Below are 166,627 nucleotides of genomic sequence, written 5' to 3'. Positions count from 1 at the left end.
TCGAGAGCACCGAGCCGTCAGCGGCGATGAACTTGACGATGTAGTCGCCCGGCACCAGGCCGCTGAAGTTGTAGTTGCCGTTGGCGTCGGTCACCTTGGTGTCGACCAGCGTGCCCGGCATCTCATCAACACAGGTGTAGAGCTCGACCGTCACACCGGCCTTGCCCACTTCGCCTGCGTCCTGAACGCCGTTGCCGTTGGCATCGACCCACACCCGGTCACCGATGCTGCCCGTCTCGTAGAAGCCGGCATCGACCGTGGTGTTGTTTTCGCCCGAGGTCAGCGTGTAGCAGCCGGTGAAGCCGTCCGCACCTGCGTCGGAGTCGAATGCGTCGTCACCCACGTTGGCGGTCGAGAGCACCGAGCCGTCAGCGGCGATGAACTTGACGATGTAGTCGCCCGGCATCAGGCCACTGAAGTTGTAGTTGCCGTTGGCGTCGGTCACCTTGGTGTCGACCAGCGTGCCCGGCATCTCATCAACACAGGTGTAGAGCTCGACCGTCACGCCGGCCTTGCCCACTTCGCCTGCGTCCTGCACGCCGTTGGCATTGCTGTCGACCCACACCTTGTCGCCGATCGAGGCGGTTTCCGAGAAACCGGCATCGACGGTGTCGATGGTCTCGCCCGAGGAGAGCGTGTAGCAGCCAGTGAAGCCGTCCGCACCTGCGTCGGAGTCGAACGCGTCGTCGCCCACGTTGGCCGTGCTGAGCACCGAGCCGTCGGCGGCGATGAACTTGACGATGTAGTCGCCCGGCACCAGGCCGCTGAAGTTGTAGTTGCCGTTGGCGTCGGTCACCTTGGTGTCGACCAGCGTGCCCGGCATCTCATCAACACAGGTGTAGAGCTCGACCGTCACACCGGCCTTGCCCACTTCGCCTGCGTCCTGAACGCCGTTGCCGTTGGCATCGACCCACACCCGGTCACCGATCGAGGCATAAACCGGCTCGACGGTGAGCGTGAAGGTATTCGGAGTCTGATCGGTATCCTGCCCCGGGCACTCGCCGGCCACACCACCATCATCACGGACCTGGAAGGTAAAACTGGTGTCACCGGTAAAACCGTCGGGCACGAAAGTGAGCTTGCCGGCAATGATGTCGGCCACATTGATCTCGTCACCGACGAATACCTGACTGCCATCCAGCAGCACCTGCCCACCGGCAGGGAGTGTGGAGATGATCACGCCTGCAAAGGCATCACCTTCAACGCTGTCGACGAAGCCGAAATCATCTACACCGAATACGTAGGCGGAATCTTCGCCGATTACTGCGCCACCGTCGGCCCCGTCCGGCGCGTCATTGACAGCCGCGACGGTAACATCGACATCGAGAGTGATGACCGCGCCCGCATCGTCGGTCGCGAGGATCCGGATCGGCAGATCACCATTGAAGTTAGGCATCCCCGACAGATCGATTTCGATGGTGTCGGCATCTACCTTGACGAGATAACTGCCGACGGGTGCGGGCACGTAATTGCCGCTGGCATCCTGGACGTACAGCTGGATCGTCAGCGGGTTTGTCGGCGTGTAACCCGCTTGCTGCAACAAATTGTAGAGCTCAAAGGATCGTGTTGTGTCTTCGCAGAGCGAAACACTCGTAGACAACGCAATGTTTGCCATCTAAGGAGCCTCGATTTTTCATTTTATAAGTTGCGGCTGCCCGCCTGAGCGGGCGGCCACTCTGACCTCGGCTGAGGGCAATGCAAGTTCCGGGCCGCCCAATCATCACAATCTGTTACACAACGGGAAATCAATGCCTTAGCGAAATGGCCTATGAAGCAGTGCACGCCCGCCACAGAGGTTGTCATCCCCCAATGTAAAATAATCCGACATCCTGACGCGCATCCCGCCCGAAAAAACCCACCCCAATCAATAAGTTAAGATTTGTTTCTCGACCAGGGTACGGGACGCCGCACACCTTCCCGATATCACCCGAACGTGAAGTTTGTGGGTGCGATGAGGATTTGCATGTGCCACCATCCGCCCCGGCTGCGGCCGATCTGCAGCCCCGCCAACCACCCGACAGGGCACCATGTCAAATCTCAACGAATCACCGACGACACACCAGCAGCCTGACGCCCTGCTCGACCGGCTGATCTTTCTTGCACGCTTCTTCGGCCAGACAGTCGAAGCCGGCAGAATCACCGGCGGCGTGCCGCTCGCCAGCGGCCGGATCACGCTTGCCGAACTCGACGAATGCGCTGCGCGAGCGGGATTGACCCTCAGCTCGGCACGAATCCCGCCGAAACAGATCCGCGCCTCGATGTTGCCGGCATTGCTGGTGGATGAAACCGGCGATGCGCTCGTGGTACTCCATCGCCGTGGTGACGAAGTCGAGATCGCCGCCGCCGGGATCGACGGTTCGCGCTGGATCAAACTCGAACTGCTGCAGCGCGAGCACCCGGGACGCTGGTTCTTCGCACGACCGATTTTCCGCTTCGACGCCCGCAGCCTGCTCTACCACCTGCCCAGGCCGCGACGCTGGTTCTGGGACGCCTTTCTGGCCAACCGCTGGATCTACGGTTGGGCGCTGCTCGCTACCGTGCTGGTAAACATGATCGGCGCGGTCATCCCCTTCTACACCATGGCGGTCTATGACAGAGTCGTTCCCAACAACGCACTCGACAGCCTGTGGGTGCTCACCTCCGCGGCAGTGGTGATCACCCTGTTCGATCTGGTGATGAAGCTGTTGCGCAGCTACCTGGTCGAAAGCGCGGCGCGCAAGGCCGACCTGGCGATGTCTTCACATGTCTTCGCTCATGCGCTCCAGCTGCGCGCCGCCAGCCGCCCGGCATCGGGCGGGGTGTTGGCGAACGTGGTCCGCGACTTCGAGTCGGTACGCGAGTTCGCCTCGTCCGCAACGCTGAACCTGCTCGGCGACATGCCTTTCATGATCTTCTTCCTCGTCGTCATCGCACTCATCGGCGGCTGGATGGTGGTCGTTCCGCTGGTCATGATTCCGATCACGCTGGGCGTTTCGTGGTGGCTCCGCAAGCCCATTTCGGCTGAGCTCTCCTCCAACATGCAAGAAGGGGCCCAACGCACCGCCCACCTGTTCGAGGTGATGAACGGCCTCGATACGGTAAAGGGGATGGGCGCCGACGCGTGGGCCCGTCGCAAGTGGGAAATGCTCACCGTGAAGATTTCCGAGAGCACCCTGCGCATGCGCGAGTGGTCGACCTTCGGCAGCAATTTCTCGACGACGATGTCAGGCCTGTCAACCGTACTGCTGGTCATGGTCGGCGCCTTGCTGATCGCCGACGGCAAGCTCTCCCTCGGCCAGCTGATCGCGGTATCGATGCTGTCGAGCCGCGCGCTCGGGCCCGCAAGCCAGATGGCAGGGCTGATCCTGCGTTCGCAGCAGGTGAAGATGTCGCTGGAAGCGCTGGACAAGATCATGATCTCGCCGATCGACGAGCACAGCGGCGCGCTTCACATGCCGACGCTCGAAGGCCGGATCGAATTCCGCGATGTGCATTTCGCCTACCCCAATTCCCCACCGCTGCTCAAGGGACTCAACCTTCGCATCGCGCCCGGCGAGAAGGTCGGCTTCATCGGACGGATCGGTTCGGGCAAGAGCACGCTGATGCGCATGCTGCTCAACATCTACGGCCCCGACCAGGGATCGGTGCTGATCGACGGACTTTCGGTCAAGCAGATCGAGCCGCTCAGCCTGCGCCGGCAGATCGGCTACGTTCCTCAGGACGTGGTGCTGTTCCATGGCGACATCCGCGAGAACATTCTGCTCGGGGCCAGCGACGTCAGCGACGCCGACCTGCTGCAGGCGATTCGCGGGGCCTGCCTCGAGGACACCCTCACGCAACTCCCCCAGGGCCTGGGCAGCGAAGTCGGCGAGCGCGGGGAACGGCTTTCGGGCGGTCAGCGGCAGGCCGTCGCCATTGCCCGGGCTCTGGTTCGCAGGCCACGTCTGCTGTTGCTGGACGAGCCGAGCAGCATGATGGACCCGGCCACCGAATTCCAGCTGATCCAGAACCTGCGCAAGATGCCCGACCTGACGATGCTGCTGGTCACCCACCGCACGGCAATGCTGCCGCTGGTTGACCGGCTGGTGGTTCTGGATCAGGGGCGGGTGGTGGCAGACGGACCACGCGACGAAATATTGCGCCAGCTTCAGGCCGGCACCCACACCAGCAAGGGACAACAGGCAGCATGAGCGGAAATATGCAGCACACCCAGACGCTCACCACACATCACGATTTCGACCGCGGTCCGCGGCGCGCGGTCATCGTCATGCTGGGGCTGATCGGGGTCATGTTCGTCGTCGGCCTGCTATGGATGAATTTCGCCAGCCTCGACATCTCGGTTCATGCAGCGGGCAAGGTCATCCCGAGCAGTCGCGTGCAGCAGATTCAGAGTCTCGAGGGCGGCATCATCGAAGCGCTCGCGGTGCACGAAGGCCAGCACGTCCGCAAGGGCGAGCTGCTCGCCACGGTTCAGAACATGCAGTTCGCCTCGGAACTCGGCGAAGCCCGCCAGACCTATCTCGCCGCACGCGCATCGATCGCGCGTCTCGACGCGGAGCTCAAGGATCAACCGCTGGTCTTCCCCGACGAGGTCGTGCGCGAGGCACCGAACATGGTCACCGAACAGACCGCACTGTTCCAGTCGCGACGGCAGGAACGTCAAAGCGTTGCCGAAACGCTCGACCGCCAGCTGGCCCAGCGCCATCAGGAGCTCGCCGAGGCTCAGGCACGGGTGCAATCGCTGGAAGGCCAGATCGTTTCGGCGCGCGAGGCACTCGCCATCGAAGAACGGCTCGGCTCGCGCGGCGCAGGTGCACGCAGCGATTACCTCGCGGCCCGCGAACGTTTCGATGGCCTCCAGGGAGAACTCGACGGCGCCCGCATCTCGGTGCGGCGGATACGCTCGGCGGTGGGAGAGGCACGGGCCAAGCAGCAGGAAACGCAGGCTCGCTACGAATCGGAGTCGAGCCGCGAGCGCGCCGAGGCCGAGCAACGTGCAGCGGCGCTGGGCGAGCAGCTCACCGCCCGTGAGGACCGCGTCAGCCGGCGCGAACTGCGCGCTCCGATGGACGGGATCGTGAACCGCGTGCTGCTCAGTACGGTAGGCGGCGTCGCGAAGGCCGGCGAGACGATCATCGAGCTGGTGCCGGCGGAAGACACGCTGCTGATCGCCGCGCGGGTCAAACCTTCGGAAATCGCCTTCATCCACGCCGGGCAGGACGCCCAGGTGAAGGTCACCGCATACGATTCGTCGATCTTCGGCGTGCTCTCCGCGAAGGTGCTGCGCGTCGGTGCCGACGCCCTCAAGGACGAGCGCCAGGACCTGTCCTATTTCGAGGTTTTCCTTGAAGCCGACCGCAACTACCTCGGCGCGCCCGAAGAACGCCTGACCATTTCGCCGGGCATGGCCACCGACGCCAGCATCCACACCGGCAAGCGTACGCTCATGGAATACATGCTCAAACCGATCGTAAAAACCTTCGACAAGGCGCTGCGCGAACGATGAAATCCCGCTCGAATCCCAATGGCGTGCGCTGCGGCCGCGCCATCGCATTCGCCATGCTCGCCGGCTTCGCCTGGCCTGGCGTCGCCGCGCCACTGCCCGAGGTTGTCCAGCAGGTGCTTGATGCGCACCCGGACGTCCGCTCGGCGCAATCCTTGCTCAAGGCCTCCGACGAGGTTGCCAGGCAGGCACGTTCAGCCTTCTACCCGACCTTCGGTCTCGACTGGCGAGCCGCCGACTCGCGCGACGAGCAACTCGGCAACTCCCTCGACCGTTCGATCAGACGCTCAGAAGCGGTGCTGAGCTGGAACCTGTTCCGCGGTGCGGCCGACCTGCACCGCAGCCGCAGCGCAAGCGAAGACCGTGAAGCGGCGCAGGCCGATCTCGACTCGGCCCGCGAGCAGGTGGCACTGAGAATCACGGAAGTCTATCTGGACGTGCTGCGTCAGCAGCAGCTCCTGATCCACAGCAGCAGGTTGCTCGAGGACTACCGACAGCTGCGCGACCAGATCGAAGTGCGCGCCGCAGCCGGACGCATTTCGCAGGCCGACGTCGAACAGATCCGGGTCAATCTGATCGAGGTCGAAGCCCGCCACACCCGCATTCAGGCGGATCTCGCCAGCGCCGAATACCGCTTTACCCGGATCACCCGCCTGCCAGCCGAGAACCTCAGCCTTCCCGGCTTCATGGCACGCGAATGGGACCAGGACTCCCTGCTCGATCTCGCCCGCGAGCACAACCCGCGACTCCAGGCAGCATTGCGTCGCGTCAAGGCACGCAGCGAGGATATCGGGGTGGCGCGCGGCAGCATCCTGCCGAGCATCGACCTCGAGCTGCGCAAACGCCTCTCGGCAAAAATCGATCCCGCGCAGCTGAGCGACACGGTCGACTCCACGCAACTCACCGTGGCACTTCAGATACCACTCGGCGGTGCCAGCTTCAGTCGCGTCAGCGAAGCGGCCGAACGACGCGATGCGGCCCAGGCGGCCGCCGATTCGGCCCGTCTCGACATCGACACGCAGCTTGCCCCGCAACTCAACGAACTCGAACAACTACGCAAGATCCGGGGCCAGCTGATCGAACGGATCAAGGCCAGCCATCGTCTGGTCGATGCCTACGCGCTGCAGTTCGATGCCGGCCGCCGCTCGCTCTCCGATCTCGCCAATGCGCATACCGACCGCTTCAACGCCCAGAGCGAACTACTGGACAACAGCGTGCGCCAGTTCAATCTGGAGGCGGCACTGCTTGCCCTGACCGGTGAGTTGCGCATCGCGCTGGCGGGCAACTACGTGCCGGCGGCCTTCGATGTCGTACGGAACCCCGAGGCGCCCGATGCCACCAGGGCGAAAGACGATGACACCCGGGCAACACCGCCGGCCGCGGAGAATGCCCCAACGCACGGGATGCCCGCCGCTGAGATGACGACGGCGCTGGGGTTCGACGCAGCGGCGCTGGTAACCGCCTGGGCCGCCGATTGGTCTTCCGGCGACTACCCGCGTTACCGGAGTCACTACGTCGCAGACTTCCGCTCCAGGGCGCATGCGACGACCCGCGAATGGGAGCGCGAGCGACGCGAGCGGCTTGCCAAACCAGGCATCCACGTCGACGTACGGGAGATCACCGTCGCGGCGCTGCCCGACGGACGCATGCTGACGAGCTTCATCCAGAACTACGCCGCCAGAGGATACAGCGACACCGTCAGCAAGCAGCTGCTCTGGGAACACGGTGCCGACACCTGGCGGATCGTCGGAGAAAGTACCGACTGAGGCCGCATCAACGCCTGCGGCTCATCACCAGGACGCCCGCAATCACCAGGGTCGCGCCGAGGACCTGCACCGGGCCAATCGACTCGCCGAGCAGCAGCCAACCGAGCAACATCGTGACCACGGGGCCGGAAGTACCCGCAAGGGCCACCGGCCCCGCGCCGATCCGCCGGATCGCCTCGGAAACCAACCAAACCGGCAACACCGTCGAAAACGCCGCCATCGCCAGCGACAGGCCATAGACCTGCCACGGCAGCGCCAGGCTGGCGAGCGGTCGCGTGAGCAGAAACTGCCCAATGCACAAAAGGCACGCAACGGTACTCGCCCAGGCCGTCACCCGCGAGCTTCCAAGCCGCCCGACCACCTCGCCGTTTCCCATCAGATAGAGCGCATAGGAAAGTGCGCTGCCGAACACCAATGCACAGCCGAGCAACACCTCGCCGGCTTCGCCAGCTACGCGCAAGTCATGCACCATGGCCAGCCCGATGCCCGAATAACAAAGGCATAGCGCCGCGACTGCCCTGCCCGTGACCGGTTTGCCGAGAAACGCGGCAGAGAGCAGGATCACCAGGGTCGGATAGATGAAGAGAATGAGTCGCTCGAGCGCCGCGGTGATGTACTGCAGGCCGAGGAAATCCAGATAGCTGGCGAGGTAGTAGCCGAACAAACCCAGGCCGAACAACGCCGCGAGGTCACGCCGGTCAAGCCGGAACGAGGCTTTCCGCTCGGCCTTCCAGCCCATCAGCAGGAAGAAGGGCAGCGCAAAGGCCATGCGCAATGCCAACAGGCCGACCGGGTCGACACCGTACGGATAGGCCAGTTTGACCAGGACGGCCTTGAACGAAAAGCCGACAGCCCCGAGCAGCGCGAACGCCATCCCGAGGCGGGCGCCTCCATCGCTGGTCGCGACCATGCCCGCGGCGGGCTGATCGTTTGTCCTTGCAGCCGTCGCCCGCGGCGAACCCATGCGCATGCCTCCTCCCCTCTTGCCATGCCCGCCAACAGGTGACGAACGAGGTTCGACATGATGCCGCAAACCGAAGCTCGGGAAACAGCTCAGGACCTTGCGTGGTCAAAATTGCATTCGACTATGCCACGTCCAAGGCGCAAGCTTCGTCGCACGGCACTACACTGCCTACGCGCCAGCACAACAAGGATCCAGCCAGCCCATGCCCCAAGCGCCGTTCGCTCCCCGGAAAGATGCCGATGAACTGATCGCGGAATGCCGAGCGACGCTGCTGTCTACCGTGGAAGAGACCTTTCGCGCGATGCGCATGAGCGATGACGCCTGGCTGGCCACGGCACGCAGCGCGGCCGGGCAGCGCTTCGACGAACTCAGCGGAATTCGCGACCGTCGTGGATTCGAGATCGCGCGAGGACTTACCGCTTCACGCATCAGCCTGATCCACGAGGAGGACCTCGATTTTTCCATCGAGCTTACCGAGTTGGCTCGCCATCTGCACGATCGGCTCGAGGCTGAGCTGATCCCCTTGAGCCAGCGCATGCGCATAATCTTGAGCCAGACGGAAGTCATCCCGGAACAACTCCCTCAGGGTCCGGAAACGGCATGTGAAGCCTTGCGTGCCCTCGCCGGAGCGGCCGGCCTCGAGACCGAGGCGCGCATGAAACTGCTGGAACGGCTACGCGAGCCGCTTGCGCAGCACCTCGGAGCCCTTTACGAACGACAGAACAAACGACTCGATGAGGCCGGCATCAAGACCAGCCACGCGCCCCCTCGCCGACCCGCGGAAACCCGCTCCCTCAGCCCGGCCGAGCTTGTCACGAGCAACGCGAACGCTGCCGCCCAGCGCACGGCACTGGGTCGCCTGCAGCAAGCCTTGCTCGCCCGGGCGCCCGAACGGCAAGCTGCCACACCACCGAATCCGCAGGTCCGGCAGCGTTTGCTCACGGCACTCGAACCGGTGGCCCCGACGGAGGACAGATCCGCACCGGCCAACACGCTCGCTCAAGGCACGCCGCCCGACCTGAATGAGCTCTTTCAACAGCTGCCCGCACACAAGGCCTGCACCGTGGAGGCGGTCTCCCAGCTTTTCAACACCGTCTCGCTGGATACAAACCTGCCGCAGACCATACGCGATCTGCTCGGACAACTTCGCGCCCCATTGCTCAGACAGGCCTTGCTAAACGATCGCCTGCTCGAGGATCCGGACAGCATGGCACTCGCTCTGCTCGACAGCGTCGCCACGGTGGGCTACTCGCTGCCGCTGGCGCTTTCACCCAGGGACGACACGGCCCAGGCGCTAGGACATGTCGTCGCCCCGCTGCGCTCGCCGAAGGCCGACGAGATCACCTTCAGCCAGGCGCTCGGCTCCGTCGCCTTGATCGCGGCAGAGCAAACCCAGCGTGCAATCGCGCTCGGCCTGCCGCATCACGAGCAGGCAAAGCGCGCCGAGCGCAAGGAGGTGGCCCTGCAGACCGCGTCCAAGGCGATCCGCGCGCTGATCCAGAGCGACACCCATGCCGCGGTCAGACAGCTGCTTGAAACCTACTGGGTCCACCTCCTCGCCCAGGCAGCCTCGCGCCACGACGCAAACGACCAAGGCTGGCGGGAGCGCCTCGAAACGGCCAACCTCCTGATCCGCAGCGTATCGCCGCACCCCACCCAGACCACCCGGCAAGCGCTGGTCCACGGCCTGCCCGGACTGATCGCGAGTTTGCGCAAGGGCCTTGCCGATCTCGGGCTCGACGAGCAGAAAGTGGGGCTCGCGCTCACGCCGTGCATGAATTTGCACGCGGCCCTCATCGCCGGCACGCCGATGCCCGATCTGAGCTGGACGAGCCCCCGGCGGCCCGCCAGCCTCGGCGGCAGCAGTGAGCCGGGCGGACTTCGGATCCTCCTGCATGGGGGGCACCTGGCAGAAGAGCCGCGCATCCCCGCCGCACTGCCAAACCTTGCAGTAGGCGAGCGCGTGCGCGCCGAACTGGCGGACGGCACGGTATTCGACGGCATGGTGGCGTGGCGTGCTCCGCGCGGGCAGGTGCTGTTGCTTGCCAGCCCGCGCACCAGTTGCTGCCTCGCCATCAGCCTGCGGGCCCTGGCCGAACTCGCCGCGGGCGGCAAGCTGCGGGTAGGGCGCCCCTCACTCGCAGAACGGACGGCCTCGCGGGTGCTCGCTCAAGACGCCAGGGATGACGAGTAAGCGCGTCCGGATTCAGCGACGGCGACTACTGCCACCCAGCAAGGATCCGAGTACGCCCCGGACGATCTGCCGGCCGACGGATGAGGCCATGGTGCGCGTGAGCGTCTTGGCGGCGGTCTGGACGAGTCCATCATGCTGGCCGCCACGCGGGCCGGTGTGACCGAAGAGGATGCCGGACAGACTGCCCATCAGGCCACCCTCCTCCGAGCCCCCCGCACCCCCGGCGGGTTGCGCATCCGCCGCGGTCCGCGCTTCGGGCGCAGCCGCCCGGAGTTTCTCGTAGGCGGACTCGCGATCGAGCACCTGCTCATAGTGGCCGTACAGCAGCGACCCCTTCACGACACGTTCGCGCTCGTCCGCATCCATTGGCCCCAGACGCGATGCCGGAGCAATCACCGAACAGCGCTCGACCACATTCGGCCTTCCCTTGGCATCGAGAAAAGAGATCAGCGCCTCGCCCACGCCCAGCTCGGTGATCACCTCGGCGGCATTGAAGGCAGGATTGGCCCGCATGGTCTCAGCCGCAGTCTTTACCGCCTTCTGGTCCCGCGGGGTAAACGCCCGCAGCGCATGCTGAACCCGGTTGCCGAGCTGACCGAGCACCGTGTCGGGCACGTCGAGCGGATTCTGGGTAACGAAGTAGACCCCGACGCCTTTTGAGCGGATCAGCCGCACCACCTGCTCGATCTTCTCGAGCAGTGCCTCGGGCGCATCGTTGAAGAGCAGGTGAGCCTCGTCGAAGAAGAACACCATTTTCGGCTTTTCCATGTCACCGACTTCGGGAAGATTCTCGAAAAGCTCGGACAACAGCCACAGCAGAAACGTGGAATACAGCTTGGGCGAGTTATAGAGTTTGTCGGCCGCCAACACATTAATCACGCCCCGGCCGTCGGCGTCGGTTTGCATCAAATCGTCGATATCGAGCATCGGCTCGCCGAAGAACTTGTCCGCACCCTGCTGCTCGAGTGTGAGCAGGCCACGCTGGATCGCGCCAATCGAAGCGGTCGAGACATTGCCGTACTCGGTGGTGAACTGTTTCGCGTTCTCGCCCACGTACTGGATCATCGCGCGCAGATCCTTGAGGTCGAGCAGCAAGAGGGCATTGTCGTCGGCGATCTTGAAGACCAGTTGCAACACACCCGATTGCGTTGCGTTGAGATTGAGGAGTCGCGACAGCAGCAGCGGCCCCATGTCGGAGATCGTGGCGCGCACCGGGTGCCCGGATTCACCGAATACATCCCAGAACACCACCGGATTGGCGCGCGGCTCGTACTCGGTGATGCCGATGGCGTTGAGGCGCTTCATGAGCTTTTCGGAGGCCACGCCAGCGGCACCGACCCCGGAAAGATCCCCCTTCACATCCGCCATGAATACCGGCACGCCAATACTCGAGAACGATTCGGCAAGCTTCTGCAGCGTCACCGTCTTGCCGGTACCGGTGGCCCCCGTGATCAGTCCATGACGGTTGGCCAGTTGCGGCAGCAGGGCGATTTCGGTGTCGCCGGACTTGGCGATGACGAGCGGGGCAGCCATTGCGATGATCTCCTCGGGTTCCTGAATCTGAGCGCTGTCAGCATACCCGAGGCGGGACCGGTCGCGCAGGCGCCGGGCCGGTCGGGCACGAATGTTTATCTCGCCCCGGCCTCACTCGGGAGCACACGCTTCGCTCACTGGCCCGAGCGTGCGGCGTCGCACTCGCTCGAGCATTGCCGGAACGTGCTCATGCACGCGTCGCTGCGGCCGCAGTGAAAAAGATGGTCACCACAGCGGTGCACGCAAGCATCCCATTGCTCACTAGCGGCGCTTGGGGCACCCGGGATACGCAAGGCCTCGCTGCGACAGGCGCCGAGGTCGAACCCTCTGCGCGGCCCTGGCACCTGGGCCCACTCTGCATCCGAAAAATCGAGCTCAGCCTGGATCGCCGCGAGATCACCGGAGTGCGACAGCAGACCGGATCGGCTCAGCGTGGTGACACCCCAGCAGTCTGCCCGCCGGGCCTGCGAGAGGCTCAGCGCCGAGCCCGCCGGATAACCGAGATTCAGCGCTGCACAGGCCTGCGCGTACAGAAAAAGCCGGGTCCGGTCGCTGAGTCGCGACAATGCGGTCGGGTTGTAACGGATCACCGCACCGCCAACGCCCTCCATCGACTGCACCACTGCAGGCAACGAAAGATCCTGTATCGACTGCACCTTCCGTCCACGGTAATCGGTACAACCATCGTAGGTCGTTCCTGCCGCCATCGCCCCGGCGCCGGCCAGTATCAACGCGCCGGCCAGCGCCGCGCGCACGCTTGCCACGCTCATGACCGCCCTCCCAATTGAAGTGCTCGAACACTTTCCCGCTGCGAAACACCCCGAATCTAGCAGACCTTGGCGGCCTTGGCGCCACCGCCATCCCACCGTGACACGGCTCCGGCTCGAAGTTCGCTTCGCCGACGCGCTATACAGCCTCGCCGCCGGCGGCAATCGTGGCGGGCCGCCAGGCCGCCGCGGTGCTAGAATTCCGCGGTCGAATTTTCACGCTTTTGGAGCATTACCCTATGGCCGGACACTCAAAATGGGCCAATATCCAGCATCGCAAGGGTCGGCAGGACGCCAAGCGCGGCAAGGTCTTCACCAAGTTGATCAAGGAAATCACGGTCGCCGCCAAGATGGGTGGCGGTGACATCACCGCCAACCCGCGCCTGCGCCTCGCAGTCGAAAAGGCACGCGGCGAATCGATGCCCAAGGACAACATCGAGAACGCCATCAAGCGCGGTACCGGTCAACTCGAGGGCGTCACTTACGAGGAAGGCCGCTACGAGGGCTACGGCATCAGCGGCGCGGCCGTGATCGTCGATTGCCTCACCGACAACAAGACCCGCACGGTCGCCGACGTCCGCCACGCCTTCTCGAAGTACGGTGGCAACATGGGCACCGACGGCTGCGTTGCCTTCCAGTTCAAGCACTGTGGGCAGTTGATGTTCGCCCCCGGCACCGACGAGGATGCGCTCATGGACGCGGCGCTCGAAGCAGGTGCCGAAGACGTGATTACCAACGACGACGGGTCTATCGAAGTGGTGACCGGCCCCTACGAGTTCTCGGATGCGAAAGCCGCACTCGAGGCTGCCGGTTTTGTCGCCGAATTTGGCGAGGTCACCATGAAACCGCTCAACGAAACCGAACTCGAAGGCGACGACGCAGTGCGCATGCAGAAACTGCTCGACGCGCTTGAATCACTCGACGACGTTCAGGAAGTCTATACCAGTGCCGTCATGGATGACTGACCCGAACTTGCGCGGCGACCAAGGCTCGTCCGCGCCCCATGCCAAATGAAAGACTTTCCCGAATCCGGCGAACGCCGCAAGAACATGCGCCTGCGCGAACTTTTCGAACAGGCCTATGAGCTCATTGCCCCTTTCTACGACGACGAACAAACATGGGGCGGCCACCCCCTGAACGGATTTGCCTTCCACACGCTGCGCGACCGTATGCCGGAACTGTCCGAGGCGGAAGCGCATATCATCGTCATTGCGGCCGCGAGAGCGAAGGGAGAACGCAGCCCCCGTTGAGCACGGCCAGAAAGCAAAAAAGAGCCGCCCCGAAAGGCGGCTCTTTTCATGTCACGACCATGAAATCAGCGACGGCGACGAAGCGCGCCAGCGCCCAGCAGACCAAGTCCGACCAAGGCCAGTGTGGCAGGCTCGGGGATCGGATTCAGCGGGGGAGTCACGTCCGGATCCGTATAGGCCAGACCAAATGCGTCGAGCGTGAGATCCCAGCCGGTAGCACCGTTGATTACCAAAGAAAGCGTGCCACCCCCATCAAGCGCACCGTCCGCGATCCCGAAGGTCAGGTCCGCGCCGTTGGTGCCACCGGGAATTGCGAACGCGGCCAGCGGCGAACCTTCGAAGCTGAAATCGAGGTTGGTCGGGTTTCCATCAGACTGGACCACAGTAAACAGGAAGCTGAGGTCGGACGAACCACTCGGAACCAGACCTGCGGCCACGTTCCACGAAAGGGTTACGGTTGAATCGACACCGGAACCGTTCGAGACGCTGAAAAGACCGCCCTGCACCGAAGCGACTGCGGTGTTGAAGATGGTTTCTCCAGTGATATTCGATATCTCGAGGGTACGACCGTAATCGGTCGAAGTGGGGGCCGCCGACGTAACACCGTAGGCACCAACGGCAGGGGCACTGAAATCGTCGATAAGCACGGTGCCGGCATTCGCGGCGAGCGACGACATGGCTGCCAGCGCTGCAACTATTAATTTTTGTTTCATATTGAATCCCGTTTTATTTCGTTCAGATTAGAAAGCGACAAGCTCTCGTACGGCAAATAAATTCAAGGCAAGAATCGCGCCAAATTCATATCTGACTGAATTGAATGAATTTAACGCCATGAAACAAACGGCAATGTAAAATAAACCGACATGTTAATAGCATTAACGGTTAATTTGTGTAAGCAATCCGCCTACACGAAATTCATACCCGCCCCCATCTGCACTAAAAATACAAACGCATCGCAAAAAATTCAACACATGTTCGCAAATTTTCCGGGTTAATTCCGGATGCGGGTGGTAGCGTCCCGATTGGGTAATTGAAGATTGGGCCAGGACAGGGCGGTCGCCCCGACATCGTGGTGCACCAGCCGATACGGCCCGCAATTGGAGACACACAATGCCGGCATCGAAGTATGCGCTGATCATCGCCATCGGCGTGGTTGGTTTGAGCGGATGCGGGGGCGGGGGCGGAAGCTCCGCGGTGAGGCCATCAGGCGGAGGATCTGCCGGTACTACGACCCTGCCGCTATCCTCGGGTATCGCGCGACTGGACGGCGGATCGGCCAACAACGTGAGCTACTCCATCGCGTTCGGTGGCACGGAGACCGACGTTACCCTGACCCCGACCATTGACGGATCCGCCATTGCGCCGATCGTCTACTCGGCGGCCGATGCGAGCACCAACAATCCGGTATTGAAGCAGTTCGCGTTTTCGAAGGCAGGCGCAGACGGAAAAACCTATGACCTCGCCGTCATCGGCACACGTAGCGCAACCGAAACACTTGCATATGCGCGCTACGGATACTGGGCGCAGCGCCCGAACGCGACCGGCACACCCGACATCATCGCCGCCTTCCACACCGGCTCGGCAACCCCGCTGGCCGGCGTACCGGCCGGCGGCACAGCCACATACACCGGCCTCTCGGTCGGCCAGTTTGTCGACACCGGCATCGACGCCTCTACCGATTACGCGGCGACCATCAGCCTGAGCGTCAACTTCAGCGCCAAGACGATCAGCGGCACGCTCAGCAACTTCACCGGCATCAGTTCGTCATCCGGCGCGCTTGCAGCGGCCGTTACCGGCACTGTGTCGGGCAATCAATTCAGCGGAACGATGGTTGCAAACGATGCGGCCACAACACTGGGCAACGGCACCATGAGCGGCAAGTTCTATGGTCCCGCAGCGGAAGAAATGGCGGGCACCTACGGCATCGCGATAGGCGCAAATCAGGGCATGATCGGCGCCTTTGGCGCGCGACGCCCCTGAAGAACCGCACGCGGGGACGCAACAGGCCCGGTCGCCTGAGGCGCTGCCTGATTTCGGCATTGCTGGTCTTCGCGCCAGTGCCGGGAACTGCCTCCGAGACCGATCAGCTTCGCAACGCGATCGCGGCCGGCAACTGGCCGCTCGCGGAGTTCGAAGCAGCCCGGCTCGCCGACGAGAAGGTAACCGATCCGGTCGATTACTACTTCCTCGTCGGCATGCTGGCCCAGGTTCGCGACCAGCCGGCCCGCGCGGCACAGGCCTTCCGCAAGGCGCTCGCAATCCGCCCCGAAGTCCCGCGCATCCGCCTTGAACTCGCCCAGGCACTGTTCAACATGGGCGACGATGAAGCAGCGCGCTTTCACTTCGAGCGCGTGCTCGCAGCCGAGCTTCCCGACGAGGTTGCCGACAATGTGCGTAATTTCCTCGCCCGCATTCGTCAGCGACGCGGCTGGCTTTTCGATCTTTCGCTCGGCTACCTGTCCGACAGCAATGCAAACAGTGCCAGCCGGCTCGACACCCTGCAGATCAACGGACTGGTTTTCCAACTCGACGAGCGCGCCCGCCAGACAACGGGAGAAGGCATGCTCATCACCGCCAGCGCCAGCTACACCGGCGACCACGGGATGCATGCCTGGGGCGAGCTGCAGCGCCAGGACTACACGCGCAGCGAATTCGACGACATGCAGTTACGCACCGGCGCGGGAATCAAGCAGAGCGGCCCGCGCACCGAGTGGTTCATCGGCCCCTTGCTGGGCTGGCGCGAATACGGCAATGCCGCCTACTCGAGGGAAATCGGCTTGCGCACATCGGGCCGCCGCCAGCTCTCGACGACGTGGTGGCTCGAAGGCAGCGGCGAATGGACCTATCAGCACAACTTCCGTTATCCGTCGCGAAGCGGATCCCGCACCTGGCTCAGCCTGCGGGCGATCCGCAATCTCGATGCGCGTTCTGCGATTGCGCTCGGCGTCGACTTCCTGCGCGAGGGAAGCGATGACCCGCAACTCGCCAGCACGACGCGCGGACTCTCAGCCAGCTATTTCGCCGACTGGCCTTACGGCATCAGCGCAGGCCTGACACTGAGCCACCAGCGCATCGACTACGATGAGCGCCAACCCATTTTCGATCAGAACCGCCAGGATCGGCGCAACAGCCTGACCCTGCGTCTCGCGAATCGCCATTGGCAACTCGGCGGATTCATGCCGGTACTGAGCATCTCGCGCATCGAAAATCACTCCGGGATTGCCTTCTTCGGTTACCAGCGCACCGTCTTCCAGATTCTCGGCGAACGACGTTTCTAAAGCCACGGCGGGTGTGCTGTAGCAGAATCCACCTGTTGCCCCTTTCGGGCCGGAGTCTCCGCGTGCTCACGTCGTTTCACCCCCTGCCAAAGGCCTTGATGCCCCTGTTGTTCGTACTCCTGTGGAGCACCGGATTCATCGGCGCAAAGTTCGGCCTGCCTTATGTCGAGCCACTTACTTTTCTCTGCACGCGCTACCTGCTGGTAATCGTCCTGATGGCCGCACTGGCCTTCATCAGCCGTGCTCCGTGGCCCCGCTCGGCGGCGCAATACGTACACATCGGCATCACCGGGGTGCTGGTGCACGGAATCTACCTGGGCGGCGTATTCATCGCCATCTCGCATGGCCTGCCGGCGGGCGTGACCAGCCTGGTGGTGGGTCTGCAGCCGCTACTGACCGCGCTGGGCGCCGGCTGGCTGCTCGGCGAGCAGGTCCGCGGCCGGCAATGGCTCGGTCTCGCAATGGGTTTCGGCGGGGTCGCGCTGGTGGTCGGCAGCAAGCTGGGCGGCACCAGCGTGCCCACCTTCGGCGCGATGTTGCTGCCGGCACTCATCGCGCTACTCGGCATCACCGTCGGCACGCTCTACCAGAAGCGCTTCTGCCCGAGCTTCGACCTGCGCAGCGGCGCGGTGATCCAGTTTCTGCCCACGCTGCTGCTCACCGCCCTGCTGGCCCGCACCACCGAGACGATGCAGATCGACTGGAGCGGGGAGTTCGTCTTCGCGCTGCTGTGGCTGGTGCTGGTACTGTCGCTCGGTGCAATCAGCCTGCTGAATCTGCTTATCCGCAGCGGAGGCGCAGTCAACGTGGCCTCGCTGTTCTATCTCACCCCACCGTGCACCGCACTGGTGGCCTGGGCGGTGTTCGGAGAGACACTGAGTGGAACCGCGCTCGCGGGCATGGTAATCGCAGTCGCGGGCGTCGCCCTAGCAAGGCGACAATAGGCCGCCTCCCGTAGAATCCGGCCATGCATCCACTGGGCCCTTCCGCCTCCAGCGTCGTCGCCACGCGCATCCTCGGACTCGATCCGGGGCTGCGCATCACCGGCTTCGGCGTGATCGACAAGCTTGGCAGCCAGCTGCGCTATGTCGCCAGCGGCACCATCAAGACCCGTGACGGTGCATTGCCGGGGCGCCTCAAGACGCTGCTCGACGGCGTGCGCGAGGTCGTCACCACCTACCAGCCCGACCAGGCAGCGGTCGAGATCGTCTTCGTCAATGTCAATCCGCAATCCACCCTGCTGCTTGGCCAGGCGCGCGGGGCGGTGATCTGCGGCGCGGTCTCGTGCGAGGTCCCGATGTCGGAATACACCGCGCTGCAGATCAAGCAAGCGGTGGTCGGCTACGGCAAGGCGCGCAAGGAGCAGGTCCAGCACATGGTGCAGCGCCTGCTCTGCCTCGACCAGTTGCCCGGCCCCGATGCTGCGGACGCGCTGGCCTGCGCGATCTGCCATGCCAACAGCGCCACCGACGGGGCCGGCCTGCCGGCCCACGGGCGCCGCCGGGCCGGACGACGGCTCGCCTCGATCTAGCCCAGCAGCGCCGCGAGAATCCGTTCGCGGCAGCGCCGGTCGAGCACGGTCGCATCGATCCACGCAAATCGCCCTGGCGGTGCGGCCCTGGTTTCTTCCTCCGCAACGGCGCGGTCGGTGAGCGCATCGTGCAGCACGACCACACGCACCAAGCCTTTTGCCGCCGCGAGCACGCCCAGTTCGAAGCGGCAGCCCTGGTTCGCAGCCGCGAAGCCGCGCAGATCCATGAGTACGACATGCGCCTGGCCCACCAGCGCGTCCAGCGCCGCCTGCCAGGTGTCGTCGGTGCAGTAGCATTCGTTCACCCTGAAACGACCATCAGGATCGGCGGCCAGGTCGAAGTTGCCGACGCGCGCGGTGACCGCCGCAGGTGTGTCGATGAAGCGCTCGGCGAGGCGGCGCGAAAGAAAAGCGAAGATGTCGTCCGGATCTACGGTATGGCTCACCAGATCGGTGCCGGCGATCATCACCGTGTTGCCGGTCTGACGCCAGCGCTCGACCACCGCATCGAACAAGGCCGCCACCTCGGCATCGCGCCGGAACACTCGCAATACCAGCAGCGTGGGTGGGTCGGCCGGCGGCCTGAGCCAGCCTCCCGCCAGCGACAGACCCACGGGAATCCACAACCACGCCAGCAGCTCGGCAAATGCGCCGAGCCCGATCCGCGAGTGCGTTGCCGGCAGAGCATGAGCAATGAGCACGACCAGCCAGAACACCCCGAACAGGTAGCCCAGCTCGGAAAAACGCTTGTCGCAATACCGCCTGGCGAGCCAGCGCGCAAGGCCGGCGAGTGGCCAGCCGACCGCCAGCCACGGCAGCAGCGCGAAAAGCGCAATGGCCGGTATCGCACCGATCGCATCGACAACCGAGAGCAGCGCCTGCGGAGGGGCGTCGACACTCTGCGCGAGCCACTCAAGGGCGAGCATCGAGGCCGCCATGAGACTTGCACACACTGGAAAAAGGAAGGGGGAGACTGCGCGGATGCGGCCGCTGCTGGCCAGCGTCACCAGCGCGACCAGCGGCACCACGGTGCTCCCCAGCAGCCACAGGAATACCGTCACCACGGACTGGCGCTCGGTGGAGCTCACCATCACCAGTGCGGTGATCGCCAGCATGTAGGCCAGCACGGCAAGCGCGGTGCGGCGCAGCGACCAGCGCCACAACAGACCCAGCGCGGGTACTGCCGGCCAGCTCTCGAGCAGCGTCATCACCAGCAGCTTGCGCGGACCATAACCGCCCTCCGGGTAGACGAAGCTCAGTTCGAACCACGCCAGGCTCAGTCCGACCGCCACCGAGATCGCGCAGAGAACGACCGACAGCCGGAATGTCATGCGGCGGTTGCAGGCGAAATCGATGAGCGAATTGGCCGGCGGCCGGGGCGACAAGCGCGTCGGGGCATGACGATCGGGCCCGCCGTCGCGGGCCGCCGGCGCCAGAGCACGCATCAGCTTCAGCATGCGCCGCCGGTAGACACCAGCGACCGACCACCCCAGCGCGGCCGACAGCGGTAGCGCAAGCAGCATGGCAAAGATGATCTGCCCGTCGACGTAGCTCATCAACGCACTCGCAGCGCTTCCAGCTGGCGGTCGTGCAGGCGCGTCAGCGCGAGCAGCGCGGTAATCGCACCGATCAGCGCCATCGCCATGTCGGACTGGGTATCCCAAGGGTCGCCCTGGGTGCCGAGAAACTCGACCGCCCCCTGCCCCATCGCCACCGCGGCGCCCCATTCGATGAGCTCATACACGGCAGAGATGGCCAGGCATACGCAGCAGACCAGGAGAACAGCCAGCCACCCTTGCCCAGCACGTGCTTTCGCAGGAGGATTTCGCGGGCCACCAGCGCCGGCACGAAGCCCTGGAAAAAATGGCCGACCCGGTCATACGGGTTGCGCTCGAAACCGAACATGTCCTGCAGCCAGAAGCCGGCAGGCACATGAGCATAGGTATAGGTTCCACCCACTATCAATACGAGTGCATGCACCGCGATCAGGATGTAGAGCAGCGGCGTCAGCGGGAAGCCGGAGCGGGTGGCGAACAGCAGTGGGATCGCGACCATCACCGGCAACACCTCCATGAGCCAGGTGACCCGATCGGCCGGCGACACGGCCGAAATTGCCAGCGCCGCGATCACGATCGCGAGCAGGAAGACTTGGAGGCGCGATTCGCTCCTCATGGCAACTCCCGCTTGGGTAGACGAGCCGGATTATCACGGAAAGCGGCATGGTGCGACAGCCCGCCTCTGCGCCGCGGCGCGCACCTGGCCGGTCGGTGCGCTTGACCTTCGCACCTCGCACGCCAAGAATCGAGACTTCAGACCTCCGGACCGCCCATGCTCCCCGCCGAAACCCTCTTCGCCTTCCTGGGCATTTCCCTCGTCATCACCTTCGCGCCGGGGCCGGACAACCTCATGGTCCTGTCGCAGAGCCTCTCGCGGGGACGATCGGCGGGTTTCGGCATTGCGCTTGGCTGCGCGCTCGGCTGCGTGACGCACATTCTGTGGGCCACGCTGGGGGTCAGCGCGGTAATCGCCTCATCGCCCCGGCTCTTCCTTGCGCTCAAGCTGGCGGGCTCGCTCTACCTGCTATGGCTCGGCATCCAGGCCCTCAGGAGTCCCGGCGCGACGCTGAAGGCCGCGGACGCCGCGCGCGCAACCGAGCCGTGGCTGCGCTATCTTCGCCGGGGCTTCATCGCCAACGCGATCAACCCCAAGGTGGCCCTGTTTTTCCTGGCCTTCATGCCACAATTCCTCAAGCCCGAACTCGGCCACCTGAGCCTGCAGATGGTGCAGCTCGGTCTGGTTTTCATCGTGCAGACCATTGTCGTGTTCGGTCTTTTCGCCTTCGCGGCAGGCAGTCTCGGCCGTCTGCTGGCCCGCCGGCCGCGCATCGCGCCCTGGCTTGATCGCGTAACCGGCGGGGTGTTCATTGCACTCGCCGCGCGCCTGGCCTTTGTACGCTGAACCATGCGCGGAAAGGCCGTGAGCGGGATCGCCACAGCACAACCACCTCCATCCTTCAACACCGCTCACCCCTGAAGCCCCCGGAAAATGCGCCGCTCCTCAGCCACAGCCCTGCCCGCCCCGGAAACCGGCCCACGCCATGACTGGGACACCCTCAAGACCCTGATTCCCTACATCTGGGCCTACAAGCTCAGGGTCGTCTTTGCGCTGTCCTGCCTCATCGCAGCCAAGGGCGCCAACGTCACGGTGCCGGTCATCTTCAAGCACCTCATCGACGCACTCTCGCTCACCAAGCAGGAAGCCTTCATCGTCGTGCCGGCGGCACTGCTGCTAGCCTACGGCGTGCTGCGCTTTTCCACCTCGCTGTTCACCGAACTGCGCGAATTCGTCTTTGCCCGGGTCACCCAGCAGGCGGTGCGGCGCATATCGCTGCAGGTGTTCCGCCATCTGCACGCACTCTCACTACGCTTCCATCTCGAACGCCAGACCGGCGGACTGACCCGCGACATCGAGCGCGGCACCCGCTCGATCGGCTCGCTGATCAGCTACACGCTCTACAGCATCCTGCCGACGCTGATCGAGATCGGGCTGGTGATCGGCATCCTGCTCTACAACTACGATGCCGTATTTGCGCTGATCACCCTGGCCGCGCTCTCCTTCTACATCGTCTTCACCGTCAAGGTCACCAACTGGCGCACCGCGCTGCGCCGCCAGGCCAACGAGCTCGATTCCGCCGCCAACGCGCGGGCGATCGACAGCCTGATCAACTTCGAGACGGTCAAGTATTTCAACAACGAGGAGTACGAGGCGCGGCGCTACGACGAGCAACTCGAAAAGTGGGCCACGGCCCAGATCCGCAACCAGACCTCGCTGTCCCTGCTCAACATCGGCCAGGCCGCGATCATCGCGGTGGCCGTCACCGCGATGATGTGGCAGGCCTCAAGCCGCGTGGCCAGCGGCGCGATGACCATCGGCGACATCGTTCTGGTCAATGCCTTCCTGATCCAGCTCTACATCCCGCTCAACTTCCTCGGCGTGCTGTACCGCGAGATCCGCCAGGCCCTGACCGACATCGAGCGCATGTTCGGACTCATGAAATCCAACAAGGAGATCGACGACGCGCCTGATGCGCAGACCCTGCTGCCCGGTCCTGCCTCGGTGCGCTTCGAGAAGGTCGGCTTCTCGTACGATCCCAAGCGCGCCATCCTGTTCGAAGTCGACTTCGAGATTCCAGCGGGGCGGACGGTGGCAGTGGTCGGCCACTCCGGCTCGGGAAAGTCGACGCTGGCGCGGCTGCTGTACCGCTTCTACGATGTCCAGCAGGGGGCGGTGCGGGTCAATGGCAGCGACATCCGCCAGCTCACCCAGGCCAGCCTGCGCGCGGCGATCGGCATCGTGCCGCAGGACACCGTGCTGTTCAACGACACGCTGCTCTACAACATCCAGTACGGCCGCCCCGACGCCAGCCGCGAAGAGGTCGAGGCGGCCGCCCGCGCGGCCCAACTGGAAGCCTTCATCGAACGCCTCCCGGACGGCTACGAGACGCGCGTCGGCGAGCGCGGCCTCAAGCTCTCCGGCGGTGAGAAGCAACGCGTCGCAATCGCCCGCGCGTTGCTCAAGAACCCAGCCGTACTGATTTTCGACGAGGCCACGTCGGCGCTCGACTCGAAAACCGAAAAGGCCATCCAGGCCCAACTCGAAGCAGCTGCCGAAGGGCGCACTGCACTGGTCATCGCCCACCGCCTGTCGACCGTCATGAACGCAGACGAAATCCTGGTGCTCGACCAGGGCCGCATCGTCGAACGCGGCCGCCACAACCAGCTTCTCGCGCAAGACGGCGCCTATGCCCAGATGTGGGCACTTCAGCAGCAGGAAGAGGCAAACGAACCCGACAGCAACGCGCTGCCCGCAACGCCGGTCTGAGTGACGAAACCCGTGCGCAAAAAAAACGGCGCCCGGAGGCGCCGCTGAGAAGAACCCCTTAAGGTTTCTTCGTTATCCGTTACGCTTGAAGCGCCGCGATCCGAACAGCCCTGCCAACGCGAGGCCGGCAAGCGCCAGTGAGCCGGGTTCGGGAACGCCAGTGCTGGACGACGGCGGTGGCGGGGCATAAAGACTGCCTGAAACGGCGGCGAGCTTGAAATAGTCGTTGTTGTTGGTGTAGTTCTTCCACTTGGTACCCGAATTAACCCACCCGTTCATGCATATTCCGCTCGAATCACGGGTACAGCCGCTGTCCGGGTTCCCCACTGTCTCGAGTGCGCTGGAAGCGAACACCGGATTGTAAGCCCCGATCAGCCAGTAACTCGAAGCGATGTTGGCACCATTGACGCTTACACCACCATTACCCGATTTCTCGTAGTTGCCGACGACCGTCCATCCCGAAGTCGTCAGGCTGGACCAATCCGTTATGCCGCTCAAGGCCGGCGTGCCGACTCCGGTAAAGGCAAGCACGCTGATATCGGCACCATACTGGGACCAACCGATCGTGACACTCTCGAGCTGGATCAACGAGCTGCCGAAATCCAGCATGACCATGTCGAAACGACCGTCATTATCGATGGCATGTTCAGGGCTGGAGCCTTCGGTCTTGTCGAAATCCGAGCCACTGCTGTATGCATCATCGTTCTTGAGCCCGAGACCGCTCGAACCCCAGGTGGACACATAGGCCTGCTGAATCGAGCCGCTTGCGACGTCCTGAGCATACGACCCGCCGGTATTCGACCAACCCGTCGCCTTGACGGTGATGGTCGGCGAAGACGTGCCGGTCGCCGTGCCGCTGATGGACTGGGTGTTGTTGTCCGACGCCGAATTACCCCCTGTCCCGCAGGCGGTACAGCTGACCCCCGAGCCGAAACTGAAGGCCGCCTGGGCGTTCCCGCCGAGCAAGGCGCCCGCGGCCAATATCGCGAGTACACCAAATTTATTCATTTCTGACCTCCTTGTCTTATTGATCGAGCCAACGCAAATAGCAGGCCAAAACTCATAACACACTGAAATACATGAACTTATTTGACGAATTCCGACCCATGCCACGTATCACTGTCAAAATCACCGACACAAAACCTCACCTTTCGATACTTGCAATGACTGCTCGCGCCTCGTCCACGTCATCCAGCCGTATCCCGGCGTGCCGTGCATCCGCAAGCTCACTCCGCGCTTCGACCTGACGGTCGACCGCGACAAGCGCCGCGATGATGTGAATCCTCACCGTCGGATCATCGGGTGATTTCAGTCTCGCGTCCCGCAGGAAGCGCAAGCCCTCTTCAGGCTTGCCACCCTTCACGAGCGCCCAGCCCAGCGTGTCGAGTACGCCCGCAGCACCTGGTGCAAGCGCATAGGCTTGCCTGGCGTGCTGCTCAGCAACTGGAAACTCGCCGAGAGAGATCAACACCATCGCAAGGTTGTTATGAGCGTCGGCATCATTCCCGTTGAGCGTGGCGAGCCGCTCGAAGTACGCTCGTGCTGCGGGCATCCGCTTAGCCCGTACGGCGACCTCCCCCGCGATTCTCAGAACTGCGAGATCATCGGGGTGCAACTTCAACCACGCTTCGATGCGCTCCGACGCGGCGGACGCCTGACCGGTAGCCATCTGCAGTCGGGCAAGTGCGACCAGGTTGGCGCCGCTCGGTGCGCGAGCGAATGCCTCCCGATACAAGCGCTCGGCCTCGCCGCTGCGGCCTGCCGCCGCTGCCACGGCCGCCCCCAACTGGTAGCGCTCCGCGCTCTCGGTGCGCATCTGCTTCACTACACTCTCCGCGTCGGCTAGCGCCCCCCGCCCGAGTCGAGCTCGGCCGATCAGCAACAGCGCCTGCTGGTCGGCCGGTTGCAGCTCGACTGCCTTCGTTCCGGCATATTCACTGTCTTCAAAGGCGCCTGCCGAAAGCAGAAGGTTGCCGGCCCGCACAAGCGTGTCGGCATCGGACGATGACAGTCGCGACATTTCGACAAAACTCTGGCGAGCCCCCCTGGTGTCGCCCGTCGCGAGTTGGACCCGGCCGAGGGTCTCCAACACACGAGCGTCACCGCGCACCGTCGCGGCGAGGTTTCGGGCGATCTCCAGCGCCTGCGCCTCTCGACCGCTCTCCATGCTCAGAGCGACGAGCTCGAGACCGGCCCGCGGATCGCGGGGACGCGCGGCACGCGCCTTCTCGAGCCATTTGCGCGCCTCCTCGTCCTGTCTGCGGTGTCGCTCCAGCACACCCAGCTCGAACAGGACATCGGCATCATTCCGTGCATGCTGCAGAAGCCCCTCGAGCGACTTCCGGGCCGTATCGAAATTCCCCGAGGCCATGTCCAGCCGGGCCATGTTCAGCAGCGCCGGCTTGAAGCGCGGCTCGATGCGAAGTGCCTGCAGATAAGCTTCGCGGGCACGGACGCGATCACCGCTTCCGCCCCGGATCACGCCAAGGAAGTTCAATATGGCGGGATTCCCGGGGTGTGCGGCGGCGAGTTGCTCGGCAACCCTTTGTGCCTTCATCTTCTCGCCGCCCTTCAGGTAGAGCGTGGCGAGCGTGAAACCCACCGAGGCATCGCCGGGATGTTGCGCGAAACTGGCTTCCAGCGTTTCCACCCCCTGCTCGGACCGTCCGCCACCAAGCTGGGCGTAGCCGAGCGCGGTTAAGGCACGGGTTTCGGCACCGCCTCGTCGTGCCGCATCCTCGAGCTGCTCGCTGGCCGTGGCGTAGCGCCGCAAAGCCATGTTCGCCTCACCCGAGAGATAGAGCGCCTGGGCGTCGTGTGGCGTCGCCTTGAGCACCGGCTCGACCATCGAGAGCGCGCGCACCGGGTCCTTGTCATCTAGATAGACCCGTGCCATCAACTTACGTGCCCCCAGATTCCGTCCATAGCGGGCAACCAGGATGTTGAGGTATTCCTTGGCGCGAGACGGATTGCCAAGTCCATAATGCGCCAGGGCACCGAGCATCAGCATCTGCTCGCGTCCGACAATCCATTCGCGCGCGACCGAATCGACCAGATCGACGACTTCGGCGAGGGCCCGGGTGGCGGCCTTGCGGTCGCCACGCTGCTCGGCAATGACGGCACGGAGATAGGCCGCGCGCGGCTCGCCGCGCACGTGCTCCCGGATGTAATCAAGATCCTTCAGCGCCTCGTCCTGACGCTTCAGATCGACCAGCAGGGCCGCTCGCGCAACCCGGGCGTCCAGATGGGAAGACTGCAACTCGAGAGCTTTGCCGTAACCCTCGAGCGCGCCGGCGATATCGCCTTTGGCATGCGCCACCGAGCCACGCATGTTCCAGGCGTCCGCCGAAGTCGCGTCGAGTTTGACCGCCGCATCGGCTCTTTCGGTCGCCTCGGCGATCCGTCCCTGGCCGAGAAGTACCGGCACCTCGGCCACCAGCGGTGCAGCCGACCCGGGCGCTAGGCGCCGTGCATTTTCGAAACTCTTTGCCGAGGCCCGATAGTCGGCGAGCTGTCCCTGCGCGACTGCGCGCATGGTCTGTACTTCGGCATCCACCCGCGGCGGCAAGCGGTCGGTCGGCACCTTGTCGAGGAGATCTCGCGGACGGCCACCCAACAGATAGAGACGCCCCAGCGGAATGGCCACCTCCGATGCGCTCACACCGAGCCTCAGCGCCTCGCGCAGGGCGATCTCGGCGGCGGGCAACTGACCGTCCTGAAGCAGGGCCTGGCCAAGCAGAAGGTGCACCGCAAGCATCTTGTTGTCCTGCTGCAGGGCATTCTTGAGTTGAATGATCGCACCTGGCATGTCGCCTTTCTGGTAGCGCCCGAGACCATCCTCGTAGAAACGCGAGGCGGCCGCCGCGTCGCCGGCGGCAATGGCGGGGGCGCTGAACAACAGGGCGAACGAGATGGCGCAGAGTCGAAAACGGGACAGGGATTTCATGGCAGAGCAAGGCAAGTTTGTCGCAGGAATCCACTTTAGTGCCTGCCCGGCAACAGCCACCGTGATATTTGATCGGCTTGCCTGACGATTACTCCGATGCCGCAATCGGCCGTCAAATCGATCACGCATCCGGCGGCGGTTTTCGCGCCGGTATAATGACGCCTCTGCTCGTCGGCCCTGGTCGCCAGACGTCCCCCCACTCGTTACCGGAGGAGTCCGTTTGAAGGACTGGATAGAAAGCCTGACCGCCTCGTTCAAGATTCTGCCCGCCGGATCAGGCTGGATCGCCGAAGTATTCGTGGTGATCTTCATCGCGCTGCTCGGCAATTTCCTGCTGAAGCGCTTCTTCAACCGCCTGGAGAAGCGCTTCGCGCACACCGCCAACCGCTGGGATGACACGCTGCTCGAGGCCGGGCGCAAGCCGGCCGGTGTCATGGTCTGGGCCGTAGGCATGTTCTGGGCGCTCGACATCGTTCGCGCGCACTCCGACTCGGCGATCTTCGATGCCGTTGGTCCCGCCAGGCATGTGACGATCATTTTTCTGCTCACCTGGTTCCTGGTCCGCCTGGTGCAAGGCATGGAACGCCTGATGGTGGATCCAGCGCGCACCGACAACCCGGTGGACGAAACCACTGCGCGGGCGGTGGGCAAGCTGCTGCGTGCCTCGGCGATCATCACCGCATCCCTCGTGGTTCTGCAGACGCTCGGCTTCTCGATCTCCGGCGTACTCGCGTTCGGCGGCATCGGCGGCATCGCCGTGGGTTTTGCCGCCAAGGACCTGCTGACCAACTTCTTCGGCGCGATGGTCATCTACCTCGACCGCCCGTTCAAGGTGGGCGACTGGGTGCGCTCGCCGGACAAGGAGATCGAGGGCACCGTCGAGGACATCGGCTGGCGCATGACCCGCATCCGCACCTTTGACCAGCGCCCGCTGTACGTCCCCAACGCAACCTTCGTCAGCATCTCGGTCGAGAATCCTTCGCGCATGCGAAATCGTCGCATCAAGGAAACCATCGGCATCCGCTATGACGACGCCGACAAGATGCGAGCCATCATCGGCGACGTGACCGCCATGCTGCGTGCGCACCCGGATATCGAGGCAAAGAAGCGCACGCTGATCGTCAACTTCAACAGCTACGGGCCCTCATCGCTGGATTTCTTCATCTACACCTTCACCAAGACCACCGACTGGGTGAAGTTCCATGGCATCAAGCAGGACGTGCTGCTCAAGGTGTATGACATCATCCGCAGGCATGACGCAGACATCGCCTTCCCCACGTCGACGCTGCATATTGCAACGGCGCCCTCGCGTGATGCCGGGGAGCCCGATGACGATGTGCCTTGATCCTCGCGCCAGCGCCCCCAACTAGCAAGCGCTAACAGACCGGTAAAGGTAATGGAAAAGAAAACCCAGTTCAGTATCTGGTACTTCATCTTTGCGATGTTCGCGGTATTCACCCTGCACGACATCTGGGTACAGATGCGTTCGACTGAACCGCTGCCATACAGCGAGTTCCAGAAGTTGGTGAAGGAAGGCAAGGTGGCCGATATCGCCATCTCCGACAACACCATCCAGGGCACCCTCAAGACGCCGCTGTCCGACGGCCGCGACAAGTTCGTCACCACCCGCGTCGATCCGGAACTGGCCAAGGATCTCGGCCAGTACGACGTGAAGTTCACCGGCGTAATCGAGTCCACCTTCCTGCGCGACCTGCTCGGCTGGGTGCTGCCGGCGGTGATCTTCGTCGGCATCTGGATGTTCGCGATGAAGCGCCTCGCCGGCAAGCAGGGCGGCATGGGCGGCTTCATGTCGATCGGAAAGAGCAAGGCGAAGATCTATGTCGAGACCAAGACCGGGGTGAACTTCGATGACGTGGCCGGCGTCGACGAGGCCAAGGCAGAGCTCGAGGAGGTGGTCGGTTTTCTAAAGGACCCAAGCTCGCACGGGCGTCTCGGCGGGCGCTCGCCCAAGGGCATCCTGCTGATCGGCCCCCCGGGCACCGGCAAGACGCTGCTCGCCAAGGCCGTGGCCGGCGAGGCGGGCGTGCCCTTCTTCTCGATCTCGGGCTCGGAGTTTGTCGAGATGTTCGTCGGCGTGGGCGCCGCGCGGGTGCGCGATCTCTTCGAGCAGGCTCGCCAGAAGGCGCCGGCAATCATCTTCATCGACGAACTCGATGCCATGGGCCGCGCCCGCGGCGCCTTCGGCGGCATGGGCGGCGGCAACGACGAGAAGGAGCAGACGCTGAATCAGCTGCTGGTCGAGCTGGACGGCTTCGACTCCTCCTCCGGCCTGGTGTTGCTGGCCGCCACCAACCGCCCCGAAGTGCTCGACCCGGCGCTGCTGCGCGCTGGCCGCTTCGACCGACAGGTGCTGGTGGACCGTCCCGACAAGCAGGGCCGCATCCAGATCCTCCAGGTGCACATGAAGAAGATCACCCTCGCACCGGACACCGACGCCGAGAAGGTGGCTGCGCTGACGCCGGGTTTCTCCGGCGCGGATCTCGCCAACCTGTGCAACGAGGCGGCCCTGGTCGCCACCCGCCGCAACGGTGACGGTGTCACGGTGGAAGACTTCACCGTCGCGGTCGAGCGCATCGTCGCCGGGCTCGAGAAGAAGAACCGGGTGCTCAACGAGCACGAACGCACCGTGGTGGCCTACCACGAGATGGGGCACGCACTGGTGGCGATGAGCCTGCCCGGCAGCGACACGGTACACAAGATCAGCATCATCCCGCGCGGTGTCGGCGCACTTGGCTACACCATCCAGCGCCCTACCGAAGACCGCTTCCTGATGACCCGCGACGAGCTCGAGAACCGCATGGCGGTATTGCTCGGCGGACGCGCGGCCGAGCAGATCGTGTTCGGCAAGGTTTCCACCGGCGCATCCGACGACTTGCAGAAGGTCACCAGCATCGCGCGCTCGATCGTGATGCGTTTCGGCATGCACGAGAAGCTCGGCAACGTGGTCTATGAAGAAGAGCGGCAGAACTTCCTCGGCCAGCCCGGCGCCATGCCGGGAGAACGCAGCTACTCCGAAGAGACCGCGCGCGAGATTGACTGCGCCGTGCGCGAGATCGTTGCCGAAGCCTTCAAGCGCACCGTCGCCCTGCTCAACACCCGGCGCGAGATTCTCGAGGATACAGCCCGGGATCTGTTGGTGAAGGAAACCCTCGACGAGGCCGACCTGACGCGGATTCTGAAACGAGTAGAGGCCTCCACCGACACCGCCGGCGATTGATAACCCTGTGCGGAATCCGGGAGCGCCCACCGTCGCTTCGGAGTGATACGCTGGACGGGCGCGGCGACCGCCTCCCGGACCCCGAACCGGGAGGCATTTAGCGGAACCCGGATCGCATGCGCCGGGCAGATCGCCTCTCGTTGACGCGCACCATGACGCCTGTCCTCCTCGGAAGCCCGACAAACGTTCGGTGATCCTCGCTTGATCGTCGCACGGGCTGCCGGCCATGTGTCATCAGGATGGACGGGAATCGCTCCGATGATGGGTTCCTGCCCGGGGCACGGCGCAATCCCGTCCTGCCGGTTCTCGATCGCGACACGGCCAGACAGGTGAATACACTGATACCCGCCCACATCGTCGGCAAGGCAGCGAGCGATCCGCTTGGCCGCGCAGATCTGCGTCCGCGAGGCTTCAGCGAGCCCGCGCATACCGGCTAGAATCATGGGCTAAACAACAACCAACGCCCCTCCGACGCTGCAGACCGCCACTCGATGTCCGAAGAACACGCACTGCCCTACCTGCGCGAAACGATTCTTTTCCTGACCCTTGCAGGGGTGTTGATTCCGTTGCTGCAGCGGGTACGCATCAATCCGGTACTCGGATTCCTCGCGGTGGGCGCGCTGATCGGGCCATTCGGTCTGGGCCGTGTAACCGAGCACTACCCGTGGTTGCACTGGGTCACTTTCGGACGCCGCGAAGATGTCGAGACCTTCGCCGAGCTAGGCGTGATCTTCCTCATGTTCACCATCGGTCTCGAGATGTCGGTGCTGCGGCTCTGGTCGATGCGCCGCCTGGTATTCGGTGCCGGCGGCCTGCAGGTCGGTCTGTCGGCACTGACCATCGGGGGCATTGCCTGGGCATGGGAGCATGCACTCGAACCCTCGGTCATTCTGGGCCTGGTGCTGGCTTTTTCGTCCACCGCGGTCGTGATGCAATTACTCGGGCAGCGCCGCGAACTCGGTACGCCGATGGGTCAGGCCACGTTCTCGATCCTGCTGTTCCAGGATCTCGCAGTGGTGCCACTGCTGGTGCTGGTGACAATCATGGGCCAGCCGGGGGATGCGGACTTCGTTACCTTGATGGGCATTGCCGTGGCAAAGGCGGTCCTCACGGTCGGCGCAATCTACCTGATAGGCAGCCGCCTGGTGCGACCGGTATTTCACCACCTCGCCTCAACCCGACAGCCGGACAGCTTCATGGCCCTCACCCTGCTCTCCAGCCTCGGCGTGGCTGCGCTGACCTGGGCCGCTGGTTTGTCGATGGCGATGGGTGCGATGCTGGCCGGCCTCATCATCGCGGAAACCGAATTCCGCCATGAGGTGGAGATTACCATCGAGCCCTTCAAGGGCCTGTTGATGGGCCTGTTCTTCATGTCGGTCGGGATGGGCATCGACGTCTCGGAACTCGCCCGGGAACCCCTGTGGCTCCCCCTCTCGGTTGCCGGTCTCATGTCGATCAAGGCGACGCTGCTGTTCGTGATCCTGCGAACCCACGGCCTTTCGTGGGGAAGATCCGCCGAGGGCGCGATCTTGCTGTCCCAGGGCGGGGAGTTCGCCTTCATCGTCGTCGGCGTGGCAATGACCCTCAAGTTGCTCAGCCCGGCAGCTGGCCAGTTCATGCTTCTGGTGGTGGGATTCAGCATGCTGCTCACGCCACTCGCGGCCCGCTTCGGCACGCTCCTCGGCAACTGGGTTGACGAACACGTCGGCAAGCGCGGCGAACCACCGGAGGAACCGCAGCTAGAGACGCTTTCCGGCCATGTCATCATCGCCGGCTACGGCCGGATCGGCGAAATGGTCGGCCAGGTGCTGGCCCGGCAGCAGGTCGCCTTCGTGGCGGTCGAACACGATCCGAAACTGGTCGCGCGCCGGCGCCACCTCGGTGCGCCGGTGTTCTATGGGGACGCCAGTCGGCCTGACCTGTTGCGCCGCCTGCACCTGGAGGACGCACGCGCCGTGGTCCTCACGATGGATCAGATGCATGCCGCGATGCGTGCCGTCGAGGGCATCCGCCTGGTGGCGCCGAAGGTACGCATCATCGCCCGCGCGCGCGACGAAAAGCACGCGGCAGCACTCCGGCGAGCCGGTGCCGACGCGGTCATCTCCGAAACACTCGAATCCGGCCTGCAACTGGCAGGATTGACCCTCGAGCGTATCGGCACCGACGAAGAAACCATCCTTCACGTTCTCGAACACGAACGCGAGCGGCGCATCGACGCCATTCATCATGGATGAAGGCACCGCTCAGGAGAGATCACTGCTCGAGGTTTTCCAGGGCGGCCCCGATCACACGCGTCTCTTTTTTCCCAAGCTTCATCAAGGCGGCCGGCCTTTTCGACGTAGATCAGGAGACTTGAAGCGGGAAGGACGCGGCGTCGATTGCCCAAGGCGCCTCGCCGCTGAACGACAGACTTACCTGCACAGTGACGGCCTCCGCGATCAAAGAGAAGCAGGCCAATCGAGTCTGGTATGGCCGGGCAGCAAATTTACAATGGGCACCGGATAAACGAACACGACCGCGTCAGCGACGCAGGCCTGGGCAGCGATAGGGGCAGACGCACCACCTCGGTGCCCGAATGCGCCGGAACCTGCCGCCGGGCTGCATTTCGGGGCGCCGCGGCAGCGACATGCACGAGTTTCGGGTACCTAACCGGCGACAGGGCAAGGTATATTTCTTGCTGCATCGCAACATCCGGTATTTGACCATCGCCAAACCACCGGCGACCCAGACAACAACGACGGCGGCCGGACGCCCCATTCAAGGAGTTAGCGCAGTGAACGAATTCGTCAGCATGCTCAACGGCATCATCTGGAGCCCGGCCCTGATCTACCTGTGCCTGGGCACCGGCCTGTATTTCTCGATCCGCACCCGCTTCATGCAGGTACGCGGCTTTGGCGAGATGATCCGCCTGATGTTCTCCGGCAAGAGCTCCGAGTCGGGCGTCTCGTCCTTCCAGGCGCTGGCCATGTCGCTGTCCGGGCGGGTCGGCACCGGCAACATCGCCGGCGTGGCCACCGCCATCACCTTCGGCGGCCCCGGCGCGATCTTCTGGATGTGGATGGTGGCCTTCCTGGGCGCCTCCACCGCCTTCGTCGAATCGACCCTCGCGCAGATCTACAAGGAGCGCGACGACGAAGGCATGTACCGCGGCGGCCCGGCCTATTACATCGAAAAATGCATGGGCCAGAAGTGGTATGCCTGGATCTTCGCGGTCGCCACGGTCATTGCCACCGGCCTCTTGCTGCCCGGCGTGCAGGCCAACAGCATCGCTTCGGGGCTGGCCAACGCCTGGGGGGTCGATACCGCGGTGAGCGCCGCCTGCATCGTCATCCTGCTCGGCTTCATCATCTTCGGCGGGGTCAAGCGCATCGCGCTGTTCGCCGAGATCGTGGTGCCCTTCATGGCGCTCGCCTACATCCTCGTGGCGCTGGTGATCGTGCTGCTGAACATCGATCACCTGCCCTCGATGATCGCGTTGATCTTCAAGAGCGCCTTCGGCCTGGAGGCCGGTTTCGGTGCGGTGCTGGGCATGGCGGTGCAGTGGGGTGTCAAGCGCGGGGTCTATTCGAACGAGGCCGGCCAGGGTACCGGCCCGCATCCGGCCGCCGCCGCCGAGGTCTCGCACCCGGCCAAGCAGGGTTATGTGCAGGCCTTCTCGGTGTATATCGACACCCTCTTCGTGTGTTCGGCCACCGCCTTCATGCTGCTGTCGACCGGCATGTACAACGTCAAGGCACCGGACGGCTCGATGCTCGCCAACGGTCTGCCCGGCGTCGAGGCCGGCGCGGGCTACACCCAGGCGGCGGTCGAATCGGTGCTGCCCGGCTTCGGCTCGACCTTCGTCGCACTGGCGCTGTTCTTCTTCGCCTTCACCACCATCGTCGCCTACTACTACATGGCCGAGACCAACATCGCCTACATCAACCGCAAGGTGCACCGCCCCTGGCTGTCCTTCGTGCTCAAGATCGGCATCATGGCCGCGGTCACCTACGGCTCGGTCAAGAGCGCGGGCGCGGCCTGGGACCTCGGTGACGTCGGCGTCGGCCTGATGGCCTGGCTCAACATCATCGCCATCCTCATCATCCAGAAACCCGCCCTGCTCGCCCTCAAGGACTACGAGGCACAGAAGAAGGCCGGCAAGGACCCCACCTTCAACCCCGAAAAGCTCGGCATCAAGAACGCCGCCTTCTGGGCCTCCAAGAAATAGAGCCCGAGCGTTCACTCCCCCCTTGCCGCCTCCGCTTGCCGGAGGCGGTTTTGTTTGAAACCATCGCTCCGCTCAGGCGCTATCGCAACAGTCCCGGAGAGTCCGCAATGAAACCCCGCATCCATCTCATCGCCACAGGCGGAACCATCGCAGGCGCGTCGCCCAGCGCCACCGACACAACGGACTACCGGGCGGGCACGCTCACGATCGAAGCGCTGATCGCCTCGGTGCCACCCTTGGCCGATCTGGCCGAACTCACCACCGAACAGCTATACAAGCTGGACAGCAAGGATATGACGCCACGACATTGGCTAGGTTTGGCTCGTGCCATCGAGGCAGCGGTCGCTCAGGAACACATCGACGGCGTTGTCATCACCCACGGAACTGACACGCTCGAGGAGTCTGCTTTTTTTGCAGATCTTGTGCTGACTCCCGACAAACCCGTGGTCTTCACCTGCGCCATGCGTCCAGCCACCGCACTGTCTCCAGACGGACCGATGAACCTCTACAACGCGGTTTCGGTGGCCTGCGACCCCAGCGCTGCGGGACTCGGCGTACTGGTCGTTACCAACGACCGGATTCACGCAGCCCGGGAAGTCACAAAAGCACATACACAGGCGGTTGACGCCTTCATCTCGCCCGATACGGGACCACTGGGCTGGGCACGCCCACCGTTGATAACACACAAGCCAGTTCGCCCAATCGGCCATCCGGTCGAATTACAAGGCATTTCAACTTTGCCGCGTGTGGACATCCTGTTCGTTACGGCGGGCAGCACACCGGATCTGCTACAAGCTTGTATCGCAGCGGGTGCCCGAGGCATCGTTCTAGCGTTACCCGGTCATGCCAGCGTCCCGGAATCATGGAAGGGCCCGATCGCACAGCTACGGAACAAGGGCTACCCAGTGATCGAGACGTCCCGCACGGGGGCCGGTCCGCTGACCATGTCAACGGAAATGTCGAGGACACCGACCAAGGCCAGGATTGAATTGATGCTTGAGCTTTCGATTTCCGACCGCACACCGCCACTTGGAAAAGCTAGCTGAGATGTCATGCGATCCCCGCGGTGCCAGCCTCGAATCAATGTCGAAATTCTTTACATGCCGAGTAAAAAGTCACATCCACGATGTCTCGCATTTATTTTCATTCAATGACTTAAACAAAATGGCACAGCTTTTCCTTTAAAAATGACATAGATCAAACAACAAGGGTGCCATCCATGAACAAGCAATTCGGCCTTGCATTCAAGCGCAGCTGCGCAGCTGCAATGCTCATCGCAGGAAGTGCATTCCTTGCGACCGACGCGGCCGCTGTTGTCTTGCCCACCGCCGATTGCGGATTGGGACCGACGAATAACTGCATCGCGTTCAACGACTTCAACGTGTTCTCCCTGCCGCTGCTGAATCTGCGCGCTACGGGAAGTTCGGTGCCGTCCCCGGGCGACCCCTATTTCGCTCCGTCGACCTACGGTGCGATCAAGGACTACACCATCATCGGAATCAACAACGGTCAATATACTTCGACCGGCAACCCCACGGGCGGGACTGACGGCTCCTACAACACCCCCTCCCCGAACAACGATACAAGCGTGACGTTTTCAACCCGGACGACGGATGATCCGTACAGCGGGAATGGAAACCCTCAGACTTTTCAGAGCGAATTTTTCGGCGATGCAGAGGGAAGCTGGGATGCGACCACGACCTCGCTTCTTTCGCTGACCAACAACACGCCGGTCGCCTTCTTCTTCGCATTCAACGAAACCGGAAGTGGCACCGGTCTCGAAACGACGGACTTGTTGATCTGGGGCATGATCAAGCTCGTTGATGCCGAGTCTGCTGACGTCAAGTACCTTTATCTTGGCGGAGACATGGGCACAAATGGCGCTTACTCGAGTAACTACACGCCTCTTGACGACACTCTGCCTGATGCCACGGGCACCAATTCCACGTACGGTTCCGCAGGCTATGACTTTGGCCCGTGGGTTTACGTCCATGCTGGAATCTGTGCGAATGCCGCGGGCGACTTTCTTGGTTTCCCCGAAACGGATGGATCTTGCGCAGATCCGAATGCGACCGTTCGGAACCAGAACAACCTTGGGCAGAATGCAGCCGCGTTCATGGTCAACAGCCCGGAGCTTGACGCCGAACTCCTCACTGGCAAGTGGGACGCTGTACAGGTCACTTGGGAAATGGCGTACATAAACGGTGGGGGCGAGACGGCGTGGATCATGCCGGTGACCGCCACGAATATTTGCGAGGAAAGCCCGACGGCCCCGGGGTGTCAGACCACGGTTCCTGAACCGAATGGCCTTGCCTTGGTTGCGCTCGGGCTGGCGATCATGGGCGGCCTTGGCTACCGCAGCGCTCGTCGCTAAAGCTTGAGCCTGATTAGGATCGAAGACGAGAGCCGCATATCGCGGCTCTCGTCTTTTCCTTTGTAGAACAACATCTCCCAAGGGAGAGTCACAACCCCGGATCGCTCCCGCCTCCGGCAATTGCCGCCTCCACCATGCGCTTCGACAGATGTGGGGCGAACAATTCAATGAACGCGTAGACATAACCCCTCAACCAGGCATTCCTGAGTATCCCGATGCGAGTGGTGCTCGATTCGAAAAGGTGTGAGGCATCAAGCATGCCGATACGGGTATCGGTTGTTTCGTCAAAGGCCATGCTGGCAAGGATGCCGATGCCGAGACCCATGGCCACGTAGGTCTTGATGACGTCGGAGTCGATCGCTGTAAGCACAACGTTTGGCTTGAGTCCTCGCCCGACAAAGGCTTTGTTGATCTGGCTGCGCCCGGTAAAGGCCGAATCGTAGGTAATGACCGGCCACTTTGCTATTTCCTCGAGCGTCAGCGGCTTTGCACCCAGGATCGGGTGCTTCCTGGGCGCGATCACACAGCGATTCCATTGATAGCAGGGCAGCATGACAAGCTCGCCATATTCTGCGATCGCCTCGGTGGCGATCGCGATATCCGCTTCTCCGGCAAGCACCATGTCGCACACCTGGCGTGGACTCCCCTGATGCAGTTCGAGCTTGACGGCAGGATATCGTTGCATGAATGCCGCAATCACCTTTGGAAGGACATAACGCGCCTGGGTATGGGTGGTCGCGATGGACAGTCGGCCGCTGGCCTCATTGGAAAATTCCTCGCCCACCTGACGCAGGTTGTCAAGATCGCGCAACACCCGCTCCGCAATCGACAAGACCTGGCGACCGGGATCGGTAAAGCCGATCAACCGTTTGCCGTGACGGGCAAACACCTCGACGCCGAGCTCATCCTCAAGCAAACGAATCTGCTTCGAGACGCCCGGTTGAGAAGTGAACAGTGCGTCCGCCGCCTCGGACACATTGAATCCGTGCCGGGCGACCTCATAGACATAGCGCAATTGCTGCAGATTCATGGCAAGGTCACCATCAAATAACTTTTGGTTCTTTGATCTTAACCCAACAGGCCTTCATTGATCTATTGCCGCACCGTACGATGCACCGCACAAGATTGGGGAGCATCATGGATTTTGCCTACACCGTTGCGGGATTTGCCGTTGGCGCCATCGTCGGACTGACCGGGGTTGGCGGCGGATCGCTCATGACGCCGCTGCTGGTGCTGATGTTCGGCATTCACCCCTCGGTCGCGGTCGGCACCGATCTGCTGTACGCAGCCATCACCAAGGCCGGCGGCACGCTGGCCCACGGGCTCAAGGGCACGGTAGACTGGACCGTCACGCGGCGGCTCGCCAGCGGCAGCATTCCCGCTGCGGTATTGACGCTGCTGTTCATCGGCCACTTTGCTCCCGGCGGCATCGACGGCGCAACCGGCATCATCAAGGTGGCGCTCGGGATTGCGCTGGTGCTCACCGCGGTTGCCATCATCTTCCGCAAGCGCATCCAGGAGTACGCGCTCGTACGATTCGGCGAGAACCCCGATCCGCGCCGCACCGCAATATTGACGGTACTGACCGGCGCGGTGCTGGGCGTACTGGTGTCGATCTCCTCCGTCGGCGCTGGTGCGCTCGGCGTAACCGCCCTGTTTTTTCTTTATCCACGCCTCCCGACGCTCCGTATCGTCGGCTCCGACATCGCCCACGCCGTGCCACTGACCGCGGTTGCAGGCATGGGCCACTGGATGCTCGGCAGCGTCGACTGGCTCCTGCTCGGCAGCCTGATCATCGGTTCCCTGCCCGGTATCTGGCTCGGCAGCCACATCTCTACGAAGGTGCCCGACCGCGTGCTGCGTCCGATTCTGGCGACGATGCTGATGCTGGTCGGGGCCAAACTGATTACCCATTGAGAGAATCCCCATGTACCGTTACGACGCATATGACCAGCGCAATGTAGATGAGCGCGTTGCCCAGTTCCGCGATCAAACGCACCGTTATCTCGCTGGCGAACTGAGCGAAGACGAATACCGCCCGCTGCGCCTCCAGAACGGCCTCTACATTCAGCGCCAGGCGCCGATGTTGCGCATTGCGATCCCGTACGGCAACCTCAGCTCGACCCAACTTCGCAAGCTTGCCGCGATCACCCGCAAGTATGACAAGGGCTACGGCCACTTCAGTACCCGCCAGAACCTGCAGCTCAACTGGCCGGCCCTGGAGAACGTGCCCGAGATCCTGGCGGAGCTGGCCACCGTGCAGATGCATGCAATCCAGACCTCCGGCAATTGCATCCGCAACGTGACTTCCGACCCCTTCGCAGGCGTGGCCGGCGACGAGATCATTGACCCGCGCCCGTGGTGCGAAATCCTGCGCCAATGGAGCAGCTTCCATCCCGAATTCACCCATCTGCCGCGCAAGTTCAAGATCGCGGTGAACGGTGCGGAGCATGACCGCGCGGTGATCCAGGCCCACGACATCGGCCTCGATCTCGTCAAGAATGCCGAAGGCGCGATCGGATTCCGGGTACTTGTCGGCGGCGGTCTAGGCCGCACGCCGGTCATTGGCAAGGAAATCAGTCCGTTCGTACCCTGGCAGCACCTGCTCACCTACTGCGAGTCGATCCTGCGCGTATACAACCGCCACGGCCGCCGCGACAACCTCTACAAGGCCCGCATCAAGATCCTCGTCAACGCACTGGGCATCGAGGAATTCCGGCGCCAGGTGGAGGAGGAATGGATTCATCACAAGGACGGCCCGGGCACGCTGACGGTCGACGAGGTGCATCGCATTGCCGACCACTTCGATGATCCAGCCTACGCGACGCTGCCGGCCGATGATCTTGGTTTCGAGCAGAAGCGCGTAGAGAACAAACCCTTCGCAGCCTGGGTGAAGCGCAACGTGCGTTCCCACAAACAGCCGGGCTACGCCGCGGTGGTGTTGTCACTCAAGAAGACCGGTGTGGCGCCCGGCGATATCACCGCCGAACAGATGGATCTCGTTGCCGACTGGGCAGATGCCCATGCCTTCGGCGAACTGCGTGTCACCCATGAACAGAATCTGGTGCTGGCTGACGTGAAGAAAAGTGATCTCTTCGCGCTCTGGCAGAAGGCTCGCGACGCCGGTCTGGCGACGCCCAACATCGGCCTTCTGACCGACATCATCTGCTGCCCGGGTGGTGATTTCTGCAACCTCGCGAATGCCAAGTCGATTCCCATCGCGGAGGCGATCCAGCGACGTTTTGACGACCTCGACTATCTCTACGACATCGGCGAGCTCGAGCTCAACATCTCGGGCTGCATGAACGCCTGCGGACATCACCACGTGGGTCATATCGGTGTGCTCGGAGTCGATAAGAACGGTTCCGAGTGGTACCAGGTCACCATCGGCGGCGATCAGGGCAACGATGCCGCGATCGGCAAGGTCATCGGTCGCGCCTTTGCGGCCGCCGAAATGCCCGACGTGATCGCGAAGCTGATTGAGACCTATATCGACAATCGCCACGAAGACGAGCGCTTCGTGGACACCGTGCGCCGTATCGGCCTCGACCCGTTCAAGACCCGGGTGTACGGCGAACAACAGACGCAAAGGAAAGTGGTCAATGGCTAAGCTCATCAAGAATGGCCGGATCGTCAGCGACGACTGGCAGATCGTGCTGCTCGGCGAAGACGGGCGGGCCGAGGATCTCGCGCTTCCAGCCGGGAAAGTCATCGTGCCGCTGTCGGTGTGGCAGGCGCAACGCGAACCCATCGCAGCCCGCCAGGGTGAGATCGCCGTCTGGCTGGACGGCAGCGACGATCCGGCGCAGATCGTCGCCGACCTCGCCGCGCTGCCGCTGGTGGCGATCCGCTTTCCCAAGTTCACCGACGGCCGCGGATACTCGAGCGCCGCACTGCTGCGTACCCGCTACGGCTACACCGGCGAGCTGCGCGCGATCGGTGAGGTGCTGCGCGATCAGTTCCAGGCCTTCACGCGCTGCGGCTTCGACGCGCTTCAGCCAGCACAAGACCGCTATACGGACGAGCAACTAGAACGGGCTCTCGCCAGCCTCGGGGACTTCTCGGCGCCCTACCAGCGTTCGGTGACGGAGACTGAGCCGCTGTTCCGCCGTCAGCAACGAGGGCTCGCGGCATGAGCGGCGCCGTCTCGATCCTGCGGCCGGCAGCGAAGAATCCCGCCACCAGCCCTCATCTAAGCCCCGAGCTGACTGCGACCGTGCAGCAGAAGTCCGCCTCGGCACTCGACTTTCTAAAGGCTTCTCTGACCGAGTTCGGCAGCGAAGGTCAGCTGACCTTCGCCAACAGCTTCGGCGCCGAAGACATGGTGCTCACCGATCTGATCCTGCGCGAGGCGCTGCCGATCGAGATATTCTCGCTCGACACCGGTCGCCTGCCGGCCGAAACCTACACCCTGATGGGCGAGGTCGAGCAGCGTTACGGCCGCAAACTCAAGGTCTTCTTCCCAGAGTCCGGGGCGGTCGAAGCCTATGTCCGCGGCAACGGCATCAATGCCTTCTACGACTCTATCGAGATGCGCAAGGCCTGCTGCCAGATCCGCAAGGTCGAACCGCTCAAGCGTGCGCTGGCCGGCAAGAGGGCCTGGATCACCGGTCTGCGCGCGGCCCAGTCCCCGACGCGCGCCGCCTTGCCGACACGCGAATTCGACGCCGGCAACGGTCTCGAGAAACTCAACCCCTTGTCCGACTGGTCGGAAGCCGAGGTGTGGGCCTACATCCGCCTGCATGAAGTGCCCTACAACGCGCTCCACGACCAGTTCTACCCGAGCATCGGTTGCGCGCCCTGCACCCGCGCGGTCGCAGTCGGCGAGGACGTCCGCGCCGGACGCTGGTGGTGGGAAGACCCGGCCAGCAAGGAATGTGGCCTGCATGTGAAGAAGAGCGTGTAGCCCCCGGCTTCCATGTACAAGCCCCGATCAATCCCGAATCACCGACAAGCAAAATGAGCACACTCACCAAACAGACCCTCAGCCACCTCGACTGGCTGGAAGCCGAAGCCATCCACATCCTGCGCGAGGTTGCCGGCCAGTGCAGCAATCCAGTGCTGCTCTTCTCGGGCGGCAAGGATTCGGTCTGCCTGCTGCGCCTCGCCGAAAAGGCCTTCCGGCCGGGACGCTTCCCCTTCCCGCTGATGCACATCGACACCGGCCACAACTACGAGGAAGTCATTGCCTTCCGCGACAAGCGTGCCGCCGAACTCGGTGAGCGCCTGATCGTGCGTTCGCTCGAAGACTCAATGGCGCGCGGCAGCATCGTGCTCAAACATCCGCTCGAGTCGCGCAACAAGCACCAGTCGGTGACCCTGCTCGAAGCGATCGAGGAATTCGGCTTCGACTGCTGCATCGGCGGTGCACGTCGCGACGAGGAGAAGGCGCGCGCCAAGGAGCGCATCATGAGCTTCCGCGACGAGTTCGGTCAGTGGGATCCCAAAAACCAGCGCCCCGAACTGTGGAATCTCTTCAACGCGCGGACCCACAAGGGCGAAAACATCCGCGCCTTCCCGATCAGCAACTGGACCGAACTCGACGTGTGGCAGTACATCCAGCGCGAACAGCTCGAGCTGCCCTCGATCTATTTCGCCCACACCCGCTCGGTGGTACGCAAGAACGGGCTGCTGCAGCCGGTCACCGAGCTCACCCCGGCGAAGCCCGAAGACAAGGTCGAAGAGGTGCTGGTGCGCTTCCGCACGGTTGGCGACATCAGCTGTACCGCCCCGGTCGAGTCCGATGCGGACACCCTCGACAAGATCCTCGCCGAGACGGCGACCACGACGATCACCGAACGCGGCGCCACGCGAATGGACGACCAGACCTCGGAAGCCTCGATGGAGCAACGCAAGAAGGAAGGGTATTTCTGAGACGCCTGCCGATGCGGGACCCGCCTCCCGCAGCAGTGCCATACGCCCAATACCCCGGAACGCCAGTCACCTCATGCCTACGATCGAAACCATGAATGCACCTCATCCCCTCGGCCCCGATGCGGCCGACCACGGCCTGCTCCGCTTCCTCACCTGCGGCAGCGTAGACGACGGCAAGAGCACCCTGATCGGTCGCCTGCTGTTCGACAGCAAGACCATCCTCGCGGACACCCTCAACGCCATCGAGAAAACCTCGGCCAAGCGCGGCATGACCGCAGTAGACCTGTCCCTGCTCACCGACGGCCTGCAGGCCGAACGCGAGCAAGGCATCACCATCGACGTGGCCTACCGTTACTTCACCACCGGTACCCGCAAGTACATCATCGCCGACGCGCCCGGCCACGAGCAGTACACCCGCAACATGGTCACCGCCGCCTCGACCGCCAACCTCGCGATCATCCTCGTCGATGCCCGCAAGGGCGTGCAGACCCAGACCCGTCGCCACTCCTACCTCGCCAGCCTAGTCGGCATTCCGCACCTGTTGGTGGCGGTCAACAAGATGGATCTGGTCGATTACGACCAGGCCGTCTTCGAGAAGATCAAGGCCGACTACCTGGCCTTTGCGGAAAAGCTCGGCATCAAGGACCTGCGCTTCATCCCGCTGTCCGCACTCAATGGCGACATGGTGGTGGATCGTGGCGAGCGCCTCGGCTGGTACAACGGGCCCACGCTCATGAACATTCTCGAGACCACGCCGGCGGCGCACACCGAAAAGGCCGAGGATTTCCGCTTTCCGGTGCAGTTCGTGTGCCGCCCGCAGGACTCCGCCAATCCCGCCCTGCACGACTATCGCGGCTTCATGGGACGAGTCGAGTCTGGCGAGATCGCCGTCGGCGACGCGGTGACGGTGCTCCCCTCAGGCCTCACCAGCACGGTCAAGGCGATCGAGATCGGCGGTGAACAAATCGCCTGCGCGATCCACGAGCAGTCCGTCAGCATCCTGCTCGCCGACGAGATCGACATCTCGCGTGGCGACATGATCATCAAGACCGCGGAGCAGCCACTCACCACCAAGCAGGTCGATGCCACGGTGTGCTGGTTGTCGGAGACCCCGATGTCACCTGCCCGCACCTATCTGCTGCGCCACACCTCGCGCGAGGTGAAGGCCAAGATCGCCAAGATCGACTACCGCCTCGACGTGAACACCCTCGAGCAGGAAAGCACCGCCACGCTGGCGATGAACGACATTGCCCAACTCACGCTGAAGCTTGCCCAACCGATTTTCGCCGATGCCTACGACAAGAACCGCTCGACGGGCGCCTTCATCATCATCGACGAAAGCACCAACAATACGGTTGGTGCCGGAATGATCGACGGCTGATCACCTTCGCCGAATCCATGCACCGAACGGGTCGCACAAGTGCGGCCCGTTCTTCCATTGTGCATGCACCAATACCGCGCTCTGGCGCCAGCAAGGTGCATGCCCAGGGACATGAACGTGCGTTCTCGCCCACGCTCACCCTGGCCAAGATGATCGATTCCGATCAAGAAACGCATAGAGATTTCATTAAATTCAATATCTTGCAGATGACTCGCGGACCGAAGGCCGGACCCGAAGATTTCTGGCACGTTTGACGCTTGCATCGACTGGCCAACCCGGCTGAAACCCGACAGATCACCCGGCCTTTCCGGCAAGGGCCTGCAGGAACGTTCAACCGGCAAGGCGCAAGAATCCAGCATCCCAGAAATCCGAAAAGGAGACTCGTCATGCCCAGCCGTCCGATTCATCAGGTGATTGCCGACCGCACTTTCGTTTGCGTTCCGATCGACATGCCGGTTCGAGCCGTCACGCAACTCATGCAGGATTACCGCCAGAGTGCCGCACTGGTTACGGAGCATGGCGTACTGACGGGTATCTTCACCGAGCGGGACGCCACATTCCGGGTGCTCGCCTCCGGCCTCGATGCTGACACCACGCCCGTGGGCGAGGTATTGACACATAACCCGCAGACAATCACTGATGATCGCCCCTTCGGCCACGCGCTGCACATGATGTACGAAGGCGGCTTCCGCCACGTCCCGGTCGTGTCGGCCGATGGACGCCCCCTCGGACTGATCGCCTCGAGCGACGCACTCGACCTCGATGCCCTTCAGTTCGGAGAAGAGCTGATTCGTCGCGAGGAAATCGCCGTCATCCTCTGATCATCTCAACCAACCGATCGGCCGTGCTCATGAATCCAGGGGTATGCCGGTCGGGACAGATACCGGATTATTCTCGGCCCAGGTTACGACGGCAGGCAAAGCGCGGCCCAAGTCTGCTGAAGGGCGAGCGCATCAGCGCTTGCACGGTGCCGGCGCAGCGATAGTTCGAGTTCGATCCGCTTGCGCATGGGATTCCATTCGGCAAGCCGTACCTCGGGCACGATCGCGCGCAAGGCCTCTATCCGGAAACGCTGAACCAGCCCCGCCTCATCGAACAATGCGGCAACCCAGGGCATGTCGTTTCCCCAGGCGTCGCTATAGACGACCTGCCCCGCCAGTACTTCGTTGAGTTCCTCGGCAACGCTGCGGATCGGCCGGCCGTGACGCTCAAGGAGATCCCGGCTCAGCCTGTGGATGCGCTCCGCGGCAGGCTCCCACGCGCGCCAGAGCGGTGCAGGTCGGATCAGCCAGCACCTGGAGGTCCCGTCGGGCAGGCAGACGCCGATCTCTATCGGGTAACTGCCGCGTCCGAGCCCCGACGCCTCCACATCGATGAACGCCGGCAAACCATGCGCGCTGGAAACATGGAGCCCCATCTGAATACCTCCCCGAAGAATGGCCGCGGCAGACCTCACCTATATGCCTAGCAAATAGCGAACCAAGTTGTACAAACCGCGCGCCGCGCAACGGCCGTTTGCCCTCCACCACGGGTACAATAGCGCCCAGGCAGACGACGCCGGTTGGAGAGACTACCTTGAGCGAGGGAGGGAGCCCGCGCACCGACCGGCCAGCCAGACGCGAGTCCACAACCGTGCAGAAGAGGCCCCGACATGCCCGCACGATGGAACCGCATCCCCCGGTACGCCCTTCCGGCGTACCGGCACCGCAACGCGCGAGGATAGAACACATATGAAATGCGTCGATGATTTCCGCCTGACCTTCGACAAGAAGGAATACGTGCCGATCATGATCGGAGGCATGGGGGTGGACATATCCACGTCCGATCTGTCGCTCACCGCGGCCCGGCTCGGCGGAATCGGCCATATCTCGGATGCCATGGTGCCAACGGTGAGCGACCGGCGCTACGACACCAAGTATGTCCGCGACAAGCTCAAGAAATACAAGCACAACGTCGCAAACGAAGACAAATCGGACGTGCAGTTCGATCTCGCCCTGCTCGAAGAAGCACAGCGCGCGCACGTCGAGAACACCATGGCGCGCAAGGAAGGCAGTGGGCTGATCTTCATGAACTGCATGGAGAAGCTCACCATGAACGGCCCCAAGGACACCTTGAGAGTGCGTCTGGCCTCCGCGCTGGATGCCGGCATAGATGGCATCACTCTGGCCGCCGGCCTTCATCTCGGCTCCTTCGCACTCATCGAGGACCACCCGCGTTTTCGCGATGCCAAGCTCGGCATCATCGTATCTTCGGTCAGGGCCCTGCAGCTCTTCATCAAGAAGAGCGCGCGGACCGGTCGGCTGCCCGATTACGTAGTGGTCGAGGGCCCGCTGGCAGGCGGTCACCTCGGTTTCGGCTTTGACTGGGCCGAGTACGATCTCGCCACCATCGTCGCCGAGATCCGCCAGTGGCTGGTCGACGAGAAGCTCGAGATCCCGTTGATCGCCGCGGGCGGCGTGTTCACCGGCACCGACGCCACCACCTTCCTGGAAAACGGTGCCGCCGCGGTCCAGGTCGCCACACGCTTCACGGTCACCAACGAATGTGGCCTGCCGCCGGACGTGCGTCAGGAATATTTCATGGCCGAGGAAGATGACATCGAGGTCAATGGCATCTCGCCCACCGGCTATCCGATGCGCATGCTCAAGAACAGCCCGGCAATCGGCGCCGGCATCCGTCCAAACTGCGAGGCCTACGGCTACCTGCTCGACGCGAAGGGAAGCTGCGCCTACATCGTCGCCTACAACCGCGAGCTCAAGGCCAACCCGGAGGCGAGGCGCCTCAAGGTCATGGACAAGACCTGCCTGTGCACCCATATGCGCAACTTCGACTGCTGGACCTGCGGCCACAACACCTACCGCCTCAAGGACACCACGCATCGCAACGCCGACGGCACCTATCAGTCGCTGTCGGCGGAGCATGTGTTCAAGGATTACCAGTTCAGCAAGGATCACAAGATCGCGCTCCCGCCGCTCGAGTAAGCCCCGCTTCGGCCGGGCCAGACCCGTTTGGTGCAGGCCGGAACTCGCCGCCCACCAAAGCCCTCTGACACTCAGGATCGCAAGGAGGGGAGCATGTTCCGGACTGCAGCGGGATTGTTGCTGACGATTGCGCTGACCCTGGGTGCTGCAACGACGGCTCTGGCGGGTAGCGTCGTCAGCCTGCGGCTCGACGGCATCATCGAGCCCGCCTCGGCCGACTTCATTGTCCGCGGCCTTGAGCGTGCGAGCGCAGGCGGCGCGGAACTCGTGGTGATCGAAATGGACACCCCCGGCGGACTCGATACCGCGATGCGCCAGATCATCAAGGCAATCCTCGCCTCGCCGGTGCCGGTCGCCACCTTCGTCCATCCCGAAGGCGCACGCGCCGCAAGTGCCGGCACATACATCCTTTACGCCAGCCACATTGCCGCGATGTCGCCGGCCACCAATCTTGGCGCTGCTACCCCGGTAGCCATCGGCATGCCCGGCGGTGGCGCCAGGGACAAGCCCCCGGCCGGAGAGCCAGCCGACGAGGCTGCGGACGCGCCCGGCGCCGCGAACGACAAGGCATCGACACCAACCGCCGCCCCACCAATTGGCGATGCAATGATGCACAAGGCCACCAATGACGCGGCGGCCTATCTCAAGAGCCTCGCGGAAATGCGCGGGCGCAACGTGGAATTCGCAGAACGGGCGGTGCGCGAAGCCGCAAGCATCTCGGCCATGGAGGCGAAACGCGAAGGGGTCATCGATTTCATCGCGACCGATCTTCGCGACCTGCTCGCCCAGGCCGACGGACGTGTCGTCAGCACCAGCGCCGGAGAGCGCACGCTTCACACACGCGACGCACAGCTTCAGGTGGTGGAACCGGACTGGCGCAGCCGCACCCTTGCGGTGCTGGCCAATCCGCAGCTGGCGGTGATCCTCATGATGATCGGGGTGTACGGCCTTTTCGTCGAATTCACCAGCCCGGGCTTCGGCGTCCCCGGCGTCGCAGGCGCAATCTGCCTCACGCTGGCGCTGTTCGCCTTCCAGATGCTGCCGATCAACTGGGCCGGCGTTGCACTGATCGGGCTCGGCGCTGCGCTGATGATCGCCGAAGTCTTCGTGCCAAGCTTTGGTGCGCTGGGCGTGGGCGGTATCGTCGCTTTCGTTCTCGGCGGCCTGTTTCTCGTCGACAGCGAAATTCCGGGTCTCGGTATTCCGCTTCCTTTCCTGGTGGGAACCGCACTGGTCAGTGCCGGGCTGATCTTTGCGGTCGGCACGATTGCATTACGGGAGCGCAAGCGCGCTGTGGTCACCGGGCGCGAGGAGATGCCGGGCAGTGTCGGCGTTATCACACTGGTAGACGGCGACGGCGCCCGCGCCCTGGTACATGGCGAATCCTGGCAGGTGCACGCCAGTTCGGCGCTCGCGCCCGGTCAGAAAATCCGCGTCACACGAATCGACGGCCTCACACTGGAGGTCGAACCGGTGGATAGCCGCCCAGCAACTGGAGCAAGACATGATGCCCTTTGACCTCAGCTTCGGCCTTGCGCCGGTCATCTTCATCCTGCTTGCGATCGTCGTCGCATCGCTCAAGATCCTGCGTGAATACGAGCGTGGCGTGGTGTTCACGCTGGGACGCTTCTCCAGCGTCAAAGGCCCGGGCCTGATCATCATCATCCCCGGCCTGCAGCAGATGGTGCGTGTCGACCTGCGGGTGGTGACCATGGATGTGCCGAGCCAGGACGTGATCTCGCGCGACAACGTCTCGGTCAAGGTAAACGCGGTGGTGTATTTCCGGGTCGTCGATCCGCAACGCGCCATCATCCAGGTCGAGAACTACCTGATGGCCACCAGCCAGTTGGCGCAGACCACGCTGCGCGCCGTGCTCGGCAAGCATGAGCTCGACGAGATGCTTTCCGAGCGGGAAAGGCTCAACACCGACGTCCAGAAGATCCTCGACGCGCAGACCGATGCCTGGGGCATCAAGGTGGCCAACGTCGAGATCAAGCACGTCGACCTCAACGAATCGATGATTCGTGCGATCGCACGGCAGGCCGAGGCCGAGCGCGAGCGGCGCGCCAAGGTAATCCATGCCGAAGGTGAGAAGCAGGCCGCCCAGAGTCTGCTCGAAGCCGCCGAGATGCTCTCCCGCGACCCTGCCGCGATGCAGCTGCGCTATCTGCAGACGCTCACCCAGGTCGCCAATGATCGCACCTCCACGATCGTTTTCCCGGTACCCAGCGAACTCATGCAGTCGCTCTTCGACCGGGCCGGCAAGAAGCCCTGAAGAGCACACCGCGCAAAGACAGCGCCCGCTCGGCAAAGTGTCGGGCGCGACTTTTGCGCGCAGCAGGTAAGCTTTGCCTGTCCCACACGATCAAACCGTTCAAGAACAGTTCACAGGAGAATCGGCATGACCGCCTACGATTTCGATCTCATTACCCTCGGCGCAGGCTCCGGCGGGGTCGCGGCCAGCCGGCGCTCGGCGGCGCTGGGGGCTCGGGTCGCAATCTGCGAGGGGAGCCGGGTCGGCGGCACCTGCGTGATCCGCGGCTGTGTGCCGAAAAAGATCTTCATGTACGGCTCACAGTTCGGCGAGGCCCTTGCGGATGCACCGGGCTACGGCTGGCAGATCGATGCCGCACGCTTCGACCTCGCAGCCCTGACCGCTGCCAAGAACCGCGAAACGGACCGACTCGAGGGTATCTACCGCAAGATGCTGGCCGATTCCGGCGTGGCGCTGCTGTCCGGATGGGCGCGCATCGTGGATCCGCACACGGTCGAAGTGGACGGGCGCCGTATCACCGGCGAACGCATCCTCATCGCCACCGGCGGCATCCCCAGCCACCCGAAGATCGAAGGCATTGAGCTGGCCATGAGTTCCAACGAGATCCTCGACCTGACCGTCCTGCCTGAGCACCTGCTGGTGCTCGGCGCAGGCTATATTGCCGTCGAGTTTGCAGGGATCTTCGCCGGCTTCGGAAGCAATGTCAGCCTCGCCTACCGCGCCGACCTGCCGATTCGCGGCTTCGACGATGACATTCGCCGCCGCCTCGCCACTGCGATGAGCGAACGCGGAGTCACGCTGAAACCCGGATTCTCGCCCGCAAGGCTCGAAAGGGCCGGCAATCGCTTTGTATGCACCGGGGCCGACGGCAGTACCATCGAGGCCGACGCGGTGCTCTCGGCGCTGGGACGTTCACCCAATACCCAGGGCCTCGGACTCGAGTCCGTCGGCGTCGCCACGGCGCCGGGCAGCGGTGCGATTCCGGTGGACCAGTGGTCGCGCACCAGCGTGCCGAGCATCTTCGCGGTCGGCGATGTGACGAACCGCGCCAACCTCACCCCCGTAGCAATCGCCGAAGGACGCGCCTTCGCAGAAACCGAATTCGGCGGCGCACCGCGATCGGTAGATCATCGCCTGATCGCCACGGCGGTGTTCTCCCAGCCGCCGATCGGCACCATCGGCCTGTCCGAAGCGGACGCGATCGAAGCAGGCCACGACGTGCGCGTCTTCGAGGCCGACTTCAGGCCGATGAAGAACACCATCTCGGGACGTACCGAGCGAGCCTACATGAAAGTGATCGTCGACCGGAACGACGACAGGGTGCTGGGAGCCCACATGATCGGCGCAGATTCGGGCGAGATCATCCAGGCCCTCGCCGTGGCCGTCACCATGGGCGCCACCAAGGCCGACCTCGACCGAACCATTGCGGTGCATCCCACCGCCGCAGAAGAGTTCGTGCTGCTGCGCACGCCGCGCGAGTGATCGGCGGCCGGGTGCCCTAAGCTTCCGAGCTTGGGCTGAGGGGCCGGTCGGCGCCGCAATTCCAGCACTGGGCGAATTGCCCCTCCAGCAGTTCGCCACACGCCGGGCAGCGCCACACCGGCAGCTTTCCGGCATCACGCCCCGCAGCACGGATGACCGCCATTGCAGCGGACTCGTCCTGCAGCAACGGGATCCACAACTGTGGCCACGTCTCCCGTTGCGGGATGTCCCCGACCGCACCGGACAACCAGGTGTTGCGCACCTCGACACGGATCCCCGCTGCCCGCAAAAGGTTCGCCCAGTGATGTGCCTCTACGAGATTGCTGCAACGGGTGAGCAACTTCATCACATCACTCGGCGAAGGCGATGGTCACTCGCTTGTTGCGTTTGCCTTCAGAGCGGATGCGAACCACCCTGAGCGGGCCGATCTCCCCGGTGCGCGCGAGGTGGGTTCCGCCGCAGGGCTGCAGATCGACCCCCGGGATGTGGATAGTCCGCACACTGCCCTGCCCACGCGGCGGCTGGACCGACATGGTCTTCACCAGGCCGGGATTGGCATCGAGCTCTTCGTCACTGATCTGGCCGGTCTCGACCGGCGTATCCGCGGCAACCAGGGCATTCAGCCTTTCCTCGATCTCGGCCGCTACCAGTTTCTCCATCTCTATATCGAAATCAAGATGCGCCTTGTCCTCGGCCATCCTGCCACCGGTCACCGGTGCATCGACGACCGCACACAGCAGATGCAGCGCTGTATGGAAACGCATCAGCCGATGGCGACGCCCCCAGTCGATTGCCGCGGTGACGATCGTTCCAGGAGCAAGGTGCTCCGCACCTTCGGCCAGAACGTGCATTACTTCGTCAGACGCGGCCCCCTTTATCGTGTCGATCACCCGAAGACGCAGATCCTCTGTGGTCACCAATTCACCCGTATCGCCCGGCTGCCCACCGCCCGCAGGATAGAAAACAGTGCGATCCAGCAACACCTTTTGCCCGTCGATCCGTGTCACACGAGCCTCGCAGAGCCTTGCATATGCATCGTTGCGAAACAGCAGGTCCGTCATGGGGTTCTTCCTCTCTCGAATTGTTGGCGGTTCAGACCACACGCGCCTCGCCGGAGGGGCGCTCAGACCGTCGGAAGTACGATTGCGAGTGCGACCGAAAGAAAGGCCAGTGACGCCACGTTGCCGATCACCACCATCGAGGCGACCTTCTCAGGCTCCTGGTTGTAGCGTTCGGCGAAGATAAAGTTCAGCACCGCCGGCGGCAGGGCGCCAAACACAAGCAACAACGCCTGCTCCTGCTGCGACAGCTCGATCACCTGCATGACCAGTACGGCAAGCAACATGCCAAGCAAAGGCCGTGCAGTGGCACCGATGAGACCGAGTCTGACCTCTGAAATGCGCGAATCGGTAAGCCGCACGCCGAGCCCCAGCAGCATCAACGGAATTGCGATGTCACCAAGCATCTTGATGGCAACCATCAGGGGTGGCCATACCTCGAAGCCGGCCACACTCACCCCGATTCCGGCGAAGGTCGCCAGCACCGACGGTACCCGCCACAGATTCACGATGCGGATGTGACGATCGAGCAGCCACGCGCCGAAGGAAAAATGGAGCAGGTTCGAAACCATGAACATGACCACGGCCGGCGCGAGAGCCTCGTTGCCGAACGCAAGCACTGCAAGTGGAAGGCCGAGATTGCCGCAATTGTTGAACATCATCGGCGGCACCAGCGTCTTCGGATCCAGGCCAAGGCGTTTCGCGGCAGCCCAGGCGGCAAGGCCCGAGCCGACCACGACGATCAGCGTGGCAACGCCAAGCGGCACAAACTGCGCCACGGCAAAAGACTTGCTCGCCAGCGCCGAAAAAACCAGTGCCGGCACGAACACATCCATGTTCAGCTTGTTGGCGTGCGTCAGGTCAGGCTTCATCCAGCGGCCGACCACATAACCCAGGGCTGCGATCGCAAACAGCGGGAAGAGGATCGAGACGATACGAACAAACATGGCGGATCACTTTCGGCTGCCATGCTCGGCTCGCCGCGATTGAACGGAGAGCGGCCATTCTAGACCGCTTTCCAGCCCACCCCCAGTGCTTCGTGCCCTTGCTTCATCCGGCCGGTACGGCCGACCTACAGCACGTAGCGGGCGAGATCCTCGCGCTGGGCGAGCACCTCGAGGCGGCTGTCGACGTAAGCCGCATCGATCACCAGCTTGTCAAACCCGATCTTGCCGGCATCGAACGCAACCTCCTCGAGCAGCTTCTCCATCACCGTGTACAGACGTCGCGCACCGATGTTCTCTGTTTTCTCGTTCACCTGGAAGGCGATTTCGGCCAGTCGACGGATGCCATCCTCGACGAAATCGAGCTTGACGCCCTCGGTCCGCAGCAAGGCCTCGTACTGGCGCGTGAGACAGGCATCCGTACTGGTCAGGATGCAGGCAAAGTCGTCCACCGAGAGGGAATCGAGCTCAACCCGGATCGGAAAGCGTCCCTGCATTTCCGGGATCAGGTCCGAGGGCTTGGAGAGGTGAAACGCGCCGCTCGCGATGAACAGGATGTGATCGGTGCGCACCATGCCGTACTTGGTGCTGACCGTAGTGCCCTCCACCAGCGGCAAGAGATCGCGCTGAACACCCTGACGCGATACATCGGCACCTTGAGCACTGGAGCGGGCTGCGATCTTGTCGATCTCGTCAAGAAACACGATGCCGTTCTGCTCGACCGCTCGCACCGCATCGGTCTTGACTTCCTCATCGTTGATGAGCCGTGCGGCCTCTTCATCGGCAAGCACCTTCAGCGCATCGCTGACCTTCATCCTGGCGGTCTTCTTGCGGGCATTGCCAAGGTTCTGGAACATGCCCTGGATCTGCTGCGTGAGCTCTTCCATGCCCGGCGGCGCAAAGATCTCCGCGCTCATGCCGACGGCCGAGACCTCGATCTCGATCTCCTTGTCGTCAAGTTCGCCCTCGCGTAGCTTCTTGCGGAATTTCTGTCGCGTGGACGACTCCTCGGCGGGCGGTGCGTCGGTGCCGAAACCCACCGGGCGGGCAGGCGGCAGCAGGGCATCGAGCACGCGGTCCTCGGCATTGTCCATGGCCCGGTCACGCACGCGCTTCATCGCCTGATCGCGACCATCCTTTATCGCAACCTCAACGAGATCGCGGATGATCGTCTCGACATCGCGCCCGACGTAGCCGACTTCGGTGAACTTGGTGGCTTCCACCTTGATGAAGGGCGCGTTGGCGAGCCTTGCCAGGCGACGTGCGATCTCGGTCTTGCCGACGCCGGTCGGACCGATCATGAGAATGTTCTTCGGCGTGATCTCCGAGCGCAGCGGCTCCTCGATCTGGGCCCGGCGCCAGCGGTTGCGCAGCGCGATGGCAACGGCCCGCTTGGCGCGGGCCTGGCCGACGATATGCTTGTCGAGTTCGGAGACGATCTCCGGCGGTGTCATCTGGGTCATGGTGCGGTACCGGATAGGGTTTGTCGACGGCACAGCGCAGGAAGCGCGCGCCGCATCGATCTCAGCCTTCGATCAGCTCGATCGTGTGGCTCTGGTTGGTATAGATGCACAGATCGCCGGCGATCTCCAGCGAGCGGGCAACGATGTCCTCTGGCGGCATCTCGGTATTCTCGAGCAATGCCCGGGCCGCCGACTGGGCATAAGCGCCGCCACTGCCGATCGCAACGATGCCGTGCTCCGGCTCGAGCACGTCACCATTGCCGGTGATGATCAGTGAATTGTCCCGATCGGCCACCGCCAGCATGGCCTCGAGACGCCGGAGCATACGGTCGGTCCGCCAGTCCTTGGCAAGTTCGACTGCGCTGCGCAGCAGATGACCCTGGTGCTTTTCGAGCTTCTCCTCGAATCGCTCGAAAAGCGTGAACGCATCCGCGGTTCCGCCGGCAAATCCGGCGAGAATCTTTTCCTGATAAATGCGCCTCACCTTTCGGGCCGTGGCCTTGATGACGATATTGCCCAGCGTGACCTGACCATCGCCACCCAGAGCCACGCGCTTGCCGCGCCTGACCGACAGGATGGTTGTACCGTGATACTGTTCCATACGGGGATTTCCACTGAGATCGCGATCGCTAGCGGCGGGTCACGATCTGAGCCACCTGATCGACCCCCATCACCCGGAGCAGCGCCGCGACCATGTTGTTGACATGTCTGAAGACCACGAGTTTACCCTGAGCCCGCAAGGTCGCCAGAATATTGAAGAAGGCACCGGCAGATACGAAGTCTACCCGGCGCAAGCGCGAGCAATCGACATCGACCATTGCGCGCTCCGCGGCAAAAGCCGCCAGTCGGCGCAGCTGACCTTGTTCGTTGGCGGTGATATCACCCTCCAACATGAAATCACTGTCCGGGCGTACCGCAGCGGCCAGTTTCACGCGGTCTCCCGTCTGCTCCCCGCTCGGGGCCTCCCATGAGGGCGGAGACTCCTCAAAGGTGATCGCATAGTCGATCGCCAGCTCTTCGAAGCGATCGAACTCCCCGGCACGCTGCAACAGATCGAACAGGAGCTTCCATGACTCCTGGCGCTCGCGTCGGCCACAGGAGAGCTGTCCGCCAAGCATGTCGGCAAGGTGCCCGCAATTGAGCAATTCGAAATCGATTCGTTCGCGCTTCATCTCGGCAAGCGTCTTGCGCAGAATCTGACATCCCAGATCATCGGCGCCGCGCAGGCGGCCAAGATCCAGCCGCACGCCGCCATTGCCGCGCGCAAACTCCACCAGCTTGCCGAATTGCTGAGCGGCCTGTCCCGACAGGCTGCCGCTGAGCGTGACGCAGGGTACGACGCCTGCGGCCGGTGCAGGCGCCGCCACCGACAGGTCCTCCCACGAGGGAGAGGATTTCTCGAATCTTGCCGCATACGCCGCACTGCGTTGATCGAATCTGGCACGCTCGCCGGCGAGGCGATGAAGGTCAAGCAGCATCAGCCAAAGCCCTTCCCCGGCCTCTTCACCCACAGCGCCATCGAGCGCCGCATCGAGTACCGCCGCGGCCTCGACATCGTTACCATTCGCAAACAGCATTGCGGCCTCTTCGGCAACCGCGAGGAGCGCATCTCCGCCCTCGAGCACCTCGACCTTGTCGGCACACTGGGCGAGCGCACGACCGACATCGCCCGCACCCGAGAAATCGAGCGTGGACAATTCGGAGCGCGGCGCGCTCTTGCCGCTTGCCGCGGCGGGCTTCGCCCGCTCGTCGGTCCCGGGCTTCTTGCCGAAAAACGAGATCGCCAAACTAACACCTCACCTTGGCGTTGCCATTACAGCCACGAACTAAAGGTTATCACCGGAACCGCGGCTTTGCCGGCAATAACTCTCGCTTGCAACGAATCAGCCGGATCGCCTCCCACTCGCTTACCTTCGGACACAAAATGCCGGCCACCATGCCATCAAAGGGCTGGCGGCTTATCGGTTAGAATCGGCGCCATGTATGCCGTTCCATCACCAACATCCGAGCCGGTTTCGCCCCCGTTCGCGTGGCCTGTTCGCGTCTATTATGAAGACACCGACGCGGCCGGGATGGTTTACTACGCAAATTACTTCCGCTTCTGCGAACGCGCCCGTACGGAGTACCTCCGTGCGACCGGCTTCGAGCAGCAAACCCTTCGCGACGATCGCGGCATCGTTTTCGTGGTCCGGTCGGTACAGGCCGATTACCTGGCCTCCGCAAAACTCGACGACATGCTCACGGTGATCACCACCATCGAACGACTCGGCCGGGCCAGCATTGGTTTCGGGCAGAAAATTCTCCGCGACGAGGCACTCCTGTTCCAGGCGAGAGTCGATATCGCCTGTATCGATCAATCCCGCGGCAAGGCTGCGGCCATACCCGCAGACGTGCGTCGACAACTTCATCCTTCCTCCTCTTCATGACCATCACCACCGATCTTTCGATCATCAGCCTGATTGCCAATGCCAGCGTGGTCGTCAAGCTGGTCATGGCGCTGCTCGCGCTCGTCTCCTTCATGTCCTGGTACTGGATCTTCCGCAAATCCTTTGCCATCCGCGCCGCCCGGACCAAGACGAATCGCTTCGAGCGTGACTTCTGGAGTGGCGGGGATCTGAACAGTCTCTATCAGAGCGCAGTGAACGATCGGCACCATGCGGGCGCGATGGAGCGGATTTTTGAATCCGGCTACCGCGAATTCGCCAAACTGCGTGGCAAGAACATGGATAACGTCGCAACCATGGATGGAGCACGTCGGGCCATGCGCGCGACCTACCAGCGCGAGGTCGATGAGCTCGAAGCACATCTGGCATTTCTCGCATCGGTCGGCTCCGTATCTCCGTACGTCGGCCTCTTCGGAACGGTATGGGGCATCATGAACGCTTTCCGGGGTCTCGCCAACGTCGGTCAAGCCACCCTGGCCCATGTTGCACCCGGCATTGCAGAAGCGTTGGTCGCCACTGCGATTGGTCTTTTCGCGGCGATTCCGGCGGTTGTTGCATACAACCGCTTTGCCCACGACATCGACCGCCTGTCGATCCGCTTTGAGAGCTTCATGGAAGAGTTCTCGAACATCCTGCAGCGCCAGTTGCGCTAAGCGAACGGGAGCACTCGAATGCGCCAGCGCCGACTCATGAACCAGATCAACGTAGTGCCCTACATCGACGTGATGCTGGTCCTGCTGGTGATCTTCATGGTCACCGCACCGATGATCCAGACCGGGACCGTCGATCTTCCGAGCGTTGCCAATGCCTCGAACGTACCGACGCAACCGATCCAGATCGAGGTTGCGGTCGACGGAAGCCTGAAGATGCGCGAACCTGGAGGCAACGCACGGAATGTCTCCCTGGACGGATTGGTAGCCCAGCTGAAGGCGGCCCAGACCGAGAACCCGCAGCAGGCAATCGTGATCGCCGGTAACGGCAAGGCGCCTTACCAGACGATCCTCGATGTCATGGACAGACTGCAGATCGAAGGTCTGCAGAAGATCGGACTGCTCGTGCAGTCGGGTCACAAGTAAAGGTACGGAGCAGCACCCCAGATGGAGGGACCACGCCCGGCATCGCCGAAATCCGGAAAATGGATCTCGTTGGCACTCACCGCCCTGGTGCACGGCCTGCTGCTGGCCTTCCTCTTTTACGGCCTTCGTTGGCAATCGCAACCACCCGCGGCGGTCGAGGTCGCGCTCGTGCGCGGGAGCGAGCCTGCGCCGCCTGCCAGACAGCAACCCAGACCAGAACCCAAGCCACAGCCGACGCCCAGGCCGGAGCCCCCGCCCAAGCCGACACCCACGCCACAACCGGCACCAGAGCCACCAAGAACCCCGGACATAGCGGTCAAGACCGAACCAAAGAAACCCGAACCGAAGAAGCAGGAACGGAAGCCTGAACCCGTGCCTGAAAAGAAAACGCCGGAACCAAAAAGAATCGAGCCCAAGCCCGAGAAGAAGCCTGAGCCGAAGCCCGAGCCAAAACCGGACCCCAAACCCGATCGTCGCGCGGAAGAGCGTGAAACGGCACGCCTGAAGGAAATGCTCGCAAAGGATGCCGAACGTGCTCGGCAGCAGGCACTGATGCGCGAGGACTCGGCGCGAGTCGCCGACATGCAGGCTCAGGCGGCTTCGGCAAAGGCCTTGGCGGACTACCAGAACAAGATTCGCGTCAAGGTTCGGGGCAATATCGTCCTCCCGCCAGGACTGGGCGGCAATCCGGAGGCGCGCTTCGAAGTCGATCAGCTGCCCGACGGTACCGTGGTCGACGTCAGACTCAAGCGCAGCTCCGGTGATGCGGCACTGGATCTCGCAATCGAACGCGCGATCCGCAAATCGAGCCCGCTCCCCAAACCGGACAAGGCAGAACTGTTCAACCGCAGCCTGGACCTGAAATTCAGGCCACTCGATGACTAGAGTGCCATCAGAGTTGATCGGTGAGCGCGATCCTGCCCAAGTCGCACCGGCGACGCACGGACGGACGCTCAGACAGAAAAAACCGGCTGGATGTCGTTCGACGACAGGGCGACAACCGGACGCCCAGCCCCTTCGGTATAATTTGCAGCAGGTGAAAGGCCTTATGAAACATACTCTTCTTGCCCGTTACATCGTCGGCTTCGTCCTCGTTGCGCTCGCACTGTCGGCCCGCGCACAGCTTGCCATCGAAATTTCGGGAGCAGGTGCGAACCGCATACCGGTGGCAATCGCGGCCTTCGAGGGCGAGAACGGTCTGGCCGGCCCGATATCCGAGGTGGTGCGAGGCGATCTCGCGCACAGCGGCCTCTTCAACATGGTCGAGGTCGGTTCACAACCCATGTCCGCGGCGACGCTTCCGGATCTCGCGGATATCCGTGGCCGGGGCGCCGATGCAGTGCTGGTCGGTAGTGTGGTGCCGATCGACGGCGGGCGCTTCGAGGTCCGCTTCCGCCTCTTCGACACCCAGCGCCAGGCAGAACTCGGTGCCCTTGCGCTGCGCATGACCTCCCAGCAAAACCGTGCAACTGGTCACCGTATCGCGGATTTCGTATTCGAGAAACTCACCGGCCTCAGGGGCGTGTTCTCGACCCGCATTGCCTACGTCGTGAAATCCGCCGGACGTTACCAGCTTCAGATCGCCGACGCCGACGGAATGAACGCCCAGACCGCCCTGGCTTCGCGCGAGCCAATCATCTCGCCCGCATGGTCTCCGGACGGCAGCAAGCTGGCATACGTTTCGTTCGAGGCAAAGAAACCGGTGGTATACGTGCACTCGCTGGCAACCGGCCTGCGCAACGTGGCCGCCAACTTCAAAGGCTCCAATTCGGCACCGGCATGGTCACCGGATGGCCGCCAGCTCGCCGTAGTGCTGACCAAGGACGGTCAGAGCCAGCTTTATACGGTAAATGCCGATGGCTCTGGCGTGCGCCGCATCGCTTCCTCGTCCGGAATCGATACCGAGCCCGCCTGGTCTGCAGACGGAAAATGGATATATTTCACCTCGGACCGCGGTGGCAGCCCGCAGATCTACCGCATTCAGGCCGGTGGCGGTGGTGTCGAGCGGATCACCTTCGACGGTGGCTACAACGTTACACCACGTCCGTCGCCGGACGGCCGCAGCCTCACCTTCGTAACGCGCAACAATGGCCGCTTTCAGGTCGCCATCATGGATCTCGCCAGCCGTCAGGTGCAGATACTTACCGACGGCAGCCGCGACGAGTCGCCCAGCTTTGCGCCCAACGGACAGATGATTCTCTACGCCACCGAATCCGGCGGCCGTGGCGTGCTCGCCGCGGTCTCGGCAGATGGCCGCATCAAACAACGACTGTCGGTGCAGGCTGCCGATGTTCGCGAACCCGCCTGGGGCCCCCTGCCCCGCTAAAACCCCGAAACGAAGGAGTTTCACATGCGTCACCACCTCGTCGTACCCGCGCTGATGCTGGCGCTTCTCGCTGGTTGCAGCTCGACCCCGATGTCCGGAGACCAGTCCGGCGCCAGCGTCGAAGACCGCTCTTCCGGCACGGTCCAGACTCCGGGCGTCCAGACCGTCACGCCGGGCCAGAGCGGCGGCGACGCCGGCATCGCCGCGTTGAAGGATCCGAACAATATCCTCTCCAAGCGCAGCGTACTGTTCGACTACGACAGCTTTACGATTCGCGACGAATTCAAACCGCTGATCCAGGCGCATGCCCGCTTCCTGCAGACCAACCCCAAGATGAAGATGCTTGTCCAGGGAAATACCGATGATCGCGGCAGCCGCGAGTACAACATCGCCCTCGGCCAGAAACGTGCCGACGCGGTCAAGAAGGCGTTGCAGCTGCTCGGCGCGGCGGATGCGCAGATCGAATCAGTCAGCCTCGGCGAGGAGAAGCCACGCTGCCTCGACGCAAGCGAGGCCTGCTGGGCGGAAAACCGTCGCGGAGACATGCTCTATTCGGGTGAATTCTAATGAGTAGGGCCCTGGCTGCAGCCTCCCTGGTCGCGCTCCTTCTTCCGGCTGCCATGCCGGCGGCCGCGGGCGTGTTCGACGACACCGAGGCGCGCAAGGAGATCGTGCGCATTCGTGACGCCTATGGACAACGACTGGACCGGCTGGAGGCCGGCAGCCAGGCCCAGCTCGAGCTCTCCAACCAACTCGAGACCATGAAGTCCGAAATCGCAAAGCTGCGCGGCCAGGTCGAAGTGCTGACCTACAAGCTCGACTCGATTGAAAAGCGCCAGAAAGACTTTTACGTCGATCTCGACAACCGCCTGCGGCAGATCGAGACGCGCTCCCAGCCCGCAGCCTCCAAGCCGGTCGACCCCGCTGCGGAAGCGCGCGACTACCAGGCGGCGCTCGACCTCCTGAAGGCCGGAAAGTATGCGGAAGCCGGGGATGGTTTCGAGAAGTTCACCCAGTCCTACCCGGCCAGCAGCTTTTTGCCAAGCGCGAACTTCTGGGCGGGAAGCGCATGGTACCAGGCACGCGAGGTTGCCAAGGCCGGCGATTACTACCGCAAGGTGGAGTCGAAATGGCCGGACGACCCGCGAGCGCCCGATGCGTTGCTTGGCCTGGCCAACAGCCAGCAGGCGATGGGCGATGCAAAAGGCGCCCGCAGCAGTCTTGAAGCGCTCCTGAGTCGCTATCCCGACAGCTCCGCCGCGCAGATGGCCAAGCAGCGCCTGGGCAAGAAATAAATGCCCGAAGAGCGAGCTCCGGGGCCCCCGGCGGAGGCGCGACTGCGCCTTACCGAGATTTTCTGCTCGATACAGGGCGAATCGTCGCGCGTCGGCTTGCCTACGGTCTTCGTGCGCCTCACCGGCTGCCCCCTGCGCTGTCGCTGGTGCGATACGGAATACGCTTTCAATGGTGGCAAGAGCTGGAGCATTGACGAGATAGTCACCGAAGTGGCACGTCACGGGGTACCAACGGTATGCGTGACGGGCGGTGAGCCGCTTGCCCAGAAAGCCTGCCTGGTGCTGCTCGAGAGACTTTGCGATGCAGGCTACTCGGTGTCGCTCGAGACCAGTGGCGCCCTGGACATCGGCGGCGTCGACCCGCGTGTCTCGCGCATCATGGACCTCAAGGCGCCGGGTTCCGCCGAGACGTCAAAGAATCGCTGGGAAAACATTCCCTTGTTGAATGCCCGCGACGAGATCAAGATCGTGCTGGCGAACCGCCAGGACTACGACTGGGCGGTCGAGCAACTCGGTATTTACGGGATTGCGCAACGCTGCCCGGTACTGTTTTCACCGGTGCAGGGCGAATTGACGCCCGCCGATCTGGCTGAATGGATTGTCGATGATCGCCTGCCGGTAAGGATGCAGGTGCAGTTGCACAAGGTCATCTGGGGCAATCAGCCAGGGCGCTGAAAAAGACCCGTACATCTGGAAGATTCACTTCGAGCATGACTGACAACAAACGCGCTGTCGTCCTCCTCTCCGGCGGCCTAGATTCCACCACCTGCCTGGCAATCGCCCGCAGCGAGGGCTTCGACTGCTACGCACTCTCGGTCGAGTACGGCCAGCGCCATGCCGCCGAACTGACGGCATCGAGAAGGGTCGCCACGGCTCTGGGCGCCATAGAACACCGCCTCGCGCGGGTAGATCTCGGCCAGTTCGGCGGTTCAGCCCTGACCGATGCCGGCATTGCGGTTCCGATCGGGGGCGTCGAAGCCGGAACGATCCCGGTGACCTATGTCCCCGCCCGCAACACCGTCATGCTCTCGCTGGCGCTCGCCTGGGCCGAGGTCCTGAACGCCCGGGACATCTTCATCGGGGTCAATGCCGTCGACTACTCAGGCTATCCGGACTGCAGGCCGGAGTTCATAAGGGCTTTCGAGAACATGGCGAAGCTCGGCACCAAGGCAGGCGTCGAAGGCGCTCCGCTCAACATTCACGCCCCGTTGATGGCGCTCGACAAAGCAGCGATCATCGCCCGTGGCGTCGCGCTGGGCGTAGACTACGGGCTCACCGTTTCCTGTTACCAGGCCGACTCGTCCGGCCGCGCCTGCGGTCTGTGTGATGCATGCAGGCTGCGCCGGGCGGGTTTCGAGGCCGCGGGTGTCGCAGATCCGACGCCCTACGCTCAGCCCCAGAGCTGAACGGCACGTCCTACCCGCCGTTCGCTGCGGCGACCCCAATGACCAGACATCGCGCCAAGAGCCTTGCCCATGGATGACCATCTGATCGCTTCGACAACCATCGCCTGGCTCGCATTTGCGCTTGGCGTCATCTTCGGTTTCGTCGGCAACAAGACCAACTTCTGCACCTTGGGGGCGATCTCCGACGCGATGAACATCGGCGATTGGGGGCGGATGCGGATGTGGGCGTTGGCCATGGCCGTCGCCATTGTCGGGGCTACGGCACTGCAGCTGGGCGGGCTGATCGATCTGCACAAGTCGATCTACACCGGACCGCGCCTGCTCTGGCTATCGCATATCGTTGGCGGATTGTTGTTCGGTGCTGGCATGACGCTGGCCTCGGGCTGCGGCAGCAAGAGCCTGATCCGCATCGGGACCGGAAACCTGAAATCGCTGGTCGTATTCGTCTTCCTCGGAATCGCCGCGTACATGACCCTGCGCGGATTGTTCGGCACCTGGCGCGTCGCAGCACTGGACTCCGTCGGCATCGACCTTGGCAGCACTCAGGATATCCCTGCCATCCTGTCACGCCAGACGGGGCTCGCTGCCGACATCGCGATCATGATCACCACTGCGATTGTCGGCGGCGGCCTCGGCCTGTTCGCACTGGCAAGTCGCGACGCATGGCGCAGCGACATACTCATCGGCGGACTGGTCATCGGCGCAGTCGTCGTTGCGGGCTGGTATGTATCGGGCCACGTCGGCTTTGTCGCCGAACACCCGGACACCCTCGAGGAGGCCTTCATAGGGACCAACAGCGGTCGCATGGAAACCTTCACCTTCGTCGCGCCGTATGCATTCAGCCTCGAGTTGCTGATGTTCTGGAGCGACACCAGCAAGATCGTGACTTTCGGCATCGCCGCCGTACTTGGGGTCACGGCGGGCTCTGCGCTCTATGCGCTGCTCACCCGCAGCTTCCGCCTTGAGAGCTTTCGCGATGCAAACGACCTCCTTCGCCACTTGAGCGGCGCGATCATGATGGGCTTCGGCGGCGTCACCGCACTGGGATGTACGATTGGCCAGGGGATCTCTGGCGTTTCCACCCTGGCGCTGGGTTCGCTGATCACCACCGCTGCGATCATCGCAGGCTCGGCGCTCACCATGAAAATTGAATACTGGAAACTGATGCGAGAGGGCTGAATGGCCTGCTTCTCGTCTGCGGAGACGTCCCGGGTTGACGGAGAAAAGGCCCTAAACTATAATGCGCAGCTCTTCGGGGGTCGTTAGCTCAGTTGGTAGAGCAGCGGACTTTTAATCCGTTGGTCGCGTGTTCGAGCCACGCACGGCCTACCACCGAAATCAAGCACAAAGCCCAGCCCACAAGGCTGGGCTTTGTGCTTTCTACCTTGGTGTAGCCACCATATAGCCAGATTCGCGTGATTCAGGGTACCTGTTCAGCCAAAATACGCGCTTGTTGCAGCTAGGCGCGGCCAGCCCTCGACACCAGCAGATCCGGGACCACGACCGAGTGCTTTTCGTCCTGCGCGTAGAGGGCTGAAAGCGTTCTTCGAAACCGGAAGCAAGGCCGGCGTTCAGCCGCACCACGCGTCGAGGTTGGCTCGGCAGTTGGCAAGACTGGATGCGGCGCAAGCTCCAGAGGACATGAAACTGCCCGGCTGGAGGCTCCACCTGCTGACTGGTGACTTGGCTGGCCCTTGGTCGGTAACGGTAAATCGAAACTCGCGCCTGACGTTCCGTTTCGAGGGCGACGACGCGGTTCTGGTCGATTACCAGGACTACCACTGAGAGGACATGGATATGAACGCGATGCACAATCCGCCACACCCCGGTGAAATCTTGCGTGAAGACGTGTTGCCCGAGCTTGGATTGACGGTTACCGACGCAGCAAAGCAGCTCGGCGTTACTCGTGCGGCGCTGTCACGGGTACTGAATGGCCACGCTGCGATTTCCCCAGAAATGGCACTTCGCCTGGAAGGATGGCTTGGCGTCGAGAACGGCGGCCGGGCCGATACGTGGATTTGGCAGCAAGCGGCATACGACCTGTGGAAAGCTCGAGAAGCCGGTATGCCCGTCGTGACCAAGGCAGCATTGATGGCCGCGTGACAAGCACGGCCTGAGCCAGACCGAACTCTGGTCGCGCCTGGGCATTACGCAATCCGGCGGAAGTCGATACGAGAGCGGGGGGACATCCCACAACCAGCACAGACGCTCCTGACTGCGGCATATGGCAGCCCAGCGTAGTCCGCCAAGGCGGTGGAGTGGCTGCGCGGGAGGAAGGGGTGACCGTCGGCCTACAGCGCTATCCGCGTACCAAGGATGACGGCACGGCTTTTCTGTGCTCACGCCGCCCAAAATGTCAATTGCTGTACGTACCCTGCTTTCCGTGTGGGCACTGTCTGCGAGCGTGAAAAACAAATGGCCGATGATCCCTACAACGGATGACAGGGGCTTGCGATTTCTCAGCTATCGGTAGCCGTCGCACTCATTTCAGGCTTGGCAGTTTCTGCACTTGCTGTGGGTATGTCGCTCTTGCAAGACAAAGAGCTCGTGCCTCCTGGCGTATTCAACGGAGCCTTTGCTTCGTCATTTTGTCAACGCCCGGCAAATCCTGCTCTTTTCCGCGCTCGTGATACCAGACTTAGATCGATCCGCTAGACTGTCGGCTGGCCGGCACGAAAACGACGAGCGATCTTTGCGCCAGCAAGGGCCGCATTTTTTCTGCCTTGCTCCGCATTCGACCTTGAACCGGCCACATCACGGCGCCCGGGGTCAGCCCGATCAGTACCCACATCCGCGCTTCCTCAACCACCAAAGGAGCGGCGATGAGTTACGAGACAATCATCTATGGCATGACGGACGGCATTGCGGAAATCCGCCTGAATCGCCCACACCGTCTCAACGCAGTCACCCAGACTCTCTATGGCGAGCTCAACGACGCACTGAGTCGCGCCGAAGCGGACAAGGATGCGCGTGTCGTACTTCTCAGCGGCGAAGGCCGCGCCTTCTGTGTCGGCGCCGACCTCAAGGAGCACAAGGCTGGACGCACCGCTTTCGATCGACGCCAGTACCTGCAGGGCGAGCAGATCGTCTGCAAACGGCTGATGCTCCTCAAGAAGCCGGTCGTCGCTGCGGTCAATGGCTTCGCGTTGGGAGCCGGTGCCGAGGTGGCACTGGCCTCGGATTTCGTTCTGATGGCGCGTAGCGCTCAGATCGGGCTGCCCGAAATCAGCATCGGCAATTTCCTGGGTGGTGGCGTGACCTTGCTGCTGCCGCGCCTCGTAGGACTCGCCAAGGCGCGCGAACTGGTATTTCTGGGAGAACGCATCGACGGCGAGGAAGCCGTCCGAATCGGTCTCGCCAACCGCGTTTTCGACGATGAGGGTTTCCTGGACGCTGCCCGAGGATTCGCGCGCAAGCTCGCTGGCAAGGCGCCCTTCTCGATGCAACTGGCCAAGGAGCAGCTCAACATGGCGGCCGAACGCACCCTCGATGCGGCGCTCACCGCGGAGCTCGAGGGCATGATGTTCGTCGGCACCACGCGGGACTGGCAGGAGGGCATCGACGCCTTTGCCGAAAAGCGTGCTCCGGTCTTCAAGGGAGAATGACATGAATACACCCGAACCTCAGCTTGCCAAGCGCAGTCCTCTGCACGACTTTCTCGCACCCGACTCGATCGCCATCGTCGGTGCGTCGGCGGATCCGACAAAGCGCGGCTACAAGGCCATGATCGGGCTGATCAAGGACGGCTACCAGGGCGCCATCTATCCGATCAATCCCAAGGTCGACATGATCCTCGGGGTGCGGACCTGCCCATCGCTCGCCGACGTACCCGGTGCGATCGATCTCGCCCTGATCTGCACGCCCGCGGCAACGGTACCGGGCCTGCTCGTCGAATGCGGCAAGAAAGGCGTCAAGGGGGCGGTGATCCTTGCCAGCGGATTTCGCGAAACCGGCCCCGAAGGCGCAAAGCTGGAGCAGCAGGTGCTCGACGCAGCCCGTGCGGGTGGCGTGCGCATCATTGGGCCGAACACCTCGGGCATGTTCAACCTTCACAAGAAGGTGAACCTGCTTGCGCTGGCCAACGTCAAGGCTGGCGACATCGGCTTCATCTCGCAGTCGGGCAACATGCTCCTCTCACTGGTGCTCGAGGCCGAACATAACGGCCACGTCGGCTTCAGCACCTATGTCGGGCCCGGCAACCAGACCGACATCGGCTTCAACGACTATCTGCGTTATCTCGGCGAGGACCCGCACACCAAGGTCGCGACGCTCTACGTGGAAGGCTTTCGCGACGGCGAACGTTTCCTCCAGGCTGCACGCGAGATCACCGCGGTTAAACCGGTGGTGGTGTACAAGTCCGGCTCCACCGAGCAGGGCGCGAAGGCGGCCAGCTCGCACACCGGCGCGCTGGCCGGCAGCTATGCGATGACGGTTGATCTGCTGCGCCAGGTGGGCGTGAGCGTGGTTCACGATTCCGACGACGTCCTGCCGGTGGCCGAAGGACTCGGGCTGCTGCAGAAGGCTCCGGGAAAACGCGTCGCCGTCGTTTCGGACGGTGGCGGGCAGGCGACGATCGCCTCGGACCGGCTGGCCGAAGCGGGACTGGAACTCGCGGTACTCAGCGAAACGACGCGCAGACGCCTCGGCGAGATCCTCTTTCCACAAGCCTCGCTGGTCAATCCGGTTGACGTTGCAGGCAGTACCGATGCCAATCCCGCCCTGCTAGCAAACTGCATGGAAATCGTCGCGGAGGACGAAAACGTCGATGCCGTGTTCCTCGTAGGGATGTTCGGCGGTTACAGCATCCGCTTTGCTGAGGATCTGCTGGGTGGCGAGATGCGCGGCGCCGAATCGATGATCGAACTGGGTCGCCGCTCGAGCAAGCCGCTCGTCATCTACAGTCTCTACGCCCCCATAAAGCCGCCCGCGCTGCGCCGCCTGCATGAAGCCGGACTGCCGGTGTACTCCTCGATCGAGCACGCCGTGACCGTCCTGAAAGCGCTCGGCGAGCGTGGCATGTATCTGCGTGACGCGACGGGCGGCGAGCCCCTGCCACCCGCAATACCAACTGCAGAAACCGAGGCTCTCTTCGCCACGGCCAAGAACGAAGAGCGCGCCCTCCTTGAATTCGAAGCCAAGGCCCTGCTGCGCGCACACGGCGTCAACGTGGCGCCCGAGGTCCTTGTCCACGACACGGAAGAACTCGGGGAGGTAGCGCACCGGTTCGGAGATCAGGCACTGGTCATGAAAGTGGTGTCAGAGGACATCCTGCACAAGTCCGATGCGGGCGGCGTCAAGCTCAACCTGCGCGGCGAAGCCGCGTTACGCGAAGCCTACGACCAGATCATGACGTCCTGTCGCGCCTTTCGGCCATCGGCAAACATTCGCGGTGTATTGGTAACGCCGATGGCGAAAAAAGGCACCGAGGTGATCATCGGCGTAAGTCGCGATCCGATCTTCGGCCCGGTGATGATGTTCGGCCTCGGCGGGATCTTCGTCGAGATACTGGAGGATGTGGCCTTCCGGGCGATTCCGCTGTCACGCCACGATGCCCGGTCGATGGTCGAGCAGATCAAGGCACGCAAGATCCTCGAAGGCGCACGGGGCGAGCCGGCGGTCGACAAGGAGGCCCTGGTCGACCTGCTGCTCAAGGTGTCGAGCATGGTCACCGCCTACCCGGCGCTGGCGGAACTCGACCTCAACCCGATCCTCGCCTATGACGATGGCTACGCGGTGGTCGACGCGCGCGTGATCGTCAATTGGGCAGTTTGAACCGCAAGGGAGCATTCTTATGACACTACCGCGGCTTTCCGACGCCTTGCTCGAACTTGATGGCGGCGTCGCCACGCTCACCTTGAATCGCCATGACGTACGCAATGCCCTTACCGGAACGGCCCTGATCGATGACATCCTGACCGTCGCCGACTGGGTAAACCATCACGAGGACGTCTCGGCGCTGATCATCACCGGAGCAGGCTCGGCATTCTCAGCCGGCGGCAACATCAAGGACATGGCCGAACGCGGTGGCGATTTCGCGGGCGGTGTCGCCGAATGCGCCGAGCGCTATCGCCACGGCATCCAGCGGATTCCGCTGGCCCTGCAGCAGGTGGAGATACCGATCATCGCCGCGGTGAACGGCCCGGCCATAGGTGCAGGCTTCGACCTGGCGAACATGGCCGACATCCGCATCGCTTCGGAAAAGGCCAAGTTCGGCGAAACCTTCCTGAATCTGGGCATCATCCCCGGGGACGGCGGCGCCTGGTTCATGCAGCGGCTGATCGGCTACCAGCAAGCCTTCGAGCTCACCCTGAGCGGGCGCATCATCGATGCCAACGAAGCGAAGTCACTGGGCGTGGTACTGGATGTCGTCCCCCACAATCAACTGCTGACGCGGGCAGGCGAAATTGCCAAACGCTATGCGGCCCAGCCGCCGAAGGCGCTGAGGCTCACCAAGCGGCTCATGAAAATGGCGCAGCGGATGGAGCTGAAGGACTTCCTCGACCTGTGCGCCACCTTTCAGGGGATGTGCCACAACGAGCCGGAACATCTGGCGGCGGTGCAGCGCATGCTCCAGAAGTAGCGAATCGCTGCCTGAGCGCGTCCTCAGGATGTGATCAGGCAGCGAATCACCGACTGGAAACCGACGATCAGCTCCCGGGTATCGATGTCGGCCTGCCGCACCCTGCGCAGCAGCAGCCCATCGAACATCGCCGCGATGACTTCGACCATGCGTGCGATTTCTTCGGGTGTGGCGGACTTTCCGGCGGCCAGGCGTGCCAGCCGGAAGGTCTCCGCGAGGCTGGCTGTGCAGCGACGATCGGCACCGCGCACGATTTCGGCCACCGTGGGATTGCGCGCAGCTTCCGCCGCGATTTCGAGTTTCAATCCGGCGCCGCGCGACTCGAGTTGTTCGACTACGCCCTCGGCAACCCGGTCGATCAACGCATCGAGCACATTGTCCGCATTGCGCATTTCAGCGGACATCGCCAGCAGGCGGTCAAGATCGTTGGCGACGATCGCCGCAATGATGGCTTCCTTGTTCTCGAAGTAATGGTAAATATGTCCGGCACTCATACCGCATGACTTCGAGATCCTGGAAATGCTTGCGCCATGGAAACCATATTCGCGGAAACACGCCTCGGCAGCCTCGAGAATCTGGTTGCGGCGGGCCTCTGCCCGCGAGCAATCGGACGAAGAAATGGCTTCATCGGTCATCGGCCAACCCCCGGTCCTGAAAAAGGACATGATTCTTTTGCAATGCCACAATTCCTAACTTAGAATGAGCGCTCAAACTAGAACGTGCATTCTATACCACCCCCTGCAGATTTCCTACCCGGGAATCTCCGGCACCCGACCCCCACGAGGCCTTACATGCACCAGGCACTGTCCAACCCCATTCTGAAACCGTTTGCAGCAACACTGGCATGCGCATTGATCGTATCCGCGTGCGGTGGAGAAGCGAAGCAGGCGGCACCTGCTGGCGGCGGTGCGCCGCAGGCAAGCCCCGTCGGCATCGTGACGGCGAAGACCGAGCCGATCCAGCTCACCACCGAACTTCCCGGACGCACCGCCGCCTACATGGTCGCCGAACTGCGCCCGCAGGTCACCGGTATCGTCCAGAAACGGCTATTTACCGAAGGGGGCAGCGTCAAGGAAGGACAGTCCCTGTACCGCATCGATCCGGCCACCTACCGCGCGAACTACGAAAGCGCCAAGGCCAGCGTCGCTCGCGCCGAAGCCAACGTATACAGCGCTCGTCTGAAGGCGCAGCGATATGCCGATCTGGTGAAGATCGAAGCGGTGAGCAAGCAGGCCAACGATGATGCTGCCGCTGCGCTGAAGCAGGCAGAAGCCGACGTCGCATCCGCACGCGCTGCGCTGGAAAAGGCGCGCATCGACCTGGCCTTCACCGAGGTCAAGTCACCCATTTCGGGTCGCATCGGCCGATCGAGCGTCACCGCCGGCGCGCTGGTGACCGCCAATCAGGCCGACGCGCTGGCAACCGTCCAGCAGCTCGACCCGATCTATGTCGATCTGACCCAGTCAAGCACAGATCTCCTGCGCCTCAAGCGCGATCTTGCGGACGGCAAACTCCAGCGCGTCCCGGGACAGGCCGTACCTGTGCGACTGGTGCTCGAAGACGGCAGCGATTACGCCCCCGAAGGACGTCTCGCGGTTTCGGAGGTCACGGTCGACAGCAACACCGGCAGCGTGACGCTGCGTGCAGTGTTCCCGAACCCCAAGGGTGAGCTGCTCCCCGGCATGTACGTCCGAGCACATCTCGTCCAGGGTGAAGTCGAGCAAGCAATCCTCCTGCCCCATGCCGCGGTCAGCCGCGACCCACGCGGAAATGCGGTGGTGATGCTGGTCGGCGCCGAGAACAAGGTCGAAGCGCGTCCGGTCACCGCAGTCCGTTCGATCGGCGACAAATGGCTGATCAGCACAGGTCTCGCCGCCGGCGACAAGGTCATCGTCGATGGCCTGCAGAAGATCAGGCCTGGCGCAACGGTCGCCCCCCAGGAAGCGAACGCCGGTGCGACAGCCCCCGCCGCCGCCCCTGCGAAGCAGTGAGGCGCTGAATCATGGCCCGCTTCTTCATCGACCGCCCCATCTTCGCGTGGGTGATCGCGATCGTCATCATGCTCGCCGGTGCGCTCTCGATCATCGAGCTGCCGGTATCCCAGTATCCATCGATCGCCCCGCCCGCGATCGCCATCAACGCCCGCTACCCCGGTGCCTCGGCGAAAGCCGTGGAGGACTCGGTCACCCAGATCATCGAGCAGAAGCTCACCGGTCTGGACGGCCTGCTGTACATGAACTCCAACAGCGACTCCTTCGGCAATGCCACTGTCACGCTCACCTTCGATGCCGGCGTCAACCCGGATATCGCCCAGGTGCAGGTGCAGAACAAGGTCCAGACGGCACTGCCGCTGCTTCCCCAGGCGGTCCAGCAACAGGGGGTGACGGTTGCCAAGTCCGCGCGCAACTTCCTGATGGTGATCGGCTTCGTATCGGAAGACGGCGCCCAGAGTGGCACCGATCTCTCCGACTTCCTGGTGTCGTCGATACAGGACTCGCTCTCGCGGGTGGATGGCGTGGGCGAGGTCACGGTGTTCGGCTCCCAGTACGCGATGCGCATCTGGCTGGACCCGGCCAAGCTCACCAACTTCCGACTCACCCCGGGCGACGTAAAGAATGCCATCCAGGCGCAGAACACCCAGGTCTCCGCTGGACAGCTCGGCGGCACGCCGGCCGTGGCCGGCCAGGGTTTCAGCGCATCGATCACCGCCCAGAGCCGTCTCCGGACGCCCGAGCAGTTCGAGAACATCCTGCTACGCAGCGCCACGGACGGCGGCGAAGTTCGGTTGCGCGACGTCGCGCGCGTGGAGATCGGTGCGGAAAGCTACAGCACCGTTGCCCGTTACAACGGGCAACCCGCAGCCGGTATCGGCATTCGCCTCGCCGCGGGTGCCAACGCCCTCGATACAGCCACCGCGGTGCGCGCCCGACTGGACCAGATGGAGCGCTATTTCCCGGCCGGCGTGAAGTACGTGGTGCCCTACGACACCACGCCTTTCGTCAAGATCTCCATCCAGGAAGTGGTCAAGACCCTGGTCGAAGCGGTGATCCTGGTGTTCCTGGTGATGTACCTGTTCCTGCAGAACCTGCGCGCCACGCTCATCCCCACGATCGCCGTGCCGGTGGTGCTGCTCGGCACCTTCGGCGTGATGGCCGCCTTCGGCTTCTCGATCAACACCCTGACCATGTTCGGCATGGTGCTGGCCATCGGTCTGCTGGTCGATGACGCCATCGTGGTGGTCGAAAACGTCGAGCGCGTCATGACCGAAGACGGCCTGCCACCCAAGGAAGCCACCAAGCGCTCGATGGGCCAGATCACCGGGGCCCTCGTCGGCATCGGCCTGGTACTGTCGGCGGTGTTCGTGCCGATGGCCTTCTTCGGCGGCTCTACCGGCGTGATCTATCGTCAGTTCTCGATCACCATCGTCGCCGCCATGGGACTGTCCGTGCTGGTCGCCATCGTGTTCACCCCAGCGTTGTGCGCCACCATGCTCAAACCCGTGGAGAAGGGCCACGAACACGGCGAAGGCGGCCTTTTCGGCGGATTCTTCCACTGGTTCAACCAGAAGTTCGAGCGCGGGACCCGGCGCTACGAGTCGGCGGTCGGCGGGATCCTCGGGCGAAGCCTGCGCTTCATGCTGATCTACGCGGTGATCGTGGTCGTCCTCGGTTTCCTGTTCGTTCGCATGCCGACATCCTTCCTCCCGGAAGAGGACCAGGGCGTGATGTTCAACCAGATCATGCTGCCTGCCGGTGCCACCCAGGAGCGGACCCTCGAAGTCCTCAAGAAAGTCGAGAAGCACTTCCTCGAGAATGAAAAGGACACGGCCCGCTCGATCTTTACCGTGGCCGGCTTCTCCTTCGGCGGCAACGGCCAGAACGCTGGTATCGGCTTCGTGAACCTGCGTCCGTGGGACGAACGCCGCGAACCGGGCATGGACGTGAAATCGGTCGCCGGTCGCGCCATGGCGGCCTTCTCGCAGATCCGCGAGGCGATGGTGTTCGCCTTCGTGCCGCCCGCCGTGCTCGAACTCGGCACTTCGGGCGGTTTCACCGTGCAGTTGCAGGATCGCTCGGGCCTCGGTCACGACGCACTGCTCGCGGCGCGCAACCAGTTCCTCGGCATGGCCGCACAGGACAAGCGCCTCGTCGGCGTGCGCCCCAACGGTCAGGAAGACATGGCCGAACTGGCGCTCGACATCGACCACGCCAAGGCCGGCGCGCTGGGCGTGTCGGTGGCCGACATCAACGACACGCTGTCCACCGCCTGGGGCGGCACCTATGTAAACGACTTCATCGACCGTGGCCGCATCAAGAAAGTCTACGTCCAGGCCACCGCCGACGCGCGCATGACACCGGGGGATCTCGACAAGTGGTACGTACGCAACGCCAAGGGCGAGATGGTCCCCTTCTCGGCCTTCGCGAGCGCCCACTGGACCTACGGCTCGCCGCGTCTCGAGCGCTTCAACGGCCAGCCGTCCATGGAGGTACTCGGCCAGGCGGCACCGGGCCTCTCGTCCGGAGAGGCGATGAAGGCGGTCGAGGAAATCGCGGCCAAGCTGCAGGCGGGGATCGGTTATGACTGGTCGGGCACTTCCTACGAGGAGCGCAAGAGCGGCTCCCAGGCGCCGGCGCTGTTCGCACTGTCGATTCTCGTCGTCTTCCTGTGTCTCGCGGCGCTCTACGAGAGCTGGTCGGTACCCTTCGCGGTGATGCTGGTGGTACCGCTCGGCGTGCTCGGCGCGATCGTTGCGGCCACCGGCCGCGGGCTGTCCAACGACATCTACTTCCAGGTAGGTCTGCTCGCCACCATCGGCCTGTCGTCGAAGAACGCGATCCTGATCGTGGAGTTCGCCAAGGAGCAAATGGCCGAGGGCAAGGAACTCGTCGCGGCAACACTCGAAGCGGTGCGCATGCGCCTGCGTCCGATCCTCATGACCTCGCTGGCCTTCGGCTTCGGGGTGCTGCCGCTCGCACTCGCCACCGGCGCCGGTGCGGGCAGCCAGAACGCGATCGGTACCGGCGTGCTCGGCGGCACCATCTTCGCCACGGTGCTCGGCATCTTCTTCGTACCGCTGTTCTACGTGGTCATCAAACGCATCTTCAAGGACAAGCCGGAGGCATCGGCCGCGCCGACGCTGGAGGCCAAGCAATGACACCGATACGTACCACAGGCATCATCATGTCGGCACTGCTGGCCGGCGCCTGCACCACGCTCACGCCCGACTATGAACGCCCCGCCGCACCGGTTCCGGCCAGCTGGCCAGGCGCTGCTGCGAGCAGCGACGCTGCGGTGGTGGCCGACATCGGATGGCGCGACTACTTCGCCGACCCGCGGCTACGCGAACTGATCGCGCTCTCGCTCGCCAACAACCGCGACCTCCGCGTCTCGGCGCTCAACATCGAGCAGGCCCGCGCGCAGTACCGCATCCAGCGCGCGGACAGTTTTCCGGCAGTCAATGCCGGTATCGGCGAAACCGCCCAGCGCCTGCCAGGCGATCTGACCAGCAGTGGCAAACCGACCATCAACCGCCAGTACAGCGCGACCATCGGCCTGTCCGCCTGGGAACTCGACTTCTTCGGGCGCATCCGCAGTCTGAGCGAGCAGGCGCTGGAGACCTACCTCGCCACCGAGGAAGCGCGCCGCGGCGCGCAGGTCAGCCTGGTGGCGGAAGTCGCCAACGCTTGGCTGACCCTGGCGGCGGATCGCGAGTTGCGAGAACTGGCCCGCAGCACCTTCGAGACGCAGCAGAAATCCCTCTCGCTCACCCGCAAGAGCTTCGAAGCCGGCGCGTCTTCGGCCCTCGAACTGCGCCAGGCGGAAACCACCATGCAGCGTGCCCGCGCCGACGCGGCCCGCTACACCGCGCAGGTCGCACGCGACGAGAATGCACTTGCCCTGCTGGTCGGTACGCCGGTCCCGGCCGACCTGCTGCCCGGCAGACTCGTCGACGCGGTCACGGCGCTGCCCGAACTCGAAGCCGGCGTGCCCTCATCGGTCCTCACCCGCCGGCCCGACGTGCTCCAGGCCGAACGCCAGCTGCGTGCTGCCAATGCCAGCATCGGCGCGGCACGCGCCGCATTCTTCCCGCGTATCTCGCTCACCGCCAGCGCCGGCACCGCGAGTTCGACCCTCGACGGCCTGTTCGGCTCGGGCTCGGGCACCTGGAGCTTCGTGCCGCAATTGAGCCTGCCAATCTTCAACGCCGGCGCCCTGCGTGCCAGCCTCGACGTTGCCGAAATACAGCGCGACATAAATATCGCCAACTACGAGAAGGCCATCCAGTCGGCCTTCCGTGAGGTCGCCGATGGACTCGCCGACCGCGCCACGCTGGCCGAGCAACTCGATGCGGAAAGGCAACTCGTGGCAGCCAGCGAGGAAGCATTCAGGCTCTCCGATGCGCGCTACCGCAATGGCGTCGACAGCTATCTCGGACTGCTCGATGCCCAGCGCTCGCTCTACGCAGCGCAGCAGGAGCTGATCGGCGTGCGACTGTCCGAAGCGGCCAACCGGGTGACGCTCTACAAGGTGATGGGTGGTGGCTGGAAGTAATCCATGACCGGGCCTACCGGGGATGATGACCGCCGGCTGCCGGTGACGGTGCTCACCGGTTTCCTCGGTGCCGGCAAGACCACCATCCTCAACCACCTGCTGCGCCAGCCCGACATGGCCGGCTGCGCGGTGCTCATCAACGAGCTCGGCGCGGTCGGCGTGGATCACCATCTGGTCGAGCAGATCGACGAAAACCTCGTCGTCCTCGACTCCGGCTGCATCTGCTGCAGCGTGCAGGGAGATCTGGTCCGCGCGCTCAAGGATCTGTTCATGCGTGCACTGCGCCGCGAGATCGGACCACTGCGGCGGGTGCTGATCGAGACGACCGGCCTCGCCGATCCTGCGCCGGTCATTCACACGCTGATGTCCGATCCGTTCATTTCGGCGCGCTACCGCTGCGACGGCGTCATCACCGCAGTGGACGCCACCCACGCGATGACCCAGCTCGACGAGCACCGCGAGGCGGTGCGCCAGGTGGCGATGGCCGATCGCCTGCTGATCACGAAATGCGATCTCGCCGATGCCGCGCAATGTGCCGCCCTGTCGGAGCGCCTCGCTGCGCTCAACCCGGGCGCCCGCCAGATCGAGATCGCCGGCGGCGCGGCACCGGTCGAGGCCGTCCTCGGCTGCGGGCTCTACGACCCGGCCGGCAAGACACCGGACGTCGCTGCCTGGCTCGGCGACGAGGCCGCGGCACGCCAGCGCATCCGTCCGGTCGCCTGGCGCAGGGCGGGCGCACCCGCGGTCTCGAGCAGCAACGCCGGCCGCCACGACGCGGGCATCGACAGTTTCGTGCTCCGCTTCGACGCGCCGCTGCAGTGGTTCGATTTTTCCGAGGCGCTCGGTCTGTTGCTGCAGGTCTATGGCGCGCGCATCCTGCGCATCAAGGGCCTGCTCAATGTCGCCGGTGATCCACGGCCGCGGGTCCTGCAATGCGTGCAACATTCGGTATATCCGGGCGCCAGCCTGCCCGCGTGGCCGGACGAAGCGCCCTACAACGACCGCCGCAGCCGGTTGGTCTTCATCGTCCGCGACCTGCCTCGCGAGGAGGTCGAAGCGATCCTCTCGTCGATCGGCGGGCAGGCCCCGGCCTGAACAGCCTCAGGCTTCGATCGAGGCGAGCCGCGCCAGCCACGGCGCCCGTTCGGCGTCACTCACGAAAGCGGCCTCGAGGCTGTTGCGCGCGATGCGTTTGAGTTCCTCGCGGCCAAGGCCCAGCGCCGCAGCGCTATCGACGTAGTTCTTGCCGACATAGCCGCCAAAGTAGGCCGGATCGTCGGAGTTGATCGTGACCTTGATGCCCGCGTCCAGCATCGCCTTGAGGTTGTGATCGGCCAGGGTCGGGAACACGCACAGCTTCACGTTGGAGAGCGGACACACGGTGAGCGGCATCTGCTCACCCGCGAGGCGCGCCATCAGCGCCGGGCTCTCGAAGGCTCGCACCCCGTGATCGATGCGCTCCACCTGCAGCAGGTCCAATGCCTCGATGATGTACTCGGGCGGCCCCTCCTCGCCTGCGTGGGCGACCACATGGAGGCCCAGTTCGCGACAGCGTGCAAACAACCGAGCGAACTTCGACGGCGGATGGCCCATCTCGGACGAATCGAGCCCGACGCCATGAATGCGCGCGACCTGCGGCAGCGCCTGCGCTAGCGTGGCGAAACCCTCTTCCTCGCTGAGATGGCGCAAAAAACACAGGATCAGCCGCGAACTGATGTCGAATCGACGCTGCGCCGTTGCGCAGGCGCGCTCGAGCCCGTTCAGTACCGTCTCGTAGGCGACCCCTCGTGCGGTGTGGGTCTGCGGATCGAAAAACAGCTCGGCATGCACCACGCCATCCGCTGCGGCACGCTCGAAGTAGGCCATCGCGAGGTCGAAGAAGTCCTCCTCGCACACCAGCGCGGCGGCCCCCGCGTAATACAGGTCGAGAAAACTCTGCAGGTCTTCGAAGGCGTAGGCCGCGCGCGTCTCCTCGACGCTCTTCCAGGGCAGCGCAACGCCATTGCGGCGCGCCAACTCGAACATCAGCTCCGGTTCAAGCGTGCCCTCGATATGCAGATGCAGCTCGGCCTTGGGCAGTACGCGGACATAGCTTTCGAGATCCATCATGCGTCTCCGGTGATCGACATGAGGATTCTAGCCCCCGGCCCGGCCCGTGTGGAGCCGATTGCTGCACCGCACTCACATCAGGTTGGGCGGAACGATGCCGTAGCGCTTCATGCGCCGGTAGATGGTCGCACGACACAGCCCCAGCTCTTCGGCAGCGGCCGTGACGCACCATTTGTGGCGCTTCAGGCTCTCTTCCAGCCACAGCCCTTCCTGGTCCCGCCAGCGCAGCCGGTCCGCCTCGCTCGACGTCTCGGCCAGCGCGGGACGGGCCTGCGCCGGCACCTGCGCCAGCTCCGCCGGCTCCATCAGCTCACCGGGCAAGTCGTCGATGCGGATGATCCCCGCGTCGCTCACCGCCAGCGAAAAGCGCAGTACGTTGCGCAGCTGACGAACATTGCCCGGCCACGGGTGCGCGCACAGCACCGACATCGCCTGCGGATCGATATCGACACTGCCGCCCATCTCCGCGGCCTCCTCCGCGGCCAGACGCTCGATCAGGTAAACCTTGTCGCGCCGCTGGCGCAGCGGCGGCAAATAGAGGATCGCCCCGCACAGACGATAGTAGAGATCTTCCCGGAACAGCCCCTCGGCGATCAGCTTGCGCAGGTCGCGGTGCGAGGCGGCCACCACGGTCAGGCGAATCGCCTGCGCCTTGTCGCTGCCCAGCGGCGTCACTTCCTTCTCGGCCAGCACGCGCAGCAACCGTGTCTGCAGATGCAGCGGCATGTCGCCGATCTCGTCGAGGAACAGGGTGCCGCCGTCGGCCTGGGCGATCAGACCCTTCATGCCCTTACTGCGGCCACCTGTAAACGCGCCCGCCGCGTAACCGAACAGCTCGCTCTCGATCAGCGACTCCGGAATCGCCGCGCAGTTGATGGCCACGAAGGCCTTGTCGCGGCGCTCGCTGGATTCATGCAGCGCCTTGGCCACGACTTCCTTGCCGGTTCCTGTTTCGCCGTGCAGCAGGATGTCCACCGACTTGTTTACCAGGCGCTTGGCCTGCCGGATCAGGCGCTGCATCTGCGGATCGTCACCCGCCAGCCGATCGAGCGCAGGGGCACTGACCATCGCGTCACCATCATCCATCGCGGCCGGGCGGCTGCGCGCGACCACGCGGGGCGGCGTCACACTCGCGTAGAAGACGCCGTGCTGGTGAGTGGTGAGCGCGGAGCGGTCGTTGCACAGGCCCGCCCGCGCGATGCGCCAGACTTCGGCCATGCTCTCACGGAAGATGCCACCAAGCGGCGCCCCCACGAGTTCCGATACCAGGCCGTCTTCGCCCACGGCCTGCAAGGTACGCCGTGCGCCGCTGTTGGCACCGACCACCACCCCGTCCGCATCGAATGCGAGCATCAGCTCGCCGCTCAGATCGACCATCGGCCAGGCCGCCCCGAGCCGCAGCACCGACGCCTCGCGGAAGAAATGCATGAAGTTCGCGTCCTCGATCATCTTCGCGTACATCATGGTCAGTTGCAGCGCCAGGTGCTGGCTTTCCCGCGGAGACGGCGAAGTCAGCGCGGAGACGTCCAGCACACCGAGGAAATCCCCGGTCGGATCGAGCAGCGGCGCGCCGTTGCAGGTCAGCCCGATGTGCGACGCATCGAAGTGATCGGTCTGGTGGCAGGTGATCGGCAGACGATCGGCAATGCAGGTCCCCACCGCGCAGGTACCGGCGCGCGCCTCGCTCCAGTCGGCTCCGAGGTAGAGTCCGGATCGCCGCAGCTCGCCCTGCCAGCGGTCGTTACCGATGAAATCCACCGCCACACCTTGTGCATCGGTGAGCAACAGCACATAGCCAAGGTCGCAGACCCGCTTGTAGAGCTGCTCCATGCCGGTTCGCGCCACCTGCAGGAAATCCTCGATCTGGTCACGATGTTCGCGGAACAGCGAAGCCTCGATGATGTGCGCCGGCGTCGGCCGCGTCGGATCGAGGTCATGGTCTTCGATACAGCGCTTCCATGAACGCTGGATCCTGTCGTCACGCAACTGCGCCGCGTTCGTTACCGACAGCACATGCTCGATGTGCGCTTTTTGATCGACTTGCATCTTTCTGTCTCCTCCCGCGTTCCGGCAACGATGCCGGCCTGCGCCAAGGGTGCGCACGGGTCCGCTGCCGGCCCGTGCTTTCGTTTATGTCCATCGCCGCGTCGTCCCTTCGGATGCGCGCTGCGGCAGTCCGGGGATCGCCGCTAAGTTCATCAGTAGACCACTATCCGCCTCTCGCTGCCATGGCCGCAATGGCGCTGCGTCCACCCGGACCCGCTCGTCACGCGCAAGCCGGACGCCATCGCTTACACAACGAGCCCGAGCCGCGCCGCGATGGCGACGAGTTCCGCCGTCGAACGCGCCCCGAGCTTGGCCCGTATGTTCTGGAGGTGGCTCGCCACGGTGCTCGCGCGCATGCCGAGCATGATCGCGATCTCGTGGCTGCGCACACCGCTCACCAGCAGACCGAGCACTTCGCTTTCCCGCCGTCCGACCACACCTTGCGGCCGCACACCGCCCGTCTCGGCCGGATACCCGACGCCACCCGCCCGGATGGTCGCCAGCCGTCCCCGCATCTGGCGGGGCGGCAAGTCGACCGGCAGGCAGTCGCACGCGCCGGCGCGCAGAAAGCGCGTCGCCTCACCCGCACCATAGCCTCCCACGAGCACCACCGCCAGCACGTGCGGGTCCGCCGTCACCAGCGCGGCTACCTGCGACTCTGCCGTTGCAGGCCGGGAGATACCATCGACCACCCAAAGCCCGCCCTGCTGTGCGGCAAAATTGTGGCCCGCGCCTGCTGCTGCCACGACGCGTAGCTCGAATGCCGGATCGCAGCCTGCCAGACACTGCGCCAGACCCCGTGCGATCAACGGACTGGCGCCAAGCAGGTTCAGGCCGATGGGGCCGGTCTCGACCCGCACCGGATCCGTACCCCGGCTTGCCGACAGGCCATGAGACATGGTGCCCGACAGGATTGGCCCGCCTCCACGCGTCGCGGCACTCATGGCGGCAGGGCCTCGAACAGAACCGCGCCGCGCTCGAGCAACCAGAACGAGGCGGTCGCAACGCAGGGCAACACCAGCACATGGCTGCAGCTGAAGCGATGGCTGACCCAGTAGCGGCGCAGCAGGTAAAGCAGCGGTGCGGCAGCCAGGCAAAGCGCGAGCTGCCCCGCTTCGATGCCGAGATTGAAGCCGACGACCAGACCGAGGAAGCTGCGCGACAGAGCCGGCACCACGCCCTCCAACGCAAATGAAAAGCCGAAGCCGTGCACCAGTCCGACGCAGAACACCGCTGGAGCCAGCAAAGGCTGCTCGCGATCGGTCAAGACGCGCACCCCTGCATAGACGATCGAGGCCGCGATCGCCGCCTCGACCGCCGGCGCGAACCACGCAAGCGCACCGAGCCCCCCGAGCGCGCCGGCACACAGGGTGATCGAGTGGCCCAGCGTGAAGGCCAGCGAAGTACGCGCGAAATGGGCAGGGCTGGTAGCACCGACCAGCAGGATGAGGATGAACAGCACATGGTCTAGCCCGGCGAGGACATGGCTGAAGCCCGCCCCGATATAGCCGACGAAGCCCGGCGCCGCCGGAGACTCCCTGGCGTCGAAGGCTGGCCCAGTGCTCAGCGAGTCGAGTGCGAGATCGAGCGGGCCGACGCTCTGCAGCGCGCCGACACTGCCATCCTCGCGGTACAGGCGCACGATATTGACGGCGCGGGCGGCCAGATCGGGCCACTCCCCGCTGCCGCCTGAAAGCGCCAGCGCGGCCCCGGGTCCAGGTCGAGCGAAGCGCAGGTGCATGCTCACCACGGCGTCGGCGAGGTCGAGCTGGGTGGCCTCGCCGAGAACCAGGCCCGGCCCGACGCTGCGCTCCACAGCTGGCAGGTAGGTGAATGGATCGCGCTCGGCCAGCGTATCGATGCGAGCGCCGATGAGGCTGCCGTAGCCCCCGTCGAGCCGCAGGGCCGTTCGCAGCCGCTCGGCGAGCAAGGCTTGGTCGCGATGCAGCGCCGGCACGTCGACCGCGAGACGACCGTCGGCATCGCCGAGCAGGAAATGCGGCACGACCTGCCCGCCCCCCACCTTCCAGTCATGCGGCAGCAGAACCAGCGCCAGCGGCATCTGTACGTAGGCCTCCAGCGCATCGCCGCGCGGCACCACGTGCACGATACGGGCCATGAAATCCTGGAAATGGGCCGAGGCCGCACTGCTCAGACACAGCAGTGCGGCCGCCAGCGCCAGTGCGCGCGCAAGGCGCGCACCGCGCCCGGCGCTTACTTGCGCGGGTCCCACAGCCGCTCGCTCATGGTCTGCTCGTAGGCTCGCCCGTTCGGTGCGGTGACGAGTTCCAGTTGCATGCCCCAGGGCGCCATGAAGTAGATCCAGGTCAGGCCCTTGAGCGGTCCATCGGTGAACAGGTGCGGCTCACCGAGGAACTTGACGCCCTTGGCGCGCATGTCGGCCATGGCGACCTTGAGGTCGTCGACATAGAAGGCGATGTGATGTCCGCCGATATCGCTGTTCTTCGGCTCCTCTTTGCGCTGATCTGGCGACGTGTACTCGAAGATCTCGAAGTTGGTCCCGTTGTTGCAGCGGACCAGATGCGCGACGGGAATCTCGGCGCGTGGATTGACGTTGAGGTTCTGCTTCATCCAGTCGTCCTTGAAGGGACCGAACGGGCCGATCGTGAAGAACGCCTTGCAGCCCATCACCCCGACGAAGAAATCCACCGCCTGTTGCGCGTTGGGCACGGTGAAGCCGAAATGCTCGACACCGCGCATGCCGGGCACGCCGGCCGCCTGTGCAGCGGGAATGGAGGCGGTCATTGCCGCCGCAAGAGCGCAGCCGCCGAGCAGGCGGGCCAGGCCGGATTGGGTTTTCTGTTTCATTGCTGGTTTTCCTTTGGTGAGTTCCACGGGACAACGCCTCGTGTGCAACTGGCTTCGCCTCGCAAAAAGGGCGGGGCACCGCAAGCGGGCCCCCAAAGCCACGCGCGAGGAGGAGCACGTTCGATTGGCCGGGCTGCGTCTCAGGACGCCCGCCCGGCCGCCAGCGGGCCTCAGAGTTCGCGGCGCTTCATCGCACCGGCGATGTATTCGGCCTGGCGGATTGCCAGCGCCACGATGGTGAGGGTCGGGTTCGCCGCCCCGCTCGAGGTGAACTGGCTGCCATCCGAGACAAACAGGTTCTTGATGTCATGCGTCTGGCCCCACTTGTTCACCACGCCGTCGCGCGCCTTGGCGCTCATGCGGTTGGTGCCCATGTTGTGGCTGGCCGGATAAGGCGGCATGTCGATCACCCTGGTCGCCCCCACGGCCTCGGACAACTTGCGCCACTGCGCCAGGCCGTGGCGACGCATCGCGGCGTCGTTGGTGTGGTCCGTCTTGGTAACGATGGGGATCGGCAGACCGTGCTGGTCCTTTTCGGTCGGGTGCAGGGTGATGCTGTTTTCCTCCTGCGCCAGATCCTCGCCACACACCCACACGCAGCTCATGTGGTCATACATTTCCAGCGCCGAACTCACCTCGCGACCCCAGCCGCCGGGCTTCATGAAGGCCGCGGTAAAGGGTAGATGCAGGGCCAGGCCTTCGAGGTGATAGCCGCCGACGAAACCCCGGCGGGTGTTGTTGGCCACCTCGTCGGAGACCACCGCGGCGATGTCGAAACCGCGGTACATGTAGACTGGGCCGGGGTTGATGGTCAGCGCCGCCGCGGTGGTGTGGTTCATGTAGTTGCGACCGACCTGCCCCGACGAGTTCGCCAGACCGTTGGGGAACTGGCTCGACGCGGAGTTGAGCAGCAGCCGCGGAGATTCGATCGAATTGCCGGCCACGCACACCACGCGTGCCTTCTGCAGATGGTGGTTGCCGTCCTTGTCCGCATACAGCACACCGGTGGCCTTGCCGCTGCTGTCGTGCTCGATGCGCAGCACCATGCTCTGCGGGCGCAGCTCCGCATGGCCGGTCTTCATCGCCCGCGGAATCTCCGAGTAGAGCGTCGACCACTTGGCGCCGATCTTGCAGCCCTGCATGCAGTAACCGATCTGCTGGCAGGCCGGACGACCGTCGTTGGGCCGGGTGTTGGAGGCCACCGGACGCACGATCTCCTTGTAGCCGATCTTGCGCGCCCCGGCCTCGATCACCTTGTAGTGGTTGTTGGGCGGCATCGGGGGAAGACCGCTGGCCTTGGTGCCGGCGACGCCCATCTTGCGCTCGGCAACCTCGTAGTAAGGGGCGAGCTCCTCGTAGCTGATCGGCCAGTCGAGCACGTTCGCACCCGGCACATCGCCGTAGGTGGTGCGGGTCTTGAATTCGTGCTCCATGAAGCGCAGCGCCAGGCCGGACCAGTGCATGGTGGAGCCACCAACGCCCTTGACGATCCACGCCGGCAGGTTGGGATAGGTTTCGGTGTGATGCCAGCCACCAGCCGAGATGCGCTTGTCGAGCCACGAGATCTTGGCGAACATCGCCCACTCGTCGTTCTCGAAATCGTCCTGGGTATGGTGCTTGCCGGCCTCCAGGATCACCACGTCCACACCCTGGCGGGTCAGCTCGTCGGCGAGGGTGCCACCACCGGCGCCCGACCCGACGATCACGACGACGCTGTTGTCGTCCTTGGAAAATGTCTTGCTCATGATTCTTGTCTCCATCCGCTCTTGTGGGGTGGCCGGGTCAGGCCTTGGGCAGCCAGTCGATGTCGTCGAAGCCGCGGTTGATGTAGCCGCCCTTTTCCCAGGACGAGCCTTCTTCACCAAAGAAGGGCCACACCGCCTTGTTGTTGTAGAAGCCGGTGACCATGTCGCCCTTGATCTTCTGGAAGAAGGCGCCGTGCTCGATTTCGTAGAGCAGGCTTACCCGCTGGACTTCCGTGTCGACCTCGGCGTAGGGCTTCCCGAAGCGGGTCCTGGCCAGCGCATCGAGCTGCGCCACACCGTCGCCGATGAGCTTGGCAAGGGCAGGATCCTTGGCCGCCTTGGCGTCGTAGGGCTCGATCGCCAGCATGTAGTAGCGATCGGAAATCTTGTCGTGCGGGAAGATGTCGCGGGCCATCACCAGCAGGGTCTTGCCGGTTGCTGCACCAAGGGTGGTGAATTCGGCGGCCAGTGCATCGCGCGCCGGCAGCATCAGGCTGCCCGCCGACAATGCCCCGACCCCAGCCGCCATGCCGGAACCCTTGAGAAAGGCCCGGCGGCTGACGGTGATGCGCTTTTCCAGCACCCGCATGTCGGCTGTCGCCAGGGATCCGTGCTGATCGTCTTTCATGATGTCTCCTTGTTGTATTGCCACTGATGCTCGGCTGTAGGGTCCGTGGCGCTCAGGCAGCCACGGGATGTGTGCGGAGCTCGCCGAGCACGTCGGTGAGCATTTGGTGCAGTTCGGAAGCGAAGCTCTCGACCAGTGGCGCGGCGCCGAGCTGCTCTTCGCACGAGGTGGTCACCCCGGCCAGTGCGCGGGCATCGTCCGCCGGGCGCCCGAGCGCCGCGCACAGGGCTGCCCAGTCGGGTCGCGCCAGCAAGGTGCCCGAGGTCAGCAACACACCGGTGCGACGACGCAGCTGGGCGAGACCGACGATCTTTCTCCCGTCCGCCACCACCTCCCAGGGCGAGAGCCCGCCGAAGCAGGCCCAGCCGAGCGCCGGATTGCCCGGGTTACGACGCACGTCGTCGGGCGACAAGGCATGGGCCGCCACGCCCATGTCGCGCAGCAGTCCGGCGATCAGTGCCCCCAGCCAGCGATAGCTGGACACCGTGCCGCCGGCGAGCAGGCGGTGCTCCGGCGGGAGCAGGATCGAGGTACTGAGCATCCACGGCCCGGTCAGGACCGCGCCGCCGCCGGAGCGCCGCAACACCATCTCGGTGCGGGCGCCGCGACCGCGCGCCTCGGCCAGCAGCGCCGCCTGGGAGCAACCGAACACCACCCCGGGTGTGCGATAGGTCCACAAGCGCAACTGCGGTTCGCACACCGGCGCCTCGAGCAGCGCTTCGTGCCAGCGCTGCTCATCGGCGCAACCGGCCACGGCGAGCTGGGGATCGGCGCTCGTCATCACAGATCCGCCGTCTCGATGCGACGTGCGAGCTCGCCCAGGAACAGGGCAGCTGGGTAGCCGTCGACCGCGCGGTGGTCGAAGATCAGATGCAGGCCCATCATCGGCGCGGCGACGATCGCCCCATCGCGCACCACTGGCCGCTCGATCACCCGGGTGACCCCGAGGATCGCCACCTGCGGCGGGTTGATGATCGGCGAGAAGCGATCGATCGCGGTCATGCCGAGGTTGCTCACCGTGAAGGTGCCGCGCTGGTAATTGCCGGCACTAAGCGTGCCGGCGCGGGAACCTTCGGCAAGGCGGCGCAGCTCGGCCCCCAACGCCTCCAGCGGCAGGGTGTCGGCATTGCGGATCACCGGCACCATCAGCCCGTCGTCGAGACTCACCGCGACGCCCAGGTTTACCTCGGGCATCAGCTCGACCGCCTTCTCGCGCATCAGTGCATTGAGGCCGGGATGCTCGCGCAGGGTGAGCGCGACCGCCCTGAGCAGCAGCACCGTCAGGCTGGGCTTGCGACCAGCCCCGCCCAGCGAGGCGCGAAGCGCCTCACAGCGGCTCACATCCACTTCAACCGAATGTGCGACCCGCGGGATCTGCCAGCCCTGGCTCATGTTGCGCGCGATGGCGCCACGCATGCCGGTGAGCGGGATCAGCCGCCCGGCATCCGGGGCGGCGCCCTGAGTCGTGATTGCCGGGGCGCTCACGACTCAGGCCTCGAGCACCGCAAGCACTGCGCCGCGGCCGAAAGTGTCTTCGGCGGCAACTTCAAGGCTCACGATCCTGCCCGCGGTGGGCGCGGTGACTTCGTGGGTGGTCTTCACCAGCTCGGCCACGCACAGCACCTGGCCGGCTTCCACGCTGTCGCCGGCAGCCACCTGCCACTCCTGCAGCAAGGCCTCGGTGCCTTCCTCAACATCCGCCCAAACGGCGTCATCCAGAACGATATCGGTCATGGTTTTCTCTCTCTTTCAGTCAATGGTCAGTTTCATGAGGTCGCGCACCGCAGCGGCAATCCCGTCCACCTGTGGAATGGCGAACTGCTCGAGCGGGCGGCTGAAGGGGATCGGCACGTCGGGCACCGCCAGACGGCGGACCGGCGCCTTGAGCTTCAGGTGGTTGAGCTGCTCGGCGATGATTGCGGAGATTTCGCCGGAGACACCGAAGGACAGGTAATCCTCGTCGGCGACCAGCAGGCGGCCGGTCTTGGCCACCGAACGCAGCACCGTTTCCTTGTCGAGCGGCACCAGGGTGCGCAGATCGACGACCTCGGCCTCGATGCCTTCGGCGGCCAGCTTGTCCGCCGCCAGCAGCGACTTCTGCACCATCTGCGAGAGGGTCACGATGGTGACGTCGCTTCCCTCGCGGACGACCTTCGCCTGGCCGAAGGGAATGGTGTAGGACTCGGTGGGGACTTCGTTGGTGCTGCCCTCGAAGTAGGACATCCAGGACAGACCCATGATGCCCTTGTGGTACATGAAGACCACCGGGTTGTCGTCGCGGATGGCCTGGATCATCAGGCCCTTGGCGTCGTAGGCGTTGGACGGCACCACCACCTTGAGGCCCGGCACGTGGGCAAACAGTCCGTACAGGCACTGCGAGTGCTGGGCGGCATCGTTGTAGCCGCCGCCGATGCCGGTGGTGATGACCACCGGAAACTTGCAGGCACCGCCCGACATGTAGGTGTTCTTGGCCAGGTGGTTGTAGATCTGGTCGAAGCACACGCCGAAGAAGTCGACGAACATCAGCTCGGAAATCGGCCGCAGGCCCTCGGCGGCGGCACCGATCGCGGCGCCCATGAAGCCGGTCTCGGAGATCGGCGTATCCATGATGCGATCGGGACCGAACTTGTCGAGCAGGCCGGTGGTGGCGCTGAAGATGCCGCCGTACTTGCCGATGTCCTCGCCCATTACGAAGACGCGCTCGTCGCGCGCCATCTCCTGGCCGATGCCTTCCGAGATGGCTTCGGCCATGCTCAGCTTGCGCACTTTGCTTGCAGTGCTCATTTGGGTGTCTCCTGAATGTCTGGGGTCGGGGGCTCAGGCTGCGAACACATGCAGCAAGGCGTCTTCCGGTGCCGGGTAGGGGCTGTTGCGGCCGTGCTCGTAGGCGGCCTGGACGCGCTCGCTGATCGCGGCGCGCAGCGCCGCATCCCTGCCGTCGTCGAGCTCACCGCGCGCGCGCAGCTGTGCGCCGAGCACCACGATCGGGTCGTGCTCGCGCAGATGCTGGGCTTCGTTCTTGGGACGGTAGGTTTCCGGGTCGCCCTGGAAGTGGCCGAGGTAGCGGTCGGTCTTGACCTCGATCAGGGTCGGGCCTTCGCCGCGCCGCGCCCGTGCCACCGCCTCGCCGGCGGCCTCGAACACCGCCACCGCGTCGTTCCTGTCCACCAGCACGCCGGGCATGCCGTAACCGGCCGCGCGATCGGCGTTCGAGGCGATTGCCGTGGAAGCCGACTTCTCGACCGAGATCCCGTACTTGTTGTCCTCACAGACGAAGATCGCCGGCAGCTTCCACAGCGAGGCGAGGTTGAGTGCCTCGTGGAAAGATCCCTGGTTGGCCGCGCCCTCTCCGAAGAAGGACACCGCCACCCAGTCCTTGCCGAGCTTCTTGGCGGCCAGCGCGGCACCGCAGGCCTGCGGCGCACCGGCGCCGACGATGCCGCTGCACGAGAATTTCACTGCCGGGTCGAACAGGTGCATGTGCCCGCCCTTACCCTTGCCCAGTCCGTTGGCCTTGCCGAACATCTCGGAGGTCATGGCGAACAGGTCGACATCCTTGGCAATCGCGAAGTGGTGCGGCCGGTGCGCGCCGACCACGGTGTCCTCGCGGCGCAGGTGGGCGCACACGCCCACCGCCACCGGCTCCTGGCCGGCCGCCAGGTGCATCTCGCCCGGCACCGGGCCCGCACCGATATCGAAGGCCAGTCCCTTCTGGATCTTGGGCGGCAGCTTGCCCTCGAGGTAGACCTTGGCCATGGTCTCCTCGTATTCACGGATTTCGATCATCTTTTCGTACATCCACAGCAACTGTTCGGATGTGGGGTCCATGGCGCGCGGTCTCCTTTTTCGATGTTTGTCCCGGACGGAACGCTGCGTCCCGCCGCCGGCCTGTCGAGGTCCGGTCGCTGAGCCTTCTGCAAGCTTGGTGCCAGCTGCCGGCGCGCCTTCAAAAAACGACGGCAAAAACCTGATTTAAAATAACTTTTTCTGAAACGACGGGGTGTCCGGGGGGATCGGGCAGCGCCTTGTCGCGTGTCGCAGGGGATGCGACATCTGTCGCAGCGAGACAGACGGATGTCGCATCCCCTGCGACACGCGACACTTTCCGGCCCGCTGCGGCCGGGTCCGGGTCACAGACAGCCGGCGTCACATCGCGCGCAGCAGGCGGCGTCAAGTGCCGCTCAGCTGCGACACCTGTCGCCATCGTCGCAGCGCCGACGCGACATCTGTCGCCCCCCGAAAAGCGACAAAAAACACGCAACAAACTGTTTTTAAATTGTTTTTTATGTTGGCAAGGAGGTTGCTATACGACTTTTGGCCGACGGAATCGAAGCTCGCGCCGTGACCTCGCCCGTGCCGGCGCACTCCGCTCCCGGCGCAGAACAAATCAAAATCAGGAGACACCATCCATGTATCGAAATCCCCCTCCACGCTCCGCCCTGCGCCGCCTGGCACCCGTCGCACTCGCGGTGGCTGCGCTTGGCAGCGCCGCGTCCGCGAGCGCCCAGGTCACCTTCGACGTGATCGGTCCACACGAGTACGAGCTGCCGGTCGGCTTCAAACCCTTCAACGTCTTCGTGCAGTACGCCACCTTCCAGGACAGCTCCAAGCTGTGGAACGCGAGCGGCAACCGCAAGAGCACGCCGCGGACCGACGTCATCGTCGGCCTCTCCAAGTACGTGCGCTTCTGGTCTCCCGAGTCGCACCCGGAGATCGGTCTCGCCTACGAGATCATCGTGCCCGAGGTCAATATCCGCAGCAGCGCCACCCACAGCTCAAACGGCGGGTTTGGCGATCCGCTGACCGGGCCCGCCATCTGGTACAAGCCCGGCCCGAACACGACGCTGGGTTTCCAGACCTTCATGCAGGTGCCGGTGGGCGACTCGGATGTGGGCGGCGGAGACGTCTGGAAGAACTACTCGAGCTTCTTCTGGGATGCCCAGGTGGGCAGGCTCAGCTACACCGCCGATGCGGGCTTCGTGTTCTTCGGCAAATCGACCGCTGCCGACGCCACACCCGCCACCATCTTCCACACCAATCACCGGGTCGGCTACGCGATCAACGACGCGATCGAGCCCTTCGTCGCGCTCGACTACGAAACGCAGGGCTCCTGGACCAACAAGACCGGCAACGCCCGCGTCGCCCGCAACCGCGAGCTCACCGCCGGTCTGGGAGTGATGTTCAAGTACTACGGCAACCAGTCCATCACGGTGCGCTACTCGGGCGGTGTCAGCGGCGAGAACCGCAGCGCCACCAACAGCCTGAACCTCAAGTACGCCTACGCCTGGTAATCGGGCACGCACGCCATGCCGGACCTCGCACCCGCGACCGGCCCACTCACAAGAAAAAATGGAGACACCATGAAGCTCAGCAAATACATCCACCTGGCACCGCTCGCGCTGGCCCTCACATGCGCCGGCGCGAGCGCCGCCGACGCGGCCAAACCCGGCTTTGGCGACCCCGACAACTGGCCGCAGTATCACCGCAGTTCGAACGCGTGGCGCTTCAGCCCGCTGACCGAGATCAACAAGGACACCGTCAGGAACCTGAAGGTGGCGTGGATCCACCAGCCGGGCAACATCACCCACGGCCTGCAGGCCACGCCGATCGTCATCGACGGGGTGCTCTACTACATCTCCGCCTTCAATAACGTGTGGGCGGTGGATGCCGCCACCGGCAAGACCCTCTGGCACTACGAGCCCAAGCTCGCCCCGATTTCCAGGCAGGTGTTCTACGCGGCCGCCAGCCGCGGCGTGACGGTCGGTCGCGGCAAGGTCTTCGTCGGCACGCTGGACGGGCGCTTCATCGCACTCGACCAGAAGAGCGGGAAGGAAATCTGGTCGACCCAACTCACCGATCAGAAGACCCAGTACGGCGCCCTCTTCTCGGCACCGCCGCAACTCGCCGGCGATGTGCTGTTCGGCGGCACCACCGGCGGCGACCAGCCGATCTCGGGCAAGATCTACGCGGTCAATGCCGACACCGGCAAGCCGGCGTGGACCTTCGACATCATCAAGAACGACCCCGCCAGCTGGCCGGCTGACAGCGGCAAGGTGGGCGGCGGCTCGGCATGGATGCCGGGCACCTACGACGAGAAATCCGACACCATCTTCATCGGCACCTCGAACGCGGCGCCGGACTTCTACGGCGCCGATCGCAAGGGCGACAACAAGTACACCGCCACCCTGCTCGCCCTCGACCCGAAGACCGGCAAGCTCAAGTGGCACCGGCAGGAAATCCCCCACGACGTCTGGGATTTCGACTCCGCCTACGAGGCCCTTGTGGTCAAGAAGGACGGCAAGGACGTGATCGTCCACCTCAACAAGAGCGGCTTCGTGTTCGTCATGGACAAGGACGACGGCAAGCTCGAGAACGTCTGGCAGTTCGCCGAGAACCTGAACTGGGCCAAGGGCATCGATCCGAAAACCGGCGCTCTGATCGAGCCGCGCCGGCCGGAGCCGGGCAAGCGTGAACTGCTGTGCCCCAACCTTCTCGGCGCGCGCAGCTGGAACCACGGCGCCTACAACCCCGGCACCGGCCTGTGGTACTCCCATGCCATGGAGGTCTGCAATGAGGTGGTTTCGGGCCCGGATGATCCGACCAGCCTCAAGGCACTCTCGGCGCTGTCGCTCGGCATCGACGAGATCAAGCTGGTGCCGCCGCCAAACAGCGCCAAGCCTTACGGCCGGCTGGACGCCCGCGACCCGCTTACCGGCAAGCTCAAGTGGAGCATCCGCTACGACATGCCGCCGTTGAGCAGCGTGCTGACCACTGCCGGCGGGCTGGTGTTTACCGGTGACATGGAAGGCCACCTGTTTGCCTACGACGCCGACAACGGCAAACAGCTGTGGCAGTTCAATGCCGGTTCCGGTGTGCGCGGCGGTCCAGTGAGCTATGCGGTCAATGGCAAGCAGTACATCGTCATTCCGACCGGCCTCGGCTCGCACGCACCGGGCTTCCTGGCCGGCGCCTATCCGCAGATCAAGGATCTGCCGGGCGGCGCGGCACTGATCGGCTTCACGCTGGAATAAGGCGACGAGCGCCTGAAAGCCCGCGCTTTCTCCGCCATGGCGGGCGACGAATGCCGTCGCCCGCCACCTCCCCTCAATGGAGTTGCAGATGAACCATCAAGGACTCTCCCCCCGACCCGCGCCCATCCGCCGACGCATCGCCGCCATCCTGCTGCCGATCACCCTTTTGAGCAGCACCGCGTGTCTTGCGGTCGCCCCTCCGGCCGACCCCGAACGCGCACGAATGGCCGCGGGCAAGAGCCGTTTCGACAAACTGTGCGTGAGCTGCCACGGCGCGGAAGGCGCCGGCAAGGACACCTACGGGCCACGCCTGAAGAACCGGCCGGAACTCGACGAGGCGCGGATTCGCGATCGCATCATCCACGGCAAGCATGGCGATCACGCCATGCCCCCCTGGGGCACCGTGCTCAAGGAGGCCGAGATCGAACAACTGGTCGCCTATGTGAACATGCTCAGGCAGGAGAACGCCGGCCGGCCCGCCGCGCTCCTGACACCCTTCGACCTCGACGATCCGGCGCGGATCGAGGCCGGCCGCAAGCGCTTCGCCAAGACCTGCGCGGGCTACTGCCATGGCCACGAAGGTGTCGGCGGCCGCGCGCCGGATTTCAAGGGGCGCACCGATCTCACCGCCGAAGTGATGTTCACGACGATCTCCAAGGGGCGCGTTGGGGCAGACGTGATGCCCCCGTGGGGCGATGCACTGTCGGAAGAGCAGATCTGGGAACTGGTCGCCTATCTGCAGTTTCTGGGCCGGCAGCAACTCGATTGATCCATGCCGGATCGACGCACAGGCCGGCCGGCATGTCCGACCGGCCTCCCGTCCGGTCGAGGCACGAAAAAACACCCGTTGCCGGGGCCTGCGCCTCGGCAACGGGTGCGATTCAGGCCCTCGGGCTCAGGTCGTTGCGTGGCCGTGCTCCGGCTCCTGGCGGCGACGCTGGATCATCACCACCGCACCGAGCAGGATCAGCGCGGGCAGGAACATCCACTCCTTGGCGGGCCGGTCCGAGGGTAGCTCGATGGCAGTGATGTCGAAACCCTGCTCGATGCCGAGCTTTTCAGCCTGGCTGCCGAAACCCACGGCGAGGACCTGGAGATTCTCGCTGCCGGGCGCCGGCATCACCTTCAGGCCGATCGCATCGAGGCGCTTGCGCGCATCCGTCTCGGCAGGGCCAAGTGGTAACAGCACGCCCTTCTTGACTTCCTTGCCTTCGATGCTCAGGCCTTCGATCCAGATCCGCAGGCGTTCGCCCGCGGGTGCTTGCCCGACCACCTCGAGCAGCTGAGTCCCCGGCACGTCCTTGAAGGGCGGATACACCATGTCCATCCAGAAGCCGGGACGGAACAGGGTGAAGCACACCAGCAACAGCGCCGCCGACTCCCAGATCTTGTTGCGTGCGAGGAACCAGCCCTGGGTCGCCGCGGCAAAAAGCAGGTTGGCTGCCACCGCACTGGCCACCACCAGCAGCAGGTGCCACAGCGAATCGATGCCGATCAGCAGCAGCTGGGTGTTGAAGATGAACATGAAGGGCAGGATCGCGGTGCGGATCGAGTAGCCGAAGGCGGTGACCCCGACCTTGATCGGGTCGCACCGCGCGATACCCGCGGCGGCGTAGGAGGCGAGCCCGACCGGTGGCGTGACGTCGGCCATCAACCCGAAATAGAACACGAACAGGTGCACCGCGATGAGCGGGACCAGCAGGCCGCTCTGCGCACCAAGCTCGACCACCACCGGCGCCATCAGGGTCGACACCACGATGTAGTTCGCGGTGGTCGGCAGGCCCATGCCGAGAATCAGGCAGATGATCGCCACCATCGACAGCATCACCATCAAGTTGCCACCGGAGATGACTTCCACGAACTCGGTCATGACCAGGCCGATACCGGTCAGGGTCACGGTGCCGACGATGATGCCCGCCGCCGCCGTGGCGATGCCGATGCCGATCATGTTGCGCGCGCCGATGCCCAGGCCGTCATACAGGTCGACGAAGCCCTGACGCAGCTCGGTGTTCACATCGCCCCTGCCGCGGAACAGCGCAAACAGCGGCCGCTGGGTGACCAGAATGAACATCATGAAGGTGGTCGCCCAGAAGGCCGACAGCCCCGGCGAGAGCTCTTCGACCATCAGGTTCCAGATCAGCGCCGCCACCGGCAGCAGGAAATGCAGGCCGGACTTGAGCGTGGGTGCCGCGTCGGGCAGCTCGGTGATCGGTTCGTTGGGGTCGTCCATGTGCAGCTCGGGGAAACGGGCCGCGTAACGCACCAGGCCGACGTAGGCCAGCCCCATCAGCACCGAAATGACGATGTAGGACGCTTCGCCGGTCAGATCCTTGATCCACCCCAGGCCGTAATACACCACGCCGGAGAGGATGACGATGCCGGCCACGGTCATCCCGAAGGAAGCGAGCCGCGAGGCCAGCGGACTCAGGTTGCGGCGCGGCAGGCCGCGAATGTCGGCCTTCATGGCCTCGAGGTGCACGATGTAGAACAGCGCGATGTAGGAGATCACCGCGGGCAGCAGCGCGTGCTTGAGCACCTGGGTGTAGGGGATGCCGACGTATTCCACCATCAGGAAGGCTGCCGCCCCCATCACCGGCGGCATGATCTGGCCATCGACCGAGGCCGCCACCTCGACGGCTGCCGCCTTGTCGGGCCGGTATCCAACCCGCTTCATGAGCGGGATGGTGAAGGTACCGGTGGTGACCACGTTGGCGATCGACGAGCCCGAGATCAGGCCGGTACTCGCCGAAGCCACCACCGCGGCCTTGGCCGGGCCGCCACGCATGTGACCGAGCAGGGAGATCGCACTCTTGATGAAGTAGTTGCCCGCGCCCGCCGTCTCGAGCAGCGCACCGAACAACACGAACAGGAAGATGAAACCGTTCGAGACCCCCAGGGCGACACCGAACACACCTTCCGTCGTGAGCCACAGGTGGCTCATCCCCTTGGCGAGCGAAGCGCCCTTGTGAGCGATCATCTCCGGCATGTAGGGCCCGGCGAAGATGTAGGCGATGAAGACGATCGCGAGAATCACCATCGGCAGGCCGAGAACCCGCCGCGCAGCCTCCAGCAGCAGGATCAGGCCGACGATCGCGACGACGAGATCCTGTGTGGTCGGCTGACCGGGCCGGTTGGCGAGTTCCGAGTAGAACAGGAAGAGGTAGGCCATGCAGAAGGCGCCGACGAGCGCCAGTCCCCAATCCTGGAGCGGAATCCTGTCGCGCGGCGAAGACTTGAGTGCGGGATAGGCCAGAAACGCCAGAAAGACCGCGAATGCAAGGTGGATCGAGCGCGCCTCGGTATCGTTGAAGACGCCGAAACCGAGCGAGAACGGAAGTGGAGAGGCATACCAAAGCTGGAACAGGGACCACGCCAGCGCCCCGATGATGAGCACCATCGCGGCAAACCCGGCAGGCTTGCGGCCTCCGGTGTCGGCCTCGGCGACGATCTGCTTGAGATCGTCATCGGTCAGCTCGTGATGTGCCGGATTCTTCTTTTCTGCCGCCATGTCACTTTCTCCCTGTGCGGTCGGTTACCGGGCAGACGCATGCGTTGCCATGTGCGGGCATCGCCGACGGTATTCGCTTCAGCCGGCTGGTGGCCGGCCCCGGAAGACTGCCGCCCGACAGCCTTCCGGCATTTCAGCCCGAGACCGGGCTTACATCCAGCCCTTTTCCTTGTAGTACTTGACCGCGCCGTCATGCAGCGGGGCGGACAGACCGTTCTTGATCATGTCCTTGGGCTCGAGGTTGGCGAAGGCCGGGTGCAGCTTCTTGAAGTCGTCGAAGTTGTCGAAGACCGCCTTGACGAGGGTATAGACCACATCGTTGGAGACCTTGCTGGAGGTCACGAAGCTGGCCACCACGCCATAGGTCTTGATCGGATCCGGGTTGTTGGCGTAGGTACCGCCGGGCACGGTGGCCACCGCGTAGTACGGATACTCCTTGACCAGCTTGTCGACCGCCGGACCGGTCACGTTCACCAGCTTGGCGCCGCAGGTAGTGGTCGGATCCTGGATGTTGGCCGAGGGGTTGCCGACCACGTAGGCGAAGCCGTCGATCTTGTTGTCGCACAGCGCCGCGCCGTGCTCGTCGGCCTTGAGCTCGGAGGCCAGCGAGAAGTCGGACATCTTCATGCCCAGTGCCGCCATCAGCCCGTCCATGGTGGCGCGGGTACCCGAGCCGGGGTTGCCGACGTTGAAGCGCTTGCCCTTGAAGTCTTCGATCTTGGTGACACCGGCTTCCTTGCGGGCCAGCACCATGAGCGGCTCGGGGTGGATCGAGAAGACCGCACGCAGCTCACTCATCGGACCGGCGTCCTTGAACTGGCCGACACCCTTGACCGCGTTGAACTGGGCGTCGGACTGGGCCACGCCGAAGTCGAGCTCTCCGGCCTTGATGGTGTTGATGTTGTAGACCGAGCCTCCGGTCGATTCGACCGAGCAGCGGATACCGTGCTTGGCGCGGTCCTTGTTCATGAGGCGGCAGATCGCGCCGCCGGCCGCGTAGTAGACGCCGGTGACACCGCCGGTGCCGATCGTCACGAACTTGGTCTCGGCCTGCGCCGGGACACTCAGCAACGAAGCGCCAAGACTCAGTGCTGCTGCGATTGCGGTCAGTTTCTTCATGTATTTGCTCCTTGAGTTAACCAGTTGATGCCGGCACAACCCATGCCGGTCGTGAGCCAGCCGTCGGTGACACCGATCATCAGGCGCCGATAGCCTCGAGTGATGCCTCGATGATGTCCAACCCCTCCTCGAGCAATGCTTCCGGTACGGTCAGCGGGACCATCATCCGAAGCACATTCCCGTACACCCCGCAGGTCAGCAACAACAGCCCCCGCCGTGCGGCCTCATCCTTCAATGCAGCGGCGATCTCGCCGGCCGGCTGTTGCGCATCGCCATCGCGGCAGAACTCGACCGCAACCATCGCACCGAGCCCGCGGACCTCGGCAATGCTTGCAAACCGCGTCTTCATCGCCGCGAATCGCACCTTCATCACTTCGCCCAGCCGCATGGCCCGATCGCACAGTCCCTCTTCCGCCACCACGTCGAGCACGGCCAGCGCCCCGGCCACCGCCACCGCATTGCCGGCGTAGGTGGAACCCAGCCCGCCCGGCTCGGCGGCGTCCATCAGGGCCTGTTTGCCGACCACCGCAGAGATGGTCAATCCGCCCCCCAGACCCTTGGCCAGCGTCACGATGTCCGGCTCGACACCGTAATGCTCGCTCGCGAAGAGCTTCCCACACCGGGCAATGCCCGTCTGCACCTCATCGACCACCAGCAGGATGCCGTGCCTGTCGCAGAGTTCGCGCAGACGGTGCAGAAACGTCGGCGGTGCCGGTATGTACCCGCCTTCGCCCTGCACCGGCTCGACGAGTATCGCCGCCACCCGAGTCGCCTCGATACTGCACTTAAACAGACGTTCGATTGCACCCACAGAATCGTCTTCGGTAATACCGTGCAGCAGGTGCGGAAACGGCACATGGAAGATCTCGGCCGGAAACGGACCGAATTTCACCTTGTAGGGCGCGACCTTCCCGGTCAGTGCCATACCGAACATGGTGCGCCCGTGAAAGCCGCCACCAAAGGCGATGACACCGCTGCGTCCGGTTGCCGCACGGGCGATCTTGATCGCATTCTCGACCGCCTCGGCCCCGCTGTTCATGAGGAAGGATTTCTTGGCGCTCGACCCCGGCGCCGCGGCGTTGAGCCGCTCGCACAGCTCGACGTAGGACTCGTAAGCCATCACCTGGAAACAGGTATGCGTGAAATTCTCGAGTTGGGCACGTGCGGCCGCCATCACGCGCGGGTGGCGGTGGCCCGTATTGACCACCGCGATCCCCGAACAGAAATCGATCCAGCGTTTGCCCTCGACGTCCCAGATTTCCGCATTCTCGGCCCGCGCGGCGAACAAGGGATGGGCCTGCCCGACCCCGCGCGGCAGCGCCGCCGCACGCCGGGCCATCAAACCTGCGTTCGTTCTGGTACCAGAGCTGTCACTCATACCGGTCTCCTGGACGACACGTCGATCGATCGAACGCACGCCAGTTCGTGCTTTCGAGAGGCAGCACAGGGCGGGCCACGGTGTTTCCGGCCACGTGCTAATTGATTCTAGACACGAAATCGGCGCACCATTGGTCCAGTTCCCGCGAATGTTCTGATACCAATTCATGCACACCCGATGAATCCGCTCCATCAGACAGACCTGATCCTGCGCCAGATCATGAGGGAGTCTCCGAGCCGGAAACTGCGTGCCAACCTCTATCTGGCGATTCGTCGACTCATTCTTGAGGGCGAACTACGGCCCGGCAGCCTGTTACCCCCCAGCCGCCAGCTGGCCGACCAGATCGGCTGCAGCCGCAGCACGCTGGTACGCGTCTATGAACAATTGCGGGAGGGCGGCTACCTGCAGACCGTGTGCGGTTCCGGCACCCGTGTCTCGGATGCATTGCCCGAATCCGCAGCGGACGGGCCGGGTGCAGCCCGCCGGCCCGGCAGCAACCTGGTACTTTCGGCGCGTGGCCGGGAGATCGCCGGGAACGCAACGAGCAGCCGCATCCAGGGCGGCGCCTTCGTCCCCGGAGTACCGGACGTCGGCCTGTTCCCCTTCGAGATCTGGCGTCGCCTCCTGTCGAAGAATATCCGCTTCGAGCAACGTCACCTCGCACGCTACAGCCATGGGGGCTACGGCCCGCTCAAGGTCGCGCTGTCGGAACATCTCAAGGCCTCGCGCATGATGAGTTGCTCGCCGCAGCAGATCCTCATTCTCAACGGCTCGCATCAAGCCATCGATCTGTGCGCGCGAATGCTGTGCGACGCGGGCGACCGGGTGTGGATGGAGGATCCCGGTTACTGGGGCGCCCGCAACGTGCTGCGCGCGAACGGGCTCGAACTGGTTCCGGTGCCGGTCGATCACGAGGGTATCGTGCCCTCGCGCGGCAGAGCCGCGGCCCCGAGACTGATCTTCGTTTCGCCTTCCAGCCAGTATCCGACCGGCGCGCTGATGTCTCTGCGTCGCCGCCTCCAGCTGCTCGAGTTTGCCGAGACGCAGGACGCATGGGTCATCGAGGACGATTACGACAACGAAATCCGTTACCACCCTCACAGCATCGGCGCCCTGTTCGGACAATCGCGCGATCAGCGGGTGCTCTACCTGGGAACCTTCAGCAAGGTCATGTTTCCGGGGCTGCGCCTCGCTTACCTGGTGGTGCCCGAAGACCTGGTGGACGCCTTCTCCACGGGCAATGCCGAACTCTACCGCGAAGGCCGCCTCATCGAACAGGCGGCGCTGGCCGAATTCATCGACGCCGGGCACCTCGGCAGCCATCTCAAACGGGTGCGCGGAATCTACCAGGAGCGCCGCGGGCAACTGCGCGTGGCGATCGAGTCGCGCCTCGGTGAGCATGTGCGCAGCACCGGCGGCCTGGCGGGGCTTCACATGACCTATGTCTTCGACCGACCGATCGACGATCTTGCCCTGGCGCAGGAAGCCCTCGCCGACGGCATCGTTTTCCGCCCGCTCTCGATGTACTACGGCGACCGTGCGCGCACGCTCAGCGGCATGGTGCTCGGCTTCGCGGCGGTCTCGCCCGAGGATATCGACGCCGCCGCCTCGCGACTCTGCGCACTGGCCGAACGACGTCTGCGCGACGATCGGCCGGCCCCCCGATCGCCGCGCGCCTGAGCCCCTTCCCGGCGAGTGTCGAGGCACGGCTACGAACACCGCGATCGATCCGCGCTTGCTTTACGACGCCAGCGGCCGTTCAATATTTTCAGGGTTCCCACTCGAGAACATCTTTCGGAACAGCCCTTTCGTCGGCCCCCCCTGCGCACGGCACCAGCACAGACACCAGGAGAGTACGCATGACCCCCTTCGCGATCGCCGGCATCCAGATGCAGCTTTCCGCCCGAGAGGAGAACATCGCGGCCATGGGGCGCAAGCTGGATATCCTCATGGCACGCTTTCCCTGGGTCAGGATGGTGATGTTCAGCGAGCTCGCCCCCTACGGGCCCTCACCTCGCCACGCCCAGCCGACCGGCGGCCCGGCCGAGCAGATCTTCTGCCAGATGGCGGCCAGGCACGGCCTGTGGCTGTTGCCCGGCTCGCTCTTCGAGCGCGTCGGTGACGACATCTACAACACCACCCCGGTAATCAACCCCAGCGGCGAGGTGGTCCAGCGCTACCGCAAGATGTTCCCGTTCCAGCCGTACGAGACGGGCATCAGGCCCGGCACCGGCTTCTGCGTGTTCGACGTACCGGAAGCCGGGCGCTTCGGGGTTTCGATCTGCTACGACATGTGGTTCCCAGAGACCACCCGCACGCTGGTGTCGATGGGCGCCGAATGCATTCTGCATCCAACCATGACCGACACCATCGATCGTGACGTCGAACTGTCGATCGCCCGCGCCAGCGCCGCCACCAATCAGTGCTACTTCTTCGACATCAATGGCTTGGGAGACTGTGGCACCGGCCGCTCGATCGTCATCGACCCCTCCGGCTACGTCATCCACGAGGCGGGCAGTGGCGAGGAGACGATCCCGGTCGAAATCGACCTGTCGCGGGTAAGACGCGAGCGCGAAGTCGGCGTCCGCGGCCTCGGCCAGACGCTGAAGAGCTTCCGCGATCGACCGGTCGAATTCCCGGTCTACCAGCGGAACAACGCCATCGACGGCTATTTACACAGCCTCGGCCCGCTGACCAGGCCCGTCCGCACCCCAGGAGTGGGCACCGAACAACCGCCAGTCGCCCCCGATCCTGGCAAGTCCTGAGGCTTCGGGGCTGCGGCGACGCCTACCTGCCGCCAACCACGTAACTCGACACCCGAACAACCGTTGCAGGCGAAGACAACCAGACTGCGCATTTATCGATCGGACAAAGCGCTCTCCGAGGACAGGCGCCCACCGCCTTCGATCGACACCGACCAGCGGCGCCGAGCGCGGGACAACCGTCGGCGACCGCCTGTCAGCGGAACAGGCCGCCCAGGCCCTTCTCCAGTTCCTTCTTGAGCGCCTCGCCCGCCTTCTGCCTGATCTCGGTTTTCTTTTCCTCGATCTTTTCCTTTACCGTGCCGGACACGAGGCTGTTCACATCGAGCGCAAACTTCGGCTCGGCAAACGTGCCCGTGACCCGGATCGGTACCGTCACCCCGCGCAGACGGTCCAGCGACTTGCCGTCCTGGCCGGTCAGTGTCCCCACCACCGAGGCCCTGACGAGGTAATCGATCGTTTCGGTGTTGAGATTGGCGCTGCCCTCTCCGCCCACCCGCAACAGTGGCGAGCGCAGGCTGAGATCCTTGTTGTGGGCCACGCCGCCGGCAATCGAGAGGGTGGCCGAAAGATCGGAAAAATCGGTCTGCCGGGTATCGGCCACCGCGGCAACCGGCTTGCCGCTCAGGCGCGCCTGGGCCTGGCGCAGATAGGCTGCGATGTTGACACCCTTGACTGCACCGTCACTCACCCGCAGAGCCACGACGCCATCGAGATTGCGCTTGTAGGCCACCGCATCCGGACCCGCGGTCCTGAGCTTCAAGGTCACGTCGGCCCGGCCGGTGAGCTTCTCCTCCCGTCCGCTCAGCGCGCGCAACAGCGGACCGATCGCCACCCCCTCGAGTCGATCGTCGGTGCTGACCGAAAGCACCTTGCCGTGGCCATCCAGGGCAATGTTCCCGCGATAGCGGCCGCCGTAAAGGGCAGCCTCGGGCCTGAGCCGGTAGCGCCCACCCTGTCCGTTCAAGGCCAGTCGGAGATCGCTGAGCGACAAGCCTGAATACTTGAGCGCCCCCACCGCGAGGCGCCCGTCGACATCGAGCGCCGGCAGAGCCTGCCCGGACTTCCTGTCGCCACCGACCGAAGTGCCCCCATGCTTTCCTGCGCCACCAGACAGATAACGGTCGAGGTCGATCCGGTCCAGCGACAGCTCGAAGCGCAAGGCCATACGATCGAAGTCCTCGACCGCGAAACGCCCGCTCAGGGTGCTGTCATCCAGACTCAGCGCCAGATCGCGCAGGGCCACGCCCTTGCTGCCGCCCTCGATCCTTGCCGACAGGCTGGCCCGCTTCAGTACCCCGGCATCGGCTGGCTTGTCCGCACCGAGCGCCTTCATAAGCGCGGCCGGATCGAACTGCGCGAGCTTCAACGGGCCACTGACATGCAGCGTGTCGCCAAGCCCGGTAATGGCAAGATCGGCCTGCAAGGACAGGCCATAGGCGGCAAGCTGCAGACCCGTGGCACTGGCAGTGCCGCTGCCGAGGTCGGCGGCGAGCCGACCGATAAGCGTGAGTTCGGTCTTGCCACCCGGCACATCCTGCCCGGCGGCATTCACGACAAGTCGCATGTCATCGAGCGCGTACTGTCCGGCAGCGGTATCGACACTCGCCCGGCCTGCGAGCTGCAGCGTGCCGTCGACCGCGGGCTGCGCGGACTTGAAACCCAGCCCCACCTTGAGGTCGAACGGCTTGCCGGGACGGATCGCACCGACCTCGAGGCTCAGTCCGTCGATGCTGTGCTGCTTACCTCCCTGACGGTCATCCCACATCAGCGCGCCATCACGCACCTCCAGCCCGCCGAGCTCGAACCCGGCGACGGCAGTCCCACCGCCATGCGCCTCGGCAGCCGATCCGGGAGCCTTTTCGGCGCCACCCAGATCGGCCCAGTTGGTCGTGCCGTCCGCCCGCTTCTCGAGGCTCAGCGTCAAGCCATCCAGCACCACCCGATCAAGCTCGATCTTGCGGCCCAGCAGCGGCAGCAGCTTCACACCCGCCTGGACCGCCTTGACGCTCGCAAAGGGCCGCTCCGAAAACCCCGCGGCATTGCCCAGCCGGGTCTCCCCCAGCTCGATCGCGAGCGACGGAAAAACCGACAGTTCGATCTGGCCATCTATGACGAGTTGGCGGCCGGTACGCTCCTGCACCAGCCGGGCAAGCGTATCGCGGTAATCGTTGGGATCGAAGGCGAAGCGCAGGTAGGCGGCAACGCCCAGGGCCAGCAGCACGAGCAATCCGCCAATGACGACGGCCGCGCGGAGAATGGGTTTCATGATCTGTCGGCAAGAGTGCTGCGCTCGCCCGACGCACCGCTTCAGGAGGTCGCTGCGGACGCACTCGATACGGCAGACCCTATCAGCCGGCAAGGGTCCGGACAAGGCTCACAATGCAAGCAGTTGTAGCCATCGGCTGAGGAACCGGGCATCGCGGGAGGGGCGGAGAAGAGGTCCGCAAGGATGCCGGAAAGGATCTGGTGCTCTGGGCGAGACTCGAACTCGCACGGCTTTCGCCACTGCCCCCTCAAGACAGCGTGTCTACCAATTTCACCACCAGAGCGACAAGAGGCGCGATGATACCAAAAAAAGCGCCGCGGGCAAGTCCCGGTTGCGAGGTCAGGCGAGGCTCGCAAATCCGTTTCATCACCCTGCTGAAGACCATTCGCTTGAGCGCAGCCGGCCGCCGCCATAGGATGGCCGCACACAACGAGGCGACACCACGCCCCCAAGCCGGAGGAGATCGATGCCAGAGACCCAAGCGACACAGCCCCATGTCGGGCTTTTTGCAACCTGCCTGATGAACGTCTTCAGACCGAACATCGGCTTCGCCACGGTACAGTTGCTGGAACGGGCCGGCTGTCGTGTTTCGGCGCCGCAACAGCAGACCTGTTGTGGCCAGCCCGCCTATTCGGCCGGCGATGACGACGCGGCCCGCGCGCTCGCCCGCCAGTTGATCGCCCAGTTCGAACCCTACGACTATATCGTTGCGCCATCAGGCTCGTGCATGGGCACGGTGCACAAGTATCCGGAAATGCTCAGGGACGACCCCGAATGGGGACCACGCGCCAAGGCGCTGGCGGCAAAGGCCTTCGAGCTGTTCACCTTTCTCACCCAGGTACGCAAGGTGAACATAGATGCCCGCTACGAAGGCACATTCACTTACCACGACTCCTGCAGCGGCCTGCGCCAGCTCGGTGTCAAGCAACAGCCGCGCGAACTGCTGTCGAGTGTGACCGGACTCTCCGTATCGGAGATGGACGATGCCGAGGTGTGCTGCGGCTTCGGCGGCAGCTTCTGCGTCAAGTACCCGGCCATCTCGGAGAAGATGGTCGACGACAAGATCCGCTCGATCGAAGCGTCCGGCGCGGACACCCTGCTGGGTGGCGATCTGGGCTGTCTCATGAACATGGCCGGCCGGCTGCGCCGCAAGGGCTCGAAGGTCAGGGTGTGGCACGCTGCTGAGGTGCTGGCCGGCGCCACCGACGGCGCGGCGATCGGCGAGGAGGAAGCACGATGAGTGGCGTGTATCAGGGCACCTTCAAGAGTCGCGCGGACGAGGCGCTGCACAACCCCTCGCTGCAAAAGGCACTCAAGAACTTCAAGCCGCTGTTCGTCGCCAAGCGCGCCGATGCGGTCGCGGCGCTCGAGGGTTTCGAGCAGCTGCGGGAGACCGCGGCGGCGATCAAGGACGCGGTGCTCGACAATCTCGACGAGTGGCTGGAACGCTACGCCTCAGCCGTCGAGGCGGCCGGCGGCCATGTGCATTTCGCCAGCGATGCTGAGGAAGCGCGCAACATCATCCTCGACATCTGCCGCAAGGCAGAGGCAAAGACGATCTGCAAGGGCAAGTCGATGGTCTCGGAAGAGATCGGCCTCAACGAGGTGCTCGAGGAGGCCGGCTACAAGGTCGTCGAGACCGACCTGGGCGAGTACATCATCCAGCTCGCCCACGAGCCGCCGTCGCACATCATCGCCCCGGCCATTCACAAGACCCGCGAGCAGGTGGCAGACCTCTTCGAGGCCAACCACCCCGGCCGTCCGCGCGAAGACACGGTGGCCGGTCTGGTCGGCGAAGCTCGCACCGTGCTGCGCGAGAAGTTTTTCCAGTCCGACGTGGGCATCACCGGCGGCAACTTCCTGATCGCAGAGACCGGTACCAGCGTGATCGTCACAAATGAAGGTAATGGCGACCTCACCCAGACGCTCTCGCGAGTGCATATCGTCACCTCGGGCATCGAACGCGTGCTGCCAACGCTCGACGATCTGTCGGTCTTCCTGCGCCTGCTGGCGCGCAGCGCCACCGGCCAGGACACCGAGTGCTACACCACGTTGTCGACCGGCCCGCGCCGCCCCGGCGACCCCGATGGCCCAGAGGAATACCACGTGGTGCTGGTGGACAACGGTCGCTCGAAGATGCTCGGCGGCAAGTTCCGCGAGATGCTGCGCTGCATCCGCTGTGGCGCGTGCATGAACCACTGCCCGGTGTATGGCGCAGTCGGCGGTCACGCCTATGGCTGGGTCTATCCCGGCCCGATGGGCTCGATCCTCACGCCGCTGTTCAACGGCCTCGCCGAACACTACGACCTGCCCAACGCCTGCACCCTCAACGGCCGCTGCCAGAGCGTCTGCCCGGTGAAGATTCCGCTCACCGAGCTGATCCGCACACTGCGCAGTGAACAGGTGAAGGCCGGCCTGATGCCCGCCAGCCAGCGCCGCATGATGGGTGTGTGGGGCTGGGTCGCCCGCAATCCGGGGCTCTACCACGCGCTGGAGCGCTTCGGCAGCCGGCTGCTGCGCGCCCGCGCCGGCAAATCCGGCCGCATCGCCAGCCTGCCCGGCGCCGGGGCTTGGACCTCGGTGAGGGACATCCCCGCACCCGACGGCCCGACCTTTCTCGAAAAATTCCAGGCAATGCGGGGTGAGAAATGAGCCGCGAACAAGTCCTTTCAAGCATCCGCTCGGCGCTCGCAGGGAAAAGCGGGCGGGGCGGCCGCACGCCCCTGCCGGGGTCCCGCCCGCCTGGGCCAAGCTACGGCGAACGCAGCATGGCGCAGTTCGTAGAGCGGCTCGAGGCCCACGCCTGCAGCTGGGAACGGCTCGCAGCGATCGAAGAGGTACCCGTACGGGTCATGAACTGGCTGGCCGAGCGGCAGCTGCCGGCGCGCATCGCGGTTGCCGCGCCGCTGGCCGGGCTCCCCTGGCCCGAAGATCTCGCCCGCCACAGCGACAAGGCCGGCATCGACGAGGTCTGCGCGGTATCCAAGGCCTTTGGCGCCATCGCCGAGTCCGGCAGCCTCGCAATGTATTCGGGACCGGATTCGCCGATCACCCACAACTACGCGCCGGAGTTCCACCTCATCGTGCTCGACGCGGCCGATCTGCGCGACAACCAGGAAGGTGTCTGGGAGATGGTTCGCGCCACCGGAAAGATGCCGAGGGCGCTGAACCTGATCGCCGGCCCGTCGCGCACCGGCGACGTCGAGCAAACCATCCAGCTGGGTGCTCACGGCCCGCGGCAGGTCCATGTCCTGATAGTCGAGCCCTGAGCGGCGCGGCGGGGGCGCCGGTCGTGTCTGATACGGTGTATTTCTGCAAAGGCGTGTAAAGAGAACGTATCGGAAATCGCGCAAATGTCGCACCGCGGCCCCGTCGAAACCTCCGTTTGCACGCCGCAGCCCCCCAGCCGGCGCGAATTTGCCCGCGATCTTGCGGCACTCGGCAGAGGATTCGCTTACAAATCGCGCAACACCACATCGCGATCGGCCCTTATCGTGCAATTGCACCGGCCCTGCACTGCTTCTCGGCAGACGTCCGGCAGCAATCGACAACAAGGAGATTCCAGATGAAACATACTGGCCGAAAACTGCTGGGGGCGGTGGTTGCCCTGGTTGCGCTGGGAAGCGCCCTTCCGGCGAGCGCCGACGGACGGCGTGGAGACGATCGCCACGGCTCACAACGCGAATGGCGGGACAACCGCTCCGACCGGCACTGGCAAGCGCCGCGCGGCCGCGAAGTGGTACGCGAACGCGTGGTGGAGCGCCGCTGGGCGCCGATGGCCTATGGGCATGATCGCCATCGCCATCATTACCGCCATGAGCCCCGTTACGAACGCCGCACCGTCGTGCGCGAATCGAACTACTACTACACCAATCCGCCGGCTGCCTATTACGACCGCAATCCCTCGGTAGTGATCGGCTTCAACATCCCGCCGCTGGTGATCCCGCTGCGCTGAGGCACGGCACACCGCGCCTCGCTTGCGGGGCGCGGCTCAAGCCACGCTTTGCTGCAGCCAGTCGATGAAATCAGCCACGGCGGCACGCTTGGCCGACAGTGGCGAGGCCACGGCGTAATAGGTGAAAGGGGCCGGCGCCCGCACTTCGAACAACGGCGCCAAGCGGCCGGCTTCCACCCAGCCCGCGGCAATCCGGCGGGTGCACAGCGCGACCCCGAGCCCCTGGGCGGCCACCTCCAGCAACATGCCCAGATCATTCAACACGGTGCCGCGCTGTGGCTCCTGCCAGTCCAGTCCCGCCGCCTCGAACCAACCTTTCCAGGGCAGCAGTTCCGCGCGCAGCAGTTCCGTCCGGGCGAGGTCGGCAGGCTCGAGCAGGCCGTGCATGGCGCCGAACGCCGGCGCGGCAAGCGGCGTGACGGTGTCATCGAACAGCTTGCAGACCTTCCATTCCGGATAGTCGCCATCCCCCCACCTCACCTCGACGTCCGCGGATTCGGCCGAGACATTGGCGAGCGGCACGGCCATGTTCACCGCGAGTTCGATCTCCGGATGAAGACGCAGGAATTCCGGCAATCGCGGCATCAGCATCTGCCGCGCGAATGTCGGTGGCAGCAGTACCCGCAAACGTTCCTTTTCGGCGGCCACCCGCCCCCCCGCGCTGGCGAGCTTGTCAAACGCCTCACGTACGCTCTCGAGGTAGCGCCGCCCCTCGCCGGTAAGACGTGTCCCGGTGGGGGTCCGCTCGAAGAGCTGGATTTCCAGAAGGGCCTCGAGCTGGCGGATGCGATGGCTGACCGCGCTGGGCGTGATGCAGAGCTCGTTCGCGGCCTGGCCGAAACCGCCCAGCCGGGCAGCCGACTCAAAGGCTGAAAGCGCATGCATCGGAGGAATACGGCGGATGGCACTCACCACGGCCCCTCAGGCGAAGCGCGAGTCTGGCAGCGGGATCCGCTCGTCATCGCCCGGCACCCCGCCCATGTGCCCGTTCGCCCACGCATCCGCGGCCTCCCGGATACGCTCCTTGCGCGACGAAACGAAGTTCCACCACATGTAGCGGGGTCCATCCAGGGGGGCGCCACCGATCACCACGAATCGCGCCGCCTCGTCAGCACTGACCCTCACCTCCTCGCCACTGCGGAGCACACCGAGGGTATGCGCGGGAAGCGCTTCACCGTCGACCACGAACGGGTGGTCGACACCATAGATGGCGCGCTCCGGATAGCAGCCCGGCAGCGCGATGCTGCCGCCCGCAGGCATGCGAATATCGAGATAGAGCGTCTCGCCCAGGGTTTCGACCGGAGAAACCGCGCCAAATGCCTGGCCGAGCAGCACCCGCACCGCCACACTGTCGATCGTGATCGACGGAAGCGCGTCCGCCTCGGTATGCTCGAAGCGCGGAGCGCATTCTTCGAATGCCTGCGGCAGCGCCACCCATAACTGCAGGCCGTGACTGGTGTAGCTGCGCTCGCGCAGATCGGCCGGGACACGCTCCGAATGCACGATGCCGCGTCCGGCGGTCATCCAGTTGATCGCGCCGGGCTCGATGCGTTGCACGCTGCCGAGACTGTCGCGATGCATGATCGCCCCCTCGAACAGGTAGGTCACCGTCGCCAGACCGATGTGCGGATGCGGGCGAACATCGCGCCGGTCGCCCGGGCGCACCATGACCGGGCCGAAATGGTCAAGAAAGAGGAACGGTCCGATCGAACGTCGCGCCGAACTGGGCAGCACCCGCCGGACCCTGAAGCCGCCCCCCAGATCCTTCTCGCGGGGATGCAGCGTCTGTTCGATACTCAACGCGCCACCTCCTCAGGCACGCAGCTTGCACGCCGCCGTGGTCAGCGCGCTTGCAATCCCCTCGAGCATGGCCTGCTGGCGCGGATCGAGGAGACGCAGGTCGTCGCCGATTGCGGCGCCGGCCTGCCCGACGCCGAGTTGCTGCGGAATCACGTACATGCCAAGGTATCCGAGTATGTCGCGCAGATGGAACAACACCCTTACGCCACCCATCGGCCCCGGCGAGCTCGCCAGCACCGCGGCAGGACGGCCGGCGAAAATACCGCCGCCCGAACGTTCGGGATCGGCGGGGTTCGGGCGCGAGCACCAATCGAGGGTGTTCTTGAGAAGAGGCGGAATCGAGCCGTTGTACTCCGGCGAGACCACCAGCAGGCCATCACTTGCCGCGAGGTGCTGCTGCAGGCTGATCATGCTCGGCGGAATGCCGGACTCTGCCTCGAGATCGCCGTTGTAGAGCGGTGCCGGGTAATCGGCCAGGTCGACCACGTTTAGCTGCGCGCCGGCCGCTTCTAGCGGTCGTATGCACGCGGACAGCAGACGTTTGGAAAGCGCCTCGCGGCGGGCGCTGCCGGCGAAAACGAGAATGCGGGGAGCGGACATGCCTGGTATCTCCGTCGAAACAGGCCTGCAGCGAGGCCGGTGGGCCGAGCATAACCCGGCCCCGACCGCAGCGCACCCCGCATTTTTGCCTGTCAGCCTTTCGGCACCCGTCCCATCAGGAAGAACTGCTCGTTCGGCGGCGTCCCGGTCAGATGAACAAGGCGGTTGCTCATGGAGAAGAACGCCGTGATGGCACCGATGTCCCAGATCGCCTCGTCATCGAAACCATGCTCGCGCAGCACCGCCATGTCGGCATCCTCCACCGCACCGCCGGACAGAGACAGCTTCATCGCGAAGTCGAGCATCGCGCGCTGGCGCGCCGTAATGTCGGCCTTGCGGTAGTTGGTGGCAAGCTGGTCGGCCACGTACGGGTTCTTCGCGCGAATCCGCAGCACCGCACCATGGGCCACCACGCAGTAGAGGCAGTTGTTGGCACCCGAGGTGGCCACCACGATCATCTCCCGCTCGGCCTTGGTCAGACCGACATCCTTTTCCATGAGCGCATCGTGATAGTCGAAGAAGGCACGGAATTCCGCCGGGCGGTGGGCCAGCATGAGAAAGACGTTTGGTACGAAGCCGGCCTTTTCCTGCACACCGAGGATGCGGGCGCGGACGTCTTCGGGTAGCTCGGCGAGCTCCGCGACCGGGAAGCGACTGATTTTTGCCTGTGTCATTTGCAGATCCTGTTTCCGTTGTTGTTTCCGTTGTATGCGATGCCGGGCAAGTGCGGCACGCTGCCGGACTTGCCGAAGCCTCGGAGAATATTCAGCGATTCACATCCACCACGATGCGCCCACGCACCTTGCCTGCCAGCAGTTCCGCCGCGGTGGGGATCGCTGCCGCAAGACCGATTTCGTGGGTGATCAACTCGAGCAGCGCGGGGTCGAGGTCACGCGCCAGGCGCGCCCACGCCTCGAGACGATCGGGCCGGGGGCACATCACGCTGTCGACACCGGCCAGCGTCACGCCACGCAGGATGAAAGGCGCCACCGTGGCGGGCAGGTCCATGCCCTGAGCCAGGCCGCATGCCGCAACCGTGCCACGATAACGGGTCGTCGCGCAGACGTTGGCCAGCGTATGGCTGCCGACCGAATCGACCGCCCCGGCCCAGCGCTCCTTGCCGAGCGGGCGGCCCGGTTCGGAAAACTGCGCGCGGTCGATGATCTCCGCGGCGCCGAGCTTCTTGAGATACTCCGCCTCCGCAGGCCGACCGGTCGAAGCCACCACGGTGTAACCGAGCCGCGCGAGCACCGCCACGGCCACGCTGCCGACGCCACCGTTGGCTCCGGTCACCAGCACCTCGCCCTTGTCGGGCGTGACGCCATGGCGTTCGAGCGCCATCACGCACAGCATCGCGGTGTAGCCGGCCGTGCCGATCGACATCGCCTGCTTCGGCGTGAACCCGGTGGGCAGCGGCACCAACCAGTCGCCCTTGAGGCGCGCCTTCTGCGCCAGCCCCCCCCAGTGCCCCTCACCCACGCCCCAGCCGTTCAGCACCACCGCATCACCCACGCGGTAATCCGGATTGCTGCTGGCCTCAACCGTACCCACCAGATCGATACCCGGCACCATCGGGAACTTGCGCACCACCGGTCCCTTGCCGGTGATCGCCAGGCCATCCTTGTAGTTGAGCGTGCTGTACTGCACCGCCACGGTCACATCGCCGTCGGGCAGCTGTGCTTCATCTATTTCAGCCAGGTTTGCCCGGTAACCCGCGTCGTCCTTCTCGATCAGAATGCCCTTGAACATTTGCTGCCTCCTTTTTGGACCGATTGTCTCTAATTAAACGAAAAAATCATCGCGGCAGACCGCCGATGAAACCCTGCGCAAAGATGTCGAGTGCCGTCTCGCTGCGCATGAGGCGGGCGCGCAGGACCGCCCCTTCCCAGCCGATCCAGAAATACGCGGCCAGCCGTTCGCAGTCGGCTTCGGCCGCGATATCGCCTCGCGTGCGCGCCAGAACCAGGCACTTCGCCAACCGCGCCTGCCAATCGAGGAACACCGCCTCGAGTCGATCGCGATAGGTTTCGGGCAGCGCACTCATCTCCTGCCCCAGATTGCCGATCAGACACCCCCGCCTGAACCCGTGGCGCGCCATGCCAGCCTTGGCATCATCGACAAAAGCGGCGAGGCGGGCCAGCGGCTGCCGCGAATCGTCGAGGAACCAGCGATCGAGCTTGCGGGCGAAGTAGGCCGCGTAGCTGTCGACCACTTCGAGGCCAAACGCTTCCTTGCTCTCGAAGTAATGATAGAAAGAACCCTTGGGTACGCCGATGCGCTTGAGTACCGCATCGATTCCCGTCGCGGTGAAACCCTTTTCGGTGAGCACCTCGATGCCGCAGCGGATCAAGGCCTCGCGCGTTTCAAGACGATCATCGATGCGCTTGGGCGGCCGGCCGGGGCCACGGCGGATGGGAGTCGGATCAGGCATGGCCGGATATTAGACCGATCGTTTAGTAAACTCAAGGCTCATTTCCATTGGACCCTCCGCCACCTTTTCTGCACTCAGCCGAAAGGACGGCAGGAGACACCGAATCTCTTGTCGAGGCCCGCACCGCTCCGATTCGGCGCCACCGTCCGATACAAACGATGATACTTTCATGCCTCAGCTTCTTTTCCGTCATGTGCGAGACAAGGCACACTTCCACGAAAAAGACGAACAGATAGACGTCCGGCCATGCTTGATCGAGCATCAGACCCGAACCAGCCACACCGTGCCGAAAAACCGATTCTCACCGGTTTCGCGATTGCCGCGCTGCTGTCACTGCTGATTGCCCTCGCCGCGCTCTACAGCCTCGTACGGCTCGAGGGTGACCTTGGCCGGGTTGTCGAAACGAACGAACTCATCGTCACGCTACAGACGGTGCAGTCGCTGGCTTCGGACGCGGAAGCGGCCAGCCGCGGCTACGCCATCACCGGCGACCAGATCTTCCTTGTGTCCTATGTACGCGCAACCTCGCTCATAACCGGGCAACTCGAGAGCCTGCGGGGGCTCACATCCACCGACGCGCGCCAGGCCGAACACGGACAAAAGCTCACGACACTGATCGGCCAGCGGCTCGAGGTGGCGAAATTGCTGGTCGACACCCGGACCTCCGAAGGCTTCGAGGCGGCTCGGGCCATCGTCGAATCGGGCAGCGGCAGGCGCCTCCAGGATGCCATCCGCGAGACCGTCTCCGAAATGCGCGCCACGGCGCGGGGCCTCTATCAGCACCGCGCCGCGCAGACGGGCCGAACCACCCTGATCACCAAGCTCATCGTCGGTCTCGGGCTCGTCTTCGCCCTGCTCACCGCGTTCGCCGCCCGCACGCTGGTAAAGAACGACTACGCGGGCAGCCGGCGCGCGCATGACGAGCTCAACGAGGCCAACCGCCAGCTCGACGCCCGCGTGACCGAGCGGACCGCCGAGCTCACCGCAGCATTGCAGCGTCTCCAGCTCACCGACGCGGCTTTTCACGGCACCCAGGACGGCATCGTGATCACCGATGCCGACGGCTGGATCCTCACCGTCAACCCGGCCTTCAGCAAGATCTCCGAATACGCAGAGACCGAACTCGTCGGGCGTCACATCAATATGATGCAGTCCGCCCTGCACGACGGGCACCTCTACCAACAGATCTGGGACAGCCTGTCCCGCGCGGGTTCGTGGCATGGCGCGATCCCGAACCTCAGAAAGGGTGGAGAAGTCTTCCAGGCATGGCTCGGCATCAGCCGGCTGACCGATGATACCGGGGTGGCCACCCACTACATCGGCATCACCACCGATGTCGGCCGCATGAACCGCGTCGAGACCGAACTCGAGCGGCTCGCCCACCACGACACCCTGACAGGCCTGCCGAACCGCCTGCTGCTGATGTCCCGGCTGGAACACTCCATCGAACGTGCGCGACGCGACCGTCTGCTCTCCGCAGTGCTGTTTCTCGACCTCGACCGCTTCAAGCAGGTCAATGACACGCTTGGCCACGCAGCCGGCGACGCCCTGCTCCGGCAGGTCGCCGAGCGGCTGCGGCGACGGCTGCGCGAGGTCGACACCCTTGCGCGACTCGGCGGCGACGAGTTCGTGATCGTCCTCGAAGGACTCCAGAATCCGCTCGAAGCCGCCCGGATCGCCGAGGCCCTCATCGACGAGTTGCGCCCCGCCTTCGATCTTGGCGAACACGGCGAGGCGTCGATCGGCACAAGCATCGGCATCGGCATCTTTCCCGACCACGCCACGGCGCTCGACGTCCTCCTCGAATCTGCCGACAAGGCGCTCTACACGGCCAAGCGCGAAGGGCGCAACCGCTGGAAGTTCGCCGACCAGGCGAGCACGCCACAGCCCCCGGCCTGAGCGCCGCGCGCGACGTGCGCATCCCCCCGCACACCCGCCACCTTCACGCCACTGAGCCGACCGGCCTACCACCGACCCGCATCCGCGACACGGTCGCACCTGCGCACCCTTTCCCCTACCTGAAAGCCGACTGAAAGCAGTTTCCCCTCAAATGCGCCCACCGCACGGCAACCAGCCCCGCGGACGACAAGGCATTCACACAAGGAGGAAACAATGCACAACACCAAGTTCGCCGCGCTCGCGCTTGCCGCGGCTCTGGGCCTGCCGACGCTCGCCAGCGCCGAAGGCAACGTCACCATCTACGGCCTCATCGACGTCAACGTGGGCTACGAGAAAGCGGGCGATCTCAACCGCCTCGGCATCGACCACAGCGAGCTCAACGGCAGCCGCATCGGCTTCAAGGGCAGCGAGGACCTCGGCAACGGCCAGAAGGCGCTGTTCGTGCTCGAGAGCGGGTTCGATCCGTCGACCGGCTTCTCCGAGCAGGGCGGACGCCTGTTCGGCCGCAGCGCCTACGTGGGCATCGAAGGCGGCTGGGGCAAGCTGACGCTCGGTCGCCAGTACTCGCCGGCCTTCTACGCGCTCGATCCCTACGAAGCCACCGGCAGCGCCGACCGTACTGCCGGCCTGCTGTATCGCAAGAGCGGCTCGGTCAAGCGCGGCTACGAGACCCGTTTCGACAACATGATCAAGTACCGTTCGCCGAGCTTCAGCGGCTTCTCGGCCGAGGCAGGCTACTGGGCCGGCGCCGAAAACGGCGGCTCGGGCGATGCTCACAAGGAAGGCCGCGGCTACGGTCTGACCGGCATGTACAACAACGGCCCGATCGGTCTCGCGGCAACCACCCAGAGCTATTACACCAACGCCACCGGCGGCAAGGCCACCACCAACGGCATCGCCGGCTCATACGACTTCGGCCCGGCCAAGCTCTACGCCTTGTACACCCAGGATCGCGAGAGCGGCAGCCAAGGCACCGGCAAGGCGCGCAGCTACTCGGTCGGCGCCGAGGTTCCGGTCACCAAGGCCGGCACCGTGGCGGTGAGCTACGGCTCGCGCGACGAGAGCAACGAGGCCAACACCGAGGATGCACGCGGCTGGTCGCTCTATTACACGCACGGGCTCTCCAAGCGCACCACGCTGTACACCGCCTACTCGCACATCAGCAACAAGGGCAACGCCAACTACGGCTGGAATCTCACACCTGCGGCCGGTGACGACCCGAGCGTGGTGATGGCAGGCATCCGCCACCGCTTCTGACGCCCCTATCGCTCCTCTTGAAGCACGCCATCTGCAGGCGTGCCCAATTGACGCCCCGACCGGTGGAGGGGATTTCCGGTCGGGGCCTTTTTTCGTCCATCGACAGCGCAACACCGAGACATCGATACCCGCCGAAAGCGGACTGAAAGTCACCACGCATAAGGTCGGGCTATCACCCCATAAACGACAGCAGGAGACAGCAATGCAGATAACCGGAATGCTCTACGGCAGCAAACTGCTCGAATTCGTCGAGTTTCCCAGCGCCGAAGTGCTCGGACCCGATGCCAGCGAGGAAGCCATCAAGGCGATGATCGAGCGACACGGTTCGGTCTTCATCAAACCGGTCTTCAAGGGTGGCGTCGGCAAGAAGGGTAAGGCCGGCCTGCTTGGCCGGGCCAAGGACCTCAAAGGTGCGCTGGCCGAGAAGGAGCGCCTCTACTTTGTCGAGCATCACCACGGCAACCAGTCCGCCAAGGCCAACGGCGTGACCTTCGAAGGCGCCGTGCCGGCCGAGCACGAGATCTACTTTTCGCTCTCGGTGTCGACCGAATTCCGCGCCCCCACGCTGACCATCACCCACTGCGGCGGCATGGACATCGAGGAAGTCGACGAGAAGCACATCGCCCGCGTGCCCTTCGACGCGCTCACCGGCATGAAGGCCTTCGTGGTCGCCAACGCGCTGGCCGACATCGGCGCTCCGCCGGAGATCATCTCGCCGCTGGTGCAGCAACTGCCCAAGTTGTGGGAGCTGTATCACAACTTCGGCATGACCACGCTGGAACTCAACCCGATCCGCATGCGCCCGGACCGCCGCGGCCGGCTCACCCCGGTAGCCTGTGACTTCAAGTGCGGCTTCGACCGTGACGACGCGCGCTGGCATCGCCTCAACCTGCCGAGCGAACTCTTCGCCGCCGATTATTCGGACTTCGAGCAGGAGATCAACCAGCTGCGCACCCACCAGGGCCAGAGCGACGTCTACGTGATCAACGACAAGGGCACCGTCCTCGCGCCGACCTTCGGCGGCGGCGCCAACTCGCTGGTTACCGAGATGCTCGGCGACGACGCGATCATCTCGTCCGATTTCGGCGGCAACCCGCCCTACGAGAAGATGAAATCGGTGGCGGCGATCTGCTTCAGGCACTGGCTGGCGCAATCGAACGTGCTCTTCGTGATCGGCGGCAAGTCCAACAACACCGACATCTTCGAGACCTTCCGCGCCATGGCCGACGCCCTGCGCGAGCACTTCGCCAAGCACGGCCCCACCCCGCTGTTCGTGGTGATCGGCCGCGGCGGCCCCAACCTCGTGCGCGGCATGGGCGTGTTCCGCGACACCTGCGAGGCGCTCGGCCTGCCCTATCGCATCTTCGGCTTCGATTCGGCGATGAGCGAGGTGGTCGACTACGCCCGCGAGGTCAACGAATGGATGAAGGCCGGCGGCCGCGCGCAGATCGCCGCCAGGCTCGGCGTCACCCAGGCCGTGGCGGCCTGAAGCCGACCCGCCCGCAATCACCAGGACATCAAGGAGACAGACATGCATCAGCAAGGCGTAGGCGACTTCGCGTATTACGTGGGAATCAGTTCCCTTTCCCAGATCGCCACCCGGCACGACCGGGTGTGCGTGCTCAACATCCTCGGCGGAGAATCGTCCGAGGTCACCCCGGTCAGCCACGTGTGGTCCGGCGGCAACGTGGTGTTCGGCACCGCCCCCGGCAAGAGCGGGCAGGTGCTCGAGACATCGCTCGGCCCGGTACCGGTCTTCAACAGCGTGCGTGAAGGGCTGGACGCCGGGCACCGCTTCAATTGCGGCGTGGTCTACCTGCCGCCGACCGCGGCACGCGACGGCGTGGCCGAGCTGATCCGGGTGAACCCGGAACTGAAGAAGATCTTCATCATCACCGAGAAGATCGCGGTGCACGACGCCCGCGAGATCCGCGCCATGGGCCAGCAGGCCGGCATCGACATCTTCGGTGCCAACTGCCTCGGCGTGGCCGATGCCTGGAACGAGGTGCGCATCGGCGGCGCGCTCGGCGGCGACAGCCCGTCCGACACACTCAAGCGCGGCTCGATCGCGATCCTCTCCAACTCCGGCGGTTTCACCACCACCATCGCGCAATACCTGCGCATGGCCGGCTGGGGCACCACCACCCTGGTCTCCAGCGGCAAGGACATCTACATCCACTATGCCGCGCCGGAGTTCGCCTTCGCGCTGGCCAACGACGCGCGCAGCAAGGCGGCGGTGCTGTACTGCGAGCCGGGCGGCTACTACGAGCGCGACGCGGACTTCACCAAGCCGGTGGTGGCCTGCGTGGTCGGCCGCTGGAAATCCAGACTCACCCGCGCGGTCGGCCACGCCGGCGCGATGGCTGGCGGCAGCGACGACGCCGCAGCCAAGGAAGCCTGGTTCATGGAGAAGTTCGGCGTCGATGGCATCTATACGCCCGACAAACCGGTGTTCTCGGCCAAGGGCGCGCTGGTCACCAACATCGCCCACATCCCCGCCGCGCTGACCGCGGTGATGCGCGCCAACGCCACGCTGCCCGACTTCGAACCGGAAGGCACGATGGAGCTCAAGCCCTGGTTCGGAAGCAACATGGGCATCGAACTGCCCGCCGCAATCGACCTGCCGGTGGTGCAGGCGATGCCGCCCTACCGCGAACAGATCGGCGCACTCGCCAGCCAGGTCGGCGCGGTGTTTGCGCGGCAGAACATGAAAGACATCTCCGGCGCCTCGCAGATGGACCCGCGCACCCAGGTCTCCAGCCTGCACGGCGTGACCATGCTGCAGGCCGCGCAGAACAGCCTCGAAGCCAACCTAGCGCTGGCCTTGCTGCGCGAAGCCGGCGGCCGCAACGACCGCGCGCTGGTGAATATCGCCGTCGGCGCCTTCCTCAACCTGCACGGCACACCGGCACTGGCCGCGGCCGACGCTGCGCGCGAGTCGGGCAGCGCACCCAATGCGGTGCTTGCCGCCGCAGCCGCGATGGTCGGACCGCGCGCCGCCGAACCGGCCCGCCAGGTCGCCGCGCTGATGATCGAGCTGTTCTCGCGGGCCGGCCTGCGTCGCGCCGAGGATGACAGCTTCGACGCAAGCGCCATCGAAATCGACGAGGCCACCCGCGCACGCCTCATCGGCAGCGAAGCCGATCCGCTTGCCGGCGCGATGATCGAAGCCGCCATCGCGCGCGGCGTGCGCTCGGCGCCGCTCGGCTGGCTGATCAGGCTCGGCGCCCATCCGCGGGCCGAGGCGGTGCTCGCCGCGCTCACCACCACGCTGGCCTGGGGGCCGCTGCAACGCAAGCGGGTGTCGCGCACCACCGTCGAGAACCTGCCTTGGTGGATGCGCCTCACCGGCACCCTCATCGGCGCCACTGCCCCCGCAGAGCAGCACACGGAGCAGGGCCTGTGCGGCATTGCCCAGACCCGGCTGCTCGGCGAATCCTCGCTCACCGAGGTGGCGGCCACCGCCCTGCTCGGACGCGCCCCGGGCAGCGACGACCTGTTTGCCTACCAGACCCTCACCGGCCTTTTGCTCACCAACGGCCCGGGCGCGATCTCCGCCCAGGGCGCCAAGGGCGCGGTCTCGGCCGACGGTCCGGAAACGCCTTCCCGGGTACAGCTCAACAAGGCCATGATCGGTTTCCTGAGCCACACCGGCTTCGCACACGGCGGCAACGGCTTCGAAGGCGTCGCCTTCCTGCTCGAGCGCTTCGCCGGCCACACCCTCGCGGACCCCGCCAGCCCCGACCACGGTCTGGACCTCACCGCCATGGCCACCGCCTACGCCCGCGAATACGGCGCCGAGCGTGCCGCCAGCAAGGAAGTCGGCAGCGCCGCACGCAACATCCCCTGCGTGAATCACCCGGTGTTCAAGGACAAGCCGGTGAACATCGACCCCCGCGAGGAATTCGTGCGCAAGCTCTTCGAGGCACGCGGCGAGTACAACGTCTTCCACGACTACTACCGCAAGCTGGTGCAGGCACTATATGACGAGGGCGTCACCCGCAACGTGTTCTGTGTGAACGTCGATGCGCTGATCGCCACGCTGCTGCTGAAGATGATGTGGCCGGCGTGGCAGGCCGGCAGCCTCGCCCCGAACGAGCTCGAGACCGCCGCCTTCACCGCATTCCTGCACGGACGCCTGATCGGCTGCGCTGCCGAAATCGAGGATCACCTCAACCGCGGCAAGAACATGGACACCCGCACGCCGCAATCGCAGGTGAGGTTCGTCGCCTGATCGACGCCACGGCCGCCGGCACGCAGACCGTGTGCCGGCGGCCGGCAGGCTCAACGCCCGCCCCGGCTGCAGCGGCTGGCACTGGCAACGCAAGCAATGGAGGAACAGAATAGGACGAAACGAGCGCTGGCGGCTTCCGCCGCGGAGGGAACGAAACATGCGTCGAAACCGGAGCCTGTTCCCAGGCCAATTGGCAGCCCTCAGCCTCATCATCGCCGGCTGCGCCTCCGAGCCCGGGCAGATGAACTACCTCTCCGAACCGAATCTTCCGATCACCGGGCGGGTCGACAAGGCGCCGGAATCGCTCACTGCCGACACCCTGGGCTCCGACGTGCTGGTCTATGGGCGGCTGCGCTGGATCGACAACGGCGAAGAGCGCACCGACTACCGCAGCGGCTGGGGCTGGAACGTCTGGCTGCGTTATTTTCGCGACTATCCCGAAAGGTCCGGCCTGTTCGTCGTTGAAAAGGACGGCCAGTTCACCTGGCGCATTCCACGCGGCACCTACACCGTCTACCAACTCGAATGGCGCGAGGTATCGGACGGCATGCACTACCTCGTTCCAAAGCTCCGCTTCGAACCGCCAGCCAGTGCAAATGCCGTCTGCCTGGGGACCCTGCTGATCGACATCCGCTCCAAGCGCGACGTGATCGGCGGCCACTGGGTGAAGAATATCGGCATCCAGGTCGACGACGACTGCGACCGCCTGGGCGCGCGTTTCGCGACTCACTACACCGACAACAGGCTGGTCGCGGGCAAGGCGCTCATGCGTTTCGACGCGCAGATGCAGATCCCCAGGTCACTCCAGAACCGCAACGCGCTGCTGGGCATTTCAAGGGCCTTGAATCCCAACCTGTTCATGATCCGCTGACCCGGGACGCGGCCCCCGGCGAACGGGCACGATCGTCCGGGGATTCGCCTGAATTTCCGGACTATTGCAGCTGCCAGGTGGCCGACAAGGCCTCGGCCTGCTGCAACACGGTCTGCACCGCCGCGTCCTGAAGGTCCGGCGGGTAACCGTATTTGCGCAGGATGCGCTTGACCAGCACGCGCAGCCGCGCCCGGGCCGACTCACGATGCGCCCAATCCACCGCCACGTTTTCGCGCAGGCTCACCAGCAGCTCGTGGGCAATCACGCGCAGCTTGTCGTCACCCATCACCTGCAGGGCGGACTCGTTTTCGGCCAGCGCGTCGTAGAACGCGATCTCGTCGTCGGAGAGGCCCTGCTCCTCGCCGCGGCCGCGCGCCGCACGGATGTCCCGCGCCAGCCGGATCAGCTCCTGCAATACCTCGGCCGTCGTGATGGCATTGGCGTGGTAGCGGGATATGGCCGCCTCCAGCCGCTCGGTGAACGCACGGGTTTCCACCACGTTGGTGCGGCTGCGCGAACGGATGCCATCCGCGAGCAGCTTGCGCAGCGCCTCCAGGCCGAGGTTCTTCTTCTCCATCTGCTGCACTTCGGCGAGAAACTCGTCCGAGAGGATGGAGATATCCGGCGACTGGATCCCCGCCGCGCTCAGGATGTCGACGATCTCGGTGGACACCACCGCCCGGCTCACGATCTGCTGGATGGCCAGGTCACGTTCGTGGTCCGATCGACCACCCCCGGACCTGCTCTTTGTCAGCGCCACCCGGATCGCCTGGAAGAACCCGACTTCCTCGCGGATGTCCCGCGCCTCATCCGAACTGGCCGCCAGCGCGAAGGCTTTCGACAGGGCCAGCACCCCGTCGGCGAAGCGCCGCTGCGCCCGCTTCTTGCCGTCGGGGGTGTTCTCCGCCGCCGCCCACTGTTGCTGCTGCGCCAGAATCCACTCGATGGCCTCGGCCATCATCACCAGGCGCTCGCCCGGCGTACCGACCAGCGCGCGCTGGTAGCCGAAGCCATGGAACATCTCGCGCACGATCTCGAGCTTCTCCAGCATCACCGCCACCGCCTCGGCCTCGTCGATACCGGTCTTGTCCTGGTCGGGGCGGGAATACTGCGCCAGCGCGGATTTCAGGTTCTGTGCGATGCCGATGTAATCGACGATGAGCCCCGCCGGCTTGTCGCGGAACACCCGGTTCACCCGGGCAATCGCCTGCATCAACCCATGGCCTCGCATCGGCTTGTCGATGTACATGGTGTGCATGCTGGGCGCGTCGAACCCGGTCAGCCACATGTCGCGCACGATCACCAGCTTGAGCGGGTCCTGCGGATCGCGGGCGCGCTTGGCGAGCAGGTCGCGCCGCGCCTTGTTGCCGATGTGGGGCTGCCAGGGTGCCGGGTCGGAGGCGGCACCGGTCATCACCACCTTGATGCTCCCGGCCTTGTCATCATCGCTGTGCCAGTCCGGCCGCAACTTGACGATCTCGTCATGGAGCGCCACGCAAATGCGCCGGCTCATGCACACCACCATGGCCTTGCCATCGAGCGCCGCTACCCGGTCCTCGAAGTGCTGCACCAGATCGGCGGCCACCAGCGCCAGCCGCCTGGGACTGCCCACCAGGGTCTCGACCGTGCTCCACTTCTGCTTGGCGCGCTCGGCGTCGGACTCGATCTCGTCTTCCAGCAGCGCCTCCACCTCTTCATCGATGGTCGGCCTCTCGGAATCAAGAAGTTCGATGCGCGCCAGGCGGGATTCATAGTAGATGGGCACGGTGGCGCCATCCTCCACCGCCCGGCTGATGTCGTAGACATCGATGTAATGACCGAACACCGCCGGCGTGTTCACATCCGCCGCCTCGATCGGCGTTCCGGTAAAGCCAATGAACGACGCATTGGGCAAAGCATCACGCAGGTACTTCGCAAAGCCATAGGCGATCTCCCCGGTCTTCGCCGTCACCCGGGCCTTGAAGCCGTACTGGCTGCGGTGCGCCTCGTCGGCGATCACCACCACGTTGGCCCGGTCGGTGAGCATCGGGAATGTCGTGTCGTCCGTCGCCGGCGAGAACTTCTGCAAGGTGGTGAAGATCACCCCGCCCGAGGCGCGGTTGAGCAGGGCGCGCAGGTGCTCCCGGTCCTGCGCCTGCACCGGCGTCTGGCGAAACAGGTCGCGGCACATGGCGAAGGTGGCGAACAATTGGTCGTCCAGGTCGTTGCGGTCAGTGAGCACCACCAGGGTCGGATTGGCCATGGCCGGCGCCGCCACCAACAGGCCCGCATAGAAAGCCATCAGCAGGCTCTTGCCCGAACCCTGGGTGTGCCAGATCACCCCGGCCTTGTGGTCGCCCGGCGGCTGGTCGGCCGCATCGGGCAAGCCGTACACCGCCGGCTCTTCCGCCGCACCGGCGAAGCTCGCCCGCAGCGTGGAGGCCACCGCCTTCTTTACCGCGTGGAACTGGTGATAGCCGGCGATGATCTTCACCAGGCCCTCGGGGCGCTCGCCAAACACGGTGAAGTGACGCAGCAGATCGAGCAGCCTTTCCGGCGCAAACACCCCCTCGATCAGCGTCGCCAGTTCCGGTGTGCCCTTCGGCTCGATGCGCCGGCCGTCGACCGTGCGCCAGGGCATGAAGCGCTCCAGGTCGGCCGACAGCGAGCCCACCCGCGCCTGCAAACCGTCCGAGCTCACCAGCAAAGCATTGCTGCGGAACAAAGCCGGAATCTGCTGCTTGTAGGTCTGCAACTGGTTGAAGGCGCTCTCCACGGTGGCATTCTCACCACCCGGCGCCTTGAGTTCGATCACTGCCAACGGCAGGCCATTCACAAACACCACCACATCCGGCCGGCGCCGCGCATGGCCCGCCACCACCACCAACTGCTGTACCGCCAGCCAGTCGTTGTTGGCCGGCATCTCGAAGTCGATCAGGCGCAGCTTGCCCGCCGTCAGTACGCCGTCCTCGGCGTAGTACTCCACATCCGCCCCCTCGACCAGCAGGCGATGGATGCGGCGGTTTTCCTCCAGCAGGTTCGGCAGTTCCGATTGGGTCAGGCGGCGGATCGCGTCGGCCCGGGCTTCCGCCGGCAGGGTCGGGTTCAGGCGCGCCACGCTGGCGGCCAGCCGGCCGGCCAGCACCATCTCGTCATAGGCGGCCCGCTCAGGATTCGCCCCGTCCGGGCCGATCAGCTCATCCGAAGCCGTGGCATAGCCCAGGCTGGCAAGCTGCGCGAGCAGCGCGGATTCGAGTTCAGCTTCGGAGAGAAAAGCCACGACCGTGTTCCCCTTGGTTGCGATCAGGTTCGCTTCGCGACGCGCTTTTCATGCGGGTGCGCGCTCATGTTAAGAAAACGCGCTTTTTCTAACATGACGCGAGGGTCATGTTAAACAGATGGCGCTGCGATCATCGTTGTTCCGTGGCGCCGTTCTCGCTCAACAACACGAAATGCTCCACCAGCTTCACCATCAGGTCTTTCTGCTCGGGCAGGCTTTCGGCCACCAGCAGCGCCAGCGCCACCAGGGTGTTGTCGTTGATCAGGCGCTCCACCGGGCGGGCCAGCAGGTGCTGGTTCAGGCGCAGGTACCACAGGAACAGGAACGAGCCGGTGCGCTTGTTGCCGTCAGCCAGCGGATGGTTCTTGATCACGAAATACAGTAGATGTGCCGCCCGGCTGGCTACGTTGGGGTAGAACAGTTCCTCGCCGAAGCCCTGCTCAATGGTGGCGATGCTCGAGGCCAGACCGTCGCCGCGCAACTGCCCGAACAGCTCGGTCGCTTCGCCCTTGGCGATCAACTCCGCCTTGAGCTGGGCGATGGCGGCCAGCACCGCATCCAGGTCAAGCGCGCGCATCCCCTGCTGGGTGGCGCGCTGCCCGATCAGGCTCTGCTCGTCGTAGCCTTGCAGCAGGCTCCAGCTACGGGCGTAGTCGCCGATCACCTGCAACACGGCCCGGCCCTCGTCATTGACCAGCTGCCGGCTGTCCAGCGTGCGCGCCAGCAGGCTCACCACCTGCTCGAACTCGATGCCACGCTCCTGCAGGCGGCGCTGGTTGAGGGAGTAGCCGTCCACCAGATGCTGACGCAGCACGCCGGTGGCCCAGATGCGAAACTGCGTGGCCCGCGCCGAACTCACGCGATACCCCACGGAAATGATGGCGTCCAGGTTGTAATGCTTGAGCCGCCGCTTGACCTGCCGGGCGCCCTCCTGCCGAACTACCGAGAAATCCTCGGTCGTTGATCGCTCATCCAACTCCTTGTCGGAGAAAATGTTTTTCAGGTGCAGGCTGATGTTGTCCGTCGATGTGGCGAAAAGCGCCGCCATCTGCCCCTGGCTCAACCACACGGTTTCGCCTTCAAGCCGCACTTCAACCGGCTGCTCGCCCGACGCGAAGATCATGATGTCAGCCATGGCTCAAGCCTCGTGTCCGTCCTTGTATTCGCACATCGGTGCCGACGTCATGGACCGACATGCTCGACGAATTTTTCCGCATCGGCAACTCGGAGCTCGCCGGAGATCAGTTTGGGGAGCAGGGTGTCGCGGAGTTGGGCTAGCACACCGGCCTCCGATTGCAGTTGTTTTATGCAAGTGAAAATGGGCGAAACGCGGTCCGAAAAACAACGTACTAAATCATTTGTTGGAACGAGTATCGGAAGTGCCTTAATGCTTTTCGAGTTCACAGCGGTTGCGATAGACGAGGTGTTCCCCAGCCTCCCAAAGTCAAATTCACGGAGGTAGCAGTACAGATACTCGCTTGAGTAGGTGTTTTCATCTCTGACTTTAAGATGTGCGATAGCCTCGTTGGTCACCATTTCCCCATCAGTAATCGCGACACGGCCAACCGTAAGTTTGAAGCTCAAAATTACGGTGTTATCAGGGACTACCCGAACGTTAAATTTCTCTACTGCCTCAGCTGTCAGGAATTCAGATGTCTCCTGCAAGAAAACACCCGAATTTCCCATATCTCGTATGGAGACCCAGGGCACATCAGTGTCGGCAGTAGAAAACCACTGGGATTCTTTTCGTGGAGGAGTCTTGCCGATCCCAACGTCAGCGACGATTTCCGCAGCTACTTCTTCCCACCCCGCCGGCTTCCCCGCCTCATCGAGCCGTTCAGGAAAAAGCCGCCAGAGCTCGGCGGGCAGATAGGGTTCGCGGCCTTCCATCTTGGCGCGGACGGGGCCGAAATCGACGAACCAGTCCTGGAACAGGGCGCGGGCCATGGCCTCCAGGGTCTGGCTGCGGCGGCGGTTGAGTTCGATCTTGTCGTCCAGCGTGCCGAGGATGTGGGCGATGGCTCGTTGTTCTGGAGGCGCTGGCAGGCAAACGTGAAACGCTTTTGCCTCTGGAAAATAAATTGTCTGATGTGTTGTTCCGCTAGCGAAACGTAGGAAAGCGCGCCGCTCGGAAAGCAACACATACTTAAAATATCGATAGTCGATCGCTTCAGAACAGACCCAATTCACGAAATCTTGGCTCGTGGCCATTGGTCTTCCCATAACCACGACATAACCAACGGATGCCGTTCTGGAGAGACACACCGTATTTTTGGGCAGGATTCGAGCAGACGAGTTTTCTATCCCAAGTGCGGTCGTGTGCTGAAACGTATCGTCAAGAACGCGGCCGTGATTTTCAGTAGCGTCCTTTATGCCTATCCACGGAATATCGCCGCCCCAGTATTCGGGATGCTTTCGGCTGGGCGTGTGTCCAGATTCCAGTCGCGCGACAGAATTGAGCGGTGTCCAACTCCAACCTTTCGGAGCGGGGCGATCGGGTTTCCCCACAGAGAGTGAATAATCGCCAACAATCACTCCTTGGCTTGCAGGCTTCCCACCCGTCCTCGTTTCAGGGCGACTAGCTGTCATAACCGAGCTCCCGTAGGTTCGCCCCGATCAAAGCATCCAAACGCACCGCTTCCTGCTGCTGCTCCCGCCACTGGGCACTGAGCCGGGCCATCTTCTCGGCAAAAGGTTCGCCATCGTCCTCGGCGACTTCGGCGCCCACGTAGCGCCCAGGCGTGAGCACATGGCCATGCTGGCGGATCTCGTCCAAGGAAGCGGATTTGCAGAAACCGGGCACATCCACGTACTCGCCGGCGTCCTTCTCGCCACGCCAGGCATGGTAGGTGTCGGCGATCTTCTGGATGTCGGCCTCGGAGAGTTCGCGGCGGGTGCGGTCCACCAGCGTGCCCATATTCCGGGCGTCGATGAACAGGACCTCGCCCCGGCGGTTGCGCAGGGTTTCCTTGCCGCGTTTGCCGTTGGACTTGTCGCGGGCGAGGAACCACAGGCAGGCGGGGATCTGGGTGGAGTAGAAGAGCTGGCCGGGCAGGGCCACCATGCAGTCCACAGCGTCGGCCTCGACCATGGCCTTGCGGATCTCGCCCTCGCCGCTCTGGTTGGAACTCATGGAGCCGTTGGCCAGCACCACCCCGGCGGTGCCGAAGGGGGCCAGGTGCCAGTGGATGTGCTGCAGCCAGCCATAGTTGGCGTTGCCCACCGGCGGCACGCCGAACTGCCAGCGGGCGTCTTCGCGCAGGCGGTCACCGCCCCAGTCGGAGATGTTGAAGGGCGGGTTGGCGAGGATGTGGTCGAAGCGCAGGTCGCGCAGCTCGTCCTTGTGGAAGCTGCCTTCGTTGTTCCAGCGGATGTCGCTGTCGATGCCGCGCACGGCGAGGTTCATCTTGGCCAGCCGCCAGGTGGTGTAGTTGCTCTCCTGGCCGTAGATGGCGATGTCGCCGATGCGCCCGCCGTGCTCGAGCACGAACTTTTCGGACTGCACGAACATGCCGCCGGAACCGCAGCAGGGGTCATACACCCGGCCAGCGTAGGGTTCGAGCATTTGCACCAGCACCTGCACCACCGAGCGCGGGGTGTAGAACTCGCCGCCGCGCTTGCCCTCGGCACCGGCGAACTGGCCGAGGAAGTATTCATAGACGCGGCCGAGCACGTCGCGGGATTTCTCGCCCTTGTCGTTGAGGGCGATGCCGGAGACGAGGTCGATGAGCTCGCCGAGCATCACCTTGTTGAGCGCCGGGCGGGCGTAGTCCTTGGGCAGCACGCCCTTGAGGGAGTCGTTGTCCTTCTCGATGGCGCGCATGGCGTCATCGATGAGGGCGCCAATCTCCGGGCGCTTTGCCGCCGCCTTGAGATGCGACCAGCGCGCATCCCTGGGTACCCAGAAGATGTTGTCGGCGAGGTATTCGTCCTTGTCCTCGGCGGCGGCCGCGTCCTCGGCCAGCAGCTCGGCATGGCGGGCCTCGAAGGCGTCGGAGATGTACTTGAGGAAGATGAGCCCGAGGGCCACATGCTTGTAGTCGGAGGGCTCCATGTTGCCGCGCAGCTTGTCTGCGGCCTTGAACAGTTCGGCCTCGAAGCCCAGGTCGCCGCCCTGCCTGTTGCCATTCGCTTTCGCCATCGGGTTCCTTTGCAATTCGGTGCACGGCGCCGGATGCGCCGCATCGGGCATCGCCGTTCGTGGAAGTGCCGGGATCGTATCACCCGGGCATCCGAACACGGCCACCGACATGCCTGATTGCCTGCGGTCCGCACCCGCCCGACAAATTTTTGCGGACCTGTCGAAATCCGCCCCCGCCGTTCGACTAAGGTACAAGCACACACACAACACCCCCACCCCAGCCCCGACCAAAGGAGAGAAATCATGCCCACCGGTACCGTCCGTCTGCATCGCGTCCTGCGCGCAAAACCCGAGAAGATCTACCGCGCCTTCCTCGATGCGGAAGCGCTGGCCCGCTGGCTGCCGCCCAATGGCTTCACCTGCAAGGTCGAGCACCTGGATGCCCGCGTTGGTGGCAGTTTCAGGATGGCTTTCAGGAATTTCAGCACCGGCAACGGAAACGCCTTCGGCGGTCGCTACCTGGAGCTGGTTCCGAACGAGCGCCTGCGCTACACCGACCAGTTCGACGACAGCAATCTGCCCGGCGAGATGGTGACCACGGTGGTGATGCGCGCGGTGGCCTGCGGGACCGAGCTGGACATCGTGCAGGAGGGCATCCCGGAGGTGATCCCGACCGAGTTCTGCTACCTCGGCTGGCAGGATTCGCTCGATCATCTGGCCCGACTGGTCGAGCCCGAGATTCCGGACTGAAGAGGCGCCGTGGCCCGCCAGCGCAAGCCACGGCAACAAAGCGACACCGGTACTGCAAGGGGAAATGCCATGGCCGTCGAACTGAATCACACGATCGTGCATGTCGGCGACAGCGCCGGCGCGGCGGCAGCGCTGGCCTCGCTTCTCGGCCTGCCTGCGCCGGTGCGCTTCGGCCCCTTCCAGGTGGTCACATTGGCAAACGGGGTGAGTCTCGATTTCATCGACGACAGCGGCCGGATCGCGCCCCAGCACTATGCCTTCCTGGTTTCCGAAGCCGAGTTCGATGCGATCTTCGCGCGCATTCGCGAACGGCAGCTCGCCTTCTGGGCCGACCCGGCGCGCAAACACCCGGGCGAGATCAACCATGGTGACGGCGGTCGCGGGGTTTACTTCGCGGGGCCGGACGGGCATTTTCTGGAGATCATCACCCGGCCTTATGGCAGCGGCGGCTGAACGCCGTCACGACACCGGGCAGCACGCCCCTTCAACACCCCCAGAGCAAGCGATGTCCCGAATCAGAATCCCCGCCGCATGGATGCGCGGCGGTACCAGCAAGGGCCTGTTTTTCCTCGCCGCCGACCTGCCGGCCGAGCCGGCCGCGCGCGATGCGCTGCTGGTACGCGCCATCGGCAGCCCCGACCCCTACGGCAAGCAGATCGACGGCGTGGGCGGGGCCACCTCGAGCACCAGCAAGGTGGTGATCGTGTCGCCTTCGCAACGGTCCGATTGCGATGTGGACTACCTCTTCGGGCAGGTGCCGGTAGGCGGCTCGGCGATCGACTGGTCGGGCAACTGCGGCAACCTCACCGCCGCGGTGGGGCCGTTCGCGATCGAGCGTGGACTGCTCGCCTGCCCGCGGGACGGCATCGCGGTGGTGCGCATCTGGCAGGCGAACATCGGCAAACACATCATCGCCCATGTGCCGATGCACGACGGCGCGGTGCGCGAGGACGGCGACTTTCTTCTCGACGGCGTGGCATTTGCCTCGGCGCCGATCCGCTTGGAATTCCTCTCGCCCGGCGGCGGCGCGCTGTTCCCGGCAGGCGGGCCGATCACCCGGCTGGCGCCAGACGGGCAGCCGCCGGTCGAGGCGACCCTGATCAACGCGGCGATTCCGCTGGTGCTGGTTGAAGCCGCGGCGCTCGGTGCCGACTGCGCCGCATCGCAGGCGCAGCTCAATCGCGATGCGGCACTGCTGGCGCGCTGCGAGGCCCTGCGCGTTGCGGGCGCAGTAGCGATGGGCCTGGCCGGCTCAAGCACCGAGGCGGCCGCGCGCGGCCACACGCCCAAGATCGCCCTGCTCGCCCCGCCGCAATCCTATGTGGCAGCGGATGGTCGCCACGTGGAAGCCCGCGCGCAGGACCTGACCGTGCGGGTGCTGTCGATGGGTGTGGTGCACCACGCGATCCCGGGTACCGCGGCGATCGGTCTTGCCGCCGCGGCGAGCATTCCGGGCACGCTGGCGGCGCGTCAGCTGCGCGGCTCGGTCACCAGGCTGCTGCGCATCGGTCATCCTTCGGGACGGGTCGAGGTGGGTGTGAGTACGCGCTGCGAGGGCGGCGACTGGCGGCTCGACAAGGCCGAGATGCAGCGCAGCGCGCGCCTGCTGATGGATGGCGTGGTGTGCGTGCCCGGGGTCAGGGCCTGATCCGCAGGAACAGCCGGTACAGCGCCGGCGCACCCATGGTCAGCACCACCACCCGCAGCACATGGCACACGGTCACCAGCGGCACACCGAGTTGCAGCACCTTGGCGGTGATGCACATTTCGGCCACGCCGCCCGGTGCAGCCGCCAGCACCAGGGTTGCCAGCGGCGCGCCGGTCACCGCCGCGGCGGCCAGGGCGAGCAGGCTGCCGAGCCCCACCGCAAGCAGCGCGGAGGCGGTGGCCGCGGCCAGGAAGCGCGGCGCGGCGCTGAAGAACTCCGGCGAAAAACGGCAGCCGAGCGCGCAGCCAATCAACAGCTGACCGCCGTTGACCACCCCGCCCGGCAAGGCCGACAGGCCCACGTCGAACCCGGTCGCGAGCCCCACCCCGAGCAGCGGACCAAGCACCCAGGCATTGCCGACCTTCAACACGATCAGCAGCCCCGCGCCGGCGAGGCTCGCCAGCAACAGCAGCGGCAGGCGCTCGGGCAGCACCGCGGTGGCCAGCGGTTGGTAAGCGTCGCTGCCGTGCGCGCCGAACCAGCTCAGACCGAAGGGCACCACCGCCACTACCACCATCACGCGCAGGGCATGCGCGGCGGCAATGCGATCGACCGCGCCGCCGAAGCGTTCGGCGACCACGGCCATCTCCGAGGCGCCACCCGGCAACGAGGCGAAAAAGGCGGTGGCGCGTTCCTCGCGGGTCAGCCCCGCGGTGAGCAGCGCGCACAGCAGGCCGACCAGCAAGGCCCCGCCGGCGATCACGCTCACCAGCAGCAGGTTGGCACCGAGGAGCACCAGCACCGCGGGCGTGAAATAGAGGCCGAGCGCGGTGCCGATGGCCCACTGCCCGGCCTGCCGGCCGCCGGCAAGCGGCTGCAGCGGCACGCCGGCCATGCGCAGCAGGGCCACGGCGAAGAGCGGACCGAGCATCCACGGCAGCGGGGTATGGATGCTGTGCGCGGCAAACCCGGCAAGCGCTGCAACCAGCAGGGTCAGGCCGACCAGGAAAAAACCGCGCAGCGGGCCGGAAGCGGCCGAATCGAAGAGAGGCATGAGGACGAGCGACGTTGTATCAGGGTGGCGGCGGCGCGATCGTCTCTCGCCACTGCCGCAGAAAGACCCGCCCCTTCATCTGGTCGAGATAGGTCAGCAGGCCCGCGCCGATCGCGATCGGCCGGAAGGCCCCGCCGAGGCTGTGGCGCAACTGCTCGGCGGCTTCGCCCGCAGGCACGTCGGCGCGCACCGAGTAGAAACCGGGTTTTTGCGAGAGCAGGCGCTGGCCGCGCGGCGAGAGCAGATAGTCGAGCCACAGGCGGGCGGCATTGGGATGCGGCGCCTGGCGCGCGATGAAGGCCACCCGGCTGAGCACCAGGGTGTAGTCGCGCGGATACACCACGCCGAGCCGGGAATCCTGCGCGGCACGGGTCATGGCGTAGGAGCCGAGCACGTTGTAGCCCAGCACGGCCCTGCCGTCGGCAACCCGGTCGAGCATTGCGGCAGTGGAAGCCACCGTCTGGATGCCGGTCCGCCCGAAGGCTTCGGCGAGACGCCAGAAGACCACCGGGTTGGCGAGCACGTCCTGACTCTGCAGCAGGAAGCCGATGCCAGAGCGTGCCGGGTCGTAGGTGACCAGCAACCCCCGGTATTCACGTGGCGAACGTGCCAGCAGGCGCAGGAATTCAGCGTGGCTGGCAGGGACTTCGCCGGAGGTCAGTGCCTCACGGTTATAGACCATCGCGACCGGCTCGAAGGTGGTACCGAACGCTTCGTTCTTCCACACCGCCCAGGCAGGCAGCGCCGCGGTCTCGGCCGAGCGATAGGGCTGGGCATGACCGTCGTTGACCAGCTTGACCTGCAGATCCATTGCCGAACTCCACAGCACGTCGGCTCGCGGCCCGGTCTGCTCCTCGGCAAGGAAGCGCTGATACAGCTCCACCGAGTTCATGTCGTGGTACTCGGTCCTGACACCCGGGTAGAGCCGCATGAAATCCTGCAGCAGATCGCGCGCCACGCTCTCGTCGGTGGCGCCGTAGATCACCACCACGCCCTCGCGTGCCGCGGCGACCTGCAGATCCGCCTGGGCGCGAGCCTGCGCCGCCGGGAGCAGCATCGCCCAGACAAACATCAGCAGCAGGCAGCCACGCGGACGGGGCAAACGGAACACGTCGGGTCTCCAGGCTGTGCGCGCAAGGCTTTGCGCACGGGGTTCTTTTGCGGCAGGATAATCGGCCACAAAGCTTTCGATCCACTTTCAACACCATGCGCTTGCTTCTCGTGGAAGACCATGCAGACCTGGCCGAGTGGGTATCGAAAGCCCTCACCCTGGCCGGTTACGCGCTCGACGTGATGACCCGCGGCGATCACGCGGATCATGCCCTGCTGACCCAGCCCTACGATGCGGTGATCCTCGACCTGTCGCTGCCCGGCCTCGACGGGCTGGAAGTGCTCAAGCGCATGCGCGCGCGCGAATCCACCGCCCACACCCCGGTCCTGATCCTGACCGCCCGCGGCAGCACCGAGGACAAGGTGCGCGGCCTCAATCTCGGCGCCGACGACTACCTGCCCAAGCCCTTCGATCTCTCGGAACTCGAGGCGCGCATCAAGGCCTTGCTGCGGCGCGCCGGCAACCTCGTGCCGACGGTGCGGATCGGCGCGCTGAGCTTCGATACCAACTCGCGCCTCGCCAGCGTGGCGGGCAAACCGCTGGCGCTGACGCCACGCGAGCTGGCGGTGCTCGAGGCACTGATCTCGCGGCAGGGCCGCCCGGTGGCGCGCGAGACGCTGTTCGAGAAGGTGTTCAGCTTCGACGAGGACGCCCGCCCCGAGGCGATCGAGATCTATGTACACCGACTGCGCAAGAAGCTCGACGGCTCGGGTGCGGTGGTGACGACGCTGCGCGGTCTCGGCTATCTGATCGATGAGTCCGCCGAACGCTGAGGGCGGCGGCCGGTGAAGCCCGAAACCAGCCTGCGGCGGCGGGTCGCGGCGTGGCTGCTGCCCGCGCTGCTGCTGTTGCTGGCGATCAACGCGGTGCTGTCCTATCTCGGCGCGCTGGTCGCGGTGAACCGCGCCTACGACCGCTCGCTGACCGCCTCGATCAAGTCGATCGCCGAGCGGGTGCATTCGCTCGAAGGCGAGATTTCGGTGGACGTGCCCTACTCCGCCTTCGAGGTCTTCGAGGCGGGCGTGCAGGAGCGCATCTTCTACGCCGTGATCGGCCCGGACGGGAAACTGGTCACCGGTTACGAGGATCTCGCACCACCGCCCGGCCTGGTGGCGGATGGCCCGCCGGTCATCGCGGACGGCGACTATCGCGGCGAGGGCGTACGCATCGGCGCGATCAGCAAGCGCCTTTACGATCCGGCGCAGCGGGGCGGGGATACGGCAACGATCGTCTTCGCCGAGACCATCGAATCGCGGATCAAGCTGGCGCGGGCGCTGTTCCTCGACAGTCTGCAGCGGCAGTTGCTGCTCGTCGTGATCGGCGCGATCGTGCTCGCCTTCGCACTGTCTTCGGCCTTCAGGCCGCTGCTCGAGATGCGCGACACGGTGATCCGGCGCGACGCCGAGGACCTGACGCCGATCGCCCGCGAGGGGATTCCCAGCGAAGTCCTGCCGCTGATCGACGCGATCAACCATCACACCGAGCGGCTCTCCGGCATGCTCGCCGCACGGCGCCGCTTTCTGGCGGATGCCGCCCACCAGATCCGCACCCCGCTGGCGGTGCTCGGCACCCAGGCGGAATACGGTCTGCGCGTCGGCGATGCGGCCGAGATGCGGCGTACCTTCGAAGGTCTGCTGACGACGGTACGCGACACCCGCCGGATGGCGGACCAGATGCTGGCCCTGTCGCAGGCCGAATTCACCAACCGCCCGGCGCAGCACGAAGCGCCGGTCGACCTCAGCCGGCTGGCCCGTGAGGTGGCGCTCGAACTCACCATGGTGGCCCGCAAGAAGCCGATTGATCTGGCCTTCGAAGACGGCGGCGAGGCGCTGATCGCGGGCGACCCGCAGATGCTCCACGAACTGATCGCCAACCTGCTCGACAACGCGATCCGCTATAGCCCGGAGCAGACCCAGGTGGTGATCGCAACCGGCGCGACGGACGACGCGGTGGCGCTGTGCGTGAGCGATCAGGGCCCGGGGATTCCGGCCGCCGAGCATGACAAGGTCTTCCAGCGCTTCTATCGCATCCTCGGCCAGGACAAAGCACCGGGCAGCGGGCTCGGCCTCGCCATCGTGCGCGAGATCGCCATCGCCCACGGCGGCCAGATCACGCTCGACGCGGGAGCGGACGGGCGCGGGTTGACCGTGCTGGTGGAATTCCCGCGGGTCCACCGATCCGCCGTCGTGCAATCGTGAAAAAACGCGGGGTGCCAGGGCACCCCGCGTGGAACCGCGTCACTGTCAGGTGCGACGCGGCAGATCGGGCGGAAATCGGGAGGAGATCCGCCGCCCGAACGATACTCAGGCCTGCGCCAGGCGGTTGCGACGCGCCTCGAAGGCCTTGGCCAGACGCGGCCCCACCAGCATCGCGATGGCCGCGACCCACAGGCCGATCGAGATCGGGCTGGAGAACAGGATGGAGACCTCGCCATTGCTGATCGACAGCGCGCGGCGCAGGTTCTGTTCCATCATGTCGCCGAGCACGAAGCCGAGGATGAACGGCGCCATCGGGAAGTTCATGACCCGCAGCAGATAGCCGAAGCCGCCCAGCAGGGTGCCGACGATGAGGTCGAAGGTGGTGCCATGCACCGCATACACGCCGACCATCGATACCGCTGCCACACCCGGCACCAGCACCCAATTGGGAATCTGCAGGAACTTGACGAAGACCTTGACCAGGGGAATGTTCATGAGCACCAGCAGCACGCTGCTGATCGCCAGCGAGGCAATCAGGCCCCACACGATCACCGGCTGATCCTGGAACAGGGTCGGACCCGGGGTGATGTTGTAGAGCGTGAGCGCGCCGATCATCACCGCGGTGGTACCCGAACCCGGCACGCCGAGGGTCAGCATCGGAATCAGCGAACCGTAGGCCGAGGCATTGTTGGCCGCCTCCGGCGCCGCCACGCCACGCACGTCACCATCGCCGAAGCAGTGATCCTTGCCGGCCATGCGGCGCTCCATCGAGTAGGTCATCGCCGAGGCGATCGAGGCGCCGGCGCCCGGCAGCACGCCGACGAAGAAACCCACCACCGAGGAGCGCAGGATGGTCCACCGCGCAAGCATGAATTCCTTCATGTTGAACATCGTGCGGCCGGTGACCTCCACCGCCTGGGCACCGCCGTGATGGCTCTGCAGCATCAGCATCAGCTCGCTCACCGCGAACAGGCCGATCACCACGACGATGAAGGGGATACCGTCGGACAGGTGCAGCAGATCGAAGGTGTAGCGATACACACCGCTGTTGGCGTCGATCCCCACGCAGGAGATCATCAGGCCGATGAGCACCCCGACCATCGCCTTGAGCAGCGAATCACCCACCAGGCCGCCGAGGCAGGACAGCGCCAGCACCATCAGTGCGAAGTACTCCGCCGGGCCGAAGGCCAGCGCCCAGTTGGCGAGGATCGGCGCGAGGGCGACGATGCCCAGGGTGGCGATGATGGCACCGCTGAACGAGGCGACCGCAGAGATCGACAGGGCCGGGCCGGCGAGCCCCTTCCTGGCCATCGGGTAGCCGTCGAGCGTGGTCATGACCGCCCCCGCGTCACCCGGCACGTTGATGAGAATCGCCGAGATGCGCCCGCCGAATTCGCAGCCGGAATAGACCGCCGCAAGCAGGATCAGCGCCGACTCGGGCGGCAGTTTCATGGCATAGGCGATCGGCAGCAGGATCGCCACACCGTTGATCGGACCGAGTCCCGGCAACATGCCGATGACCGTGCCGAGGAAGGCGCCGATCAGGCAGATCATCAGGTTCGTGGGCGATCCGGCGACGGCGAAGCCGTCGAGAAGATGAGAGATGATTTCCATGGCTTACCCCAGTAGTGGCTTGAGCCAGAAGCCGGTCGGCAGAACAACGTCGAGCAGCTTGTCGAAGAGCAGGAAAAGGACCACGCCAAGCCCCGCGCCGGCGATCAGCGACTGCTTCCAGTTACCGCCGAACAAACGGGCGAGCGGGACGCTCATGAGCGCGGTCGAGATGACGAAGCCGAGCTTGTCGAACAGCAGCGCATAGGCGAGCACTACCAGGAACATGCCACCGACCCGCATCAGCACCGGCGACGGTGCCCATTCGGTAGCCGGACGCTTGCTCAGCATGAGGCCGAGCGAGCAGATCCCGAGCAGCGTGAACACCAGCAGCGGAAAGGCGCGCGGGCCCACCGGTTCATAGGAGATCGGGGCCTTGAGGTCCCAACCGATGTAGATGCCGGCAGCAGACACCAGCAACAGGAAAATGCCGAAGATTCGTTCGCTCATGTTGTTCTCCATTCGCGTGATGGCCGCCTCGCGAGGCCGGCGCCGGACGGGCGCCGGTGGGCTCACGAAAGGCGGACCGGTCGGGACTTACTGAGCGGCCATCCCGAATTCCCTGGCGAGATCGGCGTAGTCCTTGACGCGCTGCTTCACATAGGCGTCGAGCTTGGCGCCGGTCATGTTGAAGGGGAACAGGCCCTGGGCGTCGCGCAGCTTGGCGTAGTCCGGCGAGGCGAGCATCTTGTCGAAGGTACCCACCCACCACTTGTAGTCGGCGTCAGAGACCTTGGGACCGACGTAATAGCCGCGGATGATCGGCCACTCGACGTCGTAGCCCTGCTCCTTGGCGGTGGGGATGTCGTGCAGTTCGCCGGGCAGACGCACATCGGAAAGAATGCCGAGCACCCGGACACGCCCACCCTTGATCTGCGCGGCCACTTCCGAGGCGTCGCCCGAATAGACCTGCACGTGACCACCCTGCAGCGCGGTCATGGCCTCGCCGCCCCCTTCGAAGGCGACATAGCGCATCCCCTTGTAATCGACACCCGCAGCCTTGGCCACCAGCGCCGACTTCATCCAGTCCTGGCTGCCGACCGAACCGCCCGCGCCGAACACCACCTTGGTCGGGTCGGCCTTGAGCGCAGTCATGAGATCCTTGAGGCTCTTGTATGGCGAATCGGCGCGCACGATGATCGCGCCGTAGTCGGCACCGGCGCTGCCGACCCATTTCACGTCGTTGACCGTATAGCGGCCGAACTTGCCGATCGCCAGATTGAGCAGCGAGCCGCCCGAGAAGGCCACGATGGTGCCGCCTTCATCAGGACGCTGGGCGATCACCGTGTTGTAGGCCACAGCGCCGATACCGCCCGGCATGTAGGTGATGCGCATCGGCGAATCGATGAACTTGCCGTTCTGCAGGCCGCCCTGGGCGAGCTTGCAGGTGAGATCGAAGCCGCCGCCGGGCTTGGCGGGCGCGATGCATTCGGTCTTTTCGGGTGCGGCCTGGGCAGCGCTTACGGCAACCGTGGCGGCAAGGGCAAACAGGGTCTTCTTGATCATTTCGGGTCTCCTCCGTTCTGGTCTGGAATCGGGTACCGGGGAAGCGCCCCGGTACATGGCTGCGAACGATAGGGGTCAGCGCTTTCGATCTGCTTTCAGTCCGCCGCGGAGACGCTACCGCGAACAAAATCCGGGGCACACTGTCGATCCGCTGTCAGCACACACGAAGGAGAACCCAGGATGAAGAACCCCGATTTCGAGAGCCTGTTGCCCCGTTCCATCGTCAATCGCCGCGATTTTCTGGCCGCCACGGGTGCCGCCGGCTTCGCGCTGGCGGTCCAGCCCGTCTGCGCGCAAACCACGATCAGCACCGATGCGGCGGGCCTGTCGGTGGGCAGTGCCACGATCACGGTCGATGGTGGCGCGCTACCGGTCTACCATGCCGCCCCCGCCGGCAAGAGCGGCCTGCCAGTGGTGCTGGTGGTACAGGAGATCTTCGGGGTGCACGAGCACATCCGCGACGTCTGCCGGCGGCTCGCCAGGCTGGGCTACCTCGCGGTGGCGCCGGAGCTCTATTTCCGCCAGGGCGACCCGCAGAAGCTCGACAGCGTCGGCGCGATCCTCGACGGCATCGTCTCGAAGGTCCCCGATGCCCAGGTGATGTCGGACCTCGACGCCTGCGTGGCCTGGGCCGGCCAGCACGGCGGCGACACTGCCCGGCTGGCGATCACCGGTTTCTGCTGGGGCGGCCGCATCACCTGGCTCTACGCCGCCCACAACCCCGCGCTCAAGGCTGGCGTGGCGTGGTACGGCCGGATCGACGGGGCCCCCTCACCGCTCACCCCGAAACAGCCGATCGACGTGGTCGACGACATCAAGGCGCCGGTACTCGGGTTATACGGCGCCAAGGATCAGGGGATCCCTGCATCCGATGTCGAGATGCTGCGCGACGCGCTGCACAAGGCGGGCAAGACGGCCGATTTCGTGATCTACCCGGAAGCCGGTCATGCCTTCCACGCCGACTATCGGCCGAGCTACCGCAAGGCCGAGGCGGAAGACGGCTGGAAGCGGCTGGTTGCCTGGTTCGGCAAGTACGTGTGAGCCACCGCGAGGCGGTGCGCGCAATTCGCCCGGGCGCAGGCTGCGCCCGCGGCTTCACACGCGCGGGTCGTCGCGGCGCCCAGCCGGTGCCGCCCCCACGGGAGCGGCTGCGCTATGAGCGACAGCCCGTCGATACGCAGGGCACGACGTAGTCCAGCACCGTGGCGCCGCCGACGACGGCAAGGGTGCTGAACATCAGCATCCACAGGCTGGGCACGAAGAGAAGGCTGTCGATGCTGAGGGGATGAGCGTCCATTTTCTTGTGCTTCCTTGTCGGAAAGGGCAATCCTAACGGCGCGGCCCCCAAATGTCGAAGCCAAACCGCACGTCCGCGCCGCGATTGTCCGTCCGTGGCCGTCCTAAGCGGGTGGACGGGGCGGTACGGGATCGCTGTCGAGCTCGATCAGGAGGCGCGAGGCGACCAGCCCATTGATCAGGCCGAACACCAGCGCAGCGGTAAAGAATACCGGAGCAAGGTAGAAAACACCGTCGTGCGGCACCAGCCACACCCGCGCGATCAGCAATTGCCCGCAGATGTGCGCAAAGGCGGCGATGACGCTGTGACTGACCGGTCCGAACCAGCGCCGCGGCAGATGGACCGCAAGGCCGAGCGCGCCGAGGCTGCACAGCGCGCCGGAGAAACTCAGGAAGAAGCCCGGCGCCAGAAACTGCCCGAGCAGCAGGCTGCCGGCGAGCACCCGCAGCAGCGTCACCCAGGCCGCGTCGCGCCAGCCATAGCGGGACAGCACGATCAGGGTAACGATGTTGGCGAGCCCGGGCTTGACCCCCGGCAGCGGCAGCGGAATCGCCGCTTCGGCCACCGTCAGCACGATCGCTGCGGTGGCGAGCCGCGCGATGCGGTGGTCATCCGCGGTGACCGCAAGTTCAGTAACTGATGGTGTCATGCTCGTTCTTGCGCCCGGAGAGCGTCAGGGAAACATGGTTCGGCGCGCAGATTGCCACCGCGCCACCACGCGTCAGCCAGCCCTGGCGGACACAGTATTGCCTTGGCCCCGGATCCGAGGCGACCCGCGCACGGCCGGGCTGGATCTCGATGCGGGTCTTGCCGATCGGTCCGTCCACCTCGATGAAGCGCGGCGTCGACAGCGAGACCTCGGCCACCACCTTGCCACCGGCACGCACGATCGCCTTGTCGGGTACGTCGCCCTGCCACAGCAGCACTGTCGCACCGACGCAGGCCGCGCAGCCGAGCGCCATCACCAGCCAGTCGCCGGCACGCAGATGGACCAGCCACGGACGCAATTGGGCAAGGCGCGGGAACAACATCGTGCCGAGGCGCCGCTCAACCGGCCTTGGGCGGCTGCGAGGCGAGGCTCTCCGACTTGAGCGAGCGATGCCTCACCAGCACGCGCGCGCTGCTGCCGAACTGCCGGGCGAGCGTCTCGGCAAAATAGACGGAGCGGTGCTGGCCGCCGGTGCAGCCGATGGCGATCGTCAGGTAACTGCGGTTGTCGCGGATATAGCAGGGCAGCCAGGTGGCGACGTAATCGTGAATGTCCTTCGCCATGCGTCCGACCTCGGGAACCTTCTCGAGGAAGTCGATCACCGGCTGATCCTTGCCGGTCAGCGGGCGCAGCTTGGGGTCGTAGTGCGGATTGGGCAGGCAGCGCACGTCGAAGACCAGGTCGGCATCGGTGGGAATGCCGTACTTGAAACCGAAGGACTGGAACAGCAGGGTCAAGCCCTCCGCCGCCTGCAGATCCATGAAGTTCTTGATCCAGCCGCGCAGGGTGTTGGCCTGCTGGTCGCTGGTATCGATGCGATGACCGAGTTCGGCCACCGGCTCCAGCGCCTCGCGCTCGCGATGGATCGCCTCGGCCAGCGTAATGCCCTCGTCGGCCAGCGGATGCCGGCGACGGGTCTCGGAAAAGCGCGCGATCAAGGTATCGTCGCGCGAATCGAGAAAGATGAGGCGCAGATCAGAAACGATGCCGCGCAATATCTCGACCTGGTGCGGCAACGCCGCAATGCTGGCGCCGGAGCGCACATCGATGGCCACCGCGGCATGCTGATAGCCGGTGCTGTGCAGATGGCCGACGAGATGCGGCAGCAGTACCGAAGGCAGGTTGTCCACGCAGAAGAAACCGGCATCCTCAAGCACCTTGAGCGCAACGCTCTTGCCGGAGCCGGACAAACCGCTGATGAGCACTAACTGCATTTCGGGACTCGGGGGAAGGCGATGGCTTGTTGTAACAAAAGCACGCGTCAATTGCCACCGCAGCGCGTCGAACGTAGCGCGAGGCCCGTGCCGGCGCGCGACCTGGGGGCGATCGCCGTACGCCCGCCTAGATGGCGACGAGGCCGTCGCCCTCGCGACGCGCCACCCCGGCACGTTGCAGATCACTCACCAGCCAGTCTGCCAGCGCGTCCGGACTCAACCCGAGGAAACGGCTGTTGGCCTCGCGATAGAGCGGCACTTCGTCGAGATAGCCCGGCATCGCCTCGATCGACATGCGGCGCTTCTCGAGCAGCATGAAGGTCACGCAGGCCCTGATCGCATTGCGTGCCATGCGTGCGCCATCCTCCTCGAAGGCGCGCAGACGCGAGAACGCCCGCTCCAGCGCGTCGTCGAACTCGGTGAATGCCGCGCCGTGACCGGGGAGCACCGCATCGACCGCGAGCCTGCCGATCGCCTCGAGGGTGGCGCGCGTGGCGGCCAGTCCGTCGTGGGTGCCAAGGACCTCGACGAAGAGGATGCCGAAACCGTCCCGCCACAGCGCGTCGCCGGAGATCAGCAGACGACGCTCGGGGTTGTAATAGACCAGCGCATCCATGTCGTGTCCCGGTGCGGCGAGCACCTGCCACTCGAGTTCGCCCATGGTGAAGCGCTCGCCGGGGCTGAGCGTGCGGTCGTACGCAAAGGGTTCGGCACGCTGCGCGGCGGTGGTCAGCAGCAGGGCATCCTCGTCCCAGTCGCCGATCGCCCGGGCCATGCCTTCAGGAACCGCGATTTCGCAGCCGAAGGCGCGCTGAACCGCGGCGTTGCAGCCGATGTGATCAGAATGGGAATGGGTGTTGATCAGCCTTTCCAGCCGCCGCCCGGCGAGGGCATGACGCAGCAGCGCCACCGTCTGGCCGGCGTGACTGACGTAGCCACTGTCCACCAGGACCGCCCGCTCCCCCTCGAAAGCGAGAATGTTGTTGGCCGAAAGCCAGCCGCGCTCGATCATCAGCAGGCTGTCGGGGAGGCGCACGCCGTCCATCATCGATCGCCGCCGACCGGAACTGGCACGGCCGCCGATCGGCCATCGAACAATCGTGTGGGGTTTGACACCTTGCCGTCTCCTGCGGGTGAGGCGAGCGCTGCCCGCCGCGGCAGGACCGTCATGGCGGCCTGCTCAATACGCCGCAGTATGGCACAGCGCGCGAAACGAGCAAGCCCGTACCTTACTCTCCGGGAAGGTGGAAAATCAGCGTGCGCCCCCCCGCCTCGATCCGGTCACCTTCGCCAAGCAGCGCTGGCGCGTTGCCCAGCCGCTGCTGGTTGAGCCGCAGATTCGCCTTGTCATGCACCCGGGTCAGGAAACATCCGTTGGGACGGCGGTTGATCACCGCGATGCAGCGTTCCCCTTCGCGCAGCGGCAGCAGCAGGCGTTCGATCTCCCGCGGGGACTCCGTCGTCCCGTCGGCCGAGGCATATGCGACCAGCCCGCGCGCCAGCCGGGCCCGCGCCGCCCGCGCCGCGACCGAGGCCATGTCGAGCCCCGCTCCGGTCGGTGCGGCGGCCGATTCCAGGCCGAGCGCCAGACCGGTTTCGAGCAATTGCGTCCGGTCGAATCCGAGCCCCGCGGAAGCGGCATTGAGATACTTGAGCCGGTAATCGCCGAGAAAGACCACGTCACCGTTCTGCAGCAGATGCCGGTCCACCACGCGACCATTCACCACGGTGCCATTGGTGCTCTGCAGGTCCTCGATGAAATGGTCATGGACCGCAGTAGTGATGACTGCGTGGCGCTGGCTGATGTGCGGCGAGTCGACCACCAGGTCGCAGGCGGCATCCCTGCCGAGCAGCAGGCGCGAGGCGCCAAGCACCCGCTGATCGATGATTTCGCCATTCAGGCTGAGCACGACCTTGGCCATCAGCGATCTCCCCGCAAGGGCAGCCAGGCAAGCAGCCTGGCCAGCAGCGAGCGCCCGCCCTGGGCAAACGACATGTCGACCCGCGCCAGCGCGACCGATACGTTGTCGTGCCCGCCGCAGTCGCGGGCGATCATCACCAGCTGGTCCGCCGCCATCGGCAGTTTCTCCGCGAAGCTGTCGAGCACGAGTTCGATGTCCTGGCCATCGACCATGTCGTTGAGGCCATCCGAACACACCAGAAAGATATCTCCGGGCACTACCGGCACGAGCTGGGAGCGCACCACCCCCTCGCCGCCGAGCCCGAGCGCCTGGGTCACCAGATGGCGGTTGTGGCTCGCCGCGAGTTGTTCGGCCGAGATGAGCCCGGCATCGTGGGCCTGTTGATTGGGACTGTGGTCACGGGTCAGCAACTGCAGGCGGCGGTCCCTGAGGCGATAGACACGCGTATCGCCGACGTGCACCACGCAGGCATGATCGTCATACAGGAGGACACAGGCGAGTGTAGCGCCCATGCCGGACTGATGGCGTTCGGCGGCAGCCTTGCGGCGGATCCGCCGGCCGGCCCGAACGACTGCCTGGCGGAGCAATTCACCTGCCGCCGCGGCATCGACGGGCCGCCGGACAAGACCGTGGCGTAGCTTCTCCTCGACCGCCTCGGCGGCAATGCGCGCTGCAAGCTCACCCGCATTGTGCCCCCCCATGCCGTCGGCCACGAGCAGCAGGCCAATGTCCGGCCGCACCGTGGCGACATCTTCATTGAGCGTTCGGACACAGCCCGCATCGCTTCGACAGACCATCTCGCATGCATCACTGATCAACACGCCTGCTGCTCCCTCATCCGGGCTTGCCGGGAACGCTGCCATGAACGGACGAACCGGACGGATTATCCCACAGCGCATAGCACCGATAGTTCATCCCGTGACGCGTCCATGGGATACTTCGGCTCCTGAACCGTGGTCCTGTTGTCATTCAATGGTCACTCCCCGTCCCACTCTGGTCACCAACGATACCGATCCGCTGCGGATCGGACGCTACCGGCTCGTCGCCGAGCTGGGCAGGGGCGCCATGGGCACGGTATACCGGGCCGAGGACCCGCTGCTGGAACGCAAGATAGCGCTCAAGGTACTGGCCACCGAGTACCGGACCGCAACGCAGGCAGCCTTTCAGACGCGTTTCTTCCGCGAAGCGCGTGCGGCCGGGCGGCTCAACCATCCCAACATCGTGACAATCCACGACGTGGGCGAGAGCGAGGGCACGCCGTATATCGCGATGGAGTTCCTTTCCGGCCTGAATCTCAAGGAAACACTCGAGGAGGGCGCGGTCCTGCCGATCCGCCGACTGCTCGAGATCGCGATGCTGGTCGCGCGCGGACTCGACTATGCCCACCAGCACGGCGTGATCCACCGCGACATAAAGCCGGCCAATATCATGCTGCTGCGCAACGGCACCGTGAAGATAATGGACTTCGGCATCGCCCATGCACCGGACACCGGCGCCACACTGAGCGATGCGCTGCTCGGCTCGCCCCGATACATGTCTCCCGAGCAGATCGCCAACCGGGGCGTCGATGCGCGAACCGACATCTTCAGCCTCGGCGTCACGCTCTACGAGGCGCTGACCGGGAAGGACCCTTTCGACGCCGACAACATTCCCGCGGTGATGCAGCTCATCCTGCAGTCGGAGCCTCCCCCGCCGTCGAGCCTCAATCCGGACGTCCCGCCAGCGCTGGACGCCCTTGTTCTGCGTGCCATTGCAAAGGCCCCGGAGGCCCGTTTTGCATCGGCGCGCGAGATGGCCGGCGAACTGGCCGCGATCAGACGAACCCTGCGCGATGCCGAAAAGGCAAGCCCCCGCGCGCACACGCTGCGCACGCCGTCGGCCGGCGAGGCGACGCAACTGATCACCGCGCCGCCTGCGACCGCCCGGGCAGCCGGAATGCCGGCAGCGGGACGGCGGCGCGGTCCCGTGATCCTGATCGGCCTGACCCTCGCCGCATTCGGGACCGTGCTGGCCCTCGGTACGCACCGGACACCGCCGGCCGCACCGGGCCCCTCACCCGCCCCCGCATCCGCGCCGTTACCGGCGCCACCGGCCAGCGCAATCGAAACCGCGGTACCCGAGCCGACCGGAACACCCGGACAGCCCGACCCGGCTGGACCTGCAGCACCGCTGCCGGCAGCTGCGCCCGCCGTCGCGACGGAACCGCCCGACCACCCTGCCGAAGCGGTCGCCGAAAGCCGTCCGCAGCCAGTGCCGGCAGTCGAAGGCACGCTCACCCTGTCGGTGCTGCCATGGGGTGAGGTTCATGTGGATGGCCGCAAGCGCGGGGTGACACCGCCGCTGCGCACCCTCAAGCTGCCGCCGGGCACCCATCGCATCGAGCTGCGCAACGCAGACTTTCCTCCACACGTGGCCACGGTACGCATCGAACCCGACCGCAACCACAGACTCACCTACAGGTTCAGGGAATGAAATCACTGCGCCGCCCCGCCCTGTCGATCCTGCTGTCGGTCTCGGTGGCCCTGCTGTGCGCCGCCTGCGCGTCCGACTCGGCGCGCCGGCTGGGGCTTTCGGGTCTTGCCCACGGCGAGTCCGAGCAGCTGCTGCTCGCCGGCATAGAGCATTACGAGGAAGGCAGCTACGACACCGCGGTCACCGAGCTTCGGGCGGCGCTCGGCCTCGGGCTCACCTTCCGCAGCGACCAGATACAGGCGTGGAAGCATCTTGCCTTCATCCACTGCACGTCGGGTCGTACCCGCATGTGCAGGGAGGCATTCCGCAAGGCGCTGGCACTCGACCCGGGGTTCGAACTCTCGCGTGCGGAAGAAGGGCATCCGATGTGGGGGCCGGTCTTCGCCGCGGTGAAGGCGGAGAGCCGTTCGCGCTGAACGGCCCGGCCGCCGGCTTCAGTCGTCCGAAGCGTCGACCTTTCCCGAAACCGGCTTTTCGAGGGTTTCCACCAGGATCGGCGAGGCAGGCTCGGGCGGCGGCTCACCATAGATCTGCCAGGTCGGCCGGCCGCAGCCGAGACAGTAGCCGGCCTCGTCGTCGATCTCGCAGATGCCGAGACAGAGGGATTCGTCGTCATCCATCGCTTCGGTACTCATTCGGCCTGGCGCGGCGGGTCGTCGAAGATGTCGCTGTGGGCGCCGCGCCTCGCCACCCGCGCGAGGATCTCGCGCTTCAGGGCGTCGTCGGCACGGCTCCACACGGTGATTTCCTCGATCGTGCGAAAGCAGCCTTCGCACAGGCCGGTCCGGCGGTCCATGCGGCAGATGTTGATGCAGGGGGAATCGATGCTCATTGCCTTGCGTTGCTCCACTCAGGCGACGGCGAGCGCAGCGGCGCGCCTGGCGAGCAGCGCGCGGGCCACCTTCGATTCCGGCGCACGCCCAAGCCTGGTGCAGATCCATTCGGCGATGTCGACCAGCGCCTCGAGATCGACACCGCTGTCGATGCCCAGGCCGTCGAGCATATAGACCACATCCTCGGTGGCGACGTTACCCGACGCACCGGCGGCGTAGGGACAGCCGCCGAGGCCGCCCACCGACGCATCGAACACCGCCACCCCGGTTTCCAGCGAAGCGTAGATATTGGTCAGCGCAAGACCGTAGGTGTCGTGGAAGTGGCCCGCCATCATCTTGATCGGAATGCGCCGCGCCACCGCCTCGATCATCTTCTTGGTACGACCTGGCGTGCCGACACCGATGGTGTCGCCGAGGCTCACCTCGTAGCAGCCCATGTCGTACAGCGTGCCGGCCACTTCGGCCACGGCGCCGGGTTGGATATCGCCTTCGTAGGGGCAGCCAAGCACGCAGGACACGTAGCCGCGCACCTTCACCCCGTTGCGCTTCGCCGCCTCGACCACCGGCCGGAAGCGCTCAAGCGATTCGGCAATGGAGCAGTTGATGTTCTTCTGGCTGAAGGTTTCGGAGGCCGCGCCGAACACTGCGATCTCCTGGGCTCCGGCTGCCAGCGCGGCCTCGAAGCCCTTGAGATTGGGCGTCAGCACCGGGTAGGCCACCCCGGGCTGGCGCACGATGCCACGCAGCACCTCGGTGTTGTCAGCCATCTGCGGCACCCACCTCGGGGACACGAAGGAGGTGGCTTCGATGGCCTTCAGCCCCGCCGAACCAAGGCGATGAACAAGCTCGATCTTGACGTCGGCGGGGATGAGCTGTGCTTCGTTCTGGAGACCGTCTCGCGGGCCGACTTCGACGATCCGCACTGTCTTGGGGAGGTGCATGCGTTTTCCTGTACCACGGTGCCGCCCGGCAGGGCGCTCGAGCGGGATTTTACCCGCCCGCGCGCCGCCGGTGTGATCCCGTCGATCAGGCAGTGTCGGCCTCGTCCAGCCCGAGCTCGCGCTTCATCTGCTCGCGGATCTGGAACTTCTGGATCTTGCCGGTCACGGTCATCGGAAAGCTGTCGACGAACTTGATGTAGCGCGGGATCTTGTAGTGAGCGATCTGCCCCTGACAGAAGGCCTTGATCTCGTCGGCGGAGAGGGTCTCGCCCTCGCGCACGATGATCCATGCGCACAGTTCCTCGCCGTACTTCTCGTCGGGCACGCCGACCACCTGCACGTCGAGCACCTTGGGATGACGGTAGAGGAACTCTTCGATCTCGCGCGGATAGAGGTTCTCGCCGCCGCGGATCACCATGTCCTTGATGCGGCCGACGATCTTGCAGTAGCCCTCTTCGTCGATGGTGGCGAGGTCACCGGTGTGCATCCAGCCCGCCCTGTCTAGCGCCTCGGCGGTCTTGGCCTCGTCGTCCCAGTAGCCGAGCATCACCGAATAACCACGGGTACACAGCTCGCCCGGCGTGCCGCGCGGAACGATGCGGCCCTCGTTGTCGATGATCTTGACCTCGCAGTGCGGCTGGACGCGCCCCACCGTGGACACCCGGCGCTCGAGCGGATCGTCGGTGCCGCTCTGGAAGCTCACCGGCGAGGTCTCGGTCATGCCGTAGGCGATCGTCACCTCGCGCATGTTCATCTTGTCGACCACGCGCTTCATGACCTCGGTCGGACAGGGGCTGCCGGCCATGATGCCGGTGCGCAGGCTGGCGATGTCGAATCCGGCGAATTGCGGGTGATCGAGCATCGCGATGAACATCGTCGGCACCCCGTAGAGGCCGGTGCAACGCTCCTCGGCCACGGCCTGCAGGCAGGCCAGCGGCTCGAAGGCCTCGGACGGGTAGACCATGGTGGCGCCGTGGGTGAGGCAGCCGAGATTGCCCATGACCATGCCGAAGCAGTGATACAGCGGCACCGGGATGCACAGGCGGTCGTTCTCGGTGAGGGCGATCGCTTCGCCGACGAAATAGCCGTTGTTGAGGATGTTGTGGTGGGACAGCGTGGCGCCCTTGGGATTGCCGGTGGTGCCGGAGGTGAACTGGATGTTGATCGCCTCGTCGAACTGCAGGCGCTCGCCGAGCAGCGCCAGCTCGGTGAGTTCGTCGCGCGTCGGCGCGCGAAGCAGCGCATCGAAGTTCAGCATCCCCGGCGATTGGCCCTCGCCCATGCGGATCACCATCTCCAGCGTCGGCAAACGATGGCTGCGCAGCAGGCCGGGTTCGCAGTGAGTCAGTTCCGGCGCGAGGTCGCCGATCATCTCGAGGTAGTCACTGCTCTTGAAAGCCGGTGACAGCACCAGCGCACGGCACCCCACCTTGTTGAGCGCGTATTCGAGCTCGGAGCGGCGGTAGGCCGGGTTGATGTTCACCAGCACCAGCCCGGCCTTGGCGGTGGCGAACTGGGTCAGTGCCCATTCCATGTTGTTCTGCGACCAGATGCCGATGCGTTCGCCCGGCTCGAGGCCGAGCCGCATCAACGAGCAGGCCAGCGCATCGACCTTCTGCTTGAGTTCGGCGTAGCTCAGACGCACGTTCTGATGGCGCACCACCAGCGCCTCGCGGGCGCCGTGCCGCGCGCAGGCCTCGTCGAAGAAACGGCCGATGGTCTGGCCGATCAGCTGTTTGTCCGAGGCCCCATGTACGTAACTCGAAGTGCTCATTCTCGTCTCCTCATTCTTCTTGCCGGCGGGCGGCATCTGCTCGCTGCCCCAGTCCCGGCTCATTGTCGATCCATTCCTGCCGCCGGCGTCAGCCCGAATCGGCAACCCGCGCGCGCGGGCGAAGCAGGCGCCGGACAAATCGCCACATCGTCACGATCACCAGGCCCGCCAGCAGCATGAACACCACCAGCGCGCCGAGAAACCACAGCGGATGCGAAAACAGCGTCCACACCCCGCCCGCGAAAAGGGCGTCCTCGCCAAGCGAGGTGGCCACATTGCTGAAAGGCTCGGGCGAGGTGTTGATCGCCGCGCGGGCACCCGCCTTGGCAAAGTGGCTGCCGGCAGCCAGCGAGCCGCCGAGCAGGCCCATGGCGAGCTGCATCGCCCCGCTTTGCTCGCCGACCACCGCGGCGGCCAGTGCCGCACCGGCGGGGATACGGATGAAGGTATGCACGCCGTCCCATACCGAATCCAGCCAGGGCAGCTTGTCGGCAAAGAACTCCGTCACCAGCATCAGTCCCGAGGCGCCCAGCACCAGCGGATGGGTCAGCGCCACGAGCCCACCCGGCAGCTCGACCCCACCCCAGCGGCCGAGCGCCCCGAGCACGAACACCAGGGCGTAGAGGCGCAGCCCGCTGGCCCAGCCGAGACCCGCCGCCAGCGCAGCCAGCGAGGCCATGTCGACCGGCACGTCGCGCCAGTCGAGCAAGGGTTTCAGCCCTTCGAGGCTGGCGCCCAGCTGATTGAGATCGAGGTCCATGCCGTGCTCCGGATCAGTCGCATTCCGGCTGATTGAACTGCTTCAGGGGCAATCGGTGTGTGAAGAAATGCAAGCGCCCGCGTATCGCTCAAGCAGCCGGTACCCAGTTCGCCGGGCGCTTTTCGAGGAAGGCCGAGAGCCCCTCCTTGGCCTCCGGCGTGGCGCGCAGTCCGGCGATGCGCCGCGAAGTATCCTCGACCACCGCGTCGTCCACCGGCTTGTTGGCGACCGCGCGAATCAGGTCCTTGGCCGCCGCCTGCGCCCGGGGCCCACCCGCCAGCAGCGCGGCGACGATCTCGTCGACCTTTGCATCGAGTGCGTCGACGCTGGTGACCTCGTGGGCGAGGCCGATCTCGCCGGCACGCGCGGCACTGATCCGCTCGGCGGTCTGGAAGTAGCGATAGCTCTGGCGCTCGCCGATCGCCCGGATCACGTAAGGGCTGATCGCCGAGGGGATGATGCCGAAGCGCACTTCCGAGGTGGCGAACACCGCCTTCTCGCTGGCCACGCAGATATCACAGGCCGAGGCGAGGCCCATGCCGCCGCCCAGCGCCGCCCCCTGGACACGCGCGATGGTCGGCGTCGCCATGCCCGAAAGCGTCCGCAACATGCCGGCCAGGCGGCGCGCATCGGCGAGGTTTTCTTCGACGCTGGCTTCGCCGGCGGCCTTCATCCAGTTGAGATCGGCGCCGGCCGAGAAGCTCTTGCCGCGACCGCCCAGCACCACCACGCGCACACTCTCGTCGGCATCGAGCGCCTCGCAGGCGGCGGTCAAATCGGCGATGAGCCGGGCATTGAAGGCATTGTGCACATCCGGGCGGTTCATCCAGATCGTGGCGACACCGCCACTGCGTTCGATTTCAAGGGTTTCGTACATCGGGTCTCCTCACGGCCGCCGACGCTGACGGATCAGCCGGGCCATCGTTGTTGATTGTTCGTTGTCGTCCGCCTCGAGCGCGGCGACCAGGCTTTCCTGATTCTCGGCGGGCTGGTTCTGGCTGACTTTCCACTTGCCTTCCAGGCGGCTGACGACGATTTCGATGCCGACCACCGCCATCCTCATTCTTTCAATGTAGTCCGCCGGCGCATCTTCCACCGACCAGGGTGCGGCGCGCCCGGCCTCGTGGGTCGAAGTGAGCGCCTGCATCTGCGCCGCCACCCAGGCCGCATCGTCGATGACGCGAAGCGTACCGTGGGCGTGCACCGCAACGTAGTTCCAGGTCGGCACCACGCGGCCGTCCCTCGCCTTGCTGGCATAGCTCGAGGGGCTGATGTAGTGCTCGGGACCGTTGAAGATGACCAGCACTTGCGCGTCGGGCCCGGCCTCCTTCCACAGCGTATTGGCTCGCGCGACATGTCCCTGGAGACATCCATTGGGCGCGGGCTCGGTCGACAGGTGCAGCGGCAGGTGGTTGGCGCCGAGCCCTTGCGGGCCGCTGTGCACCACGGTCGCCAGCGGATGCGCACGCATCAGCGCGTGCATCGCGGCCACATCTGTCTCGGCAAAGTGCTTGGGCAGGTACATCGTGCAGCGCTCCTAGAGCTGGGCCTGGTCGCGGATGCGCCGGGCCGGCACCGGGGCGCGGTATGCCGCCATGTCGGCAAGCAGCGTTTCGGCATCACGGCCATGCAGCAGCAGGCGACTGTTCTCGGGTCTCATGAAGCCTTCGCTCACGCCGCGCGCCACCATCGCCGCCAGCGGCGCGTAGTAGTCCTCCACGTCGAGCAAGGCGACCGGCTTGCCGTGAAAACCCAGTTGCGCCCAGGTGAGCATCTCGAACAGCTCCTCGAAGGTGCCGAGGCCACCCGGCAGGGCGATGAACCCGTCGGACAGCTCTGCCATGCGCGCCTTGCGGGTGTGCATGGAATCGACCACCTCGAGGCGGCTCAGCCCGGTGTGCCCAACCTCCCATTCCATGAGCGCCTGCGGAATCACGCCGGTCACCGCGCCACCCGCGGCCAGGCAGGCATCGGCCACTGCGCCCATGAGGCCGACGTTGCCGCCGCCGTAGACCAATTCGATACCGCGCGCGGCGAGCAGGCGCCCGAGCCCTTCCGCCGCCTCGCGGTAGGCGGGCCGCACCCCGAAACGCGAACCGCAGAAGACGCAGATCCGCCTGAAGGTCACACCATCGTTCATCAGAACCCCCCTCTTTGCAGCCAGCGCTCGATCTGCGGCAGACGATCGACCCCCCAGAACGGCTCGCCGTCGATCACCACGAAGGGCGAGCCGAACACCTCGCGCGCCACCGCCTCGTCGCACGCAGTCTTGAGCAGGGCCTTGACCTCGTCCGAAGCGAGTGCTGCAGCCAGTTCGTCGCGTGCAACACCGAGCGTCGTGGCGACATCGAGCACCGCCTCGGCCTGCGAGATGTCCTGGCCGGCGACGAAATAAGCGCGGTAGGCCGCGCGGGCGAAATCGCGCGCCAGTGCCGAATCCCGCAGCTGCAACCAGTAGAAGGCGCGCGCGGCCTGTTGGGTCGGGATCGGAAACTTCTCGGGCAGCCGCAGCGGCACGTCCAGGAAACGCGCTGAACGCTCGATATCGCGAAGCGCATAGCCGCCCTTGAGCGGCACCTGAGGCAGCGGCGCAGCGCCAGTCGTCTTGTAAACGACACCGAGCAGGATCGGTCGCCAACTCACGGTGCGCCCGTGCGCAGCGGCCAGTGCATCGATCTTCTCGCTCATGCAGTAACCATAGGGCGAGGAAAAATCGAAGTAGAAGTCGATTGCGTCTGCCATCGGCAGTGTCCCCTTAAAGATGCTTGAGGCTCGCGACCTTGAGCCCGGACAGGATGAAGGCGCTGCCGGCACCGATGTTCAGGAACCTGACCAGCGCCGGCCTGGCAAGCAGGCAGTCGCGCAGGCGGGCAGCAGCGACGGCCATGAGCGACATCAGCACCAGCGCGATGGCCGCGTAGCACGCACCCAGCACCATGATCTGCAGGCCCAGTCCGCCGAGTTCCGGCCGCGCGTACTGCGGCAGAAAGGCCAGCATGAAGACGGCCACCTTTGGATTAAGCAGGTTCACCAGCAGGCCGCTCAGGAAGACGCTGGGCAGGGGCCGGGGCGCGGCGCCCTTCAGCGGTATCAGGCCCTTGCTGCGAATGGCCTGGACACCAACCCAGACGAGGTAAATCGCCCCGGCACCCCGCAGCACGAAAAACAGCGATTCGGATGCGGCGACGATGGCCGAAAGGCCGGCCGCGACGAGCGTCGATGTCAGCAGGATGCCCAGCGCACAGCCGGCAGCCGAAGTCACGCCAGCGCGCGCGCCCTGCCCGAGCGCGCGCGCCAGCAACATCAGGCTGTCGGGCCCCGGGGCAAGCGTGAACAGCGCCGCCACCGGAACGAAGATCAGTAACTGCTCTGCGTCGGGCATTGTCGGGAATCCGTTCAGCTCACGCGGCCTTCGGCCAGAGAATCATCTGGGTGCACCGGAACAGGGCCAGCCTGCGCCCATCGCCGCCCACCACCTCGGCATCCCATACCTGGGTCATGCGGCCGGTGTGCACCGCGGTGGCCACGCACCGCAGCGCCCCTTCGGTCTGGGTGCCCAGGAAATTGCTCTTGAGCTCCACCGTGGTGAAGTTCTCCGCCCCGCGCGGCAGGTGGGCAATGGTGGCAAAACCCGCGCAGGTATCCGCCAGCGCGATCACCGATGCGGCGTGCAGAAAGCCGTTCGGGGCCAGCATCTCGGGCCGGATCACCATCTCGGCGACGAGCAGACCGGGCTCGAGCCGCGTCATTTCGATGCCGAACCAACCCGGCAACGAACCGGGAAGCCGTTTGTTGAGACCCTCGAGCGTGCAATCGGGATTCAGCTTGTGCACTCTTGTTCACTCCTCAAGATCAGGGCTCCGGCACCTGCCGGAGCCCGCATCGCCCGTCAGCGGGCGCTGTGGATCAGCCGCAAGCGACCGCGGCGTTGACCTCGATCGCCATGGCAGTCGCTTCGCCGCCGCCGATGCACAGGCTGGCGACACCGCGCTTGAGCCCGTATTTGCGCAGCGCACCGATCAGGGTGACGATGATGCGCGCACCGGAAGCACCGATCGGATGGCCCAGCGCACAGGCCCCGCCATGCACGTTCACCTTGTCATGCGGCAGGCCCATCTCCTTAATCGCCGCCATGGTCACCACCGCAAAGGCTTCGTTGATTTCCCACAGATCAACGTCACCGACCGACCAGCCTGCCTTGGCGAGCACCTTCTGCATGGCCCCGACCGGCGCGGTGGTGAACCACTGAGGTTCCTGGGCATGGGTTGCATGGCCAACGATCGTGGCCAGCGGCTTGAGTCCGAGCCTTTCGGCGGTGGATTGCTTCATCAGCACCAACGCCGCGGCGCCGTCGGAGATCGATGAGGAATTCGCCGGCGTGACGGTTCCGTCCTTCTTGAAGGCCGGCTTGAGGCTGCCGATCTTGTCGAGCTGCGCCTTGAGCGGTTGCTCGTCCTTGTCCACCAGCACCTCGCCCTTGCGGCCGGACACGGTGACCGGCGCGACCTCCCAGGTGAACGCGCCGCCGGTGATGGCCTTCTGGGCGCGCATCGTCGAGCTGATCGCGAACTCATCCTGTGCCGCGCGGGTGAAATCGAAATGGCTGGCGCAGTCTTCGGCGAATGTGCCCATCAGACGGCCCCTGGTCTCCTTCGAGTAGCTGTCTTCGAGGCCATCAAGGAACATGTGATCCAGCAATTGTCCGTGGCCCAATCGATAGCCGCCGCGCGCCTTCGGCAACAGGTAGGGCGCATTGCTCATCGACTCCATGCCGCCGGCCACGATCACCTCATTGCTGCCTGCCAGGATCAGGTCGTGGGCCAGCATGGTGGCCTTCATGCCGGAACCGCAGACCTTGTTGACCGTGGTGCAGCCGGCGGAAAGCGGCATGCCCGCGCCCAGCGATGCCTGACGTGCCGGCGCCTGGCCGACACCGGCCGGCAGCACGCAGCCCATGAACACCTCCTCCACCGCCTCTGGCGACAAGCGCGCGCGTTCTACTGCGGCCTTGATCGCCACTGCGCCCAACTGGGGCCCGGTAAGACTCGAGAGTTCGCCCTGGAAGCCCCCCATCGGGGTACGGGCGACGGATACGATTACGACTGGATCGGACATGCGATTCTCCTGAAAGTCGTGCAGCTCAAACCGGCTGCATCAGATTGGGAAGCGCCTCGAGCGCTTCGGCATAGCGTTGTGCAAGTTCGTCGGGGCGGCTCACGTTCAGGCCGAGGTTGCGCATCAGGCCATCCTTGAGGCCGTAAACCCAGCCATGGACGGTCAGTTGCTGACCGCGGCGCCACGCATCCTGGACCACCACCGTCTGGGCGACGTTGGCAACCTGCTCGAGCACGTTGAGCTCGCACAGGCGATCGTGCCGTGCGTCGGGCGACAGTGCATCGACCAGGGCACGGTGCTTCACATGCACGTCCTGGACGTGCCGCAACCAGAGATCGACCAGGCCGACGCGTTCGCGCCCCAATGCCGCCTTGACGCCACCACAACCGTAGTGACCGACCACCATGATGTGCTTCACCTTGAGGACGTCGACTGCGAACTGGATGACCGACAGGCAGTTGAGATCGGTATGCACCACCACGTTGGCGATGTTGCGATGGACGAACACCTCGCCGGGCAGAAGGCCGACGATCTGGTTGGCCGGCACGCGGGAATCGGAGCAACCGATCCACAGATACTCGGGCGCCTGCAGCTGGGAGAGCTTGTCGAAGAATCCCGGATCCGCCCTGCGCATCTGCTGGGCCCAGGCGCGGTTGAAATCGAACAGGTGATAGAGCTGGGTGCTTTCGATCTCGGCGGCCGACCAGTTCTCGAGATCGAGCGCCAGAAACATCGTGCCTTCAATCGGGGTCTGATAGTACGAAGGCGCCTCGGTGAACCCGAGTTCCCGATAGAGCTTCTGGGCCATGCGCATTTCCGGCAGGGTGTCGAGCATGATCCTGCGGTACCCGAGGTCCTTGGCACAACGGATGGCAGCCATGGCGAGATCGCGACCGACGCCGTTGCCACGCATCGACGGCTCGACGTACAGCCGCTTCATCTCGCACACCCCTTCCGAGAAGGGGCGTACGCCGACGCAACCGGCCGGCGCGCCATCGAGTTCGGCATAGAAGAGCCGCCCGCCCGGTGCGGAGTACGCGCCGGGCAGGGAGGCCATCTCCTGGTCGAAGCCCTGGAAGGACAGATCGCGACCGAGCCAGGCCGCGTAGTTTCGAAAGAACTGGCGAACGTGCCCAATCGCGTCGACATCGGCAGCGTTGATGATTTTCAGTGTGCTTGGCATGGCGGGAATCCGGAAATTGGACACGCGGCGCGGAAGGGTCCGGGCCGGAGACAAGATTACATCGTCTCTCGTCGCTACAGTTTGCGGTCGATCGGCAGGCCCGCGCGCCCACCGGCAACCCGGGCTGCCCTGACCGCCGCGACGGACAGCTCGCTGCGTTCATCGACCGGCGTGCGGGCACCTGCGCGCAGGCGGAATCGGCCCCCCTGCCTCACGACACGCCCTTACCGTGCATCGTCATCAAGGTCTGCTGCATCGAGGCGCAATGCACCCACCGGTCACCCTGCGCCACATGGACCTCGGCGCGCGAAACGACGAGGTTCCTGCCGGCGCGAACCACGTCACCCTCGGCACGCAGCATCTCGCCATCGGCAGGCGCCATGAGGTTGAGCTTGTATTCCACGGTGAGCACGCCCGCGTCGTGGGGCATCAGCGAATAGGCCGCGAATCCGCCCGCGTTGTCCGCAAGCGTACCGATGATGCCACCGTGAAAGAACCCGTTCTGCTGGGCCAGCTCGTTACGGAACGGCAGCCGTATTTCGCAGCGCCCCGGGGTTACGGCCACGAGCTCGGCACCGATGAAGGCCATCAACGGCTGCATGCGAAAGCTCTCGCGGACCCGCTGTTCGAACAGCGGATCCCGCGCCTCGAAGCGGGTTGTCATCGACTGCATCTCCTCTGCCAGGAGCCGGTCAAGCGCCGGCCTTGAATTTACGTTGACGTAAACGTAAAGTAATCGCAAAAAAAATCAAGCGCTGCTTTGCATGCGCTTGTCGAGTTCGGCCCTCGCCGCGGCAGCACTTTCCGCGTCATCGCCGAGCAGTCCGGTGCACTGGCGCTCGAGCATGTCGATTTCGGCAAGCACGGCAACAATGTCTTCGCGCTGTTGTTCGAGGGCTGTCCGGCGCGCGGCGAGCACCTTGAGCAGGCGCTGCAGTTGGGGAGTGGAGTTATGCACACCGTCGTACATGTCGATCAGCTCGCGGATCTCGGCCAGCGAAAGGCCGAGCCGCCGCCCGCGCAGGGTCAGCTTGAGCCGGGTCCGGTCGGCACGGCTATAGACCCGCGCACGGCCGGCACGGGCCGGTTGCAGCAGGCCCTGGTCCTCGTAGAAGCGGATTGCCCGCGGGGTGATCGCGAATTCGCGGGCGAGTTCTGTAATCGTGTACGTCTGTTCGATATTCACGGGGAGGTACGGGCTCCGGAAACCAGGAGAAATCCGCGCGACGGGCCGACGCGCAGAGGCGCGCGCGCCTTGCGGCAACGCGCCCGATTATAGATTTAGCGTCCGGCACCATAAAGCCCCTATCAGAGAGAGAGACCACAGAATGACGAATCAACACCCGCTCGACTATCCGTTCCCCGAACTGCCGCCGGCAGGCGAAAGCCTCGCCGTCGCCGATGGCGTGCATTGGCTGCGCATGCCGCTTCCGTTCGCACTCGACCACATCAATCTGTGGCTGCTCGAGGACGGGACGAAGCTCGTGCCGGTCGACACCGGCATCGGCCAGGAGCAGATCAAGACCTACTGGGAGTCGGTACTCGCCGCGCACGATGGACGCACCATCGAACGCATCCTGATAACCCACTGCCACCCCGACCACCTCGGCCTCGCCACATGGCTAAGCGCCCGATGCGGCGCTGATCTGTGGATGACCCAGGGAGAATTCCTGGGCGGACAAGCGATCTGGCACCAACTCGCGGGGCACGGCATTTCCGACATGCTGGCGCAGTTCCGCCGCCACGGCCTCGACGAGCCGCGCTGCGAGGCACTCGCCAGCCGCGGGAACGCCTACCGCAAGGGGGTACCCGAGATGCCGGAGCGCTACCATCGCCTCGTCGATGGCGACGAGATCCGGATCAATGGCCGCAACTGGCGGGTCATGGTCGGCCTGGGTCATTCGCCCGAGCACGCCTCGTTCTACTGCGAAGCGCTCGGCGTACTCATTTCGGGGGATATGCTGCTGCCGCGGATTTCGACAAACGTCAGCGTCTATGCGGCCGCGCCGGACGATGATCCGCTCGGACGCTTCCTCGATTCGCTGCAGTGCAACAAAGTCTTGCCCGATGACACGCTCGTGCTACCATCACACGGCAAACCTTTCCGGGGTATCGCTGCACGCGTCGCGCAACTCGTGGATCACCATGCCGCAAGATGCCAGGAGCTTCTCGACGCATGTGTCGAGCCACGCAGTGCCAACGAGTTGTTGACGACGCTGTTTCCGCGCGCGCTTGATACCCATCAGGTGATGTTTGCAATGGGGGAGGCCATCGCCCACCTGAATCATCTCGTGCACAAAGGGAGCCTGCGCGAGATTGATGACGGCGATGGACGTGTCCGATACCTTACGAGCGCTTGATGCAGGAGAAGATGAGCATGGCAGCACCCAACGCCACAGAGACAAAGGAATTGCCCGATCCGACCGAAGTCGCAAAGACTTACGCCGAAGTTGCCCAGCGGGCTTCGAAGCTGATCAGCGAACATGTCCAGCGGCAGGTCAAGCGCGGCGTCACCGCCCCCCAGGACGAGTTGGGCATCGCCCAGGCCTTCATGGACATGATGGCCAAGCTGCTTTCCAATCCCTACAAGCTGGCCCAGTCCCAGATGAACCTGGTGTGGGACTACTTCTCGCTGTGGCAGCACTCGATGCTGCGCTTCATGGGCATGCACGGCGCGCCAGTCGCCTCGCCCGAAAAAGGCGACAAGCGCTTCAAGGACGAAGAATGGCAGGAGCACTTCCTCTTCGACTTCATCAAGCAGTCCTACCTGATCACCGCTCGTCACGTGCATGACACCGTCTGCTGCGTCGAAGGCCTCGACGAACAGAGCCAGAAGAAGGTGAGCTTCTACACCCGCCAATACATCGACGCGCTGTCGCCGTCGAACTTCGCCATGACCAACCCGGAAGTGTTCCGCGAGACGGTCAAGAACCACGGCCAGAACCTGGTCAAGGGCCTCAACAACCTGTTGCGCGACATCGAGGAAGGCGGCGGCAACGTGCGCGTCAAGATGACCGACACCAGCGCTTTCGAACTCGGAAAGAACGTCGCCACCACGCCGGGCAAGGTGGTGTTCGAGACCGAGATGATGCAACTCCTGCAGTACACGCCGTCCACCGACAAGGTACTCAAGAAGCCGCTGCTGATCGTTCCGCCCTGGATCAACAAGTTCTACATCCTCGATCTGCGCGAAAAGAACTCCTACATCAAGTGGGCGGTTGACCAGGGCCACACCGTATTCGTGATTTCCTGGGTCAACCCGGACGAAAAGCAGGCCGAGAAGAGCTTCGACGCCTATGTCCAGGACGGCGTGGTCGCCGCGCTCGACGCAATCGAAAAGCAGACTGGCGAGAAGGAAGTCAACGCCGCGGGCTACTGCCTGGGTGGCACCCTGCTCGCCACCACCTGCGCGTACCTCGCTGCCAAGCGCCAGAAGCGGATCGCCTCGGCGACCTTCTTCACCACCATGACCGACTTCTCCGAACCGGGCGAACTGGGCGTATTCATCGACGAGGGCCAGGTTGCAAGCCTCGAGAAGAAAATGTTCGAGCGCGGCTATCTTGAAGGTTCGGAGATGGCCGGCACCTTCAACATGCTGCGCGCCAACGATCTCATCTGGTCCTTCGTGGTGAACAACTACCTGATGGGCAAGGACCCCTTCCCGTTCGACCTGCTCTACTGGAACTCCGACTCCACGCGCATGCCGGCCAAGATGCACAGCTTCTACCTGCGCAACATGTACATGGAGAACAAGCTGGCCGAACCCGGTGGCATCGAGATCGACGGCACGCCGATCGATCTGGGCAAGATCAAGATCCCGTGCTACTTCATCTCGGCGATCGAAGACCACATCGCTCCGTGGAAGAGCACCTACATCGGTTCCCGCAACTTCGGTGGTCCGGTGCGCTTCGTGCTCGGCGGCTCCGGCCACATCGCCGGCATCGTCAACCCGCCGGCCGCGAACAAGTACGGCTACTGGATCAACGCCAGCGGCAAGCTGCCGGAGAACGTGGACGCCTGGTTCGAAGGTGCTGAGCAGCATCCGGGATCGTGGTGGACCGACTGGCAGAGCTGGGTCGCCGGCCACGACGCCGAAACGGTCGCCGCACGTGACCCTGCCAAGGGCAAGCTCAAGGTCCTCGAAGACGCACCGGGTTCCTTCGTCAAGATGCGTATCGACAGCAAGAAGGCCGCCTGAGCGCGGCGACGCGGAACATCAAGGGGGCGCAAGCCCCCTTTTTTCGTCCACTGCGTCATTCACCACCATGATCCAGCCACAGGCACCCGCCTCCATGGAAGCAAACGATATCGGCGTCCAGACAACGCTGGTGCTGGACACGAACACGGTTCTCGCGCTGTGGATGTTCCGCGACCCGGTGCTGGAACCGATGCGCGAGCGCCTTTCCCGCGGGCCCTGCAGACTGTTTTCGCGCGAGGATGCGCTCGAGGAACTGCGACGGGTGCTGGCCTACCGTCAGTTCGCACAGTCGCCGGAGGCGCAACAGGCCCTGCTCGACGCATATCGGCAGCGACTCGCTCATTGCTTCCCTCCCGGCACGCCGGACGAGCAGCTCCCATCCTGCCGTGACCGCGACGACCAGAAGTTCCTCGAGATCGCGCTGGCATCCGGTGTCTGTGCGCTGATCACCCGCGACCGCGACCTGCTGCGACTCAGGCGTCATCGCCTCATCCGCGACCGCTTTGCCATCCTCCGGCCGGAGGACTGGCAACAACGATACGGAATATGACGGAAGCCACAACATTTGACGTGGGAAATCCTTTTACTTTCATCCGAATCGGCTACTTTTGGAGAATGAGCCCCGCAACCGGGGTTACCCCGATATTCTCGAAAGGAGCGCGTCAATGAACACCGAAAGCATTGCCAATATGTGGCAATTGGTACTGCAGAACATCATCCCCTTCGCATGGACGGTGGTCGGCGCAATCGCACTGTGGATCATCGGCGGATGGGTCATCAACGCCCTCAAGCGGTTCGCCCGCGGCGCGATGAGTTCGCGCAAACTCGACGCGACCCTGATCGAATACCTCGAATCGGCACTCGGCGTGATGCTGCGCATCCTGCTGGTCATCGCGGTGCTCAGCCTGTTCGGTGTCGAAACCGCCTCCTTCGCGGCGATTCTCGCAGCTGCCGGCATCGCGATCGGCATGGCCTGGTCGGGGCTGCTGGCCAACTTCGCGGCCGGCGTATTCCTGATCCTGCTGCGCCCCATCCGCGTCGGCGACTTCATCGAGGCCGGAGGCGTGATGGGAACGGTGCGCGAGATCGGCATGTTCGCGACGGTCATCGACACCATGGACAATGTCCGTACCGTGGTCGGCAACAACAAGATCTTCGCCGACAACATCACCAACTTCACCACCAATCCCTACCGGCGCGTGGATCTGGCCTGTCAGCTCGGCCATGGCGTCGACCCCCAGGCTGCCCAGGCCCTGCTCAAGAGCCGTCTGGCGCAGATTCCCAACGTCATGACCGAACCGGCGCCGGACGTCGAGATCCTCGAGTTCAACCTGGCCGGCACCAAGCTTGCCGTGCGGCCGTATTGCCACAACAACGACTACTGGCAGGTGTATTTCGACACGAACAAGGCCATCGCCGAAGTAGGCGCGACCAACGGCTGGCCGGTACCGGCGCCGCACCAGGTGTTCCTGCAACCCCGCTGAACGAGCGCGGCGGCCCGTTTGCCGCCGCTATTGCGCCGCGCCCTCCGCCAGGGCGCGGCGCAACCTCGCCAGGTAGCGCAAACCCTCGATTGCCCGGCTCCCGTACCACGACACCATCTCTCCATCGATCAGATGGACCGGCAAGCCGCAACGGGAGGCCACCTCGTCGAGATGCTGTTCCCGAAACCGGTAGGGTTCGCTGGACAGGAACACCCGTTCGACCCCGCCAAGCCACCCCTCCCCCCAGTCGAACGAAGGGTAACGCCCGGACGACGGCGGAGCGGCACACTGCCAACCGACACAGTCCAGCATTGCGGCGATATAGGTTTCATCCGAGACGGTCATCCACGGTTGCCGCCAGATGAGATACAGGACTTTCTCGGCGGGCAGGCTCGCCCGGCAGGCGTGCGCCTCGGCCAGTGCCGCCTCGAGCCCTTCCACCATCCGCCCGGCCTCGTCGCCACGTCCGAAAATGCTTCCGAACAGGCGATAGACACTGACGTTGTCCTCTGGTGAACAGGGGTGGGTCACGATGACCGAGGGGACGAAGGCGGCAAGCGCTTCGACCGTCTCCCGCCGGTTCTCGTCGATATTCACCACGAGATGGGTAGGTGCAAGCTCACGGACTCGCTCGACATGCACGTCCTTGGTGCCGCCGACCTTCGGAATCCGCCGCACGGTCTGGCGCGGGTGGATGCAGAAACCGGTGCGCCCGACGAGCGAATCGGCCAACCCCAGATCGCAGATCATTTCGGTGAGAGACGGAACCAGGCTGACGATGCGCGGCTGCTCGCCCGCGAGCGTATGCACGTTCCCGCACGCGTCGGTTCTAAGGTCGGAGTCCTGGGAAAATCGGGAGGAAGACATTCGGCTTGGTCGTAGATGGTTGATCGGATCGTTTGCCGGGCCGGAACGACATCCGGACATCTGCGGACGCACCGGGCGTCAACGCCGCGTCATCGCGTCCGCCGCATACCGGCCTCAGCGCGCGCCAAGTGCGAGCGCCCCGGGCGCCGCCCGTCGGTCGACCTCCCGGGCACAACCGGCGGCGGCCTCGCCGAGACAGTCGGCCAGACGGTCAACCAGCAGCGAGCGAACGACACCGGCACCGCACATCATGTCCAGCGAAAATTCGATCTGTGGCGTCAGGCGCAGCAATGCAATGCGCCGCGGGTCGAGTCCGACCGCAGTATAGGCGTCGAGAAAGGCATAGCCCAACCCCTTCTCGACCAGCGAACCGGCCAGCGCATAGGTCTGCACCCGCAGGGATGTCTGCGCCTCCCACTTGGCCTGATCCAGTGCTGCGGCCAGCCGTTCGCCCAGTGGCGTGGCCTCCGCCAGCCCGACGAACGGCCGCCCGACAAGCCAGGCCCGGTCGTCGAGGCGCATCACGCCCTCGGTCCAGGCCCTCGGTGCCGCCAGCACCATTTCGCTGCGAGCCAGTGTTGTCACCGTCACCGTCACCCGTTCGGCGGGCTCGATCGCAAAACCCGCATCGATTTCGAAGGCAGCCAGATCCTGTTCGATCTGGGCCGTGTGACTCGCCCACAGATCGCAGGCAACGCCCGGGCAAGCCTCCCGCATGGCCTGCAGCGCAGCAGGCAAAAGATGGCTCGCCAGCGACGGCGTGGCGGCAACGCGCAACAAACCGGACGTGCCACGCCGCAGATTGGAGGCAAGTGCATCGATCCGTTCGATCTCGCCGAATGCACGCTGCACCTGCACGAACAACGCTTCCGCCTCGGGCGTCGGCTTGAGTCGCCCGCCAGTGCGATCGAACAGCGGGAAGCCAAGAGTCAGCTCGGCGTGCTGCAGGACCCGTGAAACGACCGGCTGGGAAACACTGAGGAGACGAGCCGCAGCACTTGCCGAGCCGGTCAGCATGACCGCCCGGAACACCTCGATCTGTCGCAAACGCATCGCCGCTCCATGCTGTCATGACATATACGGTTCAATGATCCGCATCATTCGCCATGTGATCAAGCACTAGGATTGCACTGCGGCCTGACGAGATCGGCTCAGGCATACGGAGTGAATCACATGGAAATCACCGTCATCGGCGCTGGCATCGTCGGCCTCACCACAGCGTGGTATCTGCAGCGCGACGGCCATCAAGTTACCGTCATCGACCGTCGGACAGCCGTAGGTCAGGGTGCCAGCATGGCCAACGGCGGCCAGCTGAGCTACCGCTATGTCGCTCCGCTGGCCGACCCCGACATTCTTGCCAAGATTCCCGGATGGATGTTGCGGCGCGACGCACCGGTACGATTCCGACCACGCTTCGACCCTGCACAGTGGCAGTGGATCATGCGATTTCTGCAGGCCTGCAACGGGAACGACAAGATGCGCTCGGTCGCGGCCTTGCTGCCGCTCTCGCTCTACAGCCAGCGCCTGATCCACGATCTGGTGAATCACGATGGATTCGAATTCGACTACCGGCAGAACGGCAAACTCATCCTCCATCGCGATCGCAAGAGCTTCGAAGCTGCACGCCGGCTGCTCGAAGCACGCCCCGAGCTATCCGGCCAGCAGCTGTCTATCGGGCGGGACGCCTGCCTTGCGCTCGAACCCTCGCTGAGTGGTATTGCGGACAGCATTGCGGGCGGTATCCATACCGCAAGCGAGGAAACCGGCGACTGTTACAAGCTGTGCCAGGCACTCGAAGCGCGGCTGCGCACGGGCCCCATGCCGGTATGCTTCCGGCTGGGCGAAGAAGTGAGCGGCTTCGAGGTGAACGATGGGATCCTTGGCGCAGTCATGACACGGTCGGGTCGCATCCGCGGCGACGCCTGCGTCCTCGCGGGCGGCGCCGAGGTCGCCAGGCTGCTGGTACCGCTGGGTATTCGGGTTCCGGTCTATCCGCTCAAGGGCTACAGCATCAGCCTGAGCATCGACAATCCGGACAATGTGCCGGAAGCGAGCGTCACCGATTACCAGCGCAAGATCGTCTACGCCAGACTCGGCAATCGGCTTCGCATCGCAGGGATGGCCGATATCGTCGGTTTCGATGATGGTATCCCGGCAGACCGGGTGGCGGGCCTGTTGCGCGAAACCAGTGAAACCTTTGGCGAGGGCGTCGATCTGTCAACCGTAGAGCCCTGGGCCGGGTTACGCCCCGCAACCCCGACAGGCAGGCCCGTCGTGGACCGCAGCCCGATTCCCAATCTGTGGTTGAACGTTGGCCACGGCGCACTCGGTTTCACGCTCGCGGCCGGCTGTGCGGGACTCATCGCGGACAAGATCGGGGGGCGGCAATGCGCCGTCCCGGCAGCGGATTTCGAGCTTGCCCGCAGCACTCCGAGTGGCTGGGGTGTTTTTCGCGGGCGCCGGGCCGCCTGCCCGGCACCCGGGCTTTCCACAACTGACAGCGCTGCCTAACGGGCGCAAAGTCGGAAGGGCTGCGGCCAATCGACCGGCGCAGGCATGACCGGAAACTGATTTTCAACGCGGGGGAAGACCCTCCAGGAGGAAACGGCATGAAGAAACTGACCGCAATCGCAGCAGCACTGAGTCTTGGCGCTTCGTTGCTGAGTGTCCCGGCGCAGGCCGAGACCAAGTTCGTGACGATCGGCACCGGCGGTGTCACCGGCGTGTATTACGCTGCCGGCGGCGCGATCTGCCGCCTCATGAACAAGGACCGCGCCAAGCACGGTATCCGCTGCTCGGTCGAATCGACCGGTGGCTCGGTCTACAACATCAACACCATCAAGGCCGGCGAGCTCGACTTCGGCGTGGCCCAGTCCGACGCCCAGTTCAACGCGGTCAAGGGCGTTGGCCAGTTCAAGGACGCCGGTCCGATGAGCGAGCTGCGCGCGGTCTTCTCGATCCACCCTGAGCCGCTCATGGTGCTGGCCCGCAAGGAAGCCGGTGTCACCAAGATCGAAGACTTCAAGGGCAAGCGCTTCAACGTCGGCAACCCCGGCTCGGGTACCCGCGCCACCATGGACGGGCTGATGGCGGCACTGGGCATGAAGATGTCCGACTTCTCGCTGGCCTCCGAGCTCAAGGCCGACGAGCACGGCGCGGCGCTGTGCGACAACAAGATCGACGGCTTCGCCTACGTGGTCGGCAACCCCTCGGCCAACATCCAGGATCCGACCACCACCTGCGGCGCCAAGCTGGTGAACGTGACCGGTCCGGCGGTCGACAAGCTGGTCAAGGAGTATCCGTACTACGCGGTGGCCACCGTGCCCGGCGGCACCTACGCCAACAACCCGGACCCGATCAAGACCTATGGCGTGGTGGCCAGCTTCGTGACCTCGAGCAAGGTCTCCAACGACGTGGTCTATACCCTCGTCAAGGCGGTCTTCGACAACTTCGACGACTTCAAGAAGCTGCACCCGGCCTTTGCTAACCTCGAGCCCAAGGACATGATCAAGAACGGGCTGTCCGCTCCGCTGCATGACGGCGCGGTCAAGTACTACAAGGAAAAGGGCTGGATGTAAGCGCCCCTGCCCACCGGCAGCCATCAGGGAGCCGCGCTGGCGG

Annotated in this window: 149 protein-coding genes, 2 tRNA genes and 2 pseudogenes; 79 read left to right on the top strand and 74 right to left on the bottom strand. The window is 64.6% G+C overall.

Annotation, left to right across the window (positions count from 1 at the left end; translation table 11 throughout):
- Nucleotides 1-1,543 (bottom strand): SdrD B-like domain-containing protein (locus tag GQB03_RS12615; RefSeq protein WP_235027049.1); only part of this gene is annotated, 1,543 nt, incomplete at its 3' end.
- Between the two features lie 484 nt (nt 1,544-2,027).
- On the opposite strand from GQB03_RS12615, the gene GQB03_RS12610 reads away from it, so the two are divergent.
- From GQB03_RS12610 to GQB03_RS12600, 3 genes are read left to right on the top strand one after another with little or no spacing between them, the layout of a single operon-like run.
- Entirely contained in the window at nt 2,028-4,169 is a 2,142-nt protein-coding gene (locus GQB03_RS12610) for a type I secretion system permease/ATPase (protein ID WP_159689672.1), read from the top strand.
- Nucleotides 4,166-5,485: an HlyD family type I secretion periplasmic adaptor subunit gene (locus tag GQB03_RS12605; RefSeq protein WP_159689669.1), complete on the top strand. Its 1,320-nt coding sequence runs from the start codon at nt 4,166-4,168 to the stop codon at nt 5,483-5,485. The genes GQB03_RS12610 and GQB03_RS12605 overlap by 4 nt, the downstream gene beginning before the upstream one ends.
- Nucleotides 5,482-7,248: a TolC family protein gene (locus GQB03_RS12600; protein ID WP_159689666.1), complete on the top strand. Its 1,767-nt coding sequence runs from the start codon at nt 5,482-5,484 to the stop codon at nt 7,246-7,248. Before GQB03_RS12605 ends, GQB03_RS12600 begins: the two co-directional genes overlap by 4 nt.
- Before the next feature lie 7 nt (nt 7,249-7,255).
- Here GQB03_RS12600 and GQB03_RS12595 read toward each other — a convergent pair whose 3' ends face one another.
- The gene (locus tag GQB03_RS12595; protein ID WP_327516813.1) at nt 7,256-8,212 is read right to left on the bottom strand and encodes a DMT family transporter; all 957 of its coding nucleotides are present in this window, start codon (nt 8,210-8,212) and stop codon (nt 7,256-7,258) included.
- 202 nt (nt 8,213-8,414) lie between these two features.
- Between GQB03_RS12595 and GQB03_RS12590 the strand changes: the two genes are divergently transcribed.
- Nucleotides 8,415-10,406: a DUF1631 family protein gene (locus GQB03_RS12590; protein WP_159689664.1), complete on the top strand. Its 1,992-nt coding sequence runs from the start codon at nt 8,415-8,417 to the stop codon at nt 10,404-10,406.
- Between the two features lie 12 nt (nt 10,407-10,418).
- On the opposite strand, the gene GQB03_RS12585 is transcribed toward GQB03_RS12590, so the two are convergent.
- Entirely contained in the window at nt 10,419-11,939 is a 1,521-nt protein-coding gene (locus GQB03_RS12585; RefSeq protein WP_159689661.1) for a helicase HerA-like domain-containing protein, read from the bottom strand.
- A gap of 134 nt (nt 11,940-12,073) precedes the next feature.
- A complete protein-coding gene (locus GQB03_RS12580) occupies nt 12,074-12,709 on the bottom strand; it encodes a hypothetical protein (protein ID WP_159689658.1) in 636 nt (211 codons plus the stop codon).
- A gap of 236 nt (nt 12,710-12,945) precedes the next feature.
- Here GQB03_RS12580 and GQB03_RS12575 point away from each other — a divergent pair, with 236 nt between their 5' ends.
- Together GQB03_RS12575 and GQB03_RS12570 are read left to right on the top strand one after the other, a co-directional pair.
- A complete protein-coding gene (locus GQB03_RS12575) occupies nt 12,946-13,671 on the top strand; it encodes a YebC/PmpR family DNA-binding transcriptional regulator (RefSeq protein ID WP_159689656.1) in 726 nt (241 codons plus the stop codon).
- A 45-nt stretch (nt 13,672-13,716) separates the two neighbouring features.
- Complete coding sequence (locus tag GQB03_RS12570) at nt 13,717-13,956, top strand: hypothetical protein (RefSeq protein ID WP_159689653.1); 240 nt, start codon at nt 13,717-13,719, stop codon at nt 13,954-13,956.
- Nucleotides 13,957-14,021: 65 nt separating this feature from the next.
- Here the strand turns inward: GQB03_RS12570 and GQB03_RS12565 are convergent, their stop codons facing one another.
- Nucleotides 14,022-14,669 (bottom strand): PEP-CTERM sorting domain-containing protein, encoded by a 648-nt coding sequence (locus GQB03_RS12565; RefSeq protein WP_159689651.1) that lies wholly within the window; start codon nt 14,667-14,669, stop codon nt 14,022-14,024.
- A gap of 397 nt (nt 14,670-15,066) precedes the next feature.
- Between GQB03_RS12565 and GQB03_RS12560 the strand changes: the two genes are divergently transcribed.
- The 4 genes from GQB03_RS12560 to ruvC all read left to right on the top strand — a co-directional run bounded on the left by GQB03_RS12560 (nt 15,067) and on the right by ruvC (nt 18,765).
- Nucleotides 15,067-15,936: a transferrin-binding protein-like solute binding protein gene (locus GQB03_RS12560; RefSeq protein WP_159689648.1), complete on the top strand. Its 870-nt coding sequence runs from the start codon at nt 15,067-15,069 to the stop codon at nt 15,934-15,936.
- A 59-nt stretch (nt 15,937-15,995) separates the two neighbouring features.
- Nucleotides 15,996-17,234, top strand: coding sequence for a porin family protein (locus GQB03_RS12555; protein ID WP_159689645.1), 1,239 nt, complete (start codon nt 15,996-15,998; stop codon nt 17,232-17,234).
- A gap of 98 nt (nt 17,235-17,332) precedes the next feature.
- Nucleotides 17,333-18,178, top strand: coding sequence for a DMT family transporter (locus GQB03_RS12550; RefSeq protein WP_159689726.1), 846 nt, complete (start codon nt 17,333-17,335; stop codon nt 18,176-18,178).
- A 23-nt stretch (nt 18,179-18,201) separates the two neighbouring features.
- Entirely contained in the window at nt 18,202-18,765 is a 564-nt protein-coding gene (ruvC, locus tag GQB03_RS12545) for a crossover junction endodeoxyribonuclease RuvC (protein WP_159689643.1), read from the top strand.
- On the opposite strand, the gene GQB03_RS12540 is transcribed toward ruvC, so the two are convergent.
- Together GQB03_RS12540 and GQB03_RS23225 are read right to left on the bottom strand one after the other, a co-directional pair.
- Nucleotides 18,762-20,321, bottom strand: coding sequence for a DUF2339 domain-containing protein (locus tag GQB03_RS12540; protein ID WP_159689641.1), 1,560 nt, complete (start codon nt 20,319-20,321; stop codon nt 18,762-18,764). The two genes, ruvC and GQB03_RS12540, sit on opposite strands and share 4 nt — an antisense overlap.
- A gap of 137 nt (nt 20,322-20,458) precedes the next feature.
- Nucleotides 20,459-20,820 (bottom strand): annotated as a pseudogene (locus GQB03_RS23225) (DUF2238 domain-containing protein); the annotation flags it as partial.
- Between the two features lie 273 nt (nt 20,821-21,093).
- On the opposite strand from GQB03_RS23225, the gene GQB03_RS12530 reads away from it, so the two are divergent.
- On the top strand, nt 21,094-21,723 hold the full coding sequence (locus GQB03_RS12530; protein WP_159689638.1) for a LysE family translocator: 630 nt from the start codon (nt 21,094-21,096) through the stop codon (nt 21,721-21,723).
- A gap of 87 nt (nt 21,724-21,810) precedes the next feature.
- A complete protein-coding gene (locus GQB03_RS12525; protein ID WP_159689636.1) occupies nt 21,811-23,646 on the top strand; it encodes an ABCB family ABC transporter ATP-binding protein/permease in 1,836 nt (611 codons plus the stop codon).
- A gap of 72 nt (nt 23,647-23,718) precedes the next feature.
- On the opposite strand, the gene xdp1 is transcribed toward GQB03_RS12525, so the two are convergent.
- Together xdp1 and prsT are read right to left on the bottom strand one after the other, a co-directional pair.
- Complete coding sequence (xdp1, locus tag GQB03_RS12520) at nt 23,719-24,654, bottom strand: exosortase-dependent surface protein XDP1 (protein ID WP_159689633.1); 936 nt, start codon at nt 24,652-24,654, stop codon at nt 23,719-23,721.
- 136 nt (nt 24,655-24,790) lie between these two features.
- Nucleotides 24,791-27,592 (bottom strand): XrtA/PEP-CTERM system TPR-repeat protein PrsT, encoded by a 2,802-nt coding sequence (prsT, locus tag GQB03_RS12515; protein ID WP_159689630.1) that lies wholly within the window; start codon nt 27,590-27,592, stop codon nt 24,791-24,793.
- Nucleotides 27,593-27,812: 220 nt separating this feature from the next.
- Here prsT and GQB03_RS12510 point away from each other — a divergent pair, with 220 nt between their 5' ends.
- The 7 genes from GQB03_RS12510 to GQB03_RS12480 all read left to right on the top strand — a co-directional run bounded on the left by GQB03_RS12510 (nt 27,813) and on the right by GQB03_RS12480 (nt 37,411).
- Nucleotides 27,813-28,937 (top strand): mechanosensitive ion channel family protein, encoded by a 1,125-nt coding sequence (locus GQB03_RS12510; RefSeq protein WP_200832202.1) that lies wholly within the window; start codon nt 27,813-27,815, stop codon nt 28,935-28,937.
- Nucleotides 28,938-28,988: 51 nt separating this feature from the next.
- Nucleotides 28,989-30,830, top strand: coding sequence for an ATP-dependent zinc metalloprotease FtsH (gene ftsH / locus GQB03_RS12505; protein WP_159689628.1), 1,842 nt, complete (start codon nt 28,989-28,991; stop codon nt 30,828-30,830).
- 239 nt (nt 30,831-31,069) lie between these two features.
- Nucleotides 31,070-31,267 carry a hypothetical protein gene (locus GQB03_RS12500; protein WP_159689625.1) on the top strand — a complete coding sequence of 66 codons (198 nt, stop codon included), beginning with the start codon at nt 31,070-31,072 and terminating at the stop codon, nt 31,265-31,267.
- Between the two features lie 54 nt (nt 31,268-31,321).
- The gene (locus GQB03_RS12495; protein WP_159689623.1) at nt 31,322-33,064 is read left to right on the top strand and encodes a cation:proton antiporter domain-containing protein; all 1,743 of its coding nucleotides are present in this window, start codon (nt 31,322-31,324) and stop codon (nt 33,062-33,064) included.
- A gap of 539 nt (nt 33,065-33,603) precedes the next feature.
- Nucleotides 33,604-35,037, top strand: a complete 1,434-nt coding sequence (locus tag GQB03_RS12490; RefSeq protein ID WP_159689621.1) for an alanine/glycine:cation symporter family protein — start codon at nt 33,604-33,606, stop codon at nt 35,035-35,037.
- Nucleotides 35,038-35,144: 107 nt separating this feature from the next.
- Nucleotides 35,145-36,083, top strand: coding sequence for an asparaginase (locus GQB03_RS12485; RefSeq protein ID WP_159689618.1), 939 nt, complete (start codon nt 35,145-35,147; stop codon nt 36,081-36,083).
- 173 nt (nt 36,084-36,256) lie between these two features.
- The gene (locus tag GQB03_RS12480) at nt 36,257-37,411 is read left to right on the top strand and encodes a hypothetical protein (protein ID WP_159689616.1); all 1,155 of its coding nucleotides are present in this window, start codon (nt 36,257-36,259) and stop codon (nt 37,409-37,411) included.
- Between the two features lie 88 nt (nt 37,412-37,499).
- Here GQB03_RS12480 and cysB read toward each other — a convergent pair whose 3' ends face one another.
- On the bottom strand, nt 37,500-38,441 hold the full coding sequence (gene cysB, locus GQB03_RS12475; RefSeq protein WP_159689613.1) for an HTH-type transcriptional regulator CysB: 942 nt from the start codon (nt 38,439-38,441) through the stop codon (nt 37,500-37,502).
- 107 nt (nt 38,442-38,548) lie between these two features.
- Between cysB and GQB03_RS12470 the strand changes: the two genes are divergently transcribed.
- The 7 genes from GQB03_RS12470 (at nt 38,549) to GQB03_RS12440 (ending at nt 45,487) form a co-directional block, all read left to right on the top strand.
- Nucleotides 38,549-39,328 (top strand): sulfite exporter TauE/SafE family protein, encoded by a 780-nt coding sequence (locus tag GQB03_RS12470; protein ID WP_159689610.1) that lies wholly within the window; start codon nt 38,549-38,551, stop codon nt 39,326-39,328.
- A 10-nt stretch (nt 39,329-39,338) separates the two neighbouring features.
- Nucleotides 39,339-41,021, top strand: coding sequence for a nitrite/sulfite reductase (locus GQB03_RS12465; protein WP_159689606.1), 1,683 nt, complete (start codon nt 39,339-39,341; stop codon nt 41,019-41,021).
- The gene (locus tag GQB03_RS12460) at nt 41,014-41,547 is read left to right on the top strand and encodes a DUF934 domain-containing protein (protein ID WP_159689603.1); all 534 of its coding nucleotides are present in this window, start codon (nt 41,014-41,016) and stop codon (nt 41,545-41,547) included. The genes GQB03_RS12465 and GQB03_RS12460 overlap by 8 nt, the downstream gene beginning before the upstream one ends.
- Entirely contained in the window at nt 41,544-42,317 is a 774-nt protein-coding gene (locus tag GQB03_RS12455; RefSeq protein ID WP_159689600.1) for a phosphoadenylyl-sulfate reductase, read from the top strand. The genes GQB03_RS12460 and GQB03_RS12455 overlap by 4 nt, the downstream gene beginning before the upstream one ends.
- A 53-nt stretch (nt 42,318-42,370) precedes the next feature.
- Nucleotides 42,371-43,285 carry a sulfate adenylyltransferase subunit CysD gene (cysD, locus tag GQB03_RS12450; protein WP_159689597.1) on the top strand — a complete coding sequence of 305 codons (915 nt, stop codon included), beginning with the start codon at nt 42,371-42,373 and terminating at the stop codon, nt 43,283-43,285.
- Nucleotides 43,286-43,358: 73 nt separating this feature from the next.
- Nucleotides 43,359-44,666, top strand: coding sequence for a sulfate adenylyltransferase subunit CysN (cysN, locus tag GQB03_RS12445; protein ID WP_235027048.1), 1,308 nt, complete (start codon nt 43,359-43,361; stop codon nt 44,664-44,666).
- A gap of 386 nt (nt 44,667-45,052) precedes the next feature.
- On the top strand, nt 45,053-45,487 hold the full coding sequence (locus tag GQB03_RS12440) for a CBS domain-containing protein (protein WP_159689594.1): 435 nt from the start codon (nt 45,053-45,055) through the stop codon (nt 45,485-45,487).
- A gap of 83 nt (nt 45,488-45,570) precedes the next feature.
- On the opposite strand, the gene GQB03_RS12435 is transcribed toward GQB03_RS12440, so the two are convergent.
- Nucleotides 45,571-46,083 (bottom strand): 3'-5' exonuclease, encoded by a 513-nt coding sequence (locus tag GQB03_RS12435; RefSeq protein WP_159689591.1) that lies wholly within the window; start codon nt 46,081-46,083, stop codon nt 45,571-45,573.
- 313 nt (nt 46,084-46,396) lie between these two features.
- Between GQB03_RS12435 and GQB03_RS12430 the strand changes: the two genes are divergently transcribed.
- The 4 genes from GQB03_RS12430 (at nt 46,397) to gor (ending at nt 51,404) form a co-directional block, all read left to right on the top strand.
- Nucleotides 46,397-47,647, top strand: a complete 1,251-nt coding sequence (locus tag GQB03_RS12430; protein WP_159689588.1) for a nitronate monooxygenase — start codon at nt 46,397-46,399, stop codon at nt 47,645-47,647.
- A 93-nt stretch (nt 47,648-47,740) separates the two neighbouring features.
- On the top strand, nt 47,741-49,165 hold the full coding sequence (locus GQB03_RS12425; protein WP_159689585.1) for an NfeD family protein: 1,425 nt from the start codon (nt 47,741-47,743) through the stop codon (nt 49,163-49,165).
- Nucleotides 49,155-49,922: a slipin family protein gene (locus GQB03_RS12420; protein WP_159689718.1), complete on the top strand. Its 768-nt coding sequence runs from the start codon at nt 49,155-49,157 to the stop codon at nt 49,920-49,922. Before GQB03_RS12425 ends, GQB03_RS12420 begins: the two co-directional genes overlap by 11 nt.
- A gap of 126 nt (nt 49,923-50,048) precedes the next feature.
- Complete coding sequence (gene gor, locus GQB03_RS12415) at nt 50,049-51,404, top strand: glutathione-disulfide reductase (RefSeq protein WP_159689582.1); 1,356 nt, start codon at nt 50,049-50,051, stop codon at nt 51,402-51,404.
- A 16-nt stretch (nt 51,405-51,420) separates the two neighbouring features.
- Here the strand turns inward: gor and GQB03_RS12410 are convergent, their stop codons facing one another.
- From GQB03_RS12410 to GQB03_RS12385, 6 genes are all read right to left on the bottom strand, one after another.
- Complete coding sequence (locus GQB03_RS12410) at nt 51,421-51,750, bottom strand: putative signal transducing protein (RefSeq protein ID WP_159689579.1); 330 nt, start codon at nt 51,748-51,750, stop codon at nt 51,421-51,423.
- Between the two features lie 4 nt (nt 51,751-51,754).
- Nucleotides 51,755-52,465, bottom strand: coding sequence for an alanyl-tRNA editing protein (locus GQB03_RS12405; protein WP_159689576.1), 711 nt, complete (start codon nt 52,463-52,465; stop codon nt 51,755-51,757).
- Nucleotides 52,466-52,527: 62 nt separating this feature from the next.
- Nucleotides 52,528-53,409: an AEC family transporter gene (locus GQB03_RS12400; protein ID WP_159689573.1), complete on the bottom strand. Its 882-nt coding sequence runs from the start codon at nt 53,407-53,409 to the stop codon at nt 52,528-52,530.
- A gap of 125 nt (nt 53,410-53,534) precedes the next feature.
- Entirely contained in the window at nt 53,535-54,869 is a 1,335-nt protein-coding gene (gene hslU, locus GQB03_RS12395; RefSeq protein ID WP_159689570.1) for an ATP-dependent protease ATPase subunit HslU, read from the bottom strand.
- A 61-nt stretch (nt 54,870-54,930) separates the two neighbouring features.
- Nucleotides 54,931-55,470, bottom strand: a complete 540-nt coding sequence (gene hslV, locus GQB03_RS12390) for an ATP-dependent protease subunit HslV (protein WP_159689567.1) — start codon at nt 55,468-55,470, stop codon at nt 54,931-54,933.
- A 28-nt stretch (nt 55,471-55,498) separates the two neighbouring features.
- Nucleotides 55,499-56,656 (bottom strand): STAS domain-containing protein, encoded by a 1,158-nt coding sequence (locus tag GQB03_RS12385; RefSeq protein ID WP_235027047.1) that lies wholly within the window; start codon nt 56,654-56,656, stop codon nt 55,499-55,501.
- 192 nt (nt 56,657-56,848) lie between these two features.
- Between GQB03_RS12385 and ybgC the strand changes: the two genes are divergently transcribed.
- The 17 genes and pseudogenes from ybgC to GQB03_RS12305 all read left to right on the top strand — a co-directional run bounded on the left by ybgC (nt 56,849) and on the right by GQB03_RS12305 (nt 69,996).
- On the top strand, nt 56,849-57,295 hold the full coding sequence (ybgC, locus tag GQB03_RS12380) for a tol-pal system-associated acyl-CoA thioesterase (protein ID WP_159689564.1): 447 nt from the start codon (nt 56,849-56,851) through the stop codon (nt 57,293-57,295).
- Entirely contained in the window at nt 57,292-57,966 is a 675-nt protein-coding gene (tolQ, locus tag GQB03_RS12375; RefSeq protein WP_159689561.1) for a protein TolQ, read from the top strand. Before ybgC ends, tolQ begins: the two co-directional genes overlap by 4 nt.
- A gap of 18 nt (nt 57,967-57,984) precedes the next feature.
- Nucleotides 57,985-58,389, top strand: coding sequence for an ExbD/TolR family protein (locus tag GQB03_RS12370; RefSeq protein ID WP_159689558.1), 405 nt, complete (start codon nt 57,985-57,987; stop codon nt 58,387-58,389).
- 372 nt (nt 58,390-58,761) lie between these two features.
- On the top strand, nt 58,762-59,274 hold the full coding sequence (locus GQB03_RS23475; protein WP_327516812.1) for an energy transducer TonB: 513 nt from the start codon (nt 58,762-58,764) through the stop codon (nt 59,272-59,274).
- A 163-nt stretch (nt 59,275-59,437) separates the two neighbouring features.
- Nucleotides 59,438-60,715: a Tol-Pal system beta propeller repeat protein TolB gene (tolB, locus tag GQB03_RS12360; protein WP_159689552.1), complete on the top strand. Its 1,278-nt coding sequence runs from the start codon at nt 59,438-59,440 to the stop codon at nt 60,713-60,715.
- Between the two features lie 24 nt (nt 60,716-60,739).
- Entirely contained in the window at nt 60,740-61,282 is a 543-nt protein-coding gene (gene pal, locus GQB03_RS12355; protein WP_159689550.1) for a peptidoglycan-associated lipoprotein Pal, read from the top strand.
- Nucleotides 61,282-62,010: a tol-pal system protein YbgF gene (gene ybgF, locus GQB03_RS12350; RefSeq protein ID WP_159689547.1), complete on the top strand. Its 729-nt coding sequence runs from the start codon at nt 61,282-61,284 to the stop codon at nt 62,008-62,010. Before pal ends, ybgF begins: the two co-directional genes overlap by 1 nt.
- Nucleotides 62,011-62,685, top strand: coding sequence for a 7-carboxy-7-deazaguanine synthase QueE (gene queE, locus GQB03_RS12345; protein ID WP_159689545.1), 675 nt, complete (start codon nt 62,011-62,013; stop codon nt 62,683-62,685).
- A 35-nt stretch (nt 62,686-62,720) separates the two neighbouring features.
- Complete coding sequence (gene queC / locus GQB03_RS12340) at nt 62,721-63,416, top strand: 7-cyano-7-deazaguanine synthase QueC (RefSeq protein ID WP_159689542.1); 696 nt, start codon at nt 62,721-62,723, stop codon at nt 63,414-63,416.
- Between the two features lie 69 nt (nt 63,417-63,485).
- Nucleotides 63,486-64,595: a YeeE/YedE family protein gene (locus GQB03_RS12335; RefSeq protein ID WP_159689539.1), complete on the top strand. Its 1,110-nt coding sequence runs from the start codon at nt 63,486-63,488 to the stop codon at nt 64,593-64,595.
- A gap of 77 nt (nt 64,596-64,672) precedes the next feature.
- Nucleotides 64,673-64,748: transfer RNA gene (locus GQB03_RS12330), tRNA-Lys, on the top strand.
- A 201-nt stretch (nt 64,749-64,949) separates the two neighbouring features.
- Nucleotides 64,950-65,201 (top strand): type II toxin-antitoxin system RelE/ParE family toxin, encoded by a 252-nt coding sequence (locus tag GQB03_RS12325; RefSeq protein WP_159689712.1) that lies wholly within the window; start codon nt 64,950-64,952, stop codon nt 65,199-65,201.
- A 6-nt stretch (nt 65,202-65,207) separates the two neighbouring features.
- Nucleotides 65,208-65,519: a HigA family addiction module antitoxin gene (locus tag GQB03_RS12320; RefSeq protein WP_235027046.1), complete on the top strand. Its 312-nt coding sequence runs from the start codon at nt 65,208-65,210 to the stop codon at nt 65,517-65,519.
- Nucleotides 65,520-65,529: 10 nt separating this feature from the next.
- Nucleotides 65,530-65,657: pseudogene (locus tag GQB03_RS23220) on the top strand (helix-turn-helix domain-containing protein).
- Between the two features lie 581 nt (nt 65,658-66,238).
- A complete protein-coding gene (locus GQB03_RS12315) occupies nt 66,239-67,021 on the top strand; it encodes an enoyl-CoA hydratase/isomerase family protein (RefSeq protein WP_159689536.1) in 783 nt (260 codons plus the stop codon).
- 1 nt (nt 67,022) lies between these two features.
- Entirely contained in the window at nt 67,023-69,188 is a 2,166-nt protein-coding gene (locus GQB03_RS12310; protein ID WP_159689533.1) for an acetate--CoA ligase family protein, read from the top strand.
- Between the two features lie 19 nt (nt 69,189-69,207).
- Nucleotides 69,208-69,996 carry an enoyl-CoA hydratase-related protein gene (locus GQB03_RS12305; RefSeq protein ID WP_159689530.1) on the top strand — a complete coding sequence of 263 codons (789 nt, stop codon included), beginning with the start codon at nt 69,208-69,210 and terminating at the stop codon, nt 69,994-69,996.
- Between the two features lie 23 nt (nt 69,997-70,019).
- Here the strand turns inward: GQB03_RS12305 and GQB03_RS12300 are convergent, their stop codons facing one another.
- Entirely contained in the window at nt 70,020-70,661 is a 642-nt protein-coding gene (locus tag GQB03_RS12300; protein WP_235027045.1) for a TetR/AcrR family transcriptional regulator, read from the bottom strand.
- 126 nt (nt 70,662-70,787) lie between these two features.
- Between GQB03_RS12300 and GQB03_RS12295 the strand changes: the two genes are divergently transcribed.
- Genes GQB03_RS12295 through GQB03_RS12280 form a run of 4 tightly spaced genes read left to right on the top strand, consistent with a single transcriptional unit; the run spans nt 70,788 to nt 77,643 of the window.
- Nucleotides 70,788-71,987, top strand: a complete 1,200-nt coding sequence (locus GQB03_RS12295) for an efflux RND transporter periplasmic adaptor subunit (protein ID WP_159689528.1) — start codon at nt 70,788-70,790, stop codon at nt 71,985-71,987.
- Between the two features lie 11 nt (nt 71,988-71,998).
- Complete coding sequence (locus GQB03_RS12290; RefSeq protein ID WP_159689525.1) at nt 71,999-75,151, top strand: efflux RND transporter permease subunit; 3,153 nt, start codon at nt 71,999-72,001, stop codon at nt 75,149-75,151.
- Complete coding sequence (gene adeC, locus GQB03_RS12285) at nt 75,148-76,548, top strand: AdeC/AdeK/OprM family multidrug efflux complex outer membrane factor (RefSeq protein ID WP_159689522.1); 1,401 nt, start codon at nt 75,148-75,150, stop codon at nt 76,546-76,548. Before GQB03_RS12290 ends, adeC begins: the two co-directional genes overlap by 4 nt.
- Nucleotides 76,549-76,551: 3 nt before the next feature.
- A complete protein-coding gene (locus tag GQB03_RS12280; RefSeq protein ID WP_159689519.1) occupies nt 76,552-77,643 on the top strand; it encodes a CobW family GTP-binding protein in 1,092 nt (363 codons plus the stop codon).
- 6 nt (nt 77,644-77,649) lie between these two features.
- On the opposite strand, the gene GQB03_RS12275 is transcribed toward GQB03_RS12280, so the two are convergent.
- From GQB03_RS12275 to GQB03_RS12220, 12 genes are all read right to left on the bottom strand, one after another.
- Nucleotides 77,650-78,654, bottom strand: coding sequence for an adenosine deaminase (locus tag GQB03_RS12275; protein ID WP_159689516.1), 1,005 nt, complete (start codon nt 78,652-78,654; stop codon nt 77,650-77,652).
- Nucleotides 78,655-78,729: 75 nt separating this feature from the next.
- A complete protein-coding gene (locus tag GQB03_RS12270; protein ID WP_159689514.1) occupies nt 78,730-80,703 on the bottom strand; it encodes a sigma-54-dependent Fis family transcriptional regulator in 1,974 nt (657 codons plus the stop codon).
- 245 nt (nt 80,704-80,948) lie between these two features.
- Nucleotides 80,949-81,647: a response regulator transcription factor gene (locus GQB03_RS12265; protein ID WP_159689512.1), complete on the bottom strand. Its 699-nt coding sequence runs from the start codon at nt 81,645-81,647 to the stop codon at nt 80,949-80,951.
- Nucleotides 81,644-82,936: a HupE/UreJ family protein gene (locus GQB03_RS12260; RefSeq protein ID WP_159689509.1), complete on the bottom strand. Its 1,293-nt coding sequence runs from the start codon at nt 82,934-82,936 to the stop codon at nt 81,644-81,646. Before GQB03_RS12260 ends, GQB03_RS12265 begins: the two co-directional genes overlap by 4 nt.
- Nucleotides 82,918-83,532: a VOC family protein gene (locus tag GQB03_RS12255; protein WP_200832201.1), complete on the bottom strand. Its 615-nt coding sequence runs from the start codon at nt 83,530-83,532 to the stop codon at nt 82,918-82,920. Before GQB03_RS12255 ends, GQB03_RS12260 begins: the two co-directional genes overlap by 19 nt.
- A gap of 170 nt (nt 83,533-83,702) precedes the next feature.
- On the bottom strand, nt 83,703-85,277 hold the full coding sequence (locus GQB03_RS12250; RefSeq protein WP_159689506.1) for a GMC family oxidoreductase: 1,575 nt from the start codon (nt 85,275-85,277) through the stop codon (nt 83,703-83,705).
- Between the two features lie 37 nt (nt 85,278-85,314).
- Complete coding sequence (locus tag GQB03_RS12245) at nt 85,315-85,905, bottom strand: gluconate 2-dehydrogenase subunit 3 family protein (RefSeq protein WP_235027044.1); 591 nt, start codon at nt 85,903-85,905, stop codon at nt 85,315-85,317.
- A 52-nt stretch (nt 85,906-85,957) separates the two neighbouring features.
- A complete protein-coding gene (locus GQB03_RS12240) occupies nt 85,958-86,686 on the bottom strand; it encodes a lipoate--protein ligase family protein (protein ID WP_159689503.1) in 729 nt (242 codons plus the stop codon).
- Nucleotides 86,686-87,390 (bottom strand): dihydrolipoamide acetyltransferase family protein, encoded by a 705-nt coding sequence (locus tag GQB03_RS12235; RefSeq protein ID WP_235027043.1) that lies wholly within the window; start codon nt 87,388-87,390, stop codon nt 86,686-86,688. The genes GQB03_RS12240 and GQB03_RS12235 overlap by 1 nt, the downstream gene beginning before the upstream one ends.
- Nucleotides 87,391-87,393: 3 nt before the next feature.
- Nucleotides 87,394-87,639 carry a lipoyl domain-containing protein gene (locus GQB03_RS12230; RefSeq protein WP_159689501.1) on the bottom strand — a complete coding sequence of 82 codons (246 nt, stop codon included), beginning with the start codon at nt 87,637-87,639 and terminating at the stop codon, nt 87,394-87,396.
- Between the two features lie 15 nt (nt 87,640-87,654).
- Nucleotides 87,655-88,689, bottom strand: a complete 1,035-nt coding sequence (locus tag GQB03_RS12225) for an alpha-ketoacid dehydrogenase subunit beta (RefSeq protein ID WP_159689499.1) — start codon at nt 88,687-88,689, stop codon at nt 87,655-87,657.
- A gap of 33 nt (nt 88,690-88,722) precedes the next feature.
- The gene (locus GQB03_RS12220; protein ID WP_159689496.1) at nt 88,723-89,733 is read right to left on the bottom strand and encodes a thiamine pyrophosphate-dependent dehydrogenase E1 component subunit alpha; all 1,011 of its coding nucleotides are present in this window, start codon (nt 89,731-89,733) and stop codon (nt 88,723-88,725) included.
- Between the two features lie 581 nt (nt 89,734-90,314).
- Between GQB03_RS12220 and GQB03_RS12215 the strand changes: the two genes are divergently transcribed.
- The 3 genes from GQB03_RS12215 (at nt 90,315) to GQB03_RS23215 (ending at nt 93,705) form a co-directional block, all read left to right on the top strand.
- Complete coding sequence (locus tag GQB03_RS12215) at nt 90,315-91,196, top strand: transporter (protein ID WP_159689494.1); 882 nt, start codon at nt 90,315-90,317, stop codon at nt 91,194-91,196.
- 69 nt (nt 91,197-91,265) lie between these two features.
- The gene (locus tag GQB03_RS12210) at nt 91,266-92,936 is read left to right on the top strand and encodes a pyrroloquinoline quinone-dependent dehydrogenase (protein WP_159689491.1); all 1,671 of its coding nucleotides are present in this window, start codon (nt 91,266-91,268) and stop codon (nt 92,934-92,936) included.
- Between the two features lie 88 nt (nt 92,937-93,024).
- Nucleotides 93,025-93,705, top strand: a complete 681-nt coding sequence (locus tag GQB03_RS23215; protein WP_235027042.1) for a c-type cytochrome — start codon at nt 93,025-93,027, stop codon at nt 93,703-93,705.
- Between the two features lie 126 nt (nt 93,706-93,831).
- Here GQB03_RS23215 and GQB03_RS12200 read toward each other — a convergent pair whose 3' ends face one another.
- The 3 genes from GQB03_RS12200 to gabT all read right to left on the bottom strand — a co-directional run bounded on the left by GQB03_RS12200 (nt 93,832) and on the right by gabT (nt 98,941).
- Nucleotides 93,832-96,444 carry a TRAP transporter permease gene (locus tag GQB03_RS12200; protein WP_159689488.1) on the bottom strand — a complete coding sequence of 871 codons (2,613 nt, stop codon included), beginning with the start codon at nt 96,442-96,444 and terminating at the stop codon, nt 93,832-93,834.
- Between the two features lie 150 nt (nt 96,445-96,594).
- Entirely contained in the window at nt 96,595-97,563 is a 969-nt protein-coding gene (locus GQB03_RS12195) for a TAXI family TRAP transporter solute-binding subunit (protein WP_159689324.1), read from the bottom strand.
- Nucleotides 97,564-97,642: 79 nt separating this feature from the next.
- Nucleotides 97,643-98,941, bottom strand: coding sequence for a 4-aminobutyrate--2-oxoglutarate transaminase (gabT, locus tag GQB03_RS12190; RefSeq protein ID WP_200832200.1), 1,299 nt, complete (start codon nt 98,939-98,941; stop codon nt 97,643-97,645).
- A 177-nt stretch (nt 98,942-99,118) separates the two neighbouring features.
- On the opposite strand from gabT, the gene pdxR reads away from it, so the two are divergent.
- Nucleotides 99,119-100,621 (top strand): MocR-like pyridoxine biosynthesis transcription factor PdxR, encoded by a 1,503-nt coding sequence (gene pdxR, locus GQB03_RS12185; protein WP_159689485.1) that lies wholly within the window; start codon nt 99,119-99,121, stop codon nt 100,619-100,621.
- A gap of 179 nt (nt 100,622-100,800) precedes the next feature.
- Nucleotides 100,801-101,706 (top strand): carbon-nitrogen hydrolase family protein, encoded by a 906-nt coding sequence (locus GQB03_RS12180; protein WP_159689483.1) that lies wholly within the window; start codon nt 100,801-100,803, stop codon nt 101,704-101,706.
- 193 nt (nt 101,707-101,899) lie between these two features.
- On the opposite strand, the gene GQB03_RS12175 is transcribed toward GQB03_RS12180, so the two are convergent.
- Both GQB03_RS12175 and GQB03_RS12170 read right to left on the bottom strand, forming a co-directional pair.
- A complete protein-coding gene (locus GQB03_RS12175) occupies nt 101,900-103,972 on the bottom strand; it encodes an AsmA family protein (protein ID WP_159689481.1) in 2,073 nt (690 codons plus the stop codon).
- 198 nt (nt 103,973-104,170) lie between these two features.
- Nucleotides 104,171-104,255 (bottom strand) — tRNA-Leu (locus tag GQB03_RS12170).
- 183 nt (nt 104,256-104,438) lie between these two features.
- On the opposite strand from GQB03_RS12170, the gene GQB03_RS12165 reads away from it, so the two are divergent.
- The 4 genes from GQB03_RS12165 to GQB03_RS12150 all read left to right on the top strand — a co-directional run bounded on the left by GQB03_RS12165 (nt 104,439) and on the right by GQB03_RS12150 (nt 107,927).
- A complete protein-coding gene (locus GQB03_RS12165; protein ID WP_159689478.1) occupies nt 104,439-105,212 on the top strand; it encodes a (Fe-S)-binding protein in 774 nt (257 codons plus the stop codon).
- Nucleotides 105,209-106,624 carry a LutB/LldF family L-lactate oxidation iron-sulfur protein gene (locus GQB03_RS12160; RefSeq protein ID WP_159689475.1) on the top strand — a complete coding sequence of 472 codons (1,416 nt, stop codon included), beginning with the start codon at nt 105,209-105,211 and terminating at the stop codon, nt 106,622-106,624. The genes GQB03_RS12165 and GQB03_RS12160 overlap by 4 nt, the downstream gene beginning before the upstream one ends.
- A gap of 116 nt (nt 106,625-106,740) precedes the next feature.
- Nucleotides 106,741-107,241, top strand: a complete 501-nt coding sequence (locus GQB03_RS12155) for a LutC/YkgG family protein (RefSeq protein WP_159689472.1) — start codon at nt 106,741-106,743, stop codon at nt 107,239-107,241.
- A 296-nt stretch (nt 107,242-107,537) separates the two neighbouring features.
- A complete protein-coding gene (locus GQB03_RS12150; protein ID WP_159689469.1) occupies nt 107,538-107,927 on the top strand; it encodes a hypothetical protein in 390 nt (129 codons plus the stop codon).
- 36 nt (nt 107,928-107,963) lie between these two features.
- Here GQB03_RS12150 and GQB03_RS12145 read toward each other — a convergent pair whose 3' ends face one another.
- From GQB03_RS12145 to acuR, 6 genes are all read right to left on the bottom strand, one after another.
- Complete coding sequence (locus tag GQB03_RS12145) at nt 107,964-108,839, bottom strand: LysR substrate-binding domain-containing protein (protein ID WP_235027041.1); 876 nt, start codon at nt 108,837-108,839, stop codon at nt 107,964-107,966.
- Between the two features lie 9 nt (nt 108,840-108,848).
- Complete coding sequence (locus GQB03_RS12140) at nt 108,849-109,727, bottom strand: pirin family protein (RefSeq protein ID WP_159689468.1); 879 nt, start codon at nt 109,725-109,727, stop codon at nt 108,849-108,851.
- A 12-nt stretch (nt 109,728-109,739) separates the two neighbouring features.
- Nucleotides 109,740-110,327 (bottom strand): NADPH-dependent FMN reductase, encoded by a 588-nt coding sequence (locus tag GQB03_RS12135; RefSeq protein ID WP_159689465.1) that lies wholly within the window; start codon nt 110,325-110,327, stop codon nt 109,740-109,742.
- Between the two features lie 92 nt (nt 110,328-110,419).
- A complete protein-coding gene (locus GQB03_RS12130; RefSeq protein WP_159689462.1) occupies nt 110,420-111,001 on the bottom strand; it encodes a peroxidase-related enzyme in 582 nt (193 codons plus the stop codon).
- Nucleotides 111,002-111,092: 91 nt separating this feature from the next.
- Complete coding sequence (gene acuI, locus GQB03_RS12125) at nt 111,093-112,076, bottom strand: acrylyl-CoA reductase (NADPH) (protein ID WP_159689459.1); 984 nt, start codon at nt 112,074-112,076, stop codon at nt 111,093-111,095.
- Nucleotides 112,077-112,122: 46 nt separating this feature from the next.
- Nucleotides 112,123-112,758, bottom strand: coding sequence for an acrylate utilization transcriptional regulator AcuR (gene acuR / locus GQB03_RS12120; RefSeq protein WP_159689456.1), 636 nt, complete (start codon nt 112,756-112,758; stop codon nt 112,123-112,125).
- A 246-nt stretch (nt 112,759-113,004) separates the two neighbouring features.
- Between acuR and GQB03_RS12115 the strand changes: the two genes are divergently transcribed.
- The 5 genes from GQB03_RS12115 to GQB03_RS12095 all read left to right on the top strand — a co-directional run bounded on the left by GQB03_RS12115 (nt 113,005) and on the right by GQB03_RS12095 (nt 121,019).
- Entirely contained in the window at nt 113,005-114,657 is a 1,653-nt protein-coding gene (locus GQB03_RS12115) for a diguanylate cyclase domain-containing protein (RefSeq protein WP_159689454.1), read from the top strand.
- A 213-nt stretch (nt 114,658-114,870) separates the two neighbouring features.
- The gene (locus tag GQB03_RS12110) at nt 114,871-115,914 is read left to right on the top strand and encodes a porin (protein ID WP_159689451.1); all 1,044 of its coding nucleotides are present in this window, start codon (nt 114,871-114,873) and stop codon (nt 115,912-115,914) included.
- Nucleotides 115,915-116,116: 202 nt separating this feature from the next.
- Nucleotides 116,117-117,403 (top strand): ATP citrate lyase citrate-binding domain-containing protein, encoded by a 1,287-nt coding sequence (locus GQB03_RS12105; RefSeq protein WP_159689448.1) that lies wholly within the window; start codon nt 116,117-116,119, stop codon nt 117,401-117,403.
- 42 nt (nt 117,404-117,445) lie between these two features.
- Nucleotides 117,446-120,148 carry a CoA-binding protein gene (locus GQB03_RS12100; RefSeq protein WP_159689445.1) on the top strand — a complete coding sequence of 901 codons (2,703 nt, stop codon included), beginning with the start codon at nt 117,446-117,448 and terminating at the stop codon, nt 120,146-120,148.
- Nucleotides 120,149-120,305: 157 nt separating this feature from the next.
- Nucleotides 120,306-121,019 (top strand): hypothetical protein, encoded by a 714-nt coding sequence (locus GQB03_RS12095; protein WP_159689443.1) that lies wholly within the window; start codon nt 120,306-120,308, stop codon nt 121,017-121,019.
- A 61-nt stretch (nt 121,020-121,080) separates the two neighbouring features.
- Here GQB03_RS12095 and GQB03_RS12090 read toward each other — a convergent pair whose 3' ends face one another.
- From GQB03_RS12090 to GQB03_RS12075, 4 genes are all read right to left on the bottom strand, one after another.
- Nucleotides 121,081-124,278 (bottom strand): type I restriction endonuclease subunit R, encoded by a 3,198-nt coding sequence (locus tag GQB03_RS12090; protein WP_159689441.1) that lies wholly within the window; start codon nt 124,276-124,278, stop codon nt 121,081-121,083.
- 130 nt (nt 124,279-124,408) lie between these two features.
- On the bottom strand, nt 124,409-125,413 hold the full coding sequence (gene rhuM / locus GQB03_RS12085) for a RhuM family protein (RefSeq protein ID WP_159689439.1): 1,005 nt from the start codon (nt 125,411-125,413) through the stop codon (nt 124,409-124,411).
- 47 nt (nt 125,414-125,460) lie between these two features.
- Complete coding sequence (locus tag GQB03_RS12080) at nt 125,461-126,867, bottom strand: restriction endonuclease subunit S (protein ID WP_159689436.1); 1,407 nt, start codon at nt 126,865-126,867, stop codon at nt 125,461-125,463.
- Nucleotides 126,857-128,419 (bottom strand): class I SAM-dependent DNA methyltransferase, encoded by a 1,563-nt coding sequence (locus GQB03_RS12075; protein WP_159689434.1) that lies wholly within the window; start codon nt 128,417-128,419, stop codon nt 126,857-126,859. Before GQB03_RS12075 ends, GQB03_RS12080 begins: the two co-directional genes overlap by 11 nt.
- Nucleotides 128,420-128,662: 243 nt before the next feature.
- Here GQB03_RS12075 and GQB03_RS12070 point away from each other — a divergent pair, with 243 nt between their 5' ends.
- The 3 genes from GQB03_RS12070 to prpF all read left to right on the top strand — a co-directional run bounded on the left by GQB03_RS12070 (nt 128,663) and on the right by prpF (nt 130,757).
- Nucleotides 128,663-129,109, top strand: coding sequence for an SRPBCC family protein (locus GQB03_RS12070; protein ID WP_159689432.1), 447 nt, complete (start codon nt 128,663-128,665; stop codon nt 129,107-129,109).
- A 69-nt stretch (nt 129,110-129,178) separates the two neighbouring features.
- The gene (locus tag GQB03_RS12065) at nt 129,179-129,562 is read left to right on the top strand and encodes a VOC family protein (protein ID WP_159689429.1); all 384 of its coding nucleotides are present in this window, start codon (nt 129,179-129,181) and stop codon (nt 129,560-129,562) included.
- Between the two features lie 52 nt (nt 129,563-129,614).
- Nucleotides 129,615-130,757, top strand: a complete 1,143-nt coding sequence (prpF, locus tag GQB03_RS12060) for a 2-methylaconitate cis-trans isomerase PrpF (RefSeq protein ID WP_159689427.1) — start codon at nt 129,615-129,617, stop codon at nt 130,755-130,757.
- On the opposite strand, the gene GQB03_RS12055 is transcribed toward prpF, so the two are convergent.
- Nucleotides 130,747-131,811, bottom strand: coding sequence for an AbrB family transcriptional regulator (locus GQB03_RS12055; RefSeq protein WP_159689424.1), 1,065 nt, complete (start codon nt 131,809-131,811; stop codon nt 130,747-130,749). The genes prpF and GQB03_RS12055 overlap by 11 nt on opposite strands.
- Nucleotides 131,812-131,830: 19 nt before the next feature.
- A complete protein-coding gene (locus tag GQB03_RS12050) occupies nt 131,831-132,922 on the bottom strand; it encodes an ABC transporter substrate-binding protein (protein WP_235027040.1) in 1,092 nt (363 codons plus the stop codon).
- Between the two features lie 95 nt (nt 132,923-133,017).
- Between GQB03_RS12050 and GQB03_RS12045 the strand changes: the two genes are divergently transcribed.
- Both GQB03_RS12045 and GQB03_RS12040 read left to right on the top strand, forming a co-directional pair.
- Complete coding sequence (locus GQB03_RS12045) at nt 133,018-133,695, top strand: response regulator (protein WP_159689421.1); 678 nt, start codon at nt 133,018-133,020, stop codon at nt 133,693-133,695.
- Nucleotides 133,696-133,707: 12 nt separating this feature from the next.
- Nucleotides 133,708-135,120, top strand: coding sequence for a sensor histidine kinase (locus tag GQB03_RS12040; RefSeq protein WP_159689419.1), 1,413 nt, complete (start codon nt 133,708-133,710; stop codon nt 135,118-135,120).
- 105 nt (nt 135,121-135,225) lie between these two features.
- On the opposite strand, the gene GQB03_RS12035 is transcribed toward GQB03_RS12040, so the two are convergent.
- From GQB03_RS12035 to GQB03_RS12025, 3 genes are all read right to left on the bottom strand, one after another.
- Nucleotides 135,226-136,734, bottom strand: a complete 1,509-nt coding sequence (locus GQB03_RS12035; RefSeq protein ID WP_159689416.1) for a tripartite tricarboxylate transporter permease — start codon at nt 136,732-136,734, stop codon at nt 135,226-135,228.
- Between the two features lie 3 nt (nt 136,735-136,737).
- Nucleotides 136,738-137,181, bottom strand: coding sequence for a tripartite tricarboxylate transporter TctB family protein (locus GQB03_RS12030; RefSeq protein WP_159689413.1), 444 nt, complete (start codon nt 137,179-137,181; stop codon nt 136,738-136,740).
- An 87-nt stretch (nt 137,182-137,268) separates the two neighbouring features.
- Nucleotides 137,269-138,237 carry a Bug family tripartite tricarboxylate transporter substrate binding protein gene (locus tag GQB03_RS12025; protein ID WP_159689411.1) on the bottom strand — a complete coding sequence of 323 codons (969 nt, stop codon included), beginning with the start codon at nt 138,235-138,237 and terminating at the stop codon, nt 137,269-137,271.
- Between the two features lie 180 nt (nt 138,238-138,417).
- Between GQB03_RS12025 and GQB03_RS12020 the strand changes: the two genes are divergently transcribed.
- Nucleotides 138,418-139,278, top strand: coding sequence for a dienelactone hydrolase family protein (locus GQB03_RS12020; protein ID WP_159689408.1), 861 nt, complete (start codon nt 138,418-138,420; stop codon nt 139,276-139,278).
- A gap of 112 nt (nt 139,279-139,390) precedes the next feature.
- Here GQB03_RS12020 and GQB03_RS12015 read toward each other — a convergent pair whose 3' ends face one another.
- The 7 genes from GQB03_RS12015 to GQB03_RS11985 all read right to left on the bottom strand — a co-directional run bounded on the left by GQB03_RS12015 (nt 139,391) and on the right by GQB03_RS11985 (nt 144,200).
- Nucleotides 139,391-139,534, bottom strand: coding sequence for a hypothetical protein (locus tag GQB03_RS12015; protein ID WP_159689406.1), 144 nt, complete (start codon nt 139,532-139,534; stop codon nt 139,391-139,393).
- 103 nt (nt 139,535-139,637) lie between these two features.
- On the bottom strand, nt 139,638-140,183 hold the full coding sequence (locus GQB03_RS12010) for a Gx transporter family protein (protein ID WP_159689403.1): 546 nt from the start codon (nt 140,181-140,183) through the stop codon (nt 139,638-139,640).
- Complete coding sequence (locus GQB03_RS12005) at nt 140,164-140,565, bottom strand: NusG domain II-containing protein (RefSeq protein ID WP_200832199.1); 402 nt, start codon at nt 140,563-140,565, stop codon at nt 140,164-140,166. The genes GQB03_RS12010 and GQB03_RS12005 overlap by 20 nt, the downstream gene beginning before the upstream one ends.
- A gap of 16 nt (nt 140,566-140,581) precedes the next feature.
- Nucleotides 140,582-141,457: an RNase adapter RapZ gene (gene rapZ / locus GQB03_RS12000; protein ID WP_159689400.1), complete on the bottom strand. Its 876-nt coding sequence runs from the start codon at nt 141,455-141,457 to the stop codon at nt 140,582-140,584.
- Between the two features lie 127 nt (nt 141,458-141,584).
- Nucleotides 141,585-142,502, bottom strand: a complete 918-nt coding sequence (locus GQB03_RS11995) for an MBL fold metallo-hydrolase (RefSeq protein ID WP_159689397.1) — start codon at nt 142,500-142,502, stop codon at nt 141,585-141,587.
- 184 nt (nt 142,503-142,686) lie between these two features.
- Nucleotides 142,687-143,379 carry an FHA domain-containing protein gene (locus GQB03_RS11990; protein WP_159689395.1) on the bottom strand — a complete coding sequence of 231 codons (693 nt, stop codon included), beginning with the start codon at nt 143,377-143,379 and terminating at the stop codon, nt 142,687-142,689.
- Nucleotides 143,379-144,200, bottom strand: a complete 822-nt coding sequence (locus tag GQB03_RS11985) for a PP2C family protein-serine/threonine phosphatase (protein WP_159689392.1) — start codon at nt 144,198-144,200, stop codon at nt 143,379-143,381. The genes GQB03_RS11990 and GQB03_RS11985 overlap by 1 nt, the downstream gene beginning before the upstream one ends.
- A gap of 151 nt (nt 144,201-144,351) precedes the next feature.
- Here GQB03_RS11985 and GQB03_RS11980 point away from each other — a divergent pair, with 151 nt between their 5' ends.
- Both GQB03_RS11980 and GQB03_RS11975 read left to right on the top strand, forming a co-directional pair.
- The gene (locus GQB03_RS11980; RefSeq protein WP_159689390.1) at nt 144,352-145,851 is read left to right on the top strand and encodes a serine/threonine-protein kinase; all 1,500 of its coding nucleotides are present in this window, start codon (nt 144,352-144,354) and stop codon (nt 145,849-145,851) included.
- The gene (locus GQB03_RS11975; RefSeq protein ID WP_159689388.1) at nt 145,848-146,267 is read left to right on the top strand and encodes a TssQ family T6SS-associated lipoprotein; all 420 of its coding nucleotides are present in this window, start codon (nt 145,848-145,850) and stop codon (nt 146,265-146,267) included. Before GQB03_RS11980 ends, GQB03_RS11975 begins: the two co-directional genes overlap by 4 nt.
- Nucleotides 146,268-146,285: 18 nt before the next feature.
- Here GQB03_RS11975 and GQB03_RS11970 read toward each other — a convergent pair whose 3' ends face one another.
- The 15 genes from GQB03_RS11970 to GQB03_RS11900 all read right to left on the bottom strand — a co-directional run bounded on the left by GQB03_RS11970 (nt 146,286) and on the right by GQB03_RS11900 (nt 157,643).
- Nucleotides 146,286-146,486, bottom strand: a complete 201-nt coding sequence (locus GQB03_RS11970; RefSeq protein WP_159689386.1) for a DUF1289 domain-containing protein — start codon at nt 146,484-146,486, stop codon at nt 146,286-146,288.
- Nucleotides 146,483-146,683: a DUF1289 domain-containing protein gene (locus tag GQB03_RS11965; protein ID WP_159689383.1), complete on the bottom strand. Its 201-nt coding sequence runs from the start codon at nt 146,681-146,683 to the stop codon at nt 146,483-146,485. The genes GQB03_RS11970 and GQB03_RS11965 overlap by 4 nt, the downstream gene beginning before the upstream one ends.
- An 18-nt stretch (nt 146,684-146,701) precedes the next feature.
- Nucleotides 146,702-147,625, bottom strand: coding sequence for a hydroxymethylglutaryl-CoA lyase (locus GQB03_RS11960; RefSeq protein WP_159689380.1), 924 nt, complete (start codon nt 147,623-147,625; stop codon nt 146,702-146,704).
- Between the two features lie 85 nt (nt 147,626-147,710).
- Nucleotides 147,711-149,399, bottom strand: a complete 1,689-nt coding sequence (locus GQB03_RS11955; protein ID WP_159689377.1) for an AMP-binding protein — start codon at nt 149,397-149,399, stop codon at nt 147,711-147,713.
- Between the two features lie 88 nt (nt 149,400-149,487).
- Complete coding sequence (locus GQB03_RS11950) at nt 149,488-150,159, bottom strand: DUF4126 domain-containing protein (RefSeq protein ID WP_159689374.1); 672 nt, start codon at nt 150,157-150,159, stop codon at nt 149,488-149,490.
- Nucleotides 150,160-150,247: 88 nt separating this feature from the next.
- The gene (locus GQB03_RS11945; RefSeq protein WP_159689371.1) at nt 150,248-151,036 is read right to left on the bottom strand and encodes an enoyl-CoA hydratase/isomerase family protein; all 789 of its coding nucleotides are present in this window, start codon (nt 151,034-151,036) and stop codon (nt 150,248-150,250) included.
- 9 nt (nt 151,037-151,045) lie between these two features.
- Entirely contained in the window at nt 151,046-151,684 is a 639-nt protein-coding gene (locus GQB03_RS11940) for an FMN-binding negative transcriptional regulator (RefSeq protein ID WP_159689368.1), read from the bottom strand.
- A 12-nt stretch (nt 151,685-151,696) separates the two neighbouring features.
- Entirely contained in the window at nt 151,697-152,299 is a 603-nt protein-coding gene (locus tag GQB03_RS11935; protein ID WP_200832198.1) for an LOG family protein, read from the bottom strand.
- Nucleotides 152,299-152,901: a 2-hydroxychromene-2-carboxylate isomerase gene (locus GQB03_RS11930; protein ID WP_159689365.1), complete on the bottom strand. Its 603-nt coding sequence runs from the start codon at nt 152,899-152,901 to the stop codon at nt 152,299-152,301. The genes GQB03_RS11935 and GQB03_RS11930 overlap by 1 nt, the downstream gene beginning before the upstream one ends.
- 13 nt (nt 152,902-152,914) lie before the next feature.
- A complete protein-coding gene (locus GQB03_RS11925; protein WP_159689362.1) occupies nt 152,915-153,541 on the bottom strand; it encodes a LysE family translocator in 627 nt (208 codons plus the stop codon).
- Between the two features lie 19 nt (nt 153,542-153,560).
- Nucleotides 153,561-153,992 (bottom strand): PaaI family thioesterase, encoded by a 432-nt coding sequence (locus GQB03_RS11920; RefSeq protein ID WP_159689359.1) that lies wholly within the window; start codon nt 153,990-153,992, stop codon nt 153,561-153,563.
- 73 nt (nt 153,993-154,065) lie between these two features.
- A complete protein-coding gene (locus tag GQB03_RS11915; RefSeq protein WP_159689356.1) occupies nt 154,066-155,274 on the bottom strand; it encodes an acetyl-CoA C-acetyltransferase in 1,209 nt (402 codons plus the stop codon).
- A gap of 25 nt (nt 155,275-155,299) precedes the next feature.
- A complete protein-coding gene (can, locus tag GQB03_RS11910) occupies nt 155,300-156,457 on the bottom strand; it encodes a carbonate dehydratase (protein WP_159689353.1) in 1,158 nt (385 codons plus the stop codon).
- A 211-nt stretch (nt 156,458-156,668) separates the two neighbouring features.
- Complete coding sequence (locus GQB03_RS11905; RefSeq protein WP_327516811.1) at nt 156,669-157,121, bottom strand: PaaI family thioesterase; 453 nt, start codon at nt 157,119-157,121, stop codon at nt 156,669-156,671.
- 84 nt (nt 157,122-157,205) lie between these two features.
- Nucleotides 157,206-157,643 carry a MerR family transcriptional regulator gene (locus tag GQB03_RS11900; RefSeq protein WP_159689347.1) on the bottom strand — a complete coding sequence of 146 codons (438 nt, stop codon included), beginning with the start codon at nt 157,641-157,643 and terminating at the stop codon, nt 157,206-157,208.
- A 142-nt stretch (nt 157,644-157,785) separates the two neighbouring features.
- Here GQB03_RS11900 and GQB03_RS11895 point away from each other — a divergent pair, with 142 nt between their 5' ends.
- The 4 genes from GQB03_RS11895 (at nt 157,786) to GQB03_RS11880 (ending at nt 162,139) form a co-directional block, all read left to right on the top strand.
- Nucleotides 157,786-158,817 carry an MBL fold metallo-hydrolase gene (locus tag GQB03_RS11895; protein WP_159689345.1) on the top strand — a complete coding sequence of 344 codons (1,032 nt, stop codon included), beginning with the start codon at nt 157,786-157,788 and terminating at the stop codon, nt 158,815-158,817.
- 17 nt (nt 158,818-158,834) lie between these two features.
- Nucleotides 158,835-160,655, top strand: coding sequence for a PHA/PHB synthase family protein (locus GQB03_RS11890; RefSeq protein WP_159689342.1), 1,821 nt, complete (start codon nt 158,835-158,837; stop codon nt 160,653-160,655).
- A 94-nt stretch (nt 160,656-160,749) separates the two neighbouring features.
- A complete protein-coding gene (locus tag GQB03_RS11885; RefSeq protein ID WP_159689339.1) occupies nt 160,750-161,205 on the top strand; it encodes a putative toxin-antitoxin system toxin component, PIN family in 456 nt (151 codons plus the stop codon).
- A 115-nt stretch (nt 161,206-161,320) separates the two neighbouring features.
- Nucleotides 161,321-162,139: a mechanosensitive ion channel family protein gene (locus GQB03_RS11880; protein WP_159689336.1), complete on the top strand. Its 819-nt coding sequence runs from the start codon at nt 161,321-161,323 to the stop codon at nt 162,137-162,139.
- Nucleotides 162,140-162,166: 27 nt separating this feature from the next.
- On the opposite strand, the gene GQB03_RS11875 is transcribed toward GQB03_RS11880, so the two are convergent.
- On the bottom strand, nt 162,167-163,006 hold the full coding sequence (locus GQB03_RS11875) for a helical backbone metal receptor (RefSeq protein WP_159689333.1): 840 nt from the start codon (nt 163,004-163,006) through the stop codon (nt 162,167-162,169).
- Nucleotides 163,007-163,120: 114 nt separating this feature from the next.
- A complete protein-coding gene (locus tag GQB03_RS11870) occupies nt 163,121-164,059 on the bottom strand; it encodes a LysR family transcriptional regulator (RefSeq protein ID WP_159689330.1) in 939 nt (312 codons plus the stop codon).
- 111 nt (nt 164,060-164,170) lie between these two features.
- Between GQB03_RS11870 and GQB03_RS11865 the strand changes: the two genes are divergently transcribed.
- Together GQB03_RS11865 and GQB03_RS11860 are read left to right on the top strand one after the other, a co-directional pair.
- A complete protein-coding gene (locus GQB03_RS11865; protein ID WP_268817542.1) occupies nt 164,171-165,517 on the top strand; it encodes a D-amino acid dehydrogenase in 1,347 nt (448 codons plus the stop codon).
- 98 nt (nt 165,518-165,615) lie between these two features.
- On the top strand, nt 165,616-166,584 hold the full coding sequence (locus GQB03_RS11860; RefSeq protein WP_159689324.1) for a TAXI family TRAP transporter solute-binding subunit: 969 nt from the start codon (nt 165,616-165,618) through the stop codon (nt 166,582-166,584).
- Nucleotides 166,585-166,627: the final 43 nt, after the last annotated feature.

The sequence above is a fragment of the Cognatazoarcus halotolerans genome (assembly GCF_009800965.1).
Classification (GTDB): domain Bacteria; phylum Pseudomonadota; class Gammaproteobacteria; order Burkholderiales; family Rhodocyclaceae; genus Cognatazoarcus; species Cognatazoarcus halotolerans.
This window is presented reverse-complemented; position numbering and strand designations above follow the sequence as displayed.

Excerpts from the sequence above, each read along its gene's own strand:
- GQB03_RS12130 (WP_159689462.1), bottom strand. The coding sequence starts at position 111,001 with ATGACACAGGCAAAAATCAGTCGCTTCCCGGTCGCGGAGCTCGCCGAG.
- GQB03_RS11925 (WP_159689362.1), bottom strand. The coding sequence starts at position 153,541 with ATGCCCGACGCAGAGCAGTTACTGATCTTCGTTCCGGTGGCGGCGCTG.
- GQB03_RS12500 (WP_159689625.1), top strand. The coding sequence starts at position 31,070 with ATGGACGGGAATCGCTCCGATGATGGGTTCCTGCCCGGGGCACGGCGC.
- GQB03_RS12315 (WP_159689536.1), top strand. The coding sequence starts at position 66,239 with ATGAGTTACGAGACAATCATCTATGGCATGACGGACGGCATTGCGGAA.
- queE (WP_159689545.1), top strand. The coding sequence starts at position 62,011 with ATGCCCGAAGAGCGAGCTCCGGGGCCCCCGGCGGAGGCGCGACTGCGC.
- pdxR (WP_159689485.1), top strand. The coding sequence starts at position 99,119 with ATGAATCCGCTCCATCAGACAGACCTGATCCTGCGCCAGATCATGAGG.
- hslV (WP_159689567.1), bottom strand. The coding sequence starts at position 55,470 with ATGGAACAGTATCACGGTACAACCATCCTGTCGGTCAGGCGCGGCAAG.
- can (WP_159689353.1), bottom strand. The coding sequence starts at position 156,457 with ATGCCAAGCACACTGAAAATCATCAACGCTGCCGATGTCGACGCGATT.
- GQB03_RS12215 (WP_159689494.1), top strand. The coding sequence starts at position 90,315 with ATGTATCGAAATCCCCCTCCACGCTCCGCCCTGCGCCGCCTGGCACCC.
- tolQ (WP_159689561.1), top strand. The coding sequence starts at position 57,292 with ATGACCATCACCACCGATCTTTCGATCATCAGCCTGATTGCCAATGCC.
- GQB03_RS12410 (WP_159689579.1), bottom strand. The coding sequence starts at position 51,750 with ATGAAGTTGCTCACCCGTTGCAGCAATCTCGTAGAGGCACATCACTGG.
- GQB03_RS12135 (WP_159689465.1), bottom strand. The coding sequence starts at position 110,327 with ATGTCCGCTCCCCGCATTCTCGTTTTCGCCGGCAGCGCCCGCCGCGAG.
- GQB03_RS12435 (WP_159689591.1), bottom strand. The coding sequence starts at position 46,083 with ATGGGGCTCCATGTTTCCAGCGCGCATGGTTTGCCGGCGTTCATCGAT.
- GQB03_RS11955 (WP_159689377.1), bottom strand. The coding sequence starts at position 149,399 with ATGAGCACTTCGAGTTACGTACATGGGGCCTCGGACAAACAGCTGATC.
- GQB03_RS12370 (WP_159689558.1), top strand. The coding sequence starts at position 57,985 with ATGCGCCAGCGCCGACTCATGAACCAGATCAACGTAGTGCCCTACATC.
- queC (WP_159689542.1), top strand. The coding sequence starts at position 62,721 with ATGACTGACAACAAACGCGCTGTCGTCCTCCTCTCCGGCGGCCTAGAT.
- GQB03_RS12440 (WP_159689594.1), top strand. The coding sequence starts at position 45,053 with ATGCCCAGCCGTCCGATTCATCAGGTGATTGCCGACCGCACTTTCGTT.
- GQB03_RS11905 (WP_327516811.1), bottom strand. The coding sequence starts at position 157,121 with ATGACAACCCGCTTCGAGGCGCGGGATCCGCTGTTCGAACAGCGGGTC.
- xdp1 (WP_159689633.1), bottom strand. The coding sequence starts at position 24,654 with ATGAATAAATTTGGTGTACTCGCGATATTGGCCGCGGGCGCCTTGCTC.
- GQB03_RS12020 (WP_159689408.1), top strand. The coding sequence starts at position 138,418 with ATGAAGAACCCCGATTTCGAGAGCCTGTTGCCCCGTTCCATCGTCAAT.
- prsT (WP_159689630.1), bottom strand. The coding sequence starts at position 27,592 with ATGAAATCCCTGTCCCGTTTTCGACTCTGCGCCATCTCGTTCGCCCTG.
- GQB03_RS12230 (WP_159689501.1), bottom strand. The coding sequence starts at position 87,639 with ATGACCGATATCGTTCTGGATGACGCCGTTTGGGCGGATGTTGAGGAA.
- GQB03_RS12005 (WP_200832199.1), bottom strand. The coding sequence starts at position 140,565 with ATGTTGTTCCCGCGCCTTGCCCAATTGCGTCCGTGGCTGGTCCATCTG.
- GQB03_RS12175 (WP_159689481.1), bottom strand. The coding sequence starts at position 103,972 with ATGAAACCCATTCTCCGCGCGGCCGTCGTCATTGGCGGATTGCTCGTG.
- GQB03_RS12115 (WP_159689454.1), top strand. The coding sequence starts at position 113,005 with ATGCTTGATCGAGCATCAGACCCGAACCAGCCACACCGTGCCGAAAAA.
- GQB03_RS12065 (WP_159689429.1), top strand. The coding sequence starts at position 129,179 with ATGGCCGTCGAACTGAATCACACGATCGTGCATGTCGGCGACAGCGCC.
- GQB03_RS12055 (WP_159689424.1), bottom strand. The coding sequence starts at position 131,811 with ATGCCTCTCTTCGATTCGGCCGCTTCCGGCCCGCTGCGCGGTTTTTTC.
- GQB03_RS11990 (WP_159689395.1), bottom strand. The coding sequence starts at position 143,379 with ATGGCCAAGGTCGTGCTCAGCCTGAATGGCGAAATCATCGATCAGCGG.
- GQB03_RS12110 (WP_159689451.1), top strand. The coding sequence starts at position 114,871 with ATGCACAACACCAAGTTCGCCGCGCTCGCGCTTGCCGCGGCTCTGGGC.
- GQB03_RS12280 (WP_159689519.1), top strand. The coding sequence starts at position 76,552 with ATGACCGGGCCTACCGGGGATGATGACCGCCGGCTGCCGGTGACGGTG.
- GQB03_RS12200 (WP_159689488.1), bottom strand. The coding sequence starts at position 96,444 with ATGGCGGCAGAAAAGAAGAATCCGGCACATCACGAGCTGACCGATGAC.
- GQB03_RS11995 (WP_159689397.1), bottom strand. The coding sequence starts at position 142,502 with ATGGACGGCGTGCGCCTCCCCGACAGCCTGCTGATGATCGAGCGCGGC.
- GQB03_RS12590 (WP_159689664.1), top strand. The coding sequence starts at position 8,415 with ATGCCCCAAGCGCCGTTCGCTCCCCGGAAAGATGCCGATGAACTGATC.
- GQB03_RS12470 (WP_159689610.1), top strand. The coding sequence starts at position 38,549 with ATGGATTTTGCCTACACCGTTGCGGGATTTGCCGTTGGCGCCATCGTC.
- GQB03_RS12165 (WP_159689478.1), top strand. The coding sequence starts at position 104,439 with ATGCCAGAGACCCAAGCGACACAGCCCCATGTCGGGCTTTTTGCAACC.
- GQB03_RS12225 (WP_159689499.1), bottom strand. The coding sequence starts at position 88,689 with ATGAGCACTGCAAGCAAAGTGCGCAAGCTGAGCATGGCCGAAGCCATC.
- GQB03_RS12455 (WP_159689600.1), top strand. The coding sequence starts at position 41,544 with ATGAGCGGCGCCGTCTCGATCCTGCGGCCGGCAGCGAAGAATCCCGCC.
- prpF (WP_159689427.1), top strand. The coding sequence starts at position 129,615 with ATGTCCCGAATCAGAATCCCCGCCGCATGGATGCGCGGCGGTACCAGC.
- GQB03_RS12420 (WP_159689718.1), top strand. The coding sequence starts at position 49,155 with ATGCCCTTTGACCTCAGCTTCGGCCTTGCGCCGGTCATCTTCATCCTG.
- GQB03_RS11945 (WP_159689371.1), bottom strand. The coding sequence starts at position 151,036 with ATGTACGAAACCCTTGAAATCGAACGCAGTGGCGGTGTCGCCACGATC.
- GQB03_RS11915 (WP_159689356.1), bottom strand. The coding sequence starts at position 155,274 with ATGTCCGATCCAGTCGTAATCGTATCCGTCGCCCGTACCCCGATGGGG.
- GQB03_RS12550 (WP_159689726.1), top strand. The coding sequence starts at position 17,333 with ATGCCCCTGTTGTTCGTACTCCTGTGGAGCACCGGATTCATCGGCGCA.
- GQB03_RS12160 (WP_159689475.1), top strand. The coding sequence starts at position 105,209 with ATGAGTGGCGTGTATCAGGGCACCTTCAAGAGTCGCGCGGACGAGGCG.
- GQB03_RS12580 (WP_159689658.1), bottom strand. The coding sequence starts at position 12,709 with ATGAGCGTGGCAAGCGTGCGCGCGGCGCTGGCCGGCGCGTTGATACTG.
- GQB03_RS12240 (WP_159689503.1), bottom strand. The coding sequence starts at position 86,686 with ATGACGAGCGCCGATCCCCAGCTCGCCGTGGCCGGTTGCGCCGATGAG.
- hslU (WP_159689570.1), bottom strand. The coding sequence starts at position 54,869 with ATGACCCAGATGACACCGCCGGAGATCGTCTCCGAACTCGACAAGCAT.
- GQB03_RS12460 (WP_159689603.1), top strand. The coding sequence starts at position 41,014 with ATGGCTAAGCTCATCAAGAATGGCCGGATCGTCAGCGACGACTGGCAG.
- GQB03_RS11930 (WP_159689365.1), bottom strand. The coding sequence starts at position 152,901 with ATGGCAGACGCAATCGACTTCTACTTCGATTTTTCCTCGCCCTATGGT.
- GQB03_RS12530 (WP_159689638.1), top strand. The coding sequence starts at position 21,094 with ATGCTCCCCGCCGAAACCCTCTTCGCCTTCCTGGGCATTTCCCTCGTC.
- GQB03_RS12195 (WP_159689324.1), bottom strand. The coding sequence starts at position 97,563 with ATGAAGAAACTGACCGCAATCGCAGCAGCACTGAGTCTTGGCGCTTCG.
- GQB03_RS11950 (WP_159689374.1), bottom strand. The coding sequence starts at position 150,159 with ATGGACCTCGATCTCAATCAGCTGGGCGCCAGCCTCGAAGGGCTGAAA.
- GQB03_RS12015 (WP_159689406.1), bottom strand. The coding sequence starts at position 139,534 with ATGGACGCTCATCCCCTCAGCATCGACAGCCTTCTCTTCGTGCCCAGC.
- cysD (WP_159689597.1), top strand. The coding sequence starts at position 42,371 with ATGAGCACACTCACCAAACAGACCCTCAGCCACCTCGACTGGCTGGAA.
- GQB03_RS12585 (WP_159689661.1), bottom strand. The coding sequence starts at position 11,939 with ATGGCTGCCCCGCTCGTCATCGCCAAGTCCGGCGACACCGAAATCGCC.
- GQB03_RS11885 (WP_159689339.1), top strand. The coding sequence starts at position 160,750 with ATGGAAGCAAACGATATCGGCGTCCAGACAACGCTGGTGCTGGACACG.
- GQB03_RS12525 (WP_159689636.1), top strand. The coding sequence starts at position 21,811 with ATGCGCCGCTCCTCAGCCACAGCCCTGCCCGCCCCGGAAACCGGCCCA.
- GQB03_RS12100 (WP_159689445.1), top strand. The coding sequence starts at position 117,446 with ATGCATCAGCAAGGCGTAGGCGACTTCGCGTATTACGTGGGAATCAGT.
- GQB03_RS11935 (WP_200832198.1), bottom strand. The coding sequence starts at position 152,299 with ATGAACGATGGTGTGACCTTCAGGCGGATCTGCGTCTTCTGCGGTTCG.
- rapZ (WP_159689400.1), bottom strand. The coding sequence starts at position 141,457 with ATGCAGTTAGTGCTCATCAGCGGTTTGTCCGGCTCCGGCAAGAGCGTT.
- GQB03_RS12245 (WP_235027044.1), bottom strand. The coding sequence starts at position 85,905 with ATGAAAGACGATCAGCACGGATCCCTGGCGACAGCCGACATGCGGGTG.
- GQB03_RS12405 (WP_159689576.1), bottom strand. The coding sequence starts at position 52,465 with ATGACGGACCTGCTGTTTCGCAACGATGCATATGCAAGGCTCTGCGAG.
- GQB03_RS12105 (WP_159689448.1), top strand. The coding sequence starts at position 116,117 with ATGCAGATAACCGGAATGCTCTACGGCAGCAAACTGCTCGAATTCGTC.
- GQB03_RS12295 (WP_159689528.1), top strand. The coding sequence starts at position 70,788 with ATGCACCAGGCACTGTCCAACCCCATTCTGAAACCGTTTGCAGCAACA.
- GQB03_RS12600 (WP_159689666.1), top strand. The coding sequence starts at position 5,482 with ATGAAATCCCGCTCGAATCCCAATGGCGTGCGCTGCGGCCGCGCCATC.
- ftsH (WP_159689628.1), top strand. The coding sequence starts at position 28,989 with ATGGAAAAGAAAACCCAGTTCAGTATCTGGTACTTCATCTTTGCGATG.
- GQB03_RS12560 (WP_159689648.1), top strand. The coding sequence starts at position 15,067 with ATGCCGGCATCGAAGTATGCGCTGATCATCGCCATCGGCGTGGTTGGT.
- GQB03_RS12070 (WP_159689432.1), top strand. The coding sequence starts at position 128,663 with ATGCCCACCGGTACCGTCCGTCTGCATCGCGTCCTGCGCGCAAAACCC.
- GQB03_RS12575 (WP_159689656.1), top strand. The coding sequence starts at position 12,946 with ATGGCCGGACACTCAAAATGGGCCAATATCCAGCATCGCAAGGGTCGG.
- GQB03_RS12565 (WP_159689651.1), bottom strand. The coding sequence starts at position 14,669 with ATGAAACAAAAATTAATAGTTGCAGCGCTGGCAGCCATGTCGTCGCTC.
- GQB03_RS12485 (WP_159689618.1), top strand. The coding sequence starts at position 35,145 with ATGAAACCCCGCATCCATCTCATCGCCACAGGCGGAACCATCGCAGGC.
- gor (WP_159689582.1), top strand. The coding sequence starts at position 50,049 with ATGACCGCCTACGATTTCGATCTCATTACCCTCGGCGCAGGCTCCGGC.
- ybgF (WP_159689547.1), top strand. The coding sequence starts at position 61,282 with ATGAGTAGGGCCCTGGCTGCAGCCTCCCTGGTCGCGCTCCTTCTTCCG.
- GQB03_RS12180 (WP_159689483.1), top strand. The coding sequence starts at position 100,801 with ATGACCCCCTTCGCGATCGCCGGCATCCAGATGCAGCTTTCCGCCCGA.
- pal (WP_159689550.1), top strand. The coding sequence starts at position 60,740 with ATGCGTCACCACCTCGTCGTACCCGCGCTGATGCTGGCGCTTCTCGCT.
- acuI (WP_159689459.1), bottom strand. The coding sequence starts at position 112,076 with ATGTTCAAGGGCATTCTGATCGAGAAGGACGACGCGGGTTACCGGGCA.
- tolB (WP_159689552.1), top strand. The coding sequence starts at position 59,438 with ATGAAACATACTCTTCTTGCCCGTTACATCGTCGGCTTCGTCCTCGTT.
- GQB03_RS11860 (WP_159689324.1), top strand. The coding sequence starts at position 165,616 with ATGAAGAAACTGACCGCAATCGCAGCAGCACTGAGTCTTGGCGCTTCG.
- ybgC (WP_159689564.1), top strand. The coding sequence starts at position 56,849 with ATGTATGCCGTTCCATCACCAACATCCGAGCCGGTTTCGCCCCCGTTC.
- GQB03_RS12480 (WP_159689616.1), top strand. The coding sequence starts at position 36,257 with ATGAACAAGCAATTCGGCCTTGCATTCAAGCGCAGCTGCGCAGCTGCA.
- GQB03_RS12290 (WP_159689525.1), top strand. The coding sequence starts at position 71,999 with ATGGCCCGCTTCTTCATCGACCGCCCCATCTTCGCGTGGGTGATCGCG.
- GQB03_RS12310 (WP_159689533.1), top strand. The coding sequence starts at position 67,023 with ATGAATACACCCGAACCTCAGCTTGCCAAGCGCAGTCCTCTGCACGAC.
- rhuM (WP_159689439.1), bottom strand. The coding sequence starts at position 125,413 with ATGGCTGACATCATGATCTTCGCGTCGGGCGAGCAGCCGGTTGAAGTG.
- GQB03_RS12275 (WP_159689516.1), bottom strand. The coding sequence starts at position 78,654 with ATGGATCTCGAAAGCTATGTCCGCGTACTGCCCAAGGCCGAGCTGCAT.
- GQB03_RS12080 (WP_159689436.1), bottom strand. The coding sequence starts at position 126,867 with ATGACAGCTAGTCGCCCTGAAACGAGGACGGGTGGGAAGCCTGCAAGC.
- gabT (WP_200832200.1), bottom strand. The coding sequence starts at position 98,941 with ATGAGTGACAGCTCTGGTACCAGAACGAACGCAGGTTTGATGGCCCGG.
- GQB03_RS11890 (WP_159689342.1), top strand. The coding sequence starts at position 158,835 with ATGGCAGCACCCAACGCCACAGAGACAAAGGAATTGCCCGATCCGACC.
- GQB03_RS11980 (WP_159689390.1), top strand. The coding sequence starts at position 144,352 with ATGGTCACTCCCCGTCCCACTCTGGTCACCAACGATACCGATCCGCTG.
- GQB03_RS11940 (WP_159689368.1), bottom strand. The coding sequence starts at position 151,684 with ATGTACCTGCCCAAGCACTTTGCCGAGACAGATGTGGCCGCGATGCAC.
- GQB03_RS11875 (WP_159689333.1), bottom strand. The coding sequence starts at position 163,006 with ATGTCTTCCTCCCGATTTTCCCAGGACTCCGACCTTAGAACCGACGCG.
- GQB03_RS12610 (WP_159689672.1), top strand. The coding sequence starts at position 2,028 with ATGTCAAATCTCAACGAATCACCGACGACACACCAGCAGCCTGACGCC.
- GQB03_RS12155 (WP_159689472.1), top strand. The coding sequence starts at position 106,741 with ATGGCGCAGTTCGTAGAGCGGCTCGAGGCCCACGCCTGCAGCTGGGAA.
- GQB03_RS12030 (WP_159689413.1), bottom strand. The coding sequence starts at position 137,181 with ATGAGCGAACGAATCTTCGGCATTTTCCTGTTGCTGGTGTCTGCTGCC.
- GQB03_RS12425 (WP_159689585.1), top strand. The coding sequence starts at position 47,741 with ATGTTCCGGACTGCAGCGGGATTGTTGCTGACGATTGCGCTGACCCTG.
- GQB03_RS12075 (WP_159689434.1), bottom strand. The coding sequence starts at position 128,419 with ATGGCGAAAGCGAATGGCAACAGGCAGGGCGGCGACCTGGGCTTCGAG.
- cysB (WP_159689613.1), bottom strand. The coding sequence starts at position 38,441 with ATGAATCTGCAGCAATTGCGCTATGTCTATGAGGTCGCCCGGCACGGA.
- GQB03_RS12465 (WP_159689606.1), top strand. The coding sequence starts at position 39,339 with ATGTACCGTTACGACGCATATGACCAGCGCAATGTAGATGAGCGCGTT.
- GQB03_RS12305 (WP_159689530.1), top strand. The coding sequence starts at position 69,208 with ATGACACTACCGCGGCTTTCCGACGCCTTGCTCGAACTTGATGGCGGC.
- GQB03_RS11870 (WP_159689330.1), bottom strand. The coding sequence starts at position 164,059 with ATGCGTTTGCGACAGATCGAGGTGTTCCGGGCGGTCATGCTGACCGGC.
- GQB03_RS12320 (WP_235027046.1), top strand. The coding sequence starts at position 65,208 with ATGGATATGAACGCGATGCACAATCCGCCACACCCCGGTGAAATCTTG.
- GQB03_RS12150 (WP_159689469.1), top strand. The coding sequence starts at position 107,538 with ATGAAACATACTGGCCGAAAACTGCTGGGGGCGGTGGTTGCCCTGGTT.
- GQB03_RS12035 (WP_159689416.1), bottom strand. The coding sequence starts at position 136,734 with ATGGAAATCATCTCTCATCTTCTCGACGGCTTCGCCGTCGCCGGATCG.
- GQB03_RS12495 (WP_159689623.1), top strand. The coding sequence starts at position 31,322 with ATGTCCGAAGAACACGCACTGCCCTACCTGCGCGAAACGATTCTTTTC.
- GQB03_RS11895 (WP_159689345.1), top strand. The coding sequence starts at position 157,786 with ATGACGAATCAACACCCGCTCGACTATCCGTTCCCCGAACTGCCGCCG.
- GQB03_RS12025 (WP_159689411.1), bottom strand. The coding sequence starts at position 138,237 with ATGATCAAGAAGACCCTGTTTGCCCTTGCCGCCACGGTTGCCGTAAGC.
- GQB03_RS12270 (WP_159689514.1), bottom strand. The coding sequence starts at position 80,703 with ATGCAAGTCGATCAAAAAGCGCACATCGAGCATGTGCTGTCGGTAACG.
- adeC (WP_159689522.1), top strand. The coding sequence starts at position 75,148 with ATGACACCGATACGTACCACAGGCATCATCATGTCGGCACTGCTGGCC.
- GQB03_RS12605 (WP_159689669.1), top strand. The coding sequence starts at position 4,166 with ATGAGCGGAAATATGCAGCACACCCAGACGCTCACCACACATCACGAT.
- GQB03_RS12255 (WP_200832201.1), bottom strand. The coding sequence starts at position 83,532 with ATGAAACAGAAAACCCAATCCGGCCTGGCCCGCCTGCTCGGCGGCTGC.
- GQB03_RS12430 (WP_159689588.1), top strand. The coding sequence starts at position 46,397 with ATGAAATGCGTCGATGATTTCCGCCTGACCTTCGACAAGAAGGAATAC.
- GQB03_RS23215 (WP_235027042.1), top strand. The coding sequence starts at position 93,025 with ATGAACCATCAAGGACTCTCCCCCCGACCCGCGCCCATCCGCCGACGC.
- GQB03_RS11970 (WP_159689386.1), bottom strand. The coding sequence starts at position 146,486 with ATGAGTACCGAAGCGATGGATGACGACGAATCCCTCTGTCTCGGCATC.
- GQB03_RS12095 (WP_159689443.1), top strand. The coding sequence starts at position 120,306 with ATGCGTCGAAACCGGAGCCTGTTCCCAGGCCAATTGGCAGCCCTCAGC.
- acuR (WP_159689456.1), bottom strand. The coding sequence starts at position 112,758 with ATGCCTGATCCGACTCCCATCCGCCGTGGCCCCGGCCGGCCGCCCAAG.
- GQB03_RS11960 (WP_159689380.1), bottom strand. The coding sequence starts at position 147,625 with ATGCACCTCCCCAAGACAGTGCGGATCGTCGAAGTCGGCCCGCGAGAC.
- GQB03_RS12210 (WP_159689491.1), top strand. The coding sequence starts at position 91,266 with ATGAAGCTCAGCAAATACATCCACCTGGCACCGCTCGCGCTGGCCCTC.
- GQB03_RS12220 (WP_159689496.1), bottom strand. The coding sequence starts at position 89,733 with ATGGACCCCACATCCGAACAGTTGCTGTGGATGTACGAAAAGATGATC.
- GQB03_RS12540 (WP_159689641.1), bottom strand. The coding sequence starts at position 20,321 with ATGAGCTACGTCGACGGGCAGATCATCTTTGCCATGCTGCTTGCGCTA.
- GQB03_RS11880 (WP_159689336.1), top strand. The coding sequence starts at position 161,321 with ATGAACACCGAAAGCATTGCCAATATGTGGCAATTGGTACTGCAGAAC.
- ruvC (WP_159689643.1), top strand. The coding sequence starts at position 18,202 with ATGCATCCACTGGGCCCTTCCGCCTCCAGCGTCGTCGCCACGCGCATC.
- GQB03_RS11965 (WP_159689383.1), bottom strand. The coding sequence starts at position 146,683 with ATGAGCATCGATTCCCCCTGCATCAACATCTGCCGCATGGACCGCCGG.
- GQB03_RS12570 (WP_159689653.1), top strand. The coding sequence starts at position 13,717 with ATGAAAGACTTTCCCGAATCCGGCGAACGCCGCAAGAACATGCGCCTG.
- GQB03_RS12045 (WP_159689421.1), top strand. The coding sequence starts at position 133,018 with ATGCGCTTGCTTCTCGTGGAAGACCATGCAGACCTGGCCGAGTGGGTA.
- GQB03_RS12265 (WP_159689512.1), bottom strand. The coding sequence starts at position 81,647 with ATGAGTGCCGCGACGCGTGGAGGCGGGCCAATCCTGTCGGGCACCATG.
- cysN (WP_235027048.1), top strand. The coding sequence starts at position 43,359 with ATGCCTACGATCGAAACCATGAATGCACCTCATCCCCTCGGCCCCGAT.
- GQB03_RS12400 (WP_159689573.1), bottom strand. The coding sequence starts at position 53,409 with ATGTTTGTTCGTATCGTCTCGATCCTCTTCCCGCTGTTTGCGATCGCA.
- GQB03_RS11975 (WP_159689388.1), top strand. The coding sequence starts at position 145,848 with ATGAAATCACTGCGCCGCCCCGCCCTGTCGATCCTGCTGTCGGTCTCG.
- GQB03_RS12250 (WP_159689506.1), bottom strand. The coding sequence starts at position 85,277 with ATGAGCAAGACATTTTCCAAGGACGACAACAGCGTCGTCGTGATCGTC.
- GQB03_RS12300 (WP_235027045.1), bottom strand. The coding sequence starts at position 70,661 with ATGTCCTTTTTCAGGACCGGGGGTTGGCCGATGACCGATGAAGCCATT.
- GQB03_RS12595 (WP_327516813.1), bottom strand. The coding sequence starts at position 8,212 with ATGGGTTCGCCGCGGGCGACGGCTGCAAGGACAAACGATCAGCCCGCC.
- GQB03_RS12010 (WP_159689403.1), bottom strand. The coding sequence starts at position 140,183 with ATGACACCATCAGTTACTGAACTTGCGGTCACCGCGGATGACCACCGC.
- GQB03_RS12335 (WP_159689539.1), top strand. The coding sequence starts at position 63,486 with ATGGATGACCATCTGATCGCTTCGACAACCATCGCCTGGCTCGCATTT.